Genomic DNA, 230,686 nt, shown 5'->3' with positions numbered 1-230,686 from the left:
CCTGCCGCAGGTGGTCCGCGCGGGCAAGCCGGCGGCCTTCGTGTGGCAGCCGGTGTCCTCGGTGCCGAAGGTGAGCATGATTCCGCTCTTCATCGGCACGCTGAAGACGACGCTGGTGTCCATGGTGGTCGCGGTGCCGGTGGGTGTGGCGGGGGCGCTGTTCGCGGCCGAGTTCGCCCCGCGCAAGCTGCGCGAGGTGCTCAAGCCCACCATCGAGCTGCTGGCGGGCATTCCCTCGGTGGTGCTGGGCTTCTTCGCGCTGATGGTGCTCGCCAGCTTCATGCAGGAGACCTTCGGCCTGAACTCGCGGCTCAACGCGGTGGTGGCGGGCCTGGGCCTGTCGCTGGCCATCGTCCCCGTCATCTTCACCGTGGCCGAGGACGCGCTCACCTCCGTACCGCGCAGCTACCGCGAGGCGTCGCTGGCCCTGGGCGCCACGCCCTGGGAGACGGCCTGGAAGGTGGTACTGCCGGCGGCCGCCCCGGGCATCCTCGCCGCGTGCGTGCTGGGCTTCGGCCGCGCCATCGGTGAGACGATGATCGTCCTGATGGCCTCGGGCAACGCGGCCATCGTCTCGGCGAGCCTGTCGGACTCGGTCCGCTCCATGTCCGCCACCATCGCCGCGGAGATGGGCGAGGTGGTGGTCGGCAGCCCGCACTACTCGCTCCTGTTCTTCATTGGCGTGGAGCTCTTCCTCTTCACCTTCATCCTCAACATGTTGGCGAACGTCTGGACCCGGAAGGTTCTCAAGCGGTTGTCGGGAGCGGGAGCGTGAGACACACCATGCGCCGGGCCGTGGGCGCAGCGCTCACGTCCCTCACCGGTTTTGCCGCGCTGCTCATCGTGGCCATCCTGGCCATCATCCTCTTCGACGCGGTGCTCGGCGGCGCCGGGCAAATCACCTGGACCTTCCTCTCCGAGCCGCCCTCCGACGGCATGATGGGCGGCGGTATCTTCCCCGCCCTCTACGGCACGGCGGCACTCACGCTGCTGATGACGGTGGCAGTGATGCCGGTGGGCGTGCTGACGGCGGTGTACCTGCACGAGTACGCGCCCCCGGGCTCGCTGCTGGCCCGCGCGGTGCGGGTCGCGGTGGTCAACCTGGCGGGCGTGCCGTCGATCGTCTTCGGGCTCTTCGGCCTGGGCTTCTTCATCCACTTCGTGGGCGGGAGCATGGACCGGCTGCTCGGCTACCAGGAGCTGAACTGGGGCCAGCCGGGCATCCTCTGGGCCTCGCTCACCCTGGCGGTGTTGACGCTGCCGGTGGTCATCGTCTCCACCGAGGAAGCCCTGCGAGCGGTCCCCATGGATCACCGCACGGCGAGCCTGGCGCTCGGTGCCACCAAGTCCCAGACGCTGGCGCGGGTGGTGCTGCCGGGCGCGCTGCCGGGTATCCTCACGGGAGCCGTGCTGGCGGTGTCCCGCGGCGCGGGCGAGGTGGCGCCCATCCTCTTCACCGGCGCGGCCTACTTCCTCCCTGACCTGCCCAACAAGCTCAACTCCCAGTTCATGCACCTGGGCTACCACACCTACGTGCTGGCCACGCAGTCACCGGATGTGGAGGCCACTCGCCCTCTGTTGTACGCCACGGTGCTGGTGCTGCTCGCGCTCACCTTTGCCCTCAACCTCGTCGCGGTCATCATCCGCGCCCGCACCCGCCGGCGCGCCTCCGCGGCCCACTGACACCGAGCCATGTCCCTCTCCCCCGCTGGTCCCTCGCGCATCAAGATGGAAGCGCGCGAGCTCTCCCTCCTCTACGGGCCCAAGGTGGCCGTGAAGTCGGTGAGCCTGTCCCTTCCCGAGCACCAGGTGACGGCGCTGATCGGCCCCTCTGGCTGCGGCAAGTCCACCTTCCTGCGCTCGCTCAACCGGATGAATGATCTCATCCCCGGCGCCAGCCACCAGGGCACCGTGCTCCTGGAAGGCACGAGCATCCATGACCGCAACGTGGACGTGGTGGACCTGCGCCGCCGCGTGGGCATGGTCTTCCAGAAGTCCAACCCCTTCCCCAAGACGATCTTCGAGAACGTCGCCTACGGCCTGCGCGTGGGCGGGATGAAGGACAAGGCGGACATCGCCGCGCGAGTGGAGCGCTCGCTCAAGGGCGCCGCGCTCTGGGACGAGGTGAAGGACCGCCTCAACGACAGCGCCCTGGGTCTGTCCGGTGGTCAACAGCAACGTCTGTGCATCGCGCGCGCCCTCGCCGTGGAGCCCGAAGTGCTCCTCATGGACGAGCCCGCCAGCGCCCTGGATCCCATCGCCACGGCGAAGATCGAGGAGCTCATCCACGAGCTGAAGGACCGCTACACCATCGCCATCGTCACCCACAACATGCAGCAGGCGGCCCGGGTGAGCGATCGGACGGCTTTCTTCTACATGGGCGAATTGGTGGAATGCGGCCCCACGGAGCAGATCTTCACCAACCCACGCGAGAAGCGTACCGAGGACTACGTCACCGGGAAGTTCGGGTAGGCGCCAGGGAGAGCGGGAATATGCCGTCGACGCATACGGACAAGGCATTCGAGGCGGACCTGAGGGACCTGCGCGAGAAGCTGCTCGCGATGGGCGCCAAGGTGGAAGCCCATATCGCGGACAGCGTGCGCGCGCTCACCGAGCGCGACTCCGCGCTCGCCGATCGGGTCATCCAGTCGGACAAGGAGGTCAACCGCCTGGAGGTGGAGATCGACGACACGTGCCGCCGCATCCTCGCGCTGCGTCAGCCGGCCGCGAGCGATCTGCGCCTCATCACCACCGCGCTGAAGATCGTCACCGATCTGGAGCGCATCGGAGACCTGGCGGTGAACATCGCCGAGCGGGTCAAGGATCTGAACGAGGCGCCTCCGCTCAAGCCCTACGTGGACACGCCGCGGCTGGCCGAGCTGGCCCAGCAGCAGGTCAAGCGGGCCCTGGACGCCTTCGTGTCCGCGGACCCGGCCAAGGCGGAACAGGTGAGCAAGGAGGATGACCACCTGGACGTCCTCTACCTCAAGATTTTCAACGAGCTCCTCGGCTACATGATGGAGGACTCGAAGAACATCCGTCGCGCCACCGCGCTGATGTTCATTGCCAAGCACCTCGAGCGGATTGGTGACCACGCCACCAATGTGGCGGAGATGGTCATCTACATGGTGCGGGGTACAGACATTCGCCACCCGCGGAGCCGCAACCTGACGACCGACTCCTGATCCAGGAGTCCATTTCACCTCGTCGTCACTGAAAGTTCCCCCGGGTGACGCGGGACCGTCGCGAGGCAGTCGCCGGGCTTTTCTAACGTCACAGGTAGGACGCGCGATCACCGCGCCCTTCCTGTTCTGGAGAAAGCCCGCGCTCATGATCCACGCGCTCAGCCTCACCCTCCTCGCCGCCGCCTCTTTCGGAGTCCTCGCCCTCGCGTTGCAGCTCTTCTTCGTGCTGCGCTACCGCGGGAGCGCCGCCCGTGCCCCGGCCCCGGTGTCCGGGAAGGCCCCGACGGGCATCTCCATCCTCAAGCCCCTGTGTGGCGTGGATGACGACCTGGAGGCCAACCTGGCCTGGTTCGCCACGCTCGACTACCCGGTCTACGAGGTCATCCTGGGCGTGAAGGACACGCGCGACCCGGCCTACGCGGTCGCGCGCCAGGCGGTGGCGCGCTGGCCGCACATCATGCGGCTGGAGCTGCAGCACGGCGAGCCCGGCCTCAACCCCAAGGTGAACCAGCTCATCACCCTGGCCGCCGCGGCCCGTTACGAGATCCTCCTCATCAGCGACTCCAACACACGCGCGGGAGCGGGCTACCTGGAGGAGATCGCCCAGACCTTCGAGGATCCAACGGTGGGCTGCATCTCCCACCCGGTGAGCGGGATTGGTGAGCGGACGATGGGCTCGCTGATGGACAACCTGTACCAGTGCTCCTCGGCGGGCGCGGGGCAGATCGCCGCGAAGCAGGCCGTCAACCAGGACATCGTGGTGGGCAAGTCCATGGCGCTGCGCCGCGAGGACGTGGAGTCGCTGGGCGGCTTCTACTCGGTGCGCAACGTGCTGGCGGAGGACTACGTCATCGGCCGGTGGGTGACGCGCAAGCTCGGCAAGCGCTCCGTGGTGGCGCGCTCGCCCGTCTTCAACGTGTCCCAGAAGAAGAGCGTCACGGCCTTCTTCAAGCGCTATGCGCGCTGGAGCATCATCCACCACACGTGCGTCCCCACGCCGGTGTACCTGGCGCAGTCGCTGCTCAACCCGCTGCCGTGGGCGCTGCTCGGCGCGCTGCTGGCGCCGTCGGCCCAGGCGCTCGGAGTGGTGGTGGGCGTGGCGCTGGCGAAGCTCGCCCATGACCTGACGCTCTTCCGCCTGATGCGACCCGAGCAGGCCATCTCGCGGAGCGCGGTGCTGGCGGTGCTGCTCAAGGACGCCCTGCTGTTCGCGGCCTGGGCGAACGGGCTCTTTGCTCGCACCGTGGACTGGCGTGGCAACAAGCTGCGCGTGCTGCCTGGCTCGAAGCTGGTGCCGCCCACGCCCGCCCTGGACAAGCCCATGGCCACCCCCGAGCCCGAGCGCGCCGGGGAACTGCTCGCGGGCTGACAGGTTCACCGCGAAGTCACCGGCCCCACCCATAAGGTTCACCTTCGGGCCATGGCCGTGTTTCAGCGGATGGGTACTTCAGCAGTACGTATGCTCATCCGAAAGCTGGCTCACCTGTCGGACCTGCATCTGGACCTCACCCGCGAGAGCGATGCCACGGCCAACGCTCTGGTGGAAACCCTCCTCGCCGAGCGCGTGGACCACGTGGTGGTGACGGGAGACCTGACCCACCAGGGCAGCCGGAGCGAGTACCGGCGCTTCCGAGACATCTTCTCGCCGCTGCTGGACGCCGGGCGGCTCACCTTCATCCCCGGCAACCACGATCGCACCGGCGAGGACGCCGGCAGCCAGTGGATGAACGGCCGCAAGGTGCGCGTGGAGCAGCACGAGGGCCTCTACCTGGTGTGTGTGGACTCCACGGGCCCGCACAACCGCAACTACTTCGCCTGCCATGGCGAGCTGACCCCCGCGGTGCTGGAGATGGTGGACGAGGCCTTGTGCGCCGCACCAACGGGCGCGCTCACGGCGGTGCTGTTGCACCACCACGTGCTGCCCCTGCCGGAGGAGAGCTTCCCCGAGCGCCTCGCCACGCGCATGGGCTGGCCCCACGCCTCGGAGCTGGCGCTGGGCGCCGAGCTGGTTCGCCGAGTCCAGGGACGGTGCGATCTCATCCTCCACGGGCACCGGCACGTCCCGCGCGAGTTCAACCTGGGCCTCTGCCAGGGCCGCGGACTGCGCATCTACAACTCGGGCAGCTCCATCGAGCTCGGCCGCTTCCGCCTCTTCCAGCATGCCTCCGGCCGCCTGGTGGGTGAGCCAGCCTGGCAGCAAACGGCCCTCCCCCCGGCGCGCAAGCGTTCCGCCCCGAACGTCATGCCCGCGCTCCAGTACCTGGCCAGCCAGTTGGCGGTGTCGCTCCTCTGAGAGCATGCCTTCTCTCTTGCCCTCCTGCCGGCCCTGTCCTTTGCGCGAATACCGCATCGTCCCCATCGGTTTGTCTTCACGTACCGGGAGGAGACTTGGGTCGAAGGGCATCCGATGACGACGGACGCAAGGTTCTGGTCGTCGACGACGACGCGGACTGGCGAGAATTTCTCCGACTGTGTCTCGAGGATCTCGGCTACGAGGCCATCGAGGCCGCCAATGGCGAGGAAGCCCTCGAGTCCTTGGCGCGGCAACGCTATGGCGTGATGCTCCTGGATCTGAACATGCCGGGCATGAACGGCTTCGAGGTGCTGGAGCGGATGCCCCGGAATGGCAACACGCCTCGGGTGGTGTTCCTGACCGGCGCCGCGGCGCAGGATGTGGGGAGCGCACTTCGTTCCGGGCCGCACTACTACCTGCCAAAAGGCGCGAGCCGAGACCAACTTTCGCTGCTGCTCCAATCATTGGACGCCTGAACGGGCCCACTGGGCTAGAACGATGACCGGAGGGTAAACGGCCATCGCAACGGAACTCGTCATCATCCTGTTGTTGATCCTCGCCAACGGCGTCTTCGCCGGGGCGGAGCTCGCGCTGCTGTCGGTGCGCAAGACGCGCCTGCAGGAGCTGCTCGAGGAAGGCAACCGCTCCGCCCGGGCGGTCCAGGCCCTGCGCGACAACCCCGAGCGGTTCCTGGCCACTGTGCAGATCGGCATCACCGTGGTGGGGGCCTCCGCGGCGGCTTTCGGTGGGGCATCCATCGCCCAGCGGCTCGAGGGGCCTCTCGCGCAGCTGGGTCTGGACGCGGAGCTCGCCGAGCAGCTGGCCTTCGCGGGGGTGGTGGGACTGGTGTCCTACCTCTCACTCGTGCTGGGCGAGCTGGTGCCCAAGTCCCTGGCCCTGCGCTTCTCCGAGGGGTACGCGCTGTTCATCGCCCGCCCGCTCCGGGGGATCTCCTGGCTCGTGCAGCCGCTGGTGTGGTTCCTCACCGCCAGCTCCAACCTCATCCTGCGCTTCTTCGGGGACCGGACCAACTTCACCGAGTCGCGCCTGTCACCCGACGAGCTGCAGCAGCTCGTGGAAGAGGCGGCGAAGTCGGGCTCGTTGGATCCGCGGGCTGGAGAGATCGCCTCCCGTGCGTTTGAGTTGGGGAATATCCCCCTGTCAGCGGTGATGGTGCCGCGCAGCCGCATCGTGGCACTGCGCCGGCACGCGAGCGCCGAGGAGATAAAGCAGGTGCTGCTGGAGCATGGGCACTCGCGGATGCCGGTGTACGAGGGGTCGATCGACAACATCGTGGGCTACGTCATCGCGAAGGACCTGCTGGGGGTGGCCTGGGAAGGCTCGCTCATCGTGCTGGAGGATGTGATGCGGCCGCCCTGGTTCGCCTTCGAGTCGATGCGAGCCATTGACGTGCTGAAGGAGCTGCAGCAGCGGCGGATGCAGCTCGGCATCGTGGTGGACGAACGGGGCGGAGTGGCAGGGCTGGTGACGGTGGAGGATCTGGTCGAGGAGCTGGTGGGGGAGATCGCCAGCGAGTTCGAGAAGCATGAGGAGCTCGTCCACCGCGAGAGTCCCACCACGGCGGTGGTGCAGGGCACGGCGGCCATCCGGGATGTGAACCGGGAGCTGGGGCTGGAGCTGGAGGAAGGCCAGGGCTGGTCCACGGTAGGAGGGCTGTGCGCAGCGGAGGCCGGCTCCATCCCCGAGAAGGGCGCGAAGCTGCCCCTGGAGGACGGGACGGTGCTGGAGGTGTTGGATGCGAGCCCGCGCCGGGTACGCTCGGTTCGCATCCATCTGCCGCCGCCCCAAAAGGCCTCCGAGGGCTGATCAAGCCCATCCCTCGCCTCACCGGACTCAGGACACGTAGAGCCAGGTCGCTCTACTGCATTTCCTCGCGGACACTCATGCAGGCCTCGCTCTCCTGGGGGGCTTGAGGCTGGAAGTAGCGTCTCCCACCTTAGAAGGCGTGGGGTGAAGCGAGGCCGTGCACCGTTGGGGGGCACACGTCCCCTAGCCCCGGCGGACAATGGACTCCTGGCGCAAGGAGCACGGCTGGCACGACTCCCCCTCCATCGGTGTTTGGGTCTTGACCCCATGATTCATGGCTCCAGTCCCATGACGACGTCGCCGCATAGCGGTTCTCTCCATCGGCTCGAGCAGGTGCTCGCACGGCTGGTGCCAACTGCGAGTCTGCTTACCGTTCTGGTTGCGTCTCTGGATTTGCTCGGCTGGGCCCTGGGTAGCAGGCTCCTCGTCCAGTTCGTTCCCCTGCCAGGCGCGGGCATCATGATGCCGAACACCGCGATTGGCTTTGTCCTGAGTGGCACCGCGCTCTGGCTTCTCCACGAAGAAGCGGCGGACCGGCGGCGGCGCAGGCCAGGTCAAGCCTTGGCGCTCGTGACCCTGCTGTTAGGAGGCCTGACCCTCTCCGAGTACCTCTTCGGGATAGACCTCGGAATCGATCTCCTCCTCTTCGGCGAGACCGTCAAGCGCATGGCCCCAGTTCTCCCGGGGAGGCCCTCGCCCATGAGCGCATTGAGCTTCTGTCTCACGGGGCTGACGCTCCTGCTGATGCATGTCAGGACCCGCCAGGGGTGGCTCCCCGCCCGGCTCCTCGCCCTGGTCGTCACGCTCCTCTCCACTCAGGTCCTCATCGGCTACGTCTACCTGGAGGAGAATCTGTTCGAGCCCGAGCGGCTCGTCTCCCTCTTGCCGCCCTACTCTCCCATGGCGGTTCATACGGCACTCCTCTTCCTGCTGTTGTCTCTCGGCATCCTGTCTGTCCATCGCCACTGCGGGCTGACAGGCGTGCTCCTCCGAGACGATGTCGGGGGCATCATGGCTCGCCGGCTTCTCCCTGCGGCCATCCTCACCCCCCTGCTGGTGGGCGGAGTCCGGCTCCTCGGTGAACGGCTGGGGCTCTACGGGACGACCTTCGGGGTCTCGGTCTTTGTGCTCATCACGATGATCACCTTCCTGCTCGTGGTCGCACGGAATGCGAACGCCCTGTCTCAAATGGCTGCGAGACAACAGGCCATGGAACAGTCGCTCCGCTTCTCGGAGGCCCGCTTCGCTGGCATCGTCTCAAACGCGGCCGATGCCATCATCTCGGTCGACACGGAGCAGAAAATCACCCTCTTCAACGCGGGGGCGGAACGCCTCTTCGGCTACTCCGCGAGCGAGGCCGTGGGCAGCCCCTTGAAACAGCTCCTCCCCGAGATGGGAAAACAGCAACCCCTCTTCGGCCGGCGCAAGAATGGCGAGGAGTTCCCCGTGGAGGCCACCCTCTCGAGGCTGGAGGTGAACGGGACACGGCTCCTCACTGTCATCTTGCGCGACATCACCGCACGCAGACGCGCGGAGGAAGTGCTCCGCAACAGCGAGGAGCGCTTCCGGACCGCGTTTGAGGATGCTCCGATCGGAATGGCCCTGGTCAGCCTGGAGGGCCAGTTCCTGAATGTGAACGACTCACTGTGTGAGATCGTCGGCTACTCGCAGGAGGAACTCCTCACCAAGACTTTCCAGGACATCACCTACCCCGAGGACCTGGAGTTGGACCTGGAGAACGGGCGCCGGCTGCTCCAAGGAGAGATCAGCTCTTTCCAGATGGAGAAGCGCTACGTCCATAAGGAGGGTCATCTGGTGACCATCCTGCTGACCGGCTCCATGGTGCGCGACTCCCGAGGCGAGCCGCTCTACTTCATCGCGCAGATCCAAGACATCTCCGAGCGCAAGCAGCTCGAGCAGGCGTGGCGGTTCCTGGCCGATGCGGGTCCACGGCTCGCGGCGTCGCTTGAGCCTCAGACCACCCTCGCCACCATCGCGGAGTTGGCCGTTCCCTCCTTGGCTGACTGGTGCATCATCTACCTCTTCGGTGATGACGGGCAGGTGCAGTGGATGGAAAGCGTGGCGACCTCTCCCGAGAAGTCGCAAGTGCTGCGCGAGATGATCACCGCCTATCCCCCTGACCTGTCCCGTCAGGGAGACATCACCGCCCATGTCCTCCGGACGGGGCAGCCGGCGCTCGTCCCGGAGGTCCCTGAAGCGATACTCGAGGCGACGGCAAGGGACGCACATCACAGGGAACTGCTCCACCGGCTCGAGCCCCGCTCAGGCCTCGTCGTGCCCCTCGTGACTCGAGGACGCATCCTGGGGGTGATCATCCTCACGACGTCTGAATCAGGGCGCCGTTACGGAGCCCGGGACCTTGCCTTGGCTGAAGAGCTGGCCCGTCGCGCCGCGCTCGCCATCGACAATGCCTACCTCCATGAGCAGTCCGAACAGGCCACACGCACTCGCGACGAGTTCCTCCGGATTGTCGCCCACGACCTCCGCACTCCGCTGCATGTCATCTCGCTGAGCGCCAAGATGCTGCTGACGTGTCCACCCGAGAAGAGAGCCGCTCACACGAGGCCGCTCGAATCCATACAGAAGGCAGTTGACCGAGCAACCCGGCTCATTCAGGACTTGCTAGACGTTGCCCGGATGGAGGCGGGCCGCCTCTCCGTGGACCGAGGACCGGAGCAGACTGCGCCACTCATCAAGGAGGCCGCCGAGCTGCATCGCTCACTCGCGGAGGAGAAGTCCATCCAGCTCACGGCTATCGCGCCAGCGGACGCTCCACCTGTCTTCGCCGATCGCGACCGGGTGCTTCAGATCCTCTCAAACCTGCTCGGCAATGCGCTCAAGTTCACACCCGCGGGTGGACAAATCATGCTTCGAGCCGAGTCGGACGGGAGCATGATGCGGTTCTCCGTGAGCGACACGGGAGCTGGGATTCCCAAAGAGAACCTACCCCACCTGTTCGAACCCTTCTGGCAGGCCTCCGCAGGGGGAAAGCAAGGAGCCGGCTTAGGTCTCGCGATTGTGAAGGGGCTCGTTGACGCCCACGGCGGACACCTCTGGGTCGAGAGCAGTCCTGGACAGGGAAGCACCTTCTTCTTCACGCTCCCCATCGTGAGTCTGGCCGAGGAACGTCCCGCGCATCTCGCCTGAGCTGCGCGGGCATGCTCCCCCAGCAGACTCGCGAGGAAGCCCCGCCTCATCCGGCAACTGGCAGGCGTCAGGTGCTTCCCCAGCTTGTAGATCAGACCTACGTCCCGCCCCTAGCTCCGCCAGGGAGGAACCCCGCACCTCGCAACTCTTCGCAACCTCACTGGAGGCGAACATGCCCGTCCTAGCTGCGCTCTTCGCGCTTGCCGTCCCTCGACTGGTGGTGCTCGTGCTGTGGTTCTTCACCCACTGGTTCCGCGGCATGTTCGACACGTTGCTCTGGCCCATCCTGGGCTTTCTCTTCCTGCCCACCACGCTGCTCTGGTACTCGGCCGTGCAGCACTGGTTCGATGGACAATGGACGCTCTGGCCCATCGTGGGGCTGGTGTTCTCCTTGATGCTCGACGTGTGGTCGAAGCAAGGACGCGGCCGCCCATCGGAGCCCCCCCGTCGTGAGAGGGCCTCCCGCCGCACCGTCCCGGCGTAGCTGCTGCAGGCCATTGGACCGAGCCTCGTGGGTCGTGGAACTCGGGTCATTTCAAGACGCGTGCGACTCCTCGCGCAGCCAGGTGAGCACCTGTTCCTTCGCAGCGCTCAGCTCGGGGCTCGCGACCACCGGATATGGGGGGCGCAGGGGCTCCAGTTGCGTCACCTCCAAGGGCAGCCGCGCCAGCTCCTCCCGCACGTACGTCCGGATGGCCTCCAGGGACGGAGATGCACCCGCCAGCCGCCGGCCGGCGTGCATCACCCGCCGCAGCAATGGACGGCCGGGCAACTCCTCACCGTGGCGGGCGAGCACGTCCCGCCGAGCCACGCCGTCCTCCTCCTCGCGGAACACCTGCTTGCGCCCGGGTAGCAGCACCTTGCCCGGCGACAGCTTGAGCCGCCCGTGGCCCGCGTACTCCACCAGCTTGTAGGCGATGTCCAACGAGGGCACGTCCGCGGACACCCCCATCGCCGTGCCCACACCGAAGGCGTCGATGGGCGAGTGGTGCGCGAGCAGCCGTGCCACCTCGTCCTCGTCCAGCCCACCGCTCGCGAAGATTTGAACGCGCTCGAGTCCTGCCGCGTCCAGCAGGGTGCGAGCAGAGTGCGACAATGACACCAAATCTCCCGAGTCCAGCCGCACCGCACGCACCTGGAAGTCCGGGCCGAGCTCCCGCGCCAGCTCCACCACCTTCCACACGCCCTCCAGCGTGTCGTACGTGTCCACCAGCAGCGTGGTGTCCGGGAAGCGGCGGGCGTAGGCGCGAAAGGCGGCGAGCTCGTCGTCGTGGGCCTGGATGTAGCTGTGCGCCAGGGTGCCCGCCACGGGAATGCCGTAGCGCTGGCCAGCCAGCAGGTTGGACGTCGCGCTCACTCCGGCAACATAGGCAGCGCGCGCCACCTTGAGGCCCGCGTCCTCCCCGTGCATGCGCCGCACTCCGAAGTCCACCACCGGCCGCCCCCGAGCCGCCTCCACCACTCGCGCCGCCTTGGAGGCTGCCAGCGTCTGCAGGTGTAGCTGGTTGAGGAGGTACGTCTCCACGAGCTGCGCTTCGGGCAGAGGAGCAATGACCTCCAGCAGGGGCTCCTCGGCGAAGACAGGCGTCCCCTCGGGCACCGCGTGCACGTCCCCGGTGAAGTGGAAGTGCTCCAGCCAGTCCAACAGCTGCTGGGAGAAGCGCCCCAGGGACTCCAGCCAGGCGAGCTCCTCCGGGGAGAAGCGAAGTGTCTCCAGATAGGTGAGGGCCTCCTCCAATCCGCAGGCGAGCAGGTAATTCCGCCGCGCGGGCAACCGACGAACGAAGAGGCTGAAAGCCGCCTCGTCGTGGAGCCCCTCCGCGAGGTAGGCATCCACCATGGTGAGCTCGTAGAGATCGATGAGGAGCGCCGATGCCATGTTTCTGTCCTGGCCCCGAGGAGATCCAGGGGGCTCTCTCGAGAAGGTAGCGATGTAGGCCGGAGAGCGTGGAACCACCAGTGCTCGGCTGACAGGCCGCCCTTCCCCATCTGAGGACCACCACTTTCAAGGTCGGGCGGATGATGCTACCCGGCAAGGAAAGCTAGCGAGGGAGCGGGCGAGAAACCGAGGGAGCAGCACCGGGCTACCGCCGAGGTCATTTTTCAGGGACTACTCCGGAGGAAAGGACCATGGCCCTGGAAGCTGTACCTCCAAGACCTCCTCAGTCCCTGGCCCCTTAAGTTCTTCATCGCCTGAATCCTGAGCCGTACGGCGAGGGGCTCGGTCCCCTGAGTAGGAGCCATGGAGCCAGACACCCGAAGGGCCATGGTTCTCTCGGTGACACTCCCGCTGAGCGGCGCCAGCTGGATACAGAGGAAGCGGGCGTGCTTCGAGGAGTTGGAGGCGGGACGGCGTCGGGGTGCTGGCAGAGGCATGGCGCGAGGATCCGCCGGACATGCAGGTGGAGCACCTGGGGGACAAGGCGGCGCTGGTGTTCGCGGACTTCGCCTCCTCCATCCTGGAGCCGCCAAAGGAGAGCGCGCAGCCCAAGCTGAAGGCCCCCCCGCTGTGCGGGGATGAAAGGCCACTCTCGCCTTCGGCGCCATCGTCCCGGGCGCAGGACGACGTTAGGCGGGCTCTGGTAGCGACCGACTCAGAAGGGGTTTTGCGGCCTCCGTGCCGAAACTAGGGCAGGAAAGGCAAAGGGCCTGGAACCGTCGGGGATTTCCCCAAGGACTCCAGGCCCTTACCCGTGCGCGCGATGCAGGATTCGAACCTGCGGCCTTTGGCTCCGGAGGCCAACGCTCTATCCAGCTGAGCTAATCGCGCAGGCAGCGACAGCGGGTGGGTAAGTAACCGACTTCCTCCGCCGACGCAAGCACGCTTTCTTCGAACAGCATCTGGAGCGCCCATCCTCCCGTCGAGGGAGAGCGCACTGTTAGCTACCCACCTGAGTGCGCACCAAGAGAGTGCCATGCACGAGCCGGGGATCGAACCCTAGGCAGGGCGGTAGATAACCTCAAGCAGGACGCGCCCTTACCCGCTACCGCCTTGATTTTCCTCGGGATCGTCATCCCGTCTCGTGCCGTGCCGTACCCCCTGGTTCCCTCTGAATCCGCGCTGGAGGGGTAGAGTCGACGGGAGGCGCGGTGCCGCTCGGGCTCGTCGGCGCCTGCTGCGAAGGTCCGCTCTCGCTCGCCTCCTCGCCGAGTCTCACCCACGGTCCGTTTCCTCCACGCCGCTCATCGAACCGGACGTGCAGATTTCCTGCATCCGGCTCTCGGACAGGTTTCACGCGACGCGTGTCAGCGCAGGAGTGCACGTACCTCCAGCACTCCGAGGCTCCGGTGCACCTCGTTGTACTTGAAGCGTGACGTTGCTCGCGCCACCTTGTGCCTCCTGCTCAGGAAGTTCCTCACCCGTTCGGTCACGTGCCAGTCCAGCACGTTGAACGCGTGCACCGGCGAGTCGTAGACGAAGTACGTCGCCCACCCTCGCAGGAACCGGTTGAGCTCGCCCGCTATCTCCTCCCAGCGCTCCGTCCTGCCACGTCGGAGGATTCGGCTCACTTCCTCTCGGGCGTGCTCCATCGCCTTCTTCGAAGGTCGGGCTCCCAGGTACTTCTGGCCGGTCTTCTTGTAGACCAGTGGCCCCAGCTCGTACCCGAGAAAGCGGAAGTGCTCCTTCCGCGCATCGCGAATGCTCGTCTTCGTCTCGTTGAGCGTCAGCTTCATCCCATCGAGCCAGCGCTTCACCTGCACCAACACCTCCGCGGCGCCCCTGCGGGCTACCACCACGAAGTCATCGGCGTAGTTGACGATTTTCGCTCCGCTCCTCTTCATCAGCTCGCTCTTGGCGAACACCTTCAGCAGCCGGTTGATGTAGATGTTCGCCAGCAGCGGTGAGATGACACCACCCTGCGGTGTCCCCTGCTTCGAGCGCTTGCCTCCGCTGTACCTCGGGCGTCCTTGCTCGTCCCTCTCTTCCACAGGCACCTTCAGCCACATCTTCACCAGATGCAGCACCGCCTTGTCCGCAACCCTCCTCGCGACGCTCTTCATCAGCTCCGCGTGGGGAATCGTGTCGAAGTACTTCGAGAGATCCGCATCCACCACTTGGGTCCGCCCCCGCTTCAGCTCCTGATGGACCTCTTGGACCGCATCGACCGCACTGCGTCCGGGTCAGTACCCGTATGCAGCCTCGCTCAAGTCGGCCTCGAAGATGGGCTCCAGGATGAGCTTCGCCGCCGTCTGGACCACTCTATCTTTGAGCGTGGGTATGCCCAGTGGCCGCTCGCCTCCTCCTGGCTTGGGTATCAGCACCCTCCGTACGGGCTGGGGCCGATACGTCTTCCCTTGCAGCTCTCGCTGCACCTCCTCGAGCCAGCGCTCCTCGCCGTACGCCTCGAGCTGCTCGAAGGTCTGTCCGTCCACTCCTGCGGCGCCCTTCTTCTGCTTCGACTGCCTGAGCGCCTCCGTCAGGACATCCCACCGATGGAGCTTGTCGTACAACGCATAGAACTGCCCAGCGTCAATTACTTTTTCCCCTTGGCGACAATTACACTTCCCCATCGGGTTGATGCCCTGACTGCGTTCACTTCGTCGTCGCCGTAGTCGTCGTCACGTCCATCGAAGCCTCTGGGTCGGTCACCTCCTGTGCTGTGGGCAGGGCTGTGGATGAGGGGGGCCCGGGGGGAGACTCAAAACCTGTGGACAGGCTGTTACTCGTCCCCGGGCGCCTTGCGCGGGGCCTTGTCGGCCGTCTCCCGGCTCCTGGCCTTCTCGCTGCGGTAGCTCTCCCCGGTGAGCTCCAGAATCAGCGCGTGGTGCACCACCCGGTCAATCGCCGCCGCCGTCGTCATCGCGTCCTTGAAGATTCGGTCCCACTGCGAAAACACCAGGTTGCTCGTAATCAGGACGCTCCTGCGCTCGTAGCGCTGGGCCAGGAAGGTAAACAGCACCTCCATCTCCTCCCTGTCCTGCTGGATGTAGCCGATGTCGTCGATGATGACCGCGTCGTACCCGTCCAGCCGCCGCAGCTCCTTCTCCAGCAAGAGGCTCTTCTTGGCCGAGAGCAGTCGCTGCACCAGCAGCACCGCCGGGATGAAGAGCACCTCGTAACCGCGCTGCACCAGCTCGTGGCCTATGGCGCTCACCACGTGCGTCTTGCCGCGGCCCGGCAGCCCGAAGGCCAGCACGTTCTCCGCGCGCTCGACGAAGCCGCCCTCGCACAGGGCCGGTAGCTGGCGGCGCACCTTGGCCGGCAGCTTCTCCTGCTCGAGCGTGGCGAGCGTCTTGTCCGTGGACAGCCCCGAGGCCTTGAGCAGTCGCTCTATCCGCCGGCCCCGGCGCTCGCTCAGCTCCAGCTCCACCAGTTGGCGCAGGTAGTGCGGGCACGTCCATCCCTCCTGCCCGGCGCGCCTGGCCAGCTCCTCGTGGTGGGCTGCAAACGCAGGCAGCTTCAGCGCTCGCAGCAGCATGGCCAGCGTCTGCTGCTGCTCGTCGGCGGCGCTCGCCGCTGCTCGCAGGGACGTGGAGGTGGTGCTCATGAGGCCACCTCCCGCTGCGCCACCAGCAGCGCGTCATAGCTGCTCAGGTCCACCTCGGGCTGTGCCAGCTCGGGCACCTCGGGCCTGGCTGGCGCCACCAGCGCCTTCACCTGCTCGGCACCGCGCAGTCCGCCCTCGGCCAGCAGTCGCGTCAGCACCTGCTCCACCTGGGACTCCAGCGTGGAGGCCGAAAGGTGAAGAATCCGCAGGTACTCCACATCCGCGGCTCTCCCCTCGTGCACCCGCTGCAGCTCGTCATACGCCTGGCGGAATACCAGCGAGGGGAAGAGGTCCTCCCGGTAGCGGTACTGCGCGAAGGCCCCTGGCTTCTGCACCAGCGACCAGATGATGTGCCGGTAGTTGATGCGGTGTCCGTTGCGGCCCACCAGCCTGTCCACCACCAGCTGCGGCTTTCCCGCGTGCAGCACCTCCAGCCTGTCGTCGTACACGCGCACCCGCACGCGCTGGCCCACCAGCCGCGAGGGTACCGAGTACGTGTTGTGCTGCACCCGGATGGTGCTCCATGCCGTGACGACTACCTCCAGCTCGCTGTACTCCACCAGCCGCTGCACCGACAGCGGCCTCATCGCCGCGAGCTCCTCCTCCACCTTCGCGCCGCGCAGCCGGTTGGCCTTCTCCAGCACGCTCTGCACCCAGCTCTCGTACGCCGCGGCGCTCTCGAAATCCCGGCTGCCGCGCATCAGCAGGTGCTGCAATAGCCGGCGTTTGAGCGCGCCGTTGAGCGCCTCCACGTCCCCGTTCTGCTCCTTCTTCCCCACTTCAATGGTGCGCGGCTCCATGCCCAGGTGCTTCATGAGCGCGAGGTACTCGGCGTTGAAGCCCCGCTTGCCGTTGCGCAGGTCGTGCGTGGCGCTGGTGGAGTTGTCCGTCTGGTGGTAGCGCGGCACCTTCCCCAGCCGGAAGACGGCCGCCTGCACTCCTCGCTTGATGGCCGCCATGGACTCCGAGTGGCACACCGTCGCCCATTCCCAGTTGGAGTAGGGCAGCACCGGGTGGCACAGCAGGTGCGCGAAGGGCTCGCCTCCCACCGTCACCTCCAACTCCTTGGCCCAGGTGAAGTCCGTCTGCATCGCTTCCCCGGGCCGATGCTCCTGGGCGAAGAACACCTGCTTCTCCGGTCCCTGCTGCGCTCTCCACTGGCGCACTCGCCGCTGCAACGTGCGCAGCTGCCCCGGCTTGTAGCGGCCCGGCTCGCGAGCACACAGCTCCTCGAAGAGCGTCTTGGCCTCCAGCTCCGGCGCCTCCTTCAGCCGCTCGGCCAGGCTGTCCCACTGCTCCTCGAACGGGTCCTCCCGTGTCCTCCAGGTGCGCTCCTGCTTGAGCTCCGAGGGGAACTTCCCCTCCTTCACGTACTTGCGTGCCGTCTTGCGGTCCATCCCCGCCCGGGCCGACGCCAGCCCGAGGCGACCGTGCTTCGCCATCTCTTCCATCAGCTTCCTCACCTGGGCATCCGTCGTCCTCACCCGTCCATCCGAACCTCCGGAGTCACCGGGTTTCTACCGACGGCTGCCGTCACTCTGGATGGGGAGGTGTAATTGTCGTTGATGGGGAGGTGTAGTTGTCGCTGAGCACATAGAACCGGAACGTCGGCTCCGCCTTGGCCTTCGCGTACAGCTTCGCTCGGAGCTCTTCGAGCTTTGTAGGGGTTGTTAGGCTCACGCCAATCTCCCGCTGCGTCCACTCCTCACGAAGCACCCTGAACCAGGGCCCCTTCCCTCCACGGTCGTTACCCGCTTCATCGGTAGTACGGGCCCTTCCGACTCCTGGCCGTCGCCACGCCCTCACGGCGTGTTCGGGTCGCTACCCCGCTCGGACCAGGTCTCCCGTGTTGCGCACTTCACCGTGCTCACATGCCGCGCCCCACCACCCCGGTGGTCCACCCGGCGATGTTGATGTCGACCTTCTCGCCGGGTGCCTGGCCTTCCCTGTATGTGCGTCAGGTCGGCTCCCACGATTGCCCTTTCGGGGCCTGCTCGGGCTTCACTCACGTTGCGGCCTGCAAGCTCGCTCGACCTCCTTTCGAGGCCTTCTGTCTCTGGGCTTCGAGTCCGAGGGTCGCCCCTCGTCCCCGCCAGATAGCTACCGAGGGGGTCGACTTCCTCCTCGGGCGGGACTTCCACCCGCTGGTCAAGTGCACCTTCACGGCGCACGCACACTGGGGGCACATGGCGCCGGACGGGAGAGAATCCCCAGTGAGTTCAACCACTTAGGAATGCACGAGCCGGGGATCGAACCCGGACGGCCCCTTCGGGCCAGCGGATTTTAAGTCCGCTGCGTCTGCCAGTTTCGCCACTCGTGCGCCAGTTCCAAGGATAGCCGCACAGTACGGGTGATCGGGAAGGGGGTGAAGGGATACCTCGGTCCGAATCGTCCACGATTTTTGGCTCGGCGACCGGAATGCCCAAGAGGCCCTACCCCAACGAGGCGATCGACCAGCCCTTCGGGAGGCAGCGCCCCCCTGCCGGTGATGCAGACGAGCTCAGTGTGGATGGCCCGGCGCGCTCCCCCACCTAGCCACTTGGGGCTGCGTGGACCCTCGCGCTGCGGAATCACGGCGAGCCCCAAGGAGCGACTGGGCAGCGCGGGTGTCCGCAGCCTGGATGCTTACCCAGGGCAGCACTCCTCGAAGTCCCCAGCCGATCCCACGGTAGTTGGGCGCACATGGCCCCGTAGACGATGGCCCGAACGCTGTAGAGGAGAGCTGTAGAGGAGAAGCGTCAAGAGCCCTGGGGCGTTCAAGTCCAGTACCTTTACCGGGTCTACCCCAGGTGCCGAGGCCTGGACACCAGACTCGCCCGCTGAACGACTGGAACGCACATGGGCATCCCCTCCCGGCCTCCGCTGTTATATAGCGACCGCCATGCTTGAAACCGTCGCAAAGGGCTTTCGCGCCGCCAAGAACCGCCTCGCGGGCAAGAGTGAAATCACCCCGGAAATGGTGGATGAGTCGCTCCGCGATATCCGCGTCTCCCTGCTCGAGGCCGACGTTGCCTTCGATGTGGTGAAGAAGTTCGTCGCGCGAGTGCGCGAGAAGGCCGTTGGGGAGGTGGTGCAGACAACCATCACCGACAAGGCCGGCCGCAAGCACCGCGTCTCGGCGGGCGACCACTTCGTCAAGATCTGCCACGACGAGCTCGAGGCCCTCATGGGGCCGGTCGACACAAGCCTCCAGCTGAAGCCCAAGGACCAGGTCAGCGGCATCATGATGGTGGGTCTGCAGGGCTCGGGTAAGACGACGACCACCGGCAAGCTCGCCAGCAAGCTGCTCAAGGAGGGCCGCAAGCCACTGCTCGTAGCGGCGGACATCTACCGTCCGGCAGCCGTGGATCAGCTGAAGGTGCTGGGCGAGCGACTGAAGGTGCCGGTGTACTTCGAGCCCAACGTGTCGCCGCCGGAGCTAGCGAAGCGCGGGTACGCCGCTGCGCGCGAGCAGAAGTGCGATGTAGTGCTCATCGACACCGCAGGCCGTCTGGCCATCGATGAGGCACTGATGACCGAGCTGGAGGCCATCAAGGGCAACGTCCGGCCGGACAACATCCTGTTGGTGTGCGATGCGATGATCGGCCAGGACGCAGTGCGCACGGCGGCCGAGTTCGATCGGCGCCTGAGCCTGGATGGCTTCATCCTCACGAAGCTGGACGGTGACGCGCGAGGTGGCGCGGCGCTCTCCATCAAGGAGGTCACGGGCAAGCCCATCAAGTTCCTGGGTATGGGCGAGTCGATGGACAAGCTCGAGGAGTTCCGCCCGGACGGGTTGGCCAGCCGGATTCTGGGCTTCGGCGACATCGTCGGGCTGATGAAGGACTTCGAGGGCGTCGTCGACGAGAAGAAGGCGGCGGAAGACGCGCAGAAGCTCCTGTCGGGCAACTTCTCGATGAAGGACTTCGTCGATCAGATCCGCATGGTCCGGCGGATGGGGCCGCTGAAGGACCTGTTGGAGAAGTTCCCGCTCTTCGGGGAGATGACCGAGCAGCTCAACCCGGACGAGAAGGAGCTGACGAAGATCGAGGCGATGTACGACTCGATGACGGAGCAGGAGCGCCTGCGTCCGCACCTGATCAATGACAGCCGGGTGAAGCGCATCGCGAAGGGCAGCGGACGCAAGACGGAGGAAGTGCGCGAGCTGCTGCAGAAGTTCGGGATGATGCAGCAGGTGATGGGGACAATCGGCCAGAACCCGGGCCTGCTGGGGCGTATCCCTGGATTCAAGCAGATGGGCCAGCTGGCGCAGCTGAAGAACATGGACCTGTCGAGTGTCTTCGGGAAGGACCCGAAGATGATGGAGAAGGCCATGGCCGGGATGGGGATGGGCGGCATGCCGATGCAACTGCCGCAGATTGCCCCGGGCTACACGCCGCCGATGGGCCAGGCGGCCATGGCGAAGGCGCGCATGATGGGCTACGCCCCGCCCTCCGCTGCGGGTGGCAAGTCCGAGAACAAGGACGCAATCAAGGAGCGCCGCAAGCGCGAGAAGGAAAACAAGAAGAAGAACCGCAAGAAGAAGTAGCCGCCGCTCCGAAGAGGAGTGCCACACCAGCGCCGCTCAGGGAGCCCAGGAAGGGCCTCCTAGTGGAGTGTCCGCGAAGTTTTTGGACATAGTCACAAGAGGCGGCGATCCACCCACTCGTGCATCTTGGAGCGAGTCCACGACCAGGTGAACGGGTGGGCGTAGAGGCGGTTGTATTCGGGCCAGCTGGCGTCGAGGTGCTCGATGAGCTCGTCACGGTTGGCCCAGCTTCCCCGCTGCAGGTAGTGCGCTGCGAAGGCGCGCAGCAGCAATTCGGCTTGGTTGAGCCAGGAGGCGTGAGCGGGCGTGAAGAGCACCCGGACATGAGGGTAGTTGCTGTACAGGAAGTCGAGAGTCTCCCGGGCGACGTGGCTGGAACCTCCATCCCAGATGAGGTGGATGCGGTGCGCGTCGCTGTGGTCCCCAAGCAGTTGGGGGAGCACTGCTCGCAGGCAAGCGCCGTCGTTGCGCTCCAGGCACCAGCCCCGCATCTGGCCGGTATGCACCACCAACTTCACCAGGAAGTTCACCGTGCCGTGCCGTGTGTACTCGAACTCTTGTTTCTCGATGAGCCCAGGCCTCGTCGAGCGCGAGGGATGGTTACGCTCCAGCACCTGGATGTTGGGCTTCTCGTCCAGGCACAAAACCACCTCACCTCGTGCGGCCAGCCTCTGGGCCTGCTCGTAACACCAGAGAATCTGCGCGGCCTGGTGGCGGAAGGCGTCATCAGGAGTCGGTGTCTTCCAGTACCGGGAGCGATGCGGTTGCAGGGCGGCATCCCGAAGGATGACAGCTACCGTGGAGTGTGAAATGGCGGGGGCGATACCCTTCAGGCGAGCAGCACGCGCCAGACTACGCGTGGACCAGTGGGTCATGTGCAGCCCTACTCCAGCCGGCTCACTGCACGCCAGGCGCTCTACCTCGACTCGCTGGAGGGGGGGAAAGCTCCCGCGGTCGCCCGGGGCGGTAGGAGTCCTTCACTACATCCACGCCGAGAGCTTCGAAGCGACGACACAGTGCCCAGATGGTCCTGCGGTCCTGGCCGAGTCGGTCGGCCAACTCCGAGACGATGGTGGCTGGGTCAGCCATCTCCAGCAGGATGCGCGCCCGCCGGGCGATGCGTTGCTCGGTACGTCCGTCTCGCACCAGTTGCTCGAGGTACGTCACCTCTTCGGGCGAGAGGTGGATGAGTCGTGGGGGGCGTCTCCTCATCCACCGGAGTTATTCAGCCCCCCGCGACTATGTCCAAAAACTTCGCGGACACTCCACTAGAGCGGCGCTGGTGTTTCAAGGGGGCAAGTCCCACTCTGTGGATGATGCGTCCAGAGTGCGAGACGAGACCACCACACGATCTCCCGACGTGGGCTGGACTGGGGCATTCTCCGCGAGTCGTTTCGGGGGCTTACGCGAGGAGGCGCCCGAGACTCAGCCCCAGGGTCCTGGAATGGCCCCTGCACTGCGGAGTGGCATGCCAATCATCAACCGCTACATCCCCCTCATCTTCATCGGGTTGATTTCTGCCTGCATCAACGTGCCAGGAATCGACCCCAACACCCCAGATTCGGGAACACAGGACTCCGGTTCTGTGGACACGCCCGACTCTGGAACACAACCCAGTGACTTGTCTGTCTCGATTATGGCGCCTACTGGCACATTCTACACGAGCAGTTCCGTTACCTTCTCCGTTGATGTGCGAGGAGGAACACCAGACTTGGTGCAACTCTTCAGGGGAGCAGAGGAGCTCGCAACGATTCCTCTACCCTATACGTATACCTGGAACACGGAGACCGAAGCGGAGGGAATTTACACAATCACGGCACGGGCCACGAAGTCTGGCCGAACCTTCCCCAGCGAGCCCGTGACCGTCATTGTCGACCGAACCAAGCTGCAGGTGTCGTCGCGGTCGCCAGCGCCCGGCATGACCAACGTGCCATACAGCACCCCCATCCAAGTAGTCTTTTCGAAACCCGTGAAGGCAACGACGGTCAGCGATACCACCGTGAGTTTCGCTGTCTCTGGGGTTCTGGCGGAAAAGACCCTTTCGCTTTCAAGCGACGGCAAGACGCTAACGCTCACTCCCAAGGTGAGACCGCCCCTCCCGGCCACATTCTCGGTTGGATTGAGCAGCGGTATCACCGACTCGGCCGGCAACGCGCTTGTCGTTCCGAGCACGTCTTGGAACTTCGAACTTCCAAGCTGGTACGCCTTCGGTGGGCCGTTGAATGCAGTGAGCGGCAATACTCAACTGAAAGACACCGCCATGGTCCTCGATAGCCAAGACAACCCAGTGATTGCATGGAGCGAGGAGCGCACAACTGGAGGGAGGTCGTCCATCTTCGTTTACCGCTGGGATGGAAGAGCCTTTACGCCAATCGGTGACGCACTAAACGGAACCTCGGTTGGCTCTGCATACAAACCAGCCCTCGCGCTCGATGGCAGAGGGAATCCCATCATTGCATGGCAGGAGTCAGATGGATTCAATGACAACATCTACGTGAAGCGGTGGACCGGGATTGCCTGGCAATCTGTAGGTTCTGGATTGCTATCCGCTGAAAACGATACTCGACCTAGTCCGACACCAACACCGGCACGAAACCCTTCGCTCGCAGTGCGCGGAAATGAAATTTACATCGCGTGGGATGAAATGACCGTAGAGGAATTCTCGACCATACATGTTCGAAAGTCAGTCGACGGCGGCTCATTTAGCGCCGTAGACCGCAGTGGTGGTTCGGTCAGCGCAGTGCCCCAACTATCCAGCGCATCCAATCCCTCACTCGCACTGGACAGCAATGGCCAACCAGTTGTGGCATTTCAAGAACAGACTTTGGAGCAAAATCGTCCGACGAACATCTATGTCATGCGCCTAAAACAAGACGGGTATTGGACCTATTCTGTTCCGCCCTTCTACGGCAACGATGCAAGTGGCTACGTATCTGGCGGCCTCAGTGCCGCCACCGGCAATACGTTGGCTCAAGACTGTTCGTTGTCCATTGACACTCAGGACAACCTGTATCTGTCGTGGTCAGAAGAGTCACACATTGATGGGCCTAGAGACATACAAGTATTCCGTTCTACGGGTCCTCAGTCCTGGGAGCGGCTCGGAAGCGCTCTGAGCACATATGATGGCTTCACATCTAGTGGACAAGCAAAAATCCATGTAACTCCTTCCGGCAAGATTTCCATTGTCTGGAAAGAGTTTGATGGATATGCAGAAGCAGGGTACGGGCACCTATTTGCCAGCGAATGGGCCAATAATTCTTGGAACACTCTGACCACTCGAGATGGCCTCAACCAGGATCAGAAGAACAGCCTGCTTCCTGTGATTGCAATCGACTCAGTCGGAAGAACAGTAGTCGCCTGGTACGAAAGTCGCGACGCCGTCGACAACGCGGCTGGGGATTATGTGTACGTTCGTCGGTACAACAACTAAACTCCTCAACCCCCTTCAATATCCACAAGAGCGGCACTTCCCCGCAGCAAACGCTCTCGCATAAAAACGGAAGAGTGACACCTTAGCCTTGTCGCTTTGGTACAACAAGCCCTCGAGAGAGGCGGCGCAGAACACGCCGCTTCTGCCGACGCTTGTACAGCTTGTGGGCATTCTCCCCTTCTTCATTCTGGCGAGAGGTCTCTTCGTCGATGATCTGGAACTCCACGAGCGTGAAGACCGTCCGGTTCTTACGCTCGCGCGAATCCTGCTCTGGAGGCGGTAGGTACGCGTCCATACGCAGCGGCACATCCACGACGAAGTTCAACGCCCGGTAGGAACCACCGGAGAATAGATTGCGCGTACGCTCCTCGCGGTCCTCGTAGTCTAGATCCAAGTGGAGGTGCTGTGCGTATTGCTGGAGGTGTGGGTTCTCCGCAAGCACAGCCTTGAACGAGACAAGAGTGTTCTCGGTCTGTCCAGGGACGACAAAGTTGAAAGGGAAGAGGTGCTGCGTCAGAAAATAGAGAACCGGAAGGATGTCTGCCTGTGTCTGGGTAATGATACGGAAACGGGTCCGGTCATAGATTTGAGCCGCTACCGTTTCTCTCTTGGCCAGAAGCTTCGTAATGAGGGACTCCCGTGATTTGATCGAATGGGCGAACTCGACAACAGGCAGCCCCTTGTCCCGAAGCAACTGAGCTACGCTCAATACCTTCGCCATCACCAACTCAGATAAATCCGCCTCAGAGATCGCTAGGCGGTGTAGCAGGTCACGCCCCTCAATGTGCTGAATGACGTGCATCACCTTGAGCACGATGCAGGCGATACGGCGATGCCTCGGCAGTCCCTTCACGCCGGAAGCATATAAGAAGAGATCGTGGATCTCAGCTGGGTCCGCCACGGCATCCGCTACCCGGTAGTTGTAGGTCTGCCGCAGGTAATCGACAGCATCCGCGAGCACCATGCGAGCCCACAATTCGTCCTCAGGACGGGTAGTGTCGATCTGGCAAAGCCGGAGAAAGCGATCGACCTCATTCCGGGACTGGAAGTGCATCCTCCGCCAGTCAATGACCGAACTGCCCCGGAGGATGAGCCGAATACGTTCAAGTTCACGGAGGCCCATATCCGCCATGGTGCAAACAGGGATATCTGGCAGTTGTAGGATAGTAGGCGCGGACTTCACATTTAAACTTCTAGCTGAGCCCGTTCTTCGAGGGAAGGGCTTCCGGAAAAAACAGAGGGCGCGCCCCTCTTCGGGGCACGCCCTCTGGGAGTCACATGAACTTGAGCACTACTTAGAGGCCACTTCGCGATTGTCGCGGTACTCGGTCTGCTTCACCAGCTTGCCATCAGCCGAAAACTCCTTGGCAGTCCCCTGACGCAGTCCATCTACGTACTGCTCCACCTTCTTTACCTTGCCATTCGCGTGCAGCTCCACGACATCGCCGTGGAAGTTGCTACGCTTGAATGATGCTGAGCCCTTCTTGTTGCCCTGTTCGTCGAAGAAGGTCCACAGTCCAGTACGGAAGCCTCCCTCGGACATGCCTTCCGCCTGTTTCTCTCCGCTGGGGTACAGATAAACCGTAGGACCGTGCGGGCTGAAGCCCTTTGCATCTGTCTTCACGCACGCCACGATATCCGCAACCTTGCCGTTAGCACTACTCGCCTGCTTGGTTCCAGATGGGCAATTCAGCTTGATGGGCTCCGCAGCAAGCACAGCAGGGACATAAGCCACCGCCGCAACCACCCCAAGGATCTTGGACCACGTCTTGAGCATCATGATGCTTCCCTTTCGTCTGAGCGACCTACGGATCAACCGCCGCTGGTCAGATCAACGGCTCGGAGGCTTAGATATTTATCGAGGCATGGGCTCCCAAACTGAATTATAAAATTAATGCACTAAAAAACCCATCTCCGGTAATCCAGAGATGGGGTCGAAAGACGATTCAACTGACTAAATCCGGCCCAACATCACGCCACGATTAACGGTTGATCTGGGCGCACACGGGATTGCCGCCTGTGAAATAGAAGCCAACCTGAATCGTCTCAGAGCCTGACGGACGGCACAGATAGACGTTGAACTCTGCGTCCTTTGGATTGCTGGTGTTACGGTTGTACCCAGTACCCGGCACAAGCAACCCACGGTTGACGACATCGAGCTGCTCGGACCCCGTAGTCACATAGAAGAAGCCAGACAGGCCAGCCCGAGTAGAGGGCCAATCAGAATCGGTCCGGTAGGCGCGAACACGTACCAGGAATGCACTCGGAGCCGAAGCTTGGCAGTTCGAAGAATTGGCTTCATATCCCGCCCTCTCCACAGTGTAGATGACAGGACCATTGCTGGTCGTTGCACTCCACTGGGGACGATTCTGCGAGAAATTCTCGCAGGTTGCCTCTGCAACCGGAGCAGCCGCGCACGTGCTGTTGCTGCAGTACTGACCATAGGAACAGGTGCTCTGGCTGCTGCCCGAGCAGGTGGTCGGACCCGGCCCGGTCGTCCCGCTCGGCACGCAGACGCTGTACTGACCCGAGCACTCCAGGGTCGAAGCATCACTCACGCGCTCGTCCTGCTGGCACAGCGCCGTCGTGCTGCACTTGCAGATCATCTGGGTCTCGCCACTCACCGCCTCGCACTTCTTCGCCGAGTCGGGGCAATCATCAGACGTGGTACAGGTCTGCACGCACACATTGGCGCCCGCCAGACAGAGTTCAGACGCGTCGCAGTCCGCGTCCGTCGTACACGTCAGGCTATCACGGCCACCATCGGGGCAACCGGCCAGCACCATGCTCATCGCTCCCAGCGCGGCGAGCATCAACGTCATCTTGCGAATCTGCATTTCTCGGCTTCCTCCTGAATGGATACGTCTCACGAGGTGGACCTCCCGGCCTCTCAGGCCCCCCTCCGTCCTTCAGCGCGCGGCTTTAGTCCCGCCGCTCTAGACGTGTCAACGAATGTCGACACGCCCTTCGACGCATCCTCCAGGAGCAAATTCATCATCCATGGAAGCGGACAGTCGTATGAGTCATTTGACTCAAAAGTAACTGTCCGCCTCCCGGACGTTAGAAGGTGAACGGGAAGTCGATGGGCTCGCCCTGCACCCGGTGCTTCGGGAAGTTCCAGCCCTTGATGAGGCCGGAGATGCAACTCGCCATGTAGGTCGAGCGGAACTCCGACGTCTGGCAGGACACGTTCTTCGTCTTGCCGTTCGTCTGGATCGTCCAGCGCATCACCAGCTTGCCGCTCAGGCCTGGATCCTTCTTCTTCTGCTCGTTCACGCACTTGATGATCGCCGGCTTGTTGGCCAGAACCACCTGCATGATGTCCGACTGCCCCAGCTTGTCGAGCGCCGCCCCACCACCGCCAGGCTCCGGCGGAATGTAGGCCGTACGGCCATTCGCCGAGGCAGTGTCGTTCTTGGCACTCGGCTTCTTCGTCCCGAACAGCTCGTCGAACTCGTCATCTGCGTTCCCGCCGCTCTTCGCTTGCGGCTTGGTGTTACGCGCGACCGTCTCCTCTTCGTCGTCGTTGTTGCGACTCGCCGAGGGACGGCTGACCGAAGTGGGACGCTTGGTACCATTACGATCCGGCACCTCGGCACGAGCGACCTGCTGCGGCTCTGTCTTTGCCGGCTCGGCGGGCTTCGCCGGCTCGGCGGCCGGAGGCGTCGCCGGAGTCCCTGCGGTTGCAACCGCCGGAGTGGTCGCAGGAGCAGTCGCCGGCGCAGCGGCCGGCTGGGCCGTGGTCCCCGCCGCGGGTGTGCCCTGGGTATTCTGCGCCACACCCGCCGGAGGCGGCGGCATAGGTGGCAGCTCCGCTGGCTTCGACGGAGCCGTCGCCGGCGCCTGGGCCACCGGCTGTGTCGTCGCAGGCGGCGTCACAGCTGCCTGATCAGAAGGCCGGGTCGCGAAGTAGACCCCCACTCCACCGACGAGCAGCACCACGCCCGCCGCCACTCCGATGATCATCCCCATCTTGCTGCCCTGCTTCGGCGCAGGAGCCGCAGGCGGGTAGCCAGGGTATGCCTGAGGCTGCGCATACTGCTGAGGAGGCGGATACGGCTGGGCCACCGGCTGCGCGTACGCCTGGGCGGGCGGCTGCGCATAAGCAGGCCCAGGAGCGGGCTGCATGTACGGCGCGGGCGCGGAAGGCTCCGCCATTAGCGGGCTCGGAGTCGCCACGGGCGCGGACTCCGGCGGAGGTACGTCGAGCAGCCCCGACGCCGCGGGCTTCGCCTTCTCCTCCACCTTCGAGGCCTTCGACGCCGGCTTCGACAGCGCCTCGTTCTCCTCCTTCACCAGCGAGGCAAGTACGCTCGCGGCCGAGGGCTTCCAGCCAGAATCCTGCGCGGACGGAGCCACGGGCGCTGGCGTGTTGGCCTTCGCCGACTTCGACGAGCCACCTCCGGCGCTGAAAGCGGACTCCACCGGCCCGGACGCCACCGGCGAGGACGATGCCACCGGCGCGGGCTCCACGATGACAGGCTTGGTCGGGCGCGGCGCCAGCACCGACGCCAACTCCGAGGCCTCCGAGAGCGGAATCCAATCGCTGAAGCCCGCACGCCAGCACAGGCTGTCCGGACCGACCTCTCCCCGCTCCCAGTAGTCCTTCACCTTCTCGAGAGACAGGGGTCCCACCTGCTTCTCGTCGATGGCGACGAACCACTCGTGAGAGGCCGCGGGCTTCGCGCTGCCCTCCTCGGCCTCCGCAAGCTTGCGCACCGTCTCGCCAGCGTCTGACAGAGCCGACGCGTCCAGCTGCGCCGGACCGTCACCCGCCGACTCGCCCGCCGGAATCCTGTGCGAGCCCGAGTTGAGCACCTGGTCGAATACGGCGCCGAGCTCGTCATCCTCCACACCACTGAAGATGCCGCCCTCGGGAGGCGTACCCAGTGACGCGGGCAGCCCGAAGCCGTCGTTGTTGGATTGACCTTGGGACGCGGCCGCACCGCCAGCGGCCTCACTACCCGTCCCATCCTCCTTCGCCGGCGCAGAGCCGGCGGGGCGGACCACGATGTTGTAGCCGCACTTCTTGCAACGAACCTTGACGCCCTTCGCGCCCACCTTGTCGTCGCTAATCATGTACTGCGCGCGGCAGCTATCGCAGACGAAACGCATCGTTCCCCGCAACTGTCAGAAATGACGGGAGAAAACCCGCCGGAATCGTAGAGGTGGCACCCGGGGGGGTCAAGGATGCCGACCTCGCCCGCCCGGTTGCCGGTTCAACGGGTGAGCCCCTTGTTTGGGTCTCACGCACACTCGAGCTGCTCATCTACTTCCTCACCTGCACCTCCACGTCCGTACCCACCGCGACACGCAGCTCGCGGAGTTCGTCGGACGTGGCGAACAGCAGCAGCTCCTTCAGCTTCGCCTTCGTGGAGACTCGGAAGGCCGATCCGGTCTCCTCCAGCACCATGCGCTTGACAGGCTCGCATTCACCCGCCGCGAAGAGGCCGGCACGCGCCGCCGTCAGCTCCACACCCTCGAGGTACTGGCGGACATCCGCGGGCGTGGCCGTGGGCATGTAGACGCGTGCCACCTTGGCCAGTGCCGCGCGAGCCTGATCGCTGAAGCTCTTCTCCAACACGCGGCGCTCAGCGTCCACCAGTCGAGGATCCACCGTGAAGCGCAGGTTGGGCACGACCAGGCCGAGCGAGGCTTGAACCACGGCCTCGAGCCGCTCCGGGGCCAGCCGCTGGCTGAAGGCCAGCTCCGGGCGCACCAGCGCGAACGTCCGTCCCAGCAGGTAGTACGCCTCCTTCTGCCCCTGCTCCGCGAAGAAACGCCCACCCGCGCGCACGCAGGGCGGGTGCGTCTGCAGCACCTCCACGTTGAGGCGCGGATCCGGCGTCGGCTCGTTGGAGCGCTTCGCCATGTTCTCGCGGCGGACCACCAGGTGCGGCGAGTACAGCTCCACCGCATCCATCCCGAAGAGGCGTGCCACGTACCGATAGTGCTGCGCGTGGTACTCCTGCGCGCTCGCCAGGTCGATGCGGTGCTTCTTCGGGACGATCTGGTAGTTCTGGAAGGGCACCGCGTACAGGTGCCCCACCTGCTCGAAGAGCAGCCCCATCAACTCGGTGAACGGCCCGCGCAGCTTCGGGTGCAGCAGGTGCGTCTGCCACATCCGGTCCGGCAAGGGCCGCTGGGCCACCTCCTTGCGCTTCGCATAGGGCCCCAGCTTGGAGAGGATCTCCTTCTCGTCATCCCCCGCCTCGCCGAGCAACCCCGACACGGCTTGCGCGGCCATCCACGCGCCGTCGTAGTCCTTGCGCAGCGCGGACAGGCGTACCAGCTGAGACACCACCTTGCGCGGCTCGCCCGTGTTCGGCAGGGCACGGCGGAGCGCGGCGATGGCCTCGTCCTCCTTGCCTGGAGTGGCCGCGGCCAGCTCGGCGTAGATCTCCTGCACCTGCGCGTCGTCCGGCAGGCCCTTGGCGACGACGCCGTAGGCCGCCAGCGCGCCCTCCTGGCTCTTCAGCACTTGGCGGTAGAGGTCGCCCAGCGCCCGCCACAGCGTCATGCGCGCCACGTGCGTGTCGGGCGTCTTCGGCATGCGCCCGATCATCTTCGCGTAGTTCTCCTCCAGCGCCTTCCACTGGCCCGCACCACCCAACATGGCCTCGAGTGCGCTGAAGGCCTCGACGAAGCGGTGGTCCAGATCCAACGCCGTGTTGAACGCCACGGCCGCGCCCTCCACGTCGCGCAGCTCGTCCCGGCGCAGCTCGCCGAGCGCGAACCACACCCGCTTCGCCTTGTTCGGCTCGGCAGCCAGCGCGGGCAGTCGGAGCAGCCGCTCCAACGTGTCCGCGGCCTTCTGGCCCTGACGCGTCTCACGCAGCAGCACGTAGAGCGAGTCCATCACCTCGAGCGACTCGGGCAGCAGCTTGAGCGCCCCCGTGTACGCATCGATGGCCTGGTACGGGTCCTTCAGCTTCTCCCGTGCGAGCTGGCCCAGCTCCAGGAAGACGCTCGCCTTCGCCTCCCCTTCCAGCACGTTGGCGAGCTGCTGGCGGAGATCGGCGGCCCGCTCCCAGCGGCCCGACTGGTCCATCAGCGCCACCAGGGCCCGCAGGGACGCCTCGTGGCTGGGGTCGACGGCCAGCGCCTTCTCGAAGTGGTTCTGCGCGCGATCCAGCTGGTTCAGCTTCGCGTGGATGTCGCCGAGCTGCCAGTAGACCTCCACCACCTCCATGTCCGTGAGCTCTTCACGGTGATGGATGAGGATGGTCTGGAAGATGCGCAGCGCGTCTTCGTACCGCTTCGCGTGCTGCACAAGCAGGTGGCCGTAGCCTTCGAGCACCGGCAGGTAGGTCGCGTCGAGATCGTAAGCCTTCTTGTACGAATCGAGCGCCTTGTCCCGGTTGCCCAGCTTGTCCGCCACGTAGCCCAGCCGGTACAGCTGCCGGCAGAGCTCCGCAGCGAGCGCGGCGTCCTTCTCCGCGATGGCCCGCTCCGCCATCTTGCGCACGACGATGTCGAGCATCCGCTCGGCGGACACCCAGTCCTCACGCGCGCTGTAGACATCGGACAGCGGGCGCGCCGCCTCCAGGCTGTCCGGAGCGTACTTGAGGGTCTCCTCGTAGTAGGCCGTGGCCGTGTCCGGATCGCCCTTCGTCTCGGCGTTGTAGCGCGCCACCTCCAACAACGCGCGCGCCTTGGCCTCGGGCTCCTCGGTCTGATGCGCCTCCTGGAGCAGCGTCTGCTCGTAACCGCCCCAGTCCTTCTCCTGCTCCTGAATGCCCTTGAGGGCGCGGATGCTGGGCAGGTGGCCCGGATCGATGGAGAGGGCATTCTGGTAGGCGACACGAGCGCTGCCCGTGTCCATCAGCATGTCCTCCTGCATCTTGCCCATGCGGTAGTACAGCTCCACCGCCTCGGGCACCGGACCCGCCAGCTGCGCCTCCTGCTGCAGCATCTCCAGGGCGTAGGGCCAGTTGCCGCTGCGCTCGTACAGCTTGCCGAGCGCGTGCAGCGCCGGCCGGCTCATCGGATCCACCGCCTGCGCCTGGTGGTACGTGTTCACCGCCCGGTCCACCTGCTTGAGCTGCTGGTGGTAGACGTTGCCGATCTCCACGTACAACTCGGCCTGCTCCTGAGGCGTCGTGGCCAGCTGGAGCTGCCGCTCGTACGCGACGATCAGGTCCTCCCACCGGCCCTGCATGCGCCGCAGGCGGATCAGCGTCTTGATGGCCTGCAGGTTCTGCGGATCAATCGCCAGCACGCCCTCGATGAAGGCGTCCGCATTGGCCGGGTTCTGGAACTTGTCCTCCCAGATGCTCGCGCAGCGGAACATCACCCGCACCCGCTCCCGGTAGTCCGAGACGACCTCGAGCATGCGCTCGTAGATGGCGAGCAGATCCGCTGGCTGATCCAGCTTGGTGTACAGCCGCTCCATCGACTCGAGCGCTTGGAGGTTGTACGGCTCGAACTCGAGCGCCTGACGGAACGCGACCACCGCGGCCTCGTCGTCGCCGATGTCGCGCTCGTAGACGTTCGCCACCTCCACCTGGATGCGTGCCCGCTCCTCGACCGTGGCCGCCAGGTCACGCGCCCGAAGCAGCGTGGACGCCACGTCCTTCCAGGCATTCTGGCGGCGGTACAGCGCGGTGAGCACGCCCAGCGTCTCGGCGTCCGGCTCCAGGTCCAACGCACGCAGCAGCGCGCTCGCGGCCTCGTCCGGGTCCCCCTGCTCGTCGAAGACGCGGGAGATCTCCCGGAGGATGCCCTTACGCGCCTCGATGGAGCCGGCGGCCTCGAGCTTCTGCTCCAGCGCCACCACGTACTCACGCTCGCGGCCACGCCGCTGGAACATCCCCGCCAGCCCATCGAGCGCCGTGGCGTTCGTTGGGTCGAACTCGAGGATCTTCCGCAGCGCCCCTTCCGCGGCCTGCGGATCATCCAGCTTCAGATCGTGGACGCGCGCCAACGTGGCGTACATCCGCTCGGCGAGCGGGCCCCGAGGCAGCGAGTCCGCCACCTCCTCGTAGACGGCGGCGAGCTCCTCGTGAGAGCCCGTCTCGTCGGCGAGCCGCTCCACTTCCTCGCGCAGGTGGTCGTCCGCCGCGTCGATCTGCATCGCACGGCAGAGCGCCAGGAACGCCACGTCCTTCTGGCCGAGCCGCTCCTCCTGGACCCGTGCCAGCTCCTTGAGGGTGGCCAGCTTCTCCTCTTCGGTGACGAGGTGCGGCAGGTAGCGATCCACCACCTGCGCGTAAGCACGCCAGTCGTTGTTCGTGCGGTAGAGCTCGCAGGCGCGCTCGTAGGCCGTCCGGTTGGCCGGATCGAGCTCCAGCACCTTCTCCAGCGCACCAGCCGCCAGCTCGGGCTTGCCACCCTCGCCAGCCCACAGGTCCGCCACCGCGAACCACGTGGCCACAGCCTGATCCCGCTCCTCGGTCTGCAGGTGTACCTGCACCTTCAGCTCGAGCGCGCGCACCGCGTCGTTGTAGGCCCGCAGCGAGACGAAGAGCGCGTGGACGCGCTCCAGGTCCGCCACCACGTGCGGCTCCACCTCCAGCGCACGGCGGGCCGCGTCCAGCGCCTCCTCGCGCCGGCCCATCCCCGCGAGCACCTCGGCCAGCCGCAGGCGCAGCACCTTCACGCCTTCGGCCGACTCCTGCAGCGGAACGAGCCGCCGCAGGATGCCCACCAGCTCCTCCGCCGGTCCCGTCTCCTCGTACAGCTCGCGCAGTGTGTCCAGCACGCCCCGGTGCCGCGGGTCGCGATCCAGCGCGGCCTTGAGGTGGTTCACCGCCAGCGCCGGCTGCTTCAACAACCGGTACAACACCCGGCCCAACCGCTCGTTGAGCCGCACCACCTCGCGCGGATCCAACGTCTGCGCCAACCGGTCCGACAGCAACGTGCGCAGCTCCTCGTGCCGACCCGCTCGCTCGTAGAGGGCTTCCAGCGAGGTGAAGGCCTGCTCGTTGCGCGCGTTCTTCGCCAGCAACTCGCGGTACAGCGTGATGGCCTGGTCCAGATCCCCCAGACCCTCGGCCGACACCTGCGCCATGCGCGTGAGGACGCGCTCGCGCTCGGGGCCGGTGACGCGCTCGGCCTGCAGCTTCAGGATGTTGTACAGCTTGTCGTGCGCGCCGGCCGCGTCATAGATGTTCTCCAGCAGCCGCGCCGAGGCGAGGTGCCCAGACTCCAGCGCCAGCACCTGCTCGAACGCGGAGGCCGCGCGGTCCATGCCGTCCAGCTTCTCCTGGGCGAGCTGCCCCAGGCGGAAGAGGAAGCCCACCTTGTCCGCCGTCTCCTCCGCCGTGGACGCGAGCGACTCCAGCACGTTGGCCAGCTCCGGCCACGCCTCCAGGGCCACGTACAGCCGATCCAACGCGACGAGCGACTTCTGCTGCTCCGACGGGTTCAGCGTGCGCGCACGCTCGTAGTAGATGACGGCGCGCTCGGGCTCTTGCAGGCGAGACTCGAAGAGCTGACCCAGCTTGATGCACATCTCCGAGGCGTCACGAGCCTCGGCCACGCGCGGCAGCGCATCCTCGTAGGCCACCACCAGCTCGTCGTACGAGCCCGCCGCGTCCGTGGCGTTCTCCAGCCGCTTGCGAAGCTCGGCGTCGTTCGGGTCCTCCTTGAAGGACCGGAAGAGCGCCAGGAAGGTGAGCTCCGGCTCACCCTGGGCCTCGCGCAACGTGGCCAGCTCGCCCAGCAGCGTCTTGCGCTCGTGCGAGTCCGGGGACACGCCCACCCGCGTCTCGATGAGCGAGGCGAGCCGCCCCACGTCTCCGCTCGCGCGGAAGGCGTTCAGCAGCGTCTCCACCGCGAGCAAGTTCTGCGGCTCGCGGGCCACCAGCGCCTCCAGGCGGCCCACCGCGCCCGCGTGGTTGGGCTGCAGCGCGAGCACCTCGCCGTAGAGCGACAGCGCACCCGCCTTGTCCAACAGCTTCGTCTCGCGCAACACCGCGAGGCGGAACTTCAGCTCCAGCCCCTCCTCGGGCGACACGAGCGCGATGCGGCGCGCCAACACGTCCGCCATCTCCGGCCAGCGCTCCAGCTTCTGGCACAGGCCATCCATCCGCATGAGCGCGGCGGTGTCGTCCGGCTTCACGTCCAGCAGGCGCCGCAGGGTGGCCAGTGCGCCCAGCCCGTCCTGCAGCTTCTCCTCCTGGAGGACGGCGATCTGCAGCAGCACCGAGGCCCGGCGGGCCGGCTCCTCGGCGCTCGCGAGCTGGCGGCGCAACACCTCCAGCAGCTCCTGCGGCGTACCAGAATCGGCCACCAAGCGCGCCACGCTGTCGAGCGCGTCGGTGTCCGTGGGCCGCAGCGTCAGCACCTTGCGCCACGAGGCCAGCGCCTCGTCGTCCTCGCCCAGGCGCGCCTGCAGCCGGGCCAGTGCGCTGTACAGCTCGGCCCGGGCGACATCCCCCGCCCTCGGTGCGATCTCGGAGAGGACGGCCGCGAACTCCTCGGCGGCCCCTGCCTTGTCCACCAGCGAGAGGCACAGCTCGAGCGTACGCGGATCATCCGGCATGTCACGCAGCGCGCGCGTGGCGGAGAGGAAGGCCATCTCCGCGTTCTCCAGCGGGCCCGCGTACGTCTCCGCGATGCGCCGTAGCAGCGCCGCGCGCTCCTGGGGCACCGGCTCGGCGGAGACGCGCGACTCCAGCATCTGCACCTGCTTGAGGTGATCGCCCACGGCCGCGAACACCGGCTCCAACGCCAGCGCCGCCTGGCCACGCAGCGGGCTGTCCGAGCGCGCCATCTCCTCCAGCGCACCCACCGCACCGGCATGTCCGGCCCGGCGGCGGAGCACCTCCTGGTAGAGCTCCAGCGCCCCGCGCGGATCATCCAGACGGCTGAACCGCAAACGGCCCAGGCGCACACGCAGCTCACTGCCCTCCTCCTGGGCGTTGCGCGTGTCGGCGAGTTGGATCTCCCGCTCGATGTGCTGCGCCAGCTCTGGCCAACGCTCCATCTGCGTCAGCACTCGGCCCAGCAGCTTGAGCGCGTTGGCGTCCTCCGGCCGGCGCTCGAGGATCTCTCGGTACGTCTGCGCCGCGAGCGCCTTGTCGGCGAGCGTCTCCTCGGCGAGGTGGGCCAGCTCGAAGAGCAGGTTCACCTGCGCGGCGACGGACGCCTCGGCCGCCACCTGCCGGCGCATCACCAGCCCCAGCTCGCGGTGCGCACCGGTACGCCGATGCACGCGCGAGATGGACTCCAGCACCTGCTTGTTCTGCGGATCGCGCCGGCTGACCTCCTCCAGCGCGCGCACCGCCAGATCGTAGCGCTTGAGGCGCCCGTCGTAGATGCCCGCGAGCCGCCGCCACAGGTCACCCGCCAGGGGCTCCTTGGCGTCGCGCTCGAGCTGATCCTCGTACGCCGCCGCCACTTCCTCGAAGGAGCCGGAGTCGGCCGCGAGCCGCTCCAGGTCATCGCGAACGTCGTCATCCTGCGGGGCCTCGTTGAAGGCACGCAGGCGCGCGGCGAAGGCAAGCGACGTCTGGCCGAGCGCCTCGCGCAGGGTGGCGATCTCCTGGATCCGCTCCAGCCGCTGCGCGGGCAGGGAACCTGGCAGCAGGAGTTCCAGCACCTCCACCAGCTTCCGGGTGTCGTTAAGGCTGCGGTAGACGGGCTCCAGCAGTCGCGCCGCCTCGGCCCGCTGCGCCTCGACCTGGAGCATGCGCTCCAGACCGGCGACAGCCTGCGGATCCCCCGAGGCCAGCGCCATCAGCTCGCGATACGCGCTCAGCGCCTCGGCGTGGCTGCCTTCCTTCTCCAGCAGTTGCGCCCGGCGCAGGATGAAGCCGCGGCGGGACTCGTTGTCCGTGGCCAGCTCGGCGAGCTGATCCAACACGTCCGCCTGCTCCACGAAGCGCCGCGCCTTGGCGAACAGCTTGTCCAGCGCGAGCAGACCATCCGCCGCCTTGCGGATGGCCAGGGCCGAACGCCACGTCTCGATGGCCTTGGCGTCATCGCCCGCAGCGGCATGAGCCTCGCCGGCCTTCACCAGCAGGGCGCGCCGGTCCTCGGGGTCCTTGGCCAGCGCCGATTGGGCGGCGTAGACCTCGGAGAGGCTCTTGGCGTTCTGCCCCCGCTCGTACAGGCGCGAGAGGGCCTCGAGCGCCTGACGGTCCTGCGGCGCGTCCTCGAGGATCTTCTTCCAGACGCTTGCAGCCTCCTCCGTCTGGCCGAGCTGCTCGCGCAGCTCCGCAGACCGACGCAGCAGTCCAAGGCCCGACGGGTCGCCCGAGGGCAGATCCGCGGCGGCCTCCTCGTACAGCTCGGCCAACATCTCGTGCGAGCCCGTCTCACGCGCGAGCCGCTCCAGCTCCAACCGCAGGCCCTCGCGATCCACCCCCTGCGAGAAGGCCTTCACCGCCGCCATGAAGGCGAGCGACGGCTGGTGCATGTCCTGCTCGTAGATGCGGCGGATGTCCGCGGCGAGCTGCGACTTCTCCACGGTGAGCGCGGACTCCATCCGCGCCTCGCGCAGTGCCACGCGACGCGCGTGGTCTCCCAACCGGGCCAGCACCGGGTCGAGCACCTCCAGAGCGCCCGCGCTCATCGGCACGGCCGCCTTCACCCACTCCTCGAGTGCCGAGCGGGCACCGGGGTGACCGGGATCCTCGGAGAGGATGCCCTGGTAGAGCTGGAGTGCAGCGTTGGGGTCGTCCAACTGGGTGCGCAGCAGCTCGGCGAGGCGGAAGGAGACCTCGCGACCCTGAGGGCTCTGTCCTTCCTGCGTGCGCCGCAGACCGAGCGCCCATGCCAGATCCTTCGGTCGAGTCAGCTCCGCATAGAGCCGGTCCAAGGCGACAGCGGCCTCGCGCTGGAGCGGATCACGCTCGGCGATGGCACGCCACGCCGCGGCGGCGCTCTCCAGGTCGGCCAGCTTGGACTCGTGCAGCAGGGCGGCCTCGCGCAGGTACGCGAGTTGCTCGGCCAACTCGGGCGCGGCGGCGGCGAGCTTCTCCAGCACCTCGGCGAGCGCGGCCCACTCCTCGCCCGCGCGGTGCAGGCGCTGCAGCGCGCGCAAGCAGTCGAGGTTGCTCGGCTCCAGCGCCAACAGAGCCCGAAGCGCCTTCACTGCGGCGTCTCGATCGTCGAGCTTCTTCTCCTGGACCTCGGCCAGCTCGCGCAGCAGCCCCGCCCGGACGGGGCCCGTGCTCCCCTCCTCCGTCAGCTCGATGAGGATCTCCGCGTAGGCGTCCAGCGAGTCCGCGTCCTCGGCGGCCTGGCGCGCGGCGACGCGAAGGACGGCGTCACCCGGAGCCAGGCGCAGCGCCCGAGCGAGCGAAGCGAAGGCCAACTCCGGCTGACGCAGCTGCGTCAGGTGAACCGTCGCGGCCTGACGCAGCGCCAGCACCCGGGCCGCGTCGTCGCGAGCCACCTCGGCGAGAACGTCCAGCGCGGCCACCAGCTTGCGGTGGTCCTTGGTGGCTTCATAGGCCGGAATGAGGGCCCGCGCGGCCTCCTCGCGCGCGGTGCCGGAGCCGAGCATGCCCTCGAGCGCGGCACGGGCGTCCGCATCGGAAGGACGCTGGCGGAGGATGTCCGCGAAGCTGCGCACCACGTCGGTGCGGTCCCCCGACGAATCCTGCAGGACCTGCGAGCGCTTGAGCGTCAGGCGAGCCACGCGATCCAGGTCACCCGCGTCCTCGGCGAGCGCAATCTGCCGGGCAAGCACCTCGCCCAGCTCTCGGTTGCGAGCGGCCTTCTCGTACAGCTCGGCCAGACGCGGCAGGTGCCGCACCTCGTCCGCGCCGGAGTGGATGGCAGCCTGAAGCGCCTCGGCAGCCTCCAGCGGCCGGCCCAGCCCGGCGTTGAGCTCCACGAGCTGCATCTGCAGTTCCACCTTCTCCGCCTTCGTGGCCGTCAGGATGCGCTTGCGCAACAGCGCGTCCGCGTCCGCCGCGCGCCCCGACTTGCCGTACAGCTGAATGAGTCGGCTGAGCACCTCGGGCGACTCGGGCACCCGCTGCAGCGCCGCCTCCATCGCGCCGATGGCCTCCGGGAGCGCCGCGGACTCCTCGGCCAACCTCGAAGCATCGGAGAGCAGCTGCACCGCGAGCTCCGGCGCCTCCGCCTCGGTGGCCAGCGTCCGCAGCACGCGCACCAGCTCGGCGTGGGCGGACAGATCGTGAGCCAGACGCGCCACCTCGGCGCGGTTCGCCTCGTCCGTGGGCGCCTCGCGCAAGGCACGCACGCGGTGGTCGAAAGCACCACGGCCATCGGCCAGATGCTTCTCGTGGATATCGGCGATCTGACCGAACAGCCGCTGGCGCCCCGCCACGTCCTTCGTGGCTTCGAGCTGCTGCAGCATCGCGGACACCTGGCGCTGGTGGTCACCGCCGCGGCCGTAGTGGTTGGCGAGCGCCTCGGCGATCTCCGCCGTACGCACGCCAGCCGCCGCGAGCCGCTCGAGCCCGCCCAGCACCACGCCGGTGGCGACGTTCTCCGCAAGCAACTGGAGGAAGAGTCCCGCCGCCTCCTGCGGGCGATTCAGGCGCTCGGCGAACAGACGGGCCTGACGCCCTGCCCAGTCGCTGCGCTCCACCTGCGTCTCGGCGAGCTTCGCCAACTTCCCCGCCAGCGCCGCGGCCTCCTCGAACTTCGACAGCGCCACACACAGCGCCTGCAGGCGCCGCACGGGAGCCGGATCATCGGGGGACAGCTTCACCAGCTCGCGCACCATCGGCTCGAGCTCGGCCGGGGTCGCGCCCGTGGCCTCGCGCCGGACGATCTCCCCCTCCAGGCGCACCTTCGGGTCATCCGTGAGCGCGGCGGCGGCACGGAGCGACTTCACCGCCTCCTGCGCGGCGCTGTCACCCGGCGCGCGCGCGAGCACTTCCTTCCAGGCCGCCTCGGCACCCGCGGGGTCCGCCAGCGTCCCCTGGAGGAGCTGCGCGAGGTGCCGCCAGATAGGAAGGGCCGCCTCGGGAGGCGCAACCATCGCCGCACGACGGAGCGCCATCGCGAGCGCGGGCTCCGCGTTCGCCCGGCTCGCGTGCTCCACCACCGAGTCCAGCAGCATGGGACGGCCGGGCTCCAGCGCCAGGGCGCGCGCGAGCACCTCGAAGGCCCCTCGAGCGTTGTCCGCCTCCTCGTACAGGAGCGCGAGTCCCTCGCAGAAGGCCACGCGCTCAGCGCGCGGACGTGGGGCAAGCAGCGCCAGGTCCAGCAACGGCTCCAGCGCTTCGAAGTTCTCCTCTTCCGCCAGGAGGCGGGCGAGCTGGAAGGCCGCGAGCGCATTGGCGGGGTCCAGCTTGAGCGCAGCATCGAGGTGCACGCGCGCGGCATCTCCGTCCTGCTGATGCAGGCACAGGTCCGCCAGCCGCAGCCGCAGGGCCACCTGCGTCACGCGGTCCTTCACGGTGCCCAGGTAGCGCTCCAGCATCGCGAGGGCTTCGGCCGCTCGGCCCTGCTCCAGCAACAGCTCGGCGCCGAGTGTCGCCACATCCGCGCGCGACGGGTCCACAGTGGTGGCCTTCTCGAAAGCAGCGAGCGCCCCGGCCGCGTCATTGAGCCGGGTGAGGCGCAGGGTGCCCAACCGCAGCCACAGGTCCACCTGGGCGTTGCGCTCGCGCGCCTCGCCCGCCAGCGTCTCGAGCCAGGCCTGCGCCGGCGCGAAGTCACCGTTGCGCTCGGCAACACGCTCAATGAGGTTGAGCGCCTCGGGCATGCCGGGCCACAGCAGGAAGCAGCGGTCCAGCGCCTCCTTCACCTTGTCCGTGGCAGCGGGCTCGTACCAGGCGTGCAGCTTGGCCACCAAGAGGGACAGCCGCGCCGCGCTCTTGCGATCGCGCTCCTCCAGGGACATGCCGCGCAGCATGCGCGCACGCTCGCGCCACGACTGCTCGAAGCGCTCCAGCGTCTGCGTGGCCTTCTCCACCCGGGGGTTCTTCGGGTCCAGCTCCCGCGCCACGGTCAGCGCCTGCTGGGCGAGCACGTGCTCGGTGGGATCCTCCACCAGCCGCTCCGCGAAGGTGGCGTACTCCTCCGCCATGCCCTCGCCGCCGAGCGCGGCGCGCTCGCGCTCCAGCGACTCGAAGATGGGCTGGAAGCGCTCCTCGGCCATGAGGAGCTGGCGCGCGCGCTTGAAGGTCGGGCGATCCGGCTTGACGCGAGCAGCCCGCTGCAGGCACAGCACCGCGCGATCACGCCGGAACAGCTTCTGCTCGTGGAGGTTCGCGGCCTTCATGAAGCAGGACACGGCCTCGTCACCCTTGCTCAGGGCGCCGAGTCGCTCCAGCACGTCCACGAGCGAGGCCATGTCCTGGCGTGCCTCGTAGACGATCTTCAATCCACGCAGAACGGGCCGCGGGTCCTCGGCGATCAGCAGCGCGCGCCGCAGGAGCTCTTCCGAACGAGCCGGGTTGCGCAGCCGCTCATAGGCAAGCTGCCCCGCGCGCACCAGCACTCGCACTGCCTCGGCAGTGGGAGTCTCGCGCGCGCGTCCCTCGTAGAGACGGATGAGTTCCTCGACGCGGCCTGCCTTCTCGAGCGCGGCCTCGACCTCGGCGAAAGGCCGGTCGGAAACGACTCGCTCGGCGGGTCGACGGAGGTTCGGCTGGTCCATGTAAGGCGGGCCTCGCGAAAAAAGAAGGGGGCGGGAGCGGCACTCTATCGCCCGCTCACCGCCCCCAGCAATCCCGCAAATCCCGCCAACTGTCGAGATTTATTGGCTTTCTCGCTCGTTTGCAGCAGGAGCGGACGAGCTTCCCTCGGAGCCCTTCTCGCCCTCAACCCCAGTCTCTTCGGCCTCTTCCGCGGCCGCGGCGGCATCCGCGGGCCTCTTAGGAGGGGGGGTAGCAGGCAGGGCTTCGGCGCGCTGCACGCCCGCGCTATCGCCGAGCTTCGTGTACAGGGCGATGGCCCGATCACGCAGCTGAAGCTCCTCCGCCAGGGACGCGGCCTTCGGCAGGTGGCCAATCTGCTCATACAGCCCCATGGCCTTCTCCTTGCGGCCGATCTCCTCGTAGAGCGCCGCAGCGGTGGCGGCCTCCCCGAGCAGCTCCAGCCACCGGGCGCGGCCGGCCGGCTTGTTCTCCGCCTCGGCGCGGGCGAGCTCCTTCTGCGCGAGCGTCTTGGCTTCCTCCTCCAGCTTCAGACGCTGGAGGAAGTGGAAGGCCTTGGGCGGCGGGAGGGTACCGAGCACGTCCACCGCCTCCTGGCGGCGGCCAGCGTTCACCAGCAAGGTGGCCGCGCCGAGCCGATCTCCGCGCTCCACCAGGGCCTTCACCTCCAGGTCCCGGATGCGGTTGGCCGCAGCGAAGTCGCGGGTGCGCTCGTACGCCTTGCGCGCGAGGGCCAGCTTCCCGGCGCGCTCATACGCGAGAGCCGCCTGGTCGAACTGACGAGCACGCTCGTACAGCCGGGCGACGTTCTCGAAGTCGCCCTTGCCGATGTAGAGCTCCATCAGCAGCTCGTACGCCCCGGCCTTCTCGAGCACCTGGGTGAGCTGGTCGGCAGGTACCGTCGCCATCAGGCGTCGGGCGGTGTCGTTCTCCTTGCCCGCCAGAGCGGCGCGCAGCGCGCTCCGCACATCCCCACCCGCCTCGAAGAGCCGGGCGGCCTCGGCGAAGGAGTTGTTGCGCTCGTGCATGCGCGCCGCGTCACGCGTACGGCCCATGCTCTCGAGCTGCTTCACCTGCTCCGTCCAGTCACCCGTCAGCTCGGGCAGGGGCTGCCGACGCTCACGATCGCCGCGCTCACCCTCGGGGACACGCTCCCGGCGCTCACGACGCTCGCCGCGCTCACCTTCACGGCCCTCGCGACGCTCGCCACGCTCACGGCCCTCACGACGCTCACGGCCCTCACGACGCTCGCCGCGCTCACGGCCCTCGCGGCGATCACCCTCACGACGCTCTCCCGTGGGACGGGCAGGAGCAGCGGGCTCCTCACGCTCGGGCTGCGGCTCGCGCCCGCTCAGCGCAAAGGCCGCCGCGGCACGCTCCTGATCCCCAGCGGCGCGCCAGGCGCGACCCACCAGGTACATGACATCCACGTAGGCGTTGAACTTCTCCTTCACCGGATCCGCCGCTGGGGCCGCCGGCGCGGCGCCCTCGGCCGGAGCGGGGGTGGAAGCCTCTGCGCCCTCCGCGGGGCTCGCCTGCGGAGCCTCGGCGGCCGGAGCCTCCGGAGGCGGCTGTGCGGCCTCCGCTCCACCCGTGGCTCCTTCGGCGGGAGCCGCCTCGGGCGCGGGGGGCTTGGTCTGGCGCTGGACGCGCAGCAACGTGGTGATGAGCCGGCCACGCACGTTGAGATCCAGCTCATCGAGCGACTTCACCCGCATGGACCGCAGCGAGCGGACAATCGTCTCGAGCGGCGACTTCTGGGAGGCGAAATCCGCCTTGCCCAGCGCCTTCTCCAGAATGCTCAGCTCGGCGATGACACGCTGGCCCGGACCGACGGGCCCTTCCGCACGATCACGACCCCGGCCACGCCCGGGTCCATCACCCCGGCCGCGACCGCCGTCGCGACCACCAAAACCACCCGGACCGTCACGACGCGGACCCTGGCCAGGCGCACCACCGCCGCCCTCCCGGCCCCGCCCACCGCGCGGCCCACCGCTTCCATTCTCCTGAGGCACGTGTTTCTCCCGCTAGAACGCGTAGCGAAGGTTCGGCGTCACCGCGAACCCGAATGACTGAGACTGGACGAAGAAGCTCCCCGTCACCTCGATACCCACCGAGAAGTGGCGAAGGCGTGTGTAGTACTCCAGTCCCGGTCCGGCGAAAACCAGAATGTCGGGGTCTGGCAGGAGCTGCTTCGGCCTGAACAAGGCGTAACCAGCGCCACCGCGGACGTAGATCCACGTGCGCTTGACCTCCTGGGCATCGGCGAATCCCACGAGGTGGAAGCGCGCCACGGCGCCGGGCACCAACATGGAGAAGTCACCAGAGGCCGCGCCTCCCGAGTTGCCCACGTACTCCGAGCCAGCTCGGTTGGAGGCACCCATCACGAAGATGCCCAGCGACAGGCGCTCTCCGATGTCCACGCCCACTTCCACCTGGGCCATCTGCCCGGGAGAGAAGGGCCGAGGACCCTGGGACGCGGGAGGGTTCACGATGAACAAGGGGCCGCCAAGCACCGAGAAGTAGAGCCCGCGCTCAATCTCCTCGATGGTCTCGGCCGGCCTGTCACCAGCGGCCTGCGCGTTCGCGAGCGAAGGGAGCGCCAGTGCGGCACAAACGACAAAGGGGCGAAGGGCTTTCATGCAAGCTCGGACGTTAGCCCAGCAGCACGGAGACGCCAGCGCCAAAAAGCAAGATGGGCGGCTCCGTCATAACGGAACCGCCCATCTGAATGTTTTCACTCAGCGGAAGCGATTACTCGCCGGCCGCCTTGAAGATGAACGGGTAGGTGACGACCACCGAACCGCCGCCCTTGGGCTTGGGGAACGACCAGGTGCGGACGCGGCCGGCCACGCACTGCTCCAGCTCGGCGTTGCCCGCGGTGGACTGGGCCACCGACGAGGTGACCACGTTGCCCTCGGAGGCGATGGTGAAGCGGATGGACACCTTACCGCCCAGCTTCGGGTAACGGTTGAGCAGGCTCTCGTAGCAGAAGCGGATCTGCCCCTTGTTGCGCTGGATGACCTGACGGATGAGCTCCTTGTCGAGCGAGCCGGTCACCGTGGCGTCCTCGGCCGCGATGCCCACGTCCACGCTCTGCTTGCCGCCCAGGCCACCCACGCCGGAGCCGTAGCCACCCATGCCGCCACCACGGCCCTTGGTACCGACGGCACCGATGCCGATGGTCTCACCACCGCCACCGCCACCGCCGCCACCGCCGCGCAGACCAAGGCCGCCGAAGCCACCGGCCGTAGCGCCCTTGGCGCCGAACATGTTGCCCATGGCGCTCTTCAGATCACCGCCCAGGCCGCCACCGCCGAAGAGGCTCGCGGCGCCGCCCTTCCCGCCGAAGATCTTCGCGGCCATGTTCTTGGCCGCCGCCCGCTTGTCGGGCTTGGCCTGGGACGAGGCCTGCTGCTTGGGGACGTCCTTCTTGGCCGTCTGCGCCTCGTCCTTCTTCGCCTTGGCAGCCTTCTCGGCCTGCTTCTCGGCCTTCTGCTGGTTGAGCTTCTCGAGGAACTTGTTCTTCTGCGTCTCGGGCGGCTTGACGATGAGCTTGGCGATGCGCGAGTTGTTGCCCGCCAGCTCGTCCGCGTACTCATCACCCGCCGCGGCGAGGTTCGACGCGCTGATGACGAACATCGACGCGAGGAAGAACATCACCAGGAAGATGTTGACGATGGCATAGTCCACCGACTCCGACAGGGGCGCGAAGGCCCGCTTGGGCACGGACTCGAAGAGGGCCTCCAGCGTCACGCCGCCCAGGTCCACCGCGAGGAAGTCGTCCTCCTTCAGGGTGAGCGCATAGGCCTCGCCCTCGTGGCTGGCCTTGCCGGACTCGATGACGGCCTTGAGGTCCATGGTCTCGCCCTTGCGGGTGAGCTCACCCTTCATCTTGCCGGTGAAGAGCACGGTGAAGGACTGGCCATCCGAGCGCACCACCTCGAAGCGCTCACCGCCCAGCTTCGCGTCACCCATGATGAAGTCGACGCCCTTGGCGCTGCCCACGGTCAAGCTCTGCTTCTTGCCCGGCGTGAGGAAGAACTCGCCCACGCGCTGGTCGCCCCACATGAAGTGCAGGCCCAGTCCGAGCGGACCGCTGCCCTTGCGGGCGACCCGGCGAACGCGCGGAGCGGGCTCGGCGGCAGGAGCCTCCGCCACGGGAGCCGCCACCGGCTGAGCCACTGCCTTCGGCGCAGGAGCGGCAGCCGCCACCGGCTGCTGCACCACCGCCACAGGGGCAGGCGTTGCGGCCGCAGCCGGGGAAACAGCCGTCTGCGCGAGGCCAGCGGCCAGCGAGGTCTCCACCGGCGCCGGCGGCACCGGCGAGGGAGCGGCGCTCGCGGCGGCGGAGGCCAGGTTCACCGCGGCCACGGCGGCGGGATTGTCCAGGCGGATGGTGGTGCCACCGACCTTGATCTCGTCACCAAAGGCCAGCTGGCCCTTGTTGACCCGCTTGCCGTTGACGTAGGTGCCCTCGACGCTGCCCATGTCGATAATGGACAGGCTGCCGTCGGCGGCGACCTCGATGACGGAGTGGATGCGGCTGACCTTCTCGTCATCCAGGCACAGGTGGGCCGAGGCGAGACGGCCGATCTTGATGATGTCGCGCTCGAAGTCCTTCGAGGTGACGAGCGTCTCCCCCTTGAAGACCTTGAGTGTCAGTGGGACAGGCATGGAAATTCCCTGGTTGGGTGTCGGCGATCTCTAGGACAACGCGGGCTTCGGTGGGTTCCCAAGGATTTTCACAGCTCTCCCACCGACTGCATCACCTTGTCCTCGAAGTCCTCGCGGATGCGGATCAGGTTGGAGTGCTGGACCTTCTTGCGCGCCTCGACGTACTCACCGTCCGGCTTGGTGAGGTCGCCCTCGATCGTATCGTCTTCGAAGTCGATGGTTTGCGGGCCCTTCGAGGCCTTTCCACCACCACTGGACTCCCTGGGCGGCGGCGCGCTGTCCCCATCATCCTGGGCAAAAGCAGGGGTCACAGTGAGTACCGCACACAGCATCAGGAGCTTCCGCATGACTGCCTCCGAGCGGTTCCCCTCCCCGGGGTTCCGCATCACGTCCACCGGCGCCGGATTCCGGCGCCAGCGGACGAAGATTCGCATCAATCCCCCCACCCTCGCTACCCCTACCCGCTAGAAGAGCTCGTCGGACGGCTCGTTCGGGTCCGCCTTGGCTGGATTCTTCTGCTCAGGCGTCCCGGCAGGCGGGGTCGGCTGCGCCCCCGCGGGCGGCGGGTTGGCGGCGGGCTGGGCGGCTCCCGCGGGCTGAGTGGCCCCCGCGGGCTGGGTTGGAGCCGGGGCGTCGGTGCCCGAGGCATTCACGGTGCCCTGCTTGCCCTCCTCCGCCTTCATCAGCTCCTGCTGCTGCTTCTGGAGCGCCTCGAGCTGCTTCTGCTGCTCCTCCTGGGCCTTGGCCTCGTTCTGGGCCTGGACGATGGACTCCGCCTCGCGCAGCAGCCCGAAGATGGGGTGCTCGGCGTTGAGGGCCACCTCGCCACCGGACAGGGCGATGTACTTGCGGTACAGCTCGATGGCCCGCTCCGGAGCGCCCTTGTTGCGGTGCAGCAGTGCACCGCGGTTGAAGAAGATGGCCGCCATCTTCGGATCCAGCTTCTCCGCCTCGTCGTACTCCTGCATGGCCTTGTCGAACTGACCCTGGCCCTTGTAGGCGATACCGAGGTTGAGGTGGGCGGCGGCGTTCTTGCTGTCGGCCTGGAGGATGCGGCGCAGATGCTCCTCGGCGGCGGGGTAGTCCTCCGTCTCGAGCGTCAGCTGCGCCATCATCACGTGCGCGGGCACATAGTCGGGGCGCACCTCGATGGCGCGCTTGAACTCGGCACGCGCCTCGTCCTTCTTCTCCTCCTGGAGGAGGATGAGGCCGATGGTGTGGTGCAGCTCGGGATCGTTCTGGTCGATCTTCAGCGCGCGCAGAGCCACCAGCTTGGCCATGGCGAGCTGCTTGCGCTCCAGGTAGCTGCGCATCATCACCTTGTAGGCGGTGACGGACTGGGGATCGCGCATGAGGGCGGCGCGCGAGAACTCCATCGCCTTATCGTGGTCGCTGGTCTGCCGGTAGATCTCCGCCAGACGGGCGCGGCTGCTGGCGTCATCCGGGTAGATCTTCAGGATGCCCTGGTAGAGAGACACCGCACCGGCGATGTCGCCCGAGTTCTGGGCGATCACCGCCAGGTTCTCCGAGGCCTGGCGCAGCGTGGGCTTCTTCTTGAGGGCCGCCTGGTAGCGGGCGATGGCCTCCTGCGTATTGCCCTGGCGCTCGGCGATGACACCCAGGTTGTACTCGGCCTCAGCGACGTTCTCGTCCGCGGACAGCGCGGCCTTGAACTTGCGCTCGAGCGACGGGTAGTCGAAGGCGTTGGCCTTCTTCTGGGCCTCGAAGGCGCTGATGGCGTCCTCGAAGAGGAGCTTGGCGCGGTTGGAGATGGACACCGGCTCGTTGGACTTGCCCGTGCCCGTCTTCCCACCGGTGGTGTCGGAGCCGTTGGTCGCGGCCTTGGAGCCCGCGCAGCCCGCGGCGAACAGCGCCGCGAACGCGGCCAGGAGGAGTGAGCGCATCATGGGGTGGCGATTCATTAGAGGAAGTCCTCCGGTTCCTGGTCATCCGTCCCGGCCTTCTTGGGCGTGCCCTCCTTGGTGGGGGCGGACGGGCCATCGACCTGGGTGGCCGTCTGCTGCTGGAGCCGCTTGGCGAGATCCGACACATCCTCGACCTCTTCCTGGGTCTTGCCCTGCTCGGCCGAGGCCGTCTCGACGACGGGCGGCGGCACGTCCTGGATGGCGGCGAGCACATCCCCGCCGATGGCCAGGTCACGACCCTTGGAGAGGGCCACCTTCTCCTCGAACATCGTCGGGAAGAGCTCCGGGCGGTAGGTGTCGCGCAGCATCTTCAAGCTCTCAGACGCGCAGCTGTTGAACACGTCCAGCTCCCGGCTCTTGGCCACCGCGTTGCCGAAAGCCTCGGCGGCGCTGTCCTTGAGGGGCTGGGCCTGGTTGGCGAACTCATCACGCAGGGCGTTCTCGGTCTCCTCGTCGATGCCGGGGGGCATGGGCGCGTTGGAGATCTTGTCCGCGAAGTTGTCATAGATGAGGCCGATGCGGGTCAGGGCGCAGATGGCAGGCTCGGCCGCGCCGATCTGCACCGTCTGCACGTACTTCTTCTCCACCACGGCGCGCGAGTCGTTCTTCTCGCGGATGGAGGCCTTGAGCTTGTCCGGGCTCGGCGGCCTGCCCCAGGAGAGCTTCAACCGCGAGTAGTGCTGGAAGTCCTGCTCCACGCTGCGGTACTGGGCACGGCCCACCGCCTCCAGCGCAGGCTTCTCCAGGGACTGCTGCAGACGGCGCGGCAGCTTCTCGTAGTAGTCGAGGATGCGGGCGTAGAGACGCTCGGTGTCCTTCGCGCGGCGCACCTTGTTCTCGTAGATGTCGACGATGCGGCCCTCGGCCATCAGGAACTTGCTCGGGCTGCGCATGTACAGACGCTCGTACTCCTCGAGCTGCGCAATGGCCTTGAAGTAGTTCCCCGTCTTCTCGTGCAGGGTGATGATGGAGAGCAGGATGTCCTCGGCGTCCTTCGCCTTGGGCCACAGCTCCAGGTAGTGCTCGCGCAGGCTCAGCGCCTGCTTGAACTGGCCGAGACCCTCGCGGTAGGTGGCCGCGTTGAAGAGCGCCACCTGGGCCTTGGACTCCTCCCACTTCTGCGGCTGGCCGGGCTTGGTGGAGACCGGGGCCGGAGCGGCCTTGCCCTTGCCCTTGCCCTTCTTGGCGGCACGCGCCGGAGCGGCCCGGGCCACGGAACCGCCACCGTTCTTGCTCGCCTCGTAGCCGCGCACGTACTGCTCGTACACGTCCGCGGACTCCTGGAAGTCACCGATGGCCTCCAGCGCCTCCGCGTTGTTGTAGATGCACTCGGGCACGAAGCGCGAGGACGGGTACTGCTCGATGATGCGCTGGCGGACCTGGATGGCCTTATCCAGCATCTTCGCCTTGTAGTAGTCCACCGAGGCGTTGAAGAGCGCCACGTCGGCGATCTCCGTCTGCGGGAAGTCCGCCACGAAGGACAGGTAGGCCTCGGCCGCCTTGGCGAACTGGTTCTTCGCCTCGAGCTGGCTCACCAGCTTGAAGGCCGACTGTTCGATCACCTTGGACAGGTCCTCGCGGAACTTGCCGGTGGCGAGCTTCTCGTTGTTGTAGAAGCGCCGCGCCCACTCGTTCACCTTCGACCAATCCTCGACCAGGTTGTACGAGTCGAGCACCAGGTTGGCGGCGATCTCACCCGCGCGCTCGCCGGTCTCGAACTTGTAGTCCGGGTGACCGAGCGCGATCTCGCTGAAGCGCAGCACCGCCTCGTCGAAGTGGTTGTGACGGTAGTAGATGTTGGCCGCCTTGAAGGCGATCTCCACCTTCTTGTCGCCCTTGGGCACGTACTTGAGGTAGCGCTCGCAGGCCTCCAGCAGATCCTTCTTGGCCTGCGGGATGGTGGCCTTCTTGCGGACGTCCTTGGTGTCCTCGGCCTTGAACATGCCCTTGGACTCGGCGTCCTTCACCATCTCGTCATAGGCGAGCACGGCGTTGTACGCGGCGTTGTTCAGCCATTTGCCCGGCTTGCCCGGCTTGGGGTTGCCCTGCTCGTCCTTGGCCTCCAGCTGCTTCACGTCCTGCAACACGACGAGCGTGTAGTTGGCCGCGGCCTTGTCGTACTTCTGAAGGTTGTCGTTGAGGAGCTCGGCCCAGAAGAAGCGCAGGTCGTACGCCTTGGTGCTCTCGGGGAAGAGCGTGAGGTAGTCCGAGTAGATCATGTCGGCGTAGCCGAACGTGGCCTCCTCGCGCGTCTTCTTCGCCTCGTTGTGCCAGGTGACGGCCAGGTTGGACAGGGTCCGCTCGGCCAGATCCTTGGCCTCCGCGAGCGCCTTCTTGTCCTTCTCCTCCTTGATGACGCCGGAGCCCTCGACCTCCTTCATGATCTTCACGAGCCGGCGCACCTGCGTGACGGTGCGCTCCTTGTTGCCCATGCGGAGGACGATGTCGACGATGCGGCCCTGGAAGCCCGGAGCCTCGGGCGACAGGGGCTTCTCCTTGATGAGGGAGTTGTAGGTGATGGCCGCCTCGCGGTCCTTGCCATCGCCGTAGTACATGTTCGCCAGCGTCCGCATCATCGCGAAGCGGTCGTCCGGGTTGGTGGCGACCTTGGAGAAGTCCTCGCGGGCGAGCATCACGTCGCCCTCGCGCGCGTAGGCGCGGACGTAGTCGGTGCGAGCCTCACGCACCAGCGAGCTGCTCTTCTTGGCGTTGCCGTCCTTCTCCACGGCCTGCGCGCCCGCCAGCTCGCCGTAGAGGACCACCGTCTTCCACTTGTCCTTGGCGTTCGCGTAGTCGGCGAGGTTGAAGTAGCACCAGCCCTGCTTGTAGAGGGCGAAGGCGTACACCTGGCTCTCGGGGAACTCAGCGGCCTTCTTGTAGGCGGCGAGCGCCTTCTCCAGCTCCGCGCGCTTACCCTTCGAGCTGTTGAAGTAGTACTCGCCGAAGGCCAGATAGGCGTCGGGGATGTACTTGGACTTGGGGTGCTTCTCCACCAGGCGCTTGAAGGCCACCAGCGCCTTGCGGTCCTGGCCGTCCTCCATCAGGTAGGTGCCGAGGAAGAAGAGCACCTCGTCCGAGCGCTCGAAGTCCGGGTACTCCTGGACGATCTTCGTGTACTGCTCGAGCGCGAGCTTGCCGTACTGCTTCTGCCGGGTGAGCAGCTCGGCCTTGCCCGCCTTCGCGCGGCTCTGACCGGCGGAGTCACCGCGGTTCATCGCCTCGAGGAGCTCGTCGTCCTTCCGGTTCGCCTCGAAGAAGTAGAACTTCGACTCCTCCCAATACAACTCGCCCAAGCGGAAGAGGAGCGCGGGCTGCTCCTTCGGATCCGCCGAGAGGGAGATGATCTTCTTGAGCGACTCAATCTGCTCACGACGCTTGGAGGCAACCTGCGTCTCCACGCCGAGGCGGAACTGGTCGTATTGGAGGGCGGGCGCGTTGTCCTGCTTCTCCTTCTTGCGGCTGATGTCGCCCGCGAGCGACTTGTCCACCACGGCAGTGGAGCTCTTCTTGCCGAGGTTGGCGTCGCGCGGCGCTTTCTTATCCTGCGCGTTGGCAACTGAAGCCAGGAGCAGGAGGCTGAGGAGGAGCGTACGGCGCATGGGTTTCCTCTGCTGGGTTCTACCGGCCGGCTCTCTTGCCTGCTCGGCAAGTGTCCGGGACTCTTCGGGAATTTCCATCTGGGAGGCTGCGCACTATGCGCGGAGCGTTAAGACGGGTCAACAGGCCCTTCAGGGTATGCCAGCTCGCTACGACCTCATCGGAAAGATTCCAGGAATGCTGTGCGAAAAGAGACTCGTGTATTGCGCTGTCAGCCCCGACTGGTAAGGGGGAGTCTTGCGCCCGGCCCTCTGGCTGCCCACTACGGAGATGTAGCACTCCATGAGCCTCCTGCCTGAGAACGCCAGCTTCGCGGAGCTGGTGCAGGATTACTTTCTCGCAATGCGCGGCAGCGGCTTGATGCTGTCCGGGCTGGATGCGGAGCTTTTGACGTCCTGGGCCGAGCAGGGAGTTCCGTTCGAGGTGGTGGCGCGAGGCATCGCGCGCTCGGCGGAGAAGGCGATGTGGGATGCGCGCCCTGGGGAGCCCGTGCTGCGCAGCCTCCGGGCCTGCCGCAGGCAGGTGGAAGCGGAGATCAAGAAGTACCGGGAGCGCGCGGCCGGGGCAGGCAGCGAGGGAAGCCGACGCACGACCCGGACGCGCTCCTGGGAGGAGCTGCGACACGCGCAACTGCAGGCCTCGCTGGAGCGGCTCGCCGAGAGGGAGCCGGGACTTGCGCCGAAGATCCACCGGCTGATGGAGCGAGTGCTGAACGAGGTCCCCACCGAGTTCGCGCGGATGGAGGCCCAGGAGACCCTGGTGGGACTGGTGCTGCTGCGCGCCCTGCCCTTCCCCGAGCGACTGGAGCTGTGGCGGTCAGCCTGGGGGGACGAGACGGATCAGCAGTACATGTCCCCACGTGCGCGGCGCCTGGCCCGGCGCTTCCGGCTGCTGGTGGTGGTGCGCCGGCGGCTGGGGCTGATGGATTCCTAGAGAAGGTCCCCGTGTACGTCGGTGTAGCCTACTGACGAGGGTCAGCAGGCTCTGCTATGGCCTTTGGACATGGTCACGAAGGCGAGCGGCGAGGTGTGCGGCGAGTGTGGGGGACGGACGTACGTCATCGAGCGGCAGGGAGATCGCGCGCACGCGCGGGTGTGCAAGTGCTCGACACGGTGCACCCTGTGTGACGGGCGCGGGTTCACCTACGAAGTGCGCGAGGAGACCTTCAGCGCCAAGGTGGGCCCCAAACGCTACGAGGTGCTGGTGCCCTGCGTCTGCCAACACCGGGCGAAGCGCGTGAGCCACTTCAACGAGGTGGGACTGCCCGGGGTGATGGCACACGCGACCTTCGAGAACTACCGGGCCTTCAACGAGGCGCAGGATCGGGCTCGCAACCTGGCAATGCACTTCGCCCACCACTACGACAAAGCGGGGGTGAACAAGGGGTTCGTCCTCAGTGGCCCGGTGGGCACGGGGAAGACGCACCTGCTGACAGCCACGCTCAAGCACCTGGTGCTCGAGGTGGGGCTAGAGGCCCGGTACGTGGAGATCTCCCTGCTCTACGCCACCATCCGTCGTGGCTTCCAGGAGGGGAAGAGCGGCGGGGAGATCATCGGCCCGCTGTCGGACGTGGAGGTGCTGGCCATCGACGAGCTGGGCAAGGGACGCGGCAGCCCGTTCGAGATGGAGACGCTCGATGAGCTGATCGCCCGGCGCTACAACGCGGGACGTACCACGCTCTTCGCGACGAACTACTCGCTGGAGCCGGAGCGCAGAGCCGCCCGGGCCCCCGCGCCGAGCGGCTACCGCACCACGGAGGACGCGAAGACCGCGGCGCGCGACATGGAGCTGATACGCGAGCGCGTGGGCGAGCGCATCTACAGCCGGTTGTGCGAGATGTGCAGCTTCGTGGAGCTGCCGAAGGAGACGCCGGATCAGCGTCGCATGCGGCAGGAGCTGGACGTGCGGCCGGGCCCGCCTCCGAGCGGGATGCGCTCAAAGCACTGACGGTGACTCAAGAGCCCTCGTCGGGGAGCAGGCCCGCATGCGCGGCGAAGCTCCGTGCACGTGCAACATCGGCATGAATACCTGCGGAATCAGGGAAGAGCTTTTCCGCTCGCGCCCCGAGCGCTAACGCCTTCTCCAGGGTTTCCCTACGGTTCTGCACGGTCCAGAGGTTGATCAACGCCGACCATGCGCCTTCGAGCGACCTCAACGCCGTCGCCGCGCTTTCCTCGAAGAGCTTTTCTGCTTCATCCGGAGCATTCCGGATGCTGTCCACGAAATGAGCCAGCTCCAGCAGCGATGGGGCGCTCCGATTCGAGGCACGAACGGCCTGCTCCAACAGGTGATGAATCTCCGAGAACGCCTGACCGGCGTCCACGCCGGGCTCATCGGTCAGTAACAACAGCCGGGCCAGCTCCAAGAGATTCGGAGTGAACGCTGGGCAAGTGGCAACCAGCTCTCGATGCAGCCGCAATTGCTCCGTGCTGGCCTGATTGGCCCCTCCTGACTCTCGAGCCGCGCGCATTTCGGCCAGCAACTCTTCGACGCTGAGGTGTGCCACGGCGCTCCTCAAGACTTCTGCATCAGGCGAGCCTCTTGCCTGATCAGCTTTTGGGCCATTTGCAGCTGGGCTTGTGTCGCGATGCTGAAATCACTGGCCTTCAACATCCGCTCAATCTGGTACAGCGTGTAGTCCTTGAGCTGCGAGGGGAAATCCGGTGCTCGCTGAAGGCGCGCGGGCAGCGTCCCCAGTTGCGTGGTCAGCTTCGCGATTTCCTCCAACATCCGGGTGGCCTGCGGCTTCGAGAGCAGCCCTGCGGATGTTCCCTCGAGGATGAGCGCCTCGGCCTCGGCGAACTGCCCTGCCCGATCAGTGCCCAGATACGAGCGGAGAGCGTACCTCCCTTGAGCCTGACCCCTTCTTCCGGCTCATCACCGGATAGAGAGTGGACCGCCATCTTCGATCCGGGGCGAGCCTGAAGGGTCTCCGCACCGCCATGGCTACAGCCCCAGGCAGCGGACAGTACCAGCACACCCAGAAGCCACATCCAGCCAGGCATGACTCCCTCCGCGAAACACCGGGGCCACGCCTGTAATCATACCCCAGACGTGGGGAAGCCCCGGTAATTCCGCGATGAGAGTGTTGGCTCAGGTCACGGCTTGATGGCGCGCAGCAGCGCGTTGCCCGAGTCCGCCACGTACAGCGTTCCGTCCGGACCCACCGCGAGGCCCGCGGGCAACACCAGGTTCGCGTCGTCTCCCGCCCCATCGCGCGACCCGAAGTGGCCCGAGCCCGCCAGCGTCGTCACCACCCCGCTCGGGGTGATGCGCCTCACCCGGTAGTTGCCTGGATCCGACACCGCGATGTTTCCATCCGGCAGCACCGCGATGCCCAGGTACGGCAGCATCCTCGCGCTCTCCCCCTCCCCTTCCGCGAAGCCTCCCGGCGGGGAACCCGCCAACACGCTCACCGTGCCGTTGCGCAGCGCCATCACGCGCGACATCCCCGTCTCCACCACGTACACCGTCCCGTCCGGCCCCGCCGCCACCGCCGAGGGCCGGTACAGCCATAGGTTCGACGGCAGCGTCGTCACCGGATTGCCTGGAGTCAGCAGATCGATCCGCCGGATGACGCCATTGCCCAGGTCCGCCACCAGCAGTTCCCCCTGCGGCGTCATGGCCAGCCCCGCCGGCTGGTTGAAGCGCGCCTGCGCCGCGGGCCCATCCATCATCCCCGGCTCCATCACCGCTCCGGCGAACACCGTCGTCGTCCCGTCCGGCGCGATGCGGCGGATGCAGTAGTTGTCCGAGTCGGACACGTAGACGTTCCCCTGCGCGTCCGCGGCGATCCCCATCGGGCCATTGAGCCGCACCTGCGAGAGCGTCGTGATGCTCCCGTCCGGTGCCACCCGCTTCACCTTGTTGGCCAGCGCGTCCGCCACCGCCCAGCCTCCACCGGGCAGCACCGCCACCGCCACTGGCGCGGCCAGCAGCCCCCGGCCCGGCCCGCCATCCTGGTCACCCCGCTTCCCCGGCTGTCCCCCCACCGTCCTCACCGAGGAGGCGAAGGGGCCTCGCGCCTTCGGCAACGGCGTCGTCGGCAGCACCACCAGGTTCTTCGGCACCGACCTCCCCAGCGCCCGGTAGAGGACGTTGGCCACCAGGCGCGCCGCACGGGGATCCGCCGCCTCGCCCGTTCCCAGCGTGTGCACGAAGTCGATGCCCCCCGCCGAGAACACCCACGCGTCCCCCTTGCGGAACACCACCATCTGCCCGAAGCCGAACGCCCCCTGCAGCGAGAGCGCGGGAGACTCGGCCAGCACCTCCAGCCCTGCCGGCGACTGGCTGTTGGACACCACCTGATCCTGCTCGTAGCCGTTGGCCCTCCACAGCGTGTCCCCGTTCTTCAGCCCCGTCCCCTCGAAGGCCCAGTGGTCCGCCTTCGTGATGATCGTCGGGAAGGCGAACTGGTGCCACCGACTGGAGAACATCACCCCCAGCAGCGCGTTCTCCGGCCTCGGCGTCGCCAGGTCTCGGAACTTCGTCGTCCGATCCAGGCTCTTCACGCCCATCGGATCCCTCGAGTCGCCCTTGTAGCAGGTGACGATGCGCCTCGGCCGACCATCCGCAGACGGCTCGAGCCGCACCTGCCAGTAGGCCTGGTTCGCTCCGAGGTTGATGATCGACCGACCCTCGGCCAGTGCCTTGTCCGCTCGGTCCCGCTGCGTGCGCGTCCAGTACTCGTCATGGCCCGAGAGGAAGAAGACCCGGGCGTGGTTCAGCGCGTCCCCGCTCCGGTCCATCTCCTCGTCCGTCACGTAGGACACGTCCAGCCCCTGCGCCTCCAGCCACATGACGAGCCCCTGATCATCATCCAGCAGGTGCCCCGAGCCGTAGCCTCGGTAGTAGGGCCGATCGAACGACGCCTGGAAGGCACGCCCCACCCCCGTGATGCGGAACTTGTCGTCGTAGAGGCTCGTGCCTCCCCACGTGTTGTACGCCTGCCAGGTGTGCGTCGGGATGATCACCATCACCTCCGAGCGCGGCAGCGGATCCCTCACGAAGAACGGCACGTAGCGCTGGTAGCCGTCATCCCGCACCAGCTTCACCACGTACACCCCGCGCACCCAGCGCGCGTCCGTCTCGAGCTCCAGCGTCGGCGTCCAGTTGCAGGCCACGATGCCCGTGGGCTGCTGCGCCGGGCACGGCGCCTGGGGCACCGCCTGCAGCGGACCCCCTCGCGCCACCTCGCGTCCGCCCGTGCCACCGTAGTAGCCGAGCCGGTACACCTCCCACGTGAACTTGCGCGGCCCGCCCGTCACCGACACCGCGATGGGCACCCGCTCGCCCTGCGTCACCGTGGAGACGAGCGCGTAGCCTTCAATCTCGTTGTTGTTGGCCGCACGATTCGTGATCCGCCACGCCTTCGTCCCCGGGCGCGCGTTCTCCTTGCGGATGGCCTCGGCGTCGTGCGGAGGCACCTCCGAGCCCGTCCCCCCATCCTCCGGGGGCTGTATCGGGCCACCATCCCCGTTGTCTGGCTGCCCGCCATCAGGGCTCTGGAGCGGCGGAGTGTCCCGCCCTCCTCCTCCTGAACCACCGTTGCCCGAGGTCGACTCCTCACACCCTCCGGCCAGGCTCAGGAGGCACAGTCCGGCAGCCAACAACCCGATGATCCGACCACCCTTTCCCATGCCCGCCTCCACCCCCCATGGGGCTGCGAGGGTAAGCACGAGGCCCAGGATGGGAAGTGTTCCTCCCATTCTGGGGTGGCACTCCCGGACAGATTGGCACCCGCCGGGGATCAGGCTCCGAGGAACTCGCGGTGCAGTCTCGCCGTGAGCGGCTTGAGGTGCTGTTTATCCACCAACAACGAGAGCTGCAGAGGCGAGGTGTGGACCGCATGCACCTTCGCGCCCAGCTCCTCCGCGACCCCCAGCGCCCTGCGCAGGTAGCTCCAGTCCGCGTTCAGCCCCGCGCCCACCGCCGTCACCGTCCCCACCTCTTCCCGCAGCGTCACCACCTCGCCGAAGCGCGCCCCCACGTCCCGCTTCAGCGCCTCCAGCCCGTGCACGTCCTGCAACGGCACTGCGATGAACGCCCTCCCCTCGCGCCCCACCAGCCCGTCAAACGCCAACGCCCTGCCGCGCACGCCTCGCGCGTCCAGGAACTCCAGCAGCTCCGGCACCCGCCCCGACTCCACCGACGCCGACAACACCGCCATCTCCGCCTCGGCCGTCACGCCCTTCACCCGCGTGTCCGCCGGCGCCACCAGCTCCTGTACCGCCGTCCCCCGCCCCTGCCCGTGTGCCGTGCGCGCCAGGATGACGATGCCCTTGGCCTTCGCGAACTCCACCGCCTGCGCGTTGAGCACCTTCGCGCCCGCGCTCGCCAGCTCCTGCATCTCGTCGTACGAGAGCGTCTCCAGCTTGCGCGCGTCCGGCACCACCCGCGGGTCCGCGCTGAACACCCCGTCCACGTCCGAGTAGATTTCACACGACTCCGCGCTCAGCGCCGCCGCCAGCGCCACCGCCGTCGTGTCCGAGCCCCCTCGCCCCAGCGTCGTCACTTCCTTCTTGTACGAGACGCCCTGGTAGCCCGCGACGATGACCACCTTGCCCTGCTCCAGCTCGTCCTGGATGCGGTAGGGCCTCACCTCCACGATGCGCGCCTGCGAGTGCGCGTCATTCGTGATGATGCCGCTCTGGCTCCCCGTGAAGCTGATGGCGGGCACCCCCTGCTCCTGGAGCGCCATGGACAAGAGCGCCATGGAGATGCGCTCCCCACACGTCAGCAGCATGTCCAGCTCGCGCCGCGGCGGATCCGGCGACACCTGCTTGGCCAGCGCCAGCAGCTCGTCCGTCGTGTCCCCCATGGCGGAAACAACCACCACCACCTGGTAGCCGCGATCCCGCGTGTCCTTCACTCTGCGTGCGACCTTGCGGATCTTCTCCACATCGGCGACCGAGGAGCCGCCGTACTTCTGCACCACGATTGGCATAAAGCACCCGCTGCTTTGTTCCTAGGGGCCGGCGAAGGTCACAGGTAACCTGCCGGGCGTGTCCGCCAAGACACACTGGAAGCACCTCATGCACAAGGCTCGCCAGCGTCCTCCCGCGTTTTCCCGATGCCCGCCTGCCTGCCTTGACAGGTCGGAATCGGCTTTTATATCGGCCGCCGCTCGTACGCTTCTGAACGGAGCCGTCCCATGCCCATGATCGAGGTCCAGAACCTCACCAAGCGATACCGGGAACGGGTCGCGGTGGATCACCTGAACTTCTCGGTCGCCGAGGGACAGATCCTCGGGTTCCTCGGGCCCAACGGAGCGGGCAAGTCCACCACGATGAAGATCCTCACCGGGTTCCTGCCCCCCTCCGAGGGGACAGCCCGCGTGGCGGGGTTCGACGTCTTCGAGCAGCCCCTAGAGGTCAAGCGGCGGATCGGCTACCTGCCCGAGACCCCGCCGCTGTACCCGGAGATGACGGTGGTCGGGTACCTGAAGTTCGTGGCCCAGCTCAAGGGACTGCCCGGCCGCGGCGTGCGAGCAGAGGTCGAGCGGGTAGGCGGCCTCACGGGCCTGTCCGACGTGATGGGCCGCGTCATCCAGAACCTCTCCAAGGGCTTCAAGCAGCGCGTGGGCATCGCCCAGGCCCTGCTCGGCTCGCCACCGGTGCTCATCCTCGACGAGCCCACCGAGGGACTGGATCCCGCCCAGCGCGCCGAGGTGCGCAGCCTCATCAAGGGGCTGGCGGGCAAGCACACCGTCATCCTCTCCACCCACATCCTCCCCGAGGTGACGATGACCTGTGAGAAGGTCCTCATCCTCAACCAGGGTCGGGTGGTGGCGTACGACGAGATCCGCAAGCTGGCGCGCGTGCACGGTGGCCAGGCGGAGAACGTCTCGCTGGAGGAGATCTTCATCAAGTTGACCGCGGCCTGAGGCCCGCGCGTCCGCTCGCACTCGGTTCACGGAGGCCCCATGCGCACCGCGCTGGCGATCGCCCGCAAAGAGCTGTCCATCTACTTCACCACGCCCTGGGCCTACGCGGTCTTCACGGCGATGCTGGCCGTCGCGTCGTTCTTCTTCGTCAACTCCCTCTACGAGTTCCAGCGCGCCCAGGAGATGGCACGCACGCTGGGCTGGGAGCGCGTCCCCCAGGAGTTCCGCAACCTCACCGACGGGGTGATGGTGCCCTTCTGGTCCTCGGTGATGACCATCACGCTCTTCGTGGTGCCCTTCCTCTCCATGCGGCTGTTCGCCGAGGAGAAGCGCAACAAGACGTTCGAGCTGCTGATGACGGCGCCGGTACGGCCGGTGGAGATCGTCCTGGGCAAGTACCTGGGCGGCCTGGGCATCATCACCACCACGCTGGGGCTCACCATCGTCTTTCCGGTGCTGCTGTCGCTGCTGGGCTCGAGCGACTCGGGCACCGTGCTGGAGTGGGGCACCGTGCTGCTGGCCTACGGCGGGCTGCTGCTGTGGGGCGCCACCTGCATGGCCATCGGCATGTTCATCTCCACACTGACGGAGAGCCAGATGGTGGCGGCCCTGGTGACCTTCGCGGTGCTGCTGCCATGGATGCTGCTGCGCGGGCTGGCCCAGGCCGCCGAGGAGCCCTTGCGCTCCTTCATCAGCCACCTGTCCTTCGACGCGCAGCTGACGGGACTGCTGCGCGGCGTGCTGGACCTGGAGGCGCCCATCTTCTTCCTGTCCGTCATCTTCTTCTCGCTGCTGCTCAGCCACCGCTCGGTGGAGGCACAGCGCTGGGCGTGACATGCCCCCCGCGAGGACGCCAATGAAAGCGGCCAACATCGGCAAGATTCTGGGCGGGTTCGGGCTGCTGCTGCTCTTCTCCAGCCCCTTCACCCTCTTCTTCACCTCGGGCTCCATCCCCATCGTCGCCACGAAGGTGGTGGCCGGCCTGGTGCTGGTGGGCCTGTACTTCGCCACCAACTTCAAGCAGTTCGGCCAGTTCGCCTCGCGGCGCTCCAGCTTCTTCTTCGCCAGCACCACGCTCATCGTGCTGGTGACGCTGGGCGCGCTGGTGACGCTCAACTACATCGCCCACAAGAAGAACAAGCGCTGGGATTTGACGGAGCAGAAGGTCTTCACGCTCTCGCCCCAGACGGTGAGCACGCTCCACGGACTCACCGAGCCGGTGCGGGCCATCGGCTTCATCCCGACGGATCACCCCGCCCACGAGGCGCTCCAGAGCACCTTCGAGCGCTACCACATCGAGGCGCCAGACAAGTTCGACTACTCCTTCAAGGATCCACGGCGTCACCCGGACCTGGCCAAGAAGTACGAGCTGCGCGAGGGGCAGACGACGGTGGTGCTCACGCGGGGCGAGGGTGCCAATGAGGCGCACACCAAGCTCCACGTCATCAGCGAGCAGGAGCTCACCAACGCCCTCCTCAAGCTCAACAAGGTGAGCGACCAGACGGTGTACTTCGTGATCGGCCATGGCGAGTGGTCGCTGGAGGGGCAGATCGCCATGCCCGGCCAGCGCGGGCGGGTGACGAGCCTGTTGGAGATGAAGCAGCAGCTCCGCCAAGAGGGCTACGTCGCCCGGGAGCTCAACCTCGCGGGAGGCACCACGGTGCCCCGGGACGCGGCGCTGGTGGTCATCGCTGGCTCCAAGGCCCCCTTCAGCCCGCCGGAGGTGGAGTCGCTGCGCAGGTACCTGGCCGCGGGTGGCCGGCTGGTCTACTTCGCCGAGGCCTATGGTGAGCCGGGCGATGAGCTGGCGAGGCTGCTCGCGGAGTACGGCCTGGCGCTCGACAAGGGCGTGGTCGCCGACGCGCAGTTCAACGGTGGCAGCCCCTACGTCGTCCTCTCGCTCTTCTTTGGTAACCACGAGATCGCCTGGCCCCTGCGCCAGCGGCAGCTCAACGTCGAGTTCCCCACCTCGCGCAGCATCACCGTGCTCACCGAGGGCCTTGCTGCGGGCGTGAAGGTGGAGCCCGTGGTCCTCACCTCGCCCTTCGGCTGGGTGGAGACGACCCCCGACGACAAGCCGGCCCCCACCGAGGGAGAGAAGAAAGGTCAGCTCCCCCTGGTGGCGGCCAGCACGCGCAACACCTCGGGCGAGCAGACCCGGCGCTTCGACGAGGCGCGGATCGTGGTGGTGGGTGACTCGGAGCTCCTGCTCGACTCCAACTGGGGCCACGAGGGCAACCGCAACCTGGTGATGAACACCCTGGCCTGGGCCACCAGCCAGCAGGACAAGGTCACCATCCGCCCACCGGATCGCGCGGCCTCCACCCTCCAACTGGACGCGGACATGCTCAACCGCATCCGTTTCGTATCCACTGACGTCCTTCCCCTGACGCTGCTCGGCGTGGGGTTGGCCATCTGGCTCTCGAGGCGAAACAAGTGAACGCCCAGCAGAAGAACCTCGTGACGTTGCTGATCGCCACCGTGGTGGCGGGTGGGCTCGGGCTCTACGCGTACTTCGGCGTGATGAAGCCGGAGGAGAAGGAGGCCGAGCGCAAGGAGGTGGAGGGCAAGCTCTTCGCCGTCGACGCCCCTGGCAAGGGTGACACGGACGCGGGAACGGCTCCCGCGCTGCGCTTCACCTGGGTCTCCGTGGAGCTGCCCCACTCGAAGACGGAGATGGAGCTCCAGGAGGGCGTCTGGCGCGTCACCTCGCCGGTCTCCGCGCTCGCGGACAAGGAGCAGATGGACACCCTCATCAGCGAGCTCGCCGCCGCGAAGTTCAAGGCGACTCTCGAGGAGAATCCCACCGACGCGGACCTGGAGCGCTATGGGCTCAAGCCGCCCCGCGCCACCGTGACGGCCCGCGCCTATGTGCCGGACGCCCAGGGCGGAGGGAAGGATGATCCGGCACGCCAGCGCTCGGTGACCTTCTACCTTGGCGTCGAGAATCCCTTCGACGGCACAGCGTACCTGCGCCGAGAGGGGGACCCGCGCGTGTACCTCGCTGGCGGTGCACTCCGCTTCGCGCTGCAGAAGAGCACCTCCGAATGGCGTGACCGCCAGGTCTTCCCCTTGGAGGAGTCCTCGCTGCTGCGCATCGAGGTGAAGGCACGCAAGAACGCCTTCACCCTGGAGCGCGCCACGACTGAAAAGCCGTGGCAGCTGACGCAGCCGGTGACGCTGCGCGCGGCTCCCCAGCGGGTCGCCCGGATGGTGTCGGAGCTCCGCTTCCGCAGGATCATCACCTTCCCCAAGCCCGACGAGGAGGAGAAGGCGCGCAAGGGGCTGGAGAAGCCCCTGGTCGACGCAACCTTCGTCCCCAAAATCGGCGTGCCCCTGCGCCTGCGCCTGGCCGAGGCGGAGCTGCTCGGGGCCAAGCAGACCTTCGCGCTGACCGAGTGGGGCTCGGAGGTCGTGCTCGGCGTGGTGGACCTGGGGACGCTCAATGACCTGGACGTCCCGGCGCTGGATTTCAAGGACAAGAAGGTGCTCGCGCTCCAGGCCAAGGACGTGCGGAAATTCACCATCCACCCGGCCGCTGGCGGCGAGACGATCACGCTGATGAGAGCCCCGGACACCCAGCGCTGGGAGGTGGAAGCCCCCATGCGAGGCCTGGCCAAGGAGTTCAAGCTGGCCTCGTTGCTGAGCTCGCTGGAGAAGCTCGAGGCCGCGGCCATCACCGAGGCCAACCCGAAGAACTGGGCCCGCTATGGCATCAGCGATACGTCTCGCGGAGTGTCGCTGATGGACGACACCGGCCAGCTCATCGCCCGGCTGTGGATCGGCAACCCGGTGAAGGGCAACCCGCAGCGCGTCTGGGCCCGCGGCTCGTCCGAGGACGTCTTCGAGCTGGACAAGTCGGCCCTCGACGCGCTGCCCATGAGCCTGACAGATCTCCTGGACGGCGCGCCGGCCGCGAAGAGCTCGCCCTGAGCCCCCGCCTCACACCTCGAGCAGCAGGAAGCGCTGCTCGGGGTGCATCTTCGTCATGAGCGGCATCGCCACGTTGTAGACAGGGATGCCGCTCTTCGTCTTTCCGGCGGGCGCGCCATGGTGCGCGTGACCATGGAAGACAGCCTCCGCCCCATAGTGGTCCACCGGCATCGCCAGGCGGCTCGTCCCGAGGAAGGGACGAATCTCAATGTTCTCGCCCTCCAGCGTCTCCGGCACCGGCGAGTAGTGCATGATGACCACCTTCTTCGGGGTGTCGAGGTGGCTGAGCGCCGCTTCCAGCTTGAGCGACTCATGCACCGCCTCCTGCACGAAGGACTTCGTCTGCCCCTCGCCGAAGGCCTGCAGCGTGGCATTGCCGAAGCCGCCGCCGAAGCCCTTCACCCCGGCCACGCCCAGCACCTTCTCGAAGATGAAGTGATCCCCATCGAGGATGTGCACCCCCGCCCGCGACAGCTCGCCGCAGATCTCCTTCGCCTGGTTGTGCTCGTAGTCGTGGTTGCCGAGCACCGCCGCCACCGGCACCCGCAGGGCCGACAGCTCCTCGGCGAGCACCTTGCCCTCCTCCACCATGCCACGATCCGTCAGATCCCCGCACAGCAACAGCATGTCTGCTTCCGCGTTGATCTGTTTGACGAGCTGACGAAAGCGGCCGTGTTGATCCTCCCGGCAGTGCAGGTCACCGACCGCCGCCAGCCGTATTTTCGAGTTCGCGTCCCGCGCCACGTGCCTCCCCCTTCTCTCGCTCTCGCTCGTCCCAGGACCGGCCGTCGCCGTATCCCCAATGATGAATGTCCACTGAGTAATTCACCCTCGAGATGAGGTTGCCGCGACACAACCGCTCGTCCCAGTTGCCCTCCTTGAGGGTGTCCAGCGTGCGCGACATGAGCTCCGTCATCAGCCACACAGGAATCAGGTCGCGCTCACATGGGTAGGCGAAGCGGAACATCATCAGGTGGCTGAGCAGCACCTCCCAGTACCGGTCGAAGCGTCTGAGCAGCCGCGCCCAGTCCATGCCCCTCCCCATCTTGAGGATGAGGTGGTTGATGTCCGCGCCGTCGTACCGCTCTCGCTCGTTCACGAAGGCCTTGGACCAGATCATCTCCTCGGCCGGAGCCACCAGACAGGGATGGCCGAAGACAGAGGCGGGCTTCGCGTGGACGAACCACTCGTCGTCCACCGTGGCCACGCCATTGCCAGAGGAGAAGATGAAGTCCACGAAGTACTCGCCCCGATAGGCCTTGTAGATCCACGCCTCGTCGGCTCGCTCGGTTCGCCAGCCGTCCTTCTCCAGCTCCACGAGCGCCCGTTCCGCGTCGCGTTTGCGAGGGAACAAATCCAGGTCCTTCGTATCCCGGTAGATGCCCGTATAGGTGGCGTAGGCATAAGCGCCCCCCACCAAGAACGGCACACCGGCATTCAGCAACACCTCGATGGCCCGGCCACGGGCGTTGATCTCGTCCGTTGTCCGGCTCCGCTCCGCGAGCGAGGCGTCGATTCCCATGTCCCCGGGGTGGTTGGGGTGTCGCATTTCCATGCGGCAAACCTAGGGACGGGCCCTTTTTCTCGTCGGAGCCCCCGTCCGGTACGCCCGGAGGGCAGCCAGGGAGCCACCCAAAAGGCTACATCTCCTCCAGTTCCTTGCCCTTCGTCTCCCGGATGAAGACGAGCACGAAGATGAGCGAGACCACCGCTGCGCCAGTGTAGAGGCCGTAGGCCAGCCCCAGGCCCGCCGTCCGCAAGCCAGGGAACGTGGAGGAGACGATGAAGTTGGCGATCCACTGCGCCGAGCCAGCGAGCGCCAGCGCGAGTCCTCGAATGCGGTTGTTGAACATCTCCCCGAGCAGCACCCACACCACGGGCCCCCAGGACATGCCGAAGCAGAAGACGTAGAGGTTGGCGGCGACCAGGGCAACGGGCCCCGCCGCGCCCTGCAGGACGGGGTTGCCCGAGGGGTCCACTCCGGCCGTACCGAACACGAACGCCATCGTCCCGAGCGTCAGCGACATACCCACCGAGCCCACGATGAGCAGCGGCTTGCGCCCGAAGCGGTCCACCGTGGCGATGGCGATGAACGTGGTGACGATGTTGGTGACGCTGGTGATGACGGTGATGGCCAGCGAGTCCCGCTCCGAGAACCCGACCGCCTGCCAGAGCACGCTCGAGTAATAGAAGATGACGTTGATGCCCACGAACTGCTGGAAGACGGACAGGCCAATGCCCACCCAGACGATGGGAAGCAGACCGAAGCGCCCCTTGAGGTCCGCGAACCGGCTGGTGTGCTCCGCCGAGAGCGTCTGGCGGATTTCATTCACCTTCGCTTCCGCGGCACGTCCCACGATGGTGCGGAGCACGGCCCGCGCCTTCTCATCGCGATGCTTCGCGACCAGGTAGCGGGGGGACTCGGGAATCATGAGGGCGCCCACGCCATAGAGGAGGGCCACGGGCAGCTCGGACAGGAGCATCCACCGCCACGCAGCGATCCCCAGCCAGAAGGGATTCTCAGCAGAGCCCCCAGCCCCGGCTGCGATGCCGTAATCCACGAGCAGCGCCGCGAAGATGCCCAGAACGATGGCCAGCTGTTGGAGCGAACCGAGCCGGCCTCGCAGGTGGGCCGGAGCGATCTCCGCGATGTACGCAGGAGCGATGACGCTGGCGATTCCCACCGCGATGCCGCCCAACAACCGCCAGATGCTGAAGTCCACGAGCCCGAAAGCGAAGCCAGAGCCCACAGTCCCCACGCTGAAGAGCACGGAGGCCACCACCATGGTCCAGATCCGGCCCAGCCGATCCGCCAGCTGTCCGCCGATGAACGCGCCGAGGGCCGAGCCGAGGAGCGCCGAGGACACGGAGAGCCCGATGGCCGCGTCTCCGGCCTGGAAGGTCGACTCCAGAGCACCGACAGCGCCGTTGATGACCGCCGTATCGAAACCGAACAGGAAGCCACCCACTGCGGCCACCGCGGCAATCAGCACGACCTTCGATACGGAGCCTTCCGCGGCCATCGCGTCGTCGCGGACATCCACCATTCCGACCTCCCGGAGTGCGCCCCCAACATCCGCACTCCGGACCACCCGTCATCCCCTTCCGGAGTGCGGATGTTCGCCGTTGGAAACGAGCACCTGCCTTCGGTGCTCTTGCCGCGATGCGTTGGGACTCAAGGCGTCACGGCGGCTGCAAAGCGCCGCTGGCCTTCTCGAATCGTGAGGATGACCGCGGGCTTCACCGGGTTGCGGTCCGCGTCCAGGGTGAGCGTGCCCGTGGCGCCGGGGTGCTCCTTCGTGCTGGCGAGCGCATCCCGGATGTCCGCGCCCGAGAGTGACTTCGCTCGCTCGATGGCCGCGAGCGCCACCTTCGCGGCGTCATAGCCCAACGCGGAGGCAGCCTCGGGAGAGCGGCCGTAGCGCGCCCGGAACGAGGTGATGAAGCGCTGCAGCTCGGGCGCGGGGTTGTCCTCGGCGTAGTGCGACGAGTAGTAGGCGCCCTCCAGCGCGCCGCCCGCGAGCTCGAAGAGGCGGTCCGACTCCCAGCCGTCCCCGCCCAACAGGGGCTGCGTCAGCCCCAGCTCACGCGCCTGACGGGCGATGACGCCCACCTCACTGTAGAAGCCCGGCAGATACAGCGCCTGGGGCTTCGCCTTCTTCACCGCCAGCAGCGGCGCGCGGTAGTCCGTATCGCCCTTGGAGTAGCTCTCCACGGCCACCACTGTCCCGCCCAGCTTCTTGAAGGCCTCGGTGAAGGCCTCGCTCAACCCGAGCGAGGAGGCGTTCTTGCTGTCGTGCAACACGGCCACGCGGTCGAGCTTCAGGTTCTCCCGGGCAAAGCGTGCCATGGCGCCCCCCTGGAAAGGGTCGATGAAGCAGGTGCGGAAGATGAAGTCGCCCTTCTTCGTCACGTCCGGGTGGGTGGCCGAGGGCGTCACCATGGGCACTTGCGCCGCCTGCACCGCGTCCGCAATGGCGAGCGAGCCGGACGACGTCACATCTCCCAGGATGAGCACCACCCGGTCCTGCGTGAGGAGGCGCTTCGCCGCGGCCACCGACTCCTCGAGCTTGCCCTGCGTGTCGTAGGCACGGACCTCGACCTTCCGGCCCCTCACTCCGCCCGCGGCGTTTACCTGCTCCACGGCGAACAAGATGCCGTCGCGCACCACCGTGCCAAACGAGGCCTCCGAGCCCGTGAGGCTCCCCAGCACGCCGATGACGATGGGCCCTTCGTCGGGAGGGGCACTCCGCTCCGGGGTTGCAGCAGCCGGAGCCGAGGAGGCTGGAGGCGGGGACTTCCGCTCACAGGCGAGGGAACACAGGGCGAAGGCGGCGATGAACGGAAGGAGGCGATGCATGTTGGCTCAGAGCCGCCCGTGAGGCACCCGCCCCTGCCGGAAGGCTTCCACCTGGAGGTATGTGAAGGGCTGATCGTAGAGGAGTCGATCCTGCTGCCGCGTGCGGAAAAGATCGACGATGTAGTTCATCCGATCGTCCAGGTTGCCCCAGTCCCGCGCGGCGCTCCCCTGGGTATCGTTGAGGGTCCGGTCCACCCGGGCGAGCAGCGCCAGGAGCTCCGGATGGGAGAGCGTCTGAAGCTCGGGAGGGAAGTCCCGCTCGGCGGTGAGCGCCGGGATGTCCTCGCCCATCTTGAGTGCCGCGTCGGGTAGCTCGAGCTGCATGAAGGCCCGCGTGGACAGCTCGCGCCACAAACGCTCGAGCCACCGGGCGAGCGGCTCGAAGAGAGAGCGCAGCGACAGCTCCTGGATCGCCAGGCCGGCCCCCCCCCGGAGCTGCCCCGACGCCCCCTGCCCGGAGGCCCGCAGTCCCGAGGAGACGGACAGCTCGTGCAGGAACACGTCCCGGAAGGGGGCGTTCAGGGAGTCGAGGATGGGCCCCTGCAGGCGTGCCTGCTCGTGGAACCCGACCAGCGAATTGGCCAGGAAGAGCAGCTCCGCGCGGGCCTTCGGCTCCTGTGCGTGCAGCGCCTGGTGGTAGTGGGTGGCGGCGCGGATGAGCAGTTCCTGGCCTCCCTCGTCCACCGGCCCGGGACGCAGGCGCGCCAGGAGCCCGTTCAGCGCGTCCTGATCGGGGGGTGCACCGCCACCGAATCGCGCGAGCATCTCCACGTAGAAGGGGCCAAGCTCCTCGAAGACGAGCAGGTTGCCCCGGGCGATGTGGTGGGCAATGTCGTCCGCGATGCGCTCGATGGTGCGAGTGAGCACCGGCTGAAGGCCGAACCTCGGGAGGCTGAATTCCAGGCTCCGCGTCTGCGTCTGGAAGCGCTGCTGGTTGCTGAAGCCGCGCGTCGTCGCATCCGCCCGCTCCAGGAAGTTCCCGAGGAGGTCCGGGATCTCGTCCTTGCGGATGAAGACGCCGGCCGTCTTGGAGGCCCACGTGGCATAGGCACACCAGCTGACGTTCTTCACCCCGAGCAGGCCGGAGAGCGCGACCGTCAGCGCGTGGTACGCTTGGGTGATGCGCAGGTTGCGGACGACCGGATCCGTCACGCGCACGATGGCGTCGAGTTCCTCGTGGGTCGGTGTGGACCAGAGCCGGGGCAGAGTGTCTTCGGATGGGACTCCAAGCATCGACCAGTACCCCCCGTTCAGAGCCGCACAGCCTACCATACGGGCACTCAGGCGCCCGGACCTCTCTCTTGGACTGGAGGGCGACGCCATCCTTCCTTGACTCGATGGGGGTCCCTCTTTAGGTTCACTCCCTTACCGCAGAACCCAGCGAAGGACCTTTTCCACCATGGCTCGCGTCACAGTCGAAGACTGCCTCCCCCTGGTCGATAACCGCTTCGCGCTCGTGCTGCTGGCGGCCAAGCGCGCCCGTCAGCTCATGGCCGGCGCCCGCCCCATCATCGACATCTCCAAGAACAAGCCCCCCGTGCTCTCGCTTCGCGAGGTCGCCACCGGCCGGGTGAAGTTCGACCGTGACGTGCGCGAAGCCCTCACCGGCAAGTACTCCTCCGCCGAGCAGAAGGCCAACGGCGCCTAGTCCCCGGAGCCCTCCGGGCGTACCCCGGACAGGGCGAGGGTGGCCCCCGCGCGCAGCAGCATCCTGGCCGCGCGCGCGGCGATGGCCTTCTCGCCCTTGTAGCCCAGCATGGCCGCGGCCCGAGCCAGCGGAACCCAGCGCGTCTCGTCCACCTCCACCCGGTGACCTTCGTGCTGGATGTCTCCCAGCACCCCCGACTGGTAACGGAAGAGGAAGAAGTGCACGCGCTTGAAGATGCGCTGGCCGCGGAACTGGTAGACGTAGCGGATCTCCCCCAGCGGCGCGACGAGCGTGGCCTTCAGGCCCGTCTCCTCCCACACCTCACGGACGGCCGTCTGCTCGGGTGACTCCCCGGGGTCCACGTGTCCCTTGGGAAGCGCCCACAGGGAGCGACCGTGGGGCCGGATGACGGCCACCTCCAGCTCGCTCCCCTGCTCTCGGACAACGACTCCTCCGGCGGACGCCTCACGGGGCATAACGCCCACAAGGTAACCGATGCCCGGCCCCCGCGTTCAGGAGACTTGAGCAAAGTGGCGCAGCTTGGCTTCTGCGCCCAACCGGTACGCGTAACGCAAGTCGGACAACAGCCGCTCCAGCCTCCGGCCCGCCACGTGCCTCATCAGCCGGGAGCAGAAGTTGCGCGACAGCCGATTGGCCTCCTCATACCGCCAGCGCTCCGCCTGCGTCAGCCGCTCCCGGTAGGACACCCGGTCAAACAGCCGCCGCCGCAGCTCCTCCGCCCACGTCCCTACGCCGTCCCCCCACCGGTGCAGCAGGCACAGGGCGAACTTGTCCACCTCCGCCTGGGCCTCCAGCTCCAGCAGGGACACGGTACGCTCATGTATGGCCGTGTGCACCACATAGACAAAGTGGGACACGCCCTCGGCGAGCTGGCAGAAGCCATCCAGTTCACGCTCCAGCATCGAAGCCACCGGGCCGCTCTCGTAGGGTTTGAGGCGGTGCAGGAGCGAGGGAGAGAGGTAGAGGGCGAGCTCCAGCTCCCCCTCCCCCGCGAGCACCAACAGCTCCTCGTCGGCGCGCCCGCTGGCGCCGAGCTGGACGGCGGCCTCCCTATCCACCACGAAGCCCTCCGCCTGAGCGGCGCAGGTAATTCCGTAGATCGCCTCCAGGTGCGCCTGAACGCGGCTGATCATGCGGTGGCTCCCCGGCTCAGTTCGGCAGACCCTTGGGCACCACCATCCCGGCGTCCACGAGCACCTGCTCCAGCCGATCGTTGCCCGTGCGCACCCAGCTCTCGTACACCTTGAGGGCGCCCGTAGGGCCGTTCTGCACCAGCCCTCGCGCGGCAATCTCCTCCAGCACATCCACCAACGCGCGGAACTTCGCGCAGAGCTCGCGGTAGACGCCAGCGAAGCCCGCGGCGGGCGACAGGTCCGCCACCTGCGCATACGCCGCCCCGCCCATCTGGATGTAGTAGTCCTGCCCCACCGGGCCCTCGCGCAGCGCGCCCGAGAAGAAGCCCGCCTGGTAGAGCGACACATCCCCCAGCCGCCGCAGCGTCCGGATGCGCTCGTCTCGCTGCTGCTGGAGCGCGCGGTGGTACAGCATGGCCAGCGGCTCCTGCTCCTGGCGCCCGTCCTGTCCCTTGCTGAACAGGTTGTCCGAGCAGGCGAACTCGGCCAGCAGGTTCACCAGATAGAACTCGGTCGTCTCCGCGACCGCGATCTTCTGGCGCCGAATGACTTCCTCCAACAGCGCCTTGAAGAACTCCTTCAACGACGGGGCCGTCACCAGTTGACTCATGGACTCTCGACCTCCCTCGTCCCCGGGGAAGAACGGGCCGGGGACGCCATGAAAAAGTTACCAACGGCCCCCCACTCTCCGCAAAAAGACCTCCAATCATTCCGGGCACTTACGCTGGCACTCGCCCCGGGTGACTGCCAAAAACGGCTCCCCCGGACGCTCTCCCGGTATGGGACGTCCACGGGAAGACAGAGTCGAAAAACCAAGTTGTGACGGGGGGTTGGCGCCGGCCGGCCCTCGGGTATGGGCTCGCTTGACGGGTCAACTTCGCTGGTTATTATCCCGCGCGCTTGGTGGTTAGCACTCATGAGGTGCGAGTGCCAATCGCCTGGGCCCCGAAGCCCTATTCCAACCCCAACGGGTGCTCCGCTCCCTGGAGTGCCTCATCGGAAGGAGACAAACCGTGAAGATTCGTCCCCTGCAGGATCGTCTGATCGTCAAGCGCGTGGCCGAGGAGAACAAGACCAAGGGTGGTCTGTACATCCCGGAGACCGCCAAGGAGAAGCCGCTCGAGGGCCACGTGGTCGCGGTCGGCAACGGCAAGGTGCTCGAGGACGGCAAGGTGCGCCCGCTGGACATCAAGGCCGGCGACACCATCCTCTTCAGCAAGTACGCGGGCACGGAGATCAAGCTGGACGGCGAGGAGCACCTCATCCTGCGTGAGGAGGATGTGCTCGGCGTGGTCGAGAAGTAATCCCGCTTCTCCTCTCCCCTTTTACCCACAAGGAATCAATCAACATGGCGAAGGACATTCTTTTCGACGTCCGCGCGCGCGAGTCCATCCTGCGCGGCGTGAACATCCTGGCCGACGCGGTGAAGGTCACCCTGGGCCCCAAGGGCCGCAACGTGGTGATCGAGAAGTCGTTCGGCTCCCCCACGATCACCAAGGACGGCGTGACCGTTGCCAAGGAGATCGAGCTCGAGAACAAGTTCGAGAACATGGGCGCGCAGATGGTGAAGGAGGTTGCCTCGAAGACCTCCGACGTGGCCGGTGACGGCACCACCACCGCGACCGTGCTGGCCCAGGCCATCTTCCGCGAGGGCGCGAAGCTGGTGGCCGCCGGTCACAACCCGATGGACATCAAGCGCGGCATCGACAAGGCCGTGGCTGCCATCGTGGCCGAGCTGAAGAACCTGGCCAAGCCGACCAAGGACAAGAAGGAGATCGCCCAGGTCGGTACCATCTCCGCCAACGGCGACACCACCATCGGTCAGATCATCGCCGATGCGATGGAGAAGGTCGGCAAGGAGGGCGTCATCACGGTGGAGGAGGCCAAGGGTCTCGACACCACCCTGGACGTGGTCGAGGGTATGCAGTTCGACCGCGGCTACCTCTCTCCGTACTTCGTGACGGATCCGGACCGCATGGAGGTCGTGCTCAACGACGCCCTCATCCTCATCAACGAGAAGAAGATCTCGTCGATGAAGGACATGCTCCCCATCCTCGAGCAGGTGGCCCGCTCCGGCAAGCCGCTGCTGATCATCGCCGAGGACATCGAGGGCGAGGCCCTGGCCACCCTGGTGGTGAACAAGATCCGCGGCGTGCTGAACGTGGCGGCGGTGAAGGCGCCGGGCTTCGGTGACCGTCGCAAGGCCATGCTCGAGGACATCGCCACCCTGACGGGCGGCCGGATGATCGCCGAGGAGCTGGGCATCAAGATGGAGACGCTGACGATCCAGGATCTGGGTCGGGCCAAGCGCATCACCATCGACAAGGACAACACCACGATCGTCGACGGTGCGGGCGCCCAGAAGGACATCGAGGCGCGCGTGAAGCAGATCCGCGCTCAGATCGAGGAGACCACCAGCGACTACGATCGCGAGAAGCTCCAGGAGCGTCTGGCGAAGCTGGTGGGCGGCGTGGCCGTCATCAACGTGGGCGCCGCGACCGAGACCGAGATGAAGGAGAAGAAGGCTCGCGTGGAGGACGCCCTCAACGCGACCCGCGCCGCCGTCGAGGAGGGCGTGGTCCCTGGTGGTGGCGTGGCCCTGCTGCGCTGCTCCAAGGCGCTGGACTCCCTCAAGGTCGAGGCCGGTGAGAAGTTCGGCGTGGACATCATCCGCCGCGCGGTCGAGGAGCCGCTGCGTCAGATCGTCGCCAACGGCGGTCTCGAGGGCAGCGTGATCGTGAACAAGGTCAAGGAGGGCACTGGCTCGTACGGCTTCAACGCCGCGACCAGCGTCTACGAGGACCTGCTGGCCGCGGGCGTGATCGACCCGGCCAAGGTGAGCCGCTACGCGCTGCAGAACGCGGCCTCCGTTGCCTCCCTCATGCTCACCACCGAGGCCATGGTGGCCGAGCGCCCGAAGGAGGAGAAGGAGGGCGCTGGCGCCGCCGGTGGCATGGGCGGCATGGGTGGTATGGGCGGCATGGGCGGCATGGGCATGTAGTGCCTGCCCGAGCATCGGAGCGTGGCACCCGCCGCGCTCCGGTTCTCCCAACGGCCTCCGGTTCCCTTGTGGAATCGGGGGCCGTTCGCGTTTCCGAGCAGCCAGCGGGCATCCGTCAGGTGGCACGGAGTCCCCTTCCCTCTTAGTTTGGGGGGAAGACACGAGGGAGGACACGCGTGAAGCCCGTCAAAATCTACACCACCACCTACTGCGGTTACTGCGTCCGGGCGAAGGATCTGCTGACGCGCAAGGGCGTGAAGTACGAGGAGCTGGACGTCACCGGCAACGACGAGATGCGCTCGAAGCTGGTGGAGATGAGCGGCGGCCAGCGGACCGTGCCGCAGATCTGGATCGGCGACACCCACGTGGGCGGCTACAGCGACCTGGCCCGCCTGGAGAGCGAGGGCAGGCTCGATCCGATGCTGGCCTGAGTCCTCGGCGGTGACATGGAGCAGGCGGCCAGCCGAGCTCCATGAGCACCCCCTCTTGGCCGTGAGCAGGTTGCCCGGAGCAAACCCTCACGCACGGAGGTGGACGATGGCAGAGGCAGGGGAACAGGTCACGGGCACGAAGGACGAGAACTACGACGTCATCAGCGTGCTCTACCACTGTCTCCAGGGGGCCTCGGAGGTGGGCCAGTACATCCAGGACGCCGAGCAGAACGGTGACCAGGAGCTGGTGGACTTCTTCCGTGACTACCAGGAGGCCCAGCGCGATCTGGCCGAGCGCGCGAAGAACCTGCTCGGCGCGCGGCTGATCCGGACCGAGGGCGTCCAGGCCGACAGCGGCGCCCAGGTCAGCGGAAAGAAGGGCGGGAGGAAGCTGGCGGCGGAGGGCAAGTCGCAGCAGGCCCGTTCCGCCGGAGCGCAGACCAACGCGCAGGTGAAGTCCGGTGGCCGGGAGAACGACGACATCGTGGACGAGGAGTCCAAGGAGTCCTTCCCGGCGAGCGACTCGCCCGCCCGGTACTAGCAACACGGGGCGGATGGCGCACGCCCGGGGCTGGACTCCACGTGCGCCGTCCTGCTCGCCGCCCTTTGCGGCGCGGTGTGTCAGACGGTTCGCCAATCCCAAACTTGGAACCTGACGCGCTGACGCAGCTTGCCAAGCGGCTGGTCAGACTGTCTGTGCGAGCGGTCCCGCACGGAGGGAAACTTTTCACTGGGAAACAGTGGTGGGATGAGCGAGTTGCTCCGCTCTGCCGCAGGCGCACGCCCACGTGCGATTCTCCCCCACCCCGGTTCGGCTCCGCGTCCTCTTGCATGAGAGAGACTTCACCGAGCGCCTCATCCCTTGAATAGCCTCACCGAGAGAGCACTAAAGCTTGCCCAAGCCCCACCAAGACCCATAAACAGGAAACTCCCGCGTCGCAGGCGGAGCTACCCGTCCGCCGCCCGGGTGGAGGGTCTACGCCAATGATCGAGGACAGGCCGGAGGTCACGCTCACCGCGAAGACGGGCGATGCCCGCTCGACACGGATTCAAGTGCGTGAGTGGACGGTGGATGTGGTGGCTGGCCCGGACAAGGGCAAGAAGGTCACCACGCAGGATGCGCTGCTGCGCGTGGGCTCGGACCCAGCCAGCGATCTGGTGCTCAGCGACCAGACGGTGAGCCGGCGTCATCTGGAGCTGGAGCGCACGGCGCAGGGCATCATCCTGCGCGACCTGGGCAGCCGCAACGGCACCTTCCTGGATGGCCACCAGGTCATGCAGGTGCTGCTGCAACCGGGCGACAAGGTGCAGCTGGGCAAGACGAAGCTGGCCATCAAGCAGGAGTCGCGCGCCACGGAGGTGGAGGTCTCGGGCGGAGCGGACGCCTTCGGGGGGCTGGTGGGCACCTCGGAGAAGATGCGCGTCGTCTTCGCGCAGCTGCGCAGCATCGCCCGCGAGGACATGAACCTGCTCGTCGAGGGCGAGACGGGTACCGGCAAGGAGCTCGCCGCGCGCGCCGTGCACCAGCACTCGATGCGGCGGCACGGCCCCTTCAAGGTGGTGGACTGCAACCTCATCACCGAGGAGAAGGCCGAGCGTGAGCTGTTCGGCGGCCTGCGCTCCAACAGCGAGGAGGATGAGAAGGGCGCCAAGGGTGTCTTCGAGGCGGCCCAGGGCGGAACCCTCTTCCTGGACGAGGTGGGCGAGCTGCCCCTGTCGCTGCAACCCAAGCTCCTGCGCGTGCTGGAGTCGCGCGAGGTGCCCTCGCTGGACGGAGCGCCGGTGCCGGTGGACGTGCGCGTCATCGCCTCCACGCACCGCAACCTCGAGGAGGACGTGCGCCAGGGCCGCTTCCGGGCGGACCTCTACTACCGGCTGGCGGTGGCGCGCGTGCGCCTGCCCCCACTGCGCACCCGGCGCGAGGACATCCCCGTGCTGGCCCAGTCCCTGCTGCGCGGCATCAAGTCCTCCTTCGAGCTCACCCCCCAGACGCTCGCTCTCTTCGAGGGCTACGACTGGCCCGGCAACGTGCGCGAGCTGCGCAACGTGCTGGAGCGCGGCGCGCTCATGCAGGAGACGGGCAACGTCAGCTGGCTGGACTTCATGGCCCAGCCCCAGCGCAAGGTGGAGGGCCAGCAGCCCACCACCAGCGTGGCCGCGCTGGTGACGGGCATGCCCTACCACGAGGCCAAGGACCGGGTGGTGGCCGACTTCGAGCGCCTCTACTTCGCCGAGGTCATGCGCGTGTCCAACTTCGACATGAAGACGGCCGAGCAGCACACCGGCCTGTCCATGCAAAGCCTCTACCGTTTGCTCAAGAAGAACGGTCTGCGGCTGAAGGATCTCAAGAACGCCGAAGGCCTTGATAAATGAGGCCCTCGCTGTTCCAACCCCAAGGGAGCTCCCAAGCATGATGCGCCGTCTCGCCATCGCCTCCGTCCTCCTCGCCGCGGGTGGCTGTGCCACCCAGGATCAGGCCCAGAAGCAGCAGGGCCCGACCACCAAGGAAGAGCGGATGCGCATCACCAACCAGCCGCCGTTCGACCTGGCGGTGTGCCAGTCCAAGCCGCTCACCCTGCCCCAGCCCGTCAACCAGGGCGTGCTCGTGGGCGCGATGCTCTCCATCCGTCCCGAGGTGATGGAGTGCCTGGTGGACCCGAAGTCCCGCGGTGGCGCCGACACCACCCGGGTGCTCGTGAAGACCACCGTGAACGACCAGGGCGGCACCCACGCCGTCTCCGGAGAGAACCTCACCCCCGAGGGCACCACGTGCGTGCAGAACGTGGTGAACGCGCGCGTGCCCATCACCGCCCTGCCCAAGGGCGCGCAGCCGGTGGAGTCCGAGAGCTCCTTCATCCACGAGGCGGCCAACAGCCCCAGCGTCAAGTTCGGCATCAACCCGGGCTCTGACTTCTCGGGCAACGTGCGGCTCGCTCAGTCCTCCTGGTGCGAGTGCTACGCGGGCTTCGGCGAGAAGACCGCGCCCATCCTCAAGGCCAACGTGGACCTGGCGAAGGGCTCGGCGACCGCCACCAGCATCACGTTCGATCCGGTGGGAACCCCCGAGGGTGACCAGCTCGCCGCCTGCCTCCAGGCCAAGATGATGGCCGTGCCGGCGCAGCTGGAGGTGGATCAGCTGAAGTTCCCCTACCGCTTCGTCCACTTCAACTCGCGGGCCGCACAGCCCGCCGCGGACCTGCCGCCCGAGCTGCGCTTCTTCCAGCTCGAGCTGGTGCGCAACCAGCGCTCCGCCGAGGCCGCCATCGCCTTCGGCTCCCGCGCCAACGCCGCCGAGGCTTATGACGCCATCGTCACCAAGTACCAGAAGACCAAGGACTGGAAGCTGGTCGACGAGCTGAAGGCCAAGTGCAAGGCGCTCGTCGACTCCGCGCAGAGCTGGGTCAACGCCATCGACTCCCAGCTCAAGGTCGACCAGGCCACCCTGGCCCTCGCCCAGGAGCTCAAGGCCAAGGATCCGGCCTGGACCGAGGTCGAGACGAAGACCCAGGTGGTCATCGGCAACACCGAGCAGGACCTGAACAACGCCCAGAAGCGCCTCGCCGCCGACCAGGGCGCCTGCCCCAAGGAGCGCAAGTAGTCCGCGCTCCGGCCTAAGCACTCGGGCCTGAAACGACGAAGGCGCGGGACCTGAAATCAGGTTCCGCGCCTTCTTCTTTGCGGGCCCCACGAGGGGCGGTGACTACGCCGCGGTGATGTTGTCGTTGGCGGCCTTGGCCTCGCGCAGCTTCACGCTCACCAGCTTGGAGATACCCGGCTCCTCCATGGTCACGCCGTACAGCGTGTCCGCCACTTCCATGGTGCGCTTGTTGTGGGTGATGAGGATGAACTGCGACTGCTTGCTCATCTCCTTCACCATGTCGTTGTAGCGACCCACGTTGCCCTCATCCAGCGGCGCGTCGACCTCGTCCAGGAGGCAGAAGGGCGTCGGCTTGATGAGGAAGATGGCGAAGATGAGCGCCACGGCCGTGAGCGCCTTCTCACCACCCGACAGCAGGTTCATGCTCTGCAGCTTCTTACCGGGCGGCTGCGCGACGATCTCCACGCCGGGCTCCCCACCCTGCACCTCGTTCGTCAGCACCAGGCTCGCCCGGCCGCCACCGAACAGCCGCGGGAAGATGGCCTGGAACTTCTCGTTGACGATCTCGAACGTCTGCTTGAAGCGCTCCCGGCTCGATGCGTCGATGCGGCGGATGGCCTCCTGCAGCTTCTCCACCGACTCCGCCAGGTCCTTCTTCTGCGTCAGCAGGAACTCCGAGCGCTGCGACAGCTCCGTGTGCTCGTCGATGGCGGTGAGGTTGATCTCCCCCATCTTCTCCACCTGCGCGCGCAGGTCCTTCAGCTCCTGCTCCGCCTCCTCGCTCAGTGACGGCAGCATGTGGTAGCGGTGCACCTCCTCCTGCAGCTCCGTCCCGTGGCGCTCGCGGATGCCCGCCACCAGGTGCTCCAGCTCCAGGGCAATCTCCCGCTCGCGCAACGTAATCTGCGACAGGCCCTGGGTGAGGCCGTCCAGCTTCGTGCGCAGCTCGCGCAGCACGTTGTCCTGCTCGCGAACCTCGCCCGACGCCGTGGTGTGGGCCGTGCGCCGTGCCTCCAGCACCTCGGACGCAAGGCGCAGCTCCTCGGCCTTCTTGGCGCGCTCCGCCTCCGTCTCCGTGATGCGGCGCTGGAACTCCTCCACCCGTGCCGAGCCGTCGCGCACCGTGGACTCCAGCTTGCGCACCCGGCCGGCCATCTCCTCCTTCTGGGCCAGCAGGCTCTCCAGCTCCTTGCGAGCCGATTCACCGCGCTCGCCGCCGGCAGCCACCTTCACCTTCAGGCTGGTGAGGTTGCTCGTGGCCGTCTCCGCCCGCTGCCGGAGCGACTCCAGCTCGCCCACCAACTGCTTCACGCGCTCCTCGCGGCCCTCGCGGTCCGCCTGGCCGTGCGCCACCTCGCCCCGGCTGTTCTCCTCCTCGTGCGCCAGCCCGTCGTACATCTGCGTGAGCTGCGCCTCCTCGGCATCCAGCGCCCGGAGGCGGTCGCGCACCCGCGCCAGGTCCTCGCTCGCCTTGTGCAGGTCCTTCTCCTGGCTGGCGAGGCTCAGCTCCTCGGCGTGCTGGTTCTTCGCCAGCCCCCTGAGGACGTCCTCCGAGTCCCCCATCTGCTTCTGCAGGGTGTAGTGCCGGGTGAGGATCTCGTTGTAGCGCTCCTCCACCCGAGTCACTTCGGCGGCCAGCTCGGCGATCTCCCGCTTCTTCTGCAGCGCGCCCACCGCGGCGCCCTCGCGCTCGCCGCCGATGATGGTGCCGTCCGGGCGGAACACCTCACCGTCCAGGGTGACGAGCGTGCAGCAGTTGCCGCCCTCGGCCTCCGCGTACGCCTTGGCGGAGGCAATGTCCTCCACGATGACCACGTCCCAGAGCAGCAGCTTCACCACCGGCTGGAGCGACTCCTCGCACGTCACCTCGTCGAGGGCACGCGCCAGCACCCCGGGGCGGGACATGTCCGGCTGCACCACGGAGGGCACGCGCTCGGGCGAGGGCACGGGCAGGAAGCTGCCCCGGCCCTCCGCGGCGTCCTTGAGGTACTCCACCAACTCCACGCCCTTGTCGCGGCTCTCGACGACGACGTGCTGCAGCCGCTCGCCCAGCACGGCCTCCACCGCACGCTCGAAGCGCGGCGTGGTGGAGATGACGTCGGCCACCAGGCCGAAGATGCCCTGCGTACGAGCCTCTTCTCCAGCGCGCACCATCACCGCGCGCACGCCCTTGTCGAAGCCCTCGTAATCCTTCTGCAGCGCCTCCAGCGAGGCGAGCCGGCTGCGCTTGTCGCTCAGCTCCTCGCGCAGGCCGATGACCTGGACCTCATTCTCCATGAAGGCCTGGCGCGTGCGCATCAGGGCCTCTTCCTCGTGGCCCTTGCGCTCGGCGAGCTCCAGCGACAGGTGGCGGCTGTCCTCCACCCGGCGGGCCACATGCTGGCGCGCGTCCTCGAGCTGCTTCTCCTGCTCGCGCAGGGCGTCCGCCTCGGCGCGGTTACGAGCCCGGCGGGCCTCCAGGTCCGTCTTCTGGCGGGCCAGGTTGACGAGGTTGCTCTCGTGGTTGGCCAGCCGGCTGGCCACGGTGACGAGCGCCGCGCGCTCCTGCTCCAGCCGCAGGGAGATCTCCGTCTGCAGCTGGCTCACCCGGCGCAGCTCCTCCTGCGCCACCTTCATCGCGACCTCGTCCTCCTTCCACGAGCCGGCGATGGAGCTGAGCTCCGCCTCACGCGAGGCCATGGTCTCGGCCACCTCGGCCTGACGGGCCTTGAGCGCGTTGAGCTCGGTCTCGGACTGGGCGACGCGGGCGGTCGTCTCCTCCAGGTCCTTGCGCCAGTAGGCCAGGTCCTGGTCCGCGCGCTGCAGGGCGCTCTCCATCGTGTGCACGTCGGCGGAGAGCTTCTGCAGGGACTCGGTCTCGGCCTCCAGCGAGGTGCGGCGGTTGGTGATGACCAACTCCAGCTCGCGCATCTTCTCCAGGCCCTCGCGCTCCTCGGCGCCCACGCTGCCCAGCTTCTCCTGGAGCAGCTTGGCCTCGGCGTGCAGGGCCAGGAAGCGGTGCGAGGCCGAGTGCAGCTCGATCTCCCGCATCCGCGTCTTGAGCTTCTTGTACTTCTCCGCCTTCTTCGCCTGGCGCGAGAGGCTCTCGAGCCGGCGCTCCAGCTCGGAGGTGATGTCCGTGACGCGCAGGAGGTTGGCCTGGGTGGCCTCCAGCTTGCGCTCGGCGGCCTTGCGGCGCGACTTGTACTTGGTGACGCCCGCGGCCTCCTCGATCAGGTGGCGCCGGTCCTCGGGCTTGCTGGAGACGATGAGGCCCACGCGGCCCTGCTCGATGATGGAGTAGGCCTTGGTGCCCACGCCGGTGCCGAGGAAGAGCTCGGTGATGTCCAGCAGGCGGCAGGTCGTCTTGTTGATGAGGTACTCGGAGTCGCCGCTGCGGAAGAGCCGGCGCGTCACCGTCACCTCGGAGAGGCCGGAGAGGTGGGCCGGGAGCGTGTCCGTCTCGTCCACGTGGAAGGTGAGCGACACCTCGGCCATGGACAGGGGCGGCTTGGACTCCGAGCCGTTGAAGATGACGTCCTCCATGCCGCGGCCGCGCAGGTTCTTGGCGCTCTGCTCGCCCATCACCCAGCGGATGGAGTCCACCACGTTCGACTTGCCGCAGCCGTTGGGGCCGACGATGCCCGTCACTCCGTCATCGAACGTGAAGACGCTGCGCTCCATGAACGACTTGAAGCCGGTGATGTCCAGCCGCTTGATTCGCATGTGAAACGGGCTCCCGAAAGGTGTCCAGGCAAGGGAGGAATCGCGCCAGAGGCCGAAAAATCGGCCTCGGAGCGTTCAGACGAGTAGCACGCTGGATCTCAGCCGATCAAGCATGACCCTGCCATGCGTGACGATATGCGAGCAGGCAAGCATGGCGCCCACCGACCTGACGACCGGGGGATCGTCCGGGAGCACATGGACCCTACCTCTCCTCAATTGTTTCTGGAGGCGACCGCCGCTCAGGCCCCTGCCCGCCCTCTCGCCCCTCGTTGGAGCGACCTGGGCATAACAGATGGGTCTGACACGGCCGCTGAGCAGGCGAGCGGACGGAGGTCACACCTCTGCCTGGAGGAGGGGCTCCGGCTCACCTCGCAGGAGGGAGGCACGGAGCTGTCGCTGGGAACCCGCGCTCGGTGACGCTCAGCGCTTGAGGCGCTTCGTCCACTCGAGGCAGGGCGCCTCCACCCAGGTGTACAGCACGTGGGCGGCGGCAATGCTCGCGGCGTAGACGGCCCCGAGGAACGCCAGGGCCGCCAGGTCCGAAGGCGGAGCGACACGCACCTTCACGGACAGCAGGAGCAGGCACAGGGGCACGTGCACGAGGTAGATGCTGTACGAGGTGCGGCCCAGGTACTGGAAGGGCCGGGCGGCGAGCCAGGAGTAGAGCCGATGGCTCCGTCCAGCCACGTAGAGCAGCGAGCTGGTGGCGGCCGCCACGAACACGCGGCTATCGAGCTTCCACGCGAACAAGGCCCACAGGCCAATCACCAAGGTGTACCAGACGGCACGAGGCAGCCGACCCTCGAGCGTCCACCACGTCAGCGCGCCCGCCAGGAAGACGAACACGTGGGGGGGCAGGTAGATGACGTGCGTCTCATGGGAACGCATCTGCAACAGGCCTGTAGGCCAGGCCAGCGACAGCACGAAGAGGCCCGCGAAGAACAGCGGCAGCACGGCCTCGCGGCCCGACCAGCGGGAGAGCGCCTGGGCGAGCCCCAGCAGCACCGCGAACGCCAGGTAGAACTGGAACTCGATGCACAAGGTCCAGAACGCGACATTGAGCTGCCCGTAGCCCGCGAGATCCTGCAGGTAGAGCAGGTGCGAGAGCAGGTGGGGGACCGAGGGCAGCCCCGCGGGCTTGCCGGTCATCACCCCGCGCAGAAGCAGGAAGCCACAGAACCAGGCAATGGCCACCCAATAGGGCGGATCCAGGCGCAGCGAGCGGCGGAGGATGAACTGGCCGATGCCCCGAGGGGACAGGTGCGTGCGGCGCAGCGAGAAGGCGATAACGAAGCCGCTGAGCACGAAGAACACCTCGACGCCGCGGTGTCCGAAGTGCGCCAGCCGGACCATCCACTCGGACAACGCCCCTGCCCCGGCGAACGTGAAGAGGCCCACGGCATGCGGCAACACCACGGCGAGCGCGGCGAATCCGCGCAGCCCATCCACCAACGTCATCCGGCGGGCGGACGTCCCCGCCTCACGCGAGGGCTCGGCCTCCAAGCGAACAGGCGAGGGACTGGAGTCAGCGGGGCTCGGCGTTTCGAGGAGGGGAAGCGTCGTTGGGGAAGACATGCGGGGCGCGAACAATCGAGCGAGGCTCAAGCATCCGCCGTCGCCGCTACGGGGGGTTTGGGGCCAGCCTGGGGCTCGACCGTCACCCGGACGACCCGCGGCCCCTCCACTTCCTCTACCTGGATGCGCCACATGTCGAGCTTGAGCGAGTCCCCCTTCTCCGGGATACGGCCCAGCTTCGCCATGATGTAGCCGGCGATCGTCGTCACCTCGACGTCCTCGTCATCAATCTCGAACGAGACGTCCAGGCGGTCCTCCAGGTCATCCAGTTGGGCCGTGCCCGGGAGCTCGAAGCGACCGCCTGGCAGCGAGCGCACCTCGTCTACCCGCCGACCGAGCTCGGCCACGTCGCCCACCACCTCGGCCACCACGTCCGCGATGGTCACCAGCCCCGACGTGCCGCCGTGCTCGTCCACCACCAGCGCCGTCTGCCGGCGCCGCCGGCGGAACTCGTTGAGCAGCTGCTCCAGCGTCACGTGCTCCGGCACGTACAGCACCGGCCGCTGCACCTGCGACAGGCTACGCAGCTCGCCTCGGGACAGGAGGAAGAAGAGGTCCTTCACGTTCACCACCCCCTCCACCTCGTCCATGTTGCCCCGGCACACCGGCAGCCACGTATGGCCCGCGGCGCGCGCGTCCGCGACGCACTTGTCGAGCGGCTCCTCCATGTCCAGGAACTTCACCTGGTTGCGCGGCACCATCACCTGGCGCGCCGTCTTCTGCGCCATCTCTAGCGAGCGCTCCAGCAGTTCCGCGCGCGCCGTGGTGATGGCTCCCGCCTGCGCCGAGCTGTGGAGGATGACGCGCAGCTCCTCTTCGTTGTGCGCCTCCTGCGACTCGTGCGCGGCGTGCAGCCCGAAGGCCTTCAGCACCCACCCCGCCACGCCGTTGAGCAGCCAGATGGCCGGGTAGAAGAGGAAGTAGAAGACCCGCATCGGCAGCGCCACCGTGATGGTCGTGTCCTCGGCGCGCTGGATGGCCAGGCTCTTGGGCGCCAGCTCCCCCACCACGATGTGCAGGAAGGTGATGATGGCGAAGGCGATGGCCACCGAGAGCGAGTGCGCCAGCGCCCCACCCGCCGCCTCCGGCACCACCCGCGTCAGCACCGGCTCCAGCAGGTGGGCGAACGCCGGCTCACCCAGCCACCCCAGGCCCAGCGACGCGAGGGTGATGCCGAACTGCGTGGCGGAGAGGTAGGCATCCAGCTTCTCCACCATCTTCAGGGCAGCGCCAGCACCTGGCCGCCCCTCGTCCGCCAGGGCCTGCAGGCGGGTATGGCGGATCTTCACGATGGCGAACTCGGTCGCCACGAAGAACCCGTTGGCCAGGACCAGCAGGATGGCCAGTCCGAGGAAGACCCATTCCATAAGAAGAGCTCAGACGCTCAGAAGAGCGCCTCGAACTCGGGGTCGCCCTTCAGCGAGTCGAACATCGTATCCGTGGCCAGCCAGCCCTGCACCTTCTGTCGATCCACCGCCACGGCCTTCTGCAGATAGGTCAACGCATCCGGCCGGCGGCCCCAGAGGGCGTAGAGGGCGGCCAGATTGTAGTTGAGCAGCAGGTCCTCGGCATTCAAGGCGCGCGCCTTGTCGTAGGAACGCTCGGCCTCGGCGTAGAAGCCCTTCTGGGCGTAGCAGATGCCCAGGTCCAGGTGCGCCTCGAAGTTCTCCGCGTCCAGGCGGACCACTTCCTTGAGCTGGGTGATGGCCGAGCGGTAGTCCCCCTCATCCATCAGCAGGGCAGCGAGCTCGTGCCGGGGGAAGGCGTCCTGCGGATCCAGCTCGATGGCCGTCTGCAGCTCGCGCATGGCGTCCTCGATACGGCCCTGGTCCGCGTAGGTGAGACCCAGGTTGAGGTGCGCGTCCGGGTACTCCGGATCCAGCTCGATAGCCTCGCGGTACTCGGCCACCGCCATCTCCGCCGCATGCGTGGAGAGGAAGCAGGCAAGGTTGTAGTGAGCGGTAGGGCTCTCCGGCTCCAGCTTCAGCGCGGTGAGGTACTCGCCCAGGGCCTCGCGGAAGAGCTTCTTCTCGGCGTAGACGGTGGCGAGGTTGTCGTGCGCGTGAGCGGAGTCGGGGTCGAGGTCGATCGCCTTCTTGAACTCCTTGATCGCCTCATCGAGCCACCCGCGATCGGCCAGTTCAATGCCGCGCGAGTTGTGCTCGTCGGAGAGTACGATGTTGTCCTTTTCCCGGGCCATGAATTCGCGGGGCAATCTACGCGCCGCCTCTTTCAGGGCGCAAGGAAGAGTCACTCCTCCCACCGAGGGCTCGGTGGGACTACCCTCAGGCTGCCCCGACGGGCCCGCCCCAGAGGGAGACCGGCGCAGGAAAGGGGTGCTCGCCCCCTCCCCTGGTGGCCAGGAGAGGAGGCAGACAGCCAACTACTTGCGGCGCTCGCGAGCGCGGCGACGCTTGAGTGCTGCCTTCTTCGTGGAAGCGCGATTGGACAGCTTCTTCTTGCTGCGATTTCCCTTCTGGGCAGGCATCTTCTGGTACTCCGTATTAGCGGAAGTGGGCCGCACTGGCGGCAGCGAACCGCCCTTTTTTCACGCTCCCGGCCCGGAAGTCCACGGAATTTCTTGGCCCCGTCCGTCCTTGCCAGGGGCCGGACAACGGGGCACAACCCCGACCCCAAGACCGATGATTGACAAACTCGAAGAGGTGGAGCGCAAGTTCGAGCGCCTCACCGCCGACCTGTCCAACCCGGACATCATCAGCGACACCGCGAAGCTACAGAAGGTCTCCAAGGAGCGGGCTGGCCTGGAGAAACTGGTGGAGACCTTCCGCACGTACCGCAAGGTGGTCGACGACCTGAAAGAGGTCGAGGCCTGGCTTGGCAGCTCGGACCCCGACGAGAAGGCCTATGCCCGCGAGGCCCTGCCCGGTCTCAAGGAGCAGCGCGAGGAGCTGGAGCAGAAGCTGAAGATCCTCCTGCTGCCCAAGGATCCCAATGACGAGAAGGACGTCATCCTGGAGATCCGCGCCGGCGCCGGGGGTGACGAGGCGGGCCTGTTCGCCGAGGAGGTCATGCAGATGTACCTCCGCTACGCAGACCGGAAGGGCTGGAAGTCGGAGATCATCGACATGAGCCCGGGCAGCGTGGGCGGCGTCAAGGACGTCACCATCATGCTGTCCGGCGAGGGCGTCTACAGCCACATGAAGTACGAGTCCGGCGTGCACCGGGTGCAGCGCGTGCCGGCCACCGAGGCCCAGGGCCGCATCCACACCTCCACCATCACCGTGTCGGTGATGCCCGAGGCAGAGGACGTGGACATCAAGCTCAACCCGGCCGACATCGAGATGCAGGTGATGCGCTCGACGGGCTCGGGTGGCCAGAGCGTGAACACCACCGACTCCGCGGTGCGCCTCATCCACAAGCCCTCGGGCATCGTGGTGAAGTGCCAGCAGGAGAAGAGCCAGACCAAGAACCGGGCCATGGCCGAGCGCATGCTGCGCGCCAAGCTCTACGAGATTGAGCAGGAGCGCATCCGCAACGAGCGAGACAGCATGCGCCGGGGCCAGGTGGGTACCGGCGACCGCTCGGAGAAGATCCGCACCTACAACTTCCCGCAGGACCGGCTGACGGACCACCGGATCGGCCTCACGGTGCACAACCTGCCGGCCATCATGTCCGGCGGGGTTGAGGACGTCATCACCGCCTGCCGCACCCACTATCAGGCCGAGGCCCTCAAGCAGCAGATGGGTGGAGGCCCCGGCGCCAGCGCATGAGTGGAGAAACCTGGACCATCCGTAAGGTCCTCACCTGGACAACCCAGCACTTCGAGAAGCGGGGTGTGGACGCGCCCCGGCTCACCACCGAGGTGCTGCTCGCCCACGTGCTGAAGACGACCCGGGTGCGCCTGTACGTGGACCTGGACCGGCCGATGGAGAAGGAGGAGCTCGCGACCTTCCGCGCCCTCATCGAGCGGCGCATGGCCGGCGAGCCCACCCAGTACCTCACCGGAGTGCGGGAGTTCTACAACCGCCCCTTCAAGGTGGACCCGCGGGTGCTCATCCCTCGGCCGGAGACGGAGCTGCTGGTGGAGGCCGCGCTGCACCAACTGCCCAAGGACGGCCCTGGCACCGCGCTGGACGTGTGCACCGGCTCGGGCTGCATCGCCATCAGCCTCGCGGCCGAGCGGCCCCAGGCCACGGTGCTGGCCACGGACCTCTCCCCGGACGCCTGCGCGCTGGCCCGGGAGAACGCCCAGGCCCTGGGGGTGGCGGACCGGGTGACGATCCTGCAGGGCAACCTCTACGCTCCCCTGCCCCCGGACGCCCGCTTCGACCTGGTGGTGTCCAATCCCCCCTACATCGCTTCCGGGGAGATTCCGGGCCTGTCCGCCGAGGTGCGCCGCGAGCCCCACATGGCGCTGGACGGCGGACCGGATGGGCTCGTGCTCATCCGCAAGGTCATCGAGGGAGCCCGCCGCGTCCTCAAACCTGGCGGGCTGCTTGCAATGGAGATTGGCGAGACGCAAGGAGCCGCCCTCGTGGCGCTCCTCCAGGCCGCGGGTTTCGAGAACGCGCGGGTGGAGAAGGACTTGGAGCGGCGGGATCGCCTCGCATTTGGGACACAGCCCGTGGCCGTCGGGCCACAGGGGTGAGACGGGACAGATGGACAAGATCATCGTGAAGGGTGGCCGCCAGTTGCAGGGCGAGGTGAACGTGTCGGGCGCGAAGAATGCGGCGCTCCCCATCCTCGCCTCGGCGCTGCTGGCGGACGGCAAGAGCACCTACCGCAACGTGCCGGACCTGGCGGACGTCAAGACCATGCTCAAGGTGCTGGAGACCATGGGCTGCGGCACCGAGCGGCTCACCGGCCGCAAGAAGGACGTGTGCGAGGTGGCGGTCGAGGGGCCCATCACCCCCGAGGCCCCGTACGATCTGGTGAAGACGATGCGCGCCTCGGTGCTGGTGCTCGGCCCGCTGGTGGCCCGCTTCGGCCGTGCCCGCGTGTCCATGCCAGGCGGGTGCGCCATCGGGGCCCGCCCGATTGATCAGCACCTCAAGGGCCTCAAGGCCCTGGGCGCGGACATCACCCTCACCGAGGGCTACGTCGAGGCCAAGGCGAAGCAGCTCAAGGGCGGCACCGTCAACTTCGACGTCATCACGGTGACGGGCACGGAGAACGTGATGATGGCGGCCGTGCTGGCCAAGGGCCGCACCGTGCTGGAGAACTGCGCGCGCGAGCCCGAGGTGGAGGAGCTCGCCCGGGTGCTCAACAAGATGGGCGCCCGTATCGAGGGCGCGGGCACCTCCATCATCACCATTGACGGGGTGGACGCCCTCAAGCCGGTGGATCACGCCATCCTCCCGGACCGCATCGAGGCAGGTACGCTCATGGTGGCAGCGGCCATCACGGGCGGTAACGTGCTGGTGAAGCACGCCGTCCCCGAGCACCTGGAGTCCGTCATCCTCAAGCTGCGCGAGACGGGCTGCACCATCACGGCCGAGCAGGGAGGACTGCGGGTGAAGGCCCCCAAGGTCGTCGACTCGGTGGACGTGAAGACGACCGAGCACCCTGGCTTCCCCACGGACATGCAAGCTCAGCTCATGGGGCTGATGACGGTGGCCAGCGGCACCTCGGTCATCTCGGAGAGCATCTTCGAGAACCGCTTCATGCACGTGCCGGAGCTGCACCGGATGGGGGCGGACATCACCATCCAGGGTCACACGGCGGTGGTGAAGGGGGTCAAGAAGCTGTCCGGAGCCCCCGTCATGGCCACGGATCTGCGTGCCAGCGCCTCCCTCGTCCTGGCGGGCTTGCGCGCCGAGGGCAAGACCGAGGTGGCTCGCATCTACCACCTGGACCGCGGGTACGAGCGCCTGGAGCAGAAGTTGCGCAAGCTGGGAGCCGACATTCGCCGGGTAAAGGCCTGAGCCTGGGGGGTCCCCAGGTTTGCGCACGTGAACACATTGCGGCGGCTGGGTTGCATCTCAAAAATCATGCGACCTATCATTCTCTGAACGCCCAGGGGTTGAGCAGCTCCCCTGGTCGCCCCCCACGGGAGCGTAGCTCCCCCCTACAGGAGAATGACCCACCCCATGAATTGCCCCGGTTGCAGCGTCGAGATGGCCGATCTCGAAGGCGACCACGAGACGTTGCGCAAGTGTGGAGAGTGCGGCGGGCTATGGATAGACGTCGCGGATCTCAACCGGATCCTCCTCCACAACAACCTTCCCGGGCTCGAGAGCCAGGGCGGCAAGGTGGACGCGGAAGCGCTCACCGGCCAGTGTCCCGAGTGCCAGGTGGATCTCATACGGGTCGACGGTGGTGATCGTCAGCACCCGCTGAACTACGACACCTGCGAGTCTTGTGGCGGCATCTTCCTCGAGTCGGAGTTCGCCGACGCCACGGACGCCAAGGTCGCTGAGCAGGAGATCATCGACTTCTTCCGCCACTTCAGTGTGAAGAAGAAGTCGGCCGCCGGCTGACGCCCCACCGAGGGCGCCTCTCTGTGCCACCCTCCGGGCCCGCACCAACGGGCCGGGAACACCCCTGTTCCGTCCTCCTTCCAGTCCCCTCCCCGGGATGAAAGCGTCGGGTTGCTTGTTGGCGAACCTTGACACCCGGGTGCCAGGGGATTGAGTAGGCGCCCGAATGCCAAGAGGGAACGGAATGCGACGTCTGGGGTGGGTGTGGCCGAGCGCGCTGCTGCTCGCCGGCTGTCCGAACGGCTGCGCCAACAAGGACTCCGATGCGCTGGATGCGGGACCGGTCGTCACCGGGCCCCAGCAGCTCAGCGAGAAGGAGCCCAATGACCGACCCGAGCAGGCTCCAACCCTCGGGAGAGACTCGACGGTGAGCGCCAGCCTGGGCGCGGATCCGTCCAAGCCCGACGAGGACTGGTACCGGCTCGCCCCGGACAGCCCTCGTGTGGCCGACGTCAGCGTCTCCGGCATTCCTGGCGGTGACGTGGTGCTGGAGGTGTATGACGCCCCCGGTATCCGCAGCGCGGGCATCAACAGCGCGGGAGAGGGCAAGCCCGAGCGCTTCCCCAACCTCTACGTCGAGCGCGAGCGCTGGGTGCGCGTGGCCTCGGCGCGCAAGGGGACCGGCGGCGCCTATACGCTTGAGGTGCGTTACCTCCTCCCCGAGGACGGTGTGGAGCGCGAGCCCAACGACCGGGCCGTGGATGCCTCTCCGCTGCAGCTCGGACAGGCGGTGGCGGGCTTCCTCGGTCATGCAGGTGACGAGGACTGGTACCGGCTGGAGCTACCCGAGTCGGTCGCCGGCACGCCATCAGCTCCGGCTCCGACTGGCGCTCCGGCTCCGGCCCCGGGCGACACCACGGGTGCCGCGCCGGGTGCTGAGCAGCCCGCCACGGACCCAGCCCAGGCCCCCGCCGAGGGCACGGGTACTCCGCCTCCGCTGCCCGGCGCCTCCTCCGAGACGGCTCCAGCCTCCCCTTCCGAGGAGATGGCCAACGCCCCCACGGGAGAGACCCACCCGGCCGGTACAGGCACGCAGCCTCAGCCGGGAGGCTTCCAGATCCCCGTCCCCGTTCCGGGCCAGGGTCTGCAGCCCGCCACGCCAGAGGAGCCTCCCGCGGTGGCCCTGAAGATCGAGCTCACCGGCATCGAAGGCGTGCGTCCGGAGCTGTCGGTGCTCTCGGCAGCCGAGGCCCCTCTGTTCACCACGCCCAAGGGCAAGGATGGAGAGGGCTTCTCCCTGCGCAATATCGGCGTGCGTGCGAACGATCGCGTGGTGTACCTGGTGGTGAAGAGCGGCTGGACGGGGACGGGTAAGGACGCGAAGCGGGGCTTCAACTCGGAGAAGTCCTACACGCTCACGGTGTCCCTGGAGGAGGCCGGGGCGAACGCGGAGCTCGAGCCCAACGACGAGCTGTACAAGGCCACGCCCCTGCAGGTGTCAGGCACGGGCTTCAAGGAGGGCTTCCTCTCGCCCAAGGGGGACGTGGACAACTTCGTCCTGAAGACGACCGAGCCGGTGCTGGCAAAGGTGGAGCTGTCCGGCGTGGAGCGCATGGACATGGAGCTGTCCGTGGTGCAGCCCCCCGAAGGAGAGGGCCAGAAGGAGACAGTGCTCCAGCGGGCCAACGACGGTGCCATCAAGGAGCCCGAGCGCCTCAACAACGTGGCGTGCAACGGCACCTGCTACTTCCGGGTGCAGGGCGCCGCGCGCAAGGTGGAGGGCAAGTGGGTGCGCGACTACGAGAACGCGGAACAGCCCTACCGCATCTCCATCACCACCGTCCCCGACGACGGCAGCCAGGAGCGCGAGCCCAACAACGCCGCCGACCGCGCCACCGAGCTCACCCCGGGCAAGGCCGTGCGGGGCACCGTCTATCCCTTGAAGGACGTGGACTACTACCGGCTGGATCTGTCGGAACGACCCGTGCGCACTTCGTTGAAGGCCACGCTGCTGGGCATCCTCAAGGTGGACGTGGGCCTGTACCTGCACCGCCTGGGCGAGGACGGAAAGCTGTCACTCGTACAGACGTCCGATCGCGCCAAGGGAGATCAGCCTGAGGTCATCCGCTACAGCGCCGAGCCCGGCGTCTACATTTTGGAGGTCCGCGATGCTCGCAACCGCGAGGCCAACTTCCAGGATGCGTACCAGCTCACTGTCGAGGAAGGCGAATAGCCCAACGGACCCGCTACTTCTCGTTGACAAGCCGAGTGCGGAATCCTAGGTTGAGACCACTTGCGACGCGGTGGTAGCTCAGTTGGTAGAGCACGAGCTTCCCAAGCTCGGGGTCGCGGGTTCGAATCCCGTCCGCCGCTCACCAGAGGCCGACAGTTCCTCGCCAATCGAGGGATTGTCGGCCTCTTCTTTTTCCGGCCCACAGTGCCTGTCACGAAACGACCAGGTCTCCTCCCTCCCTGGAGGAGTTTACCGACCTTGTCGTTTCCCGTGTCATTTCGAGCACCTGACCTGCCTCGGAGTGCAGGTGGGGTCACCGGGGGAATTATTTCTCGCGGCCAGTTGTGCAGAATCCGCGTGAATTCATTCGTTACTCGCCTGCTCCGTAGCCGTTCGACCCTCCTCTTCCTCGTCGCCGCCCTTCTGCTGCTGGCCCAGTACGCCATGGCGGCGGCCCCCGAATCGAAGTCGGTGATAGGCAGCGTTGAGCAGACCTCCCCCGCCTTCGAGCTGCTCTCCCGTGGCTTCAGCGGCGCCCTGCGTGCCGTCGTCGTTCCTCCGGGCGAAGCCCTCCAGCCCCACTTCTCCGTTCGTGAGGACTTGAAGGAGCCGCGCTGGCTCGCGATGGGCTCCACCACCCAGACCCCCGCCACCCTCTCGAACGAAGGATTGAAGGCGCCGGGTCAGCCAGGAGTCTGGACGCTGGAGTCCGCGGCACACGCCGTCATCACCCCTGTGCACTTCGACGGCTCGAAGACCCACCTCAACGGCTACCACATTGGCCGCTGGCCGGCCCGTACCGCCAACCGCACCGGCCGCTACGCCCCGCCGGAGCTGCTCATCGAGGTGACGCCCAAGAACCAGGACTTCGCCGTCTCCGAGCACTTCCGCCTGCGCAACTTCCTCACCAAGGACCAGGCCAACGTCTGGCCCAAGTACCTCGCGCTCGACTTGCGGCTGGTGGACAAACTGGAGCTGGTGCTCCAGGAGCTGCGCACCATGGGCTACCCGGCGAAGGGGCTCCACGTGATGAGCGGCTTCCGCACGCCCCAGTACAACGGGCCCGGAGAGAATGGCCGCGCGAAGTTCAGCCGCCACACCTACGGCGACGCGGCCGACGTCTGGCTCGACGATGACGGCGACGGGCAGATGGATGATCTCGATGGCAACGGGCGCATCGACGTCAAGGACGCAGAGGTGCTCGCCCGTGCCGTCGAGCGCGTGGAGCAGCGCGTGCCCGAGCTCGTCGGCGGCTATGGCACCTATCGCGCCAACCGCGCTCACGGACCCTTCGTGCACATCGACGTGCGCGGTACTCCCGCCCGCTGGAGCAAGCGCTAGCCGCGCACGCCTCGGCAAGCCGCGGGGGACTCACCAGACGCGGGCACTGGCTTCACCGCCAGCGCCCGCAGCACCTCCGGGTCGTGATGGTAGAGGTCCTCCCGGAACTCGACATGGCCCTCCGCGTCCACGAAGGCCGTCCAGTAGAGCAGGTATACCGGTACCGGCGCGGGAAGCTCCACCCTGCGTGACTCGCCTCCTGCCTCCATCGCCGCCACCAGGGTCGCCTCTGTCCAGCCCTCGTGGCCTCGCAACATGAAGTCCGCGAGCTTCGCCGGCTCCGACACCCGGACACAGCCGTGGCTGAAGGCCCGATTCGCCTGTGCGAAGAGCGCCGGGTTTGGCGTGTCGTGCAGGTAGATGGCGAAGCGGTTGGGGAAGATGAACTTCACCCGGCCCAACGGATTGGACTCGCCCGGCGCCTGCGCGAAGCGATAGGGCAGCGTCCCCTCCTCCAGCCCGCTCCAGTCCACCGAGTGAGGATCCACCTCCGCCCCCGTGGCCTTGTCGAGCACCTTCAATCTGAGTGACTCGGCCGCTCCCGCATCCTCCCGAAGCTTTGGCAGCACCTCCGCTTCGGTGATGCCCTGGGGCACGTGCCACTCCGGGTTGAGCACCAGGTACTCCACCGCGTCCTTGAAGACGGGCGTGCTCCACTCGGGTGTCCCGACGATGACCGGCATCCGCAACACCGTCCGACCCTGCTCCACTGCCTCGAGCTCGAAGGCGGGGATGTTCACCCTCACGTACCGCGGTTCCAGCTCCCTCGGCGCCCAGCGCCAGCGCTCCAGGTTCACCAGAAGCTGACCGATGCGCTTCTCCACAGGCACTCGCAGCGCCGCCAGCGTCTCCCGGCCCACCTTCCCGTCCATGGGCAACCCGTGCCTCCGCTGGAAGGTCTTCACCGCCGCCTCCAGTTCCGCGTCGTAGAGGTCCTCCGGAGGGGGTGTCAGGGGGGACTCCGGGACTTCCATCGCCGCGAGAACGAGCTCGTCCACCAGCGCCAACGTGCCCACCCCCGGAGCCCCCGGATAGAGCAACCGCTCCTCCGGGACGGGCGGCAGGTCCCCGGTGACACGCAGCCGCTCACGCAGCACCAAGACCCGTGCGTCCTTCATCCCCCGCTCGAGCGGCTCGCCCTCAGGCACCAGGGGCCACCCCCCCGCCGTGGCGATGGCCCGGTAGCGCGCGAGAGCCTCCCTCAGCCGCACATATCCCTCGTGGCTCGGGGAGAGGCTTCGCAAGGCACCCGCCAGATCGCCGCTCGCGAGGACGCCTTCCAGCACCGCCGCAAGGACCACCGCCCCTGGAGGCTTCGTCCGCCAGTGGATGCGCCGCGAGGACACCTGTCCGGACAGGAGATGCGAGGCATAGGTGAGCAAGCTTGACGTCAGCCCCAGCTCCACCCCTACCCACGCGTCCTCCGGCTCACCGCCCAGCGTCAACCGACGCAGAGACTCCTCGAGCTCCGAGCGGTGATAGCGCTCGGGCCACAGGCCCTCCGCCTCCGCCTCGCAGAGCGCAGCGAGGTACTGTCCCACCTCGGGCCGCACCGTCCCGTCATAGGAAAACCACGCCGGTTGGAAGCCACGTGTCTCGTAGAAGTGCAGCAGGGCCTTGGACGTCTCTCTCGACTCCTTCTCCGCCCGAGCCCGCACCGCGGACTCGAATGGAGCGGGGACCCCACTCGCCTCTACCCCGAAAGCGGGCATCCCGAGAAGCAAGCAGCACAGCAGGACGAGCCAGGAGCGCATGGGACGACAGTAGGCATTCCCGCTGTACGAGGCAGGCGAGCAGGCATGCCTGCCCGCTCCCTTGACCGTTCAGGTCAGGAACCACCCAGCCAATCAAACCTTGACTGAACGTTCTTTCAGTCACACCCTGAGAGCGTGAAACCCCGTCCCGTCTCCAATCCGCCCAACCCCTGGGACACCACTGCGGTGGAGTACCTGGAGGAGATTCCTCCCTCGAAGCTGGAGGTGCTGGAGGATCACAGCCGCGAGGTGCTGGGGCGCAACGACAGCCCAGACGTGGGCTTCACCTGGAGCGTCAACCCGTACCGGGGCTGCCTCCACGCATGCGCGTACTGCTACGCCCGGCCCTACCACGAGTACCTCGGCTTTGGAGCCGGTACGGACTTCGAAACGAAGCTGGTGGTGAAGCCACGTGCCGCGGAGCTGCTACGCGCAGCCTTCGAGCGCAAGAGCTGGAAGGGCGAGACGGTGGCCTTCAGTGGCGTCACCGACTGTTACCAGCCACTCGAGGCCTCGCTGCGGCTGACCCGGAGTTGCCTGGAGGTATGTGCCGAGTACCGCAACCCGGTGGGCATCATCACCAAGGGCCCCCTCATCGAGCGGGACCTGGACGTGCTGCAGACGCTCGCGCAGGAGGCGCGGCTATCGGTGTACATCACCCTGCCCTTCCACGACGAGCAGGTGGCACGCGCCATGGAGCCATACGTGGCCACGCCTCGGAGACGCCTGCAGACGATCGAGCGCCTGGCCGCTGCGGGCATCACCGTGGGAGTGGCGGTGGCTCCCCTCATTCCTGGGCTTAACGACGAGGACCTGGCGCGAGTCCTCACGGCGGCGCGCGAGGCCGGGGCCACCCGAGCCTTCTACACGCTGCTGCGGCTGCCCGGCCCGGTGCAGACGGTCTTCGAGGAGCGCCTGCGCGAGAAGCTCCCCCTGCGCGCTGAGCGGGTGCTGCACCGCATCCGCGAAACACGAGGAGGCGCGCTCAACGATTCACGCTTCAGCGTCCGCATGAGCGGCGAGGGGATCTACGCGGACACAGTCCGCAAGCTCTTCGATACCGTCGCGCGCCGAGTGGGGCTGAACACGACCTGGGCATCGGACGAGGGGGAGAAGGAGAGCCCCTTCCGCCGCCCCATGAAGCCGGGCACGCAGCTCAGCTTCTTCTGAGCGCTGTCGGAAGCGTCTCAAGACGTGTACGACCATCCGAACCTCAGGACGCCCGACGTGGGACAAGAAACCAGCGCCCAAGGCCTTGCCGCTGGGGGGGACTTGACGTGACCCGACTGGCACGGCGAGTGCTCTCCGCCTGGGCGCAACGTTTCAACACCCTGCGTATCGAGCGAAACCCATGCACCGACGACTTCTCACAACCCTTCTACCGATCTGCCTCCTGGGCAGCCCTGCCTGCATCGATGTCCCGGACATCGACACCCCAGGGCAGACGGTTGGCAACTTCTCGCTGACCATCGATCCGAGCCAGGTCAGTGTCCTCCAGGGCGGCAGCCGCAGCATCCAGCTCACTCTCAGCCGTACCGGCGGCTTCACCGACAGCGTGACCGTCCAACTGCTCAACCCTCCTTCTGGGATCAGCGCGCAGCCCGTCACGATTGAGGCGGGTAATACTTCCGCCACACTGACCATCTCAGCCACGAGCAGCGCTGAGCCTGGCCCCAAGACACTCACGGTGCGAGGCACCTCGGGGACTCTGACGCAGGATGCCACCGTGTCCCTCTCCGTGGCGCGGCAAGGGGACATCCTCGTGCAGTGGGCGAGCCCCAGTCAGTCCAAGGCCTACGCGAAGGACTCCCTCCAGGTTCAGGTGCTGGTCGAGGGCGGCACAGCCGATTCCATCGACTTGTACAAGGGGACGGACTTCCTGACGCGCCTGTCGGGGCCTTCCTACCAGTACACCTGGGACACCAGCCAGGAGACCGAGGGCGAGTACCAGCTCACGGCTCGCGCCACAGTGGGCGGAACCACCTTCAACAGCGCCCCCCGAACCATCGTGGTCGACCACACGGCCCCGAAGGTGAGCACGAGAGCACCGGCCCCTGGTGCCACATCCGTCCCAGTCCGAGACACCATCCAGGTGAGCTTCGATGAGGCGATGAAAGCATCGTCCGTGACCGACGCCTCCGTGGTGTTGAGCACGGTGGGCACGTCGAACATCGCCAAGACGCTCTCGTTGTCGACGGATGGAAAGACGCTGACCATCAGCCCCTCGGTGCCGCTGTCGCTGCCGGCTGAAGTCTCCATCACCCTGGGCACGGCCACGGCACCGCTGATGGATCTGGCGGGCAACACGCTGGTGTCCTCGCCCGCATGGAGCTTCACGATGCCCACCTGGCTGCCACTCGGCGGAGCCATCAGCGCGGTAACAGGCAATACCCCCGCTGAAAATGTGGCCATGAAAGTGGGCACGGATGGCAACCCCGTGATTGCCTGGTCCGAGTCCAACGGCACCACGAAGAACATCTACGTCAGGCGATGGACCGGCACGAAGTGGGAGGACCTCGCAACCGCGATGAGTGCGGTAGCGGAGGCGGGTACGCATGCCGACATGCCTGCGATCTCCCTCGATGCTTCGAACCGTCCCATTGTAGTGTGGCAGGAACTCACGGCCCCCTCTGGATCCAACAACAACTTGTATGGGCGACGGTGGACTGGGACTGGTTCAACCTGGGAAGCCCTCCCTGACTTCCCGGCCGTTACTTCCTCCCATGCAAAACACTACGCACCTAACGTTGCATTTGACAGTACCGGCAGTTTGGTGGTCTCGACATCCTTTTACACGGGAGACTACTACCGGATCGACATCTTCAAATTGGACACTTCCACCAACACGTGGACCGATGTATCCCCCCCCAGACCAGATGATCTGATCGCGCTCAGCAATCCAGCGCTGGCAATGGATGCCAGGGGCAACTGGTTCGTTGCTTACCACGCCGATTCAGAATCTCTGGGTCAGATTGGAATCGCTGTACAGAAAAGAGACACCTACGGGACTTGGTCTCCGCAAATGGGGAGTACAGTCACAAGCCCCTTGAAGCATATAGCCTATCAAGCTTCGATTGCAGTGGATGGAGCCAGTGCACCGTTCATTGCATGGAAAGAGGCCCAGACATTTGATGGCCCAAACAGCACCATCTATGCGGCGAATTGGAATGGTTCGTCATGGCAGCTGATGGGTAGCCTTGTCAGTAGCGGCACGACCGCGAGCAGCAACCCCTCCCTCATTATTGGCGGAGATGGATTCCCTCTCATTGCGTGGAGCGGCTATGCGGCTCCTGAGACCTCTATCTGGGTGAGCCGCTGGAATGGAAGCACCTGGCAGCAAGTGGGTTCAAGGCTCAGCGCAGCGGCGGGTACCAGCACAGCCGGCTTCCGACCGACCCTGGCCCTCGACAAGAATGGCCAGCCCCTTGTCGCATGGCATGAATCCGACGGCACGGTGTCGAACGTCTACGTCTACCGTTACAACTATTAGCTGTAGCTAAAGAACAAGGGCCGTGCCCGTTTCCAGGCACGGCCCTCGTCTTCAGTTCCGCGGTCTCGCGTGAAGCGCTACCAGACCTCGCAGCGCTGCGCGGCCGGGCGCACCATCTTCGCGCCCTCCTTGCACTGGAAGGCCTTCTGGAACTCCGGCAGGTTCACCACCGGCCCGTTCACCCGCCAGTACGGGGGCGCGTGCGGATCCACCACCGCCATCTGCCTCGCGAACGCATCGCGGTACTTCGAGCACCACGACTGCGCGTAACCCAGGAAGAACTGCTGGCTCGGCGTGAACCGATAGCTGTTCGCCTGCTTCGCCGCCTCCGGGTCCCTCGCCAGCCACGTCTCCATCGCCGCGTGCGCCAGCTTCAGGCCACCCAGGTCCGCCACGTTCTCGCCGAGCGTTAGCGCCCCATTCACCTTCAGCTCGTCAATCGCGGTGTAGCCGTCGTACTGCTCCTTCACGCACGCCACGCGCTCGCGGAACGCCTTGTCCGAGGCCTGCGTCCACCAGTCGCGCAGGTTGCCATCCGCGTCGTACTGGCGACCCTCGTCGTCGAAGCCGTGGGTGATCTCATGCCCCACCACCATCCCCATAGCCCCAAAGTTCACCGCTGCTGTCGCCTCGCGATTGAAGAACGGCGGCTGGAGGATTCCCGCCGGGAAGACGATCTCGTTGAATGGCGGGTTGTAGTAGGCGTTCACCGTCGGCGGAGACATCAGCCACTCGGTCTTGTCCACCGGCTGGCCAATCTTGGCCAACTGCCGCGCCTGCTCGAATGCCGCCGCGTTCACGTACGAGTTCAGGAACGAGCCACGCTCCACCTTCAGCGCGTCGTAGTTCCGCCACTTGTCCGGGTAGCCGATCTTGTTGACGATCTTCCGCACCTTCACCAGCGCCTGCTCGCGCGTGGGCGCGTCCATCCACGTCAGCGTGTCCAAGTTGCGCTCGAAGGCCTTCTCGATCTCCACCACCATGTCCTGCGTGGTCTTCTTGCCCTCCGCACCGAAGGTCTGCGCGATGAAGGGCTGCGCCAGCGCCTCGCCCAGCGCCCCGTTGGTGAAGCGCACGCACTTCTTCCAGCGAGGCACGTCCTCCTTCGCCCCCGTCAGGTTCTGCGCGGTGAAGCGGAAGCGCTCCTCCTGGAAGCTCTTGGGCAGCGCCGGGATGACGGTCGTCACGTAGTGCCAGGTCAGGTACGGCCCCCACGCCGCGGGCTTCGTCGTCTTCACCAACCGGTCCACCTCGGCGAAGAAGGGTGGGTGGCTGACGTTGAGCGCCTGCACGTCCTTGGCTCCCGCGGCCGTGAAGTACACGTCCCACGGGAAGGTCGCCGCGGTCCCCTTCAGGCCCTTGCGCTCTAGCCGGTGGTAGACGTTCTTCGGCTCGCGGCGCTCCACGCGCGTCAGCGAGGCCTTCGCCAGCGCCGTCTCCAGCTCCATCACCGACGCCGCGCTCTTCGCAGCCTGCTCGGGCTGCTCGCCCAGCAGCACGAAGATGTTCTTCATGTGCTCCACGTACGCCGTGCGCAGCGCCTTCGACTTGTCGTCATCCTTCAGGTAGTAGTCCCGGTCCGGCAGACCGATGCCGCCCTGATCCACCTCACCGATGACCTGGGTGGCGTCCTTGAAATCCGTGTTGGAGCTGAACCGGAACAGCGGGAACACGCTCTGCGCGTGCTGCGTGCCCACCACCTGGGCCAGCTCCCGGGCGCTCTTCACCGCCGTCAGCTTCGCCAGCTGCGCCTTCAACACGGGCAGCGACGCCTCGAGCTGCGCCTCGTCCATGCAAGCGCCGTAGTAGTCCCCCAGCTTCTGCGCGTAAGGCGTCCCCTCAGCGGCCTGACCCTTCGACGCCGCCTTCAGAATGTCCCGGAGGATTTCCTCGTTGCGTGCCGAGATGGTGTCAAAGCCGCGCGACCAGCGCGGGCGATCCGCGGGGATCTCCGCACTCTTCACCCAGTTGCCGCACGCGTACTCGTAGAAGTCCTCGCAGGGGTTCGCTTGCTCGTTGAGCGCCGCGGCGTCCAGCCCAGAGGGCAGCGGCTTCGTCTCAGCGACAGGCTGCTGCGGGGTGGGCGCGGACTGCGGCTGCGCGGGAGCCGGCTCCGCCGTCTTGCAGGCGGACACCAGGAGACAGCAGGCAGCAAGCAAGGCCTTTCTCATCCAGTATTTCTCCATGTGGGGCGTCAAAACGGGCCGCACCCTACTCGGCGGCGGGCGCCCTGCAACGTCTGGATGCGAGGTACGGGTGGCCGGCACGTACAGCTCGACCGTCCCCAGCCGATCAGAGGCTGATGCACTGAGGGGCCATCCCCTCCCGGTGGGAGAAGGAGGGGTGCTCCACTCCTGGGCAATGACTCCCTCGCCCAGCAACTACTCCTTGCCCAGCATCCCGTCCTTGAGGCTCTCATCGACCGGGCTCTTGCCCAGCCACACCGAGAAGAGCGCGTCCGAGAAGTCCTTGCCCTCCACCGAGATCTTCTGCCCCGCCTTGCTCTCGATGGTGGTCCCCTTGCCCGGCACGTACGTCAGCACCAGCTCGTCGCCCTTCTTCAGGTCCGGGATCGCCGCGGTGAACGTGTCCAGCCGCTGCTGCAGCGCCGGCAGCTTGTCCTTCGCGTTCTTCTTGAAACCATCCACGATGGCCTCGGTGATCGTCTTCTTGTCTAGATCGCGCAGCATGGACAACCGCACGCGCTTGAGCTGATCCGACTCGATGACCTGCTGGGCGCTCTGCGACGGGTTCTGCAGGTACAGGCCAGCCGCGTACACGTTGAAGACGAGCTTCTTGCGCAGACCCGCACCGTTCAGATTCAACTCCTTGCCCTCGAGCGTCACCGCATCGGGGAACTGCGCCCCCGCCACCTCCTTGGCGGCAGCCGGCAGCGCGAACACGACAGCCATCACGACAGCGCACAGCGTGGCGTTCTTCATGACTCCTCCTGGAAGGGAAGGCCCCCAGGTCTAGTCAATCGAACGCCCCGCCGTCGACAGGTGGAGAGAATGGCGCTGCGCGTCAGCAGCGCCCTACCCGTTCTTGCGGATGAACTCTTCCATGAAGGACACCAGCGTCCGCACGTTGTCCACCGTCACCGCGTTGTACGTGGACACTCGAATACCACCAGCGCTCCGGTGCCCCTTGAGGCCCACCATGCCCGCCTTCTTCGCCTCGGCCACGAACCGGTCGTCCAGCTCCGGGGTGGGCAGCTTGAAGACGACGTTCATGTACGAGCGCGAATCCTTCTCCACCGGCGCGTGGTAGAAGCCCGCGTGCTTGTCGAGCGCCCCGTAGAGCAGCTCGCCCTTCTCCCGGTTCCACTTCTCCAGTTGTCCGAGACCTCCCACCTGCTTCACCCACGCCAGCACGTTCCGGCACAGGTAGATGGCCAAGGTCGGCGGCGTGTTGTAGAGCGAGTTGTTTTCCGCGTGGGTCGAGTAGCGGAAAATTTTCGGGATGTCCTTGCGGCCGCGGGCGATGAAGTCCTTGCGGGCCACCGCTATCAGTACGCCCGAGGGTCCCAGGTTCTTCTGTGCGCCCGCGTAGATGAAGGCGAAGCGGCTCACGTCCATCGGCTTCCACATGAAGTCCGAGCTCATGTCCGCCACCAGCGGGACATCCCCCACCTCCGGCCACCAGTGCCACTGGGTGCCGTAAATGGTGTTGTTGCTCGTCATGTGGACGTAGGCCGCCTTCGGATCCAACGTCAGCTCGTCCTGGCGAGGAACCCGCACGTAGCGCTTGTCCGGCAGCACCGTGGTGCCAGCGATGCGCACCTTGCCCAGGTACTGGGCTTCCTCGTAGGCCTTCTCGCTCCAGACCCCCGTCATCAGGTAGTCCGCGCTGGCGCCCGGAGTCAGGAAGTTCATCGGCACCTGGGCGAACTGCTGCGAAGCACCGCCCGTGAGAAAGAGCACCTGATGGGTGTCCGGGATGCCCAGCAGCTCGGTGAGCAGGGAGATGGCCTCGGACTGGACGGCGTCGTACTCCTTGCCCCGATGGCTGTGCTCCATAACGGACATACCCGAGCCCTGGAAGTCGAGCAGCTCGTCCCGCGCACGCTCGAGCGCAGGCAGGGGCAGGCCGGCCGGGCCTGGGTTGAAGTTGATGACGCGCATGGTTGTGACCTCACGAAAGTGAACAACCGCGCGGCCATTCTGCCCCACGCATCCCCTGGGGGAAGCAGGAAGCGCGACATCCGTCCACCGGCCAGCGTGTGGCCATTCCTCCTTCCGGAGGGTCTATGAGCCAGGCGGGTTCCTCTCGGGAACTGAGAGAGTGGGTGGTGCGAGCAGCAAGGGGGGAAGCGCCTGCATTCAGCGAGCTGTACCGGCGCACCCGGCCCTTGGTGGCTCGGTTGACGTCCAGCTTCGCCCCGCTGGACCCAGACGAGGTGGAAGACGTGATCCAGGAGACCTACGTGCGCGCGTTCAAGGCGCTCCCCCGGCTCAAGGAGCCGGCGGCCTTCGAGGCCTGGCTGCTGTCCATCGCGCGCAACCGGGCTCGCACCCGGCTGGAGCGCAAGGGCCAGACGCGCCGCATGGACGAGGAGATCTCCGACCCCCAGCCCGAGACGGTCTCCGTGGTGCCCGAGGCCCTCCAGCTGGAGCGGGACATGGCGGTGGTGCGCCAGCTCATCGAGGAGCTGCCCGAGGGTGAAGAGAAGAAGACGGTCTACCTCTTCTATGTAGATGGCCAGCTGTCCGCCCGGGAGATCGCCGAGAAGCTCGGGGTGGGCAAGAGCGCCGTGACGATGCGCCTGGAGCGCTTCCGGGCCCGAATCAAGCAGGAGCTGCTCCGGCGCGTGCTCGCCGGACGGTGGGAGTGAGACGGATGAGACACCTGGATGCCGAAGCCCTGCGAGCCCTAACGGCCGGTGAGCCGGAAGCCGTGACGTACTTCCGCGAGCACCTCTCACATCCGTGCGAGGCCTGCATGGACTTCCTCGCGAAGACGCCCGGACCTGGGCTGCTCGACGGCCAGGTGGACGCCCTGCTGCTGCACCTCGCGCCCGCCCAACAGGAGGAGCCCCAACTGGACGAGGTAGGTTACGCCCGTGTCCGCCGCGGCCTGCGCGGCCCCGCCCAGCCCTGGCGCAAAGCCGTGGCGGTGGTGGCGCTCGCGGCCGGCCTCGCGGGACTCGTTGTCCTCACCCGCTCCAACGCTCAGCTGCACGGGCAGCAGGCGAGCGAGTGGAATGGAGTGAAGGGCGTGAGTCAGCTCGCCCTGGAGCTGTCCGTGGTGGCTCGCGAGCCCAGCGGAGCGCTGCGCCGAATGGACCCAGGCACCACCGCCTCGCAGGAGGACGTGCTGGTGCTGCGCTACCACGCGACCGAGGCCGGCGAGGCCCTCCTCTTCCAGCAGCGCGGTGGCGCGGAGCCCGAGCTGCTCGGCCGCTTCCCACTCCAGGCCGGCACGCACGAGCTGGAGGGCCCCCAGGGCCTGGTGGGCATCAGCCTGGAGGGCGAGTCCGGGCCTCTCACCTTGTGGCTGGTCGGTTTCCCCTCCGGCCAGATGCTCCCACCTGAAGAGGTGCGCGAAGCACTCACCCGAGGCGACATGGCGGAACGTTCTATTTTGGCCGTCAACCGGTTCGACCTCCACGTTGGCGGCGGTAAAGGGCAGAATCCCCGCCCATAGTGAGGCGCTTCGTCATCACGCTGTTGGCGGTGCTCGCGGCCTGCGCGAGCCCGAGCTCGCTCGAGAAGGGCGATAAGGGCGGGCTCGTGTCCGTGAAGGTGGACGAGACCGCGCTCTCCAAAGCCTACGCCCCTCGGCGACTGGCCCTGCTGGTGGGGGTGTCGCAATTCCGGGACGCGCAGTGGCGCAACCTGCGCTACTCCGGCAAGGACGCGGAGGACCTGGCCGCGGCGTTGAGAGATCCGGCGCGCGGCCACTTCGATCAGGTGCGTGTGCTCACCCGCCCTGAGGAGACGACACGAGCCTCCATCCTCGGTGCGCTCCGCCAGTTGCGACAGGAAGCCTCCCGGCCGGATGACGTGGTGGTGGTGTACTTCTCCGCGCACGGCACGCTGGCCCGTGACGGCAAGGGCGAGCTCAAGCGCTACATGGTCACCACGGACGCTGTGTACCGGGCCATCGCGCAGACGGCGCTGTCCATGGACGCGCTGAAGTCCGAGTTCGACCAACTGCCCTCGCGCCGTCGGCTGATGGTGCTCGCCACCTGTCACAGCGGCAGTGGCAAGTCGCTGCTTCCCCGTGAGCTGGAGGCCGAGCTGGCCGGCATCAAGTCGGGCTTCTACGCGCGCCCCCTCGAGGAGTCGAGCCGCGCCTCCATGGTGTTCGCCGCATGCGACTGGGGCGAGACGGCCCGCGAGGACGAAGGGCTGAAGAACGACATCTACACCCACTTCCTCATCGACGGGCTCAACGGCGCCGCGGACCGCAACATCGACGGGGCCGTCACCGCGACCGAGGCCCATGACTACGCGCGCCGCCACACCTACGCCTTCACCGAAGGGAGGCAGCGACCCTCGGCGGAGATTCTAGAGGTGGGCGCGGATCCGGTGGTGCTCTCCGGCCGCATCGACCGAACGGGCCGTCCGGAGCTCTTCTCGTACAATCCCCGGTTGGACGGCTTCACCCTCAAGGTGGACGGCGAGACGCGCACGGAGCTGCCCGGAGGCACCGCTGTGACTCCCGGCCGCCGCACCGTGGAGCTCACCAAGGGGGATGGCGTCATCATCCGGGAGGTGGTGGACATCGCGCAGGGCGAGCGGCTGCCGCTGGAGCGGTTGCTGTCCAAGGCCTTCCCGCGCCGCTCGCTGGCGCTCATGGGCGGCATGTTCTCCTTCGTGGATGCGCGCAGCCGCGCCGAGCTGCTGCCCGCCTCGCCGGAGCTGGCGGTGGTGCTGCGCCTGGAGGAGCGCCCCCTTCCGGACCTGAGCCTCATCTTCGACGTGAGCGGGGGCCGAGGCCGACAGAGCCTCCACCTGATGCCCGGCACCCAAGTGCCCTTCATCTACACCTCACTGTCACTGGGGGCCGCGGTGCCCTACACGTGGCGGTGGGAGCAGCTGTCGCTCTACGCAGGTCCTCGTGTGGCCGCGCTGTTCCTGCAAAGGTCCTTCCAGACAGAGGCCTTCACTGGGGCACAGCAGTACTTCACCTTCAGCCCGGGCGTCGTAGGCGGCGTGGTGTGGCGGCTGAACGAGCGGCTGGAGCTGAGCTCCCAGCTGCAGATGATGGTGACGTACGTGGTGGTGGACGGGCAGGGACAGGCCGTGGGTTTCTCCGGCGCATGGGCCGGCGTGGGGTATCGCTTCTGATGCGCCAGAGCTTCTACAGCGTGCTGATGGCCCTTGCCCTCGTGGCGAGCGCGTGCGGGGGCTTTGACAACACCCTCTTCCGCACGGGGAACGTGCGCGGCCGCCTCACCGAGGTCGACCCGTCGGTGGCCCTGGTCTCACTGGTGGGGAACCCGGACTTGCGCGGCACCGTGGAAGCGGACGGGAGCTTCGTGCTGGAGCGCGTGCCGGCCGGCCCGAAGGAGCTCTTCATCGTGGCCTCCGCGAACAAGGCGGTGCGCCTGCCGGTGATGGTGCCCGGAGGCGGCTCGGCGCGACTGGAGGACGTGGAGCCGCGTGAGGCCGGCTTCCTCAAGCTCCAGGTGAAGGCGCCTTCGCGCCTGGGAGTGGGCAGCGGGCAGGTGTCCGTGATGGGCACGCCCTTCCAACAGTTGGAGATCGAGAACAGCGGGAATCTGCGGGTGGGTCCGCTCCCCGCGGGCTGCTACGTCCTGGAGACATCCGTCCCCGGCCTCCCAGTGAACCAGACGGAAGTCTGCGTGGACGAGCGTGAGACCAAGCAGGTGAAGATCACGCTGACCGAGCCGAACGATGGCTCCAGCAATCCCGGCTGCACCCTCATCGGCTGCGAGCAGGACAGCTACTGCGTCACGGATGGCCGCTGCGTGGAATGCCTCTCGGATGACCAGTGCGCCTCGGGCCTCACCTGCCAGAATGAGCGGTGCGAGGGCCCCGGCGTGCTGTGCACCCCATGTGACGGAGACTGGAAGTGCCGCACCGGTGCACACTGCGAGGAGCTTCCCGAAGGGAGCGCAGCCTGTGTGGCGCGGTGTGATAGCAATACCGGGTGCACCCAAGGCTTCACCTGCCAGGAAGGGCGCTGCCTCCCCGCGCCGGCCCAGCTCGCCGGCTGCCTCGCGTACAGGCAGATGGGCACGTCCTGCGACAGCGACGAGCGCTGCCGCACGCGTGGCATCACCCAGGGCCTGTGCATCGACAACACCTGCACCTACCGCTGCACCGCGGATACCGAGTGCCCGGAAGGCTTCGCTTGCACACCGTCAGGCACGAGCGCCTTCTGCCGCTCGCTCTCAGTGCCCTGAGTCCTTCCGCTCGCCGCTTGGCTGAGCGCACGGCAGGCAACACTTCTGTCCTTGAGAAGTGGGGAAACCTCGCGTCCTTCACCTGCAGGTTGTAACCGCGGTTCAAGCTTTCGGTACGGATGGATGCCCTTTAGGGCAACCCGACGAACCCCCGCGCCAGACGTCGGAAATAGCGTTACGCTAGGGGGCTATGTGGAAGAAAACCTGGCTACTCGGCATCCTCATGACAGCGACTGCGCTGTCTGGTTGTTCCTCCTGCGGAGATAACGGCGGCGGAGGAACCGACGGCGGTAACACCACGGCGGATGGCGGTGACGGGGGCGGCGGAAATCCCGATGGAAGCGTTGATCCTACAGACCCCACGCTGAGCTCGTTGACGATCGAGCCGACCAACCCGGTCCTCGTCGTCTCCGGCAGCACGGGTGTCACCCAGCTCTTCAAGGTCACAGGCACCTTCACCGACGGACGCACGGAGGACGTGTCGGGCAAGGCCCTCTTCAGCATTGATGACACGCGGCTGGGTCTCTTCGGCGGCGGAAGCGGCTTCACCTCGAGCACCACCGTCGGCGGCACCAGCACCGTGCGCGCCCGGGTGGGCACCCTGTCCGTGTCCACGCCCATCACGGTGAAGCTTGATCAGAAGGTGTCGGACACCCCGCCCCCGGGCCAGACGCCTGCGACCCCGGTGCCCGCGGATCCGGGCTCGAAGTTCGGCGGGACGGTGGACACTTCGTACAAGCCGGAGATCGTCTACCCCAACAACGGCGTCCTGGTTCCGCCCAACCTGGGTCAGTTGGAGATCCACATCAAGCCGAACAACGCCTCCACCACGTTGTTCGAGCTCGCCTTCTCCAACAGCATCACCGACGTGCGCGTGTACCTGCGCTGCTATCTGCCCTCGGGCTTCACGCTGCCCTCCGGCGTGAGCCGCGGCTGCATCTACACGCCCACGGAGAACGTGTGGAAGTTCCTGGCCGAGAGCAACCGCGGCGGCCAGCCGGTGAAGCTCACCGTGCGCTCCACGGATGACTCGGGCACGGGCAAGGTGGGCGTCTCCAACCCCATCGCCATCCAGTTCGCCCGCGCCGAGCTCAAGGGCGCGCTCTACTACTGGACCACCAAGACCGGCTCCACCGGCGTGATGCGCTATGACTTCGCGGGCACGGGCACGACGGCCGCTTCGCCGGTGATGCTGGCCAAGAACATCGATGGAAGCGTGAGCTGCGTGGGCTGCCACGCCCTGAGCCGCAACGGCAAGAAGCTGGTGGCCGAGGTCAACGGCCAGAACGACGGCCGGCTCGCACTGGCGGATCTGTCCAGCTTCACCGCCGACAGCAAGGCCAAGCTGGGTGCCTCGAGGCAGAGCACCTTCGAGTCCTGGAACCCGGATGGCTCCAAGTTCGTCGGCGTCTACGGCGACAGCGGCGCCACCGACTTCGGGCTGCGCATCTTCAACGGCGACACCGGCGCCTACGAGAGCTCGATTCCTGGCACCGGCGACTCGAACAGCCCCGCGACCCACCCGGACTGGAGCCCGGATGGCCAGACGATCGCCTATACCTCTCCGACCTATAAGGAGACGAACCAGCGCAACTACATGGGCGCCATCAAGATGGTGACGGCGAAGTCGGGCGGCGGCTGGAACGCCCCGGTGACGGTGGTGCCGGCCGAGAATGGCAAGCACCGCTACTACCCGGCCATTGCGCCCGACAACTCCTTCCTCGTGTTCAACGAGTCCGCCTGCGACTCTGGCACGGCCCCTTCGCACTACAGCTGCAACGGGGACACCGACAAGACCGCCAAGCTGTGGGCCGCGAAGCTGCAGGCTGGCGCGACGCGGGTGGAGTTGACGAAGGCCAACCAGGGCGGCGTGATGGACGGCTCCGAGAAGAATCTGACCAACAGCTACCCGAAGTGGAGCCCCTTCGTGACGCGCGGCACCGGGGATGACAAGAGCCGGCTGATGTGGGTGACGTTCTCCTCGTCCCGCAACTACGGCCTGCGCACCATGGCCGCCTCGTCTTCGTCTGAGAACGACAAGAGCACCCTGCTGTGGATGGCGGCGGTGGATCCGGACAAGGTCAACGCGGGAGTGGATCCGTCCTACCCGGCCTTCGCGCTGCCCTTCCAGGACATCACCACCTCCAACCATATCGCCCAGTGGGCCCAGTACTTCGTGAGCAACGGGTGCTCCACGGTCGGCGAGGGCTGCGGCTCGGCTGGCTCCACCTGCTGCAACGGTCTGCAGTGCGTGCAGCTCAACCAGGATCCGCCCATCCCCTGCGACGTGGCGGGTGCCTGCGTGTGCGACGCCATCCCGCAGTGCGCGCCGGCGCTCGAGAAGTGCTCGGCCGCCGCGCCCTGCTGCGACGGTCTGCTCTGCTTGGATGACGTCACCGGTGGCTCGTGCTCGGGCAGCGACTGCTCCTGCAAGCCGCCGTGCGCGAGCGAAGGCCAGGCGTGTGGCTCCTCCGCTTGCTGCGACGGTCTGGCGTGTGTCACCGAATCCGGCAGCAGCACCTGCCAGATCATCCTGAAGTAGCGTCAGCCGCTCAGGTGGCTCCGGTTCCAGCCGGAGCCGCCTCCCACCGGGTGGTCTCCACCTGGTGATGCATCAAGGAGACAGGACGAGGCCGTCCGCCACGCACGCCTCCACGGCGGCGCGGATGTCGGCCTCGGCCACTCCCGTCGCCGCCGACACCTGGGCCGGCGTCAGCCCCTCCACTGCCATCTTCAACGCCAGCAGGGAGCGGTGGCTCGCGGCCAGGTACATCGTCACCAGCCGCTCCGGGTGTCGCCACAGCAAAGCCATCTCTTGCCCCGGCTCCGGCCGTCCCCTCCCCTTCGCCCGCACGTACGCGCAGAGCTGGAAGGGGTGCTCCAAGACCACCAGCGTCGGGTTCACCGTCAGCCGCTCCACCGACTCCGGCACCGGCTCCATCGACGTGTACACCGCGAAGTCCGCCCACTCGAAGCGCGCCAGCGCGGGCAGGAAGTCCGGCAGGCCGCGCCGCGCCGCCTCGTCCGCGAGAAAGCCCGGGAAGCCTTCGCCCAGGTGGTTCATCTCGAAGGGCCGCGGGGGCCTCGACGCCTCGTAGGCCCGTGCCAGCTCCGCCCACCCCGCCTCGTCCACGCTCGCGCGCGTCAGCGGATAGAGCTTCTCCAGCGTGGCCCTGCCGTGGTGGCGCACCATCCGGCCGTAGAGCTCCACGCGCGAGCGCGGCGCGTCCCAGCCCGGGTGCGCTGCATACAACCGCTCCAGCGCGTCTGGGCCCGGGGCGGTGAAGAACTCCGTCATCGAATCGAAGAAGCTGCGCAGCCCCGGCTTCATCGCGACACCTCCGCCAGCACCGCGCGAGCCCGGTCCGCCTCGTCCAGCACGGCGTCCAGCGAGGGGATGTCCTGATCCCACTCGATGAGCGTCGACACAGGCCCCGTGCGCTCCAGCACGTACCGGTACAGCGACCACACGTCATCGCAGACGGCTGCCCCGTGCGTGTCGAGGATGACGTCCGGCAACCGCTCGTGTCCCGCCAGGTGGAGCTGCACCACCCGCTCCAGCGGCAATGCATCCACGAAGGCTCGCGGGTCATACCCGTGGTTGAGCGCGTTCACGTACACGTTGTTCACGTCCAACAGCAGGCCGCAGTCAGCCTGCTCCACCACGTGCCGCAGGAAGGTCGCCTCGTCCAGGGTGCCCCCCGGCATGCGCGCGTAGTAGCTCGGGTTCTCCAACAGGAAGGGCCGGCCCACCCGCTCCTTCACCTCGCGCACTCGCGACACCACGTGCTCCACCGCCTCCTCCGAGAAGGGCAGCGGCAGCAGATCATAGAGGTACGCCCCACCCAGCCGCGTGTAGCAGAGGTGGTCCGAGAAGAAGGGCGCGTCCACCCGCTCCACCAGCGCCTTCAGCCGCGAGAGGTAGTCCTCGTCCAGGGGCTCCGGTCCCCCAATGTTCAGCGCCACCCCATGGGGCAGCACCGGCCAGCGCTCCGCGCACGCATCCAACGTGCGCTGGGGACGGCCTCCGAGCGTGAGGAAGTTCTCGGGGATGATCTCCACCCAGTCCAGCGCACGGGAGGTCTCCGGGAGCTGCGCGTAGAACTCGCGCCGCAACCCGACACCCGCCCCGAGCGGCTTCAACCCATGTCTCCGCGCGTAGCTCTCCGACACGTTGGCTCCTCGGAAAAGACATGGGCGGCGGGAAGAGACTCCCCGCCGCCCGGAAGAAAACCCCCGACAGCTCAGGGGCTATCCCTTACTGCGGCTTCGCGGCGCCACAGCCATCCTTGCCGCACGCGTGCTCGCTCCCCTTCTCGGAGGTGGAGGAGGCCTTCTCGCCGCTGCACTGGGCCTCGCCGCCCTTCTCCGGGGTGGCGGCCGCGTCGCCCGTGCTGGCCGCCTCGCTGCCCGTCTGCTCGGTGGGGGCAGTCGCGGACTTCGTGCCCGCACAACCCGTGGCCAGAGCGCCCAGGGAGAGAGTTCCAACGATGGCGGCCATGGTCTTGATGTTCATGGTGTTTCCTTTCTCTGCGTGAAGGGGGACTGCACGTGGCGAGGAGCCCCGTCGCGGGGACGATGGGCTCGCGGTCTGACATACGCACTGCGAATTTCGCGGTTACAGCCCCCTGCCGTCTGGAGACGTCAGGGCGTCACGCAGCAGGCTGTCACGCGCGGTTGCGAGCTCGACTCCATCCGCTCCGGGCGCCACACCGAGCGCTTCTAACAAAGGCTCCAGCCCGGCAAAAGCGGGCCGGGACAGGTGTCGCGCGAGCAACGCCTGGAAGAGCGGCTGACCCGCGACGGCATCCACCGCCGCCCCGAAGGAATCGAAAGTTGCAGTAGAGCCGGAGCCGGCGAGCCGCTCGAGCACTGCGTCAAGCCCCCGCGTGTTGCCCGTGACGCGGCGCAGCTCCACGTCCAGGTGCAGGGCGAAGAGCGCGCCCGTCCAGTAGGTGCCCTGGAAGGAAGCGCCGCGGGTGATGACGTCCTCCATCGTCCGAGAGCCCACGGCGGCGCGCCCTCGCGCGAAGCCGGCGAGCAGCTCCGTCCAGGCCTGCACCGGCGTCTGCCTGCCCGAGCGCGCCCGCGCCAGCTCCGTGTAGTAAGTGGCCAGCCCCTCGGACAACCAGGGAAGACGCGGCACGAAGGCGGGGTGCGCCAGGTGGAGGAGCTCGTGCACCGCGACCCAGTCGCCCGCGAAGGACGCGGGCGCCGCCTCCTGGCCCACCAGCAGGGAGATGCTCGGTGGCGAGCTCCACAGCACCATGCCGAAGGGAGCGGGCTGCTCGCGAGCCGGCACCGGGACGAGGCGCACAGTGATGCGCGGATAGGGGAAGGTGCGCCGCACCGTGAGCACCTCGCGAGCGGCCTGGTGGATCCACGCGCAGAGGGCGGCGTCGTCCATGCGCGACAGGCGGCCGAGCACCGCCACCTCCACCACGGCTCCCGGCAGCCGCACCGTGCACCGCCGTCCGCCGAAGCCGTGGAAGCCAGAGTCCACCAGATCTCCGCCTTCCAGCGTGTAGACACCGCGCGCGTCCGGCGCCCACGGAGGCAGCGCGTCCACGCCCTCCACCACCAGCTCCGCGCGCAGTGACGGCGTCACCCTGCGCGGACGCAGCAGCCAGGCCCGACCCGCGACATGCCACGCATCACCCTCGCCCATGCCGGTGAAGAAGTCCGGACGCTCCCCTCGCAGGCGCGCGTCCAGTGGGTAGCGGTAGCTCAACAGGCGCGTGTCCGACGGAACGAGGACCCGGCCTCCCATGGAGACGGTCTGCTCCTGGCCCGAGCCCTCCTGGCCGAAGACGCGCACCCGGTCGACTCCGCCGGGCTGCGTGAAGAGAAAGTCTCGGGGCGCATCCTCGCGGACCCGGGTGATCTCCACGTCCAACGCGTGCTCGGGCTCGCGGACATAAATGACGCGGTAGCTCAGTGCCGGAGCGTCCTCCTCCGGACCCGGCGAGGGCATTCGGGCCGTCTGGCAGCCACACAGCGCCCACAGCAGAAAGAGCCACGCTGAGAAAGAAAGACGCACCGGAAAATCACAAACATATTGCATTTCAATCCCAGCCAACACGCCCCCGTCAGGGACCACTCCACATACTGTTCTTGGTTCTCTCTGGGTTTTTATGTTATCACCCTGTGTGAATACAGTCGCGCACACGCGCGAGGCTCGTCCATCTCATCGTGGGTATCGTCAGGGGGATTCTCGATGGAGAAGACCGTCGCCGTCGTCCAAGCGCCGCTGACCTTTCTGGACAAGAACGGCGCACAGGTCTCCATTCCTCCCTCCGTGTTCTGGTTCGAGGGCGCCGAGCTGAAGGTGGATGAGACGAAGCCACCCGTCAGTGAAAACAGTTGGCTGGCGGATTGGCTGAAATACCTGGCGAAGACAGGGGTCATCGTCGCCGCGCCGCCCGATGCACAGCCTACCCGGCCCGCGATGGTGCTCCAGGCCAAGAATCCCGGCTCGGCTGGTAACAATATCGAAATCGACATCACCTACGCCGAGCCTCCCACGACCTTCACCCTGAAGGTGACCCAGACGGATGTCTATGCGGACCTGACGCTCGAGACGCTCCCCGTGGTGCTCGGTACGGACCAGAAGGCGGGAACCCGGCCGGGGCTGGTTCGGGTCCAGGGAACACCGACGGCGCTGCCCAAAGAGCAAACCGGACAGCTCGAGGGAGCGGACGCCACCCAGCGGGGTACCTGGACGGCAGCCGCCGATTCGGGAACGGCCTTCACGCTCGAGGCGAGGGAGCCCGGCAAAGAGGTCATCAAGGTCCAGATCAGCCCTCCGAAGGAGCAGACCTTCACCCTCACGGCGACGTGGACGAAGTCCGTGAGTGGCCTCGACGCCAGCAAGCTCGAGACCGAGTTGAAGCAGTTCGGTTATGTGCTCACCGCCGCGAAGCCCGCGGACGGCTACACCCTTCCACGCGGCGGCAAATTCCAGCTCAAAGGGGGCGTGGACAGCACGTTCGCCTCGCTCGTTCCCGCGGCCAAGCCCCTCTGACGACTCCCCTGTTCCTCTTCCCCTGCTGAGGACACGCCATGCCGGTCACCACCAGCTATCCGGGCATCTACATCGAGGAGTTGCCCAGCACGTCGCGCACCATCGCCGCCGCGCCCACCTCCAATACCGTCTTCATCGGCTACTCCCACCCGTACAAGACGAAGTCCCAGCACTGGAACAAGGCGGTGCAGATCTTCAGCTTCGCCGAGTACGAGCGCGAGTTCGGAGGCCTGTTCCGCAGCGCCCACCTGTTCTCGGACCTGCCCTACGCCGTCCAGAACTTCTTCCTCAATGGCGGCTCGGTGGCCTTCATCGTGGCGTTGGATCCCAGTCTGCCCGAGGCCTATGTGGACTTCGGTGCCGTCGATCCTGTCCGCTTCACGGCGCTCGAGCCCGTGGATGACGTGACCGCGCTGCAGATCACCCTGGGCAACTTCCAGGACGGCGACAAGCTCGCGGACATCTCCATCTCCTACCGCACGCGCACGGAGACCTTCCGCCGCGTTCACATCTCCAGCCTGGTGTCCACGCTCGAGAGCGGCTCGAGCCTGGTCCGGGCCTCCTTCCCCGGCGGCAGCCCTCCCTCCGCGTACAGCACGACCAAGAAGACGGACAAGGTGGACTACGCCACAGCGCCCGCGATCCCCGCCATCGACGCCGCGGACTTCACCAATGTCTTCGAGGCGGACAGCTCGCTCGACAAGGTGGATGTCATCAACCTGCTGGCCCTACCCGGCGTGTCCTCGTTCGGCGTCCTGAGCGAGGCCCTCGCCTTCTGCGAGCGCAAGCGGGCGTTCCTGATCATGGATCCGCCACCGGAGGCCTCGGCCGATGGCACCGTGGGCCCGCCGGACAAAGACATCGTCGGCGGGTTCATGAACAACAACCTCATCCCGAAGAGCAGCCCCAATGGTGCGCTCTACTTCCCCTACCTCATCTCGCCGGATCCGCTGACGGGCAAGAGCACCGCCCTGGCCCCGAGCGGCTTCGTCGCGGGCATCTACGCCCGGACGGACGCCAACCGCGGCGTGTGGAAGGCGCCGGCGGGACTGGAGACCACCGTCAACAACGTGCTCGGCGTGGTGGAGAGCGGGCGGATGACGGACATGCGCGCAGGCGTCCTCAACAACGCGGCCGTCAACGCCGTGCGCACCTTCCCCGCCTCCGGCACCGTGGTCTTCGGCGCTCGGACCCTGGTGGCCGCCAACCCTGCCTTTCAGCAGTGGAAGTACGTGCCGGTGCGGCGCATGGCCCTCTTCATCGAGCAGACGCTCTACGCGAACCTCGGCTGGGTCGTCTTCGAGCCCAACGCCGAGCCGCTCTGGGTGGCCATCCGCACCAGCATCGAGGCCTTCATGTTGTCGCTCTTCCGCCAGGGCGCCTTCTTCGGCACCACACCGAGCGAGGCCTTCCAGGTGAAGTGTGATGGCACCACCACCACACAGGCGGACATCGACAACGGCCGCGTCAACATCCTCGTCGGCTTCCGTCCGCTCAAGCCCGCCGAGTTCGTCATCATCCAGATTGCCCAGCTCGCCGGCCAGGCGCAGTCCTAGGAGACCCGCCCATGAGCATGCCCTTCTCGGTGAACACGCGGCGGTTCGATCCGTACAAGAACTTCCGGTTCCTCGTGTACTTCGGCGACACCACCACCCCTGTGGCCGGTGTGAGCAAGGTGAGCGGGCTCAAGCGCTCGTCAGACGCCATCGAATACAAGGAAGGAGGCAACGCCCTCATCCTCAAGGGGCTGGGACGTACCAAGTACGAGCCCATCACCCTGGAGCGCGGCGTGACGCACGACTCCACCTTCGAGGAGTGGGCCAACGCCGCCCAGGTGCTCGATAAGGGCGCCCCCTCCACTTCGCTCTCCAAGCTGCGGCGCAAGGTGCGCATCGAGCTGCTCAACGAGGCCGGCCAGCCCGTGCATCGCTACATCGTCCACGACTGCTGGGTGTCCGAGTACCAGGCCCTCTCAGACCTGGACGCGGGCGGCAATGGCATCGCCATCGAGCACATCAAGCTCGAGCACCACGGCTGGGAGCACGACCTCAGCCTGACCGAGCCGAAGGAGAAATAGGTGCGCTTCCGCCTGCCGGTGAGCGGGCTGGAGGTCCGCCTGCGACCACCCGCCGGAGCGGAGGATCTGCTGCTCGCGGAGGCACGGAGCTTCGACGCGCAGCTGGCGCTCGCGCTGGTGGAGCGACTCGGAGAGCGCGCGGAGGGGGGGCCCGTGGACTGGGCCGCGCTTCCCCTCACCGACCTGGACACCACGTTGCTCCGGCTGCGGCAGGGGCTCGTGGGCGACCACGTCCGCGCTGATGTGGTGTGCGGCCCAGACGGGTGCGGCGCCCGCGTCGACATCGCCTTCCGCATCCGGGACTACCTCGCCCACCATGCGCCTCGGGCCCTCGAGGGGCTGGAGGCAGCCGCCGAGCCCGGGTGGTACGCGCTCCAGGGCACCGCCGCGGTCTTCCGGCTTCCGTCCGGGACAGACCAGCTCGCCATCGCCTTCCACCCGGAGGGAGAGGAAGAGCTGGCGCGGCGCTGCATCCGGCCAGCAGGTCTCGCGCCCTCGCTCCGAGAACGGGTGGAGGCAGCGATGGAGGCACTCGCTCCCAACCTCTGCAGCGAGCTGGAAGGACCGTGCCCCGAGTGCGGTGCCTCGGTGCGCGCGGCGTTCGATCCCCAGCGGTACGTGCTTCAGGAGCTGCGTGCTCAGGCGACCCGCGTCTACGAGGACATCCATCTGATCGCGCGCACCTACCACTGGACCGAGGACGCCATCCTCGCCCTCCCCCATCACCGGCGCGCCTTGTACGCAGAGCACATCCGCCAGGAGAGGTCTGGGAGTTGATATGCCACCGCGCTCCTATCTCGGTGCCATCGCCCAACGCGCTCGCGCCGATTCGCCCACGCTCCAACCTCCACGCATGCCGGGAGACCGGGGGTTGCCTCCGCCCCTCGAACCGTGGGTGGACGTGCCGACCCCTGACCTTCCTCGGGCCCCCGCACAGCCGCTCCCTGCTCCCGTGGAGCCCCGTCCACCGCGAGGTGTCGTTCCGACTCCCGTGATGCCGCCCTCGGCGCCCGTTGCCGCCGAGAGGCCTCTCGCGCGGCCACCGGAGGCTCGCGGGAACTCACCTTCGTTCGTCGAGACCCGCTCAGAGCGCCCGGCGCCCGGGCCCGTCGTGACTCCCGCCCAGTTGCCCGAGCCCCAGGCTCGGCCTCCTGTCCCGCCTCTTGAGCCACCCGAGGTCCACCAGCGCGAGCACCCGGAGCACCTGGAACCCCGGATGCCCTCCGAGAAAGCCGTCCCCATGATGGCCGCGCTGGAGACCGCGCTGCGTTGGGTCTCCTCGCCCGAGCCCGTCCCGCCCAGCACCGCCGCCTCGGTGGACACGGATAACCCGCCCCCACGCCCGCCGCCCCAAGAGGCCCGGCCCGCTCCCGCATTGGAGCGCCCGGCACTCTCCCCGGATCCGTCCAGTCCACGAGCCTCGGAACCCTCACGCGCGGCGCCTCCACGCGCGGCGCCTCCACGCGCGGCGCCTCCACGCGCGGCGCCTTCACACTCGGTCCACATCGGCACCCTCGAGGTCCGGATAGAGCCCCCCCCGAGCCTCCCCCAGCGCCCCGCCCCGGCACCCCGGACCGCCCCGGGTCCCCGGGCTCCGCTGGCGCGCGGTTTCACCTCGTCCTTCGGCCTGAAGCAGGAGTGAGCACGTGAGCACGCTCGTGATCGATCGGCTGGCCTTGAAGCTCTCCGGACTCGACGAGTCCCAGGGACGTCAACTGGCACGGCTCCTCTCGGAGGGCTTCGCAGCGGCCTCCCTCCCAGAGGGCGCCTCCGCGTCCACCCGCTCGCTCCAGGTGGACGTACGAGCGAGATCGGGAGAGCCGCTCGAGGCGCTGTCGGATCGAATCGTCGCCCAGGTGCTGAGGGAATTGCAGCGAACGGTGTGACCGGAGAGAGCCCCCCACCATGCCTGGAAAGTTCATGAAGGGCGCGCTGGTCGAGTTCATGCCCACCGTGCTCGTGCCGCTGCCCAACGTCATCATCTTCCAGTTCAACCCCGAGACCATCCGCCACGTCTGGACGCAGCCAGAGGCCGCCGGGGACGCCCAGAGCCAGAACCACAACCCGCTCGCGGTGCGCGGCATGCCTGGCGAGTCGTTCTCCTTCACCCTGGTGATGGACGCCAATGATCAGATCGCCGAGGGCAACCCGATCGCGAAGGCCACGGGCATCGCCTCGCGACTGGCGGCACTCGAGATGCTCATGTACCCCACGGGAGCCGCGGGGGGTGGACTGCTGGGCTCGGTGTCCGCCTCGGTCTCCGTGTCCGCGGGAGGTGTCGGCGCCTCGCTAGGCGGTTCGGCCGCCTCGGCGGCAACGCGCCAGGTGCCCCAGTCCGAGGTCCCCGCGGTGCTCTTTGTCTGGGGTCCGGGGCGCATCGTGCCCGTGCGTGTGACGGGCCTCTCCATCGAGGAGAAGCTCTATGACGAGCTGCTCAACCCCACACATGCCGAGGCACAGCTCGAGCTGCGCGTCCTCACCCCCGAGGAGCTCGCCCGGGTGAGCGGTCCGCTCAAGGACGTGGCCAAGGCCGCGTACACGTACTCGCAGGTGCTCCGCCAAGGCCTCGCCGTCGCCAACCTCGCCAACTCCGTCGAATCCATCGTGGGGATGCTCCCCCTCTGAGGAGTCACACCATGTTCTTCCCCGGCAGCCGCTACGCGGGTCAACAGACGTACACCGTGACGCAACCGGATGGCACCCAGGTGACGGCCGTGCGACTGCCTCTGCCTCGCCCGGGGCGGCTGCTCGGCTTCCACCGCCGGGTGGAGGGCCAGCGGTTGGACCTGCTCGCCCACCACTACCTCAAGGATGCCACCGGCTTCTGGCGGCTGTGCGATGCCAGCGACACGCCCTCTCCCGATGCCCTCGCCTCGCGCGAGCAGGTGGGCATCCCGGACCGGGAGCGCTGAGGCATGGCGAGCACGTACCAACTCCTCGTGGATGGCACCCCGGTGGAGGCCGACCTGTACGAAGCGCTCGGCTCCATCGAGGTGGAGGAGAACGCCGATCTGCCCGGCGCCATCCAGCTCAACCTGCCGGTGAGCCGCACCGAGGCGGGGGACCTGACCTACGTCGCGGACTCGCGCTTCAAGCCCTACGCCAACCTCGCCCTGGTGGTGGAGGTGGAGGACCGTCCGGCCGAGTGCATCTTCGATGGCTACGTGCTCTCCCACAAACTGCACCTCCAGCGGGGCACGGTGGCCTCCACGCTCCAGGTATGGGGTCAGGACGCCTCGTGGCTGATGAACCTGGAGGAGAAGTCGCGCGAGTGGGTGGACGTCACGGACGCGGCGGTGGCCAATGCCCTCTTCGGCGAGTACGGCATCCAACCCTCGCCGGACAACGACGCGGACGACTCCCCCGCCCACACCGAGTCCGGTCACACGCTGATGCAGCGGGCCACGGACATCCAGTTCCTGCGCAAGCTGGCGCGCCGCAGCGGAAAGCTGTGCCGCGTGGTGTGCACCCAGAAGGCTGGCCAGCGCACCGGCTACTTCGCTCGACCGGACCTCTCCGCTGAGCCCTCGGTGATCCTGCCGCTCAATGATCCGGAGGCGGAGGTGGTCACCGCGCTGGACTTCGAGTGGGACGTGAGCCGCCCGACCGACGTGGCGGCCCAGCAGGTGCTCACCCAGGGTTCGGCCTCGGAGAGTGCGAGCGGAGATGCCTCGGACTCGGGGCTGCAACCGCTCGATGAGCGAGGGCTCGCGGACTTCGCCGGCAGGCCCATGAAGGTGATGTTGACCACGACCGTGGACGACGCGGGCGAGCTGCAACAGCGAGCTCGGGCGCTGCTGCGCGAGTCCGGCTTCTTCTCCCGCTGCACCGGCGAGGTGGATGTCGCCGCGCTCAAGGCCGTGCTCCGGGTGGGCACCGTGGTGCGCATTGACGGGGCGGGCAGCCTCCACTCCGGCAAGTACCTGGTGTGGAGCGTGCGGCACACGATCACCGCGGATTCACACCGGATGGGCTTCGTGCTGGTGCGCAACGCGGTCGGTCCCGCCCCCTCGGGGAGTGGTGGAGGGTTCTTCTGACATGAACGACCAGGGCCTGCAGGACGTCCGGGACATCCTCGATCGGCTGCGCGATCGGTACTTCGGCAAGTACCGCGGCATCGTGACGGACGTGGAGGAAGGCGGCCAGGGACGCATCAAGGCGCTCGTGAGCTCGGTGCTCGGCGATCAGAAGACGGGCTGGTGCATGCCGTGCGTGCCGTATGCCGGCAAGGACTCGGGGTTCGTCTTCCTGCCCGAGGTGGGCTCCAGCGTGTGGATCGAATTCGAGGGAGGTGATCTCTCCTATCCAGTCTGGACGGGCGGCTTCTGGGCCGCGGGCGAGTTCCCCTCGGAGGCCGCGCCCGCGAAGAAGCTCATCCGTACCGCCAAGGGGCATCAAATCCTCCTGGATGACGACGGGGAGTCCATCACCCTCACGGACCCGCACGGGAACACCGTCACCCTGGACTCCTCGGGCATCACCCTCGCGCGAGGCACTCAGAAGATCGAGGTCACCGAATCGAAGGTCTCCGTCGACGGCGGCGCGCTGGAGGTGTCCTGATGGGCGCGCTCCTCACCACCGCGAGCACCCTGCAATGCCCTCATGGCGGCGCGGTCCAGGCCATGTCATCCAACAACCGGGCGAAGGCGGGCGGGGACTTCCTGGTGCGCGCCTCCGACACCTTCACCATCACCGGCTGCACCTTCGCACCGGGAGGCGCCGCGCACCCGTGCGTGCGCGTGCAGTGGGTGTCGACGGCCCTCCGGGTCAAGGTGCTGCAAGACGCGCTGCTCACCATGGACAGCGTGGGGATGTGCCTCGCGGCGGACAACGCGCCCCAGGGCACCGTGCTCATCTCCGCCACCCAACAACGCGCCAAGGGACTCTGAGGCTTCCATGAAGCGAGCCGACTACGCGTTCCCCTTCCGCATCGACCCCTCCTCGCGCCAGGGCGCCCAGGCGCGGAGCTACGAGGCGCACGTCGAGCAGATGATCCGTCAGGTGCTCCTCACCAGCCCGGGTGAGCGCGCGGACCTGCCCGAGTTCGGCTGCGGGCTGCGCCGGCTCCTCTTCGCCCCCAACTCCGAGCCGCTGGTGGCCACGGTGCGACTCCAGGTGCGCCAGGCGCTGGATCGCTGGCTGGCCGGGCAAATCGAGGTCCGCGATGTGGTGGTGGCCTCGCCCCAAGAGGTACCCGAGGAGAATCAAATCCTCCTGCGCGTCGAGTACGTCCTGGTGGAGACGCGCACCACCCGTCGGCTGGAGGTGCGGGTGACATGAACATGCCCGGAGACCGCCGCCAGAGGCTGCGCCAGAGCACGACGCTCAACGGCATCGACTTCATCCGCGTCGACAAGACGCAGACGAAGCTCGAGGTCCACTTCCTCAACCAAGAGCCAGGGGTGGCTCTGCTCCAGAACTCCGTGAAGGAGCCGCGCATCACCGGCGGGGACGCCATTCCCACTGTGCCCGTGCTGCCCGGGCTCCAATGGTCCACCACCCCCGAGGGCTTCCCGGTGCTCGAGCTGCACGTGTCCGCACCGGGGGACTTCTCCCAGTACACCCTCAGCCTCAGCAGCACGCTGCTCGATCCGTTCTTCTCCCGCGCCACCTTCTCCTTCAAAGCCCATTGCGAATCGCGGCTGGACTGCGAGCAGCCGCCCGAGGACTGCGCGCTGGAGCAGCCTCCGCCTCCGCCCATCGACTACCTCGCCAAGGACTTCCACAGCTTCCGCAAGGCGCTCTCCGACTTCTCGGCCCTGCGTTATCCGGAGTGGCAGGAGCGCTCGGAGGCTGACTTCGGCGTGATGTTCCTGGAGTCGCTGAGCAGCATCGCGGACGACCTCAGCTACCTTCAGGATCGGATCGCCGCCGAGGCCTCGCTCGACACCGCCACCCAGCGCCGCAGCCTCGTGCGGCACGCTCGCCTCGTGGACTACGAGCCCCGGCCCGCCATGGCCTCCCAGGGCTGGCTCTGGCTCCAGCTCAGGGAAGGAAAGAGTGGTCAACTGCCGGCCGGCCTGCCCGTGAGCGCGCTCGGCCCCGATGGCGAGCGGATCGACTTCGAGACGGGACGGGGCCTCGAGGATACCCAGAGCTACCCTGTGGACTCCCGGTGGAACCCGGGCAAGCTCATTCCGTACGCCTGGGATGACAGCGAGCGGTGCCTGCCGGCTGGTGCCACGGACATGTGGATCCAGGGGGACGGGCTGGGCCTGTTCGAGGGCCAGTGGCTCCTCATCGACACCGAGCCCCGCACGGGGGGCAACGAGTCCCTCCGCGCGCTCGTGCAACTCACGGGCATCCAGAAGAGCAGCGACCCGCTCGTCGATGACACGAAGCTGACCCGCATCACCTGGAGGGCCGAGGACGCGCTGGCCCGCGATCACGACCTCACCCGCACGCAGGTGATCGGCAACCTCGTCCCCGTGACGCAGGGCCGCCGCTTCCGCGAGTCCTTCATCGTCGAGGGAGTGCCCTCGGGAAGCCGCCAGTCAGCGCTCGTCCGCACCGGCCCCAACGACACCCTGCAGATCCTCTTCCCACTGGCCCAGGCGCCCCTCGCGTGGCGCCCGTCCTCCGAGGACCCCAACAGCCCACCCCGGCCCGAGCTCCGGGTCATCCGCCAGGACGAGGATCCTCCCGAGCCCTGGACGTGGCAGCGGAGCCTGCTCGATGCAGGCAGCTTCGAGACGGTCTTCACGGTGGACCCGATCCGCTACCGCCCCGTGGGCATCCGCCACCCGGACGGAACCGTCTCCATGGACTACGACGGGGACGGAGAGACGCTGCGCTTCGGGGATGGCGTCTTCGGCGAGATGCCCGATGAGGGCGCCGTCTTCCAGGTGACGTACCGGACCTCCGTGGGTGCCGCGGGCAACGTGGCCGCTGACTCCATCACCCTCTTCGAGCCGAACGGCCCCCTGGGAGAGTGGGCGACGCAAGCGAGCAACCCCTTCGCGACCGAGGGAGGCGCGGACGCAGAGAGCGCCGAGTCCGTGAGGCGGCTCGCCCCCGAGGCCTTCCGGGCCCGGCGGCTCAACGCTGTGCGCCCCGAGGACTACGACGCCGCCGCCGAGTCACTGCCCTGGGTGCAGCGTGCGGGCACCGTCGTCCGCCACACGGGGAGCTGGCACACCGTCTTCACCGCGGTGGACCCCTTGGGCTCCGAGAGCTTGCGCCCCGAGCAGCACCTGGAGCTGGCGAACCTGCTCGGTCGGCGGCGGATCGCCGGTCACGAGGTCTACGCCTCCGCGCCGCGCTACGTCTCGCTCGACCTGGAGGTGCTCGTCTGCGCGCGTCCGGACGCCTTCCAGGGCGACGTGGAGGAAGCCGTGCTCGAGGCGCTGAGCAACAAGCGGCTGCGCAACGGGAGGACGGGCTTCTTCCACGTGGACCGCTTCACCTTCGGCACGCCCCTGGAGCGCAGCGTGCTGGAGAAGGAAATCCAGCGCGCCCACGGCGTGGCCGGAGTCCATCACATCCGCTTCCGCCGGCGAGGCTTCACCTCCGGGTTCGTCACCCTGTCCAATACGCTCACCGTGGGCACCGACGAGATCCTCCGGGTGGACAACAACCCGAGCCGCCCCGAGCGCGGCTCCATCAAGGTCATCGTGGAGGGGGGCAAATGAGTCAGGAGCCCATCTGCCCGTGCGAGGAGCTCATCCACCCTCGCCCCATCTCGAACCCACCGGGGCGTGACACCCTGCTCTACCGCGTGGGGGACTTCGCCACCTTCCGCGAGGCGCTCCTGCAAGCCCGCCCCGGAGAGCAGGAGCTCGCTGGCTGGCGCCCGAGCACTCGGGGAGACCTGGCGCTCCAGCTCCTCGAGTGGTGGGCCTACCTGGCGGACATCCTCACCTTCTACAACGAGCGCATCGCCCAGGACGCATACCTGCGCACCGCCGCCAGCCCCGGCACCGTGGAGCGGTTGGTGCGCGTGTTGGGATACCGCCCGCGTCCCGGACTCGGCGCCACGGGAGTGCTCGCGGCGCTGATCAACTCCCGCCTGCCCCTCACGCTGCCCCAGGGGCTCGCCATCCAGAGCAAGCCTGGGCCCGGCAAGAAGCCGGAGATCTTCGAGCTGGATGAGGACACTCGGCTTGAGCCCTCGGGCTCGCTGGCCGCGGAGGTGGTGGCTCCCACCAACCTCGCAGGCAGGACGGACGTGCTCCTCCGGGGAAGCCTCACCACCGTCCGCGAGGGTGAGCAGTTGCTCCTCGTCTCCAAGGACTGGGCCAAGGCGAGCGACAAGGGCCGGGGCTATGCGGTGGTGACCGTGCAAGCGGTCTCGCGGGAGAAGGACTCCCGAGGCCGGTCCGTGACACGCATCACCTTCGACGACGACATCCCCGGGACGATCCGTCCATCGAACTCGGAGCCGGCGCCAGCCACGAACTACCGCCTGTTGAGGGCCAGTCAGACCGCGCAGCGATTCCCTTACGGTTCGGTGAACCCGGGCAACAGCACGGTGCACCTGGAGTCCATCTTCCGGAGCGCTCGGAGCGGAGAACAGCTCCTCCTCAAGTCCACCAGCGGCGCGTTCACGCTTTCCCTGGTGACGAACTACGCGGAGCAGGTCTGGTACGCCAACGACGCGAACCCCACGATACCGCCCACGGAGCCAGCGGCCGTCATCCCCATCCCGCACACCGTGCTCACCTTCTCGCCCGCCGCCGCCGCGGCCACGGTCCAGGTGGACTTCGGCTGGCAAGAAGTAGGCGAGCTCATCGACATCCCCCCTGCCTCCGTGCTGGCCTCGGGCGTCACTCTGGCGCTCGACGCACCCCTGCCTCTCCCCCAAGGTGCTACCAGTCGTCTCGTCCTCCTGGAGGACAGCAAAGGTCAGGGGACCCAGGGCCGCGCCACTCCGTTCGGAAGCACGACGGCGAACCAGGTTCACGTCTCCGAGCTCGACTCTCAAACCGAGCTCATCCCGCCCCTTCGCCTGCTGCACAACCTGCTCCCCGTCTCTCGGGGCGCCACGGTGGCCCGCGAGGTGCTGGGCAGCGGAGACAGCAGCCGCGCCAACCAGAGCTTCGTGCTCCAGAAGTCACCTCTCACCTACCTGCGCGAGGGCGCGGGCTACCGGAGCACGCTGCGCATCTGGGTGGACAGCATCGAGTGGAAGGAAGTCCCGAGCTTCTACGGCCAGGCTCCCGACGCACACATCTTCGTCACGCGCGAGGACGAGGAACAGAAGACCCAGGTCCTCTTCGGAGATGGAGTCCAAGGCGCGCGGCTTCCGACGGGCCTGGGGAACGTGGTGGCCTCCTATCGCCATGGCAGTGGTGCCAGCGCGCCCGAGGCCGGGACGCTCTCCGTGCTCCTGCAATCGCACCCGGGGCTCCAGTCGGTGCGCAACCCAGTGCCCGTCACGGGCGGAGCGGATCCCGATCCCGCCGCGAAGCTCCGACAACTCGCGCCACGCTCAGTGCTCACCTTCGGCCGAGCCATCTCCGCGGGTGACTACGAGGCGCTCGCCCTGGAATCGCCCTCTGTGAATCGCGCGAGGGCCTATTGGACCTTCGACACGGAGCAGCAGCGTCCCCTGATCAAGCTGTACGTCGGAGACACCCCGGAGGCGAAGACGTCCGCCGAGCTCGCGATCCGCTCCGCGTCCGATCCCCAGCGCCGCGTCGAGGTGCTGCCCGCGCAGGAGAAGCCCGTCCAGCTCAAGCTTGAGGTGTTGAAGGATCCCCGCTTCCTCGCCGAGGAGGTGGAGAAGGGCATCCGCCGCGCTCTCATGGATCCCGAAACCGGTCTCTTCGGCGTGAAGACCGCCCGGATCGGCACCACGGTCTACAACAGTCAGATCTACGAGGCCTGCCTGCGAGTCCCCGGCACGCTGGCGGTGCACCTGCTCCTCTTCATGCATTGGGATGTCATCGAAACCTGGCCGAACCACTCCCCGGGAGAAGGCGGGTTCTACGTCCTCGAGGATCTCAAGCTGACCCTGAAGGAGGCCGCGACCCATGCGTAACGACGCGGATCGCTACGAGGCCTACTACGCGCAGAAGCTCTGGCAGCTGCTGCCGGAGCTCTACCGCGCCGAGGATTCCCCCGAGCTGAATCGCAACGGGCCCCTGCGCGAGCTGGTGGAGCGCATCGGCGCGCAGGCGGCGATCGTCCGGCGCAGCATGGATCGGCTGTGGGAAGACCAGTCCATTGAGACATGCGACGACTGGGTCATCGCCTACATGGCGGACCTCCTGGCCACGAACCTCGTCCCGGGGCTCGATGCCCGGGGACAGCGGCGGGACGTCGCGAAAACAATCTACTACCGGCGCCGCAAGGGCACCGTCCCGCAGTTGGAGGAGCTGGCCGCGGACCTCACCAGCTGGGACGTGCGGGTGGTGGAGTTCTTCCGCCGCCTGGGCCGGACCCGACACCGGCTCGATCCGGAGGTGGGTGGCCCCGGAATGGGACGTGCGCTGCAAGTGGCCCAGGGGCTCTCGGGGCCGCTCACGCGCACGGCCATTGGAGGCACTGCGGACCTGCGCTCGCACTATGGGGCTCGCCTGGCCCACACCGCCTTCGACGAGTTCTTCCACACCGCCGACGTCCGCCGCGGCCAGGGCCACACCGGCTGGCATGGCATTCCCCGCCTCGGCGTCTTCCTCTGGCGCCTTCAGAGCGTGCCGCTCGAGAGCGTGACGCCCGTGCGCGACGCGACGTGCGAGAACCAATACACGTTCGATCCCACCGGCAGGGACATCCCCCTCTTCGCGGCCTCGGCGAGGGTCTACGGGGACCAGTCCTCATCCCCCGCCGAGCACCAGCTCCCCGCTCCCATCAGCGGTCCCCTGCTCCAGACGGCCTTCGCGGAGCTCTACGCGGCGAAGTCCGCCCTGGATGCCACTGCGGTCGTGGACCACTCGCTCGGCATCTACCGTCTGTCTCCGTCAGGCCTCCACTACGAGCTGGTGGAGTACGACCCCGAGAATCCCCAACTCACCGCCGATCCCCGGCAACTCGAGCCCGACTACCTCCTCCTGCCCGAGCGGGGACGCTTCCTGCGGCGTGAGCCGGAGAGCGGCGAGGACTTCCGCGTCAGCTACCACACCGGTTTCTCCTCGGGCATCGGCGCGGGAGGATACGACCGGCGGCTGCCCGGCAAGATGACGGCACCGCTCGCCGAGCCCCTCCTGCAGGTCTCGGGAGGTGGCGACGCCCTGACGTTGGCACTCGGCACGGACCCGCTCTCCGGGACGGTGCTCCTCGAGGACTCGCTCACGTACACGAGCGGCTTCGACGTGGAGCTCCAACCGGCCTTGTTCACCCTGCGCGCGGAGAACCACCGACGTCCCGTGCTGCGACGTCCGCCCGGCCTTCCCGCCTCCGCCTGGACCTTCACCGGAAGTGTCGGCCCAAAGGGCCAGACGAGCGAGCTGCGCCTCGACGGCCTCTTCTTCTGCGGCGATGACGTGGTGCTGGCGGGCACGTTCGACCGGGTGGTGCTCACCACCTGCACCTTGGATCCAGGCAACCAGCCGGAGGGCGCCAGTGACCCGCTCCTGGCTGCGGACGGCAAGCCACTCGGGCCCTGCCGCCTGCGCATCCTCGGACAGGTGCGTGAGCTGGAAGTGGACCGCTGCATCCTGGGTCCCGTCCGGACGGAAGGCACGGGCACGCTCGAGCGCCTCACCCTCGTGGACAGCATCCTCCAGGCGCCTCCGGGCGAGCAGGTCCTGGACCTGAAGACCACGGACGTGAGGATGAAGCGCTGCACGCTGCTGGGAGAGGCGCGGGTCCACCGCTTCGACGCGGACACCAGCATCCTCCACGACGTGGTCACCGTGGAAGACAACCAACACGGCTGCGTGCGCTTCAGCGCATGGGCCACGGGCAGCACGCTGCCACGGAAGTACGAGTCCGTGGAGCTCGCGTCCCGACAGTCCCTCTTCGCCTCGCGGGCTTTTGGCCGGCCGGACTACGCGCAGCTGCTCCTCACGGCCCCCACCACCGTCAGCGAGGGCGCCGAGGACGGCTCGGAGATGGGGGCCTTCTGCCGGGAGAAGTACGCGCTCAAGACGCGCGCCCTCCGCATCAAGTTCGACGAGTACATGCCAATCGGTCTCAGCCCCGTGTGGGTCTACGTGACGTAGCGCACGGCGATTGGCCAACAGGAAGCGAGCACCTCCGCCCCGTCAGGCAACGAGGGAGAGCACATGGGCAGTGACAGAGCACGGAACACCTATGATGAGCACCAGCAGTACCGGTCGGTCGTCGCCCAGCAGGGCCGGGTGGTCATCGAAGCCGACCTGAACGAGGCACAGGAGATCGCCTCCGAGGAGCTGCGCGCCGAGACGCTGGATTTCGTGGGGCCCGCGGGTACCCCGACTCCAGTGGACGGCAGTGAGGGCGGCTACGCGGTGAGCCTCGACGACGTGCCCGACAGCGAGCGCGCGTTCAACTTCGTGGTGAAGCCCGGGACGATGTACGTGGGAGGGCTGCGGGTGACGCGGCCTGACACCCTGTCCCCCTTCGACACCACGTACTGGGGCCAGAAGAACACCGAGTGGGTGGACGGGCCCGTCTTCGAGCCACCCGACGCCTCGGTCTGGCGCGAGCTCATCTACCTGCACCTGAGCGAGCGGGAGGTGAGCGCGGTGGAGGACGCGGCGCTGCGGGACGTGGCGCTCGGAGGACCGGACACCTCGCAGCGCACGCGCCTCACGCAGCACATTGTGCGGCTCGGAGTCTCGGACAACACCACCACCTGCCAGGAGGCACTCGAGCAGGCGCGCAAGTACTGGGAGAACCAGGGTCAGAAGTTCGACCCGGCCACGATGCGGCTGATGCCGACCGCCAGGCTTCTGGTGGAGCTCGTCCCGCCGGAGCCAGGAAAGGACTCCGCGTGCGAGCCGGCCGCGCAGGCGAGCTACCTCGGCGCCGAGAACCAGCTCATCCGCGTGCAGGTCTCCGACCAGGGCAACAAGCTCCTGTGGGGCTACGACAACGGCTCGCACCTGTACCGCGTCGACCTGCTGGACGAGGGCAGGAAGGTGAAGCTCAAGACGAGCCCAGTGGACGACTTCCACTTCCCGAGGGAAGGCCAGGTCGTGGAGCTCCTGCGCGCCGCGGTCCGGCTGGATAACGGGCAGTACACCGCCGCGCCCACGGGGCTCACCTTCAAGCTCGGGACCAATCCCTACGAGCCGAACGACCGGCTCCTCACGCTGAGCGACGAGGCCCTGTCCGACCTCTACCTGGACAAGGACAGCACACCGGCCCTCTTCGTGCGCATCTGGGAGGACGAGCTGGATCCAGGCTTCGAGTCCCCCTCGCTCCTCGGACAGACAGGTCTGCGTGTGAGCGCCCAAGGCCTGCTCGTGCCCGGGGACTACTGGATGGTCGCGGTGCGTCCGAGCACGCCCCAGCAGCTCTACCCCGCGCGCTACCTCGATGGCCCCCAGTTTCCGGACGGGCCACGCCAGTGGGCCTGCCCCCTCGCGCTCCTCGAGTGGGATGACGGTGAGGGAACGGTGCTCTCGGACTGCCGCCCGCCGTTCGACAACCTCGTGGAGCTGACCGCACGGGTCAAGGCGCTCGAGGAGAGGCCGGTAGGAGGCGGGTGCTGCAGCGTGACGGTGACGCCCGAGGACGCCGCCAGGCTCCAGGAGATCATCGACAAGCTGGTGGCGGAACAAAGGAGAGGAAGCATCACCCTCTGCTTCAGGCCCGGGCGCTACGGGCTCCACGAACCGCTGCGGCTCAGCGGCTGGAGCCATGAATTCACGCTCGAAGGCTGCCGGGGCGCGGTGCTCACCGTCGAGGAGGGGCACCAGCATCGGTTCCTCGATGGGCTCATCGTCCTGGAGCAGGTGGGTCGCGTCACCATTCGTGGCTTGGAGTTGCGCCTCGTCCCCTTCCCCTTCGCCAAGATGGACGGCGCCTCACTCGCCTCCCTGCCCCTGGAGGAGCTCCGCTCGCGAGGCAGTGATCAGCTCGGCGAGTTCATCCAGACCCTCTCGGTGGGAATCGGCATCCGGCTGGTGAGGACCACTCGGGTCCTTATCGAGGACTGCCAGTTCGACACCGCGGCCTTCATCGAAGGGCCCTTCTTCTCGGCGGGCATCTTCGCCAACGACACCTGTACGGGCCTCGAGGTCCTGAACAACCAATTCCTCGCCGCCGAGCCACCCGAGGATTCGAAGACGCCGGAGTGGCAACGCATGAGCTTCGGCTACCTGCACACGCCCTCGACGTCGTTCCTGCCCGACACGCCACCGTACGTCCCGCTCACCCGGGAGACGAAGATCCGCGGAACACTGGCGGCGCCCAGGCTGGACGACGCCACCTTCCGGGGGAATCGGTTCTCGAACCTCTCGGCCGCGATCTTCCTCCAGGCCGATCCCGGCACCCTGCACCTCGAGGCCAACCAGGTCCGCAACGGCTACGCGGGCTTCTGGTTGATGACCCTGCACGCCTCGGCCTACGCCGGGGTGACAGACAGCGACGAGGTCAACAGGAGGCGCACGTTTAAAGAGCTCCAGGAGCTGCTGCCGAACTCCGACATGCTCCCGTTCATGGAGTCGTCCGCGTTCTGGGAGTTCTACGAGGCGGGGCTCGCACTGCTCACGGATACACTCGTCCTGGTGGCGAGCACCCTCGCCCGAGGGTACCCACTGCCGGCCGGGAGCAAGGAGCTGCCTCAAGAGGTGAAAGAGGCGGTGGCCGGGTCGTTCTTCATCGTCGATTCCGTGCGGTACCTGAGCCTCCTGGCCGCTCAAGCCGTCTCGTGGATTCCCCAGGTTTCCGACATCGTCTTCTCCGTCCCCGGTGGGTACGAGGAACTGGACTTCCTCTTCGGGCCCCTGCATCGGCTGCTCGCGGCCATCGAGAAACAGACCGATCCCCCCCGTCCCTCACAGGTGCCCATTCACGTGAGTGACAACTCGATTGAGATGGGTCGTGACACCTCGGCCGTGTCCACGGCTGCCCTCACGGTGTGGGACGCGGAGAAGCTGCCGAGCTCCGGGCCGCTCCCCACGACCTGGCCCACCTGGTCGCTGCTCGTGAGCACCAACCGGCTCCGCACCCGGTCCTTCGTGCAACCTGCGGCGCGCATCCTCAACGTGGAGCAGAGCACCGTCACGGGGAACATCAGCCATAACCGTCCTCCGCCGACCGGCACCTCGACGCCTACGCCCTGGAGCTTCCTCCTGGTTCCCACCAAGGTGGCCCCGACGGCCACCGCCCTGATCCCCGCCGCCACGGCCATCACCGGGAACGTCTTCCTTGGCCAGGCCGCGCTGCCCGTGCGCAAGGACTTCCCCTCCCTGCCCTGGGCGCAGCTCAACACCGTCCGGTTCTTCTGATGAGCAACCACCTCGCCATCGCCACCGTGACGGCGGCCCTCCGCGACCGATTGACGGAGGAGCTGCTGGACTACGTGTCCGGCGTGACCGTGACCGCCGGCCGACCTCAGGCACCGAGCAGCGGCGGTGCCCCCACGAACTCGACGCCCACCGTCCTCAACCTCTTCCTGTACCAGGTGACGCCCAACGCGGCCCGGCGCAACGCGGACCTGCCCACTCGGAGCGCCAACGGGCAGCTCCTGCAACGCCCCAAGGCCGCGCTCGACCTGCATTACCTGCTGAGCTTCTACGGGGACGAGGCCACCCTCATCCCCCAGATGATGCTGGGAGCCGTGACGCAGCTGCTCCATTCACAGCCCGCGCTCACCCGGGAGCACATCCAACAGACGCTCCTCAACACAGACAATCCTGCACTCAAGCCCTCGGACCTCGCCGACGCCGTCGACACGGTGCGCTTCACGCCCATCACGATGTCCGCGGACGAGCTCAACAAGCTCTGGTCCTTGCTCCAGACGCCCTACGTCCTCTCCGTGGCCTACCAGGCCAGCGTGGTGCTCATCGAGAGCCGGGACCTGACGCCCACCCCTCTTCCGGTGCGCAGTCCCGTCGTCGCGGTGCTCCCGCTGCGCCGCCCCGTCATCGAGAAGCTCCTGTCCCAGGCGCCTGGCCCTGGCCAGCCCATCGTGGAGGGCCAGCCCATCCACGTGGGGCACCGGCTGGTGATTCGCGGCCGGGAGCTCCTGGGTGCCTCCGCGGCCTCCACCTCCGTGAGGCTCGGCGACACGCCGCTCCCACTGAGCGCGGACCCCCAGAGCGACACCCAGCTCGTCGTGGAGCTGCCCAACAGCCTGCGCGCCGGCGTGCAGACCGTGCAGGTGGTGCACGCGATGGAGTTCGGTGATCCACCCGCGCTGCGCCAGAGCGCGGAGTCGAGCGTGGCCCCCTTCGTCCTGCGACCCAAGGCCACCTTCACCAAGGCCGGCTCGGACATCCAGGTGGGCTTCGAGCCACAGGTGCGCAAAGGGCAGCGCGTGGTCCTGCTGCTGAACAGGTACGGCGTGCCCGCCGGCACCCAGGCCGAGGCCTACGGCGTCACGATGACGGCGGCGGCCGACAGTGGCTCACTCACCTTCACGCTGCCGGCCGTGGCTGCGGGGGACTACCTCCTGCGAGTCCAGGTGGATGGCGCCGAGAGTCCCGTCGACCTCGACACCGGCCAACCTCGGATGGCGCTCCCATGAAGGCCGAACACGAGTACTGGACCGAGGCCAACCAGCGCTACCTGTCCGCGGCGCTCGGGCGGGTGCGCGCAGTGCTGGAGCGGCACGCCACGAGGGAGCCCCGGGAACCGGCCCCGGTGGAGGAGCGCGCCCTCGAGGAGTCCTCCGTGGTGATGCCAGCGCCCCCCGCGCTGGACAGGCTCAGCGCCATCTTCCAGCTCTCCCCCTTCGAGCGCGATGTATTGCTGCTGTGCGCGGGCGTGGAGCTGGACTCCACCTTCGCCGCTCGCTGCGCCAGTGCCCAGGGAGACCCGCGACGCACGTGGCCCACCTTCAGCCTCGCCCTGGCGGTGCTGCGCGGAGCGCACTGGAGCGCCCTCACTCCCAGCGCACCGCTGCGCCGGTGGCGGCTCGTGGAACTGGGGCCGGGTGACGCGCTGACGACGAGCCCCCTGCGCATCGACGAGCGCGTGCTGCACTACCTGGCCGGGGTGCAGCATCCCGACGAGCGGCTGGTGGGACTGCTCGAGTCGCTGACACCACCTGGACTGCTGGTGCCCTCGCACCAGGACCTGGTCAGGCGACTCGTCACCCTCTGGTCCCGAACTCCAGAGGGAACGCAGCTTCCGGTAGTGCAGCTATGCGGAGACGAGGTGGCCGACAAGCGGGCCATCGCCGCGGCGGCCTGTAGCGCGCTGGGGACGAACCTGTACCGGGTCTTCGCGAACGGGCTGCCCACGGGGACGGATGAGGTCCCCATGTCCCGCCTCCTCTGGCGAGAGGCCGCGCTGAGTGGGAGCGCCCTCCTGCTCGACTGCCACGACCTGGAACCCGGAGACAGCGCGCGCCTGGGCGCGGCACTCCGATTCATCGAGCGCGCGGAGGGACCCCTCTTCGTGAGCAGCCGCGAGCGCTTGAGGCTCCCCGGTCAGACGCTCACCACCCTCGACGTGGCCCGACCCACGCACCACGAGCAGCGCCTGCTCTGGAACGAGGCCCTGAAGCCCGCCTCGCCGGAGCTGGTCGAACGGCTCGTGACACAGTTCGACCTGAGCGCGCCGGCCATCCGAGACGCAAGCGCGGGAGCCCGGGCATACGGGGAGGGAGAGGACCTCGGCCGAGCGCTCTGGGATGCATGTCGGGCTCGGGCCCGCCCGCGCATGGATGACCTGGCGCAGCGTCTCGAGCCGGCCGCGAGCTGGGAGGACCTGGTGCTGCCAGAGCTCCAGTTGCAGGTGCTGCGCGACCTCGTCATGCACGTACGGCACCGCTCTCGGGTGTACGAGACCTGGGGCTTCGCCGCCAAAGGAGCACGTGGCCTGGGCATCGGCGCACTGTTCACGGGCCCGAGCGGCACGGGAAAAACGATGGCAGCGGAGGTGCTGGCGAACGAGCTGCGGCTGGACCTGTACCGCATCGACCTGAGCCAGGTGGTCAGCAAGTACATTGGCGAGACGGAGAAGAACCTGCGGCGGGTCTTCGATGCGGCGGAGGAAGGCGGCGCCCTCCTGCTCTTCGACGAGGCCGATGCGCTCTTCGGCAAGCGCAGCGAGGTGAGTGACAGCCACGACCGCTACGCCAACATCGAGGTGGGCTACCTGCTCCAGCGGATGGAGGCCTACCGGGGGCTGGCCATCCTCACCACCAACATGAAGAGCGCGTTGGATCCCGCCTTCCTGCGCCGGCTGCGCTTCGTGGTGCAGTTCCCCTTCCCGGGCCCGGCGGAGCGAGCGGAGCTCTGGCGTCGCGTCTTCCCTCGTGAAACCCCCACGGAAGGCCTGGACTACGCGAGGCTGGCGCGGCTGGACATCGCCGGCGGCAACATCCGCAACATCGCGCTCAACGCGGCCTTCCTCGCGGCCGAGGAGGGAACGCCCGTGCGGATGCAGCACATCTCGCGCGCCACCCGGAGCGAGTTCTCCAAGCTGGAGAAACCCCTGACCGGTATTTCGTTCGAGTAACCGCCGCCTCGCTCAGGGACGGGGTGTTGGCCGCAGCGCTTCATGCAGCTGGGAGTGGTTGAACCTGGCGCGGCAACCCCCTTCGCCAGGACACACCGTGTGACTGGGGTTGGCCTCCAGGTTGGCGGAGAACCGGTTGTAGTAGCGCTCCCCTTGTTTGAAATACTCGACGTAGACGGCGTCGCGCATTTCCCGGGGGTAGTTCGTGAGATGCGAATCGAAGAGCCGTTGTGCCCGGGCGATCACCGCGACGGTCGTGGTCACCGTGCCACGGTTGGTGAGCAGGAAATTGATGATCTCGCTCACGCGGATGGCCGACCGCGGCGACCCGGGGACGGAAAGCTCCCCGCTCTCCGTCAGTTCGAGAGCGGTACGAACCTTGATGTTGGCCATTCCGACATCGTTCTCCAGCGTGTTGAGCAGCTTGCTGTGGAAGTCGAAGTAGCGATCCACATCGATAGACGCCTCGGGGAGCGAGTCCAGTACTGCGTCCTGCGCCTCATCGAGCAGGGCCCGAGACCCCCGACGAGTGTTGTACTCGTCCGCGATCGCTCCCGCGACCGCTACGGACGAAACGCCCTGTTGGGCCGAGATGACGTTGATGAGCGAGGCGATCGATCGGATGTACCGATACGTCTCGTCGTCATAGTCCACCTCTGTATCCGAGGCGCATTGGCAACTCACGGTGGAGCCGGAAGCGGGGGCGGGTGAGCCCGTCCCTGCATCACGCCGCAGCAGAACCGGGGTACCGGTAGAGATGGAGCGGCTCGTTCGAGCCACGGCCCCCTCATTCGCCCCACCCACTGCATCCGCCATGACCTCCGCCTCGTGCTCGGCCGGGCTGTCGAGGGCGCCAAGCTCCAGTCCCCGAACAGGCCCGTGGCGCGCCGTCTCCAGCGGAGCCCGGTGGGCCAGAGGAAGGCCGGAGTGAGGCAAGGGCCTCTGCTGCACCACGTGGGTGAGCTCGTGCGCGAGCAACCGGCGTCCGGAGAAACTTCGCGGCGCGTACTGCCCGTTCCCGAAGACGATGTGCTCGCCGACGGTGTACGCGCGCGCATGGACGCTCCGAGCGGACTCGGCGGCACGTACATCCGTGTGCACTCGAACGCGGCTGAAGTCGTGACCGAAGCGCGACTCCATGTCCTTCTGCACGGCTGGGTCGAGGGACATCCCAGGTTCGCGGAGCACCTCCGGAACGAGCGAGCCCACCTCGGAGGCAGCCGACCCGGTCTCACGCTGAGGCCCCGGGTGCTTCTTCCGACACTCTGCGCACGGGCTGCTCGCGCAGGAGGGGCTCGCACAGGTGCAGGAGCGTCGCTGCGTCACATCCGAGCCCGGGAGAGAGCTCCGAGCTCGCTGCATCTGGGGGGAGGAAACGCGTCGCATCATGTCAGGACCTCACTTCTTCTTCGCCCCACCCTGTTTCTTGGCTTCGGCCTCGGCCTTTGCCTTGGCCTTGGCTTCGGCCCTTGCCTGGGCCTTCGCCTCGGCCTCGGCCTTGGCCTTGGCCTTGGCCTCTTCGGCGGCCTGTTTCTTCGCGGCCTTCTCGGCCTCGCGGCGTGCCTTGCGAGCCTCCTCGCTCTCCTCCGAATAGGCCGTCTCGGCCTCGGCTTTCTTTTCCTTCTTGTACGCGGTGATGGCTCGCTGAACCTTGGCGCCGGTGCCGCTGTTGCGCCAATCGAAGTGCATCATGTCGCCGTAACTTCCCCCGCCCCAGTCGAGGCCCGTCCCCTGGGTCATGCCGTCGACGAACTCCTTGCTAAAGTCGAAGAATCCCCCCTTCTTGATGACCTCCACGTTGGAGCCCCGCTCCCAGCGGCCGGCCAGGAACTGGAGATCGCTCTCGATGATCTTCTTGGCTGCCTCGGCGAGCACGCCGAGCGCCGTCTCCTTCGTGAGGGCCTCCGCGTCATCGACGATCTTGCGCTCCGCCTCGCTGAGCTTCTTTTTCTTGCTCAGCGGAGCCTTGACGTCACTGGCGTAGCGCTCGATGAACCGCCGCAGGTTGGGATTTTCCTCGAGCTTGGGATCGTCACTCAGCGCGAAATAGGAGACGAGCGCGGAGTTCAGCTTCTTGAGTTCGTCGAAGGAGCTGCTCAGCGTGAGAGACATCTCCGCGCCATTCACCAAAATCCCGGCCCGGGGGAAGACCAGGTTGGACGAGGACTCGCTGATGTATGGGTTGGCGGTGTAGTTGACGTCGATCGCCAGTCCGAACAGGTGCGAGGAGAGCGCGGCGCAGGTGGGGAACGAGCGCGAGCCTCCGATCGTTCTCACGCCCAGGTACTTGCCGGCCTCCGCCGGGGACTTGCTCGGACCGCCGTAGAGGTCGGCGAAGCGCTGCTCGAGCTGCTTGAGAATCGCCGCGAACTCCTTGTGGATGGACGGAGAGATGGAGACCCCGAGGAAGGAAGTGTCCACGAAATCCTTGAGCCAGGTGTCGTAGTCAAAGCCGGCATTCGTCAGGATGTTCTTGACGTAGACGGCGGGGGTTTCCTCGACACGCAGGGTCTTGGCCTTGTCCGACTCCTCGATGAGGGTGGCCTTCTTCGTGGCCTCGAGGGTATGGGGCTTGGCCGGGACCATTCCAACATTGACCGCCTCGTCCTGGCTCACCTGGGTGGAATCGCCCGGGCTCTCCTTGTCCATGAGGTTGACGGCATCCTCGACAAGCTTCACAGGCGGGAGGAAGACCGTGTCCGCAATCTGCTTCACGAGCGTCACGTCGGGCATTGACGAGGACGGAGGCACCGTGAGCGTGGTCAGCGGAGTGAAGGTGAAGAGGTTGAACAGCGCCTTCACCTGGTCGTCGGGAATGTTCGCCAGGTCGGCCTCGAGCGCCTTCCGGAGCTCGTCCTCCCGGTGTTTTCCCCTGTCCCCCGCCAGCGTGAGGACCACGAGCAAGCGCGACCGGTTGATCCCCGTCGCCCGTTGGAGATTGCCGAGCAGGATGGGGAGATAGCCCATGTCTTCCAGGACCCTGGCCGTCGCCACCAGGTGGTGGATCTCAAGACCGTTCAGGAAGGAGTAGACGGCCTGGTGGCGAGGGGTGAAGTCCAGAAAGCTCCCATCCACTGCCGCATCACGCGCTACCACGCGCTCCGCCCGGGCTGAGATCGGAGTGGGCTGGAGGTGCCTCGACGCCGCCATCGCCTCTCGCTCGAAACGATCCTCCAAGGGACCGAGTTTCAACCCCGGCCCGGCTGAAGCGCCCTCCTGCTGGAGCACGTGAGTCAGCTCATGGGCCAACAGCCTCCTGCCCGCCTCGGTGGAGGGGAGGTAGCTCGGGGCGTCGAAGACGATGTCCCGCCCCACCGTGTAGGCCCTTGCACCGATGGCTCGCGCCGACTCGGACGCCCTCGTGTCGGCATGGACTCGCACCTGGCTGAAGTCGTGCCCGAGCCGCTCTCCCATGAACGTGCGCGTCCCCTCATCGAGCCTCTGGCCGGGCGAGCGCAAGACCTCGTGGACGATGGAGGGAACCGGCTCTGTCTCCGCGGGAATGCGGTGAGGAGCGCTCCCTCCGGCTCGTGACGAAGCGCCCTGAGGAGCGGGTGAACCCGTGGTGGCGGCTCGGGAGCCCGAGGCGAGCGTTCTCATACTCCAGGAGGATATCGAATCACGGAGACACACTCCCAGTACGTGGGAGCACTGGCCTCGCATCTCTCCCAGTGCCTGAACGCGGGCGAGCACCCGCCCGTGCTACTGCCCTCTTCCTCTCCCATCACAATATCGGTAAAAAATTCGGGTAAAATTTTGACAACCCGCCCGCTGTACTACGGTACAGGGAGGGGATTTGCATGCAAATCCCCGTGAATTCAGCTATTTAGCCCCATCAAGACAGGCCGGGACGACGACCGAGGCGCCTGTCAGTTTCTTTGCGGACAGGGAAGGCCGTACCCGAAAACGTTTATTGCAAATCGGTAAACGCCTCCGCACAGTGGCAGGGTGTCGGAGAGGCCGGGTACTGAGAAGGAAACCCCCGTCCAGGACGCGCAGAGATGAACGAGAACGCACTCAACGCGAACGTGGGCCTGAAGCTGCGCGGGCTGCGGCTCGCGCGGAACATCAAGCAGACGGATGCGGCCAAGGATCTGGGAGTCTCCCCGGCGTACTTGAACCTCATCGAGAAGGGCAAGCGGGTGATGCCCTTCCCGCTGCTGTGGAAAGCCCTGCGCTACTTCGACCAGGACCCCGAGCAGTTCATGTCCACGCTCGGCGAGGGCCGGGTGGACGAGGCGCTGGCGAAGCTGTTGGACGAGCCGCTGCTCAAGAGCCTCGACATCGATCCCGAGTCGCTGCAGAGCCTGTCGGCGGAGCCGAAGCTGGCGGGCACGGTGGCGGCGCTCTTCAACCTCTACAAGAACACGCGCACGCAGCTGGAGAACGTGCTGGCGCAGCTCAACGCCGAGGAGCGAGCGCGCACGCAGTCGATGCCGGGCAGCTCCGCGGGGCCAGGCCTGCGCTTCGACTACTCGCCCTTCGACGAGGTGAGCGACTTCCTCCAGACGCACCACAACTACTTCCCCGAGCTGGAGGAGCAGGCCGAGGCGCTGCGGCGTGACTTCAAGCTGGGCCGCCTGATCAACAGCCCGGAGCTGATTCCGCTGCTGGAGGAGCGTTTCGGTTACCGCGTGCGCTTCGAGTCCGCGGCCAGTGGCTCCTCGGTGGTGCGCCGGTTTGATACCGAGGCCCAGGAGCTCATCCTCTCACCGGACCTGACGGAGCAGCCGCTCAAGTTCCAGATCGCAGCGTCCATCGGATTGCTGGTGCTGGACCGGGAGAAGCTGGTGGAGCGGATCGTGGGCGCGATGCGCACGCGGCACGCGGAGACACAGCGGCTCATCAAGGTGAACCTGGCCAACTACTTCGCCGGCGCGCTGATGCTGCCCTACGGGGACTTCTTCAAGGAGGTGGAGCGCACGCGCTACGACGTGGAGCTGCTCTCCAACCTCTTCGGCACCACGTACGAGACGGTGGCCCACCGGCTGTGCAACCTGTCGGATCCCAAGCGCAAGGGCCTGCCCTTCCACTTCCTGCGCTCGGACATCGCCGGCAACATCTCCAAGCGCTACAGCGGCACGGGCATCAAGTTCGCCACGGGTGGCGGCTCGTGCGGCAAGTGGGCCGTGCACCTGGCCTTCCTCAACCCGTCGCAGCTCACGCGGCAATACTCGATGATGCCGGATGGCACCTCGTACTTCTGCTTCGCGAAGGTGCAACTGCAGCCCATCGAGGGCTCCATCGTGCGCGGCACGGCCTACTCGATTGGCCTGGGCACGCACGCGGAGAACGCCAAGTACCTGGCGTACGGGCTGCCCACCACGGATCTGCGCAAGGACGCGGTGCCCAGCGGCATCTCCTGCCGCTTCTGCGAGCGCACCGACTGCAACCAGCGCGCGGCGGCCAGCTACCGCTTCGCCTTCTCCTTCGACGAGTACACCAAGAAGGATTGCTTCTTCTCTCCCCTCCTCGTGCACGAGGCCGGCCGCGGCGGTGAGCACCGCGGTGGCAACGGTCATGGCAACGGCCATGGCGAGCACCGGGAGCAGCCGCGTACGGATTCACTGGACAAGTCCGCGCGGCGCCGCAACAAGGGCGAGGAGCACTGAGCCCCACGAACATGAGCATCTCCGATACCGAACGCGCCCACATCCTCGAAGCCCTGCAGCACCAGCGCAACGCGCTCGCCACGACGCGCATCACCGGAGAGCCCGGGGAGATCGGCAAGGGGCTCGTGCACCTGGCTGAGCTGCACGGCATGCTCGAGGACCATGCCGAGAGCCGCCGCCACTACGAGGAGGCGCTGGGCTACTTCCAGACGGCCGGGGACAAGCACGGCCAGGCGCAGGTGTACTTTGGCCTCGGGGTGGCGCGCGCCAACTTCGAGGACCACCGGGGCGCCATCGAGCACATCGCCAAGGCCGCGTTCCTCTTCAACGAGCTGAAGGATCAGGAGAACGAGGCGCTGTGCCGCGCGGCCATCGGCGAGTCGCTGCGCTCGCTGGGCCAGGCCAAGGCCGCCGAGGAGAAGTACCAGGAGGCGCTGCTGCTCTACCGGCAGTCGAAGAACGGGCCGCGCATCGCCCAGCTGCTGCTGGACATCGGCGACATCCGCATGGAGGCGGGCGAGTACGAGGCGGCCCGCAAGCGTTTCGCCGAGGCGTTGCCGCTGCTCGAGAAGGAAGGCGAGCCGGAGCCGCTGGCGCTGTGCCGGCTGCTGCTGGGCGAGGCCGAGGGCCTTTTGGGCAACCACAACTCAGCGCGTCCGTTCCTCCAGGCCGCGGTGGACATGTACTCGGATCTGCACGATCACGTGTACGAGGCGCGAGCCCGGTGGGATTTGAGCATCGCGTACACCTTCGCTCAGGAGTGGAAGGCCGCGCGTGCGGAGCTTGAAGCGGTGATTCCGCTCTTCGAGGAGCAGGGGCGCCACGACGATGTGGCCAGGGCCCGGAAGGTCCTGGCGCACTTCGACGCACGCGGGGTGTGAGTCAGGCGTGGAGCCCCGCGCCCACGGCCAGCGCGAGCAGCCCCAGCACGCCGGCCGCGTAGAGCGCGTACTTCCACTCACCGCGGATGCCCAGGGTGGTGCCGGCCACCACCAGCCGCACCACGGGCGTCACCAGCAGCGCCGAGGCCGCGCCCTTGCGCAGCACGTCGATGACCACGTGCACGTTCTCGGACTGGGGCAGGGCCTCTAGCGCGAGGGAGGCGAGGAAGAGCCCACCGCTGCACATGGCGCCACCCCGGAGGAGCCGGGAGATCCACTGCTCCCCTGCCTCGGCGCGAGCCACCTGCGCGGGGGTGGCGCCGCGCAGGGGAGCCTCGGCATCACCTCTCGCAGGAGCTGCCGCCTCCGGGTGGACCGTATTCTTCAGGTCCAAGGGGACAGCACCCGTCACCATCACGGGACCCTCTCTCGTCATTGTCTCGGCCACAGTCCCTCCCCCCCCTTCCACAGCATCTGGGCCGCCACCAGTAGCAGCACCAGAGCGAACAACCGCCGCAGCACCGCCGTGGGCAGGCGCGGCATCAGCCGGCTCCCCACGGACGCGCCCGCCAGCACCCCCACCACCAGCGGCGCCACCAGCGCGAGCTTCACGTGCCCGCGCCAGGCGTAGGCGGCCACGCTCGCCGCCCCCGTCACGCCGATCATGAGGTTGCTGGTGGCACTCGCCACCTTGAAGGGCACTCGCATGCCGTAGCTCATCAACGGCACCTTGAGTGGACCTCCGCCCACCCCCAGCAGTGCCGACAGGCCCCCGGCCACGAAGGAGCCGGAGATGCCCAGCGGGAAGTTGGTGGGCACATAGTCCTCGACACGCTGCTCCGGCGGCGCGCGCATCAGCAGCATCTGCGCCGACACGTAGAGGGTGAAGAGACCGAACACGAGCGCCACCCACGCCGGCGCCAGCAGGCCCGCCACCAGCCCTCCGACGATGGCGCCCATCACCGTGGCCAGCTCCAGCGTCAACCCGAGCCGGATGTCACTGAGCCGACGCTCCACGTAGCTGGCCGCCGCACCGCAAGAGCTGGCCACCACGCACATGAGGCTCGCGGGCACCGCGTCTTCCAGGGGGACCTTGAACCCCAGTACCAGCATGGGGACCAGGATGACCCCTCCACCTACACCCAGCAGCGCACCGGTCGCACCTGCGAGGACACCGGCTGAAATGAGGAAGAGAAGCGTCATACCCACAAAGAGGATAGGGGTCACCTCGCGGATCGGATAGCGGCATTCCCCTTGACCTCCGGTGCTCGATCGGCCGGCCGCTTTCCACGCGTCCCCCGACTCTTACGCGGCGTATGCCCCGATGGTTCCCTCGGGAAACTCCTCGAGGAACCGCGCACGCGCTCGCGGAGTGAAGATGCCTCGAGCCATGTACGCCAGCAGACGGCGCAAGACGGCCCGAGTCTGTTCCACCGCGGACTCCACCTCGGCGGCGAAGTCAAAGGCGTCATTGCGGTACAGCTCCTGGAAGCTGAGCTGCGACCAGGCAGGCAGGGCCCGCATCCGCCCCAGGGGGCTTGAGAGGTACAACCCCGCCAGGTAGAGGCCTCGCACCCACCCGTCCACCTCTTGCTTGGTGGGGGCCTGCTGCAAAGACTCCTGCGAGGCCAGCCGCACCAGCTCGTAGATGCCGCGGCCAATGCCCTTCACCGGGAAGCCGGCGCTCTTGGTTACCTCGAACTTCGAGCGCAGGCGCGGGCTGCCGATCAGGTCCACCCCGTGCAGCTCGCGCAGGTAGAAGAGCGTCTGCGTCCATTCAATCTTCCGGTGTGCGGCGAGCGCATGCTCACCTCTGCGCCGGTGACGCACCACCAACCTGTCCACTTGCGGATGGAGTGCGCGATCCAAGGACAGGTGGGTGAAGTAGCCGGCCAGCAACGCCAGCCCCGCCTCGGTGCCCACCAGCGCTCCGGCGGCCACCAGCTCGGCCATCTTCAGGCCCATGCCGACGGGCGCACGCTCGTGGTACAGCCGCGCGAAGGGGGGCCACTCCCGCCCGGAGTAGCAGGCGTTGAGTCCGCTCAGGATGCCGTCACACAAGGGGAGATCCGGCAGCGCCGCGCCAAAACGCGCGTAGGCGAGATCCTCGGACAACGCGCGCACGAAGTCCTCGGGTAACCCGCTCGGGTTGGCAGCCAGTCGCTCAATGGCCGTGAGATGCAGCAGCAACGAAGGCATGTGCCGGACGTATTCACCACGCCATGTCATTGCAATGACGGAAAACCCGACCGTTCTTGCCTGAAACATTCGCGGCGCTACAGTCACCAGCCCCTATTTCCAGGAGCCCGTTTTCCGTATGAACTTCAGCTTCATCTCCGGCGAGGCCGCCCGCGCGAGCGGTGAGCTGCTCGTGATTCCCCTCTTCGAAGGCGAGACCGGGGACAAGCCGCCCGCGCCGCTGGCCGGTGCGAGCTCCGCACTGGAAGGCCGGCTCGTCGCCGCCGCCACCCAGGAGGGCTTCAAGGGTAAGGCAGACCAGACCTTCGTCATGCACACGATGGGCAAGCTCGAGGTGGAGCGCGTGGTGCTGCTGGGCCTGGGCTCGCGCAACAAGTACACCCCCGAGGTGCTGCGTCTGGCGTCCGGCCGCGCCGCGAAGACAGCCCAGCGGCTCAAGGCCCGCACGCTGGTGTTCGCCGTGCCCGAGACGCAGGACGCCGTCGCCGCCCTGCGCGCCGTGGTGGAGGGCCTGGAGCTGGGCGCCTACCGCTTCGAGCGCTACAAGTCCTCGGCCCGGGATGAGAAGAACGCGCCGAAGCTGACCACGGTGCGGCTGGCGCTCCCCGCCGGCGTGGAGAAGACGAAGGAGCACGATCAGGCGGTGTCGCTCGCGCAGCGGGTGGCCGAGGCCACCAACTGGGCGCGCGATCTGGTGAACGAGCCCCCCAACGTGGTGAACCCCGAGCGGCTCGCGAAGGCCGCGCAGGACATGGGGCGCGACGGCGGCCTCAAGGTGACGGTGGGTGGCCGCAAGGAAATCGAGCGGCTGAAGATGGGGCTGTTCCTGGGTGTGGCGCAGGGCAGCGCGAACGAGCCCAAGCTCATCCACGTCGAGTACACGCCGAAGAACGCCCGGCATGCGAAGAATCCCCCGGTGGCGCTGGTGGGCAAGGCCATCACCTTCGACTCGGGCGGCCTGTCGCTCAAGCCCACCGACTCCATGGTGGACATGAAGACGGACATGGCCGGCTCGGCCGCGGTGCTGGGCGCCATGAGCGTGATTGCCACCCTCAAGCCGCCCTTCCCCGTGCACGCCTTCATCGGCGCCTGCGAGAACATGCCCTCGGGCACCTCCTACCGGCCCAGCGACATCCTCACCTCGCGCGCGGGCAAGACGGTGGAGATCACCAACACGGACGCCGAGGGCCGCCTGGTGCTCGGCGACATCCTCACCTGGGCGACCGAGCACAAGCCCGCGGCCATCATCGACCTGGCCACGCTCACCGGCGCATGTGTCATCGCCCTGGGCAACTACATCGTGGGCGCCTTTGGCGACCATGACGCCACGATGAGCGACGTGCTGGAGGCAGCGCGCGCGGCGGGCGAGGAGATGTGGCGCATGCCCGTCACCGATCTGCAGAAGGACTCGCTGCGCTCGGAGGTGGCGGACATGAAGAACGCCGGCGAGCGCTGGGGCGGAGCCATCAACGCCGCCCTCTTCCTCAAGGAGTTCGTCGGCGACACGCCGTGGGTGCACCTGGACATCGCCGGCCCGTCCGTCAGCCCCAAGGAGCGCGGGTACCTGGGCAAGGGCGGCACGGGCGTGGGCGTGCGCACGCTCGTGGAGTACGTGCGGCGCCGCGCCACCCAGCTCGAGGGGAGCGAGGCCACCGAGGCCCCCGCCCCCAAGCCTTCGCGCGGTGGTCGCGCGAAGGGCTAAGCACCCTCTCAGGTCTGCTCAGGCACCACAGGCAGCGGGTGGACGCTCTCGAAGAGGGCGTTCACCGTCTGCGGCACCTCGTCCGGGGCGGTCGCGGGCCAGGTCGCGAGCATCATGAAGACATGGCCCGCGCTGCCGTCGCGCACCACCACTCGGCCGCGCACGTTGTCGCCCACGGCAAAGTCGAAGCCCACGGCGCTGTCGGACATGGACAGCGGCTCCGGATCGCTGGTGACGAAGCCGGGCTGGCTGCGCAGGCCCAGCGTCAGCCGCTCGGCGAATTGAATGGGAGAGGCCACCGCCGGCGCCACCTGCAGCACCACCTGGGCGCCGCTGGTGCGGTGGCGAAGGACAACGGGAATGGCCAGCCCCTCGGGGGTCTGCTCATCCGTCTCGTCCAGCAGCCAGTCCCCGCCGGGCTGGGTGAGCTCAAAGCCGAGAGCCTGGTGCACGTAACGTTGAGGGCCGGACTGTTCCGCGCTCAGAGACTGTTCCCGAGCCACCTCACCGGAGCCTCCCGTACCCGGGTCGGACGGCTCCCTCACCGCCTGCTTCGCGCCACTGCATGCCGTGCACAGCGCGACCAGGCCCCACCCCAACAACCGCCTTGCGTCCATGTGTTCTCCCCCGGCCTGATGGCCTTGGGGGCACAAAGTGGGGACGGGGGGTAGCCGCGGCCAGGGGGCCCGGCGCGTCAGGCTGGGGCTGCTGTCAAGCGGCGGAAACTTCGTCGGCGATGGCGCGCGCAGCAGCCAACGGATCCGCGGCCGTGTGGATGGGACGGCCCACCACCAGCAGATCCGCCCCCGCCCGCACGGCGAAGGCAGGCGTCTCCGCCCGGCTCTGGTCTCCCTTGGCTGCGCCCGCGGGGCGGATGCCCGGGGTGCACAGGAAGGGCATGGGGCCCAACTCGCGACGGAAGGCCTCGGCCTCTCGGGGCGAGCACACCAGCCCGTCCACGCCAGCCCGCACCGCCAGGCGCGCCAACCGCAGCGCCGCCTCTTCTGGGGCACCGGAGAGGCCCACGGAGGCCACGTCCTCGGCGGACATCGAGGTGAGCACCGTCACCGCGAGCACCCGAGGCGCCTCGTGTCCCTTGGAGCGGGCCCCCTCACGCACCCCCTTCACGGCGGCCTTCAGCATGGCCTCGCCTCCGGCAGCGTGCACGGTGAGCAAGGACACCCCGAGCGCTCCGGCGCGCGCAGCCGCGAGCTCCACGGTGTTGGGAATGTCGTGCAGCTTCAAGTCGAGGAACACCTTCGCGCCCAGCTTCTGGAAGGCGGCCACAGCGGCCGGGCCATGCTCGACGAAGAGCGAGAGGCCCACCTTCGCGTAGGCCACGTGGGGCGCCACCTGCTGGTAGAGGCGCACGCCCTCCTCCAGCGGCATATCCGCGGCGAGCGCGAGCCGGGCCCGCGCCTGGGAAGCATCCGTCACGACAGTCCCTCCTGGAGATCCCTGTAGCTGCGGTAGAGCCGCTCGGACATCTCGCCCGGCAGCACGTTGCGCGCGGAGAAGAGCGCGTAGGAGACAAAGGCGTCGAGCGCCTCGAGCATCATCGCGCGAGCCAGCGCCTCGTCCCCGCCGGAGACGTTCTGGCGGATGCGCTCCACATCCACCCGACCATCCGGGCCGAGCGTCACCCCCTCGTAGGCCGCCTCCAGACCGGGCTGGGGCGACTCGAGGAAGCCCCGCAGCAGATCCGGGTTGGCACCGGCCAGGCGGATGGCGGTGTGAATCTGCGCGAGCAGCACGTTGAAGCGCTCCTCGGGGCTGAGGGGCGCCACGGGCGGTGGAGGCACCACCATGAAGGTGCCGGAGGCCCGCCTGGGCAGGGGCGGCGTGGAGGCCTTCTGCTGCAGCACGAGCGCGCCGTCTCTCGAGCGCTCCTCCACCCAGGTGAGGAAGGAGAAGAGACTGCCCTCCCAGAGGGAGCGCAGCGCGCCCAGCGTGGTGCCCGTGGCGGCCCTGGCGAAGAGGGCCTCCTCTCCGGGGGGCGGAGGCTCCGCGCCCACCACCACGGGCGTGTCGTCCGGGAAGTGCTTGCGCAGCCGGGCCACCACCTCGCCGCGTTTGATGCCCTGGAGGACGAGGTCCTTGGTGCGCTCCTGCAGCTTGACGGAGTCCCCCTCGGGAGGACGTCCCTCGAGGAAGAGGAAGCTGCCCTCGGACATCTCGAAGAGGTTGAGCAACACCTCGCGCACCAGGTACGTCATGGCGCTGTAGAGGTTGGCCTCGGAGAGGTACCCCTCACGGGTGAGCACCGCGCCGATGCGCAGGGTGGGCGTCACCTTGCCGAGCGCCTGGTGGAGCTGCTCCGGGGTGACGAGGCCCAGCTGCACCACCACGGCGCCGAGGCGCTCGTGATGCACACTGGAGACGGCGAAGATGGGCTGTCCGTCCCGGAAGGTGACGGTGCGCTGCACCATGCCGTGCTGGAAGATGAGTTGACCGCTGCGGATGCCGGAGATGACGTGGCCCAGCACCTCATCCACGGCCAGCGAGCTCAGGCTGCCGGCGAAGAAACCGGTGAGGTTGGCGGGCTCCCGCAACAGCACCATCCCCTCGGGCGAATGGAAGTGCGCCGCGAGGGGACGGTTGGGGGTGAGGCTGGCGGCGAGCGGGCGCTCCAACTCGAGCGTGCCCGGCTCACCGCTCAACCCCAGGCGAGGCGTAGCCTTGGGGCGTGTCGCCACGCGCGAGGCTCCTTACTTCTTCGCCTGCAGCTCGGCGTCGATGACGCTCTTGAACTCGTCGAACGGCTGAGCGCCAGACAGGAGGATGCCGTTGATGAAGAAGGCCGGGGTGCCATTCACGCCCACCTTCTGACCGTCGGCCATGTCAGCCTTCACGGTCTCGGCCTTCGCGCCGGAGTCCAGGCACTTGTCGAACGCCGCGGAGTCCAGGCCCACCTTCTTGGCGTGCTCCTTGAGCTGGGGAACCTCGAGCGCCTTCTGATTGGCGAAGAGCGTGTCGTGGTACTCCCAGAACTTGCCCTGGTCATGGGCGCACAGCGAGGCCTCGGCGGCCTTGGGCGCCTGCTGGTGGAAATCCAGCGGGAACTGGCGGAACACCAGGCGCACCTGGTTCGGGTAGGCCTTGAGGACCTCCTCCACCGTGCCGATGGCGCGGCTGCAGAACGGGCACTGGAAGTCGCTGAACTCCACAATGGTGATGGGCGCGTTCTCCGGACCCTTGGACGGACCCGTGGCGGCCACCTGCTTGCGCTCCACCGGCGGCTTCGGCGGCTCGGGCAGGGTGATCTGCACGTTGGCCGTCTTCTTCAGCTCGTTGAAGTACTCGCGCGCGCGCTCCTGCTTCTTGGAGCCGTTGAGGAAGTCGACGATCTGCGGCTTGACCTGCTCGAAGGTGGTGCCCGGGGGCAGCCGCTCCTTGGCCTCGTCATACATCTTCTTGATCTCCGCCTCGGGCGGCTGCGGGATCTTGTCGTCGACCTCGGCCTTGATGAGCTGCTCCTCGGTCAGGTTGCGCTTCTTGGCCTCGGCCTGCACGAGCTTCTCCACCACGAAGCCATCGAGGCCCTGCTTGCGCAGCTGGAACTTCTGCTTGTCGAGGTTCGCCAGCGGCTCCTTGATGCGCTCGTTGAGCTCACCGAAGGTGATCTTCGTACCGTCGCCGAAGGTGGCCACGACCGTGTCCGCGGAGGGCTCCGTCGAGGTGCTGGCGGTGGTGGTCGGGGTGGCGGCGGTCGCCGGGGCCTTCTCCTTGTTGCAGCCGGAGAAGAGGGAGGCCGCCAGGAGGGCGGCCATGAGGGTGGAAGTAGAGCGCATAAGCATGGGTATTGGGGTCCTTAGTCGAGAAAACCCAGAACCCGCAAAGAAATTTCTCAGGCCACCAGGGGCTCGAGCGCGAGCTCCGGCAGGCGAAGCTCCGGCAAATCCAGGTGCTTGCGGGCCGGAACAATCTCGTAGCTGCTGGGATCGGCCAGGACGGCCTTCACCAGCTTCTGGTTGAGCGCGTGCCCCGTCTTGAAGGCCTTGAGATGACCGACCACCGGGCGGCCGAACAGGGAGATGTCCCCGATGGCATCCAGGATCTTGTGGCGCACGAACTCGTCCGGGAAGCGCAGGCCGTCCGGGTTGAGGATGGAGAACTCGTCCACCACGATGGCGTTGTCCAGGGAGCCGCCCCGGGCCAGGCCCATCTTCTTGAGCATCTCCACGTCGCGCAGGAAGCCGAAGGTGCGCGCGCGGGAGATCTCCTTGGCAAAGCACCGGTCGGAGAACTCCAGCTCGAAGGACTGCTCGGTGATGAGCGGGTGCTTGAAGTCGACGGTGCAGGAGATGCGGAAGCGGTTGCAGGGCGAGAAGCTGGCCTCCTTGTCACCATCCACCACGGAGACCGTCTTCTTGATGACCAGCAGGCGGCGGGGCTCCTCCTGCTCACGCACGCCCGCCTCGGCGATCAGCGAGGCGAAGGGGGCGGCGCTGCCATCCATGATGGGCACCTCCGGGCCGTCCAGCTCCACGCGCACGTTGTCCAGCCCCATGCCGGCCAGGGCCGACATCAGGTGCTCCACCGTGCCGACCTTGACGCCCTCCTTGCCCAGCGTGGTGGCCAGCGACGTGTCCACCACGAACTCCGTCAGCGCGGGGATGACCACGGGGCGCGCCGTGTCCGTGCGCACAAAGACGATGCCGTGGTTCACCGGCGCAGGCAGCAGCGACAGGTTCACCGGCGCGCCGGAGTGAAGCCCCACGCCCTGGCAATGGACGGGGTGTGAGAGGGTGCGCTGGTTGTAGGAGGTGTAAGCCATGGTTCGGTGTCGCCTCTTCGATGCGGGTGCTTCCCTACCCCGCCCCCGGACCCACCCCGGGGACAGGCCCGTCAATGTTTTCTGCCCATCTGACGCGCCGCGTATTCTTGCAAGCTACACGCCAGTATATCCACTCCGGGGAGGGAGTTCGTTGCGGCTCCCAGGAAGTTTCAAGCTCAGGAATTTACTGGAGTTTTTGCCTGCTCGACCCAGGCGGCCCATGCCTCCGGCGCCCCGCGTCCCCTCGACTCGCTGTGCACCTACCCCGTCACCGTGACAAATGTGTCAGAACTTCCACTTGCCATCCGCCGCCCTGCCTCGTCCTGCCGCGTCATGACGCGACCCCAATAACGCAAGCGGATGCCTGGAATCAAACGGTTGGCGAACGAATCCGTGACGTAAGGGGTACTTACGGTGACGGAATCGCGACATCCGTGTCTCAGCGGGTGGCGGCCAGGAAGCGGTCCCGGAGCAGCTCGGCCTCTGCCCGGTCAAAGGTGAAGCCCCGGAGCTGGGCACGCCGACTGACAGCGGCGAAGGTGTTCTCCAGCACCATGGAGAAGCCACGCAGGTCTTCGATCAGGCGGGTGCGCACGGCGGGGCCCTCGGGCGGCCAGGGCAGCTCGGTGAGCAGCGCGCTGAAGCGATCAAAGGCCTCGTAGTCCACGTAGCGCAGCAACTGGTAGCTGCCGTCCTGGAAGTAGCCGAGGAAGGCCACGATGCTGGAGATGACGGACTCGGCGGACTGCACGTCGTCGTTGCGCAGGTGCCCCTCGGCGGCGCGGCATAGCTGGGCGAAGACCCACAAATCCTTCCGCAGCCGCTCGGCGGCCTCCATGGAGGAGGCGAGCTGCTCGAAGGGGGCCTCGCCGGAAGCGGAGCCGGGAGCGAGCGCCTCGGTGAGGGCCACCACCTGGGCCTGGAAGAGCTGGGTGAAGGCGTAGGAGGCGCGGGCGGCGGCGGCGCGGTCGCGGTCCAGCTCCACGAGGATGTCCCGGGCGATGCGCTCCGTCTCGCGGGCGATGTCCCGGGCGACGCGCAGGCTCGTGGCCTGGAGGGGCTTGGGGCCGGCCTTGGGCGCGAGCTCGTTCTTCAAGAAGCCCACGAGGCTGAGCGCCTCGCTGCGCACCAGGGCGAGCAGCACGCGCACGCGGCGCGGAATGGGGCCCTGCGCGTCCTGGCTCACATAGGCCAGGTAGTGCAGCAGGCGGAACAGGCCCAGGTAGGCGGTGGTGAAGAGGGGCCGGGTCTCCGCCGGCACCGTGGAGAGCAGCGTCAGCAGGCGCACCGAGCGCAGCCGGTCGTACTCCAGACGGAACTCGTTGAGGCGGCAGGGCCGGAAGTACCGGTTGAGGACGATCTCCCGCAGGACGAGGTTGCCCACGTCGTTGAAGAGGCTCAGCCCGCACACCGGCAGTTGCAGCAGGTGATCAATGAGGTTGCGCAGCGACTCGAAGGACTGGCGCAGGACGAAGAGGCTCTCCTGGGGCGTCTCCTGATCCTGCTCGCCCTCGATGCGCGAGCGGCGCATCCGGTCATCAGAGAGCTGCGTCTCCACGTAGCGGCGGAACTGGAGCTTCTGCGTGGAGTCCGGGTCCAACAGGTGCCGCGCGAGGCGGATGGCCTGGCTGAGGGTGGCGCGGACGTCCTTGAGCTCCTCGCGGAAGTCGCGCGTGACGAGCGGCTGATCCTGGGCGTCGATGACGCCGTTGTCATGCAGGTGGACGTAGCGCTCCACGCCCCGCAGGAGCATCTCGAACTCGAAGAGGAGCTCCTCGCGGGCCTCCACGGGCAGGGCGCGCAGCCAGCGCTCGCGCTCGGCGAGGAAGCCGGCGCGGTTGCCCTGCGAGGTGCGCACGAGCTCCTCGTAGAAGTCACGGGGAACGCGAGACATGTGAGGCGGCTGGGCTGCGGTCGCGGTATTGCTCACAAGAGTGTCCCCTGCGCCGAGGTGGGCGCCTTCTTGTTGAAATAGGAATACGCGTGGTGCGTGGCCACGCGGCCCCGCGGCGTGCGCTGGAGGAAGCCTTCCTGAAGGAGGAACGGCTCGTATACGTCCTCGATGGTGTCGCGCTGCTCGCCCACGCTGGCGGCAATCGTCTCTACGCCCACCGGCCCCCCGCCGAACTTGTCGAGGATGGTGAGGAGGATCTTCCGGTCCATCGCGTCCAGGCCGGAGGCGTCCACGCCAAGCCGGGTGAGCGCCTGGGCGGCCAGCTCCTGGGTGATGCGGCCATCGCCCTCCACCTGAGCGAAGTCGCGCAGCCGGCGCAGCAGCCGGTTGGCGATACGGGGCGTGCCTCGGGCGCGGGTGGAGATCTCCTTCGCCCCATCGCGCTCCAGCTTCACCCCGAGAATGCGCGCCGAGCGGTTGAGGATCATCTCCAGGTGCTTGGGCTCGTAGTACTCGAGCCGCTCCTGGATTTGGAAGCGGTCGCGCAGCGGCGAGGTGAGGAGGCCGGTACGGGTGGTAGCGCCGATGAGGGTGAAGGGCGGCAGGTCGATCTTCATCGCCCGGGCGGCAGGCCCGGTGTCGATGGTGATGTCCAGCCGGAAGTCCTCCATCGCCGGGTAGAGGTACTCCTCGATGGCGGCATTGAGGCGATGGACCTCGTCGATGAAGAGGATGTCGCGCTCGTTGAGGTTGGTGAGCAGGCCCGCCAGGTCCCCCTTGCGCTCGAGCGCGGGGCCGCTGGTGACGTGGATGCCTACGCCCAGCTCCGTGGCCATGAGGTAGGCGAGCGACGTCTTGCCCAGGCCCGGGGGCCCGGAGAAGAGGCAGTGGTCCAGCGCCTCCCCGCGGCTCTTGGCCGCCTGAACGTACACCTTGAGCTTCTCGACGACGGCGCTCTGGCCCACGTACTCGTCGAAGGTGCGCGGACGCAGCGAGGCCTCGACTCGGACCTCGTCGTTGAGCGCCTCTCCCGTGAGCGTGTCGTCGGACTTCCGCTTCGACTTCGCCATACCAGTCAACCCTCTGCCATCACCCTACCAGAACGGACCCCGTGTCGCGGGCCCTCTCTCGGCGCTAGACTTCGCGTCCCCGCCGTCAGGCAGCCTGCCCAGGGAGCCAGCCCGTCGTGAAGGGACTCGTCTTCGAACTCTCCATCCCCAAGTACGTCCTCGCCAAGGGGATTGGTGGCCTCTACCCCAAAGCACACTATGGGCGCGGGAGCTGCCTCTCTCTGCGTGACCTGGCCTCCCCCACCCTGCCCGGGCCGGATTGGGTGAGGCTGCGCCCGCTGCTGACGGGGCTGTGCGGCTCGGACATGGGGACGCTCTTCTTCAAGATGAGCCCACAAATCGAGCCCTTCAACAGCTTCCCCGCCGTGCTGGGCCATGAGGTGCTCGCCGAGGTGACGGAGCTGGGGCCCCAAGCCCGCGGCGTGGAGGTGGGACAGAAGGTGGCGGTGAACCCGCTGCTCCCCTGCCGCCTGCGGGGCATCCAGCCGCCCTGCCCGCCCTGTGCATCGGGCCAAGAGAACGGCTGCGAGCACACGGCCGAGGGCTGCCTCGCGCCAGGACAGATGCTCGGCTTCCAGAAGGATCTACCGGGGGGAATGGGAACGGAGATGGTGGCACACCCCTCGCAGCTCCACCCGCTGCCACAAGGGGTGGGTGACAAGGCGGGCGTGCTGGTGGAGCCCCTGGCAGTGAGCCTTCACGCGGTGCTGAAGGTGCCGCTGAAGAAGGAGGACCGGGTGCTGGTGATTGGCGGCGGGCCGGTGGCCTTCGCGTGCCTGTGGGCGATTCGCGCGCTGGGCTCGCGCTGCCACGTGACACTGCTCGCGGCCGAGGACTACCAACTGCGGCTGGCCAGGCAGCTCGGGGCGGACGAGGCCTTCCGGGTGATGCGGGACGACACCGCCGAGGCCGAGGAGGTGGCGCGGCGCACGGGGGCCAAGGTGTACCGCCCCATCCTCGGCCCGCCAGCGCTCATGGGCGGCTTCGAGGTGACGTTCGACTGCATCGGCAGCGCAGCCTCGGTGCAGGACTCGCTGCGCTACACGCGCTCGTTGGGGAAGGTGGTGCTGGTGGGGGCCGCGGGGATTCTCGAGCGCGTGGACTGGACGATGGTGTGGCGCAATGAGCTGACGCTGCTCGGCTCCTACGTGTACGGACTGGAGAGCTTCCGGGGCCGGCGTGCGCACACTTTTGAACTGGTGTTGGAGCTGCTCGCCCGCCGGGAGGGCCCGGACCCGAGCATGCTGGTGACACATACCTTTCCGCTCGCGCGTTACCAGGAGGCCATTGAGGCAAACCTGGCGCGTGGCCGCTCCCAGTCGGTGAAGACCGTCTTCGACCTCACGGAGAACCCATGAACCCATCGTTCCGTCCCCTCCCCTTCCTCAACGAGGCCCGCGCCGAGTCCGTGTCCGCTGTGCGCCTGCAGAAGCTCCGCCGGGCCGCGCAGGAGGCACGTGATGCCTTCACGGCCGGGGGCTCCGTGGCGGCGCTGGCCACGTGCGACCTCGTCACGTTCCCCTACCCGTCGCAGTTCGCCTTCAGCGGAGGAGCGCTCTCTCCAGCACCCTACGTGATGATGACGAACCGGATGCAGGTGGTGCAGTTCCTGGAGGACGGGGTGACGCGCACCCTGCTCTTCAACCCGAGCGACTACGAGCGCGGCCAGGCGGCCCCCTTCTACAAGTCGCTGCGTGAGAAGTACGGCGACTTCCTCTCGGACAAGGTGATGACTCGGCGGATTGGCACGGTGCAGAGCCAGGTGGCGGCGCTGGGGCTGAAGCCAGAGGACGTGGACTACATCGCGTACGATCACCTGCACATCCAAGACGTACGGCGGTGGCTGGGTGGAGATGGGGAGCCGGCGTACTTCCCGAGGGCAAAGCTGCTGGTGCAGCGAGCCGAGTGGGAGTCGGTGAAGAACCTGCACCCGCTGGAGAAGGTCTGGTACGTGCCGGGCGGGACGGACGGAGTGCCGCAGGAGCGCGTGGTGCTGCTGGAGGGGGACACGTGGCTGGGCCGGGGCGCGGCCATCCTGTCGACGCCGGGGCACACGATGGGGAACATGTCGCTCGCGGTGGCCTCGGACAAAGAGGTCTTCGTGGTGAGCGAGAACGGCGTGGCGTCGGAGAGCTACACGCCGCTGCAGTCGCGAATCCCCGGGGTGCGCTCCTATGCCGAGCAGATGGGCTGGGAGGTGGTGCTCAACGGCAACACCCGTGAGAACTCGCTGGAGCAATACTCCTCGATGATTGTGGAGAAGGTGTTCGCGGGCCCGTCACGCGTCGAGGGGGCCTTCGTCAACTTCCACCCCTCCTCGCTGCTGACGAGCTCGCTGGTGGCGCCTGGCCTCTCGCCCACCATCACCCTGCCCGCCCCAAACTACGGAGACATCCGCCCAACGCCCGCGGCCCGCCGTGCGGCCTAAGTGGTGAGCAGCCTGGCATGTGATGGCCCGACCGCTGTCCGTTCTTCGACAGCGGTCGACTGAATGGAGGTGCAAAAATCCGGTGTTTCGCTAGAGGCCAAGGTTCAACGTCCGAGCGTGCATCCATGATCCCCAAATCCACCGAGCCAGCCCCCTCCGAAGCCTCGTCTGTTGAGAAACTGGGGATAGACCTGGAGCGGGACGTCTTCCTGCGCACGCTCTTGCGTCACCTGGCCGGCACCCTGGAAGAGGTCGTGGGGCTGAAGGAGGCCTCCGGCTTCGTCAGCGTGGTGGGCCAACGCATGGGCGAGGAGATGAACGAGGGCTACAAGAAGGCCCTCGCCCTGCCCGAGCTCAACCGTGAGCAGGTCGCCCAGGTGCTCGTGGATTTGAAGCGCCGCATCCAGGGGGACTTCTTCATCATCGAGCAGGATGAGGAGAAGATCGTCCTGGGCAACCGCACCTGCCCCTTCGCGGACAAGGTGGTGGGGCGCCCCTCGCTGTGCATGATGACGTCCAATGTCTTTGGCTTCATCGCGTCGGAGAACCTGGGCTACGCCAAGGTGTCGTTGGAGGAGACGATAGCTCGGGGAGATAAGGGCTGTCGGGTGGTGGTGTATCTGAAGCCCACCGCCGCTCCCTCCGTCGAGGGGCGGGAATACATTCGAACGCACTGATGGGCGCCGCCGGCAGTCCAGCAGAGCTGTTCTCCCTCCTGTCCCGCCTGCTGCCCGAGCCCTTGCTGCTCGTCACCATGCGCGGCAAGGTGGTCGATAGCAACGTCTCCAGCCGGGAGCTCTTGGGACTTCAGGCCTCCGCACTCCACGGTCGGCAGCTCACGGAGTTCACGGAGGAAGCGCCCGAGCGCGTGAGTGGATTCCTCCAGCTTTGCGCGCGGAGCACGGAGCCCCTGCCAGGGGGCCTCACCCTCAAATCCCCTTCTGGCAGCACGGTGCGCCGGGGTTGTCATGGGGCACGGCTCGGCCTCGAGGTCGAGACGCAGGAGCCACTGGTGTTCGTACGCTTCTCCACCGACGTTGGAGGGAGCGCGGCCTTTGGCCTGCTGGGCCAGAAGGTAGATGAGCTCACGCGTGAGGTGTCCCGGCGGCGTGAGGTGGAGCAGGCCCTTCGTGCGTCGGAAGCACGCATGCGCCGGATCGTCGACTCCAATGTCGTGGGCGTCTTCTTCTGGAAGCTGACCGGCGAGATTACCCATGCCAACGACGACTTCCTCCAGCTGATGGGCTACCGCCGCGAGGAGCTGGAGTCCGGCCGGCTCGATTGGCGCCGGCTCACCCCGCCCGAATACTCCGAGTCCGATCAGGCGCAGGTGGAGCTCCTCATCCACACGGGCCGTCACCCTCCCTACGAAAAGGAGTATCTGCACGCGGATGGCCACCGGGTGCCCGTCCTCGTAGCCTCCGCCACCTTCCTGGACAACACTCAGGAGGGTGTGGCCTTCACCATCGACCTCACGGCCCGCAAGCGCGCCGAGGAGCACCTGCGCCTGCTCGTCGATGCGTCCACCGCCCTCGCGGCCTCCCTCCATTTCGCGGAGACGCTGGACCGCCTGATGCAGGTGCTGGTCCCGCGCTTCGCCGACTGGTGCGGCGTGTTCGTGCGCGATGAGGAGGGGCTCCCCAAGCTCCTGGCCACCCACCACATCGACTCCGCACGAACCCGGCTGGCGACTGCGGCGCTCGCGAAGAATCCCCCCTCGCTCGATGCACGTCACGGGGTGGGCGCTGTGCTCCGGACGGGGCGGAGCGAGCTGCTCTCTCCGATCACGGACGAGCTCCTCGAGAGCGTGGCCCGGAGCCGCGAGCACCTGGCGCTCCTGCGCGAGGGCGCCCCCAGCGCGGGAATCGCGCTGCCCCTGCTCTCGGGCAGCCAGGTCATGGGCTCGCTCCTCCTGGTCCACCTCGACTCCAGACGCCTGTACGGGCCCCAGGATCTGCTCGTCGCGGAGGAGGTGGCGCGGCGGGCCTCCCTCGCGCTCGTGAATAACCGACTCTTTGAGACCGCGGAGACGGAGCGCCATCGCGCCGAGGAGGCCAGCCGTCTCAAGGACGACTTCCTCTCAATCGTGAGCCACGAGCTGCGCACGCCCCTCACCTCGATGCTGGGCTGGTTGCAGCTGCTGCGCAAAGGAACCCTCTCCCCGGAGAAACAGCAGAGAGCGCTCGAGGTCATCGAGCGCAACACACGCCACCAGGCGCAGCTCGTGGGAGATCTGCTGGATGTCAGCCGCATCCTCACGGGAAAGATGCGTCTGGAAGTCGAGGCCGTGCAGCTGTCTGACGTGGTGAGTGCCGCCATCGACACGGTGCGGACCGCGGCCGAGGCCAAGGGCGTGCGTTTGCTGCCCAGGCTCGACGCGAACGTGGGCCCGGTGCGGGGCGACGCCACGCGGCTCCAGCAGGTGGTGTGGAACCTCGTGCATAACGCGGTGAAGTTCACCCCTACTGGCGGCCATGTGGAGGTGTTGCTCCAGCACAGGGACGCGCAGGCGGTCATCACCGTGGCCGATACCGGTGAGGGCATTGCGCCCGACTTCCTCCCGCACCTCTTCGAGCGCTTCCGTCAGGCGGACTCCTCCACCACGCGCAGGCACGGGGGCCTCGGGTTGGGGTTGTCCCTCGTCAAGCATCTGGTCGAGATGCATGGCGGAAGCGTCGAGGCGCGCAGCGCGGGTCGGGGCAAGGGGGCGACCTTCATCGTGCGGCTCCCCCTTCTCGAGAGCGTCAGTGCGGCACCAGGAGCGACCGGGACTGGCGACTTCCCGCAGGAGCTCCCTCTCTCCGACCTGGCCGGGAAGATGAGCGTCCTGCGGGTGGACGACGAGGCGGACACCTGACGCGGTCCGGTCAGGTTGGTACGGGCTGGGCCACTCTGGCGCGCTCGCCCGCTCAGATCCCCGGCGGCTTGCGCGGCAGGTCCGCGCTGAGCACGGCCTGCATCAAATCCACCAGGCCAGGCCACGCCTCGGCTGACAGCCACAGCCCTTCCGACTCGTGCTCGGCGTTCATCACCAGCGAGGAGGACTCGAAGAGGCGCGCGGCCACCACCCCCTCCTGAGGGAGCTTCCCGGACACCCGGAAGCGCTGCCCGTCCCAGCTCAACCCCTCCGGCATCACCTGGTCGAGCACCGTGCGCAGCGCGGCCTTTCCCCCGCCCAAGCGCAGCACGCCCTGCACCAGCGCCGAGGCCGTCCGGGACTCCTCCAGCTCCACCCGGCCCGGGGTGAGCAATGTCAGGTTGTAGCAGCCCGACGCGAGCTCCAACCGCTCGACGGCCACGTCCACCCGCAGCTTCCAGCCGGAGACCGCAAACCGCACGTCATAGGTCTGCGGCTGGTTGACCCAGTCCCCCAGCGCGAGCGCGCGCACGTCCCGCAGCGCCGCGCGTGTGAGGGCCTCCACTCGGGCGTGGGACAGCCGCAGCCGTCGACGGGCCACGTCCACCGCCACCTGACTGGACAACCCCGAAGGCAACTTCCCCACCCACTCCTTCGCACTCTCCCACCATCGCGAAGCACCGGTCATCGCAGCTCTTCCTCCTGGCGCACCTGCCCGTATCTGGCCCCGGACATGGCCCGGATTCAAGCGAAGCCACACGTCCTCCGATTGATACGGTCCCGGTCATGACCCATTCCCGCGCTACCCTCGCCGCGGCCCTGCTCGTCTCCCTGGCCCTGCTGGCCTCCGGTTGCGCCACGCTCCGAGCGAGCCCGTCCCCTCCTCCACCGCCTCCCGCACCGCTGGCTGCGCCCGCCCCGCCGCCGGGCGCACCGGCAGCCACAGCCGGCTCCGACGCCATCCTGCTCACCCTCTTCCCGCGCCACGTCGTGACCCTACGGGTTCCCCCCGACAAGCTGCGCGCCGTCAACCTGGCCATCGAACGCTCCGCGTGGGGTGCGTTCCACACCGAGTTCTACCCCACCCATGACTTCATTCCCGTTTGGAAGGAAACGCGGGCCAAGGTGCTCGACACGCAACCCTCGCCCTGAACGGGAAGTCCCCGTGTGTCCCCCGGCCCGCTGTGGTTAAATGATTCCAGGCATGACGATCGGTTCCCCAGAAGGTCCCCCCCCGCAGTGGCAGGAAGTCCACCGGACCGTCCTCTCCACCCTCGATGCGCTGGCCTCGTCCACCGGATGGATTCCCACTGCCGCGACGGTCGGCATCGAACCGATCTTCGAACGTGTGCTCCAACAGGTCTGCGGACCCCACGGCCTCACCCCCGCGGCCTACATTGACGTCATCACCAAGGACAGCGGGATGCGGCGCGAGGTCCAGAAGCGCCTCGCCCGGCTGATGGAGCACCCGGGGCTGGTGAGCATGCGCCGCGAGGCCCAGCGCCGCGAGGCCGAGCACCAGCTCCACGTCCTGCACTATGTCCTCTCGGGCCGGCAGCCCCCTGACTGGGTGTGGACGTCGCTCGATGAGGAGCAGCAGAACCAGCTCCGAGACGCGGCGGAGTCCGGCGATGAGCGAGATCCGGTGCTCCTCCCGCGCGTCCAGCGGGCCCTCCAGAAGCTGGCCACGGACGCCTCGAAGTACGGCCAGTGCGAGGACTGCGGCGACCCCATCATCCTGGAGCGCCTGCAGATCGTCCCCTGGGCGGAGTGCTGTGCCGCCTGTCAGCGCAAGCGCGAGGGCGTCCCGGACGTGCAGCCCGAGCCTCAGGTGGTCGTCACCTACTTCTGACCGCGAGCTCCCTCCACCACACGCTGGGCAATGGCGCGGCTGATGGGGTGTCCGAGCTTCAGCTCGACGTCCAGGTAGATGGGCGAGCTGTTGAGCTCCAGGAACACCCACGCGTCACCCTGGTGCTTGATGTCGATGCCCGCGAAGGTGAGGCCGCACGCGCGCGCCGCCTCCCGGCAGAAGCGTTGGATGGACTCGGGAAGTCGCACCTCGCGGTAGGAGGCCCCTCCCCCGCTGTAGATGGGGTCCGCCCGGAAGTCGAGGTGCTGCGCAGGCGTCTCGATGGCCACGCAGGAGACGATCTCCTCTCCCACCAGCATGATGCGCAGGTCCTCTCCGGGAGCCCGCTCCTGGAAGATGACGGGTGAGGCGGTGACGTCCTCGAGCCGCTCGAGCGCCTCGGAGTCCAGCACCCGGGTGATGGCCCCGCCCATGATGGGCTTGTAGATGACGTCCTTCACGCGGGCGTGGAAGGCGCGGATGGCGGCCGGGTCATTGGAGATGAGCGTGCGAGGCACCCGCGCCCCGAGGCTCCGCAGCACGTGGAGCTGGAAGGGCTTGTACTGCATGACGCTCGCCGCATGCGGACCGTTGACCAGCGTGACACCCTGGTGAGCGAGCTGGAGTAACCACGCCACGAAGTACGAGGCCCGCTCGCGCGTGTGCATGAAGGTGGTGAACCAGTCTTCGTAGAGCACGAGCTCGCCGTCACGCTCCACGGTGGGCGCATACGGCGCGGGGATGGCGCGGAGGTAGAAGCCCCGGATGTCGTCCACGGGCTCACCCAGGTAGAAGCCCTGCCCATCGAGCAGGGACAGCGGCAGGCCCCGCTCGAAAGCCTCGGGCTCGATGCACAGTGTATCCGCGCCGAGCGCCGCGGCCTCGCGAGCCACTGCCTTGCACTGCACATCCTCTGCCGCGCCAAAGATGCCGATCCTCAAGGCCACCCCCCCGGGAATGGGACCCCCACAGGGTCCGCGCCTTGCACACCTGGAAGATGAACATCGCAGGAGGGAGATGTCGTGACGAAGACGCGCAAAGGGCTGCCCTTCATCAAGTTCGAGTTGCCCAAGCTGAAGAAGCCCACGGACAAGCAGCCGAGCAAGCCCGACAAGCCCAAGCCCACCGATAGGCTGACCTCACTGGCGGTGGGCGAGGAGGGAGGCCATCACCGCTGAGGCATGTCCCCTCTCCCTTCGGGAGAGGGCTAGGGTGAGGGTATCGGGTGAACCCGGGTTGAACCCGCTGTCCACACGGAGGACCACGGGATGAAGAACGGACTCGGTTACCCTCACCCCCCGCCCTCTCCCAGAGGGAGAGGGAGCTAGGCACTGGTACGCAGAACCTTAAGGGCCTCGCGGAAGAGGGCCTGGAAGGCGGCCTCGTCGCCGAGCCGCTCGCTGGCGGACTCCGCGGCCTTCTCCGCCTGAGGCTGCTTGTAGCCAAGATTCACCAGCGCCGAGACCAGGTCCGCCATATGTCCGGACACAGGCGCGGCCGGCGTCGCCTGGGTCGCCACCTGCTCCAGGTGCAGCGTCTTCACCTTCTCCTTGAGCTCTAGCACGAGCCGCTCGGCCGTCTTCTTCCCCACGCCATGAATCTTGGTGAGACGCGCCACCTCGCCCCGGCTGAGCGCGGCCACCAGCTCCGGCACCTCCATGCCGGAGAGCACCGCCAGCGCGAGCCTCGGCCCCACGTGGGACACCGAGTTCAGCAGGAGGAACAGCTCCTCCTCGGGACGGGAGAGGAAGCCGAACAGCTCGAAGGCGTCCTCGCGCACCACGGTGCGCACCCGGACCTGCACGGGCTGACCTTCGGGAGGCAGCCGCCCCAACGTGAGCGAGGAGAAGAACACGCGGTACCCCACGCCCCCCACGTCGATGATGGCTTCCTCGAGACTCTTCTCCTGAACGGTGCCGCGCAGTGCCGCGATCATCGCGCCTCCGGTCGCCGATAGGACGGCGCCAATCTGTCCGTGAGCTGGGCCTGCGCCGACTTGCGCCGCGTCTTCGTCACCTTGACGCCCGCAGCCGGCACACCGGCCCGACCCTGATTGAGGTGGCAGATGGCCACCGCGAGCGCGTCGCTGGCATCCGCGCGCTCCAGAATCTCCACGTTGAGGAAGGTGCACACCATGCGGGCCACCGCGTCCTTGTCCGCGGCCCCGCCCGCGCCCACCGCGCGCTTCACCCGAGCTGGCGGGTACTCGTGCACGGAGAGCCCCGCCTGGGCGGCGGCCAGCAGCGCCACCCCACGGGCGTGCCCGAGGATGAGCGCACTGCGCGCATTCCGGAAGGTGAAGACGCCCTCCACTGCCACCGCCTGGGGCTTGTAGAGCTTCACCGCCGTCAGCAGCGAGCTGTGCAGCTCCTTGAGCCGCAGCTCCAGCGGGGCATCGGGGTCCACCTTGACGACGCCATGACCCACGTGGACCAGCCGGCCGCGCCGCTCCTCCACCACGCCATACCCCATGAAGCGGCTACCGGGGTCGATGCCTAGAACGCGCAAATTCCTCTCCGGGGACAACGGAACAGGGGTTCAGCCAGCCCTATAACGCGCGGGCCGCCCCCCTGTCGATGTGCCCGTCTCCCCCACTACGCGGAGAGCGACTCCATGAGGGCCTCGTCCATCTCGAAGTTGGCGTGCACGTTCTGCACGTCGTCGTTGTCCTCGAGCAGCTCCATCAGCTTGAGCATCTTCTTGGCGTTGTCGCCCTCGATGCGGACGGTGTTCTGCGGAATGTACGTCCACTTCTGCTCGCCCAGCTTCAGGCCTGCCTGCTCCAGGCTCGCGGCCACCGCATGCAGATCCGCCGGAACGGTACGTACCTCGAAGCCCTCGTCACCGTGGTTGAGGACGTCCTCGGCGCCGGCCTCGATGGCCTTCTCCATCACCAGATCCTCGGACGGGCCCGGCTTCACGGTGATGACGCCCTTCTTGTGGAACATCCAGTTCACCGAGCCTTCGGCGCCCAGGTTGCCGCCCTCCTTGGAGAACATGGAGCGCACGTCACTGGCGGTGCGGTTGCGGTTGTCGGTGAGGCACTCGACGATCAGCGCCACGCCCCCGGGGCCATAGCCCTCGTAGACGATCTCCTCGTAGCTCTCCCCCTCCAGCTCGCCGGTGCCCTTCTTGATGGCGCGCTGGATGTTGTCGTTGGGCATGTTGGCCTCGCGCGCCGCGACAATGGCCACGCGCAACCGGGCATTGCCCTCGGGGTTGCCTCCGCCCAACCGCGCTGCGACGGTGAGCTCCTTGATGAGCTTGGAGTAGAGCTTGCCTTTGCTCGCACCCATCGCGGCCTTGTACCGCTTGAGCTTCGACCATCGGTTGTGACCGGACATGGGGACGTCACGCTCCTGAGAGAATGCCGCGCCTTCTCCCTCGGACGGGGAGGCGAGTCAAACACCGATAACTCCCGGCGCGAGGCCGGGCCAGCCCGGGTCAGGCCGCCCGAGAGGGACCCGAGGTCTCGAAGGCCTCGGAGAAGGGCTCCTCCTCCTCCTCGGCGCGCAGGACCGGCTCGAAGAAGGGCGGGATGGACTGGGGCACCGGCTCGCGCTCGGCAATGAGGTTGGCCGGCACCAGCACTCCCTGGGCGTACAGGAGCGTCACCACCTCCAGGGTCGTGACCTCCGGCAGACTGCACTCCAGCAGGGCGGTGTGCACCGTGCGCTGCCCATCGAAGAGGCGGATGACCTGGCCCACGTCGTCGGGCAGGGACTTGAGCATGTCCGCCAGCCGCTTGAAGTCCACGGTGAGGCGAGCGGACAGGGGGATGCCCAGCGAGCACAGGGCGGAGAACCGCTCGGCGGCCGGCATGAGCAACGAGGCGTAGATCTTCAGGTTGAGCAGCAGCTTCCCCTCGGCGAGCGCCTCCCCGAACGACACGGCATAGGCGCCCGAGCCGAAGAAGAGCAGCCGACGGATGGCGATCAGCCCCCGCTCCCCATCGAAGGAGGCGTCCACCACGTGGCCCTGGCGGAAGGACAGCCAGCCCTCATTGTCGCGCAGCTCGACGCGGCCGGCGCGTGAGCCGCACAGCAGCGCGTGGAGCACCTGAGCCAGGGGCATGCGGAGGGTATGGGCCTCGTAGTCGGGAGCGAAGGCGCTGCGGCCCGCCTTCAGCCGGGCAAGCGACACCAGCACCTGCGGGGGCACGGGATGGAGGAGGTAGTCATCGGCACGCACGGCGTCGGCGCGCTCGCGGTGGTGGGGCGCCTCGTGACGCGAGAGCAGGTACACCGGGAGGTGCTCGGTGCGGGCGTCGTCGCGCAGCCGTGCGCAGAGGGTGAAGCCCTCCATGCCGTCTCCGCTGGCCTCGGCGGGGGCGATGACCAGGTGTGGCAACGGGCGGCCCTCGCCCAGCTCCCCGAGGATGTCCTCGATGGCCGGGGCGGCGAGCACCTCGAAGCCGGCGCCGACCAGACCCATGGCCAGCGAGGCGCGGGCGTCCTTGTCGGACTCGACGAGCAGGACGCGCGGGCGGAAACGGGTGGAGCGCCGCCGGGGACTCACGTCGGCGGAGGCGGAAGACGGGGTGGGCTCGAGGACAGTGGCGCGGGGCGTGCTGGCAGCCATGAGAAGCTCCTGGAGCGACAAGCCTGGGAGAGCGGACATCCACTTCCAGCAAAAAAATACGAGTTTCCGCGAAAGAAGACTACCGGGAAACGCAGGTGCATCCTGCTATACCTGATAAGAACGCGACGCTGGAAGCCAAGCACCTGAAATTGTTGGGTAACCGTCAAGCGCGGAGGGAAGGAAACGCTCGACGGGCCGGGGACGAAGCGCCAGAGTGCGCGGCCTATGACGCGACTGATGCTGGTGTGGACCCTCATGCCGCTGGTGGCAGTGGCGCAGGGAACGAAGGCGCAGGAGACGCAGCCGGCGCCCACGGCCGAGGCGGTGAGACTGGAAGCGAACCGAGAGAACTTCGGAGCGGTGGTGGCGCCGGCGGCGCTGCCCGATGGGACGTCGGCGGTCTCCGGGTGGGTGGGAGTGCCGGAGCTGGGCGTGGCGTACCGTCAGGGGACCGGGGGCTGGGAGCTGGGGGCGCGGGCGCGGTTCGACTACCTGCGGCTGTCGGTGACGGGGGAAGGCGTGGTGAGGCGGCAGCTCTGGACGAACGGGACCTGGGCGGTGGCGCCGGAGCTGGGGCTGGGGATTACGGGGAGCACGGGGAGCCGGTACTTCGACGAGCAGAACCTGGAAGGGTGGTTCCTGCGGCTGAACCCGGCGCTGGTGGCGACCTGGCGGGCGGCGGAGACGGTGTCGGTGGTGGGGCTGGTGGAGGTGCCGTACGACCTGGGGCTGAGCCCGAGCGGGACGTGGCGGGTGAAGCCGATGGCGGGTGGAGGCGCGGAGGTCTACCTCGGCGAGGACCTGTCGCTGTCGGCGGTGGGCGAGCTGGGCGTGGACGTGTTCAAGGAGCTGCGCGGGGTGACGCAGACGCGGCTGGGCTACGGCGTGCGCCTGGGCCTGGGCGTGCGCCTGTTCTAAGTCCCCTTCTCCGGCCTCCTCAGTGAGGAGGCGTGGCGTCCTTGGGGAGGCGCACCCAGAAGGTCGTCCCGTTCTCCTGGGTGCTCTCCACGCGAACGCTTCCGCCGTGTGCTTCGGCGACGCCCCTCACCAGGGTGAGCCCAATCCCCCAGCCCTTCTTTCCACTGACCTCCGCGCTCTTCGTGCGGGCGAAGTACTGGAAGAGCCCTTCCTGCTCTTGGGGAGGAATGGTCCTTCCCCAGTTGTGGACCGCCAGCTCCACCTGGTTGCCGTCCTCGCGCAGGGTCACGGTGACTCGGCCGGTGGGGTCGCCATATTTAATGGCGTTGCTGCAGAGGTTCTCGATGAGCCTGCGGAGCGCATCGGCATCCCATTTGCCCTGAAGTCGCTCCTCCCCTCGAAGAGAAAACCGCTCACCATGGACGGTCGCGAGATCCTCCAGCGTCCCGGCCACCACCTGACGGAGATCGCAGGGGGCCGCCACGATCGGCAATCCCTGTCCCGCGCGAATCCGGCTGGCGTCCAGGAGGTCGGTGATCATCTGGTCCGCCCGGTCGATATTGAGCTTCACCCTGGCGGCGAGCGCGTAGACCTTGTCGGGCAGGTTCGCCTGCCGGGGAATCAGCTGGGCGCTCATCTTCGCCGCGGTCAGGGGCGTCCTCAAATCATGACTGAGCGCCGACACGAATTGTTCGCGCAAATCTCTCTCCATCCGGAGCTGCGTCAGGGCGATCTCGGCCTCTTCCCTGGCCAGTTGCTCACTGGAGAGGCTCCTCGCGAGCTGTTCCTCGGCCGCCTTGCCCTGGGTGATGTCGAGAACGAAGGCGACGTTCTTGAAACGGTTCTCATCGAGAAATGCGGCCCCCAGGAGGATCCACACCACGCGACCATCCTTGAGGACGTATCGCTTCTCGTACGGGGTACAGACCCCCTCCGGGGATTCGAGCATCTCCCTCGCCGCGGCCTTGTCCTTCTCGAGGTCTTCCGGTGGCGTGATCTCATCCCATCGTACCTGGCCCGCCAGGATCTCCTCTCGTGAAGAGCCGATGAGCTGGGCGTAGTACTCATTCACGTCATACAGCCCCCCTCCGATGTCGCCGAAGACAATCCCGAGCAGGTTGGACTCGTAGAGCCGCCTGAACCGGGTCTCGCTCTGATTGAGCTCCGCCTCAACCCTTTTCAGCTCCGAGATGTCCTGGAAGACGAGTATGGCCAGAGCGGGCCGCCCATGCATGGGAGGCATCAGCCTGCCATTGAAGATGAAGGGGATGGAGCCTTCCGGCGTATGCCAGGTCACTTCGATCCCCGAGAACGTCTCGCCTCTGGCGACTTTGGCTCTCGGCAGCTCCGAGAAGGGGATGCGCCTGCCCCGCACATCGGTCGCGTAGTATTTCGTGTCATCCAACTGGGAGAGGTTGAGAGGGAGGGGGATCCTCAATCTCTTCGCTTCCTCGTTCCTGAACGTGAACTCCTTCGTGGCCGGATCGATCAGCGCCACGGGCACGGGGAGGCGATCCAGAAGAGCCTCCAACCACTTGCGCTCGTCATGTGACGCCGCCTCCGCGGCCTTCCGTACGGAGCTGTCGATGAAGACAGTGACAGCCTGGATGATCCGCCCCGCCGAGTCCCGGATCGGTGCCGCCGTGACGGACAGGTGTGCGAAACTTCCGTCGTCCCTTCTGTACAGCATCTCCTCATCCTTGACGGTCTCACCCTGGAGGAGTGCTCGGGCTATCGGGTACTCGTCCAGCCCGTAGGGAGTGAGATCCTCATGGACGGCACCATGCAGGGTTCCCTGTTCAGGATTCCCGGCGAGGGGAACAGGGTGCCCGAGGAGACGCTCCGCTTCCTGGTTGTAGTAGATGAACCGGCCTGATGGCGCTTCAATGAGGATGAGGCCCGCTGGCATCTGTTTCACGATCGCCTCCAGCGTCCTGCGCTCGGACTGGAGCGCTTCGTAGAGGCGCGCATTCTCCAGCGCCACCGCGGCCGAGGCGCGAAGTCCCTCGAGAAGTTCCAGGTCCTCGTGGGTGAAGGGCAGACCGCCCTGCTTGTTGTGGAGCTCGAAACAACCCAGGAGCTCTCCGGAGCGGCCAATAATGGGCAGGTCGATCAGGTTGCGAACGCCCATGGCTTTCTGAAGATGCGACAGGACGTGAGGATCATGGGCCGCATCGTTCGAGACATAGGGTTCTCTCGTGACCATCACATGACCGGGAACCCCCACCCCCGGCTCCAACACGGAGAGAAGGGGTTCGATGAGCTTGCCTTGCTGTCGCAGATACTCGGTGAAGATCATGCGTCCGTCGATCAATTGTCCCCAGGATCCCTCGGACGCGTTCACGAGCTCCAGGGACATCCGGACGAGACACCTCATGATGTGCTCAATCTGAAGGCTCGAATTGAGCTCCTGCGCGGCGGTCGTCAGGATCTCGAGCTGACGGGTGCGCTGCTCGAGCTGCGCATTGGCTCGTTGAAGCTCCTGTGCTCGACGAGAAATCTCCGCTTCCATCTCATGGGCACGGCTCTCGAGTTGCTCCGTGAGCCTGCGCTGCTCGAGTCCTCGCTCTTTGAGCTGGACGTATTCGGTCACATCCTCGACCCGGTGGATGATGAAGGAGACGTTGCCCGACTCATCCAGGAGCGGGGAGTTGACCGGAGACCAGTACCTGTCCTCGAATCCGCCTCCCTCCGACGCGGGGCGGCGGACGGGGTACTTCTGCACAGCCATGGTGTCCGTGGCCTTGCTCGCCAGGACGCGTCTCAGGGAAGCGCTCAGGTTCTTCGTCCCCGTGGCATGCGGGTCGTCCGGATTGTCGGGAAAGGCTTCGAAGATGTGTCGCCCCAGGATGTCTTCACGCCGAGCCTTCGTGGCGTGCAGATAGGCGTCACTGACGGCGACGATGATCAGCTCTGGATCGAGGATCAAGTAGAGGCCCGGGACGGCCTCGAAGAGGCGCCAGAACGTACGGTCGGAGAGATGCTCCCCTCTCAAGGAGGCACCCTGAAGGAACTCTTCCAGGTTCGCCTGCTCTTCCATCCTCTGTGGATAAGAACGTCACGGAGAGGTGGCCAGAGGGAGAGGCGGGACAACCCCTGTTTCACAGGGAGCGAGTGAGGAACCGCGGAGCCAGCCTCCTGGTAACCGGGGAGACGGATACGCAGGGTTACGGGCTCGCGCTCACCACTCCGGCAGAGGCGTGACGCGAGGCGTCCCGAGGAGCTCCAGGGTGCGCAACGCGACCCGGATGAGCGTCTGCGCGCAAGGCTCACAGCCCCCGCCGCAGCATCGGGGCCAATGGCCCTCGGGGTTGCGCAGGAGGGGCCGGACACAGGCCTCGTAGTAGCTGGGGAAGGACAGCTCCTCGCTGGCACGGCGGAGTGCGGAATCCATCTGCTCTTCGGTGAAGTCGGCCACGGCCCTATTTAAAGCACGCCCGGGGCACGACATTCGACTGCATCCAGCGCCTGCGGGACCGGTCAGGGCCCGCCCCCGTCCAGAGCCCGCCTCAGGATTCGCCCATCCACACTGATCGCATAGGTGGCCCCATCATCGAGCATACCGACGGTCCTTCCGCAGTTCTCCGGCTTGAACTCGATTCGAACGAAGATGACGTCGCCCTGTCGTAGGGCTCGGTACCTGAAGGAGACCTGCTTCTCACCACAAGGGAGACCCGTCGGGTCCGCCTCCAGGAGATCATCCGCCGCGATGCGGATGGCCTGGAGCGTGTATCCATCCAGGTCAGCCTCTGGTTTCAGGGTGTGATCGAAGACGGGGAGCTGGACGGACATGTCCTGGTACTCTGGCTGCGCTCTCTTGGGGACGCAGTTACAACCCAACAAGCCTCCCAGTACCTGGCAGGGCCGATGAGCACAGCCCACCAATGCCACGCTGCAGATCAGGAGAATCAATTTTCAGCCCATACACACATCTCCGGAAGCAACGCCGCGAGCTATCGAAGCTCGATTTCGAAATTCTCGGAATCCAGCCACCGCACCGTACCATACTGTTCCCGCCTCCACTCCTTCGCCTCCACGGTCCATTTCAACAACTCACCTGTGAGTGGGACATATTGGAAGAACCCATCACATGAGGCATGACCAACCCCACCCTCCGAAAAGAATGCGACGATACCAATTGGAATCTCGCGCTCACGTGTCTTGACAGAAAACCCGTGGATCTGCCCTTGCTCGACAATGAATCGGATGTCCCTGCGAGATAGCGCATCTCCGACCGGATGATTGTGAACCACAAACACCCAATACAGTTTGAAGTTCGGGTTGTTCGGGCTGACCGTGACAGCATTGGGCAGGGATAGGAGGCGCGAGCAGGCGGAGAGTAGCGCATCCGAGTACGTCTGGAATGGCCCAAAATCAGGCATTGGTCCAGCAACGTGGCTTGGGGCTTCGCCGGAGCGGATTCGGACAACTCCCTTTGGCAGCGGAGAGTTACACGCAGACGTTAGAAAAGTAGCCACAACAGCCCAGCGGCGCATCCAAGCTGTTGAACCCATTTTCTTTCTGGCGAAATCGGCCACGATCCCAACAAATCACAACCAGGAGATCGCGGATAGCCCCACGATTGGATCTTTACGACCCCCGGACCTCCACCTCGCGTACCAGTGGCGACACCTCGCTGACGGAAACCTTCACGTCCAGGAAGTGCGCGAACGTCTCGATCTGCGTCTGTGCATGTCCATCGAGCGGCAAGGTCCGGAACGAGCCTCCTCGTGCCAGCGCGAGCAACAGCATGAGCTGATCACACAGGTGCTCCCCCACAGGCACCCCGGCCTCCAGGTAGACCCGCGCTTCCTCCGCCACGGACTCGGCGATCGCCTCCGCTCGCACACCCCGCTCACCGAACGCGGTGAACACCTCGGTCACGTGCTCGCACTCCACCTCCAGAGTCAGCGCGTTCCCCGGCCCCGCCGAGCTCTTCACCTCCTCGACCTTCCGCTCCTCCTGGAACCACCCCAGCTTCCGCCCCACCGTCTCCAGCTCCCGCTTCGCCACCTCGTACGGCACCTGCGCGATCAGCGCCGTCGCCTGACGTCGCAGCACCTTTCCCCGCTCGGGCAGGTGCAGGGGCTTCAGCGGCGCGGGCTCCACGCTCACCAGGAATTTCCCTCCCCCCGCCGGGAAGAACCCGGGCCGCTCCAGCGTGGCCTCCACGCTCGGCCCCATCCTCCTCAGGAGCGGCAGGTACGCCTTCGTCAGGAAGTCGAACGGCGGCGCCGCTGGGTTGTGTGTTCCGCCCTCAAGCACCAACATCGACGGCCCGCTCGCCTTCAGCAGCGCCGGCAGCACTGTCTGCAGCACCAGCGTCGCGCTCCCCGCCGTCCCCACCGCGAAGTGGTACTCGCCTGCCTTCAGGCTTCTTGGCCGGAACGTCAGCTCCTTCGAGTGCAGCTCCGCACCCTCCAGCTCCGCGTCTCCTACTGCCGCTGCGGCCTTCACCGCGGTGAGGTGCTGGCGCAGCAGCCCCGGCTTCGAGCGTCCCGCTCGGATATTCACCATCTGGAAGGGCGTCCCCGTCACCAGCGACAGCGCCAGCGACGTGCGCAGCACCTGTCCCCCTCCCTCTCCCTTCGAACCATCGATGCGAATCATCGCTGACCTCTAAATCCGTTACACCATCACCCACGACCAGCCGTTCAATAAGTCTACGAACTGTAACTCTGATCCAAATCAACAGCAAAATCTCGAACACAAACAAGCTGCTTCCCAAGAAGCAGCACTAGCCCCTCTGCATCAATCAAATCAGTGACAGCTGACGCTCCATCTTTCAGAACCTTGCGGAGACGTTCGATGACCCTGCGCGCAAGGGACTCTGCCTCATCAATGTGCCGGTAGACGCCAGGATATTCACCACGCTCTCTGAGCGACTCAACCAGCGCTTCAACATTCCTTTCAATTGCATCGAGAGATGCAAGCGCAAACACATCCTCAGAACCAGACCAGGGCTCGCCCCTGGTCATTGCCGAGATCGCCACTGCGACCTTGCTCAAATGATAATCCAAGCCACCGAGAAGTCCCACCAAGGACACATGCTTAAACTTATCCCTATGCAATCGAACCTCTTCCTGCAAGGCAGATATAATCTCATCCAGGACCGCCACAATTACGCCATGCTGAGTTTCAGCAAGCTCCATACACAAGACTTTGCGCCTACTAACCCCGAGCAAAGAAAAAGAATACACCTCAAAACAATCGACACTCATGCTAGCACGAACAATACCTAGACAATCCTTATCCTCTCCATGACCTCGATCCGTAAGGTGGGCCACATCATTCCTAACACCTCTAACCATCCGCAAGGCGTCACGCGATTGACGCCCCACCTCTGAAAACCCCAGAGCCTCACACAAGTGGCCCAATGCGTTCTGCTGAAGATAAAGAGCTTGCACAAGTCCGTAATGAGCAAGGTATATGAATCCGGAATCAATATTTTCAGAACGCCTCAAATTTCCATGAGCAGATATAGCCCATCCGGCATCTGCAATGGCATCCAGAGCACTGCAAAGCTGGCTCCATTTGGCAGTATCTCGAAGCAATCGATGCTGCTTCCTTGGCGCATTGATCAGATCTCTGATCCGCGCCAACCTCATATCCAAACTATCGCCCTCTCGCATTGAACTCTCACCCATTCTAAATCCAGTGAATTTAAAACAACTCCCGAGCAAAGCTCTCCAACAAAAGCAACGTAGCAGCACTACCTTAGGAATTGAAATAGCGATGCCCGCTCCCTCATCCTAGCGACCGAAGTCTCGGAGAGAGCGGGCATCTCGATGTCTCTATCCCCTCATGCGTTTCCTCCCATGTCGGGTCCCCCCTTCTTCAGCCCTTCACGCACACCACCTGGCGCAGCGTGTGGACCACGTCCACCAGGTCCGCCTGCGCCGCCATCACCGCGTCGATCGGCTTGTAGGCCCCGGGCGTCTCGTCGATGACCTCCGCGTCCTTGCGGCACTCGATTCCCGCCGTCGCCTTCGCGTGGTCCTCCAGCGTGAAGCGCCGCTTCGCCGCCTCGCGCGACATCACCCGCCCCGCCCCGTGGCTGCACGACTCGAACGCCTCCGCGTTCCCCTTCCCTCGCACGATGTACGAGCGCGCTCCCATGCTCCCCGGGATGATCCCCAGGTCCCCCTCTCGCGCCCGCACCGCCCCCTTGCGCGTCACCAGGACGTTCTTCCCGTAATGGTGCTCGCGTGACACGTAGTTGTGGTGGCAGTTCACCGCCGCCTCCGTGAGCTCGAACTCCGGCAGCTCACCGCTCGCCTTCAGCGCCTCCACCACCGAGCGCAGCATCAGCTCGCGGTTGGTCGCCGCGTACTCCTGCGCCCAGCTCACCGCGTGCAGGTAGTCCTCGAAGTGCTCCGTCCCCTCGGGCAAGTACGCCAGGTCCTGCTCCGGCAGCTGGATGAAGAAGCGGCGCATGTCCTCCTTCGCCAGCTCGATGAAGTGGCTTCCGATCCGGTTCCCTACCCCGCGCGAACCGCTGTGCAGCATCAGCCACACCTGGCCGGCCTCATCCATGCACACCTCGATGAAGTGGTTCCCCGTCCCCAGCGTCCCGAGGTGCCCAAGGTCCGGGCCACGGTCGATGCGCGGGTGCTTCGCGATGATGGCGTCATAGCCAGGCTTCAGGCGGCCCCAGGCCTCGCGGTGCATGGCAGGCGCGTCCTTCCACGCACCCCGGTCGTTACGGCCCCCGTTGTCGGTACGGCCGTGCGGCACCGCCTGCTCAATCGCCGAGCGCACCTTCCCCAGTGAGTCCGGGAGCTGCTCCGCGCGCAGCGTCGTGCGCACGGCGATCATCCCGCAGCCAATGTCCACACCCACCGCCGCCGGAATCACCGCGCCCGCCGTCGCCACCACGCTCCCCACCGTCGCGCCGAACCCGCGGTGCACGTCCGGCATCACCGCCACCCACTTGTGGATGAACGGCAGGGACGCCATCGCGCGCAGCTGCTTCTTCGCCTCGTCCTCGAACGGCACCCCCACCGTCCACGCCTTGATGGGCACCCCACCCGCCTCGTTCGACAGAACCTCGTAGTTGCGCTGCGTCTGCATGACCGTCTCCTTCAGTCCGTTCGCCTCGGCCGTGCCGGGCACGCGAGGCGGTAAAGCAGCCCGCGTGCCAGCCCCTCTCCCGAGGGAGCACACGATTCCCCTGCCCGTCTGCTTATCCTCCAGGATAAAGTCCTATCCCCATGGCGAAGATTCGGGCGCACGAGACGGTGGTCATCGGGATGCTGGGCTCCATCCTCGATGCGGGGCGGGGCCCCAAGCGCTGGGAGAAGTGGCGCCCCACGGTGGCGCTCTGCCAGCAGGAGGACCTGCTGGTGCACCGCCTGGAGCTGCTCCATCAGAGCGCCCATGCCGAAATGGCGAAGCAGGTGGCCGAGGACATTGCCCAAGTGTCACCGGAGACGCAGGTGCGCCTGACCGCCATGGACATCCAGAACCCGTGGGATCTCGAGGAGACGTACACAGCGCTGCTCGACTACGCGAAGGCCTACCCCTTCCAGCCCGAGCAGGAGGACTACCTCGTCCACATCACCACCGGCACGCACATCGCCCAAATAACGATGTTCCTCCTGGCGGAGAGCCGGCACATCCCCGCGCGGCTCATCCAGACCTCTCCGCCGCCCGCGGGGAGGGACTACGGCGGCCCGGGCTCCCACACCCTCATCGACCTGGACCTGTCGAAGTACGACAAGCTGGCACGGCGCTTCCAGCAGGAGCAGCGCGAGGGCCTGTCCTTCCTCAAGGCGGGCATCGACACGCGCAACCCGGCCTTCAACCGGCTCATCGAGCGGATTGAACAGGTGGCCACGGGCTCGCGCGCGCCGCTGCTGCTCACGGGGCCCACAGGGGCCGGCAAGTCCCAGCTCGCCAAACGCATCTACCAGCTCAAGAAGGCACGGCGGCATGTGAGCGGTCCCTTCGTGGACATCAACTGCGCCACCCTGCGCGGAGATGGGGCCATGTCCGCGCTCTTTGGCCACGTGAAGGGAGCCTTCACCGGAGCGCTGGCGGACCGGCCGGGGCTCCTGCGCCAGGCGAATGGTGGCGTGCTGTTCCTGGATGAGATTGGCGAGCTGGGCGCGGATGAGCAGGCCATGTTGCTGCGAGCGCTTGAAGACAAACGCTTTCTCCCTGTGGGCTCGGACAAGGAGGTGGAGAGTGATTTCCAGCTCATCGCCGGCACCAACCGGGACCTGCAGGCAGAGGTCGAGCGCGGGCGCTTCCGGGAGGATCTGCTGGCGCGCATCAACCTGTGGACCTTCCGGCTGCCGCCCCTGCGCGAGCGGCCCGAGGACATCCCTCCCAACCTCCTCTACGAGCTGGACCTGGCCTCCCAGTCCATGGGGACGCGGGTGACGATGAACAAGGAGGCCCAGGAGCACTTCTTGCGCTTCGCCACCTCGCCCGAGGCGCACTGGAGCGGCAACTTCCGCGACCTCAACGCAGCGGTGCTGCGGATGGCCACGCTCGCCCCCGGTGGGCGCATCACCCGCGAGGGCGTGGATGAGGAGCTCGAGCGACTGCGCGCCGCGTGGTCCAGGGGCGGGCCCCGGAGGGAGGCCCCGGTGGACCTCGTGGTGCGGGTGCTCGGCGAGGAGCGGGCAGCGGAGCTGGATCGCTTTGACCGGGCACAGCTCGCGGAGGTGCTCGAGGTGTGTCGCCAGGCGCGCTCACTGTCCGACGCAGGGCGAGCCCTCTTCGCGCAATCGCGAGCACAGAAGAAGAGTGTCAATGACGCGGACCGGCTGCGGAAGTACCTCGTCCGATTTGGTCTGAGCTGGGCCGATGTGACGGGACGAGCGCTCACCGAAGAAGCCTGAACGGAGCCCCGCTCTCGGCCGCCCGACGTACGGCCTCGCACCGGCGTCACATTCCTCACGTCTGTCTCTACCGCTTATCGACAACGGATCACTCCACAAGAGCGACCCGAAGAGCCGGGCTCCGCCTTCGGCTCGAGGAAACATGCATGACTCGCGCTCATGATCTCCCCGCAGCCGTGCAGTGGCACGAGGGAATGCTGCTCGCCCCCCAACACTTCCAACAGCAGGACCGCCGCTACGAGGCGCTCCTCCACCTCCATCTGGGTCTGGCCATGCCCTTCCACTGGGGCGTGAGCCAACTCCAGTACGACCGTTCGCTGCTCTTCGCGGGCACGCTTCGAATCCTGGAGCTGGAAGCCATTCTCCCCGACGGGCTCGTCATCTCCCACCGCGCGAACACGGAAGGAGGGTTGCAGCTCTCGCTCGGCGGCCTGAAAGGAGTGGACTGGCAGCACCCGGTGCGCATGCACGTGGCCGTTGCCTCCGAACAGCGTGGGGTCCCCGGCCCCGGCCGCTTCGTCTCCACCACGAGCGAGCCGCTCGTCGACGAGAGCACCAGCGACATGCCCCTGCGCATTGCCCAGCTCCAACCACGGCTCGAGCTGTTCGCGAACATCCCCCCCGCTGGATACAGCGCGCTCCCCTTGCTCAAGGTCCGCCGCGAGCACGAATCCTTCTTCGTGGAGGAGTACCTGCCCCCCCTGATGGCGGTGCCCTTCGACTCGCCGCTCGGAGAGCGGTGCGACCGGCTCACCCTGCGCATCCGGCAGAAGGCCGCCAGCCTGGTGGAGGCACTCCGGGCCCGGACAGCCGAGCCCACGCAGCTCGCGGAGAACCAGCAACTGTTGCGCTGGCTCGTCGCCGGGCTCCCCGCCTTCGAAGCCGTGCTTCGCTCGGGCACGCCCCACCCCTTTGGCCTCTACCTGGCGCTGTGCACACTGGCCGGCCACCTCGCCCCCCTCAGCGAGAGCAGGATTCCGCCCGCCTTCCCGGCCTACGAGCACCTGGATCCGCTGCGCTCCTTCGATCCGGTCTTCTCCTTCATCGAGGGCACACTGGAGGAAGGCGTCTCCGAGGCCTACACCCGCGTCAAGCTCGACGCCGAGGCGGGCGGCTTCTCCACGCGCTTCCTCCCGAGCTGGATGGGCCGTGAGCTGGTGCTCGAGGTCCAAGGTGGGCCCAACATCCCCCGTCAGCAGCTCCTCGGGTGGGTGGCCAGTTGCCGCATCGGCTCGGATGGCCGTCACCGGCTCATGCGTGAGACGCGCACGCTCGGGGCCCGCCGCGAGCTCATCGAAGGCCGCCCGGGCCTGGTGCCCCGCCCCCACTCGCTCCTGTTCTCCCTCGAGGCCAATCCCACCTTCATCCGCTCCGATGAACGGCTGCTGCTCGAGAACACCCTCGAGCCGCGCGAGGTCCAGACCCCCTCCGTCATCTCCCTCCTCATCCGCAAGGAGAGCTGAGCCCTCATGCCCATTCCAGACATCTCCCCCCCGTCCTCCGAGAGCACGCCCCTCCTCGACAGATCCCGAGTCCTGTTCGCGGAGATCCTCCAGCTGCGCCAGCAACTCCAGGCCATCTCCACCCCCACCCGCTTCAACAGCAGGTTCACACCGGGCCCTACCGTCGAGGAGCTCCGCAGACAACTGATCCAACGCGTGCGGGAACAGACCAGCCCCGAGGGGGCGCCGCGTGGCTCGCTCATCGAGCGGCACCTCGAGGAGTGCCGCTATGTGCTCACTTCCTTCGCCGACGAGATGATGGTTCACACGCCCTGGTATGGCCATGAGGCCTGGCGCGAGAACCTGCTCGAGGACGAGCTCTTCGGCACCCACGTCGCCGGAGATCGGCTCTTCGAGGAAGTGGAGCGATTGTTGCGCGAGAGGGATCCGGCACGCGCGGAGGTGGCGGCCGTGTACCTGATGGCGCTCGCACTCGGCTTCCAGGGCCGATACCGGGGACTCGGAGCCGAGGCCTTGCTGCAGGATCTGCAACGCCAGCTCTTCACCCAGATCTGGCAGCGGCGCCCCGAGCCGGACTCGCCCACCCGCCAGCTGGTGGCCCAGGCCTACGAACACACCCGGGATGAGCGGACGGATCAGCGCTTCGAGCGCCGCTGGCCCTGGACCACCGCCATCGCCGCCGTGCTCGTGAGTGCGTTCGCCATCGGAGGAATCCTCGTTGGCACGCACTCCTCCGGCCCCTCGCAACCCGTCACGCAGGAGTACCGCCCATGAACGCCCGGCACTCACCTCTCGACACGACACTGCGCCGGATGGGCGCGACCGGCCGCCACCGGGAGCGGCGCTATCAGGTCCCCTGGCTCATGGTGGTGGGCGAGCCGGGCTCGGGGCGCACCTCGCTGGCGGCGAGCATCGACCTGCGCCGCCCCTACGGCTCTCCCACCCAGAAGGAGATGGCGAAGGACGGCTGGGGTGTCTGGCTCTTCGAACAAGGCGTCGTGCTCGACATGCCCGCCATCACCGATGAGCCCACGGAAGAGTGGCGCTCCGTCATCTGGCGCTTGCGGCGCATCCGCGGTCAGCGGCCCATCGATGGACTGATGTTGGCCGTGCCCGCCACCAACCTGGTCGGCCCCAAGGCGCTGGACGAGGTTCAGCTCGATCGCAAGGCACAGGCCCTGTTCGAGAAGTTGCAGTCCCTGCGCGGCGAGCTGGGCGTCCGCGTCCCCATCTACGTCGTCATCACCCAATCGGACGCCATTCCCAGGTTCTCCGCCTTCTGCCGCACCCTGCCTCCACGAACGCGGGACGAGATGCTCGGTTGGTCCAGCCCGCACTCTCCCGAGGAGGCCTACGCGTCCGCCTGGGTGGACGAGGCCTTCCAGGACATCCATCAGGCGCTGAGCCAGCTGCAACTGGAGCTGCTCGCGGATGGGTGGGGAGAGGCCTCCGATCGCGAGGATGCCTTCCTCTTCCCCACCGAGCTGCGAAAACTGGCCGAACCGGTGCGGCGGCTGCTCGACGTCCTGTTCCAGTCCACGCCCTACACGCGGCCCTCGATGCTGCGGGGACTCTATTTCTGCGGAGACCCGGAGGCCGACGGCGCCACCGGGGGCAGCGGGAAACGGGCCTCCGGGCTGCGCTCTCCGGCGTTCGTCACCCAGCTGGTGGAGTGCAAGATCTTCCCGGAGAGCGGTCTCGCCGGCCCGGATCCGGAAGCCGCGCGCAGCAACCGGCGGAAGATCGCGACGCTCAAGACCGTGCTCGCCGCCTGCGTGCTGCTGGCGATGGGCGGCCTGGGGGTGACGTGGGCACAACTCCGCCCAGCCGAGGTGGCGACAGTGGCGAAGACCCCGGTCCACCCCCTTCCCCCAACGAAGACAGCCGCGAGCACACCGCCACCCACACCGCCACCACCGGAACCCAGGCCGCAGACAGCTCTCCCGGCCGAGACGAAACCCACGCCCCCGCGAAAGCCTCCCCGGCCGAAGCGTGTGCCCCAGATCGTCCGCCCAGAGCAGCAGGCCCCGAGCACACCTGTCTGGGATGACGCCCCGCCACCCCAGGTCACCCGGCCGACTCACGTCTGGGATGACGCCCCGCCACCCAAGGTCACCCGGCGGACTCACGTCTGGGATGACGCCCCGCCCCCCCAGCCTGAAGCGGATACCTCCGCCCATGGGTATCAACCATGACGGACGCGACCTCCTCCTCTCCGCCAGACCTGCAGTCACTCCTGCAACCCATTTCTCCCGAGGCCCCCTCGGGGCGGAACCTTCGCTACGAGACGATCTACGAGCGCATTCGCGAGGCACGCCGCGAGGAGGATCCCTCCCTGCCTCAGGGCGTATGGCAGGTCTCACTCAAACGGGCCGACTGGGCGCAGGTGAGCGCGCTCTGCCAACAGGCCCTGGCTCGCGAATCCAAGGATCTCCAGCTCGCCGTCTGGCTCACGGAGGCCTGGGTGATGCAGCAGGGATTTCCCGGCTTGCGGTGGGGGATGAACCTGTCCACCACGCTGGTGGAACGATTCTGGGACTCGCTCTGGCCCACTCTCGATGACGGCGATCCAGAGGCCCGGCTCTCCCTGTTGAAATGGCTCGATGACAGGCTTTTCATCGCCCTGGGCAAACAGCCCCTCATCCGGCCACCCGCCCCCGGAGCCGCGACGTATGGCTTCGCGGACTGGCAGCAGCTCCTCCTCCGGGAGAAACAATCCGGCAGACAGGAGGCGGAGCAGAAGGCGCAATCGGATGGCACCGATCCGCCCCCGTTGACCCGGGAGCGGTTCATGGCCGCCGCCTCCCAGATACCCGCGCCCACCTTCGCCGCGCTCGCACAGCAGCTCACGGATGCTCTCGAGGCCATCTCCGCACTGGAGCAGGCGCTCGATACGCGGCTGGGCCAATCTTCCGCGGCCCTCCGACGGACCCGAGCCGTCCTGGGTGACATCCAGGCACTGCTGGCCCCGCTGAAAGGCAATTCCTCTCATTCCCGGCGAGAGGCCCCACCGGAGGCCACACCCGAACCGGGGGCCCTGCCCCTGCCTTTCGGACCGGGGCAGGTCCCGAGCGTCATCCAGAGCCGGAACGAGGCCTACCAGCTCCTCGGGCTCGCAGCGGACTACCTGCTGCGCACCGAGCCCCATAGTCCCGTTCCCTACCTGGTCAAGCGCGCCATGGCCTGGGGACAACTGCCTCTCGACAAGCTCCTGGAGGAGCTCGTCCCCGACTCCTCCAATGTGGAGGCACTCCATACGCTGCTCGGCATGAAGCAGCGGGAATAAATCCGTCGTTCAAAATCACAAATCAGCGCGCCCCACCCAACCCCCACAAGGAGAAACACAATGCCCGCGAAAGAAAGCATTCAACACGTGCTGGACCGGATCCGCCCCCCTCGGGTGCAGATCACCTACGATGTGGAGATCGGAGACGCGGTGGAGCAGAAGGAGCTCCCACTGGTGGTCGGCATCCTGGCGGACCTGGCCGGTCAGCGCGAGGGGCTGCCCCGGTTGAAGAAACGCAAGTTCGTGGAGATCGACCGCGACAACTTCGACAAGGTGATGGCCGCCATCGAGCCTCGGTTGAAACTGTCCGTGGAAGACAAGATCCGCGGCGACGGCAACCGCATGCCCGTGGAGCTGAAATTCGAGAGCTTCGATGCGTTCCACCCACGCCAGCTCGTCGAGCAGATCGAGCCCCTGCGCAAGCTCCTGCATTCGCGCCAGCGGTTGGTGGACCTGCTCGCCAAGCTGGATGGCAATGACGCGCTGATGGAGCAACTGCGGTCCGCGTTGAAGGACAAGGCCAGACTCCAGGCGCTCGCGTCCGAGCTGAACGCGAAGAGCAATCCCTGACCCGCCTCCACACACCACCCCACGGAAGGAAGAGGACAATGGCTGACGATACAACGCAGAAGGCATCCGCCGAGAAGCAGGCTCCCAAGGAGGACCCGGCCCCGGGACTGCTGGCACGACTCATCGAGCAGGGAAGGCTCGCTCGCGACGAAAGCCAGCAGCCCCGCGCCCGAGAACTGGTGAGCGAGTTCGTGGCCCAGGCGCTCTCCACGGAGGCAACCGCCGAGGTAGACGTGCTGGCCCTCCTCAACCGGCGCATCACCCAGATCGACGAGCTGCTGAGCGCACAGCTCGACGAGGTGCTGCACGCCGAGCCCTTCCAGCGGCTGGAAGCCTCCTGGCGGGGGCTGCGCATGCTGGTGTTCGACTCGGAGACGGGGACGAACCTGAAGCTGCGCGTACTGCACGCCACCAAGAACGAGCTGCGCAGCGACCTGGAGCGGGCCCCCGAGTTCGACCAGAGCAACCTCTTCAAGAAGGTCTACGAGGAGGAGTACGGCACCTTCGGCGGTCAGCCCTATGGCGTGCTCATCGGCGACTACGAGTTCGGCCGCGCCCCGCAGGATGTGGCGATGTTGGAGTCCATCTCCCGGGTGGCCGCCGCCGCCCACGCTCCCTTCATCTCCGCGGCCAGCCCCTCCCTGTTCGACCTGGACAGCTTCACCGACCTCGGCGCCCCGAGGGACCTGGCGCGCCTGTTCGAGAGCACCGAGCTCATCCGCTGGCGCAGCTTCCGGGAGTCGGAGGACTCCCGCTACGTGGCACTGGTGCTGCCGCACGTCCTGCTGCGGGAGCCCTACGGGCCGGACACGGTGCCGGTGGAGGGCATCAACTACACCGAGAACGTGGACGGGCGTAATCACCGCAAGTACCTGTGGGGCAACGCCGCGTATGCGATGGCCCAGCGCATCACCCAGGCCTTCGCCCTCTACCAGTGGTGCGCCAACATCCGAGGCGTGGAGAGCGGTGGCATCGTCCAGGGACTGCCCACCCATACCTTCCGCACCGACGAGGGGGATATCGCCCAGAAGTGCCCCACCGAGGTGGCCATCACCGACCGGCGTGAGAAGGAATTGAGCGACCTGGGCTTCATCGCGCTCTGCCATTGCAAGGGCACCGACTACGCGGCCTTCTTCGGCTCGAGGACGGCCAACAAGCCGCGGCGCTACGACACACCCGAGGCCAATGCCAACGCCGAGCTGTCCGCCCAGCTCCCCTACCTGATGGCCACCTCGCGCTTCGCGCACTACCTCAAGGTCATCATGCGCGACAAGATCGGCGGCTTCTCCTCGAGCCAGGAGATCTCCACCTTCCTCAACCGGTGGATCGCCAATTACGTGCAGACCAACGACAACGCGTCGTTCTCCATCAAGGCCCGCCAGCCCCTGCGCGAGGCACGGGTGGACGTCACCGACATCCCCGGCCGCCCCGGCTCCTACCGGGCCGTGGTGTTCCTCCGCCCCCACTTCCAGCTCAACGAGCTGACCGCCTCCATCCGCCTGGTGGCCGATCTGCCCACCCCGGCCGCCTGAAACACTCCTCCTCCGTGAATCCCCTTCCACACCATGAGGTCATGACCAGACATGCCATCCAATATCTATCTCAAGATCGACAAGGCCAGGGGCGCCTCGAAAAGCGCTGATTTCAAGGGCCAGATCGAGGTGTTCTCCTTCAGCCACACCATTTCCTTCCCGATGACCAGTGGTGAGCGCTCCAACGAGGGTGATGACCGGCACGGCCGCACCCAGCACGAGGCCTTCACCATCGTCAAGAAGGCAGACGATGCCTCACCCAATCTCTTCCTGTACTGCAGCTCGGGCGAGGAGGTCGGAAAGGCCACCATCAGCATCCTGGGCAACAATAAGAGCAAGATCTTCTCCTTCGAGCTGGACAAGGTCTTCATCACCTCGGTGTCCATCAGTGGAGGCCCAGAGGACGATCCCATGGAGACGGTGATGCTCAGCTACTCGTCCATCAAATGGACGGAGGGCGCCAGCAATTCGACGGGTTGGGACCTGGAAACGAACGCGAAGAAGTGAGCCCGGGAGACACACGCATGAGAGCCGCACACCAGGACGGCGGAGCCTCCACTCCACTGCTGGACAGGTTGATGGACCTGAAAAGAGAGACAACTGGCGAGACCCTTGAGCCCCAGGTCTCGGAGGAGGCGTTGCGCGCCTCGGTGAGGCGAGAGGTAGCCCATATACTGGGCACGCGCTGCACGCTCTCCCTGAAGGAGGCCGAGTCGCTCGAACCCGGCGAGCGCTCCGTCCTGGACTATGGACTGCCGGACCTGTGGTCCCTGGGTTCGGCCCCAGAGGATGCCCGGCGCCTGGAGCGGCTCATCACCCGCGCGGTGGAGGCCTACGAGCCACGGCTGTGCCAGCTCCAGGTCTCCGTACGGCTCCCTCCCTCCGAGGAGGGAGCCGTCGTGGCGGTGCTCACCGCCCGGTTCGCGCCGGGGCTCATCCCTGAATCCCTTTCCCTCCCGCTGCGGCTGGACCGGGGCGGACGGCTGGTGGAGGTGGACGATGGGCTCTAGCCAGGACGAGCTGCTCCAGGCCTATCAACGGGAGCTGGCCTGGCTGCGCGGTGCGGGAGCGGAGTTCTCGGCCAGCTACCCCCGGCTGGCCGCGCGGCTGCGGCTGGAGGATGGCGAGGTGGGAGACCCCCACGTGGAGCGGCTCATCGAGTCGTTCGCGTTCCTCACCGCGCGCGTCCAGCACGCCTTCGACAGCGATCTGCCGGAGATCAGCAGCAGCCTGCTGGGCCAACTGGCCCCTCATCTGGTGGAGCCGCAGCCCTCCATGTCGATCGCCTGTTTCGAGGTGGACCCGGAGGCGGGCCTGTCCCTGGCGGGCACCCGCATCGAGCGCGGCACGTCCCTGCTCGCCGAGCCTCGTCCGGGGCAGGTCTGCCGCTTCCGCACCTGTTACCCGGTCATGCTCTGGCCGCTGAAGGTGACCGAGGCGCGCCTGGAATCACCTCTTGCCCACAAGTGGCTGCGCGAGCAGCGGAACGTGTCGGCGGTGCTTCGGCTGCGGCTGGAGACCTCCAACGGTGCCCGGTGGCAGGATCTGGATATCGAGCACCTGCGGTTCTTCCTCGACGGGCCCTCGGAGGTGGCCTTCCGCATCTACGAGTTGCTCACCGGTCACATCCAGAGCGTGGCGCTCATCCCGGATGGAACACCGGGCAGACCCCACCTCCTGCCTCGGGGAAGCCTGCGACAACCAGGCTTCGGCCCGGAGGAGGAGGTGCTGCCCACCCCTCCCCACTCACATCCCGGCTACCGCCTGCTGCGGGAGTACTTCGCCTTCCCGGAGAAGTTCCTCTTCGCCGAGCTGTCGCTGAGCCGCGAGTGCATCCAATCCGCCCAGAAGACACTCGAGGTGTTCCTGCTCCTGGACGATGATCCCGACGAGGGCCTCGCGGTCTCGCCGGAGATGTTCCGGCTGGGTTGCACGCCCATCATCAATCTCTTTCCCAAGCTGGCCGAGCCCCTGCGGATGGATCAGCGCCGCACCGAGTATCCGCTGGTGCCCGACGCCCGACGCCCGAAGGAGGTAGAGCTGCACTCCATCGTCTCCGTCAGCGCGTCACCCGACGAGAAGAAGCGGACGCGTGTGGTGGAGCCCATCTTCTCCTGGCGCCACCAGGAGCGGGGAGGTCGGCCACGCGCCTTCTGGCACGCACGGCGTCAGCCCACCGGTGACGCGGACGCGAGGAGCTCACGGATACTGCTGTCCTTCGTGGATCTGGACTTCAACCCCCAGCTTCCGGCGGATCAGACGCTCTACGCACACACGCTGTGCACCAACGGCTCGCTGCCCGTGCAGCTCGCCACCGGCGCACCACTGCAGGTGGAGCAACGAGCCCCGGTGGGTTCCATCCGCTGCCTGCGCCGCCCCACACCACCGCGACTGCCTCCGGAGCGAGGCCCCACGCTCTGGCAGCTCGTCTCCCTGCTGTCCCTGCACCACCTGTCGCTCAGCGGAGGCGAGCAGGCATTGGAGTCGCTCGAGGAGCTGCTGCGGCTGCATGACGGCTCTGGAGGCGATGTCGCCGAGAAACAGCTCCAGGGACTGACGAAGCTGGAGTGCCGGCCGGTGGTGAGACAACGCGGGTGGGACGCCTGGCGAGGCTTCTGCCGGGGCCTGGAGCTCACCCTCACCTTCGACGAGTCGTTCTACGTGGGCAACAGCGCGCTGCTGCTCGGGGCGGTGCTCAGCCACTTCTTTGGCCTGTACGCCGCGGTGGATTCCTTTACCCAGCTCGTGGCGAAGAGCGAGCAACGGGAGGGCACATGGATGAGATGGCCACCCAGGACCGGCGACCAGCCCCTTCTGTAGAGCAGGAGCTCCGCGAAGCCGGCTACCGCTTCGACTTCTTCCAGGCGATGCGCCTGCTGCGCCTGATCCACCCGGGGCAGGAGGCGCCCGCGGGCCGAGGCGTGTCGTTCCGCCAGGAGCCGGTGCGCCTGCGCTCCACGGTGGAGATGTCCTTCCCGCCCAGCGACATCGTCCAGGTGGAGTTTCCCCCGGAGAAGGCGGATGCACCGGAGCGGAGGGGCATGCCGGTGATGACGGTGGCCTTCTTCGGGCTGGGCGGAGCGTTGGGGCCGATGCCGAGGCCCTTCGCCCAGCAGTTGAAGGACCGGACGCGCGCCGGGGACACGGGGATGCGCGACTTCCTGGATCTCTTCCACCACCGGCTGCTGTCATTGCTGTACCGGGGGCGGCAGCTCCGCCGGGTGTGGCTGGAGGAGGGCGCGCCCGAAGCACATGACGTGGCCCGCTACCTGTATGCCTTCATGGGTCTGGGCACCCAGGGGATGCAGGGACGGTTGAAAGTGAAGGACCGGGTGCTGCTGCGCTACGCGGGGCTGCTGGCGCGCCGGCCCGTGTCCGTGGGGGCGCTGCGGGCGATGCTCTCGGATTGGTTGGGGGTGGACGTGCGCCTCCGGCTGCCCCGAGGGTCCTGGCTGGAGCTGGAGGAGGAGCAGTGGACGCGTCTGGGTCCCACCGGGCGCAACCAGCACCTCGGCCAGGGAGCGGTTCTCGGCAGGCGAGCCTGGCAGGAACAGGCGGGTTTGGAATTGGAGCTCGGCCCCCTCTCGTGGCGCCGCTACCGGGGCCTGCTGCCCGGTGGCCAGGGATTGGCCGCGCTGCGTTCACTCACCCGCTTCGCGCTCGGCCCGGGCCCGGAGGTGGCGCTGGTGCTGCGACCGCGCGCCGAGGACATCCCCGAACTGCCCCTGCGCGACGTGGGTGATCGCCGGAGCCCACGATTGGGATGGACGTCCTGGCTGCGCGCCAGGCCCGGACAACAGGGATTGCGGACGGTGGCGCTTTCACCCCGCCACCTGCGCGAACAACGAGAAGGGGCCGGAACATGAGCTACACCCAGGATCACGTCTACCTGTCCCTCACCACCCCCCTGGGCAAGGACGTGCTGCTGCTCCACGGCTTCCATGGAGAGGAAGCCCTCTCACAGCCCTTCCACTTCACCCTGGAGCTGCGCTCCGAGCAGCGCGACGTGGACTTCTCCCAGGTGGTGGGCAAGGACGCCGCCATCACCCTGGACCTGGTCCGCGGTGGCGAACGCTTCTTCCACGGAGTGGTGACCCGCTTCGTCCAGGCCGGTACCTACCCGGACTTCACGAAGTACATCGCCGAGCTGCGCCCCTGGCTGTGGCTGCTCACCCTCACCCGAGACAGCCGCATCTTCCAGGACAAGACGGTACCGCAGATTCTCGAGCAGCTCTTCACCGAGCACGGCTTCACCGACTTCCGGATGGAGCTCCAGCGCAGCTACCCGCCGCGCGAGTACTGCGTGCAGCACCAGGAGTCCACCTTCGACTTCGTCTCCCGGCTCATGGAGGACGAGGGCATCTTCTATTTCTTCGAGCACTCGAAGTCCCGGCACACGCTGGTGCTGGCGGACGATGCCGGCGCCCATGCGCCCTGCCCCGGGCCGGGAGTGGCGAGGGTGCAGGGGCATCAATCCACGGTGAAGACAGACGACGCCGTGACCGGCTGCGAGTTCGAGCAGCAGGTGGTCCCCGATGTCCATGCCCTGGGGGACTACTACTTCGTGATGCCCTCGACGCGGCTGCGCGCGAAGGTCGCTGGCGAGCAGGCCCGCTTCGAGCAGTACGAGTATCCCGGGAACTTCACCCAGCAGCACGTGGGCGAGCAGCGCGGCCGGGTGCGCCTGGAGTCCCATGAGGTGCGGGCCCGGACGCTGAGGGGCCAGAGCCGGGTGCGCTGGTTCATCCCAGGCCACCGCTTCTCGCTGACGGAACATGACCGCGACGACGTCGATGGAGACTACGTGCTGCGGTGGGTGTCCCATTCGGCCACGGTGGAGCAGTACGCCAACAGCTTCGAAGCGTTCCCGGCCGCCACGCCCTTCCGGCCGCCCCGGGAGACGCCTCGGCCCGTGGTGACAGGCGTACAGAGCGCCCGGGTGGTGGGCGAGCCGGGTGCCAGGGATATCTGGACGGACAGCTACGGACGCGTGAAGGTGCGCTTCCCCTGGGATCGAGAGGACCGGGACTCCTGCTGGATACGGGTGGCCCAGAGCCAGGCCGGCAAGGGTTGGGGCAACTTCTTCCTTCCCCACGTGGGCCAGGAGGTCCTGGTCACGTTCGTGGACGGGGATCCGGACCGGCCCATCATCACCGGCTCGGTCTACAACGCCGAGCAGCGGGTGCCCTATCCCCTGTCCGCCGAGCAGACCAAGAGCACGATACGCGGCGCCCCTTCCGGCGAGGGCCAACCCAACGAACTGCGCTTCGAGGACAAGAAGGGCGTGGAGGAGCTGTACCTGCACGCCCGCCGGGACATGACGGTCACGGTGGAGCACGACGGCCTGCGCGAGGTGGGTAATGACGACACGCTGGTGGTGAAGAAGGACCAGGTCGTGAGTGTCGAGCAGCGGCATGCGCTGGAGGCGGGCGAGGAGGTCCACCTGAAATCATCCAAGGTGGTCATCGAGGCCACGAGCGGACTCACCCTCAAGGGACCCGGGCCCGGCAATTTCATCACCATCGACGCGAGCGGAGTTTCCATCCAGGGATTGCTGGTGAAGATCAATTCCGGAGGCAGTGCGCTGTCTGGAGGCGGTGTGAAGCTCAAGCGCCCCAAGAACATTGCTGATTAGAGCGCATCACAACCGGGGCGCGGGACATCATTCACATAGGCAGGTGAATCCAACCCGGAAGAGGAAAGCACTCATGGCTCGGCATGTCTGTATGGGCGCGATGATGCGATGCAGCTTTGGCATGACTCCGTCCCCGCTCGTGGTACCGCCCGTGAAGAGGGTGCTCGTCGGGGGGAGCCCGGCGGCCAACATCCAGGACCACGTTCCCGTGACGAACATCCCACCATTTGGAATGTGCATGTCGCCGGTCAACCCCATGGTGATCGCCGCGACCGCCGCGGCCTTGGGCGTGCCAACCCCCGTGCCTTGCATACCGGTGACCCCAGCGCCCTGGGTGGTGGGCGCGCCCACCGTGGTGGTGGGTGGAGCCCCCGCCCTCGATGACCAGTCCCGACTGATGTGCACCTGGGGAGGCATCATCCAAATCATCCAGCCCGGCCAGCTCACCGTGGAAGTGCCGTAAAGGCTCGCACGCGAAGTCAGCAAGTGCTTGGCGGCACCTCGGGGCCGCACCACCCCCGGTACCCCGCTCATCCAGGCGAACTGCACTTCGCAGGATGACCAGCGGTTTCGCATCAGCCACGCCCAGGAAACCTCCTCAAGTGGGGCTACACCCCCACTCGCAGCAAGTGACAAACCATGCCGCGTCAACACACACGCACATCACACAAACTTCATGACGGCACACCCTCTTCCCCTCCTGCTTGAGCAATTCAAAAAGCACGACTCCCAAGACAACATGCCTCCCAATAGACACAACCATACCAAACACAAGAAAGAACCAAACAAAATAAGAAAAATAAACACAAACACACTGCCGCACCAGACAGTTTTGTGGACGTTCGGCAGGATGACTTTGCGTATGGCACCGGGCCGACACCTCCTGGGGTCACCGCTGTTATTTCATCGGCCCGGATTTAATGATTGTGAGCTCACAGTGCGGTACACAGCAGGACCCAAGTGCTACCGAGCGCGCACCGAAATTCCGAAAACCAACGCTCGCCTCCTCCAGAAGATCGCATACACGAATATCGGAACAACGCCCGACACACACCGTAACACCGCAAGCGTCATGGGCAAGAAACTAAACAATGGCAAAAGACTATCAGCGTGGAAATATGCTGGCTGGAAAGTGTCCTACAAAGACGACCGGAAACGCAGCGCGGAGTGGTGCCATCTGCGCGCAGCCTCTCTAGGGGGAGCAACCGTCCCACGAAACCTGGTCGCGGCCAGTTACTCAGCGAACACTTTCATGGCAGTGATCGAATCCCGAATCCGGGGAAATAGCAACGTGCAAGTGGAAGTCGAGGCTCACTGTAGCCGTCAGCATGTCGCAGAACGGATCGTCTACAAGGTGCGCTCCAAAAAAGATCGCAGGACCAACATCCAGTTCAATATCGACGCAAAATGCAAATATTTCACCGCCACAGATGGGAGAATAGTTGGAAACCACTTGGACTACTGGCTCTCGGGAATCGAAGAATAGATGAAGTCGGCGCAATAACAAAATCGCACTTCGACCATGTATTTCGACCGGATCGACGTTGAACCAAGTGCACCGTTGCTCCGGGGAAATGGAGCCGGTATCGGGCTCCGGCGGGACTTCTATGAGCAACTCCCGCGGAAAAGGAGAATATTCATGGCTCGGCATGTCTGGAATGTGCAGGTCGCCGCTCAACCCCACGGTGATCACCGCGACCGCTGCGGCTCTGGGCGTTCCGACCCCATGCCCTGCATCCCGGTGACCCCGGCTCCCTGGGTCGTGGGCGCGCCCAGAGGCATCATCCAAATCATCCAGCCCGGCCAGCTCACCGAGGAAGTGCCGTAAAGGCTCGCACGTGAAGTCACATGGGTGGAAGTGGCTCTCCACCTCTGGGGGCGTTGCTCCTCACGAGACAAGGAACACACGATGAAACAAATCTTGCACATGGTCATGGTTGCCGCCACGACCTTCGGGATGGGTGCCACGGCTCGGGCAGAAGAACCGCCGCTCGCCATCACGCTCAAGGACAGCCATCAGGTGCTGACCGTTGGCGGCTCCGCAGGGAAGGATGAAGATGCGGTCGTCCTGTCGCCCTTCCAGCTCCAACCTGGCCAGGGCTTCAGCCTGAAGCCAGTCGGGAATCCCGAGGACCGGCTCTTCAACATCATCTCCCAGCAGAGCGGCAAGTGCGTGGATGTCAAGGACGGGAGCCGCGAGGAGGGAGCCCTCATCGTCCAACGGCCGTGCAATGGTGCGGAATGCCAGATTTTCCAAGTGAGTGACAGGGGCGCTGATGGCCACCGGGAACTCCGCAACAAGCTCAGCGGTAAGTGCTTGGCGGCATCTCGGGGCCAAAGCAACTCCAGCACCCCACTCATCCAGTCGAACTGCACCTTGCAAGATGTTCAACGGTTTCGCATCAGTCCCGCCCAGACAATCGCATCCACCTCAGACACGCCCGCTGGATGAAACATAGGGCTCCACGACTTGGCGCGAAGGGATGACGCCACTGCCGCAGAAAGTGAGGTCCCATACTCCTGTCCTTCTTGCTGGATCCGCCGCCCCGCCGACGCACGTCGATTCATGAGAAACAAAACGCGAGCGTCTCGAACATGAATTCAGAATTTCGCATTCCCACTTTCGCCACCCGAACTCTCACCCATGTCCTTCATGTTCACCGAACTCAACGAATTGAGCGCAATGGATCGACTGAAGAAGCACACAGACAATCCCCAGCCTCTTTCGGAAATCCTACTGTACTATCTTTCTCCGATTTGCCCGCCTGAAAACTACAGCGAACTCTTCGACATCTCCCTTACCATCGAGAACGAGATGATTCGAAAAAAAATCATGAATCTAACCCTGACTGGCGCGCCAACAAGGCAAAACAACGCATATTACAAAACATTGAAGGAATGTTCACCTCACATCATCGACACCAAGAACGTGCTCCCCCCTCTACACCGTCTCGGCGCTATCTACGACGACCGAAAGCTCAGCAACGTCCTGAATGGAATCCAAAAAGGCGTCCCCCTCCCCCCGATCACCGTCAAATTTCTCAAAGACCACAAGACACACGAATACGAGATCGTGGACGGAATCCACCGGTACTACGCGTCCGTAAAGCAGGGGTTCGGCAAACTGCCAGTCAAACACCACCAAGGTGGGTAAGGAAGGGCATCCCCCCTCTCTGCCCGACATTCGTTGACCTTTGGAAAGGACTCCTCAGATGAATATCAAGACACTGACAGCCATCGTAAGCACCCTGTCGCTCGGCTCGCTCGCGACTGGCTGCGTGACCTCCAGCGGTTCCACGGTACCCAGCACGGAAAAGGGCGCGCAGGGCTCATGTAGCGCCACGGCCGGAGAGGCCTCCTGTAGCGGCAAAGCCACGCAAAGGGGCGGAGAGGCCTCGTGCGGAGAAGGCTCCTGCAGCGGCAAAGCCACGCAAAGGGGCGGAGAGGCCTCGTGCGGAGAAGGCTCCTGCAGCAGCAAGGCCACACAAAAAGGCGGCGAAGCTTCGTGCGGAGAAGGCTCCTGCGGCGGTGCCCAGAAAGCCGCGACTCCGGAGAAGGGCTCCCAGGGAGGCTGCGGCGAAAACAGTTGCGCGGGTGGCAGGTAGCCCGTCTCTCGGAGGCCCTCATGACGGCGAGCCATGCACAGGGAAAGGGATTGAAGCCGCTGGGTGTCGGCATCGGGCTGCGGCGAGACTTCTATGAGCAGCTCCCTCGCACCCAGCGAGCACTCGATTGGGTGGAGCTCGTCTCCGAGAACTTTCTCACCCTGGGGGGTCGCGCGCAGAGGGCGCTGGACGCCTGTGCCGAGCGCTGGCCGGTGATTCCCCACGGGGTGGGACTCGACATCGGCGGGCCCGAGCCCCTGAACGAGGACTACATGACCCGGCTCGCGGCGCTGGTGGAACGGGTGGACGCGCCCTTCTTCTCCGACCACCTGTGCTACGCGCGCCTGGGCGGGGTGTACCTGCACGACCTGCTACCGCTCCCCTTCTCCGAGGAAGCGGTGGAGCACGTGGTGCCTCGAATCCGCGAGGTGATGGCGAGGGTGGATCGCCCCTTCCTGCTGGAGAACATCACCTGCTACGCACGCATGCCCGGGTGCACCCTGTCCGAGGCCGCCTTCCTCCGCGCGGTGGTCGAGGAGGCCGACTGCGGTCTGCTGCTCGACGTGAACAACGTGTACGTGAACGCCCGCAACCACGGTTACGACCCAAAGGCATTCCTGGACGCGCTGCCGCTGGAGCGGGTGGTGCAGGTCCATCTGGCCGGCCACACGGAATTGCCAGACATCCTCATCGACAGCCACGGAGCCACCGTCCGCGACGAGGTGTGGGCGCTCTACCGGTATCTCCTGGAGCGCACCGGCCCGGTGTCGACGCTCATCGAATGGGACCAGGGGATCCCCTCGCTAGACGCAGTGCTGGACGAGGCGGACCGGGCGCGTGCGGTGCTCGGAGAGCTGGGGGAACGGTGATGCCAGGCCTTCAGCATTTCTTCGAGTCCATAAGGACCTACCTGGCGGAACCCGGGGCGGCGGAGCTGGAGCGGCTGTACGCGGCGCACCCCGGGTGGGAGGCACCGCGCACTCGGGTGGCACTGTATGGGCGCTTCGTACGCCACCACGTGGTGGACGGAGTGGAGAAGCTCTTCCCACTGGTTCGGCGATGCGTGGGCGAAGCCGCCTGGGAAGAACTGGTGCGGGGTTACTTCGCCACCGGGCCCGCGCGGCACTACGAACTCAACCGGCTGGGAGAGCACTTCCCGGACTTCCTCTCGGACAAGGCGCCGGAACGTGGGCTGCCCGCGTGGGTGCCGGAGCTGGCGCGCTTCGAGTGGACGGACTTCGCGGTCTACGCCTCGGAGGAGCGGGTGCCAGCGACGGTGGAGCGGCTCTCGCCCAACCCCACACTCGCGGTGCTGCGGCACTCCTGGCGGCTGTGCCCCTTCATCCGAGGTGGCGCAGAAGGCGAGCCACGGCCGGGCGAGGAACTGGCGCTGCTGTGGCGCCACCCGCGAGACCTGGTGACCCTGTACATGGCCGCGGATGACGTGGCGTTGCTGGCCCTGAAGATGGCGGTGGAGGGGCTGGCTCCAGCCGAGGTGGCTGTGGCCACGGGAGTGGCGGAATCCGACATCCGCGCCGCGCTGGAGCGCTGCGTGACAGATGGCCTGGTTCTCACTCCCTGAGTAAGCGTTACCTCCAGGCTCAATTCATTTGAGCGGCAAACAATATCCCTCACTCGTCACGAAGACTTTCTCCCTGCGTGGACCGAAAAACGGTATCGAACAGGCAGCGGGCCAGCGCATGACTGGTTAGTTGCTCGACGCCGGCACAGCGGTCATGAGAGACGCCACGGCCTGATGAAGCTGGACCCCGGGGCCACAGCTGACCCGGCCAAGGCCGAAGTCGCTCCGAGGCGCAGGAGAGCACGTGGAAATCGCAGTGATGCACGAGGGACAGTCGACGCAGGGCCAACCTCCTCTGGGGCTCTTCCGGCTGACCTGGCCGATCTTTTTTGAGTTCCTACTGTTCATGCTGATGGGCACGGCGGACACGCTCATGCTCAGCGGCGTCTCGGACGATGCCGTGTCCGCGGTAGGTGTGGTCAATCAGTACATCTTCATCTGCATCCTCATCATGGAGGTCATCAGCAACGGGGCCTCCGTCGTCGTCGCGCAGTACATCGGCGCCCGCCGAGCGCAAGAGGCCGCCCGGATCACCGCTCTCTCCATCACGCTGAACTTCCTGCTCGGCATCGTCGTCAGCGCGGGCCTGCTGCTGTTCGGCAACGCGATCCTGACCCACATGAACCTGCAGGGCCAGGTGCTGGCTCATGCCCAGACGTACATGGGCCTCGCGGGTGGATTCCTCTTCCTCCAGGCGCTCATCAACGTCTTCTCCAGCATGCTCCGCACGTACGGCTTCACCAAGCAGTCCATGTACGTGTCGCTGGGCATGAACGTGATCCACGTGCTCTGCAACTACCTGCTCATCTTCGGCCACTTCGGCTTCCCGAGGATGGAGGTGGCCGGTGCCGCGATCTCCACCGGCCTGAGCCGCGCCATCGCGCTCGTCGTCTTCGTCTGGATGCTCTACCAGGTGATGGAAGTCCGGATGGCGCTTCGCGACTACATGACGTTCTCGAAGGAGTACATCCGGAAGATCCTCAAGGTGGGCATTCCTTCCGCCGTCGAGCAGGTCACGTACCACGTCTGCCAGACGGTGTTTCTGTACTACGTCACCTTCGTGGGCACCGCGGCCCTGGCCTCCAGGCAGTACGCGCTGGCCATCTCCCAGTATGTCTTCCTCTTCAGCCTGGCGATCGGCATCGGCACGTCCATCATCGTCGGGCGCCTGGTGGGTGCGCGCCGCGCGGGCGATGCGTACCGGCAGGTCCTGCAAAGCTTGAAGTGGAGCGTGCTGATCACCATCGCGGTGGATGTGATCGCGATCGCGTTCCGCAAGCCGCTCGTCGGGATGTTCACGGAGAATGCCGACATCATCCGGCTGACCTCGCAGGTGATGGTCCTGAGCCTCGTGCTCGAGACCGGGCGGGCCTTCAACCTCGTCCTGGTGAATGCCCTGCGCGCCGCCGGAGATGCCACGTTCACCGTCTACATGGGCTTCCTATCCATGGCCTGCCTCAGCCTGTCGCTGGGCTACCTCTTCGTCTTCAAGCTGAACATGGGACTGCCGGGCGTCTGGCTGGCCATCGCGGCGGATGAGTGGACGCGCGGCATCGTCTTCTGGGTCCGGTGGCGGAGCAGGGCCTGGGAGAAGAAGTCGCTCGTCTCCCCCGTGGAGCAGGAGCAACCGGCCCCGGTGGCCGTCGGCGCGTGAGGACCCAGGGAGCGAATGTGAGGCACTTCGTCCTGGTCGCCCTGGGCGCCACCCTCTGGGGGTGCTGGTCCCTCTTCCTGCGGCCCGCCGGCCTCTCCGGCATCCAGAGCGCCTTCCTCTCCATGGCGCTCCTGTCCCTCCCCGCTCCCTTCGTCCTGCGCCGCGAGGCCTGGCGCGATCGCCGTGCCACGCTCGCGCTCGTCATCCTCGGGTTCAGTGACGCGGCCAACTGCGCCCTCTTCTTCGGCGGCGTCCAGCGCGGTCCCGTCGCCGTCGCCGTCCTCACTCACTACCTCGCCCCCCTCCTCACGGCCCTCTGCGCCCCCTGGATCCTCCGCGAGCGACGCTCCCCTCGCGCCCTCCTGGCGGCGCCCCTCACCCTCGCGGGGCTGGCGCTCCTGCTGGATGTGCACCGGGGAGGGCTCGCCGATCCCTGGACCGCCCTGCTCGGCGGCGGCAGCGCCCTCTTCTTCATGGCCAACGTGCTCGCCTCGAAGGAGGCCTCTCGCGCCTACTCGCCCCTGGCCATTACCGCGCTCCACGCCCCCATCGCTGTCCTCGCCCTCCTGGTCGTCTTCGGGCGCGACGCCCTGCCTCCCGCGATCGACGCCCGCCTCCTCGTGGCCTCCTGCGGCGTCCTCCTGTGCGGCTTCGTCGCCAACCTGTTGTTCTATGCCGGACTCCGCCGCATCCCCACCGCCACCGCCAGCGCCCTGACCTACTTGGAACCCCTTACCGCTGCCTTCGTCGGGGTGCTCGTCTTCGGTGAGTCTCTCGGGCCGCTCGGCATCCTGGGTGGGTTGGTGGTCCTCGGCTCTGGCGTCTGGGTCGCCAGCGAGCCTCGGGCTCGGGAGAGTGCCCAGGGCCAGGACGCACCGGCCCCCACGGGTACGGGGTGACCCATGGGGACCGGTAGAAGGGGACTACTTCAGCTCCTTCTCGAGTGCCGCCCGGACTTCCGCGGTGAAGCCCCCCAGCAGCTGGCGCCCCGTGTCGATGAGGGGCCTGCGGACGTGGTTCGGGTTCGCCGCCAGGTGCCGCACCAGCTCCTCCTCCCCGAGCGCCCCCAGCTCCGCCTTCCTCTTGGGCGCTATCAACTGGTGGACGCCTCCCAGCTTTGCCGCCAGCGCCCGGACCTCGGCCTCGCTCAGCGGCTTCTTCGTCAGCTCCCGTACTTCCGCCTGCACTTCCTTTTGCGCGAGAAACTCCCGCGCTGACTTACAACCCGTTCAACCGTTCTTGATATAGAGCGTGATGGACATGCCTCCCGTGTAGCAGTCCCACCGCACTCCCTCAAATACCCGCTTGCACTGGGGGCCGGGGGAGTGGTCCTCTTGCGAGATCCCGTCAGAGTCCACGGGAGCAGTCCCCTCATGGAACCCTCCGTCGATAGCCGCGAGTACCGCGTCGTCTTCTTCTGCCCGACCTCGAGCGCCCAGCTTGAGCACATCGAGGCACCCGTGCGCCGCGTTCTCACGCGCATCTCCGCTCCTCCTGCCGAGCTCGCCCCGCTGGAGGCCGCCGGGACGCTCGGCGAGGCCGGCTGGCGCGTGTACCTGGTGCGCTCCATGACCGAGCGCTCCGCCGCGCACGCCCTGGCCGCCCATGTCACCGAGGCCGCCTCCGCCATCGCCGCGGAGCTGGACACCGAGGTGCTCGGGCTCTACGTGGACGTGGGCAGCGACTCGGCCCGCGTCTGCCGCTGCATGCCAGACGAGAGCCCCGAGACGTTCGCCGGCCGCCGCCGCAACGTGCTCGACCGCACCGCCGAGTGGCTGGACATCAACCCGGCCAACCTGTCGGCCCTCTTCCAGCTCGGCATGGACACGGACGAGGAGATGGACGCCGAGGATCGCTTCGTCGAGTCCAAGCTGCGCGAGGCGCGCGAGCTCATGCAGCGTTACCGTCAGGGCAAATGAGGTCTCGCACCCCGGCGGACTTCGCCGGACGCTGTCCCACCTGCTACCTGCCCACCGCCCTGTGCCTGTGCGCCGACGTCCCTCGGATTCAGACGCGCACGGACTTCCTTGTCATCCGGCACAACAAGGAAGCCAACAAGTCCACCAACACGGCGCGGCTGGCGGGGCTCGCGCTGACGCGCTGCCGCATCGTCACCTACGGGGCTCCGGGTCAGCCGTTCGATTTGTCGGTGCTCACCGCGCCGGGCACCTGGCTGCTCTTCCCGGATGCCCAGTCGCCTCCGCCCGGCACTCCGCCGCCCGAGCGGCTCGTGGTGCTGGACGGCAACTGGGCGCAGGCTCGGCGCATGTACCAGCGGCTCCCTGAGCTGCGCCGTCTTCCGGGGCTCGCCTTGCCTCCTCCGCCCCCGGAGGCCCGACGCTTGCGCCGCTCGCCCCACCCCTATGGCATGTCCACCGTGGAGGCCATCGCCGGGGCGATTACGGTGCTCGAGGGCGAAGAGGTGGCTCGCCCGCTCTATGCGCTCCACGAGTTGATGATCGACCGGGTGTTGATCGCCCGTGGCCGGCTCGAGGACGACGACTGATCCGTGGATGTCCCCTCTCCCTCTGGGAGAGGGCTAGGGTGAGGGTATGTCCCTTCCCGTGTTCCTGAATGGGAACGAAGACCTGGAGTTGCGTGCTCCGATGCGGATCAGGCCCAGGCGCGACACGGGGTGACACACGGGGTGACACACGGGGTGACATACCCTCACCCCCCGCCCTCTCCCAGAGGGAGAGGGAGCATGCGCAACTCAGGTTCAGCGCCCTTGACTGTTGCCATCCACGTCCGCAAGGAGGCCTGGTCCCAGGGCAGCTCGTCCGGCCAGAGCCGCACCGCGCCCTCCTGCCCGATGGAGACGAGCCCCTGGCCATCCGGGAGGAACTCCACCCGCCTCACGGTCGAGGCGTGTCCCCGGAGTGCCCGAGCCTCGCCGCTGGCCAGGTCCCAGAGACGCACGGTCTTGTCGTGGCTCGCCGACGCCAGCCGCGTGCCGTCCGGAGAGAAGGCGAGGTCGGTGACATCGGCGATGTGGCCCCGGAGCACCCGCCGGAGCTCGCCGGTGCGCCCGTCCCAGAGCCGCAAACGCGGATCCAGTTTGCTCCGGCTGACCACAAGTCCACCGTCCGGCGAGAAGAGCACCTCCTCGATTCCCGCCCCGCTCGAGTCCAGGCGTGGGCCCGGGCCGCCCTCCAAGTTCCAGAAGCGCAGGGTGTGATCCATCCCTCCAGAGACGAGCCTCCCGCCCTCCGGCGAGAAGGCCACGGCGTGGACCTCGTCCTCGTGGCGGCCCAGGACGCGCTCCGCTCCCGAGCCCACGTTCCACACTCGCACCGTCCCGTCACCCCCCGCCGAGGCCAGCCATCCACCGTCCGGCGCGAAGGTGAGTTGGAACACCTTCTTGTCCTGGCGGCCGAGGACCCGCCCCTCCCCGGAAGCGAGCTCCCACAGCCGCACCTCGCCGCCTCGGTCCGCCGAGGCCAACCACTGGCCATCGCCCGAGACAGCGAGCGCGGTGAGGCGACCGGTATGGCCCTCGAGCACGCGCTCCACCCGCCCGGTGGAGCCCTTGCGCTGTTGGAGCCGCCCCCCGGGCCCGGCGGACACGAGCCACCGGCCATCCGGGGAGTACACCAGCAAGTCCGGGACACAGTCGCGCTCTTCCAGGAGAAGCGTTCCCCCGGCCGGGTCGAACAGGCGGAGCGTGCCCTGATCGTCCAGAGTGGCCAGGCGCTGGCCATCGGGAGAGCGGGCCAGGGCCACCAGGGGACGCGGCGCCGTCACGAGGACGCGGTGGAGCTCCGAGTCCACGGAGAACAGGCGCAGGGTACCGTCCGAGCTGCCCGTGGCGAGGTGCCGGCCATCCGGAGAGAACCAGGTCGAGAAGATCACCTCCGGAGCCGCGCGCAGGACCCGGACCTCACCGGTCGAGAGGTTCCACAGCCGCGCGGCGCTGCCGTTGCCACTGGCGACGACGTACCGGCCATCCGGGGAGAACCGGATGTATTGGAGCATCCCCTCCATGTGACCCAACACCCGGCTCTGGCCGCTGGCCAGCTCCAGGAGCCGCACGTCGCCCTCGAGGTTGGCGAACGCCAGGCTCCCACCGTCCGGAGAGAAGGAGGGCACCATGGCCATACCGAAGTGCTCACCGAGGTGCCGGCTCCTTCCGCTCCGCGTCTCGAAGGCACGCAGGACACCATCGCGCCCCGCCACCACGGCCAGCTCGCCGTTCGGGGAGAGCGCCATTCCCCGCGCCATCCCGCCATCCTCCAGCGGTTGGAAGGCGCCTCGCGTCAGGTCTCCCAGCACCGCACGGTGGTTCGGATAGGTGCAGAGGAGCACGTAGCGGCCATCGGGCGAGACCATCAGCTCCTCGAGGCCTCCGTGCCCGGTGTGGACCATCCGCATCGGACCGCCGTCCCGATCCCAGATGAAGAGCTGGTCATCCACGCGGCTGTTGGTGAAGAGGTAACGGCCATCCGCGGTGGTGACGAGCGCGGACACGGGTCCGGCGAGGGTCGCGAAGATCCGGCCCTCCCCCGTGTCGAAGTCCCAGCGGCGGAGCGTCCCGTCCTTGCTGCTGGAGATGACGCTCCGGTCATCGGGGAAGCGCACGAGCCGCCAGACCTCATCGGAGTGACCGGGAAGGAGAGCCCGGCTGGTGCCCCGCGACAACTCCGAGAGGCGCACGGAGTGGTCGTCACTGCTGCTCAAGAGGTAGCGGCCATCGACCGAGAAGAGGAGTGCGTTGACGACCTCCGAGTGGCCACGCAGCACGGTGGCGAAACCGTGGGTCCGCGCATCCGCCGCGAGCGTGCGCACCGCCGACCACCCGGTGAACTCGGGCGAGAGGCGCCGCAACCATCGGATGGCGTCGATCGGATCGAACTCCACCGCATTGCGCGCCTGTACCAGCATGAGCTCGTCGGCCCTCGCCGTCGCCTCCGCCTGCTTGCGCTCGGCACGGTCGCGCTCGTCCAGGATGCGGCCGAGGCTCACGCCTCCCAACACGGCCAGCAACGTCATCGCCACGCCCGTCACCAGCACGGCGGCCCGGTAGCGCCGGACGAAGCGGCGCAGCAGCTCCATCCGCGAGTACTCATAGGCTCCGACGATCTGTCCCGTCTGGAAGCGCCGCAGATCCTCGGCCAGCTCGCGCGCGGTGGCGTAGCGCTCGGCGGGCTCCCGCGCCATCGCCTTGGTGACGATGGCCACGAGATCCACCGGGATGCACAGCTGACGCCGGGACAGAGGCGGCGGAGGCCCCTGCACCACCCGCTGCAACACCTGCCCCGAGGAGCCCCCGTCATACGGCTGTGTCCCCGCCAGCAGGTGGTAGAGGATGGCGCCCAGCGCGTAGACGTCGGCGCGCTCGTCCACGGGCTGGCCCATCGCCTGCTCCGGCGGCATGTACGCCGGCGTTCCCATCACCGTCCCTACCCGGGTGAGGCCTCCGTCCTCGGCGTCCGAGGCCGTGCCGGCATTCCCCACGGCCTCGCTCCCGCCCTCCCGCGAGAGATCCTTGGCCAGGCCCCAGTCGATGACGACCGTCTCTCCGAAGTCCCCCACCAGCACGTTGGCTGGCTTGAGATCGCGGTGGATGATGCGCTCGGAGTGCGCGTACGCGATGGCCTCGGCCACCGCGAGCACGTGCGGCAGCAGCGCCAGCCGCTCCTCCAGCGTGGCGCGCTCGGCGATGACGTCCGCCAGCGAGCGGCCGGAGACCAGCTTCATGGAGTAGAAGGGCTCGCCTCCCGGCCAGCGCCCCGCCTCGTAGACGGGCACGATGGAGGGGTGTTGCAGGCGCGCGGTGACGAGCGCCTCGGCCACGAAGCGGGACTCGGCCTCGCGGACCGGAGAGAGCATCTCCTTGATGGCCACGGGCCGATCCAGCCGCAGGTCCCTCGCGCGGAGGATGCGGCCGATGCCCCCGTGGGCCAGCTCTCCGGTAATGGCGTAGCGGGACGGATCCACCTTCGGCAGCGTCGCGTCGTCCGCGGGCACTCCGGAGACAGGGGCGCTCGAGGGCGAGAGCAGCGTGGTGGCGGACTCCATGCCGGACGCATCCTCCCGCGAACCGGGGACCGACTGGACCGGGGGCACGTACGTCGATGCGCTCCCGGACACGGATGCATCCGGCTCGTCCGAGGGACCGATGCCCTCTGGCGGCCTGGCCTGGCTCATGGATGTCTCCCCGGGCCGCGACCGTGCGTGGCCCTCATGGCCTCTTGGATCCTACGCCATGCGGAGTCCCGCTCGCGTGGTCCGCCCTGAAGCCCTGGAGCCACGGTGGGGTGTGGAGGGGTAGGCCCGCCCAAGCCCGCAAAAACCGCGGCCCGCTCCTCGATGCCTGGGCATCAAGAAGCGGGCCACGTAGAATCCCGCGTGCCCCCCCGGACCTCGCGGAAATGGGAAGCGCCTCCCCCCTTTGCACTGCAAGGCGCCTCCTCGGAGTTTGTCGGATCCGCAGTGCAAGCCCCCTCGCATCGCGGAACCCGTCCCCCGTGTTCTGAAAGCACCTTCTCATGAGCCCACTTCCAGCGCTGTGAGCCGGCTCACTCCGTTGCTGTGAAATGGTTCACACCCCCTCCACCCCCTGCCCTCCGTGCGAGCAGGCAGGGCCAGCCGAGCGGGCTCTCGCACCCGGAACCCTACTCCCCACTTCGGTGGATCGCCGCTGGTGCGCTACCGTTGGGGCCCCGACGCTCTTCTTCCCCCAGGAAGGCACATGTTGCGCACCCTCCTCACGAGTCTCACTCTGGCCCTCGGTCTCGTCGCCTCGACCGCGTCGGCGGCGGAGCCCACCAACGCCCCCCTCCCCTCGCGCGAGGAGCGTCTGGACCGCCTGGCCCGCCTGTGGGGCCAGGTGAGATACCGCCACCCGTACCTGGCCTACAAGGACATCGACTGGGACGCCGCGCTCGTGGCCGCCATCCCCCGGGTGGAGGAGGCCAAGGACAAGGCGGCCTATGCCGCGGCCGTGCAGGACATGCTGGACGTGCTGAGGGATCCGGCCACGCGCATCCTCCGCCCCGACGAGCAGCAGGAGAGTGCGCAGAAGACGCCAGCGGCTCCGGTGCGCGAGCTGCGTAGCTGGGAGGCCAAGGACGTGCTCGTGCTGGACCTGCGCGCCGTCAAGACGCCGGCGAACCTGTCCACCCTGCGCAACAAGCCCGAGGAGCTGAGCCCCGACATCTCCAAGGCCAAGGCCGTCATCGTCGACCTGCGTGCCCGTGGGGTGGAGGACCGCACCGCCTGGTCCATGCACGAGGTGATCGGCAACGTGATCCCGCTCCTGTTGAGCCAGGAGCTCCAGGTGCCGGGGGAGCGCAGCGTGTACCACTCGGGCTACCGCCCGCAGACCCGCCCCACGGCGAGCGGCTACTCCACCTCGCTGCTCACCACGGCGGGCGAGCTGATCTCCCCCAAGGGAGACGGCAAGGCGCGCCCGGTCATCTTCCTGCTGGATGACAAGTCGTATGCGGATCCCCGCATCCTCACGATGAAGGCCCTGGGCATGGCGCAGATCATCACCGAGGGGCGGCTGGACGACGGAGCCGCGGTGCAGCAGACGCAGGTGGAACTCGGCGCCGGGCTGAAGGCGGCGGTGCGGCTGAGCGAGCTCGGCATGCCCATGCGCGCGGACGCCGTGCTGCCCAAGCGCGCGCGCTCGGAGGGCAAGGACGACACGCTCCAGAAGGCGCTCGAGCTGGCGCGCAAGCCGGCGAAGAAGGCGAAGACGCGCGAGTTCGATCTTCCCCCAGCCCGGTGGCAGGCGGACCAGAAGTACGAGGACATGCTCTACCCGAAGCGCGAGTACCGCCTGCTGGCGCTCTTCCGGCTCTGGAACGTCATCCAGCTCTTCTACCCGTACAAGCACCTGCTGGACCGGGACTGGGACGGCGCGCTGCTCACGTTCCTGCCGAAGTTCGACAAGGCGAAGGACGCGGCGGAGTACGCACTCGCGGTGGCGGAGATGAGCGCGCTCATCCAGGACGGGCACACGAGCCTGCGCGGCCACCCCGAGCTGGAGAAGCGGGGCCTGGCCGGACTGCCCGCCCCCTTCGAGCTGATGGAGGTCGAGGGCAAGGCGGTGGTGGTGAACATCCAGGACGAGGCGGCCGCCCCGGGCCTCGCGCGGGGCCAGGTGGTCGAGACGATCGACGGAAAGCCCCTCGCGGAGCGGCTCGAGACGCTGCGACCCTATGTCACGGCCTCGCACTCCGTGCACCTGCGGCACAAGCTGCTGGCCAGGGCGCTGGCGGGGCCCGAGGGCTCCCAGGCGACGGTGGGCGTGCGTGATGCCACGGGGCAGCTCAAGCAGGTGCGCTTCACCCGGAGCCTGAAGTCGCTCCAGAAGCCGCCTCAGGGCGAGGCCTGGCGCATGCTCGGGGACAACGTCGGCTACGTGGACCTGACCCGCCTGCAGGTATCCGAGGTGGAGGCCATGTTCGCGAAGCTGAAGAACACGCGAGCGCTCGTGCTCGACATGCGCGGCTACCCGAACGGCACGGCCTGGGCCATCGCGCCGTACCTCAACACGCGCAAGGCGCGCTACGCGGCGGTGTTCGAGCGCAACGTCATCTCGGCCGTCTCCGAGGAGGAGGCGAATGGCCGGTTCAAGTTCTTCCAGGAGCTGCCGAAGGCCAACGTGCCCCTGTACAACGGCCGGACGGTGATGCTCATCGACGAGCGAGCCATCAGCCAGTCCGAGCACTCGGGCCTGTTCTTCGAGGCCGCCAACGGCACCACCTTCATCGGCAGCCCGAGCGCGGGCGCCAACGGCGACATCACGGACCTGGTGCTGCCCGGCGGCATCTCGATGATCTTCACCGGTCACGACGTGCGGCACGTGGACGGACGCCAGCTGCAGCGGATGGGCCTGAGGCCCCAGGTCTTCGTGAGGCCGACAGTCGCGGGCATCCAGTCCGGCAAGGACGAGGTGCTGGACAAGGCGCTCGAGTTCCTCAAGGCCAGCGGCAGCCCCGCGGTGGCCGGTGACTCCTTCCGATAGCACGCCGTACCCCTTCCTCAGGAGAACGAGCCATGCCGACCCTCATCGCCGCCCCCACCCGCATCACCGCCGCGGGCAACAAGCCCAAGCTCATCGACGAGTACGTGGGGCGGGTGAACACGAAGCAGGGCGATCTCAGCGTCGCCCACATGCGCAGCCCCGGCGGATGGGTGGAGCCCGGCCAGACGCCCGAGTTCCGAGAGATGACCGTGGTGCTCAAGGGCCTGTTGCGCGTGGAGCACAAGGGCGGGCACCTGGACGTGCGTGCCGGCCAGGCCGTGGTGACCGAGCCCGGCGAGTGGGTGCGCTACAGCACCCCCGAGGCCGAGGGCGCCGAGTACATCGCCATCTGCCTCCCTGCCTTCTCGCCCGACACCGTCCACCGCGACGCGTAGCCGCCGCGACGTCCCCTCGCGCTAATCCTCTTCAGGTAAGTCCGCGAAGATTTCCCCTCTCCCTTCGGGAGAGGGACAGGGTGAGGGTACCAGGGCCCCGGGTTGAACCCCCGCGTCCACACTGAGGGCCACGGGTTGGAAGAACGGGCTCGGCTACCCTCACCCCCCGCCCTCTCCCAGGGGGAGAGGGAGCATGCGCAACCTAGTTGACCTTCTTCATCTCCACGACGAAGGAGCGCGGCTCGAGGAAGCCCGTCACCCGAGGCGCCGGGAGCAGCTCCCCGTTGGAGGAGATGAACGCCACCGTGGGCAGGCCCTCCACCCCAAAGCGCTCCATCAGCGCATCCAGGGCGTCATCTCCGTTCGTGGCATCGACCTTCACGTTGACGAAGCGGCCCGACTCCTCGATGACCTCGAGCGCCGGGTACGTCTCACGGTCCAGCTCCTTGCAGGCCGCGCACCACTCCGCGAAGAAGTCGATCATCACCGGCCGGCCCTCGCTCTTCGCGCGCGCCAGCACCTGCTCGAAGGACTCGGACGAGAAACCACTGCCCTTGGCCGGCAGCACCGCGTGCCACTCGAAGGAGGGCGCCTTCGGCTGCTCCATCAGGCCGAGCGACACCCACAGGGAGCCCACGCTCTTCGTGTCCATGGCGCCACCGCGCACCACCAGCGCCACCACCACCAGCGCCACGCCGAAGCCCTTGAGCGTGAAGTCACGCGCCCCCTCCTTGAAGGACAGGTGGATGGCACCCAGCAGCACCCCCAGCATGGCCAGCACCGCGGCGATGGCCGCGCCGGGTGCGCGACCGAGCTGATCGGCCAGGCCCTTCACCACCCCGCCCACCGCTGGGAAACCATCCTTCAGGTACGAGATGGCGAGCGCCACCAGCACAATGCCCAGCACGCTCTTCACCCACTCCATCCACACGCCGCCCCGGGGCAGCCGCACGGTGAAGACGCCGATGAGGAAGAAGGGCACGCCAATGCCGAGCGCGTAGATGAAGAGCAGCGCAGCGCCGAGCACGGTGCTCTGCGACTTCGCCACGAAGGCCAGCAGGCCCGTGAGGACCGGACCGGTGCACGGGGCCGCGAGGAAGCCGGACACGCTGCCCATGAGGAAGGCCCCCGTGATGCCCGAGCCCCCCACGGAATTGAGCCGCTGCTGTAGCCCCTGGGGCAGCGCCAGCTCGAAGGCACCGAACATGGACGTAGCCAGCGCCAGGAGGAACACCGCCAGCCCCGTCACCACCACGGGACTCCCGAGCATCGAGCCGAAGGCCTGCCCTGTCTTCGCCGCCAGCACGCCCAGCGCGCTGAACACCACCCCCATGCCGATGATGTACGCGCTGGTCAGCACGAGCGCCTTACCTCGGCCCTCGGCCTTGCGCGCCCCGAAGACGGACACGGTGATGGGGATGAGCGGGTAGACGCACGGCGTCATCGCGGTGAGCAGGCCGCCGGCGAACACCACGGCCGCGCCGAGCGCGAAGCTGCCAGCCTCGAGGAATCGCGCCGCATCCAGGCCCGCGCTCGGGCCCGTTGGGAGGAGAAAGGGAATGACCGCCACGGCCAGTCCGAATACCGCCGCGATGACTCCGACCTTCTTCTTCGCTTCCATGTGGCTCCTCTTTGCCCTACCGGGCCCCATCGAGGCGAGCAGGTAACGGAATCCGGCCCGTCGTGCCAGCCCCCTTCCGCCCATTCTACCGGCGAACGAACAGCCACTCCCGACTCCCTCTTCCTACACCGGAGGTGAAACGGTCCGGGGCGAGGGCTCTGTCCGGCGCAGGGGCCACAGGAGCAGCACAAAGGCCACGGAGAGCACCGTGCCGAACAGGAACACGTCCGCGTAGCTCCAGCCCGCTCTGGTGACAAGCAAGCCGGCCAGAGGCCCTCCAGGCGATTTACCCAGCACCTCCACGCTCGCTAGCAAGGTGTAGTGCGTGGCCCCGATACGCCGGTCCACCCGCGACATCATGAACGCGAACAGGGCCGTGGTGAGCACCCCTCCGAAGAAGTGCTCCGCCACGGTGACGGCGATGACACCCGATGCCGTGGGCCCGTGGAGCGCCAGCCACCACTCGCCTCCGAGCGGGACTACCCGCAAGCATGAGGCGAGGGCCAACGCCCCCAGCAACGGCATCCGGCTGGCGAGCAGCCCGCCCGCGGCGGAGCCGAGCAGCGACGCCAGGGTCCCCCACGTCCCCACCCACTGGCCGATCTGCGAGGCCGTGAAGCCCATGTCGACGAGGAAGGGCTTGAAGAGCACGTCCACCATCGTCTCGCCCAGCTTGTAGGTGCCGATGAAGAGCAGCATCCAGCCCGTGCCGGGCAGGTGCGACAGGGCAAGCAACCGCTCCCGCACCTCGCCCCAGGAGAGCCGCTCACCTTCACCACCCGGGCCTTCCGCCACGTGCCGGGGCTCGCGAGCCAGCGCCGCCACCCCGAGCACCAACAGCGACAACCCCGCCATCGTCAGGAAGAGGCCGCGCCAACCGATGGCGTCGCTCATCCACACGAGCAACCCGCCTCCCGTGAGCATCCCCACCTTGTAGCCCACCACCTGGGCCGAGTTGCCCCAGCCCAGCTCGCGCGGCTCCAGCAGATCCACCGCGAGGCCGTCCACCGCGATGTCCTGCGTGGCCGCGAAGAGGTTCATCACAAAAACGAGGCCCAGCAACACGGGCAACGCGCCCTGCACCGGCACGAAGGCCGCCGCCGCGCAGGCCGCCGCCATCCCCGCCTGCATGGGCAATATCCACGACTTGCGCCGGCCGATGCGCTCCGAGCCGTAGCGATCCACCAGCGGCGCCCACAGCGCCTTGCCCATCCACGGAGCCGCCAGCAGCCCGATGCTGCTGATGACCATCAACGACACGCCCTGCGTGCGCAGGTACACGGGCAGCGCGGTGGTCTGGAAGCCGAAGGGCAGTCCCTGCACGAAGTACAGCGCGCTGAGCAGCCCCAGCTTCCGGTACGAGGTCGTCTTCACACCCGGAACCCTAGCTCACGTCGTCGTGGGGCGGCGGCGGAACAGCACGCTCGCGCTCTCGGTCATCACCACCTCCCCCTGCTGGTTGCGGACCTCCATGCGCGTCTTCACGGTGCCGCGATCCGGCTTGCTGCGCGAGGGCGTGGACTCGAGCACCTCGATGCGAGCGGAGAGCGTGTCCCCGGGCCGCACCGGGCGCAGCCAGCGCAGCTCGTCCAAACCCGGCGAGCCCATGCTCGCGGACCCCTCCAACACGCTGCCAACAAGCAGCCGGTGGCAGATGGCGGCGGTCTGCCAACCACTGGCGATGATGCTCCCGTAGATGGATTGACGACCCGCTTCCTCATCCATGTGGAAGGGCTGTGGGTCGTACTGCCGGGCGAACGCGAGGATCTCCTCGCGCGTCACCACATACGAGCCGAGCTCATGCACCTGTCCCACCTGAAAGTCCTCGAAGTAACGCATGTGTGCCCCTGATGAAGTTCGCCCCGATGCTTTCAATGCTTCGGAAGCCGCAGCAAGTTTGACGCGGCGGTAACCCATCCGTTCGCCTCGCGACACAGGTTCTCTCAAAACTGCGCTGGGGGGGGCCCCTCCAAGCGAAACCTCCTCGCGAGGGAGTACACTGCGCTCAGGGTCAATGCTGACGAACTGTGGGTACCCCTTGCGAGTCGCGGCATGAGCATCTCGGGCTCCATCACCATCGACGGCTCGCAGTGGCCACTGCTGGTGGTGAGGTTTGTCGGACACCCCTCCCTTCAGCAGGAGGAGACCTACCTCGCCCAGATGCTCGATTACCTGAAGCGGGAAGAGAAGTTCGTGGGCATCATCGACACGCAGCAGATGAGCGTGATGACGTCCGAGCATCGTCAGCGGCTCGCGGAGTTCGTCAAGGAGCACGACGCGCTGCTGCGCACGAACTTCCTGGGCTGCGCCACCGTCATCACGTCGCCCATGATGCAACTGGCGGCGAGCCTCATCCTCTATCTCAAGTCCCCACCCTTCCCGTACCTCACGGCCAGCGCCTTGCCGGAGGCGGTGAAGTGGACGACGAAGTGCCTGGACGACGCGGGACTCTACCCTGCCGCCCAGCGCATCCGGCAGCACTACGGCCTGCATGAGGAGCAGCGCGTCGGCTAACGCCGAGGCCCGCCAACGGCGCTCACCGCGCCCCGAACGTCTTCACCATCTTGTTGTAGACGCCCATGATGAGCAGCGGCCCTACCCACATGCCCACGAAGCGGCTGGCCCGGTCTCGTTGAGCCAACTCCGCGCCCAGGGAAAAGGCCATCGCGCACAGACTGGCGAAGAGGAAGACATCCGAGGGGATTTTGGCCGTTTGCTGCTCCAGCAGCCGGGTGAACGAGCCCTCGATGTGCTCGGCGCGCATCACCGTCGCGGCCTGGTAGTCCCGTAACGACTTCTCGCTCGCTGGATTGATGTCCTGCTGCATGACGCCCTCCCCGTGCGCCCACCATTGCGCCCAACACATATTGAGGACTCCAGGGAGAGGAGGCGAGATGGCGGGAGCAGGCATGGAAGCAGGCGATGGGTTGCTGGATGGGGTGCTGTCCGCTGTGGACGGTGCCGGGCCCCTGCTGCAGCGAGATTACTGGGCCCTCATCGACCGCTGTCGCTGCTCGCCCTCGGAGTTGATGGAGCTGGTGTCCGCTCGCTTCGCGGAGTTCGCCCCAGAGGAGCTGGTCGTCTTCACGCCCGAGGACGAGCGAGGCCGGCCGCTCGAGAGAGGTGACGAGCTGCGGGTGCGCATCCGCGGGGCAGGAACGTTCCACGTGCGCGTCATCCACAAGGATCGCCAGAGCATCACCCTGGCCACCTTGCCCGGACACCCCGAGGCGGGACGCATCACCTTTGGGGCCTACCGCAATGAGCGGGGCGACGTCATCTTCCACATCCGCAGCCGGGCGCGCTCGGGCTCGCGAGTGATGTACCTGGGGTTCCGCACGGGCGGCGAGGCCATGCAGACCAATACCTGGACCGACTTCGTGAACACCGTGGCGCTCACCGTGGGCGAGGGTGTCATCGGCTTCATTCACGCGGAGACCACCGCGATGAAGGAGGAGCACGAGCGCGCGGACGACGTCCGGGGCCCTACCTTCCTCGCGCGGGGAGATGAGCCATGAAGGACGTGGAGTGGCGCTGGCTGCGGGGTTGGTCGAAGGACGAGGTGTCGGCACTGCTCGAGCGGACGGCCACCCTCCCCCTCAACTTCGAAGAGGCCGAGGAGGAGATGACGCTCGACAAGGGCTGGAGCCAGGTGGAGTCGCAGGCGGTCATCGCCCGCGATCGCCCAGGCCCACCGTCCGGAGATGACGCGTTCGACAGGCTGAAGCACGCCGTCATCCACTACGGCTTCTCCGACCCCCGCATCGTGCATGCCCACTTCGACACCTCCACGCCGCTGCAGGGACGTTCGGTGCTGCTCGAGCTGAAGAGTGTGGGCCCGCACTACCTCTGTCCGGTGCGCATCGGCGCTGTCCGTAACGAGGGCACGGGGGAGCGGACCGTGTTCGGCTTTCGGCTCGACACCCTGTGGGGGCACATCGAGGCCGGGCGGGAGTGGTTCCTCCTCAGCAAGGACCACGGCAGCGGAGAGCTGCGCTTCCACATCAAGGCCGCCTGGCGCGAGGGACACTTCCCCAACTGGTGGAGCTACGTGGGCTTCGAGTTGATGGGGCGACGCTACCAACGTGCCTGGCACCACCTGGCCCACGCACGGCTACGGGAGCTGATGCGCACCGGCCACCTGGAGCGGCATCCCGAGGCCGAGGAGCTGTCGCACGTGGAGGTGGGGTTGAAGCCAGTGCAGTTCTACTCGCAGAAGGCCTTGGGCCGCCGCCTCAGCGGCACCGAGCGGGAGGTGGAGCGCGTGAGGCGAGACAAACTGCTGATAACCGTGGGCTTCGGAGTCCTGGCCGGAATGCGGAGCTTCAGCGCCCCTGCCCTCCTCAGCCACCAGCTCTCACGGGAGCCCGTCGAGGCGCCCGAGGGACGAGCACACGCGCTCGCGTCGCGGCGGACCTCGCGTGTGCTGGCCCTGCTGGCCGCGGGTGAGCTGGTCGGTGACAAGCTGCCGTGGACCCCTCCGCGCATCTCGCCGCCAGCACTGGTGGCACGAGCCCTCTCCGGTGCGTTGGCCGGCGCCGCCGTGGCCGCGCCACACCAACGACCGTCCGCCAGCCGGGCCCTGCTTGGCGCCGCGGCGGCTGTGGCCTCGAGCTTCGCCTTCTACAAGCTGCGGCAACTAGCGACGCGCCGGCTGGGCCTGCCCAACGTGGTGGCGGGACTGGTGGAGGACGCGCTGGTTGTGACGCTCGGAGGCAGACTGCTCGCAGCGATGCGCTAATCCCCTTCAGGAAAATCCGCGAAGGAGTGCCCTAAACATTTCCCCTCTCCCCCTGGGAGAGGGACGGGGTGAGGGTATCGGGTGAACTCGGATTGAACCCCCTGTCCACACCGAGGGCCACCGGTTGAAGAACAGGCTCGGTTACCCTCACCCCCACCCTCTCCCAAAGGGAGAGGGAGTAGAAGTCACCCTGAATAGGAGAACCCCATGGCTGGAACCCCTCAGCACTTCGCTCCGCCCGGCCCACTCGGTTTCGGAGGCGCCCCCCTGGGCAACATGTTCAACCGCGTCGACGAGGAGACCGCCGAGGGCGCGCTGGTCGCGGCCTGGGAATCCGGCATCCGGTACTTCGACACGGCGCCCATGTACGGGTGCGGCCTGTCCGAGCACCGCTTCGGCCGCGTGCTGCGCCGCTACAACCGCGACGAGTACGTCCTCTCCACCAAGGTCGGCCGATTGCTGATCCCCGATCCGAAGGCGCCCGACACGCTGGGCCCCTTCATCGGCGTCCTGCCCTTCCAGGTGCGCTACGACTACTCCGCTGACGGCACGCGCCGCTCCATCGAGGACAGCCTGCAGCGGCTCGGCGTGGGGCGCATCGACATCGCCTACATCCACGACGTGGCCGAGGACCATCACGGCGCGGGCTGGACGGAGGTCTTCTCCACCGCCATGAAGGGAGCGGCGCGAGAGCTGAGCCGCCTGCGAGACCAGGGCCTCATCCGCGCCTGGGGCCTGGGCGTGAATCGGGTGGAGGCCTGCCAGCGAGCCCTGGAGGAGTCGGACCCGGACGTGTTCCTGCTCGCCGGGCGCTACAGCCTGCTGGACCTCGGGGCTCTGGACACACTGTTCCCCGCCTGTGCCGCGCGCGGCGTGAAGGTCGTCGTGGGTGGACCCTACAACTCCGGCCTGCTCGCCGGAGGCTCCACGTTCGAGTACGCGGAGGCACCTCCCGAGCAGGTGGCCGCACGTGACCGCATCGCCGCGGTGTGCCGGCAGCATGGCGTGGACATCAAGGCGGCGGCCCTGCAGTTCTGCGCGGCCCATCCCGTGGTGGCCTCGGTCATCCCTGGGGCCAAGAGCGGGCAGCGGGTGCGCCAGAACGTGGAGCTGATGCGTCAGCCCATCCCCGCCTCGTTCTGGAAGGCGCTGAAGCAGGAGGGGATCCTCCCGGCGCACGCGCCCACTCCGGGAAACTAAAGCGGACTTCAGGGGGCCCCCTGAGGTGTTGGTGTAGAAAGCACATTCATGAGCACGTCCAACACGCCCGTCCTGCCCCCCGCGAAATTGCCTGGTCCCAACGAGCCCTGCTGGTGCGGGAGCGGGACCAAGTACAAGAAGTGCCACCGGGGCGAGGACAGCCAGGCACGCGCCCCCGTGCCTGCCTCCCGGCGTGTGAAGCCAGGCGTGGTGAGCCCGCGCCGTCCGGTGCCTCCCCACATTCCACGGCCCGACTACGCGGAGACAGGCCGCCCCGGCCCCGGGGTGCAGGGAGATCCGGCGACGCGGGTGGAGCGGATGCGCAAAGCCTGCCGCGCCGCCGCCGAGGTCCTGCAGGTGACGAGTGCCGCCTTGCAGCCGGGCGTCACGACGGACGCGATCGACGCCATCGCGCACGAGGAGTACATCCGCCGCGGTGGCTACCCCAGCACGCTGAACTACCACGGGTTCCCGAAATCACTCTGCACCTCGGTCAACGAGGTCATCCTCCACGGCATCCCGGACAGCCGGCCCCTGGAGGACGGAGACATCGTCAACCTCGACATCACCATCTACCTCGATGGGATGCACGGCGACTGCTCGGCGACCTTCCCCGTGGGGAAGATCGACTCGGTCTCCGAGCAGCTGCTCCGGGTGACCCGCGAGTGCATGATGTTGGGCATCGAGGCGATACGTCCGGGCCTGCCCATCAACGTCATTGGCCGAGCCATCGAGGCGCACGCCAGCCGCTACGGCTACGGCGTGGTGCGCTCCTACTGCGGACACGGTATTGGCGAGGTGTTCCACCTCGAGCCGCAGGTCTGCCACTACTTCGATCCCCGCGCGACGGACATCATCGAGGAGGGCATGTTCTTCACCGTCGAGCCCATGCTCACGATGGGCTCCATCCAGCACCAGGACTGGGATGACGACTGGACGGTGGTCACCGCGGATGGCAGGCGCTCGGCGCAGTTCGAGCACACCATCCACGTGACACGCGATGGCGCGGAGATCCTCACCCATTTGGAGGGGTAGACACCGGCGAGGTGGGCACCCGCAAGCCCGCCGACTTCGCCAGGCCCATGACGCCCTCCACCGCCGCCGCGATGTAGCCGAATGGGTTGGCACCATCCACCGCCGTCACGTGCACCTCGCCCATCTTCTGCTGGAACGCGGCGGCCACCTGCGGCAACTGCTGCGCCAGCACCAGCTGGATCGACTCCGGTGAGAGCGTGTTCTCGATCTCCCGCATCGCGCGCACCCGCGCCAGCTCCGGATCCTGCGTGATGCGGGCCTTGCGCGCCTCCATCTCCGCCATGGCCAGCTCCGCCTCGGCGATGGCACACCGGGCCTCCGCCACCTTCGCCTGCGCCCTCGCCCGCTCAGACTCCTGCTGCAGCACCTCCATCATCGCCGCGTGCCGGGACGCCTGCGCCTGCTGCTCCTGGTGCAGCTTCTCCAGCTCCGCCTCCGCCCGCACCGCCGCCATCCGCCGCTCGTGCGCCAGACGCGCCGCCTCCGCCTCCTGCTCCAACTTCAGCTTCTCCAGCTCCGCCTGGGCCTTCGCCGCCGCCAGCGCCCGCTCCTGCGACAGCTTCGCCTCCGCCAGCCTCCGCTCGGCCTCGAGCTGCGCCAGCTTCTGCGTCTCCTCCGCCCGCGCCCTCTGCTCCCGCACCTCCAGCTCGGCGTTGAGCCTCGCCAGCGCCGTCTCGCGCTCCAGCCCCACCTGCGCCTGCCGGGTGCTCCGCTCCTTCGCGACCCGCGCCTCCTCCACGCGCGACTCGACCGCCAGCGCCTCCAGCTTCGCCTGCTCCTCCGCCTCCTGCCGCTTGTGCCGGACCTCCTCCTCCGTCGCCAGCCGCGTCAGGGAGATCTGCCGCTCCGCCTCCGCCTCCTCCCGCCGGATGAAGCGCTCCTTGGCCAGCTCCGCCTCGCGCGCCACCCGCTCCTGCTCCTGCCGGAAGCGCGCCTGCATGTTCGCGAACACCGTCTCCGACAGCACCCGCACGTCCTGGATCTCAATCGTGTCCAGGACCACGCCCCACCCTGTCTCGCTCCGGTCCTCCAGCCGCCCCTTGCCCGACACCACCGGGGCAATCTCCCGCATCAGCTCCGTGGCGATGCCCTCCTTGCGCTTGGAGAGGCACTCCTCCACCGAGAGGTTCGCCACCAGCCGCCGCACGGCGCCCACGAACATCTCCCGCAGCAGCTCCTGAAGCTTCTGCTGTGCCCGCTCCGGGAAGGAGAAGTTCAGCATCCGGAAGGCCACCAGCGGATCCACGATGCGGTACACCGCCAGGCCCGTCACCTGGACGCCCACCTTCTCGCTCGTCACCTGGTCCGCGGTGAACTGCAGCCGCTGCACGCTCGTGGGGACGATCGCCACCGCGTCTCCCGGCAGCTTGAAGCACGAGGCGCCCTGTCCGCTTACCTCGCGCACGCGGCCCCGGCGCATGTGGATGAGGAACTCGCTTGGCCTCGCGGTGACGAGGCCCCACTTCTTCATCTTCTCCGGATCCTCCTCCGGCTTGCCCGCGCGCCACCCGCCCTGGTACCGACGCGGCTCGTCCCCGCCCCCCTGAGGGGACGCCAACTCCATCGCCCCCACGGCGTTCAGCTTCACAGCCCGCTTCTCGTTCGTACTCATTGGCGCACCCTCCGAAAGTCGCGGACTCCCGGAATTGCAGCCAGCCGGCCAACGCCCCCCTGCCCTGAAATCGCGCACTTGGCCGCCAGGGGTGCTCCACCCTGGCGCACGTGCACCGAATTGGACCGCGCCGCTCCGGCCCACCCGTGATAGAGGACTGAATCGGTCCGATTCGCGGTTAATAGAGCCTGGGGCGCCCTTTCCTTATGTCAGCTTGACCGGAGGGGTCTCGATTTTATAATTGACCGGTCCAGTCCACATTAGGTGCGTCCGTGTAGGACATCCTAAGGCCTCGCGGGGTTACCGGCACCCGCGGCGAGGGGACGGACGGTCGTCCGGAAGGTTTACCGAAATGCTGAAGCTGCCCATCTACATGGACAACCACGCCACCACCCCGATGGATCCGCGGGTGCTGGAGGCGATGATGCCGTACCTCCGTGAGGACTTCGGCAATGCCGCGTCGCGCAATCACGCGTTCGGCTGGAAGGCCGAGGCGGCGGTGGAGCTGGCACGCAAGCAGGTAGGGGCGCTCATCGGCGCGTCCGACAAGGAGATCGTCTTCACCTCGGGCGCCACCGAGTCCGACAACCTGGCCATCAAGGGCGTGGTCGAGTTCTACAAGGACAAGGGCGACCACATCATCACCCTGAAGACCGAGCACAAGGCGGTGCTCGACACCTGCAAGCGCCTGGAGCGCATGCGCCAGGAGCGCCTGGACGAGCTGAAGCTGCTGCGGCTGGGCCAGCTCACCGGCGCGCCCGTGTCGCGCGACAACCTGGCCGAGCTGTCCATCAAGCACGACCTGGACAATGACTCGGTGTACCGCCAGTGGGCCGAGCTGCCCACGGGTGGCGCGCGCGTCACCTACCTGGAAGTGGAGAAGGATGGCCGGATCGATCTGAAGAAGCTCGAGGCGGCCATGACCGACAAGACCATCCTGGTGTCGATCATGCTCGCCAACAACGAGATCGGCACCGTGCAGCCCATCGCGGAGATCGGCAAGCTGTGCCGCCAGAAGGGCATCCTCTTCCACTGCGACGCGGTGCAGGGCATTGGCAAGGTGCCGTTCAACGTGGAGCAGATGAACGTCGACCTGGCGTCCCTCTCGGCGCACAAGATGTACGGCCCCAAGGGCGTGGGCGCGCTCTACGTGCGCCGCAAGCCGCGCGTGCGCATCGCCCCCATCATCGACGGTGGTGGCCATGAGCGAGGCATGCGCTCGGGCACGCTGAACGTGGCGTCCATCGTGGGCTTCGGCAAGGCGGCGGAGATCGCCCAGCAGGAGATGGCCGACGAGGCCGGGCGCCTGCTGCGGCTGCGCGAGAAGCTGCGCAAGGGCATCACCGAGCAGCTGGACATGGTGACGGTGAACGGCTCGCTGGAGCACCGACTGCCGGGCAACCTGAACATCTCGTTCGCCTACGTGGAGGGCGAGGCGCTGATGATGGCCATCAAGGACGTGGCGGTGTCGTCGGGCTCCGCGTGCACGTCGGCCTCGCTGGAGCCGTCCTACGTGCTGCGCGCGTGCGGCGTGGAAGAGGAGCTGGCGCACAGCTCCATCCGCTTCGGCCTGGGCCGCTTCAACACCGAGGAAGAGGTCGACTTCGTCATCAAGCTCATGGTGGACAAGGTGAACCGCCTGCGCGAGATGAGCCCTCTGTACGAGATGGCCAAGGAAGGCATCGACCTGAAGAGCATCGAGTGGACGGCGCACTAGCACCGTCCAGTGCCCTCCCCTGGTAGGAGGGCAAGCGGGCCCCCTGCCCCGGCACGGTTGCCGGGCAACGGACCCGGTGACAAGGCTTCATAAGAGAGTACGGGAGCACCATGGCCTACAGCGACAAAGTCATCGACCACTATGAGAACCCCCGCAATGTCGGCACGCTCGACAAGCAGGATCCCAACGTGGGGACCGGTCTGGTGGGAGCGCCAGCGTGCGGCGACGTGATGCGCCTGCAGCTGAAGATCACCGACGAGGGCATCATCGAGGACGCCAAGTTCAAGACCTTCGGGTGCGGCTCGGCCATCGCGTCCAGCTCGCTGGTGACCGAGTGGGTGAAGGGCAAGACGGTGGACGAGGCGATGACCATCTCCAACAAGGACGTGGCTCGCGAGCTGGCGCTGCCGCCGGTGAAGATCCACTGCTCGGTGCTGGCCGAGGACGCCATCAAGGCGGCCATCGAGGACTTCAAGAAGAAGCGCGAGGCGCGGCAGAACAAGGCGTAAGCAGGGCCGAAGGAGGAGGCGCGTGATGAACGAGCAGGCGACTACCCAGACGAGCCAGACGCAGACGGCGCCTGCCACCCCGGCCGCGAAGCCGGCGGCGAGGGGCATCACGCTGCACGACAGTGCGGTGCAACAGCTCCGGAAGCTGCTGGATGAGCGGCAGACGCCCGATGCGGGGCTGCGCATCGCGGTGCGGGGCGGCGGGTGCTCGGGGTTGGCGTACGTGATGGAGTGGGCGGAGAAGCCGCGCGAGAAGGACAAGATCTTCGAGCGGGACGGGGTGCGGGTGTTCGTGGACCCGAAGAGCTACCTGTACCTGCTCGGCACGGAGATCGTGTACGAGTCGACGCTGATGGCCTCGGGGTTCAAGCTGAACAACCCCAACGTGAAGGGCTCGTGCGGCTGCGGAGAGAGCTTCTCCGTCTAGCTCCCTCTCCCTCTGGGAGAGGGTTGGGGTGAGGGTCTTCAAGTGGGGCTCGGCCGCGAAAAGCCGAGCCCTTTCGTTTTGCCCCGGAAGGGGGACGCGAAGTGAAGTGCTGGAACTGTGAGAAGGACACGGCGGGGCGCCCGTTCTGCGCGGCCTGCGGAAAGATCGCGGCCCGAGCGCCGGGGGCGACCCACTTCGACGTCTTCGGCCTGCCCCGGACGTACGACGTGGACGTGCCGGCGCTGGAGAAGCAATACCGAGAGCTCTCGCTGCAACTGCACCCGGACCGCTTCGCCCAGGCGGAAGCGCGCGAGCGCCGGCTGTCGCTGGAGCAGACGACGGCGCTCAACGAGGCCTTCAAGACGCTCAAGGACCCCACGAAGCGCGCCTTCTACCTGCTGAAGCTGCACGGGGTGGACCTGGAGCGGGAGGACGCCGGAGCGCAGAAGGACATGCCCCTCGAGTTCCTCGAGGAGGTGATGGAGCTGCGCGAGGCGCTCGACGAGGCCATGGAGGCGAAGGACCTCGAGCGGGCAAAGAAGATGGCCACGGATGTAGAGGGCCGGCGCAAGTCTGCCCTTCAGGAGGCCGTGGACACGCTGCGCACCCTGGAAAAGGGGGTGCCGGTCGAGTCCTCGGTGAAAAAGGCATCGCACGCGCTGGGACGGGTGCGGTACTTCACGCGCTTCCTCGAGCAGGTGGACGCGTTCGAGGAGGAGGTTCTGGCGTGAGTAAGAACGGCTACCTGCAGATTCACGACCCGCTCAAGCCCAAGGGGCATGCGGTGGGCATCGACCTGGGGACCACGAACTCGCTGGTGGCGAGCGTCATCCAGGGCAAGCCCCGCTGCCTGGAAGCGGATGAGGGAGGCGCGAACCTCCTGCCCTCCGTGGTGCACTACGGAAAGGACGGGGGCGTGGTGGTGGGCTCGCGGGCGAAGCAGCTCGCGGCCGAGCACCCCACGGACACCATCATCTCCGTGAAGCGCTTCATGGGCCGCAGCCCGGAGGACGCGGAGACGCGCAAGCTGGGCGCCTACAAGTTCGCCAGCGGCGGCAAGGTGGTGCGCTTCGATGTGGCCGGCGGCCAGCCGGTGACGCCCATCGAGGTGTCCGGTGAAATCCTCCGCGCCCTCAAGCGCCGCGCCGAGTCCTACTTCTCCGGCCGGGTGGAGCAGGCCGTCATCACGGTGCCCGCCTACTTTGACGACGCCCAGCGCCAGGCCACCAAGGACGCGGGCCGGCTCGCGGGGCTCGACGTGCTGCGGCTGCTCAACGAGCCCACCGCGGCGGCGCTCGCCTACGGGCTCGACAAGGGCAGCCAGGGCACCTACGCGGTGTACGACCTGGGCGGCGGCACCTTCGACATCTCCATCCTCAAGCTGGTGGACGGCGTCTTCGAGGTGAAGTCCACCGGCGGTGACTCGGCGCTTGGCGGCGACGACTTCGACCGGGCCATCGCCCAGCGGGTGCTGGAGGCCATGGGCCAGTCCTCCCCTACCCCCTCGCTCGTGGCCGAGGTGCTGGCGGCCTCGCGCAAGGCCAAGGAGGCCCTCACCGACGCGCCCGAGGTGGAGCTCACGGTGGGCTCGCACCGGCAGACGCTGCGGCGCGAGGACTTCGAGGAGTGGATCCGCCCCTTCATCCAGAAGACGGGCGTGGTGTGCCGCCGGGCCCTCAAGGACGCGGGGGTAACGGCCTCTGAGCTGGACGGCGTCATCCTCGTGGGCGGCGCCACCCGGGTGCCCGCGGTGCGCCGCTTCGTGGCCGAGCTGTTCGGCCGCGAGCCGCTCAGCGACATTGACCCGGATCAGGTGGTGGCGCTTGGGGCGGCCGTGCAGGCGGACCTGCTCACCAACGCGGACCGGCAGGACGAGGTGCTCCTGCTGGACGTCATCCCCCTGTCGCTCGGCCTGGAGACGATGGGCGGGCTGGTGGAGAAGCTGATTCAGCGCAACTCCACCATCCCCACCGCCGCGGCCCAGGTCTTCACCACCTTCAAGGACGGGCAGACGGGCCTGGACGTCCACGTGCTCCAGGGCGAGCGCGAGCTGGTGGAGGACTGCCGCAGCCTGGCGCGTTTCACTCTGAGTGGGATTCCTCCCCTGCCCGCGGGTATGGCTCGGGTGGAGGTGCGCTTCCAGGTGGACGCGGACGGCATCCTCGCCGTCACCGCGAAGGAGCAGAGCACCGGCACCACCCAGTCCATCACCGTGAAGCCCAGCCACGGCCTCACCGACGAGGAGATTGAGCAGATGCTGCTCGACTCCATCGATCACGCGGAGGACGACGTGCAGGTGCGCCAGCTGCGCGAGCAGCGGGTCGAGGCGGAGCGCGTGCTCACCGAGGCAGAGCGGCAGCTCGGGCAGAATGCGGCCCTGCTGGCCGACGGCGAGCGCGGCACCATCGAGGCGGCCATGGCGAAGGTGCGCGAGGTGGCGAAGGGGAACGACTCCCACGCCCTCAAGGAAGCGATCCACGCCCTCGACGAGGTGTGCAAGCCGTTCGTCGAGCGGGTGATGAACCAGGCCCTGACGAAGGTCGTCGCGGGCCATTCGGTCGAGGAGTTCTGACGTGCCCAAGGTCCACTTCAAGAGCCCCCTGGACGACACCACGGTGGAGGTGTCGACGGGGACCACCCTGCTGGACGCCGCCGAGAAGGCGGGCGCCCAGGTGGGGCACTCCTGCGGCGGGGTCTGCGCCTGCTCCACCTGCCACATCTGGGTCCGCAAGGGCCTCGAGTCGCTCTCCGAGCAGACGGATCAGGAGATGGACCGGCTGGACATGGGGTTCGACGTGCGCCCGTACTCCCGCCTGTCCTGCCAGACCGAGGTCGGGAATGAGGACGTCTTCGTGGAGATTACCGAAGAGTCCCTCACGGCCTTCATGGATGAGAACCCCGCCGTCCGGCGCCGGCTCGAATCCGAGGGGAAATGGCCGTTGAAGAAGTGATGTTGAAACAACTGCTTGACGGGGACGGGTCAGGCATCTATACACCGCTCCCGTCAACGCGACGCACCGCTGCAACGCGCCGCTGAGACGCACCGCCTGCCCAGGTGGTGGAATTGGTAGACACACTAGATTCAGGGTCTAGCGCCTGCAAGGGCATGGAGGTTCGAGTCCTCTCCTGGGCACTGAGAAAGGCCCCGGCTGAAAAGCCGGGGCCTTTTTCTTTTTCAGCACCCCGCCGTCCGCTTCGGGCTCAGCTCGGGACGTGGACGGGCTCCACCGCTTCGTGGGCCACGTGGCTCGCGGCCTCGCGCGCCAGGCTGCCTCCCTTGCGCAGGTCCCTGATGCGGATGCCTCGCAGGCGCACGGAGAGCGCCCCCACCCCCACCTGGCTCAGCACGGTGCCCAGATGGGTGAGCGTGGAGAAGGCCGCCGCGTCCTCGGGTGCGGCCCCCAGGCTGCGTGCCGCCCAACTGGTGACGAAGTAGTAGATGCCCATGCCCGCAGGCACGCCGGGGAGCGACTGGCCAAGCGCGATGGCCCCCAGCACCACGGTGCCGGCGAAGAGGCCTCCGCGCACGCCGAGCCCCCTCAGGGCCAGCCCATAGGCCAGCGCGGGCGCCAGCACCGGAGGAATGGAGAAGACGAGCGCCTTGGCCATGCCTCGAAAGCTGCGCGCGGTGCCCAACCCCTCGGACACGTGCCCCAGCAGGTGCTGCACCCGCGGCAGCCGCTTCTTGCGCTCCAGCGCCCGGGCGAGCGGCAGCGCGTAGTGGGCCAGCAGCACCACCGCCACCACCAACCCCACGCACAGCCCCACCGCGATCCGCAGGGGACCGGCGAAGTCGGCCATCTTCTCGCCGAAGGGCCCCAGGAAGGATACGGCCACCAGCCCCATCAGCGCGGCGAACTCCAGCAGCTTGCACACCGCCACCGAGCCCAGAGACTGCAAGAAGGGAATCCGCTGGGTGCGTGCCAGCAGGAAGGAGCGAATGAAGTCCCCCAGCTTCCCGGGCAGCGCGTTGTGGGTGAAGGCGCCAATCGCCACCAGGTGGTAGCGCTCGCGGTAGGGCACCGGCCTGCTCAGCGTCCTCGCCCACTGCGCCGCCCGCGCCGGGATGATGGACGCGGAGAGCAGCATGAACGGGATGAGCCAGGGCAGGTGGCCCGGCAAGTCGTGGACGAACTTCCGCAATGAGAAGCGCGGAATGAGCAGGGGCCCCTCCCCGCCCAGGTTCCACCGGAAGAAGGCGCTGGAGATGAGGAGTACGGACAACACCACCCCCACCAGCACCGCCAGTGCCTTGAGGTACGTCCGGCCCGCTGGCTGCCTCATGTCGCCTCCGCCCACCTCGTCTCCGTCCCCGTGTACAGGAGCGGCCGGGCGCCATCGCGGTACACTTCGGAGAGCCGCTCGTGGAGCTGCGTGCAGTGGCTCAGCGCGGACAGGTCCACCGGGAGGCTGCGCGGCCAGCAGATGACGCTGGACGTCTCCGTGCGCGTGAGTCCGCCGTGCGAGCCGAACTCCCAAGCGAAGCCCACCGTGCCCCCCCGCGACACCGCCTGGCCGAAGAGCACCAGGTCTCCCGCGGTGGGCATGTAGGGCAGCTCGCGCAGGAAGTCCGCCACCGCGCGGCGTGAGAACTCCGTCGAGAGCGGCGCGCTGTCGATGTCCTCCGGCCCGTACACGCCCCCGTCGATGACGGCCACCGCCGAGTCACCCCGCCGCATCGCCACGATGGCGATGTCCGGGTGGCGCGTGGCCCTCGCGAGCACCTCCGGGTGGCGCGCCACGAGCTGCGCGGCCTCGAGCGGCTTCAGCTCCCGCGTCAGATAGACATGGGAGAAGTTGCCGGACTCGATCACCACCGGCTCTGCCGGGGCATGCGGCCCCGGGTCCACCGGATGCGGGCGACCATCGAGCAGCCCGCGCGCCACGTCCTCGGAGAGCGGCAGCGGCTCGCCCCGGAGGAGGACGTCCTCCAGACGTTGTCCCCCGCGCTGCTCGAGGGGAAGGCTGTCCACGTGGCCGTGGTCGGTGAGGAAGATGATGTCGTAGCCGGGCTCTACCACCTGGCCCACGGCGTGGAGCTCGGCAAGGTAGGCATCCACGCGCCGCAGCTCCGCGAGCGCCTGATCCGAGTTTGGACCGCGGCGGTGGGCCACCTCGTCATAGTTGCCGTAGACGAGGTAGATGGCGGGCACGCCGCGCACCATGTCCACCAGTGCCTTGGTATGAGCGAAGCTCCACCCGAGCCGCTGCAGGAAGACGCGGCTGATGAGGAAGCCGCCCTCGTGGCGCCAGTCCCGGAGCGCACGACTCCAGCGGTACACCTCGGTGAAGGACTTCCACGCGTCGTGGCCGAGCGAGCGCAGGTACGAGAGCGGCGTCTGCGTGCGCGCCGCGAGGATGCCTTCCATCTCGTACTTGAAGCTGCGCGCCATCGTCTTGTAGCTGGCCAACGTGCTCATGCACAGGCGGTTGCCGGCCTCGGCTTGGAAGAGCGAGAAGTACGTGTGCCCGCCATCCGACAGCAGGCTCTTGCCGGGGCGGCATCCCAGCCGCGACTCCACGGCGAGCGTGTCCGTCGGCGTGTTCATCTGAACCTTGCGACCGAGCTCCCGATCAAACCAGCTGTAGGCCGGCAGATTGGGATGGCGCAGACCATAGAGGAAGCCCGCCTGGAAGAAGGGCGTGGAGGCAGGCGACCCCCAGAACGCATCGTCCATGGCGTAGGCGCCGGAACGGATGAGCTTCGAAAAGAAGGGCATGTGCCCGGTGCGAACGGCTTCCGCCAGATGAGACTTGGGAACCCCGTCCAGATGGACGACCAACAGCTTGCGTCGACGGGAAGTCGACAGAGGGCAGACTTTTGCCCCCACACGCTTCACATATTCACGGGCCCAGGATTGCAACTGCGGATGGATGACTTCGTCGCTCACGATCTCGCCTCCCCTCCCCCCGCGGCCATGATGCGCACTCGTGAACCCAGCAGCCGTGCAATGCGCGCGGGTCCGTTGGACAGCAGCCGATCGGGCATGAACCTCCAACAGGACGGTGGTCCACCCCCTTGTCGACGTGCCACCTTGTTGGGTGATGCTCACGACCGCGCTGCTGTTGACAACGCTGGCCACTGCTCCGTCCGCGCCCCCGAGCGCCCTGCCCGCCACGGGCGCCGCTCCCACGGCCTCCGCCTCGGCGGAGCAACCGAAGAAGGAGAAGGGCTTCGACGGCATCGTGCTGCCCCTGGTGAGCTACAACTCGGACCTGGGCTTCACGTATGGCGGTGTGGCCGGCGCCTATCTGTACGCACCGGGCCATACCCCGTACCGACACGGCATCGCCATCCAGGCGATGTTCACCAGCCGAGGCCAACAGAACCACTACCTGCGCTACGACGGGCCGCAGCTCATTGGGCCCATGCGCTTGGAGCTGCGTTTGGAGTACCGGCGTGAGCTGCGCAGCCCCTTCTATGGTGCGGGCAACGTGTCCGCGCAGGACTTCAACGGCGACGAGAACCAGGAGCGCTTCAACTACACGAAGAACTCACCCGGTGCGTGGGTGCGTCTGCGCGGCCGGCCGTGGGGAGAGACCCACCCCTTCCAGTCCTACGTGGGCTACTCGTGGCGGTACACGGGGGTGGATCCCTTCGAGGCCTCGGAGCTGGCGGAGCTCAAGCCGGTGGGCTTCGAGGGTGGGCCCACGGGACAGCTCATGGCGGGCGTGCTCTGGGACACGCGCGACAACGAGTCGGATCCGGTGCGCGGCGGTGTCGAGGAGCTGGCACTCCGGGTGTCCGGGAGCGCCACGGGCAGCCGCTACCAGTACGCAGGTGTGACGCTGAGCGAGCGGCGCTACTGGCAGCTGGGCCCTCGCTTCATCCTCGCGCAGCGGCTGACGCTCGACGTGCTGTTCGGCGAGGTGCCCTTCTTCGAGTGGGTGAACACAGGGGGCGTGAGCACCTCCGAGGGCATCGGCGGCATGAGCAGCGTGCGAGGCATTGAGCGCAACCGGTTCGCGGGCAACATCAAGGCGTTCAGCAACACGGAGCTGCGCTTCCGCGCCTTCGACTTCAACCTGCTCGGCTCACCGGTCATCGCGGGCGGTGTGGCCTTCGTGGATCTCGGCCGCGTGTGGCACCCGCAGGTGTCGGACGGCCCGTGGTGGAAGTGGCACCCGGGCGTGGGAGCGGGCCTTCGTCTGAGCCGACGCGCCGCCGTGGTGCGCTTCGACTGGGCCATGTCAACCGAGTCGGGCCGCAGCCGCCTGTATCTCAACTTCGGCCACATGTTCTGAGCCGCTCGAATCACTGACAAAGCCGGCACCCGCGAAAAACAACTGTCTGGCTGCCCGCGCTTCACCGCGAGGGGGAGTGATTGTCCAAGCATCAACAGTTAAACTGAACGTCGCACTTACGGAAAGGACCGGTGCTGACGTGATTTCCTTTGATGATTCCCTGTGGCCGCTTCTGCTCGTGTCGTTCGAGGGCGAGAGCTCGGACGAGGAATTCACGTACCACCTGCAGCGGATGGACGAGTACCTGCAGCGGCAGGAGAAGTACGTCTGCATCTACGACGCCACGAAGATGAAGTCCTCGCCGATGAGCCACCGCCAGCTGCAGGTGGAGTGGCTGCAGAAGAACGACGCGGCGCTGCGCCAGTGGATGCTCGGAACGGGCTTCGTCATCACCTCGCCGCTGGCGCGCCTGGCCATGACCGTCATCTCCACGCTCAACAAGCCTCCCTGCCCGAACACCAGCGTGGCCACGCTCCAGCAGGCGCTGACGTGGGCCGCGGATCGCTTCCGGGACGAAGGCCATCCACTGCCCTCGGTGCGCATCCGGACCCACTACGGTCTCGTCCACCCACCGACCAAGCGCGCCACGATCAAGTAGCGGCGCGCTCTCCCCGACGTCGCCGCTCTCAGCGAGCGCCTGGGCGCCAGTGGCCCGCTCCCACCGGGGGCGGCTCGGCCACGGGGCTCGGACCCAAGGCCACCTCGCCCCAGCGGAGCACCGCCGCTCCCGCGCTGGACACGCTGCCGATGGTGTAGAGCAGGACCAGGTCTCCGGGCTTGATCCGGCCCGCCTGGGCGGCGTGGTACAGGTTGGTGGGCATCAACACCGGCCCCACGTTGGCGTAGAGCGGGAAGGTGTTGATGGTGCGCTCCAGGGAAACACCCAGCGTCTTCGCGCAGAAAGACGCGTACCAGGCCAGCGGCGTGTTGAAGACGAAGAAGTCGATCTGCTCGAGCGACACCCCCGCAGCCTGAGCGGCGCCCTCGCAGGAGGCACGCAGGCTGGACTCGGACACCACCTTGAGAGACTTGCCCGCCTGGGGGTTCGCCTTCAGGAACATGCGCGGCGCCTGGTCCGCCTCGGCCACCATCTCGTAGTACAGGGAGCCGCACGTCTCCGCGGTGTGCAGCGACTTGAAGCCGAGCACGCCGGAGCCCTCGGGCACGGAGCTCACCAGGAAGGCGGCAGCGCCGTCGCCGCACGTCCAGCCCAGCGAGTCCGTCTCCATCGTGTTCTGCGAGTAGCTGCAGCCCACCACCACCAGCGCGTTGCGGTACTCGCCCGAGCGCACGAGCGAGCAGGCCATCTGCAAGCCCACCAACGCGCCCGAGCAGGCGCTCTCGAAGTTCCACGCCGTCCCCCGCAGGCCCAGGTCCTTGGCGAGGAAGGCCGCGTCTCCGATGCCGACCGCCTGGGGAAGAAGCGAGGTGCACAGCAGCAGGTCCACATCCCCCGGCGTCATGGCCGCGGCGGCGAGGGCCTCACGCGCTGCCCGGAGCTCCAGCGAATAAACAGACTCACCAGGCCCGAGCACCCGGCGCTCCACCGTCCCCCGGAAGGGATCATCCAGGAACGGCGCCATCTCCTCGTTGAAGATGTCGCGTGCGCTCTCCGTCGTCTTGTGCGGAGACCAGACGCGGGACAGGGACTTCTGCTGGGCCTCGGCCAACACCTGCGCATGGTTCGTGCGGAAGTAGTCGTTGGTACGGACCGTCTCGGGGTACGCCAGCGCGAGCGCGCGGATGCCAACTCCCGCCTTCATCGCTCACCGCCCTTCTGGGACTCGGCACCCTGGACGATGAGGTTCTGGATGCGGCGCATCCACGGCGCGGTCTCATGGGGATCAATGGCCACGTCCACCACGAACGGGCCCTGTGCCGCCAGGGCGGCCTCCAGGGCCGAGTCGAGCTCTGGCTCGTGCTCCACGCGCACGCCATCCGCGCCGCATGCCCGAGCAATGGACACGAAGTCCGCGCGGGGAATCGCCGTCTCGAGCGGCTGGAACCCCAGCGCACGCATGCCCTGCTCCACCATTCCGTACTGTGCGTCGTTCATGATGATCCACACCGCCGGGGCGCTGTATTGCGCCGCGGTACTGAGCTCGTTGTTCATCAGCATCGAGCCATCACCCACGATGGCCACGGCCTTGCCGCCCCGCGCGAGCGCCAGGCCGACCACGCCCGAGGCCATGTGGCCCATCGAGCCAAAGCCCGTGCTCACCCGGTAGCGCCCGGGCTCCTCGAAGCGCAGGTGCTGGTTGCCCCAGGCGAACGCATTGCCTGACTCGGTCATCACCACCGCGTCGCTTCGATCGATGATCAACGACTGCACCCGCTCCATCAGCACGCGAGGGCGCACCGGTCCCTCCTGACGCGGGGCCAGAGCGCTTTCCGCCGCCAGACCTTCCACAACCCGGGGCGCGCGGCGCGGCGCTGGCAGCAGCTCCAACAACCGCTGGAGGAAGCCCTTCACCTCCGCCTGCACAGGCAGGACGCGCGCGGTGGGGTAGGCACTGCCAGGCACCTCCGGATCCACGTCCACGTGGATGAAGCCTTGGGTGGGGATGAACAGCGGATTCCAGAAGGAGGTCGGCTCAGAGAGGCGCGAGCCGAGGACGAGCACGTGCTCAGGCCTGCGGGCGATGAAGTACCGGTCCACGGTGGCGTGGCCCCCCAGGCCGGTGCTGCCCAGGTAGAGGGGATGGCGCTCGGGGAAGATGCCCTTGCCCCGGGGAGAGGACATCACGGGCGCACCCAGGCGCTCAGCGAGCGCACGGACCTCGGCCGCCGCGTGTCGGGCACCAAAGCCCACCCAGAGGACCGTCTCGCGCTCCGCCAACATCCGCGCCAGCTCCGCGAGCTCCTCCGACGAACAGGCCGGAGCCACGGGCCGGATGAGCGGCGACGAGGACGCCGCGGGCACCTGCGCCGTCTGCACCGAGAGGGGCAGGCTCACGTGCGCGATGAACCCTCCCGGGCGAGCAAAACCCGAGGCGAGCCGAGCGCACACCGAGTCCAGCTCCGCCGGGTGCTCCACGGTGGTGGCGTAGTGGAAGAGCGGGCCCGAGGTGAACAGACCCGACTGCGGCAGCGTGTGGCTACTGGTCTCCTGACAGGCCCAGCGCCCGCGCTGCGCCGAGGACGTGCTCCCCGACAACATCAGGAGCTTCGCGCCCTCCCAACGGCCAGCCGCCACCGGTGTCAGGGCATTGAGCAACCCAGGCCCCGTGGTGGTGAAGAGCACCGTGGGCCGGCCCGAGGCGAGGGAGGCCTCCACCGCAGCGAAGCCCGCGCCCCCCTCATGTCGGAAGTGGAAGGCCTCGAGTCGGCTGAGCGCGAGCGCATGGGCCAGGGGCGCGATCGCTCCCCCTACCAACCCAAACGCGCTTCGTACACCGAGCGCCTCGAGGCGCCCCAACAACACCTCCACGAAGGTGCCAGCTCGTGTCTCGGATGACGGCTCCGCGAGCGTCTGGACGAGCCGCTCGGAGCTCACATCCTTCAATGCAATCACAGACACCGACCCCGACTCCGCCCTCTCTTCCTGCTGCACAACGAGGGGAGCTGCCAATCCTGGCCTCCTGACTGATACGCGCTCTGGTGAAGAAAATCTGTCCACCCACGAAGGGTGGCACGGCGCAGGGTCTCAGGGCACGTGGAAGACAATACTGGCATGGACTGTCTGCGCCTGGATGCGCCCATCGCGAATCACAAACGTATCCGCGCCGTCCTGTACGGAAGCATGCGGAGTCACGAGCGAGAAGGTGGCCAGCACGACATCCCCCGCGATGGTGACAGAGGAGGGATGGGGAATCAGCCCTCCAAAGACAGACCCAAAATTCATGAAGGCAATCCGCGCCTGCTCACGTCCCTGCACCACCGAGCCCGGCAGGACGATCACCGCGTCCTCGGCGTAGTAACAGAAGGCGAGATCCAGGTCCCCGTCGAGCAGCGCCTCCATCCGGCCTGTGAAGACCTCCTCGGCGCTGAGCTTCTTCGACAGCTTCGGGCACTCGAAGGCGGGGTCCTTGTCCTTCTTCGGGGAGGCCAGGCTCTGACCCGCCACCAGCAGGCTCATCACGAACATCAAACGCGCGGAAAAGTTCGAGATGGTCATGAGCGTGCTCCCAACATGTGCGCTGGCGGCGCAAATCTTGAGTACGAGTATACACATCTGGGGTCGAATTACACCTGCCTCATGCTTTTCCATGAGAATTGACCCACCCTGGAGTCGGACAACGGCCTACGAGGCCTCACAACCGGCGGAGCGAGGACCAGGGGAAAGGCTTCCAGAAGGGCGTAGCCACCTCATGGGTCTCCAGCGAGAACCAGGGGCCGTCCTTGCCCGGGGAGAGCACGTGGAAGTCCTGCGCGGGGGTGAAGCCCTGGCCGAGCAGTGCCACACGCGCGCCTGAGGCGTTGCGCGCCACGTCCAACACCAGCACGGCATGTCCCGGACTGCCGCCCAGCACGAAGAAGTCACCGGGCCGCACGTCCTCGCGCTTGGGCCGCTGCGCCTCGGCAGCCAGGGACAGTGTCCCCGCGTAGGTGAAGACCAGGTCCAGGTACGCACGGAACGAGGCACGCGAGCCATCCACGGCTCCGTCCTTCACCCACGTCACCTTGGAGCCGGACACTCGAGCGCGCTCGCCCGCGGCGTAACGCGTCCAGGAGGCCGGGTGCCCACTGGTGAAGCGGTAGGAGATGCGCTCCTTCTGGCCCTGCGACCACAACCACTCCGCATGCAGGCGGATGATGGAGTCCGCACACTGCTGGAGATCGGCCGCCCCCACGTCCAGCTCCGCCACCGCCGCGAGCGCGGAGGCCTCTCCGGCCAGAAGGGTGTTGCCCCGGAAGTCGCGCACCGGAGCTCCGACCGGACGCAGCGGAAGGCCGCGCAGCCATGCTCCGAAGGAGCCTTCCTCGACGGCCACACGCGTGTAGCCGGGTGGTGGAGGAATCGCCTCGGCGAGCGGACGGATGGAGTGCTCCGTGGAGAGCCAGGGGTAGCGAGCCCGCTCGCTTTTTGTGGGCTGACGAGGCCCGGGTGGAGTCGCCAAGGCCCCACGTGGCCCTCCCAGGAGAGCAGCGAGTGATACGAGCAGCGACAGCTGGTGGGCCGTCTTTCTCTTGAGCCGTTTGCCAATGCGCACGGTCCGCATTCTGCCCGCGCCCGCCGCATTCCGTCTCGCAGGTGGGAGCCATGAAGTCAGCGCGAGAAGGCTCGTCACCTGACCGTCCCGGAAAACCCCTGCCCAGAGGCTCCCCCGCCGACTGAGGGTCACGCGTGCCTCTCGCCTTTGAGCCGTCTTGCGGGAGCCTCGACGCGGACCTCACCTTCTGAGGAAGACCCTCGCCGCAAGGAGGCTGTCATGAGGGCTCGCTGGTCGAGCTTGCTGCTGTGCGTCTGGCTCGTCGTCTCGCCGTTGCTCCTCGAGTTCGGCGCGCCGGAGGCCCGGGCCAACACGGTCACCGTGGGCCTCTGCCTCTTCCTCTTCGTGCTGGTGGCCGATTCGCTTCCGGCTTTCCGCTTCGTCGACACCGCGCTCGGCCTGTGGCTCGTCGTCTCGCCGTTCCTGCTCGGATACAGCGACAAGTCGATCCCCACCGTGAACAGCGTCATCGTGGGTCTACTCGTCGCGGCCCTGTCGCTCCTCCCGAGCAGGCGAGCCGGACAGCTGTCCCTGCGTACGAGGCGCCCGCTCCACGCCCAGTGACTCGGACCCGCGGCTGATTTACCGCGAGGCGTCGAGCCACGCGCGCAGCCGTGCGTCCGGCTGTGCTTCTCCGCGCACACCGGGCTCCACGTCGAGCTCCAGGGTGTGGAAGCCCCGCGCGCGAATCCCCTCTAGCAGCGCGGCCCGCTTCTCCGCGTCCGGGGCAAACAGGATGCACCCGTCCCCGCCTCCGGCGCCGGACTGCTTGCCCACGCACCCGTACGCGGAGGCCATGCCCAGCACCCGGCGCATCGGCTCGGTCTCCAGCGGGCCCAGCTCCTGGAGCAGCGCGTGCTGCTCACGCACCGCCTCGGAGAAGGCACGGAAGTCCCCGCCCCCGAGCCCCACTTCAATCTCGTGCCCCAGCGCGTCCGAGCGCTCCACGAAGGCCCGGCGCCCCGCCTCGCCCATCTTCGCCTCCACCTGCGAGATGAGCACCCGCGTCGAAGCGCTCTCCCCGGTGAAGGCATAGCCCAGTGACACCTTGGGCACGGGCAACCGCCACACGTCCACCGTGGGAGCTGCATCCAGTGCCGCGCGATAGCCACCCGCGCTCGACGCCTCGATGAGCCCCGACACCTCGTAGCGCCGGTAGCGCACCACCCCGCCCGCGTAGCTCGCGGCCACGTCGCCGCCACTGCCCTTCCCACCCTGCGCCGCTGCGTGGGAGACGAGCGCCACCTTCAGCGCGTCAAACTTCTCCTCCAGCACGAAGCGCACCGCGTCCGCCGCGAGCACCGTGGCGCACGCGCTGCCACCCATGCCCAGCTTGCGCCCATTGGGCCCCACCGCGGAGGGGGACACCGCCAGGTCGAAGCCCACGGACTCCCGCCCGCGCAGCCGCAGCGCCTCATCCAGCGTGCGCGCCACGAAGGAGAAGCCCGGCGGCACCTCGCGCTCCCACTTCACGCCCCGAGGCGTCGTCCGCCCCGTCAGCGTCCCCTCCTCCACGCACACGTGCACCTGGCTGTCCGCGCGCCGACGCACCAGCGCCGACGTCCGCGGACCCACCGCCGCCACACGCGACACGCCGCCCCACAGCACGGCGTACTCGCCGGACACGAACAGCTTCCCCGGGGCCGAGAGCGCGCGCTCCATCAGAACAGATGCTCCGTCAGCAGCACCGCGTCACCCCCCGGCACGCACCGCACCACCTCGGTGGCCCCACACGCCCGCGCCACCGCCTCCGCCGCCACCTCGTTCGCCGCGTCCGTCAGGATGCAGGGGTTCGGCCCCGCGTCCAGCGTGAACCACACCGGCACGCCCTTCTTGCGCTGCTCGCGCAGGGAGTGGATCAGCTCCAACGTCTTCGGCATCAGGTAGCAGAGCGGGGGATCCGCCGCGAGCGACGTGGCATGCATCCGCCACGCGTTGCGCTCGCACATCTCCCCCAGCGCCTGCAGATCCTTCTTCGCGAG

The 230,686-nt window shown here is 67.2% G+C and carries 188 protein-coding genes, 4 tRNA genes and 1 pseudogene (2 of these 193 running past the window's edge); 107 read left to right on the top strand and 86 right to left on the bottom strand.

Annotation, left to right across the window (positions count from 1 at the left end; all coding sequences use genetic code 11):
* From pstC to F0U60_RS20635, 10 genes are all read left to right on the top strand, one after another.
* On the top strand, window positions 1-775 hold the 3' portion of the coding sequence (pstC, locus tag F0U60_RS20680) for a phosphate ABC transporter permease subunit PstC (RefSeq protein ID WP_395822503.1). 245 nt of this gene lie to the left of the window's left edge; the window shows 775 of its 1,020 coding nt (coding positions 246-1,020); its start codon lies off the left edge, out of view; the stop codon is at window positions 773-775.
* A complete protein-coding gene (gene pstA, locus F0U60_RS20675; protein WP_395822501.1) occupies window positions 772-1,683 on the top strand; it encodes a phosphate ABC transporter permease PstA in 912 nt (303 codons plus the stop codon). The genes pstC and pstA overlap by 4 nt, the downstream gene beginning before the upstream one ends.
* Window positions 1,684-1,728: 45 nt before the next feature.
* Window positions 1,729-2,472, top strand: a complete 744-nt coding sequence (gene pstB / locus F0U60_RS20670; protein ID WP_395825338.1) for a phosphate ABC transporter ATP-binding protein PstB — start codon at window positions 1,729-1,731, stop codon at window positions 2,470-2,472.
* A gap of 20 nt (window positions 2,473-2,492) precedes the next feature.
* Complete coding sequence (gene phoU, locus F0U60_RS20665) at window positions 2,493-3,185, top strand: phosphate signaling complex protein PhoU (protein ID WP_395822499.1); 693 nt, start codon at window positions 2,493-2,495, stop codon at window positions 3,183-3,185.
* 145 nt (window positions 3,186-3,330) lie between these two features.
* Window positions 3,331-4,554 carry a ceramide glucosyltransferase gene (locus F0U60_RS20660; protein ID WP_395822497.1) on the top strand — a complete coding sequence of 408 codons (1,224 nt, stop codon included), beginning with the start codon at window positions 3,331-3,333 and terminating at the stop codon, window positions 4,552-4,554.
* Window positions 4,555-4,644: 90 nt separating this feature from the next.
* Window positions 4,645-5,478: a metallophosphoesterase family protein gene (locus F0U60_RS20655; protein ID WP_395822495.1), complete on the top strand. Its 834-nt coding sequence runs from the start codon at window positions 4,645-4,647 to the stop codon at window positions 5,476-5,478.
* Between the two features lie 95 nt (window positions 5,479-5,573).
* Window positions 5,574-5,954 (top strand): response regulator, encoded by a 381-nt coding sequence (locus tag F0U60_RS20650; RefSeq protein ID WP_395822493.1) that lies wholly within the window; start codon window positions 5,574-5,576, stop codon window positions 5,952-5,954.
* A 70-nt stretch (window positions 5,955-6,024) separates the two neighbouring features.
* On the top strand, window positions 6,025-7,305 hold the full coding sequence (locus tag F0U60_RS20645; RefSeq protein WP_395822491.1) for a hemolysin family protein: 1,281 nt from the start codon (window positions 6,025-6,027) through the stop codon (window positions 7,303-7,305).
* A 459-nt stretch (window positions 7,306-7,764) separates the two neighbouring features.
* Window positions 7,765-10,473, top strand: a complete 2,709-nt coding sequence (locus F0U60_RS20640; protein WP_395822489.1) for a PAS domain S-box protein — start codon at window positions 7,765-7,767, stop codon at window positions 10,471-10,473.
* A gap of 172 nt (window positions 10,474-10,645) precedes the next feature.
* Window positions 10,646-10,957, top strand: coding sequence for a hypothetical protein (locus F0U60_RS20635; protein ID WP_395822487.1), 312 nt, complete (start codon window positions 10,646-10,648; stop codon window positions 10,955-10,957).
* 51 nt (window positions 10,958-11,008) lie between these two features.
* Here the strand turns inward: F0U60_RS20635 and F0U60_RS20630 are convergent, their stop codons facing one another.
* The 8 genes and pseudogenes from F0U60_RS20630 to F0U60_RS20595 all read right to left on the bottom strand — a co-directional run bounded on the left by F0U60_RS20630 (window position 11,009) and on the right by F0U60_RS20595 (window position 18,282).
* Window positions 11,009-12,352, bottom strand: a complete 1,344-nt coding sequence (locus F0U60_RS20630) for a nicotinate phosphoribosyltransferase (protein ID WP_395822485.1) — start codon at window positions 12,350-12,352, stop codon at window positions 11,009-11,011.
* Between the two features lie 817 nt (window positions 12,353-13,169).
* A tRNA-Arg gene (locus F0U60_RS20625) sits at window positions 13,170-13,243 on the bottom strand.
* Window positions 13,244-13,719: 476 nt separating this feature from the next.
* Window positions 13,720-14,004: a group II intron maturase-specific domain-containing protein gene (locus tag F0U60_RS20620; protein ID WP_395825335.1), complete on the bottom strand. Its 285-nt coding sequence runs from the start codon at window positions 14,002-14,004 to the stop codon at window positions 13,720-13,722.
* 75 nt (window positions 14,005-14,079) lie between these two features.
* Window positions 14,080-14,583: pseudogene (locus F0U60_RS20615) on the bottom strand (reverse transcriptase domain-containing protein); the annotation flags it as partial.
* Between the two features lie 12 nt (window positions 14,584-14,595).
* Window positions 14,596-14,925 (bottom strand): hypothetical protein, encoded by a 330-nt coding sequence (locus F0U60_RS20610; RefSeq protein ID WP_395822483.1) that lies wholly within the window; start codon window positions 14,923-14,925, stop codon window positions 14,596-14,598.
* Window positions 14,926-15,134: 209 nt separating this feature from the next.
* Entirely contained in the window at window positions 15,135-15,962 is an 828-nt protein-coding gene (istB, locus tag F0U60_RS20605) for an IS21-like element helper ATPase IstB (protein WP_395817573.1), read from the bottom strand.
* On the bottom strand, window positions 15,959-17,446 hold the full coding sequence (istA, locus tag F0U60_RS20600) for an IS21 family transposase (RefSeq protein ID WP_395804709.1): 1,488 nt from the start codon (window positions 17,444-17,446) through the stop codon (window positions 15,959-15,961). Before istA ends, istB begins: the two co-directional genes overlap by 4 nt.
* Before the next feature lie 750 nt (window positions 17,447-18,196).
* Window positions 18,197-18,282 (bottom strand) — tRNA-Leu (locus tag F0U60_RS20595).
* Between the two features lie 561 nt (window positions 18,283-18,843).
* Between F0U60_RS20595 and ffh the strand changes: the two genes are divergently transcribed.
* Window positions 18,844-20,490 carry a signal recognition particle protein gene (gene ffh, locus F0U60_RS20590; RefSeq protein WP_395822481.1) on the top strand — a complete coding sequence of 549 codons (1,647 nt, stop codon included), beginning with the start codon at window positions 18,844-18,846 and terminating at the stop codon, window positions 20,488-20,490.
* Between the two features lie 92 nt (window positions 20,491-20,582).
* Here ffh and F0U60_RS20585 read toward each other — a convergent pair whose 3' ends face one another.
* Together F0U60_RS20585 and F0U60_RS20580 are read right to left on the bottom strand one after the other, a co-directional pair.
* On the bottom strand, window positions 20,583-21,365 hold the full coding sequence (locus F0U60_RS20585) for an IS630 family transposase (protein ID WP_395805450.1): 783 nt from the start codon (window positions 21,363-21,365) through the stop codon (window positions 20,583-20,585).
* 22 nt (window positions 21,366-21,387) lie between these two features.
* Window positions 21,388-21,702, bottom strand: coding sequence for a helix-turn-helix domain-containing protein (locus tag F0U60_RS20580; protein WP_395805451.1), 315 nt, complete (start codon window positions 21,700-21,702; stop codon window positions 21,388-21,390).
* A 256-nt stretch (window positions 21,703-21,958) separates the two neighbouring features.
* Between F0U60_RS20580 and F0U60_RS20575 the strand changes: the two genes are divergently transcribed.
* A complete protein-coding gene (locus tag F0U60_RS20575) occupies window positions 21,959-23,920 on the top strand; it encodes an Ig-like domain-containing protein (RefSeq protein WP_395822479.1) in 1,962 nt (653 codons plus the stop codon).
* 82 nt (window positions 23,921-24,002) lie between these two features.
* On the opposite strand, the gene F0U60_RS20570 is transcribed toward F0U60_RS20575, so the two are convergent.
* The 9 genes from F0U60_RS20570 to cglF form a co-directional block, all read right to left on the bottom strand.
* Window positions 24,003-25,052, bottom strand: a complete 1,050-nt coding sequence (locus F0U60_RS20570; RefSeq protein ID WP_395822477.1) for a TIGR04552 family protein — start codon at window positions 25,050-25,052, stop codon at window positions 24,003-24,005.
* 159 nt (window positions 25,053-25,211) lie between these two features.
* Window positions 25,212-25,700, bottom strand: a complete 489-nt coding sequence (locus tag F0U60_RS20565; RefSeq protein WP_395822475.1) for a toxin-antitoxin system YwqK family antitoxin — start codon at window positions 25,698-25,700, stop codon at window positions 25,212-25,214.
* A 202-nt stretch (window positions 25,701-25,902) separates the two neighbouring features.
* Window positions 25,903-26,757, bottom strand: coding sequence for a hypothetical protein (locus F0U60_RS20560; RefSeq protein ID WP_395822473.1), 855 nt, complete (start codon window positions 26,755-26,757; stop codon window positions 25,903-25,905).
* Window positions 26,758-26,980: 223 nt separating this feature from the next.
* Complete coding sequence (gene gltJ / locus F0U60_RS20555) at window positions 26,981-29,035, bottom strand: adventurous gliding motility protein GltJ (RefSeq protein ID WP_395822471.1); 2,055 nt, start codon at window positions 29,033-29,035, stop codon at window positions 26,981-26,983.
* Window positions 29,036-29,189: 154 nt separating this feature from the next.
* Complete coding sequence (locus F0U60_RS20550; RefSeq protein ID WP_395822469.1) at window positions 29,190-41,456, bottom strand: tetratricopeptide repeat protein; 12,267 nt, start codon at window positions 41,454-41,456, stop codon at window positions 29,190-29,192.
* Between the two features lie 99 nt (window positions 41,457-41,555).
* Entirely contained in the window at window positions 41,556-43,469 is a 1,914-nt protein-coding gene (locus F0U60_RS20545; RefSeq protein ID WP_395822467.1) for a tetratricopeptide repeat protein, read from the bottom strand.
* Window positions 43,470-43,481: 12 nt separating this feature from the next.
* On the bottom strand, window positions 43,482-44,096 hold the full coding sequence (gene cglE, locus F0U60_RS20540; protein ID WP_395822465.1) for an adventurous gliding motility protein CglE: 615 nt from the start codon (window positions 44,094-44,096) through the stop codon (window positions 43,482-43,484).
* A 112-nt stretch (window positions 44,097-44,208) separates the two neighbouring features.
* Window positions 44,209-46,131 (bottom strand): adventurous gliding motility protein GltG, encoded by a 1,923-nt coding sequence (gene gltG / locus F0U60_RS20535; protein ID WP_395822463.1) that lies wholly within the window; start codon window positions 46,129-46,131, stop codon window positions 44,209-44,211.
* Window positions 46,132-46,199: 68 nt separating this feature from the next.
* Window positions 46,200-46,478 carry an adventurous gliding motility protein CglF gene (cglF, locus tag F0U60_RS20530; protein WP_395822461.1) on the bottom strand — a complete coding sequence of 93 codons (279 nt, stop codon included), beginning with the start codon at window positions 46,476-46,478 and terminating at the stop codon, window positions 46,200-46,202.
* Between cglF and F0U60_RS20525 the strand changes: the two genes are divergently transcribed.
* Window positions 46,477-46,599, top strand: a complete 123-nt coding sequence (locus tag F0U60_RS20525; protein ID WP_395822459.1) for a hypothetical protein — start codon at window positions 46,477-46,479, stop codon at window positions 46,597-46,599. The genes cglF and F0U60_RS20525 overlap by 2 nt on opposite strands.
* Here F0U60_RS20525 and gltE read toward each other — a convergent pair.
* Together gltE and F0U60_RS20515 are read right to left on the bottom strand one after the other, a co-directional pair.
* Window positions 46,596-48,053, bottom strand: coding sequence for an adventurous gliding motility TPR repeat lipoprotein GltE (gene gltE / locus F0U60_RS20520; RefSeq protein WP_395822457.1), 1,458 nt, complete (start codon window positions 48,051-48,053; stop codon window positions 46,596-46,598). The genes F0U60_RS20525 and gltE overlap by 4 nt on opposite strands.
* Window positions 48,053-51,655 (bottom strand): tol-pal system YbgF family protein, encoded by a 3,603-nt coding sequence (locus tag F0U60_RS20515; protein WP_395822455.1) that lies wholly within the window; start codon window positions 51,653-51,655, stop codon window positions 48,053-48,055. The genes gltE and F0U60_RS20515 overlap by 1 nt, the downstream gene beginning before the upstream one ends.
* 280 nt (window positions 51,656-51,935) lie before the next feature.
* On the opposite strand from F0U60_RS20515, the gene F0U60_RS20510 reads away from it, so the two are divergent.
* Together F0U60_RS20510 and F0U60_RS20505 are read left to right on the top strand one after the other, a co-directional pair.
* On the top strand, window positions 51,936-52,586 hold the full coding sequence (locus F0U60_RS20510) for a hypothetical protein (protein WP_395822453.1): 651 nt from the start codon (window positions 51,936-51,938) through the stop codon (window positions 52,584-52,586).
* A gap of 69 nt (window positions 52,587-52,655) precedes the next feature.
* Complete coding sequence (locus tag F0U60_RS20505; RefSeq protein ID WP_395822451.1) at window positions 52,656-53,600, top strand: ATP-binding protein; 945 nt, start codon at window positions 52,656-52,658, stop codon at window positions 53,598-53,600.
* 7 nt (window positions 53,601-53,607) lie between these two features.
* On the opposite strand, the gene F0U60_RS20500 is transcribed toward F0U60_RS20505, so the two are convergent.
* From F0U60_RS20500 to F0U60_RS20485, 4 genes are all read right to left on the bottom strand, one after another.
* Entirely contained in the window at window positions 53,608-54,159 is a 552-nt protein-coding gene (locus F0U60_RS20500; protein ID WP_395822449.1) for a hypothetical protein, read from the bottom strand.
* Between the two features lie 8 nt (window positions 54,160-54,167).
* Window positions 54,168-54,383 carry a hypothetical protein gene (locus tag F0U60_RS20495; protein WP_395822447.1) on the bottom strand — a complete coding sequence of 72 codons (216 nt, stop codon included), beginning with the start codon at window positions 54,381-54,383 and terminating at the stop codon, window positions 54,168-54,170.
* Window positions 54,384-54,751: 368 nt separating this feature from the next.
* Window positions 54,752-57,292 (bottom strand): N,N-dimethylformamidase beta subunit family domain-containing protein, encoded by a 2,541-nt coding sequence (locus F0U60_RS20490; RefSeq protein ID WP_395822445.1) that lies wholly within the window; start codon window positions 57,290-57,292, stop codon window positions 54,752-54,754.
* A 110-nt stretch (window positions 57,293-57,402) separates the two neighbouring features.
* On the bottom strand, window positions 57,403-58,599 hold the full coding sequence (locus F0U60_RS20485; RefSeq protein WP_395822443.1) for an aspartate kinase: 1,197 nt from the start codon (window positions 58,597-58,599) through the stop codon (window positions 57,403-57,405).
* Between the two features lie 207 nt (window positions 58,600-58,806).
* Between F0U60_RS20485 and F0U60_RS20480 the strand changes: the two genes are divergently transcribed.
* From F0U60_RS20480 to F0U60_RS20465, 4 genes are read left to right on the top strand one after another with little or no spacing between them, the layout of a single operon-like run.
* Complete coding sequence (locus tag F0U60_RS20480) at window positions 58,807-59,538, top strand: ABC transporter ATP-binding protein (protein WP_395822441.1); 732 nt, start codon at window positions 58,807-58,809, stop codon at window positions 59,536-59,538.
* A gap of 39 nt (window positions 59,539-59,577) precedes the next feature.
* Window positions 59,578-60,372 (top strand): ABC transporter permease, encoded by a 795-nt coding sequence (locus F0U60_RS20475; RefSeq protein ID WP_395822439.1) that lies wholly within the window; start codon window positions 59,578-59,580, stop codon window positions 60,370-60,372.
* A gap of 22 nt (window positions 60,373-60,394) precedes the next feature.
* Window positions 60,395-61,978: a GldG family protein gene (locus tag F0U60_RS20470; protein WP_395822437.1), complete on the top strand. Its 1,584-nt coding sequence runs from the start codon at window positions 60,395-60,397 to the stop codon at window positions 61,976-61,978.
* Window positions 61,975-63,471, top strand: coding sequence for a DUF4340 domain-containing protein (locus F0U60_RS20465; RefSeq protein WP_395822435.1), 1,497 nt, complete (start codon window positions 61,975-61,977; stop codon window positions 63,469-63,471). Before F0U60_RS20470 ends, F0U60_RS20465 begins: the two co-directional genes overlap by 4 nt.
* Window positions 63,472-63,480: 9 nt before the next feature.
* Here the strand turns inward: F0U60_RS20465 and F0U60_RS20460 are convergent, their stop codons facing one another.
* From F0U60_RS20460 to F0U60_RS20440, 5 genes are all read right to left on the bottom strand, one after another.
* Window positions 63,481-64,185 carry a metallophosphoesterase gene (locus tag F0U60_RS20460; protein ID WP_395825332.1) on the bottom strand — a complete coding sequence of 235 codons (705 nt, stop codon included), beginning with the start codon at window positions 64,183-64,185 and terminating at the stop codon, window positions 63,481-63,483.
* Window positions 64,169-65,026 carry a hypothetical protein gene (locus tag F0U60_RS20455; protein ID WP_395822433.1) on the bottom strand — a complete coding sequence of 286 codons (858 nt, stop codon included), beginning with the start codon at window positions 65,024-65,026 and terminating at the stop codon, window positions 64,169-64,171. The genes F0U60_RS20460 and F0U60_RS20455 overlap by 17 nt, the downstream gene beginning before the upstream one ends.
* Window positions 65,027-65,111: 85 nt before the next feature.
* Window positions 65,112-66,518, bottom strand: coding sequence for a sugar porter family MFS transporter (locus tag F0U60_RS20450; RefSeq protein WP_395822431.1), 1,407 nt, complete (start codon window positions 66,516-66,518; stop codon window positions 65,112-65,114).
* 128 nt (window positions 66,519-66,646) lie between these two features.
* Window positions 66,647-67,831, bottom strand: coding sequence for an ABC transporter substrate-binding protein (locus F0U60_RS20445; RefSeq protein ID WP_395822430.1), 1,185 nt, complete (start codon window positions 67,829-67,831; stop codon window positions 66,647-66,649).
* A gap of 6 nt (window positions 67,832-67,837) precedes the next feature.
* Window positions 67,838-69,064 (bottom strand): hypothetical protein, encoded by a 1,227-nt coding sequence (locus F0U60_RS20440; RefSeq protein WP_395822429.1) that lies wholly within the window; start codon window positions 69,062-69,064, stop codon window positions 67,838-67,840.
* A 166-nt stretch (window positions 69,065-69,230) separates the two neighbouring features.
* On the opposite strand from F0U60_RS20440, the gene rpoZ reads away from it, so the two are divergent.
* Window positions 69,231-69,479 carry a DNA-directed RNA polymerase subunit omega gene (gene rpoZ, locus F0U60_RS20435; RefSeq protein WP_203403587.1) on the top strand — a complete coding sequence of 83 codons (249 nt, stop codon included), beginning with the start codon at window positions 69,231-69,233 and terminating at the stop codon, window positions 69,477-69,479.
* Here rpoZ and F0U60_RS20430 read toward each other — a convergent pair.
* The 3 genes from F0U60_RS20430 to F0U60_RS20420 are packed head-to-tail and all read right to left on the bottom strand — an operon-like array spanning window position 69,476 to window position 71,243.
* Complete coding sequence (locus F0U60_RS20430; protein WP_395822428.1) at window positions 69,476-69,955, bottom strand: NUDIX hydrolase; 480 nt, start codon at window positions 69,953-69,955, stop codon at window positions 69,476-69,478. The genes rpoZ and F0U60_RS20430 overlap by 4 nt on opposite strands.
* A 36-nt stretch (window positions 69,956-69,991) precedes the next feature.
* On the bottom strand, window positions 69,992-70,633 hold the full coding sequence (locus F0U60_RS20425) for a hypothetical protein (RefSeq protein WP_395822427.1): 642 nt from the start codon (window positions 70,631-70,633) through the stop codon (window positions 69,992-69,994).
* Window positions 70,634-70,649: 16 nt separating this feature from the next.
* A complete protein-coding gene (locus F0U60_RS20420; protein WP_395822426.1) occupies window positions 70,650-71,243 on the bottom strand; it encodes a hypothetical protein in 594 nt (197 codons plus the stop codon).
* A 403-nt stretch (window positions 71,244-71,646) separates the two neighbouring features.
* Between F0U60_RS20420 and groES the strand changes: the two genes are divergently transcribed.
* The 6 genes from groES (at window position 71,647) to F0U60_RS20390 (ending at window position 77,663) form a co-directional block, all read left to right on the top strand.
* Window positions 71,647-71,937, top strand: a complete 291-nt coding sequence (gene groES, locus F0U60_RS20415) for a co-chaperone GroES (RefSeq protein ID WP_203403583.1) — start codon at window positions 71,647-71,649, stop codon at window positions 71,935-71,937.
* 44 nt (window positions 71,938-71,981) lie between these two features.
* Complete coding sequence (groL, locus tag F0U60_RS20410; RefSeq protein ID WP_395822425.1) at window positions 71,982-73,634, top strand: chaperonin GroEL; 1,653 nt, start codon at window positions 71,982-71,984, stop codon at window positions 73,632-73,634.
* A 176-nt stretch (window positions 73,635-73,810) separates the two neighbouring features.
* Window positions 73,811-74,065, top strand: coding sequence for a glutaredoxin 3 (gene grxC / locus F0U60_RS20405; RefSeq protein ID WP_395822424.1), 255 nt, complete (start codon window positions 73,811-73,813; stop codon window positions 74,063-74,065).
* 106 nt (window positions 74,066-74,171) lie between these two features.
* The gene (locus F0U60_RS20400) at window positions 74,172-74,606 is read left to right on the top strand and encodes a hypothetical protein (RefSeq protein ID WP_395822423.1); all 435 of its coding nucleotides are present in this window, start codon (window positions 74,172-74,174) and stop codon (window positions 74,604-74,606) included.
* A gap of 443 nt (window positions 74,607-75,049) precedes the next feature.
* Complete coding sequence (locus F0U60_RS20395) at window positions 75,050-76,438, top strand: sigma 54-interacting transcriptional regulator (protein WP_395822422.1); 1,389 nt, start codon at window positions 75,050-75,052, stop codon at window positions 76,436-76,438.
* 37 nt (window positions 76,439-76,475) lie between these two features.
* Entirely contained in the window at window positions 76,476-77,663 is a 1,188-nt protein-coding gene (locus F0U60_RS20390) for a hypothetical protein (RefSeq protein ID WP_395822421.1), read from the top strand.
* 102 nt (window positions 77,664-77,765) lie between these two features.
* Here F0U60_RS20390 and smc read toward each other — a convergent pair whose 3' ends face one another.
* The 4 genes from smc to F0U60_RS20370 form a co-directional block, all read right to left on the bottom strand.
* Entirely contained in the window at window positions 77,766-81,368 is a 3,603-nt protein-coding gene (gene smc, locus F0U60_RS20385) for a chromosome segregation protein SMC (protein ID WP_395822420.1), read from the bottom strand.
* 420 nt (window positions 81,369-81,788) lie between these two features.
* Window positions 81,789-82,943: an acyltransferase family protein gene (locus F0U60_RS20380; protein WP_395822419.1), complete on the bottom strand. Its 1,155-nt coding sequence runs from the start codon at window positions 82,941-82,943 to the stop codon at window positions 81,789-81,791.
* A gap of 26 nt (window positions 82,944-82,969) precedes the next feature.
* Window positions 82,970-84,310 carry a hemolysin family protein gene (locus F0U60_RS20375; RefSeq protein ID WP_395822418.1) on the bottom strand — a complete coding sequence of 447 codons (1,341 nt, stop codon included), beginning with the start codon at window positions 84,308-84,310 and terminating at the stop codon, window positions 82,970-82,972.
* A 17-nt stretch (window positions 84,311-84,327) separates the two neighbouring features.
* Complete coding sequence (locus F0U60_RS20370; RefSeq protein ID WP_203412331.1) at window positions 84,328-85,143, bottom strand: lipopolysaccharide assembly protein LapB; 816 nt, start codon at window positions 85,141-85,143, stop codon at window positions 84,328-84,330.
* Between the two features lie 442 nt (window positions 85,144-85,585).
* Here F0U60_RS20370 and prfA point away from each other — a divergent pair, with 442 nt between their 5' ends.
* From prfA to F0U60_RS20335, 7 genes are all read left to right on the top strand, one after another.
* Complete coding sequence (gene prfA, locus F0U60_RS20365; protein WP_395822417.1) at window positions 85,586-86,674, top strand: peptide chain release factor 1; 1,089 nt, start codon at window positions 85,586-85,588, stop codon at window positions 86,672-86,674.
* Window positions 86,671-87,552, top strand: coding sequence for a peptide chain release factor N(5)-glutamine methyltransferase (gene prmC / locus F0U60_RS20360; RefSeq protein WP_395822416.1), 882 nt, complete (start codon window positions 86,671-86,673; stop codon window positions 87,550-87,552). Before prfA ends, prmC begins: the two co-directional genes overlap by 4 nt.
* Before the next feature lie 10 nt (window positions 87,553-87,562).
* Window positions 87,563-88,828, top strand: a complete 1,266-nt coding sequence (gene murA, locus F0U60_RS20355) for a UDP-N-acetylglucosamine 1-carboxyvinyltransferase (RefSeq protein WP_395822415.1) — start codon at window positions 87,563-87,565, stop codon at window positions 88,826-88,828.
* A gap of 165 nt (window positions 88,829-88,993) precedes the next feature.
* Window positions 88,994-89,383, top strand: a complete 390-nt coding sequence (locus F0U60_RS20350) for a zf-TFIIB domain-containing protein (RefSeq protein WP_203403571.1) — start codon at window positions 88,994-88,996, stop codon at window positions 89,381-89,383.
* A 184-nt stretch (window positions 89,384-89,567) separates the two neighbouring features.
* Window positions 89,568-91,556 (top strand): ABC transporter substrate-binding protein, encoded by a 1,989-nt coding sequence (locus tag F0U60_RS20345; RefSeq protein WP_395822414.1) that lies wholly within the window; start codon window positions 89,568-89,570, stop codon window positions 91,554-91,556.
* A gap of 67 nt (window positions 91,557-91,623) precedes the next feature.
* A tRNA-Gly gene (locus F0U60_RS20340) sits at window positions 91,624-91,696 on the top strand.
* Between the two features lie 217 nt (window positions 91,697-91,913).
* Window positions 91,914-92,897 carry a hypothetical protein gene (locus F0U60_RS20335; RefSeq protein ID WP_395822413.1) on the top strand — a complete coding sequence of 328 codons (984 nt, stop codon included), beginning with the start codon at window positions 91,914-91,916 and terminating at the stop codon, window positions 92,895-92,897.
* Here the strand turns inward: F0U60_RS20335 and F0U60_RS20330 are convergent.
* Complete coding sequence (locus F0U60_RS20330; protein ID WP_395822412.1) at window positions 92,894-94,651, bottom strand: murein L,D-transpeptidase; 1,758 nt, start codon at window positions 94,649-94,651, stop codon at window positions 92,894-92,896. The genes F0U60_RS20335 and F0U60_RS20330 overlap by 4 nt on opposite strands.
* Window positions 94,652-94,786: 135 nt before the next feature.
* Here F0U60_RS20330 and F0U60_RS20325 point away from each other — a divergent pair, with 135 nt between their 5' ends.
* Window positions 94,787-95,821: a PA0069 family radical SAM protein gene (locus F0U60_RS20325; RefSeq protein WP_395822411.1), complete on the top strand. Its 1,035-nt coding sequence runs from the start codon at window positions 94,787-94,789 to the stop codon at window positions 95,819-95,821.
* Window positions 95,822-96,002: 181 nt separating this feature from the next.
* Complete coding sequence (locus F0U60_RS20320; RefSeq protein ID WP_395822410.1) at window positions 96,003-98,141, top strand: Ig-like domain-containing protein; 2,139 nt, start codon at window positions 96,003-96,005, stop codon at window positions 98,139-98,141.
* A 77-nt stretch (window positions 98,142-98,218) separates the two neighbouring features.
* On the opposite strand, the gene F0U60_RS20315 is transcribed toward F0U60_RS20320, so the two are convergent.
* The 3 genes from F0U60_RS20315 to serC form a co-directional block, all read right to left on the bottom strand.
* Window positions 98,219-100,312: a M13 family metallopeptidase gene (locus tag F0U60_RS20315; protein WP_395822409.1), complete on the bottom strand. Its 2,094-nt coding sequence runs from the start codon at window positions 100,310-100,312 to the stop codon at window positions 98,219-98,221.
* Window positions 100,313-100,522: 210 nt separating this feature from the next.
* Window positions 100,523-101,083 carry a chalcone isomerase family protein gene (locus tag F0U60_RS20310; protein ID WP_395822408.1) on the bottom strand — a complete coding sequence of 187 codons (561 nt, stop codon included), beginning with the start codon at window positions 101,081-101,083 and terminating at the stop codon, window positions 100,523-100,525.
* 93 nt (window positions 101,084-101,176) lie between these two features.
* Complete coding sequence (gene serC, locus F0U60_RS20305; RefSeq protein WP_395822407.1) at window positions 101,177-102,265, bottom strand: 3-phosphoserine/phosphohydroxythreonine transaminase; 1,089 nt, start codon at window positions 102,263-102,265, stop codon at window positions 101,177-101,179.
* 125 nt (window positions 102,266-102,390) lie between these two features.
* Between serC and F0U60_RS20300 the strand changes: the two genes are divergently transcribed.
* The 5 genes from F0U60_RS20300 to F0U60_RS20280 all read left to right on the top strand — a co-directional run bounded on the left by F0U60_RS20300 (window position 102,391) and on the right by F0U60_RS20280 (window position 109,060).
* Window positions 102,391-102,975 (top strand): RNA polymerase sigma factor, encoded by a 585-nt coding sequence (locus F0U60_RS20300; protein ID WP_395822406.1) that lies wholly within the window; start codon window positions 102,391-102,393, stop codon window positions 102,973-102,975.
* 5 nt (window positions 102,976-102,980) lie between these two features.
* The gene (locus F0U60_RS20295) at window positions 102,981-103,787 is read left to right on the top strand and encodes a hypothetical protein (protein ID WP_395822405.1); all 807 of its coding nucleotides are present in this window, start codon (window positions 102,981-102,983) and stop codon (window positions 103,785-103,787) included.
* Window positions 103,787-105,436 (top strand): caspase domain-containing protein, encoded by a 1,650-nt coding sequence (locus tag F0U60_RS20290; protein WP_395822404.1) that lies wholly within the window; start codon window positions 103,787-103,789, stop codon window positions 105,434-105,436. Before F0U60_RS20295 ends, F0U60_RS20290 begins: the two co-directional genes overlap by 1 nt.
* A complete protein-coding gene (locus F0U60_RS20285) occupies window positions 105,436-106,518 on the top strand; it encodes a carboxypeptidase regulatory-like domain-containing protein (RefSeq protein ID WP_395822403.1) in 1,083 nt (360 codons plus the stop codon). Before F0U60_RS20290 ends, F0U60_RS20285 begins: the two co-directional genes overlap by 1 nt.
* Before the next feature lie 190 nt (window positions 106,519-106,708).
* Window positions 106,709-109,060 carry a hypothetical protein gene (locus tag F0U60_RS20280; RefSeq protein ID WP_395822402.1) on the top strand — a complete coding sequence of 784 codons (2,352 nt, stop codon included), beginning with the start codon at window positions 106,709-106,711 and terminating at the stop codon, window positions 109,058-109,060.
* Between the two features lie 72 nt (window positions 109,061-109,132).
* Here the strand turns inward: F0U60_RS20280 and F0U60_RS20275 are convergent, their stop codons facing one another.
* From F0U60_RS20275 to F0U60_RS20260, 4 genes are all read right to left on the bottom strand, one after another.
* The gene (locus F0U60_RS20275) at window positions 109,133-109,849 is read right to left on the bottom strand and encodes a DUF2063 domain-containing protein (protein ID WP_395822401.1); all 717 of its coding nucleotides are present in this window, start codon (window positions 109,847-109,849) and stop codon (window positions 109,133-109,135) included.
* Window positions 109,846-110,691: a DUF692 domain-containing protein gene (locus F0U60_RS20270; protein ID WP_395822400.1), complete on the bottom strand. Its 846-nt coding sequence runs from the start codon at window positions 110,689-110,691 to the stop codon at window positions 109,846-109,848. The genes F0U60_RS20275 and F0U60_RS20270 overlap by 4 nt, the downstream gene beginning before the upstream one ends.
* Window positions 110,692-110,776: 85 nt before the next feature.
* Window positions 110,777-111,034 (bottom strand): hypothetical protein, encoded by a 258-nt coding sequence (locus tag F0U60_RS20265; protein ID WP_395822399.1) that lies wholly within the window; start codon window positions 111,032-111,034, stop codon window positions 110,777-110,779.
* A gap of 102 nt (window positions 111,035-111,136) precedes the next feature.
* Complete coding sequence (locus F0U60_RS20260) at window positions 111,137-112,492, bottom strand: hypothetical protein (protein WP_395822398.1); 1,356 nt, start codon at window positions 112,490-112,492, stop codon at window positions 111,137-111,139.
* Window positions 112,493-112,735: 243 nt separating this feature from the next.
* Here F0U60_RS20260 and F0U60_RS20255 point away from each other — a divergent pair, with 243 nt between their 5' ends.
* From F0U60_RS20255 to F0U60_RS20170, 18 genes are all read left to right on the top strand, one after another.
* Window positions 112,736-113,542: a hypothetical protein gene (locus F0U60_RS20255; RefSeq protein WP_395822397.1), complete on the top strand. Its 807-nt coding sequence runs from the start codon at window positions 112,736-112,738 to the stop codon at window positions 113,540-113,542.
* A 38-nt stretch (window positions 113,543-113,580) separates the two neighbouring features.
* A complete protein-coding gene (locus F0U60_RS20250) occupies window positions 113,581-115,098 on the top strand; it encodes a phage tail sheath family protein (RefSeq protein ID WP_395822396.1) in 1,518 nt (505 codons plus the stop codon).
* 11 nt (window positions 115,099-115,109) lie between these two features.
* Window positions 115,110-115,619: a phage tail protein gene (locus tag F0U60_RS20245; protein WP_395822395.1), complete on the top strand. Its 510-nt coding sequence runs from the start codon at window positions 115,110-115,112 to the stop codon at window positions 115,617-115,619.
* Window positions 115,620-116,396, top strand: a complete 777-nt coding sequence (locus F0U60_RS20240) for a hypothetical protein (RefSeq protein WP_395822394.1) — start codon at window positions 115,620-115,622, stop codon at window positions 116,394-116,396.
* Window positions 116,397-116,835: 439 nt separating this feature from the next.
* Window positions 116,836-117,261, top strand: coding sequence for a hypothetical protein (locus tag F0U60_RS20235; RefSeq protein ID WP_395822393.1), 426 nt, complete (start codon window positions 116,836-116,838; stop codon window positions 117,259-117,261).
* Window positions 117,262-117,265: 4 nt separating this feature from the next.
* Window positions 117,266-117,505, top strand: coding sequence for a hypothetical protein (locus F0U60_RS20230; protein ID WP_395822392.1), 240 nt, complete (start codon window positions 117,266-117,268; stop codon window positions 117,503-117,505).
* Window positions 117,506-117,524: 19 nt separating this feature from the next.
* Window positions 117,525-118,244: a hypothetical protein gene (locus F0U60_RS20225; RefSeq protein ID WP_395822391.1), complete on the top strand. Its 720-nt coding sequence runs from the start codon at window positions 117,525-117,527 to the stop codon at window positions 118,242-118,244.
* Between the two features lie 11 nt (window positions 118,245-118,255).
* Window positions 118,256-118,531 carry a hypothetical protein gene (locus tag F0U60_RS20220; RefSeq protein WP_395822390.1) on the top strand — a complete coding sequence of 92 codons (276 nt, stop codon included), beginning with the start codon at window positions 118,256-118,258 and terminating at the stop codon, window positions 118,529-118,531.
* A gap of 3 nt (window positions 118,532-118,534) precedes the next feature.
* A complete protein-coding gene (locus tag F0U60_RS20215) occupies window positions 118,535-119,656 on the top strand; it encodes a phage late control D family protein (RefSeq protein ID WP_395822389.1) in 1,122 nt (373 codons plus the stop codon).
* 1 nt (window position 119,657) lies between these two features.
* Window positions 119,658-120,179: a phage baseplate assembly protein V gene (locus F0U60_RS20210; protein WP_395822388.1), complete on the top strand. Its 522-nt coding sequence runs from the start codon at window positions 119,658-119,660 to the stop codon at window positions 120,177-120,179.
* On the top strand, window positions 120,179-120,508 hold the full coding sequence (locus F0U60_RS20205) for a hypothetical protein (RefSeq protein WP_395822387.1): 330 nt from the start codon (window positions 120,179-120,181) through the stop codon (window positions 120,506-120,508). The genes F0U60_RS20210 and F0U60_RS20205 overlap by 1 nt, the downstream gene beginning before the upstream one ends.
* Window positions 120,509-120,515: 7 nt before the next feature.
* Window positions 120,516-120,899, top strand: coding sequence for a GPW/gp25 family protein (locus tag F0U60_RS20200; protein WP_395822386.1), 384 nt, complete (start codon window positions 120,516-120,518; stop codon window positions 120,897-120,899).
* Complete coding sequence (locus F0U60_RS20195) at window positions 120,896-123,250, top strand: baseplate J/gp47 family protein (protein WP_395822385.1); 2,355 nt, start codon at window positions 120,896-120,898, stop codon at window positions 123,248-123,250. The genes F0U60_RS20200 and F0U60_RS20195 overlap by 4 nt, the downstream gene beginning before the upstream one ends.
* Window positions 123,247-125,601, top strand: coding sequence for a hypothetical protein (locus F0U60_RS20190; RefSeq protein ID WP_395822384.1), 2,355 nt, complete (start codon window positions 123,247-123,249; stop codon window positions 125,599-125,601). Before F0U60_RS20195 ends, F0U60_RS20190 begins: the two co-directional genes overlap by 4 nt.
* Entirely contained in the window at window positions 125,594-127,726 is a 2,133-nt protein-coding gene (locus F0U60_RS20185) for a hypothetical protein (RefSeq protein WP_395822383.1), read from the top strand. Before F0U60_RS20190 ends, F0U60_RS20185 begins: the two co-directional genes overlap by 8 nt.
* 63 nt (window positions 127,727-127,789) lie before the next feature.
* The gene (locus F0U60_RS20180) at window positions 127,790-130,942 is read left to right on the top strand and encodes a DUF6519 domain-containing protein (protein ID WP_395822382.1); all 3,153 of its coding nucleotides are present in this window, start codon (window positions 127,790-127,792) and stop codon (window positions 130,940-130,942) included.
* Window positions 130,942-132,183 (top strand): DUF4255 domain-containing protein, encoded by a 1,242-nt coding sequence (locus F0U60_RS20175; protein ID WP_395822381.1) that lies wholly within the window; start codon window positions 130,942-130,944, stop codon window positions 132,181-132,183. Before F0U60_RS20180 ends, F0U60_RS20175 begins: the two co-directional genes overlap by 1 nt.
* Window positions 132,180-134,123 (top strand): ATP-binding protein, encoded by a 1,944-nt coding sequence (locus F0U60_RS20170; RefSeq protein WP_395822380.1) that lies wholly within the window; start codon window positions 132,180-132,182, stop codon window positions 134,121-134,123. The genes F0U60_RS20175 and F0U60_RS20170 overlap by 4 nt, the downstream gene beginning before the upstream one ends.
* Window positions 134,124-134,135: 12 nt before the next feature.
* On the opposite strand, the gene F0U60_RS20165 is transcribed toward F0U60_RS20170, so the two are convergent.
* Together F0U60_RS20165 and F0U60_RS20160 are read right to left on the bottom strand one after the other, a co-directional pair.
* Complete coding sequence (locus F0U60_RS20165) at window positions 134,136-135,293, bottom strand: DUF4157 domain-containing protein (protein ID WP_395822379.1); 1,158 nt, start codon at window positions 135,291-135,293, stop codon at window positions 134,136-134,138.
* Between the two features lie 228 nt (window positions 135,294-135,521).
* Window positions 135,522-137,723: a DUF4157 domain-containing protein gene (locus F0U60_RS20160; protein ID WP_395822378.1), complete on the bottom strand. Its 2,202-nt coding sequence runs from the start codon at window positions 137,721-137,723 to the stop codon at window positions 135,522-135,524.
* 401 nt (window positions 137,724-138,124) lie between these two features.
* Here F0U60_RS20160 and F0U60_RS20155 point away from each other — a divergent pair, with 401 nt between their 5' ends.
* A complete protein-coding gene (locus F0U60_RS20155; RefSeq protein WP_395822377.1) occupies window positions 138,125-139,735 on the top strand; it encodes a short-chain fatty acyl-CoA regulator family protein in 1,611 nt (536 codons plus the stop codon).
* An 11-nt stretch (window positions 139,736-139,746) separates the two neighbouring features.
* Window positions 139,747-140,616: a tetratricopeptide repeat protein gene (locus F0U60_RS20150; protein WP_395822376.1), complete on the top strand. Its 870-nt coding sequence runs from the start codon at window positions 139,747-139,749 to the stop codon at window positions 140,614-140,616.
* Between the two features lies 1 nt (window position 140,617).
* On the opposite strand, the gene F0U60_RS20145 is transcribed toward F0U60_RS20150, so the two are convergent.
* The 3 genes from F0U60_RS20145 to F0U60_RS20135 all read right to left on the bottom strand — a co-directional run bounded on the left by F0U60_RS20145 (window position 140,618) and on the right by F0U60_RS20135 (window position 142,815).
* Window positions 140,618-141,010 (bottom strand): hypothetical protein, encoded by a 393-nt coding sequence (locus F0U60_RS20145; RefSeq protein WP_395822375.1) that lies wholly within the window; start codon window positions 141,008-141,010, stop codon window positions 140,618-140,620.
* Between the two features lie 38 nt (window positions 141,011-141,048).
* Entirely contained in the window at window positions 141,049-141,819 is a 771-nt protein-coding gene (locus F0U60_RS20140) for a sulfite exporter TauE/SafE family protein (protein ID WP_395825329.1), read from the bottom strand.
* A 102-nt stretch (window positions 141,820-141,921) separates the two neighbouring features.
* The gene (locus F0U60_RS20135; RefSeq protein ID WP_395822374.1) at window positions 141,922-142,815 is read right to left on the bottom strand and encodes a hypothetical protein; all 894 of its coding nucleotides are present in this window, start codon (window positions 142,813-142,815) and stop codon (window positions 141,922-141,924) included.
* Between the two features lie 118 nt (window positions 142,816-142,933).
* Between F0U60_RS20135 and F0U60_RS20130 the strand changes: the two genes are divergently transcribed.
* Window positions 142,934-144,517, top strand: coding sequence for a leucyl aminopeptidase (locus F0U60_RS20130; protein WP_395822373.1), 1,584 nt, complete (start codon window positions 142,934-142,936; stop codon window positions 144,515-144,517).
* Between the two features lie 8 nt (window positions 144,518-144,525).
* Here F0U60_RS20130 and F0U60_RS20125 read toward each other — a convergent pair whose 3' ends face one another.
* The 7 genes from F0U60_RS20125 to ruvB all read right to left on the bottom strand — a co-directional run bounded on the left by F0U60_RS20125 (window position 144,526) and on the right by ruvB (window position 152,258).
* Window positions 144,526-145,134: a hypothetical protein gene (locus F0U60_RS20125; protein ID WP_395822372.1), complete on the bottom strand. Its 609-nt coding sequence runs from the start codon at window positions 145,132-145,134 to the stop codon at window positions 144,526-144,528.
* 94 nt (window positions 145,135-145,228) lie between these two features.
* Window positions 145,229-145,954, bottom strand: coding sequence for an orotidine-5'-phosphate decarboxylase (gene pyrF, locus F0U60_RS20120; protein WP_395822371.1), 726 nt, complete (start codon window positions 145,952-145,954; stop codon window positions 145,229-145,231).
* On the bottom strand, window positions 145,951-147,213 hold the full coding sequence (locus F0U60_RS20115; RefSeq protein WP_395822370.1) for a DUF4388 domain-containing protein: 1,263 nt from the start codon (window positions 147,211-147,213) through the stop codon (window positions 145,951-145,953). Before F0U60_RS20115 ends, pyrF begins: the two co-directional genes overlap by 4 nt.
* Window positions 147,214-147,225: 12 nt before the next feature.
* On the bottom strand, window positions 147,226-148,314 hold the full coding sequence (locus F0U60_RS20110; RefSeq protein WP_395822369.1) for a thioredoxin domain-containing protein: 1,089 nt from the start codon (window positions 148,312-148,314) through the stop codon (window positions 147,226-147,228).
* A gap of 50 nt (window positions 148,315-148,364) precedes the next feature.
* Window positions 148,365-149,294: a UDP-3-O-acyl-N-acetylglucosamine deacetylase gene (gene lpxC, locus F0U60_RS20105; RefSeq protein ID WP_395822368.1), complete on the bottom strand. Its 930-nt coding sequence runs from the start codon at window positions 149,292-149,294 to the stop codon at window positions 148,365-148,367.
* Between the two features lie 439 nt (window positions 149,295-149,733).
* The gene (locus F0U60_RS20100) at window positions 149,734-151,188 is read right to left on the bottom strand and encodes a hypothetical protein (protein ID WP_395822367.1); all 1,455 of its coding nucleotides are present in this window, start codon (window positions 151,186-151,188) and stop codon (window positions 149,734-149,736) included.
* A gap of 32 nt (window positions 151,189-151,220) precedes the next feature.
* Window positions 151,221-152,258 (bottom strand): Holliday junction branch migration DNA helicase RuvB, encoded by a 1,038-nt coding sequence (gene ruvB / locus F0U60_RS20095; RefSeq protein WP_395822366.1) that lies wholly within the window; start codon window positions 152,256-152,258, stop codon window positions 151,221-151,223.
* A 116-nt stretch (window positions 152,259-152,374) separates the two neighbouring features.
* Here ruvB and F0U60_RS20090 point away from each other — a divergent pair, with 116 nt between their 5' ends.
* The 4 genes from F0U60_RS20090 (at window position 152,375) to F0U60_RS20075 (ending at window position 157,543) form a co-directional block, all read left to right on the top strand.
* Window positions 152,375-153,616 (top strand): zinc-binding dehydrogenase, encoded by a 1,242-nt coding sequence (locus tag F0U60_RS20090; RefSeq protein WP_395822365.1) that lies wholly within the window; start codon window positions 152,375-152,377, stop codon window positions 153,614-153,616.
* Window positions 153,613-154,686 (top strand): hypothetical protein, encoded by a 1,074-nt coding sequence (locus tag F0U60_RS20085; RefSeq protein ID WP_395822364.1) that lies wholly within the window; start codon window positions 153,613-153,615, stop codon window positions 154,684-154,686. Before F0U60_RS20090 ends, F0U60_RS20085 begins: the two co-directional genes overlap by 4 nt.
* A gap of 125 nt (window positions 154,687-154,811) precedes the next feature.
* Window positions 154,812-155,363: a methanogen output domain 1-containing protein gene (locus F0U60_RS20080; RefSeq protein WP_395822363.1), complete on the top strand. Its 552-nt coding sequence runs from the start codon at window positions 154,812-154,814 to the stop codon at window positions 155,361-155,363.
* Complete coding sequence (locus F0U60_RS20075; RefSeq protein WP_395822362.1) at window positions 155,363-157,543, top strand: ATP-binding protein; 2,181 nt, start codon at window positions 155,363-155,365, stop codon at window positions 157,541-157,543. The genes F0U60_RS20080 and F0U60_RS20075 overlap by 1 nt, the downstream gene beginning before the upstream one ends.
* A gap of 52 nt (window positions 157,544-157,595) precedes the next feature.
* On the opposite strand, the gene F0U60_RS20070 is transcribed toward F0U60_RS20075, so the two are convergent.
* A complete protein-coding gene (locus F0U60_RS20070) occupies window positions 157,596-158,231 on the bottom strand; it encodes a hypothetical protein (RefSeq protein ID WP_395822361.1) in 636 nt (211 codons plus the stop codon).
* Window positions 158,232-158,329: 98 nt separating this feature from the next.
* Here F0U60_RS20070 and F0U60_RS20065 point away from each other — a divergent pair, with 98 nt between their 5' ends.
* Both F0U60_RS20065 and F0U60_RS20060 read left to right on the top strand, forming a co-directional pair.
* Entirely contained in the window at window positions 158,330-158,695 is a 366-nt protein-coding gene (locus F0U60_RS20065) for a hypothetical protein (protein WP_395822360.1), read from the top strand.
* Window positions 158,696-158,747: 52 nt separating this feature from the next.
* Window positions 158,748-159,395 (top strand): TraR/DksA family transcriptional regulator, encoded by a 648-nt coding sequence (locus F0U60_RS20060; RefSeq protein WP_395822359.1) that lies wholly within the window; start codon window positions 158,748-158,750, stop codon window positions 159,393-159,395.
* Here F0U60_RS20060 and F0U60_RS20055 read toward each other — a convergent pair.
* Window positions 159,386-160,336, bottom strand: a complete 951-nt coding sequence (locus F0U60_RS20055) for a RimK family alpha-L-glutamate ligase (RefSeq protein WP_395822358.1) — start codon at window positions 160,334-160,336, stop codon at window positions 159,386-159,388. The genes F0U60_RS20060 and F0U60_RS20055 overlap by 10 nt on opposite strands.
* A gap of 81 nt (window positions 160,337-160,417) precedes the next feature.
* Here F0U60_RS20055 and F0U60_RS20050 point away from each other — a divergent pair, with 81 nt between their 5' ends.
* The gene (locus tag F0U60_RS20050; protein ID WP_395822357.1) at window positions 160,418-160,573 is read left to right on the top strand and encodes a hypothetical protein; all 156 of its coding nucleotides are present in this window, start codon (window positions 160,418-160,420) and stop codon (window positions 160,571-160,573) included.
* A 146-nt stretch (window positions 160,574-160,719) separates the two neighbouring features.
* On the opposite strand, the gene ruvA is transcribed toward F0U60_RS20050, so the two are convergent.
* The 4 genes from ruvA to F0U60_RS20030 all read right to left on the bottom strand — a co-directional run bounded on the left by ruvA (window position 160,720) and on the right by F0U60_RS20030 (window position 163,976).
* Window positions 160,720-161,331, bottom strand: a complete 612-nt coding sequence (gene ruvA, locus F0U60_RS20045; RefSeq protein WP_395822356.1) for a Holliday junction branch migration protein RuvA — start codon at window positions 161,329-161,331, stop codon at window positions 160,720-160,722.
* On the bottom strand, window positions 161,328-161,903 hold the full coding sequence (ruvC, locus tag F0U60_RS20040) for a crossover junction endodeoxyribonuclease RuvC (RefSeq protein ID WP_395822355.1): 576 nt from the start codon (window positions 161,901-161,903) through the stop codon (window positions 161,328-161,330). The genes ruvA and ruvC overlap by 4 nt, the downstream gene beginning before the upstream one ends.
* Before the next feature lie 86 nt (window positions 161,904-161,989).
* Window positions 161,990-162,739 (bottom strand): YebC/PmpR family DNA-binding transcriptional regulator, encoded by a 750-nt coding sequence (locus tag F0U60_RS20035; protein WP_395822354.1) that lies wholly within the window; start codon window positions 162,737-162,739, stop codon window positions 161,990-161,992.
* A 100-nt stretch (window positions 162,740-162,839) separates the two neighbouring features.
* Window positions 162,840-163,976, bottom strand: a complete 1,137-nt coding sequence (locus F0U60_RS20030) for a response regulator (protein WP_395822353.1) — start codon at window positions 163,974-163,976, stop codon at window positions 162,840-162,842.
* Between the two features lie 225 nt (window positions 163,977-164,201).
* On the opposite strand from F0U60_RS20030, the gene F0U60_RS20025 reads away from it, so the two are divergent.
* Complete coding sequence (locus F0U60_RS20025) at window positions 164,202-164,894, top strand: hypothetical protein (RefSeq protein WP_395822352.1); 693 nt, start codon at window positions 164,202-164,204, stop codon at window positions 164,892-164,894.
* A gap of 19 nt (window positions 164,895-164,913) precedes the next feature.
* Here the strand turns inward: F0U60_RS20025 and F0U60_RS20020 are convergent, their stop codons facing one another.
* The 7 genes from F0U60_RS20020 to F0U60_RS19990 all read right to left on the bottom strand — a co-directional run bounded on the left by F0U60_RS20020 (window position 164,914) and on the right by F0U60_RS19990 (window position 172,967).
* A complete protein-coding gene (locus F0U60_RS20020; protein WP_395822351.1) occupies window positions 164,914-167,889 on the bottom strand; it encodes a PAS domain S-box protein in 2,976 nt (991 codons plus the stop codon).
* A gap of 186 nt (window positions 167,890-168,075) precedes the next feature.
* Window positions 168,076-168,288, bottom strand: coding sequence for a hypothetical protein (locus tag F0U60_RS20015; RefSeq protein WP_395822350.1), 213 nt, complete (start codon window positions 168,286-168,288; stop codon window positions 168,076-168,078).
* Between the two features lie 86 nt (window positions 168,289-168,374).
* Window positions 168,375-168,686, bottom strand: coding sequence for a hypothetical protein (locus tag F0U60_RS20010; protein WP_395822349.1), 312 nt, complete (start codon window positions 168,684-168,686; stop codon window positions 168,375-168,377).
* Window positions 168,687-168,847: 161 nt separating this feature from the next.
* Window positions 168,848-169,432 carry a hypothetical protein gene (locus F0U60_RS20005; protein WP_395822348.1) on the bottom strand — a complete coding sequence of 195 codons (585 nt, stop codon included), beginning with the start codon at window positions 169,430-169,432 and terminating at the stop codon, window positions 168,848-168,850.
* A gap of 52 nt (window positions 169,433-169,484) precedes the next feature.
* Window positions 169,485-170,504: an RNA 3'-terminal phosphate cyclase gene (gene rtcA / locus F0U60_RS20000; protein ID WP_395822347.1), complete on the bottom strand. Its 1,020-nt coding sequence runs from the start codon at window positions 170,502-170,504 to the stop codon at window positions 169,485-169,487.
* A 53-nt stretch (window positions 170,505-170,557) separates the two neighbouring features.
* Entirely contained in the window at window positions 170,558-171,541 is a 984-nt protein-coding gene (locus F0U60_RS19995) for a hypothetical protein (protein ID WP_395822346.1), read from the bottom strand.
* A gap of 190 nt (window positions 171,542-171,731) precedes the next feature.
* A complete protein-coding gene (locus F0U60_RS19990; RefSeq protein ID WP_395822344.1) occupies window positions 171,732-172,967 on the bottom strand; it encodes an RtcB family protein in 1,236 nt (411 codons plus the stop codon).
* Between the two features lie 140 nt (window positions 172,968-173,107).
* Here F0U60_RS19990 and rtcR point away from each other — a divergent pair, with 140 nt between their 5' ends.
* The 13 genes from rtcR (at window position 173,108) to F0U60_RS19925 (ending at window position 187,694) form a co-directional block, all read left to right on the top strand.
* A complete protein-coding gene (gene rtcR / locus F0U60_RS19985) occupies window positions 173,108-174,745 on the top strand; it encodes an RNA repair transcriptional activator RtcR (RefSeq protein ID WP_395822342.1) in 1,638 nt (545 codons plus the stop codon).
* Between the two features lie 146 nt (window positions 174,746-174,891).
* Window positions 174,892-176,208, top strand: a complete 1,317-nt coding sequence (gene tssK / locus F0U60_RS19980) for a type VI secretion system baseplate subunit TssK (RefSeq protein ID WP_395822339.1) — start codon at window positions 174,892-174,894, stop codon at window positions 176,206-176,208.
* Between the two features lie 6 nt (window positions 176,209-176,214).
* Window positions 176,215-176,982, top strand: a complete 768-nt coding sequence (locus F0U60_RS19975; protein WP_395822337.1) for a DotU family type IV/VI secretion system protein — start codon at window positions 176,215-176,217, stop codon at window positions 176,980-176,982.
* The gene (locus F0U60_RS19970; protein ID WP_395822335.1) at window positions 176,979-178,403 is read left to right on the top strand and encodes a type VI secretion system protein; all 1,425 of its coding nucleotides are present in this window, start codon (window positions 176,979-176,981) and stop codon (window positions 178,401-178,403) included. The genes F0U60_RS19975 and F0U60_RS19970 overlap by 4 nt, the downstream gene beginning before the upstream one ends.
* A complete protein-coding gene (gene tssA / locus F0U60_RS19965) occupies window positions 178,400-179,494 on the top strand; it encodes a type VI secretion system protein TssA (protein ID WP_395822333.1) in 1,095 nt (364 codons plus the stop codon). The genes F0U60_RS19970 and tssA overlap by 4 nt, the downstream gene beginning before the upstream one ends.
* Window positions 179,495-179,554: 60 nt before the next feature.
* Window positions 179,555-180,064, top strand: coding sequence for a type VI secretion system contractile sheath small subunit (gene tssB, locus F0U60_RS19960; RefSeq protein WP_395822331.1), 510 nt, complete (start codon window positions 179,555-179,557; stop codon window positions 180,062-180,064).
* 38 nt (window positions 180,065-180,102) lie between these two features.
* Window positions 180,103-181,596 carry a type VI secretion system contractile sheath large subunit gene (tssC, locus tag F0U60_RS19955; protein ID WP_395822329.1) on the top strand — a complete coding sequence of 498 codons (1,494 nt, stop codon included), beginning with the start codon at window positions 180,103-180,105 and terminating at the stop codon, window positions 181,594-181,596.
* A 51-nt stretch (window positions 181,597-181,647) separates the two neighbouring features.
* Entirely contained in the window at window positions 181,648-182,103 is a 456-nt protein-coding gene (locus tag F0U60_RS19950; RefSeq protein WP_395822327.1) for an Hcp family type VI secretion system effector, read from the top strand.
* 17 nt (window positions 182,104-182,120) lie between these two features.
* Window positions 182,121-182,606 (top strand): type VI secretion system baseplate subunit TssE, encoded by a 486-nt coding sequence (gene tssE, locus F0U60_RS19945; RefSeq protein ID WP_395822325.1) that lies wholly within the window; start codon window positions 182,121-182,123, stop codon window positions 182,604-182,606.
* Complete coding sequence (tssF, locus tag F0U60_RS19940) at window positions 182,596-184,416, top strand: type VI secretion system baseplate subunit TssF (protein WP_395822323.1); 1,821 nt, start codon at window positions 182,596-182,598, stop codon at window positions 184,414-184,416. Before tssE ends, tssF begins: the two co-directional genes overlap by 11 nt.
* Window positions 184,371-185,462, top strand: a complete 1,092-nt coding sequence (gene tssG, locus F0U60_RS19935; protein WP_395822321.1) for a type VI secretion system baseplate subunit TssG — start codon at window positions 184,371-184,373, stop codon at window positions 185,460-185,462. Before tssF ends, tssG begins: the two co-directional genes overlap by 46 nt.
* Complete coding sequence (locus F0U60_RS19930; RefSeq protein ID WP_395822319.1) at window positions 185,459-187,231, top strand: type VI secretion system Vgr family protein; 1,773 nt, start codon at window positions 185,459-185,461, stop codon at window positions 187,229-187,231. Before tssG ends, F0U60_RS19930 begins: the two co-directional genes overlap by 4 nt.
* A gap of 73 nt (window positions 187,232-187,304) precedes the next feature.
* Window positions 187,305-187,694, top strand: a complete 390-nt coding sequence (locus F0U60_RS19925; protein WP_395822317.1) for a DUF4280 domain-containing protein — start codon at window positions 187,305-187,307, stop codon at window positions 187,692-187,694.
* A gap of 774 nt (window positions 187,695-188,468) precedes the next feature.
* On the opposite strand, the gene F0U60_RS19920 is transcribed toward F0U60_RS19925, so the two are convergent.
* Complete coding sequence (locus tag F0U60_RS19920; protein WP_395822315.1) at window positions 188,469-189,101, bottom strand: hypothetical protein; 633 nt, start codon at window positions 189,099-189,101, stop codon at window positions 188,469-188,471.
* 39 nt (window positions 189,102-189,140) lie between these two features.
* On the opposite strand from F0U60_RS19920, the gene F0U60_RS19915 reads away from it, so the two are divergent.
* From F0U60_RS19915 to F0U60_RS19890, 6 genes are all read left to right on the top strand, one after another.
* Window positions 189,141-189,683: an RICIN domain-containing protein gene (locus F0U60_RS19915; RefSeq protein ID WP_395825326.1), complete on the top strand. Its 543-nt coding sequence runs from the start codon at window positions 189,141-189,143 to the stop codon at window positions 189,681-189,683.
* 192 nt (window positions 189,684-189,875) lie between these two features.
* A complete protein-coding gene (locus F0U60_RS19910) occupies window positions 189,876-190,385 on the top strand; it encodes a hypothetical protein (protein ID WP_395822313.1) in 510 nt (169 codons plus the stop codon).
* A gap of 471 nt (window positions 190,386-190,856) precedes the next feature.
* The gene (locus tag F0U60_RS19905) at window positions 190,857-191,705 is read left to right on the top strand and encodes a DUF692 domain-containing protein (protein WP_395822311.1); all 849 of its coding nucleotides are present in this window, start codon (window positions 190,857-190,859) and stop codon (window positions 191,703-191,705) included.
* Window positions 191,705-192,418 carry a DUF2063 domain-containing protein gene (locus tag F0U60_RS19900; protein ID WP_395822309.1) on the top strand — a complete coding sequence of 238 codons (714 nt, stop codon included), beginning with the start codon at window positions 191,705-191,707 and terminating at the stop codon, window positions 192,416-192,418. Before F0U60_RS19905 ends, F0U60_RS19900 begins: the two co-directional genes overlap by 1 nt.
* 259 nt (window positions 192,419-192,677) lie before the next feature.
* A complete protein-coding gene (locus F0U60_RS19895) occupies window positions 192,678-194,072 on the top strand; it encodes an MATE family efflux transporter (protein WP_395825324.1) in 1,395 nt (464 codons plus the stop codon).
* Window positions 194,073-194,089: 17 nt separating this feature from the next.
* Window positions 194,090-194,971, top strand: a complete 882-nt coding sequence (locus tag F0U60_RS19890; protein WP_395822307.1) for a DMT family transporter — start codon at window positions 194,090-194,092, stop codon at window positions 194,969-194,971.
* Window positions 194,972-194,995: 24 nt separating this feature from the next.
* On the opposite strand, the gene F0U60_RS19885 is transcribed toward F0U60_RS19890, so the two are convergent.
* Window positions 194,996-195,259: an arsenate reductase family protein gene (locus F0U60_RS19885; protein ID WP_395822305.1), complete on the bottom strand. Its 264-nt coding sequence runs from the start codon at window positions 195,257-195,259 to the stop codon at window positions 194,996-194,998.
* Window positions 195,260-195,445: 186 nt separating this feature from the next.
* On the opposite strand from F0U60_RS19885, the gene F0U60_RS19880 reads away from it, so the two are divergent.
* Both F0U60_RS19880 and F0U60_RS19875 read left to right on the top strand, forming a co-directional pair.
* Complete coding sequence (locus F0U60_RS19880; RefSeq protein ID WP_395822303.1) at window positions 195,446-195,991, top strand: hypothetical protein; 546 nt, start codon at window positions 195,446-195,448, stop codon at window positions 195,989-195,991.
* Window positions 195,988-196,578, top strand: coding sequence for a tRNA-uridine aminocarboxypropyltransferase (locus F0U60_RS19875; RefSeq protein ID WP_395822301.1), 591 nt, complete (start codon window positions 195,988-195,990; stop codon window positions 196,576-196,578). Before F0U60_RS19880 ends, F0U60_RS19875 begins: the two co-directional genes overlap by 4 nt.
* A gap of 164 nt (window positions 196,579-196,742) precedes the next feature.
* Here the strand turns inward: F0U60_RS19875 and F0U60_RS19870 are convergent, their stop codons facing one another.
* Window positions 196,743-200,219, bottom strand: a complete 3,477-nt coding sequence (locus tag F0U60_RS19870; RefSeq protein WP_395822299.1) for a WD40 repeat domain-containing serine/threonine protein kinase — start codon at window positions 200,217-200,219, stop codon at window positions 196,743-196,745.
* A gap of 544 nt (window positions 200,220-200,763) precedes the next feature.
* On the opposite strand from F0U60_RS19870, the gene F0U60_RS19865 reads away from it, so the two are divergent.
* Window positions 200,764-203,049, top strand: coding sequence for a S41 family peptidase (locus F0U60_RS19865; protein ID WP_395822297.1), 2,286 nt, complete (start codon window positions 200,764-200,766; stop codon window positions 203,047-203,049).
* Between the two features lie 32 nt (window positions 203,050-203,081).
* Window positions 203,082-203,444: a cupin gene (locus F0U60_RS19860; protein WP_203403501.1), complete on the top strand. Its 363-nt coding sequence runs from the start codon at window positions 203,082-203,084 to the stop codon at window positions 203,442-203,444.
* 202 nt (window positions 203,445-203,646) lie between these two features.
* Here F0U60_RS19860 and F0U60_RS19855 read toward each other — a convergent pair whose 3' ends face one another.
* From F0U60_RS19855 to F0U60_RS19845, 3 genes are all read right to left on the bottom strand, one after another.
* The gene (locus tag F0U60_RS19855) at window positions 203,647-205,065 is read right to left on the bottom strand and encodes a protein-disulfide reductase DsbD family protein (protein WP_395822294.1); all 1,419 of its coding nucleotides are present in this window, start codon (window positions 205,063-205,065) and stop codon (window positions 203,647-203,649) included.
* 123 nt (window positions 205,066-205,188) lie between these two features.
* Entirely contained in the window at window positions 205,189-206,439 is a 1,251-nt protein-coding gene (locus tag F0U60_RS19850) for an MFS transporter (RefSeq protein WP_395822292.1), read from the bottom strand.
* Window positions 206,440-206,454: 15 nt separating this feature from the next.
* The gene (locus F0U60_RS19845; protein WP_395822290.1) at window positions 206,455-206,904 is read right to left on the bottom strand and encodes a MaoC family dehydratase; all 450 of its coding nucleotides are present in this window, start codon (window positions 206,902-206,904) and stop codon (window positions 206,455-206,457) included.
* A gap of 213 nt (window positions 206,905-207,117) precedes the next feature.
* Between F0U60_RS19845 and F0U60_RS19840 the strand changes: the two genes are divergently transcribed.
* Window positions 207,118-207,579, top strand: a complete 462-nt coding sequence (locus tag F0U60_RS19840) for a hypothetical protein (protein ID WP_395822288.1) — start codon at window positions 207,118-207,120, stop codon at window positions 207,577-207,579.
* Between the two features lie 22 nt (window positions 207,580-207,601).
* Here F0U60_RS19840 and F0U60_RS19835 read toward each other — a convergent pair whose 3' ends face one another.
* Complete coding sequence (locus F0U60_RS19835; protein WP_395822286.1) at window positions 207,602-207,892, bottom strand: hypothetical protein; 291 nt, start codon at window positions 207,890-207,892, stop codon at window positions 207,602-207,604.
* Window positions 207,893-207,974: 82 nt separating this feature from the next.
* Here F0U60_RS19835 and F0U60_RS19830 point away from each other — a divergent pair, with 82 nt between their 5' ends.
* The 4 genes from F0U60_RS19830 to map all read left to right on the top strand — a co-directional run bounded on the left by F0U60_RS19830 (window position 207,975) and on the right by map (window position 212,041).
* Entirely contained in the window at window positions 207,975-208,583 is a 609-nt protein-coding gene (locus F0U60_RS19830; protein WP_395822284.1) for a DUF1990 family protein, read from the top strand.
* Complete coding sequence (locus tag F0U60_RS19825) at window positions 208,580-209,806, top strand: DUF1990 family protein (protein ID WP_395822282.1); 1,227 nt, start codon at window positions 208,580-208,582, stop codon at window positions 209,804-209,806. The genes F0U60_RS19830 and F0U60_RS19825 overlap by 4 nt, the downstream gene beginning before the upstream one ends.
* Window positions 209,807-210,013: 207 nt before the next feature.
* A complete protein-coding gene (locus tag F0U60_RS19820; protein ID WP_395822280.1) occupies window positions 210,014-211,006 on the top strand; it encodes an aldo/keto reductase in 993 nt (330 codons plus the stop codon).
* A 48-nt stretch (window positions 211,007-211,054) separates the two neighbouring features.
* On the top strand, window positions 211,055-212,041 hold the full coding sequence (map, locus tag F0U60_RS19815) for a type I methionyl aminopeptidase (protein ID WP_395822278.1): 987 nt from the start codon (window positions 211,055-211,057) through the stop codon (window positions 212,039-212,041).
* Here the strand turns inward: map and F0U60_RS19810 are convergent.
* On the bottom strand, window positions 212,022-213,653 hold the full coding sequence (locus tag F0U60_RS19810) for an SPFH domain-containing protein (protein ID WP_395822276.1): 1,632 nt from the start codon (window positions 213,651-213,653) through the stop codon (window positions 212,022-212,024). The two genes, map and F0U60_RS19810, sit on opposite strands and share 20 nt — an antisense overlap.
* A 355-nt stretch (window positions 213,654-214,008) precedes the next feature.
* Here F0U60_RS19810 and F0U60_RS19805 point away from each other — a divergent pair, with 355 nt between their 5' ends.
* The 7 genes from F0U60_RS19805 to F0U60_RS19775 all read left to right on the top strand — a co-directional run bounded on the left by F0U60_RS19805 (window position 214,009) and on the right by F0U60_RS19775 (window position 219,439).
* Window positions 214,009-215,370 (top strand): IscS subfamily cysteine desulfurase, encoded by a 1,362-nt coding sequence (locus tag F0U60_RS19805; protein WP_395825321.1) that lies wholly within the window; start codon window positions 214,009-214,011, stop codon window positions 215,368-215,370.
* 110 nt (window positions 215,371-215,480) lie between these two features.
* Window positions 215,481-215,879, top strand: a complete 399-nt coding sequence (gene iscU, locus F0U60_RS19800) for a Fe-S cluster assembly scaffold IscU (protein ID WP_203403490.1) — start codon at window positions 215,481-215,483, stop codon at window positions 215,877-215,879.
* A gap of 25 nt (window positions 215,880-215,904) precedes the next feature.
* Window positions 215,905-216,306: a HesB/IscA family protein gene (locus F0U60_RS19795; protein ID WP_395822273.1), complete on the top strand. Its 402-nt coding sequence runs from the start codon at window positions 215,905-215,907 to the stop codon at window positions 216,304-216,306.
* A gap of 164 nt (window positions 216,307-216,470) precedes the next feature.
* Window positions 216,471-217,037 (top strand): Fe-S protein assembly co-chaperone HscB, encoded by a 567-nt coding sequence (hscB, locus tag F0U60_RS19790; RefSeq protein ID WP_395825318.1) that lies wholly within the window; start codon window positions 216,471-216,473, stop codon window positions 217,035-217,037.
* Window positions 217,034-218,878, top strand: coding sequence for a Fe-S protein assembly chaperone HscA (hscA, locus tag F0U60_RS19785; protein WP_395822271.1), 1,845 nt, complete (start codon window positions 217,034-217,036; stop codon window positions 218,876-218,878). Before hscB ends, hscA begins: the two co-directional genes overlap by 4 nt.
* Before the next feature lies 1 nt (window position 218,879).
* Window positions 218,880-219,257 carry a 2Fe-2S iron-sulfur cluster-binding protein gene (locus tag F0U60_RS19780; RefSeq protein WP_395822269.1) on the top strand — a complete coding sequence of 126 codons (378 nt, stop codon included), beginning with the start codon at window positions 218,880-218,882 and terminating at the stop codon, window positions 219,255-219,257.
* Window positions 219,258-219,355: 98 nt separating this feature from the next.
* Window positions 219,356-219,439, top strand: a tRNA-Leu gene (locus F0U60_RS19775).
* 68 nt (window positions 219,440-219,507) lie between these two features.
* On the opposite strand, the gene F0U60_RS19770 is transcribed toward F0U60_RS19775, so the two are convergent.
* Both F0U60_RS19770 and F0U60_RS19765 read right to left on the bottom strand, forming a co-directional pair.
* Window positions 219,508-220,590 (bottom strand): lysylphosphatidylglycerol synthase transmembrane domain-containing protein, encoded by a 1,083-nt coding sequence (locus F0U60_RS19770; protein WP_395822267.1) that lies wholly within the window; start codon window positions 220,588-220,590, stop codon window positions 219,508-219,510.
* Window positions 220,587-222,197, bottom strand: coding sequence for an alkaline phosphatase family protein (locus tag F0U60_RS19765; RefSeq protein WP_395822265.1), 1,611 nt, complete (start codon window positions 222,195-222,197; stop codon window positions 220,587-220,589). Before F0U60_RS19765 ends, F0U60_RS19770 begins: the two co-directional genes overlap by 4 nt.
* Window positions 222,198-222,351: 154 nt before the next feature.
* Between F0U60_RS19765 and F0U60_RS19760 the strand changes: the two genes are divergently transcribed.
* Window positions 222,352-223,551 (top strand): BamA/TamA family outer membrane protein, encoded by a 1,200-nt coding sequence (locus F0U60_RS19760; protein ID WP_395822263.1) that lies wholly within the window; start codon window positions 222,352-222,354, stop codon window positions 223,549-223,551.
* Window positions 223,552-223,690: 139 nt separating this feature from the next.
* Window positions 223,691-224,149, top strand: coding sequence for a hypothetical protein (locus F0U60_RS19755; protein WP_395822261.1), 459 nt, complete (start codon window positions 223,691-223,693; stop codon window positions 224,147-224,149).
* 28 nt (window positions 224,150-224,177) lie between these two features.
* Here F0U60_RS19755 and F0U60_RS19750 read toward each other — a convergent pair whose 3' ends face one another.
* The 4 genes from F0U60_RS19750 to F0U60_RS19735 form a co-directional block, all read right to left on the bottom strand.
* Window positions 224,178-225,314, bottom strand: a complete 1,137-nt coding sequence (locus tag F0U60_RS19750; RefSeq protein ID WP_395822259.1) for a 3-oxoacyl-ACP synthase III family protein — start codon at window positions 225,312-225,314, stop codon at window positions 224,178-224,180.
* On the bottom strand, window positions 225,311-227,071 hold the full coding sequence (locus tag F0U60_RS19745; protein WP_395822257.1) for a thiamine pyrophosphate-dependent enzyme: 1,761 nt from the start codon (window positions 227,069-227,071) through the stop codon (window positions 225,311-225,313). Before F0U60_RS19745 ends, F0U60_RS19750 begins: the two co-directional genes overlap by 4 nt.
* Window positions 227,072-227,197: 126 nt before the next feature.
* Window positions 227,198-227,668 (bottom strand): nuclear transport factor 2 family protein, encoded by a 471-nt coding sequence (locus F0U60_RS19740; RefSeq protein WP_395822255.1) that lies wholly within the window; start codon window positions 227,666-227,668, stop codon window positions 227,198-227,200.
* 136 nt (window positions 227,669-227,804) lie between these two features.
* Window positions 227,805-228,611, bottom strand: coding sequence for a DUF4846 domain-containing protein (locus F0U60_RS19735; protein ID WP_395822253.1), 807 nt, complete (start codon window positions 228,609-228,611; stop codon window positions 227,805-227,807).
* 312 nt (window positions 228,612-228,923) lie between these two features.
* On the opposite strand from F0U60_RS19735, the gene F0U60_RS19730 reads away from it, so the two are divergent.
* Window positions 228,924-229,268 carry an SPW repeat protein gene (locus F0U60_RS19730; RefSeq protein WP_395822251.1) on the top strand — a complete coding sequence of 115 codons (345 nt, stop codon included), beginning with the start codon at window positions 228,924-228,926 and terminating at the stop codon, window positions 229,266-229,268.
* 18 nt (window positions 229,269-229,286) lie between these two features.
* Here F0U60_RS19730 and F0U60_RS19725 read toward each other — a convergent pair whose 3' ends face one another.
* The gene (locus F0U60_RS19725) at window positions 229,287-230,366 is read right to left on the bottom strand and encodes a mevalonate kinase (protein WP_395822249.1); all 1,080 of its coding nucleotides are present in this window, start codon (window positions 230,364-230,366) and stop codon (window positions 229,287-229,289) included.
* Window positions 230,366-230,686: the 3' end of a diphosphomevalonate decarboxylase gene (mvaD, locus tag F0U60_RS19720; protein ID WP_395822247.1), read on the bottom strand. 672 nt of this gene lie beyond the right edge of the window; the window shows 321 of its 993 coding nt (coding positions 673-993); its start codon lies off the right edge, out of view; it ends in the stop codon at window positions 230,366-230,368. The genes F0U60_RS19725 and mvaD overlap by 1 nt, the downstream gene beginning before the upstream one ends.

The sequence above is a fragment of the Archangium minus genome, assembly GCF_044360475.1.
Classification (GTDB): domain Bacteria; phylum Myxococcota; class Myxococcia; order Myxococcales; family Myxococcaceae; genus Archangium; species Archangium minus.
The sequence above is the reverse complement of the archived record's forward strand: the minus strand, read 5'-3'. Positions and strand labels throughout refer to the sequence as shown.

Coding starts and splice junctions, on each gene's coding strand:
- pstB (WP_395825338.1), top strand. CDS start 1,729: ATGGAAGCGCGCGAGCTCTCCCTCCTCTACGGGCCCAAGGTGGCCGTG.
- phoU (WP_395822499.1), top strand. CDS start 2,493: ATGCCGTCGACGCATACGGACAAGGCATTCGAGGCGGACCTGAGGGAC.
- F0U60_RS20660 (WP_395822497.1), top strand. CDS start 3,331: ATGATCCACGCGCTCAGCCTCACCCTCCTCGCCGCCGCCTCTTTCGGA.
- F0U60_RS20655 (WP_395822495.1), top strand. CDS start 4,645: ATGCTCATCCGAAAGCTGGCTCACCTGTCGGACCTGCATCTGGACCTC.
- F0U60_RS20640 (WP_395822489.1), top strand. CDS start 7,765: ATGATGCCGAACACCGCGATTGGCTTTGTCCTGAGTGGCACCGCGCTC.
- F0U60_RS20635 (WP_395822487.1), top strand. CDS start 10,646: ATGCCCGTCCTAGCTGCGCTCTTCGCGCTTGCCGTCCCTCGACTGGTG.
- F0U60_RS20630 (WP_395822485.1), bottom strand. CDS start 12,352: ATGGCATCGGCGCTCCTCATCGATCTCTACGAGCTCACCATGGTGGAT.
- F0U60_RS20620 (WP_395825335.1), bottom strand. CDS start 14,004: ATGGAGCACGCCCGAGAGGAAGTGAGCCGAATCCTCCGACGTGGCAGG.
- istB (WP_395817573.1), bottom strand. CDS start 15,962: ATGAGCACCACCTCCACGTCCCTGCGAGCAGCGGCGAGCGCCGCCGAC.
- ffh (WP_395822481.1), top strand. CDS start 18,844: ATGCTTGAAACCGTCGCAAAGGGCTTTCGCGCCGCCAAGAACCGCCTC.
- F0U60_RS20585 (WP_395805450.1), bottom strand. CDS start 21,365: ATGACCCACTGGTCCACGCGTAGTCTGGCGCGTGCTGCTCGCCTGAAG.
- F0U60_RS20580 (WP_395805451.1), bottom strand. CDS start 21,702: ATGAGGAGACGCCCCCCACGACTCATCCACCTCTCGCCCGAAGAGGTG.
- F0U60_RS20575 (WP_395822479.1), top strand. CDS start 21,959: ATGCCAATCATCAACCGCTACATCCCCCTCATCTTCATCGGGTTGATT.
- F0U60_RS20570 (WP_395822477.1), bottom strand. CDS start 25,052: ATGGCGGATATGGGCCTCCGTGAACTTGAACGTATTCGGCTCATCCTC.
- F0U60_RS20565 (WP_395822475.1), bottom strand. CDS start 25,700: ATGATGCTCAAGACGTGGTCCAAGATCCTTGGGGTGGTTGCGGCGGTG.
- F0U60_RS20560 (WP_395822473.1), bottom strand. CDS start 26,757: ATGCAGATTCGCAAGATGACGTTGATGCTCGCCGCGCTGGGAGCGATG.
- gltJ (WP_395822471.1), bottom strand. CDS start 29,035: ATGCGTTTCGTCTGCGATAGCTGCCGCGCGCAGTACATGATTAGCGAC.
- F0U60_RS20550 (WP_395822469.1), bottom strand. CDS start 41,456: ATGGACCAGCCGAACCTCCGTCGACCCGCCGAGCGAGTCGTTTCCGAC.
- cglE (WP_395822465.1), bottom strand. CDS start 44,096: ATGAAAGCCCTTCGCCCCTTTGTCGTTTGTGCCGCACTGGCGCTCCCT.
- gltG (WP_395822463.1), bottom strand. CDS start 46,131: ATGCCTGTCCCACTGACACTCAAGGTCTTCAAGGGGGAGACGCTCGTC.
- F0U60_RS20525 (WP_395822459.1), top strand. CDS start 46,477: ATGACTGCCTCCGAGCGGTTCCCCTCCCCGGGGTTCCGCATCACGTCC.
- cglF (WP_395822461.1), bottom strand. CDS start 46,478: ATGCGGAAGCTCCTGATGCTGTGTGCGGTACTCACTGTGACCCCTGCT.
- gltE (WP_395822457.1), bottom strand. CDS start 48,053: ATGAATCGCCACCCCATGATGCGCTCACTCCTCCTGGCCGCGTTCGCG.
- F0U60_RS20515 (WP_395822455.1), bottom strand. CDS start 51,655: ATGCGCCGTACGCTCCTCCTCAGCCTCCTGCTCCTGGCTTCAGTTGCC.
- F0U60_RS20510 (WP_395822453.1), top strand. CDS start 51,936: ATGAGCCTCCTGCCTGAGAACGCCAGCTTCGCGGAGCTGGTGCAGGAT.
- F0U60_RS20505 (WP_395822451.1), top strand. CDS start 52,656: ATGGTCACGAAGGCGAGCGGCGAGGTGTGCGGCGAGTGTGGGGGACGG.
- F0U60_RS20495 (WP_395822447.1), bottom strand. CDS start 54,383: ATGTTGGAGGAAATCGCGAAGCTGACCACGCAACTGGGGACGCTGCCC.
- F0U60_RS20490 (WP_395822445.1), bottom strand. CDS start 57,292: ATGGGAAAGGGTGGTCGGATCATCGGGTTGTTGGCTGCCGGACTGTGC.
- F0U60_RS20485 (WP_395822443.1), bottom strand. CDS start 58,599: ATGCCAATCGTGGTGCAGAAGTACGGCGGCTCCTCGGTCGCCGATGTG.
- F0U60_RS20480 (WP_395822441.1), top strand. CDS start 58,807: ATGCCCATGATCGAGGTCCAGAACCTCACCAAGCGATACCGGGAACGG.
- F0U60_RS20475 (WP_395822439.1), top strand. CDS start 59,578: ATGCGCACCGCGCTGGCGATCGCCCGCAAAGAGCTGTCCATCTACTTC.
- F0U60_RS20470 (WP_395822437.1), top strand. CDS start 60,395: ATGAAAGCGGCCAACATCGGCAAGATTCTGGGCGGGTTCGGGCTGCTG.
- F0U60_RS20455 (WP_395822433.1), bottom strand. CDS start 65,026: ATGGAAATGCGACACCCCAACCACCCCGGGGACATGGGAATCGACGCC.
- F0U60_RS20450 (WP_395822431.1), bottom strand. CDS start 66,518: ATGGTGGATGTCCGCGACGACGCGATGGCCGCGGAAGGCTCCGTATCG.
- F0U60_RS20445 (WP_395822430.1), bottom strand. CDS start 67,831: ATGCATCGCCTCCTTCCGTTCATCGCCGCCTTCGCCCTGTGTTCCCTC.
- F0U60_RS20440 (WP_395822429.1), bottom strand. CDS start 69,064: ATGCTTGGAGTCCCATCCGAAGACACTCTGCCCCGGCTCTGGTCCACA.
- rpoZ (WP_203403587.1), top strand. CDS start 69,231: ATGGCTCGCGTCACAGTCGAAGACTGCCTCCCCCTGGTCGATAACCGC.
- F0U60_RS20430 (WP_395822428.1), bottom strand. CDS start 69,955: ATGCCCCGTGAGGCGTCCGCCGGAGGAGTCGTTGTCCGAGAGCAGGGG.
- F0U60_RS20425 (WP_395822427.1), bottom strand. CDS start 70,633: ATGATCAGCCGCGTTCAGGCGCACCTGGAGGCGATCTACGGAATTACC.
- F0U60_RS20420 (WP_395822426.1), bottom strand. CDS start 71,243: ATGAGTCAACTGGTGACGGCCCCGTCGTTGAAGGAGTTCTTCAAGGCG.
- groL (WP_395822425.1), top strand. CDS start 71,982: ATGGCGAAGGACATTCTTTTCGACGTCCGCGCGCGCGAGTCCATCCTG.
- F0U60_RS20400 (WP_395822423.1), top strand. CDS start 74,172: ATGGCAGAGGCAGGGGAACAGGTCACGGGCACGAAGGACGAGAACTAC.
- F0U60_RS20395 (WP_395822422.1), top strand. CDS start 75,050: ATGATCGAGGACAGGCCGGAGGTCACGCTCACCGCGAAGACGGGCGAT.
- F0U60_RS20390 (WP_395822421.1), top strand. CDS start 76,476: ATGATGCGCCGTCTCGCCATCGCCTCCGTCCTCCTCGCCGCGGGTGGC.
- smc (WP_395822420.1), bottom strand. CDS start 81,368: ATGCGAATCAAGCGGCTGGACATCACCGGCTTCAAGTCGTTCATGGAG.
- F0U60_RS20380 (WP_395822419.1), bottom strand. CDS start 82,943: ATGTCTTCCCCAACGACGCTTCCCCTCCTCGAAACGCCGAGCCCCGCT.
- F0U60_RS20375 (WP_395822418.1), bottom strand. CDS start 84,310: ATGGAATGGGTCTTCCTCGGACTGGCCATCCTGCTGGTCCTGGCCAAC.
- F0U60_RS20370 (WP_203412331.1), bottom strand. CDS start 85,143: ATGGCCCGGGAAAAGGACAACATCGTACTCTCCGACGAGCACAACTCG.
- prfA (WP_395822417.1), top strand. CDS start 85,586: ATGATTGACAAACTCGAAGAGGTGGAGCGCAAGTTCGAGCGCCTCACC.
- prmC (WP_395822416.1), top strand. CDS start 86,671: ATGAGTGGAGAAACCTGGACCATCCGTAAGGTCCTCACCTGGACAACC.
- murA (WP_395822415.1), top strand. CDS start 87,563: ATGGACAAGATCATCGTGAAGGGTGGCCGCCAGTTGCAGGGCGAGGTG.
- F0U60_RS20350 (WP_203403571.1), top strand. CDS start 88,994: ATGAATTGCCCCGGTTGCAGCGTCGAGATGGCCGATCTCGAAGGCGAC.
- F0U60_RS20345 (WP_395822414.1), top strand. CDS start 89,568: ATGCGACGTCTGGGGTGGGTGTGGCCGAGCGCGCTGCTGCTCGCCGGC.
- F0U60_RS20330 (WP_395822412.1), bottom strand. CDS start 94,651: ATGCGCTCCTGGCTCGTCCTGCTGTGCTGCTTGCTTCTCGGGATGCCC.
- F0U60_RS20320 (WP_395822410.1), top strand. CDS start 96,003: ATGCACCGACGACTTCTCACAACCCTTCTACCGATCTGCCTCCTGGGC.
- F0U60_RS20315 (WP_395822409.1), bottom strand. CDS start 100,312: ATGAGAAAGGCCTTGCTTGCTGCCTGCTGTCTCCTGGTGTCCGCCTGC.
- F0U60_RS20310 (WP_395822408.1), bottom strand. CDS start 101,083: ATGAAGAACGCCACGCTGTGCGCTGTCGTGATGGCTGTCGTGTTCGCG.
- serC (WP_395822407.1), bottom strand. CDS start 102,265: ATGCGCGTCATCAACTTCAACCCAGGCCCGGCCGGCCTGCCCCTGCCT.
- F0U60_RS20300 (WP_395822406.1), top strand. CDS start 102,391: ATGAGCCAGGCGGGTTCCTCTCGGGAACTGAGAGAGTGGGTGGTGCGA.
- F0U60_RS20295 (WP_395822405.1), top strand. CDS start 102,981: ATGAGACACCTGGATGCCGAAGCCCTGCGAGCCCTAACGGCCGGTGAG.
- F0U60_RS20285 (WP_395822403.1), top strand. CDS start 105,436: ATGCGCCAGAGCTTCTACAGCGTGCTGATGGCCCTTGCCCTCGTGGCG.
- F0U60_RS20280 (WP_395822402.1), top strand. CDS start 106,709: ATGTGGAAGAAAACCTGGCTACTCGGCATCCTCATGACAGCGACTGCG.
- F0U60_RS20275 (WP_395822401.1), bottom strand. CDS start 109,849: ATGAAGCCGGGGCTGCGCAGCTTCTTCGATTCGATGACGGAGTTCTTC.
- F0U60_RS20265 (WP_395822399.1), bottom strand. CDS start 111,034: ATGAACATCAAGACCATGGCCGCCATCGTTGGAACTCTCTCCCTGGGC.
- F0U60_RS20260 (WP_395822398.1), bottom strand. CDS start 112,492: ATGCCCTCGCCGGGTCCGGAGGAGGACGCTCCGGCACTGAGCTACCGC.
- F0U60_RS20255 (WP_395822397.1), top strand. CDS start 112,736: ATGGAGAAGACCGTCGCCGTCGTCCAAGCGCCGCTGACCTTTCTGGAC.
- F0U60_RS20250 (WP_395822396.1), top strand. CDS start 113,581: ATGCCGGTCACCACCAGCTATCCGGGCATCTACATCGAGGAGTTGCCC.
- F0U60_RS20245 (WP_395822395.1), top strand. CDS start 115,110: ATGAGCATGCCCTTCTCGGTGAACACGCGGCGGTTCGATCCGTACAAG.
- F0U60_RS20235 (WP_395822393.1), top strand. CDS start 116,836: ATGCCCTCCGAGAAAGCCGTCCCCATGATGGCCGCGCTGGAGACCGCG.
- F0U60_RS20225 (WP_395822391.1), top strand. CDS start 117,525: ATGCCTGGAAAGTTCATGAAGGGCGCGCTGGTCGAGTTCATGCCCACC.
- F0U60_RS20220 (WP_395822390.1), top strand. CDS start 118,256: ATGTTCTTCCCCGGCAGCCGCTACGCGGGTCAACAGACGTACACCGTG.
- F0U60_RS20215 (WP_395822389.1), top strand. CDS start 118,535: ATGGCGAGCACGTACCAACTCCTCGTGGATGGCACCCCGGTGGAGGCC.
- F0U60_RS20210 (WP_395822388.1), top strand. CDS start 119,658: ATGAACGACCAGGGCCTGCAGGACGTCCGGGACATCCTCGATCGGCTG.
- F0U60_RS20205 (WP_395822387.1), top strand. CDS start 120,179: ATGGGCGCGCTCCTCACCACCGCGAGCACCCTGCAATGCCCTCATGGC.
- F0U60_RS20200 (WP_395822386.1), top strand. CDS start 120,516: ATGAAGCGAGCCGACTACGCGTTCCCCTTCCGCATCGACCCCTCCTCG.
- F0U60_RS20195 (WP_395822385.1), top strand. CDS start 120,896: ATGAACATGCCCGGAGACCGCCGCCAGAGGCTGCGCCAGAGCACGACG.
- F0U60_RS20190 (WP_395822384.1), top strand. CDS start 123,247: ATGAGTCAGGAGCCCATCTGCCCGTGCGAGGAGCTCATCCACCCTCGC.
- F0U60_RS20185 (WP_395822383.1), top strand. CDS start 125,594: ATGCGTAACGACGCGGATCGCTACGAGGCCTACTACGCGCAGAAGCTC.
- F0U60_RS20180 (WP_395822382.1), top strand. CDS start 127,790: ATGGGCAGTGACAGAGCACGGAACACCTATGATGAGCACCAGCAGTAC.
- F0U60_RS20175 (WP_395822381.1), top strand. CDS start 130,942: ATGAGCAACCACCTCGCCATCGCCACCGTGACGGCGGCCCTCCGCGAC.
- F0U60_RS20170 (WP_395822380.1), top strand. CDS start 132,180: ATGAAGGCCGAACACGAGTACTGGACCGAGGCCAACCAGCGCTACCTG.
- F0U60_RS20165 (WP_395822379.1), bottom strand. CDS start 135,293: ATGTCCCTCGACCCAGCCGTGCAGAAGGACATGGAGTCGCGCTTCGGT.
- F0U60_RS20160 (WP_395822378.1), bottom strand. CDS start 137,723: ATGAGAACGCTCGCCTCGGGCTCCCGAGCCGCCACCACGGGTTCACCC.
- F0U60_RS20155 (WP_395822377.1), top strand. CDS start 138,125: ATGAACGAGAACGCACTCAACGCGAACGTGGGCCTGAAGCTGCGCGGG.
- F0U60_RS20150 (WP_395822376.1), top strand. CDS start 139,747: ATGAGCATCTCCGATACCGAACGCGCCCACATCCTCGAAGCCCTGCAG.
- F0U60_RS20140 (WP_395825329.1), bottom strand. CDS start 141,819: ATGACGCTTCTCTTCCTCATTTCAGCCGGTGTCCTCGCAGGTGCGACC.
- F0U60_RS20135 (WP_395822374.1), bottom strand. CDS start 142,815: ATGCCTTCGTTGCTGCTGCATCTCACGGCCATTGAGCGACTGGCTGCC.
- F0U60_RS20130 (WP_395822373.1), top strand. CDS start 142,934: ATGAACTTCAGCTTCATCTCCGGCGAGGCCGCCCGCGCGAGCGGTGAG.
- F0U60_RS20125 (WP_395822372.1), bottom strand. CDS start 145,134: ATGGACGCAAGGCGGTTGTTGGGGTGGGGCCTGGTCGCGCTGTGCACG.
- F0U60_RS20110 (WP_395822369.1), bottom strand. CDS start 148,314: ATGCTTATGCGCTCTACTTCCACCCTCATGGCCGCCCTCCTGGCGGCC.
- lpxC (WP_395822368.1), bottom strand. CDS start 149,294: ATGGCTTACACCTCCTACAACCAGCGCACCCTCTCACACCCCGTCCAT.
- F0U60_RS20100 (WP_395822367.1), bottom strand. CDS start 151,188: ATGTCTCGCGTTCCCCGTGACTTCTACGAGGAGCTCGTGCGCACCTCG.
- ruvB (WP_395822366.1), bottom strand. CDS start 152,258: ATGGCGAAGTCGAAGCGGAAGTCCGACGACACGCTCACGGGAGAGGCG.
- F0U60_RS20085 (WP_395822364.1), top strand. CDS start 153,613: ATGAACCCATCGTTCCGTCCCCTCCCCTTCCTCAACGAGGCCCGCGCC.
- F0U60_RS20080 (WP_395822363.1), top strand. CDS start 154,812: ATGATCCCCAAATCCACCGAGCCAGCCCCCTCCGAAGCCTCGTCTGTT.
- F0U60_RS20075 (WP_395822362.1), top strand. CDS start 155,363: ATGGGCGCCGCCGGCAGTCCAGCAGAGCTGTTCTCCCTCCTGTCCCGC.
- F0U60_RS20070 (WP_395822361.1), bottom strand. CDS start 158,231: ATGACCGGTGCTTCGCGATGGTGGGAGAGTGCGAAGGAGTGGGTGGGG.
- F0U60_RS20065 (WP_395822360.1), top strand. CDS start 158,330: ATGACCCATTCCCGCGCTACCCTCGCCGCGGCCCTGCTCGTCTCCCTG.
- F0U60_RS20060 (WP_395822359.1), top strand. CDS start 158,748: ATGACGATCGGTTCCCCAGAAGGTCCCCCCCCGCAGTGGCAGGAAGTC.
- ruvA (WP_395822356.1), bottom strand. CDS start 161,331: ATGATCGCGGCACTGCGCGGCACCGTTCAGGAGAAGAGTCTCGAGGAA.
- F0U60_RS20035 (WP_395822354.1), bottom strand. CDS start 162,739: ATGTCCGGTCACAACCGATGGTCGAAGCTCAAGCGGTACAAGGCCGCG.
- F0U60_RS20030 (WP_395822353.1), bottom strand. CDS start 163,976: ATGGCTGCCAGCACGCCCCGCGCCACTGTCCTCGAGCCCACCCCGTCT.
- F0U60_RS20025 (WP_395822352.1), top strand. CDS start 164,202: ATGACGCGACTGATGCTGGTGTGGACCCTCATGCCGCTGGTGGCAGTG.
- F0U60_RS20015 (WP_395822350.1), bottom strand. CDS start 168,288: ATGGATTCCGCACTCCGCCGTGCCAGCGAGGAGCTGTCCTTCCCCAGC.
- F0U60_RS20010 (WP_395822349.1), bottom strand. CDS start 168,686: ATGTCCGTCCAGCTCCCCGTCTTCGATCACACCCTGAAACCAGAGGCT.
- rtcA (WP_395822347.1), bottom strand. CDS start 170,504: ATGATTCGCATCGATGGTTCGAAGGGAGAGGGAGGGGGACAGGTGCTG.
- F0U60_RS19995 (WP_395822346.1), bottom strand. CDS start 171,541: ATGGGTGAGAGTTCAATGCGAGAGGGCGATAGTTTGGATATGAGGTTG.
- F0U60_RS19990 (WP_395822344.1), bottom strand. CDS start 172,967: ATGCAGACGCAGCGCAACTACGAGGTTCTGTCGAACGAGGCGGGTGGG.
- rtcR (WP_395822342.1), top strand. CDS start 173,108: ATGGCGAAGATTCGGGCGCACGAGACGGTGGTCATCGGGATGCTGGGC.
- tssK (WP_395822339.1), top strand. CDS start 174,892: ATGACTCGCGCTCATGATCTCCCCGCAGCCGTGCAGTGGCACGAGGGA.
- F0U60_RS19975 (WP_395822337.1), top strand. CDS start 176,215: ATGCCCATTCCAGACATCTCCCCCCCGTCCTCCGAGAGCACGCCCCTC.
- F0U60_RS19970 (WP_395822335.1), top strand. CDS start 176,979: ATGAACGCCCGGCACTCACCTCTCGACACGACACTGCGCCGGATGGGC.
- tssA (WP_395822333.1), top strand. CDS start 178,400: ATGACGGACGCGACCTCCTCCTCTCCGCCAGACCTGCAGTCACTCCTG.
- tssB (WP_395822331.1), top strand. CDS start 179,555: ATGCCCGCGAAAGAAAGCATTCAACACGTGCTGGACCGGATCCGCCCC.
- tssC (WP_395822329.1), top strand. CDS start 180,103: ATGGCTGACGATACAACGCAGAAGGCATCCGCCGAGAAGCAGGCTCCC.
- F0U60_RS19950 (WP_395822327.1), top strand. CDS start 181,648: ATGCCATCCAATATCTATCTCAAGATCGACAAGGCCAGGGGCGCCTCG.
- tssE (WP_395822325.1), top strand. CDS start 182,121: ATGAGAGCCGCACACCAGGACGGCGGAGCCTCCACTCCACTGCTGGAC.
- tssF (WP_395822323.1), top strand. CDS start 182,596: ATGGGCTCTAGCCAGGACGAGCTGCTCCAGGCCTATCAACGGGAGCTG.
- tssG (WP_395822321.1), top strand. CDS start 184,371: ATGGATGAGATGGCCACCCAGGACCGGCGACCAGCCCCTTCTGTAGAG.
- F0U60_RS19930 (WP_395822319.1), top strand. CDS start 185,459: ATGAGCTACACCCAGGATCACGTCTACCTGTCCCTCACCACCCCCCTG.
- F0U60_RS19925 (WP_395822317.1), top strand. CDS start 187,305: ATGGCTCGGCATGTCTGTATGGGCGCGATGATGCGATGCAGCTTTGGC.
- F0U60_RS19915 (WP_395825326.1), top strand. CDS start 189,141: ATGAAACAAATCTTGCACATGGTCATGGTTGCCGCCACGACCTTCGGG.
- F0U60_RS19910 (WP_395822313.1), top strand. CDS start 189,876: ATGTCCTTCATGTTCACCGAACTCAACGAATTGAGCGCAATGGATCGA.
- F0U60_RS19905 (WP_395822311.1), top strand. CDS start 190,857: ATGACGGCGAGCCATGCACAGGGAAAGGGATTGAAGCCGCTGGGTGTC.
- F0U60_RS19900 (WP_395822309.1), top strand. CDS start 191,705: ATGCCAGGCCTTCAGCATTTCTTCGAGTCCATAAGGACCTACCTGGCG.
- F0U60_RS19895 (WP_395825324.1), top strand. CDS start 192,678: ATGCACGAGGGACAGTCGACGCAGGGCCAACCTCCTCTGGGGCTCTTC.
- F0U60_RS19880 (WP_395822303.1), top strand. CDS start 195,446: ATGGAACCCTCCGTCGATAGCCGCGAGTACCGCGTCGTCTTCTTCTGC.
- F0U60_RS19875 (WP_395822301.1), top strand. CDS start 195,988: ATGAGGTCTCGCACCCCGGCGGACTTCGCCGGACGCTGTCCCACCTGC.
- F0U60_RS19870 (WP_395822299.1), bottom strand. CDS start 200,219: ATGAGCCAGGCCAGGCCGCCAGAGGGCATCGGTCCCTCGGACGAGCCG.
- F0U60_RS19865 (WP_395822297.1), top strand. CDS start 200,764: ATGTTGCGCACCCTCCTCACGAGTCTCACTCTGGCCCTCGGTCTCGTC.
- F0U60_RS19860 (WP_203403501.1), top strand. CDS start 203,082: ATGCCGACCCTCATCGCCGCCCCCACCCGCATCACCGCCGCGGGCAAC.
- F0U60_RS19855 (WP_395822294.1), bottom strand. CDS start 205,065: ATGGAAGCGAAGAAGAAGGTCGGAGTCATCGCGGCGGTATTCGGACTG.
- F0U60_RS19845 (WP_395822290.1), bottom strand. CDS start 206,904: ATGCGTTACTTCGAGGACTTTCAGGTGGGACAGGTGCATGAGCTCGGC.
- F0U60_RS19840 (WP_395822288.1), top strand. CDS start 207,118: ATGAGCATCTCGGGCTCCATCACCATCGACGGCTCGCAGTGGCCACTG.
- F0U60_RS19835 (WP_395822286.1), bottom strand. CDS start 207,892: ATGCAGCAGGACATCAATCCAGCGAGCGAGAAGTCGTTACGGGACTAC.
- F0U60_RS19830 (WP_395822284.1), top strand. CDS start 207,975: ATGGAAGCAGGCGATGGGTTGCTGGATGGGGTGCTGTCCGCTGTGGAC.
- F0U60_RS19825 (WP_395822282.1), top strand. CDS start 208,580: ATGAAGGACGTGGAGTGGCGCTGGCTGCGGGGTTGGTCGAAGGACGAG.
- F0U60_RS19820 (WP_395822280.1), top strand. CDS start 210,014: ATGGCTGGAACCCCTCAGCACTTCGCTCCGCCCGGCCCACTCGGTTTC.
- map (WP_395822278.1), top strand. CDS start 211,055: ATGAGCACGTCCAACACGCCCGTCCTGCCCCCCGCGAAATTGCCTGGT.
- F0U60_RS19810 (WP_395822276.1), bottom strand. CDS start 213,653: ATGAGTACGAACGAGAAGCGGGCTGTGAAGCTGAACGCCGTGGGGGCG.
- iscU (WP_203403490.1), top strand. CDS start 215,481: ATGGCCTACAGCGACAAAGTCATCGACCACTATGAGAACCCCCGCAAT.
- F0U60_RS19795 (WP_395822273.1), top strand. CDS start 215,905: ATGAACGAGCAGGCGACTACCCAGACGAGCCAGACGCAGACGGCGCCT.
- F0U60_RS19770 (WP_395822267.1), bottom strand. CDS start 220,590: ATGAGGCAGCCAGCGGGCCGGACGTACCTCAAGGCACTGGCGGTGCTG.
- F0U60_RS19760 (WP_395822263.1), top strand. CDS start 222,352: ATGCTCACGACCGCGCTGCTGTTGACAACGCTGGCCACTGCTCCGTCC.
- F0U60_RS19750 (WP_395822259.1), bottom strand. CDS start 225,314: ATGAAGGCGGGAGTTGGCATCCGCGCGCTCGCGCTGGCGTACCCCGAG.
- F0U60_RS19740 (WP_395822255.1), bottom strand. CDS start 227,668: ATGACCATCTCGAACTTTTCCGCGCGTTTGATGTTCGTGATGAGCCTG.
- F0U60_RS19730 (WP_395822251.1), top strand. CDS start 228,924: ATGAGGGCTCGCTGGTCGAGCTTGCTGCTGTGCGTCTGGCTCGTCGTC.
- F0U60_RS19725 (WP_395822249.1), bottom strand. CDS start 230,366: ATGGAGCGCGCGCTCTCGGCCCCGGGGAAGCTGTTCGTGTCCGGCGAG.